This is a genomic window from Paenibacillus sp. JNUCC 34, assembly GCF_058269055.1.
The window spans coordinates 2,931,423-3,162,108 of sequence record NZ_CM177770.1 but is presented as its reverse complement, the minus strand read 5'-3'; the positions used below and the strand labels follow the sequence as shown (position 1 = coordinate 3,162,108).

Below are 230,686 nucleotides of genomic sequence, written 5' to 3'. Positions count from 1 at the left end.
ATCCCATTGCCCGTTCATGATCTTCTTTAATCAGTATTCTCGCGCTGCATCGAACCAGCGCCCGGCCATCTCCTCCGTTATAGGCTGGCCAATCAGGTGATCGGACTGGCTGAGTTGCCATACTGCTTCGCCAAGGTCTTCTCTTTCGGTGGTTTCGATGCCTTTGAGGGTATTGAAGCGCACGGTGAAAGCGGTAATGGCTGCCTCGGCATCGGCAAGGCTGCGGGCCTGGGCCAAGGATGCCTGTGCAACGTTGTAAGCTTCGTTAGCCAGTTTGGCAAGACGTTTAGGCCAAGACGAGAACGGGCGGCCAAATTCGGTCGTCCACCACTCAGGCTTGCGCAATTGGCTCACTGAAGCATGACCGGTCCACGGGCAGGTTTTGGCGCGTGTTTTCATTTGCTGCCTTAGGCGCTTGCCCGTGGTCTCTTCCACATTGTAGGCGATAAATCTGTCAAGCAACGGCCATGTATCCAAGGGGGGCAAGTCCTCCAAATCAGGCATGAAGCGCAGCTCCAGATTTGTTAACTGGGCATGACGAGCCAACAAGTCCATGTCACAGAAGTTCCCCCACAAACTCAGTGAGTCAAGGTTGGGGAACCGATCTAGACAGTCCAGCGAGATGGGCTGTCCCATCGGCGTATTTTGCAGCGTCAGGCTAGTCACCTGGTACAATTCACCCAGATCGGGCAGCTTGAAAGGAGGATCGTTCTTGCGTCGGCTGGTACGCGGCGCTAGTGTCAGAGATGACGGCATAACGCCAGTGGCCGAGAAGCGTGATAGATCGCCAGACACGTTCAGGCGGAAAGGTCTCTTTGGAAGCATCAAGCTCAGGCGCCCTCCGGACTGGCCCAGCTCGATATGCAAGCCATGTAAAATGGACTGGTTGGCGTCCACCACCGTATCGGCAGACAGGATCGGAGCCCACGTCATCTCTTCAATGGGACGTGTCTGCGCCCAATCCAAGAAGCCCGCGTCACTGCCTGAATAGTACAGAAATCGCGGCCAGGGCGAGCCCGCCGGCGTTGCAAAGGCATCGAATACGGTCCAATCGATGCGCGCGTCTGGCGCGACGTGAAGGTCCGCCTTTTTCCCCAATTGCGACGGTCCGATAGATAAGCTGCCCACACCGGGCCGAATGACAAGAGTGTGGCTGCGAGGACCCGTCAGGTCAATGGGATAACAACCGTCTTCTCTAACAGAATCAGAAGGGTGAGCTTGGTTATGAATTGGCATTTCCGTCATCCTTTCTTCTACCCTTGATTTAGATGCTCCATTTTTGAAAACCCAACTTGAATAAGGAGTCTTGTATTTCTTGATCTACTTTGCTTTTGGAGGTTGCGAATTCCAATTCGGACAATCTCGGAAGCTTTTGCCCGATGAAGGAATCAAAATCGATGGCCGTTTTGAGAATGCGGAGCTTGCGCAGCGATGGCAACCGCTCCATTCCCGACAAACGATCCAAACCTTTACAATTTGAAATGGTTATCTCCTCCATCACCTCCATCCCATGATCAAAGGCGATTTCCCGCAGCCTGGCTTGGTCCTCAATCTTAAGGCTCGTCAACGCTCGGAATTTCGTAATATTGCTCAGGTCATGAAAACCCCGGATTCTACAAATCTCCAAGTCGTCGATTTCATTCTCTTCGATTTCCTGAATATGCTCTCGGCCTCCAAGTAACATGCGAAGATGCTTCAGCTTCTTCAATCGGTTTATAAAAAGTAACGGTAATTTACTAATTGAATGTAGCGCGAGGTAATTCAAACCTTCCAGATAGCCTATCGCATCCAGGTTTTTCACCTTACCCCCAACATGCAATTGTTCCAGATGAGAGAACTCTTTAAAATATTGTAGGTTGAGAATCTTTTTATCCGAGATAATGGCTAAATCTCTTAAAGAGCGCAGCGAGTCTATTCCCAAAATATCCGAATTCTCCAGTTCATATATGCCCAGATTCAAACTGTGCAAGTGTTCCAGGCTGGCCAATGTATCGGTGTTATGTGCCTGGACGAGACTATTGAGATGCAGCATTTTGACATGGGGAATCCTCAGGAGCGTACGACCATCGAACGAGAGGGAGTAATGTCCGTAGAACCGTACTCCGAAGTTCTCATCCAAACGCGCGCAAAGCTCATCCACTTCCTCCAAAATGGAGGCATAAAAATCCGGGTAAGAGAACTGAACAATCACTTGGTTACCGTCGCGCAAGTCCTGCTTGATCTGTACCCGGTCCAGCGCAACAGGATTATTGATCAGAATCTTCCTTTTCCATTTCTTACGCATTCGTAACCTCCTATTTGCCCTCGAGCAGAAGTCTGTGATTTAGTTGCTAGTCATAACAAGCTTATATTTCTTAAAAATCCAAGAGTTCATCATATCATTCATCGCATTTTTGCTTATGCGAACAGGCGGCTTTTGCTCTTGCAAAGCATCTGCCGCATGTGCAAAAAAACGAAGCAGCTTTGTGACTTTCTTGATATCGTTCACAACTTCGTTAAAAAACGTATACGTCAACGGCTGATGTTCCCGAATATCCTCGTAAATATAATACTTCCCTTTTTCGTCCTCCAAATCAATTTGGAAACCTTTCGGAAATGATAGCATAATATACGGCAATTCATCTTCCGCCCATTGTTGAAGATATGGAAACCTGACGCTTTCATTTCTTACAAAGAATCCAGAGCTTTCATTCTCGATCGTAATTGAAATAGAATAAACAAAGAAAGGGTGGTAATCGGGTTTTTCTTGCTTCGTAAAATACCGGTAAAATGTTTCATAAGCCTCATATACCTGATTTTGGTCATGTTTTGTTTGAGCATAATTAGTACGACTAAATTGTGCTTGTTTTTGCTCGAAAAGTTTTAAAACATCCTTAAATTCCTCTGGCGTTATAAAGAATTTAAGTTTATAGAATCCGCTGTGTTTTAATCTATCCATTCTTTTCACCGCCTAATAAGTCAGAGTGGATTCATCTATCGTGGCACTCTTACTCCGCCGCTTCCGCCAGCCATGCTTGCATGGCCGGAGACTCTGCCCGATTCAAACGCAGGGCGATTTCGGTATTGATTTCATCCGGTGGCATAACCTCGACAAGGACGCATACCGACTCTCGCGATTGATTTAAGGCAAACACGCCTTCACCATCGAGCATTTTCATCGCCTGCTCCAAGGCCTTCAGCCTCAACTCAAACTCGCGATTCCCTTCGTCAGCCTCAAGCTCTGCAATGGAAGGGCGCTCCATAAACAATTGTTTAACGTCATCGAAGTTCTCATCCCTGAAACAACAGTAGGGCGAATCGGCATAAGACCATTTGATGAGTTCCGCAATCGTTGATTCCGGCGTGTCGCTCTCGTCTCCTTGCCTGGCCGCTTCCCTCTCCAAGGCCTCCCATGACCAAGCGGAGATGCTTGGCGCATGTCCCTCTTCAGTAGTAAATAGGGTGCAGTAATAGAAATGCTCGCCATTTTCAAAAAGAGTGCGAAAAGACATCCTGGCCGCACCAGCGATCTCTGCCGCCAGCTCCTCAATTTCTTGCGTCGGTTGCATAACTTTTACCCCCTCAAACAAAATAGAAATCCTTAAACGCAATAACATCGTCAGTATACGAAAATTGATTGGACTGGAGCCTCTTTAAAACTTCGTTGGAGAATTCTTCAAATGAGTTTGCAATCACCTCTTGATAGCTCATACCTGAGTGATATTTAAAGATTTGTCCCGAGATGCCGTTTTTCCCCGGATCTAAATCCAGTATCAGACGCGAGGATGCCTCATAATCGGTAAACGGAATCCACTTTTTGCTCCAAATCAGAGGCTTAATTCGATCTTCGTCGATCCAATCCACCTGATCTTCGTCCTTAAACAAATCATTCATCATGAACCATGTATCGATGATATCCGGGATAGACAAAAAGGAGTTATAGCCGATAAAAGGTACTTGCTCTTGTTGTCCGTTCCATATAGACAGATAGTTGCGAAAATGACTCGGTAGTTTTTAAAATTCATATTTCCCAAATCTATTTCTGAGAGCTTCTTCGTGGGGTATCCACTCCGAATCACTCCATAAAGACATTTTTACAAGTTCCGACAGCTTATCTACGGCTTGTTCTGGGATAGTGATCCTTATAAAATCGTCAAGATCCTTATTACGGATATCCAACGCTTCTCGCAGGTAGTCATCATTAAGACGTTCTTCTTTGAGTTCATATTCATCCCTCGTCCACTGTTCGCAAAAGATTCTTTCGGCCTGGATTTCTCCATCCTCGAAAATCGACAACTCGAATATTTCCTCATTCATATATCCGGCGGTCATCACCGGCCCCTCAATAAGCTGAGACAACGTTTTGCCGATCCTCTTCACTGTCCCCCATACGAAATAATCGTGGAGCACGCTGATCCAGTCCTCGTTGCTTTTGCTTACATACATGACAACTTTGGTCTCTTGAGTTTCATTTTTACCTAGTACTTTGGAATGCCCTTCGCTTAGCGCTCTTAATGCTTCGACAGTCTTCTCAAAGTTTTTCGACTTGATATGCAAATTTGCGAATGACCTTCCCATAGGAGAACCTCCTTAAACTAAGGCTGTTTTATGCTCATTACCTAATATAGTAGCCCTAAATAATATGTATCTTATTTCCATTATAGTGATCGTTTGTCCTGAATCCACCTACTTTTTACCTGAATTCTGGAAATGTACGCGATACGCGGCTATTGATGCGACGGTCGGGGAACGGTCCGTTCGCGGAGCTCCTCCCAACAACGCCTACTTTGCACATACAAAAATAGAAGGGGATGCCCCAAGCCATTTTCATGGCTTCTGGGATATCCCCTATCTAAACGCCTGTACCTTCTTCTTGATGATATACAAATACTTTATTCTTTCCTGAGTTTTTAGCTTTGAATAATTCTTTATCAGCATAATAAATCATTTGCTCTAAGGTATATTTCTTTGTATTTAGGTTGGCTCCCCCTATACTTACGGTAATAGGAATAGGTATCCCTAGAGCTGATGTTATAACTGCCTTCTCAACATTTTTTCGGATAATTTCTGCTTTTTGAATACATTGCTTCAACGTTTCATCGGGAATTCCCACCATAAACTCTTCCCCGCCATATCTGCCTACCCTATCCTTTTCTCCTATGCTAGCTTGAATCAGATCTGCCACACGCTCTAGCGCCCTATCTCCTTCCTGGTGACCGTAAACATCATTTATTTTCTTAAAATTATCCACATCAATCATCAGGATACATAGTGTTCCATTTGAGTTCTTGCTTTCTTTAAGTTGCTCGTACATTTGGGTTGTTTCTTCAAACAACTCTTTTCGATTAAAGACTTTGGTTAACATATCATACTTAGATGCAAATTCAACTTCCATATATAGTCTAGCATTCTCTAACCCAATCCCTAGATAATTAGATAGGGTCTTTAATGTACTCAAGTCTTTTAAGTTAAAAGAGTTTTTCTTATAAGCTTGAGTACTTATCACCCCTATTACCTTATCTTTCATAATAATAGGTACAAATATAAGAGAATAAGGTATTGTCTCTATTACATACTCCTTTTTCTTCCTTACCTTCTCTAAGTATTCCTTAAAATCTTCAAAATAACGGCTATATTCCTTTTCAATATCCTTAATAAGGATATCCTGCTTGTGCTTGACACTATATGCCCAAAAGCTATCTTCTAATATAGACATAGGCCCTTTGACCAACCGTTGTCCCTTTTCGATAGACAACTCATTGTTAAGGATCCCTTCCTCTTCGTTATAAATGCCAATTTGAATAATATCCGCTTGGATCAAATCCAGTATTTCTTTGGCAACAATATTAAAGATACTTTCCTTGTCCAAGTTAGAAAGGATATTCTGACCCACACCATTTAATGCTTCAGCTTGATTATAGAGAAACTTGTAGATTTTCCCCTCTTCCTCTTCTCTTTTTCGATTCAGCATTTCCATACTCTCAGCACTGCGAATAGCCTGCATATGTTTTTCTAATTCCATATGTTTTTCTAAATACGTATAGGCTTGTTCATAATTTCCCTGTCCTTTAAAACCTTTGCTCATATTCAAATACACTTTATTTAAATTCCGTTTAGAATTGGCCTTTCCTATCCCTTCTTCTACTTGTTGCAGCTTATCAACAGTCTCCTTATATCGACCTTGTACCAAATCTAGCTCTGCCCAGTACAATAGTGCATCTTGAAGATACAGTTGCGCTCCTCCCGCTTTCGCCAATTCTACACTCTTGACGAAGTATTCTTCTGCTGTACCGTAGCACCCTTTAGTCGCGTAAATATGAGCCATTTCTTTTAACACATTGGGCACCATTTTGGGAGTGTATTCTTCTGCTAACTCAAGCGCCTTCGTTATATACACTATCGCCTGATCTAGATCGCCCAAATGGTTGCAACATTCAGCTTGATTAATGTAACAAGCCACTTTAGAAGCATTACTATAAACACGAGGTATGTTTACGATCTGATCTAATAGCTCTTTTGCCTTTTCATACTCATCGATTTCCATATACAGCGCTGCAAGGTTCCCTTTGATTTGAGTTAGTCGCTCATAGTTGCCCACTTTTTCTGCTAGTTCTATACCCTGCATGCCATGCTCAATGGCTTTGGAAAGTTTTTGTTGTACCGAATAACCACTTACAAATGCACTACTAGACGCCAATTGGCCATCTATATTGTTATTTTCTTTAAAAATTTGATAAGCCTCTTCATAAAGAGTAGTCGCAGTTTTAAAGTCTGTCGAATCAAAGTATAACCAGCCTTTATAATAAAGAATCCATGGGTAAGCACAGGTTAACAGATTATTTTCTCTTACAAATTTAGTAGCTGCTTTGTAAGCTTCTATTGCAACTTTAGGCTCAGTTTCTCTTATTTTTTCACACATTTTGATGATATAATTTTCATCATCCTTCAACTTGCCTAGTTCTTTGTTTAACTCCTCCAGCCACATTTCATTTTCACCTAGTTTCTCATTGTAGCTTTTGTAAAAAAATTATTAATGTTGCAACCCGGCTATCCTAGTTATCGCCTTAGACCGTGGGCTATCCAACTCTTTTATGAGCGAAGAAATTGACTTAGTTCACTCTATTATAATGAATAATTGGAAATTGTTATAGTGTTTCTCCTGTAGGAGAGAGCGACATTTTCATTGATCATCAATGGGGGGCTAGATTCCAACCCTGTAAATCTTTTTAACAACATCCCCATTCACTACTTACAAGCAATCTAGTACGACCTCCACCCAAAAATTCGCCCTACTTATGATACGGTTCTCCGCGCTGTCTGTAACGGCAAGTTTTTTACGAAATCGAGGGAGCACTTTTGTGCTCCCTCGGACAGAAGTTCTGTTATTCCAATTCCAAAACTGATTCACCGCTAATAATAGTACCATTATTTTTCCCTTCACAAATCTCTTTCATTGAGCCTGGCTTGTCAAAGTTGAACACATGCATTGGTAGGTTATAGTCTCTGGCTAAGATGAAAGCCGACTGATCCATTACTTTTAGATTATGTTTCAAGACATCGTTGTAGTGAAGGGATCTAAACTTCTTTGCATCCTTGTCGTACTTAGGGTCTGCATTGAGAACGCCATCAACACCTTGTTTTGCAACTAACAGAGCTTCACAATTAACCTCAATTGCCCTTTGAACTGAAGGATAGTCTGTTGTAACGTAGGGTTGCCCGTTTCCTCCTGCAAAAATCACAATGTAGCCCTTCTCCAGATGGTGAATTGCCCTTAGTCTAATGTATGGCTCAGCAACTGATGTAATTGGTATTGCTGTCATTACACGGACTTCTTTGTTTGTTTTGGCTTTAAGAACTCCACGAAGCATCAAGCTGTTAATAACAGTTGCGAGCGTCCCGATGTTGTCAGCTTCTGCTCTTTCGATTCCCCAGCTTTCCGCCATATTACCACGGAAAATATTGCCGCCCCCTATGACTAATGATACTTCAACACCTAGGTTCACAACTGACATAATTTCATTTGCAATATGGTCCAACCTTTCAGGCTCAAAACCAAATTCCGTGTTTCCAGCGACTGCTCCACCACTTAGTTTAATAAGAACTCTTTTGTACCTTGTCAACTTTTACACCTCCGCTCAAAATAAAAAACACTAAAGCAATGAATGCTTTAGTGTCTTAATGGAACGAGAATATGAGATTGTAACAGTCGACTAGTCGATTGATTGTAAACCTTCCGTTTTAACCTCATATTCCCACCCCTTCCAGTAATTTTTCATCAACTTATTCTATACTGTGTGGAAGTAAAATGCAACTAACGTAAGTGGCAGAATTTCAACCATATATTATTTTCATGAGCTCCTGTTCTACGGGGCTATTTCTGTATCTTGAGGAGGTATTTGTTTTGCGTATCATCGTTACGTGTCAGGATTTAAAAGTGCTTCGCCACGCCAAAGCAATTCAACTGGCGCTCTTCGATCTTGTCCAAGATTACTTCAACCAACTAAGGGTCGAACTTGAAGACAAAGCTAAGGGCGAATTTCGCTTGGGCGAAGATGGCTACATTGTCGTTCTTGAAGCTGGAGACAACGTCCGTGACCTCGGCAACGTCGGGCTGAACCCTAAAAGAGGCGGACTGCTGGGTAGTTGCCCCGAGTACGTCGAACTGCTCGACATAGGCGAAGGACTCCAGGCGTACAAAATCTCGGTGCTGTACGACAACGACTACATGATGACGTTCTTCACGCAGACCGGAGCGCATGACGAGGAGGTCGAACAATGGCTGAAAGACCAAGCGGAGAGAATCTGACAACAAACGAACTAGTTCTCCAGAAACTGAAAGAAACGTTCGATCGGAACGAAAACGTCACAGCCGACAGCAACTAATTGTTGACAGTATTTTTAATTCTCTAAGATATTGTTCAGCAGCCAGCTTACTATTAGAGCTATTAAATCTAGTTTGCTTCTAATAGAAGGTTTTAATCTTTCTGATTTGAACTAGTGTTTCCCGTTAGCTCAATAACTACATCAACAAATTAATTATCATCCATATTTGCTTGTATAACGTCCACCCAATTTGTATTATGCAACATCTCGGAAGAATCCCCATGAAATGCCTTCATGGCTTCCTGATCATCAAACAGCCGATATCTCATCCAAGCCGTCAAGTACCCTCTATGATTGCCACCATTACCTTCAATCGCTGTATGAGCTGCACCTTTTGCCATCCCCATCATAACAGGCGTGCTTGCGTTAGTATTATGCAAGGCTAATTGATTCGTTGATACCGGTGAGATTAGAAAATCTCGTGTACCGCCCATAATGAGGAAAGGAACGGTAATACGTGCAGTATCGTACACATCTTCTGGATCACAATGCTTCAAATCCGGGAGAGCGATGGATACAACCGTCTTAATCAACGATCCACTTTTATAGTTGGTATGAGCATTAATAACCCCAGTAGACCCTTGAGAATGTCCAGCTACACCAATATGTTCCATTTGTATTTTTTGATAAAACAAGCTGTTTGCTAGTTGGTTTTCATTTTTCAAATAATCAATAGCCTCCACAATTTCTTTGCCTGTTCCTGTTGTCTTGCTATAGGAATCTATTACAATGAATCCCCAGCTAGCAAGATGAGTTAAGAGCTCATCATAACGATCTGGCGTGGCATCTGTTCCATTCCCCCATGAAATAATAGGATAGGATTCGTCTCCTTGAAATGCTGGGTAGTATATTCTAAATAAAGCCTCTCCGCTCATACTCTTAACTTCTTCTACCTTTACATGATAGCTTCCTTGCTGTGCATACCGCTGCTCAATGCTTCCTTCTGCAAGTTCTGGTACATTAGAATGAATGATTATTTGCATGAAAATTGTTATTGGAACTGCAACGATAAGGACTAAAGCTGACAACCATAAAATCCACTTTCGTTTTTTCAAAACCGACATACACGTGACCTCTACGATAGTCTATAGGTTTCTCTATCGTTTTCTCTGCTAAAATATGAAACTGAAGGATATACGTGAAAGATGTAGTTATGTCTCATTAAACAAGATGCTAGATTGAAAAGTAGATACGGAGGACCGAGGTTAGTTTAATCCCGCTTCTTCTTTGATTTCTGCTAACTCTCCGTTAATTAAACTAATTTTTCAAGGCTCCATCCGGTATAGGTACCATATTTTTTACCGTACATACTCATGAGATGCGTTTGATAATCAATAAGAGCTAAGGCTTCCGTTTTGGTAGCTTTAAATGTGACTATGTCATTCGTTATGGAAATCTGCTGAATCTCGAACGATGTGAGTGCGATTTCTTTTGCAAACTTACTGGCGTTTATGGACGGAATCTCGAAATGATGCGATATATGACAAGTGTTAGTTCGCCTAAGGTTGATACCGGAATCAGTCACTTTTTTTTCGTTAAGTTCCCATCGAATCTTTCGTTCTTGATCTGTTTCAACTATTCCGGTGAGCCCTTCGGCGAATAGGCTGTCAATTTCATATCGGTTATAATCCAAAATCCATTTTTGGTATAAATGGTAAATAGGCAAAAGAGTGTCTTTGTCGGAACTGAAAACATCACAGCCGCGATCGTCATACATATGATACAAAATGTCTTTTGTTTTGTTGTATAGGTAAATCCGTCCACCGGGCATTGGTTTACGCATGAAGTCGTCATTTACAATGCATTCAAGTACATATGGCATTCGGATTTCTTTCGCTTTGACTTCAACGTTCCATTCTTTTGTGTAGTGTTCGTCATCCGATTCATCAAATTCATATGGCAAAATACGCAATTGCGCTTTCTTTATTTTTGTTTTGAAAAAACGCTTTAACCTTATTTGACTAACTCGTTTTTCATCCTTACCGTAGCTGGAGCGATGGATAAATAACACATCATCCTCAGGATTAAAGATTGAACGATAAATGGCACTCGCGCGCCGAAGACTTTCGCGCCGATACTCCTCCCCCATCAAATTCTCAAGTCCTAATTCAAATCGAATGTATGGATCACGAGCCTTCATTTCTTTTAAAATATTCACTGCAGATATTCCCTTCTAGATGTAACTTTATTTTTACAACGTCATACCGGGTAGCTGTCTTCAAGTCTTACTTAAACTATCGTTCCCCGTTAGCTTAATGAAAAACTGACTTAGATCCTCGAAATGCTATGGGAGAATCCAATAAACGGAAGCGTGAATATGGTGTTATACGATGTTGCACACTCCTTGAAATACGGTCAAAGCTTCTTAATATGATAATTTCTTGTTAGAATAAAAATAGTAAGTGTTTGTTTTCTTTCATCTTCTTTATAAATTTAACGATTCCTCGAATAATAAATATTGATAAAATGATAATAATGACTGGAGCAATTTCTAAAATAAAAACAGGAAATAGTGCTGATAATGAAACGAAAATCTCGTAAATAAAAAAATAATCAACTATTCCAGCAACTACGAAAGACATTACAATCAATTGAAATTTCTGATAATAATAACTAAGCTTATAATAGGCTCTTCTTAAGTAATCAAAAGCTTTCATACTTCACCTCAATGCAATTTATTTACAATATGCTACGATTATGTTTAGAAATGGTTTCAGGTGTTTGTGTAATTGTGTATATCGATTACGAACTTCGCAATTAATTCCATACTTGGAGTTATTCGCGAAGCGTTTAAACTATCCTGCCCGTTAGCTTAACACCACTGCTTAGTCTGTATCATTTATTCATGAGATAGTTACCCTGTCTTTTTGACTAGAACATATATCGTTAAAACAAAAAAAGCCGCAACTACGCGACTTTTATGTATATATGTTTTTGTCACCCGACACCATAGTTGTATCAGGAGATCCTGCCCGCCGGTCGGGAATTATTCTGGCAGCTTGTCCGCTCGAAATTGGTACCGGGGCATCGCTAAAGCCCCAATTCTGAAACCATGGAGCCCGGAGTATACCGTACAATACTGTTGCGGCGGTTTGGGTTTCGGATTGCAGTTCGTAGCCCCTTCACATTCTGCATGTCCACTTGGGTCAATATATTTCAGCGGATTATTCTGCACTTACGTATACCGATTCAAACTCAGCGGGTTCGTCAGTTCCCCTTCATACGTATCCTCCGATATAAACCGCTTTTCCTACGTCGAGTAGAAATTAGAATGTTACGCTTGTTCTGCCCAGTTAGCCGGATATGTTACATAGATAAATCGTGCATATTCTGGCACAGAAAATTGAATCTTACTTCCTTTTGGAATCAGGATCACTTCTCCTGGACCAGCTGACACCTTTGTACCATCAATGATAACATCCAGATGTCCCTCAATCACATAATCAATTTCATCATAGTTAAGTGTCCAGTCAAAGGTTGTTTCTTTCATCTCCATGATACCGCAGCCAAGTCTTGGACTTTCCTTTAGCGAAAAAAGATCTTTACAATAGACGATATCATTAGGGTTGCCTGTATCGAGACGATCCTCTTCTGTTACTTTCATATTTGGCACTTTAACAGAAGTAATCCCTTCAGGACCTCTATGAACGTTCTGTTCAATAGCATCAGCCCCTACTTTTTCCATGATGATTTTACGAACCATCTCTTCAATCATTTTTTTATCGATACTCATGGGTATCCTCCTCTACTTCTTAGGTGCAGTTTTTTGGAACCATTTTACTTGCAATGAGCATAGCAACCATTACAGCTGTGATACACTTTTGAACATCGATTCTGTTCTCGGCTAAAAGAGGATGTGAAACAAATTTCACTACGGTATATGACTTCTTTCTCCGTAATCACAATACGCGGAACGGAAAACGGTGACGCCATATTCTGGATATAAAGTTTTGGATAGGACAAGTTGTGTTGTTGATGTTCCTATATCTATTCCTACACTTAACAATTCTTCTCCATTTCCTCATCTCTCATACCAGAGAATAAACATAAAGAGGCCTAAAGTTATACCGCTTCCTATCAAGTAGGAATGCTATAACCTTAAGCCTCTTTGCTTTAGTAAGACTACGCCTTTGTAGTCCTCTATACATTTTAAACGTGAATGAAACTGTTGTTCCACACGCTGTAGATTCAAATTGCATGCTCCCTTTTAGTTTATCCTCTACATAGCTATTTACAATAGATAAACCTAAACTTTTTGTGAACATTTTTCAACGTTGAATCCTTTGCCATCATCTATTACTCCAATCGTGCAAAAGCCGTTGTTGGAACTCATAGAAATAACGATGTGTCCATGCTCACAATCTTGAAAAGCATGTTCAAAACAATTTTGCAACAATTCATTAGCCTGAATTTCGAAAGTAATTTTTAAATGTGAATCTTTATGCATATTTACAAGTTTTTGGACAAAAAAGAACGACCTCATTTGAGATCGTCCTCAGTTAGCAACAACGGCTTGAAAGGTTCATCTAAAACCTCAAACTGTTTTTTGTATTCTTCATACTCTTTTTTAAGCTCAGGCGGAGAATCTTTGGAAAGCCTTCCGCCTTCGTAATATTTACTTTTCATAAACTCTGGCTTTTTGATATTCAACTTTATTTCTCCTTCCTGTATTTTTCGAGAGCCTGCTCAATTGCTTCTCCTATTCTTCGAGCAACTTCACGCGGCTGCGGATTATGGTTATATTCAGCGAATGCCTCCGACAACTTCACGAGAATTAATTGAATGACTATCGTTAGACACTGCATACTCGCTTAGGTTATCGATTACCCATTTTTTAGTATCGAAGGATATGACCTTCACCTTCGAAAAATATGAAAAAGATCAGTCGACCTCGAAATATGCAAAAAAGCGCTTGAAATGGTCATTTGCATTTCAAGCGCTAATAAAATTGTGAATATGCGAATACTCAAAACGTTTTAAAAGGCATCACGGCTGCGCTCCGTACCGCTCCAGCACCCGAAAAATCGCATCCGTGCCGAACCCGATCGCTTCTACGGGAATGCGTTCATCCGCCGCATGAATCAGTTTGGTAAACTGCATGTCCTTGGGAAGCGGCATTGGCAGGAAACCGTAGGTTTGGATGCCGAGCCTCGCAAACAATCTTCCGTCCGTTCCTCCGGGCAGCAGCATCGGCACCGGAACGGCCTCCTTATCCGCTTCTTTCAGCACATCGGACAGCAAACCGAACATCCCCATGTCGGGAGCTGCGGCGCATGGGTCATGACGCAGCACTTCCAGCCTGATCGAATCATTAATCGCGAATCGGCGCAGCTCGTCCATAAATTGCTGCGGAGTGACGCCCGGTAGCGTTCGGCCGTCCAGCTCAACCGTAATTTCGCTTGGATGAACGTTGATTTTCTCGCCGCCGCGAACGACGGTCGCGCTGACCGTATTACGCAGAAGCGGGGCGAACGTCCCTCCCTTTTCCCCCAGCAGCTTCAGGATGAGGCCGCCCAGCCGGGGACGCAGCAGCCCTCTCAGCAGCAGCGCCGGCAGCAGCGGCAGCGCGTCGGCCATGCCTTCAATCATCAACCGGGCCGCCGGTGTCGCACGTATCGGCAGCTTATTCCTGTTAAGCGATTGAAGCATGTTCCCCAATTGCGCCATACAGTCGGCTCCCGGCTTGCCCATGGAGCCGTGGCCTCCATCTCCTCGAATCGTCGCTTTGAGCCAACATAGCTGTTTCTCCGCCACCATAATCGGATAAAAGGTTTTCCCCAGGGCATGAAACGCAAAACCGCCAAATTCGCCGAGCGCATACTTTACGCCCGCAAAATAATCGGCATGCCGCTCTACCAGGAAGGAAGCCCCGTATTCGCCCCCTGCTTCCTCGTCGCTGACAATCGCCAGAATGAGATCGCCGCGCAGCGGCAGCTTGCGGACATGCGCGCGGAGGAAAGCCGATACGAGCATCGCCACGCCGCCTTTCATGTCAAGAGCGCCCCGCCCCCAGACGAAGCCGCCCTCAATGTCGCCCCCGAACGGGTTGCGGCTCCAGGCTTGCTTGTCGACACCAACAACGTCGACATGCCCGTACAACAGCAGCGGCGGTGCTTCCCCGCTGCCCTTCAACCTGGCCAGCAGATTGGGACGGGCCGGATCAAGCGACTCTACTCGCGTCTCAATGCCCGCATCCTCAAGCAGTTGCCGGATATACATGATACATGCGGCTTCTTCACCTGGCGGATTTGTTGTATTGAAGCGGATCAAAGCCTGCAAAATCTCCACGGGAGACGGCAGCTCCGCCGGGCTCCGGGCTCCATCCTGTTCAAACTCGTCATTTGCCAGCCGAATTCCCATGTCTCCGTTCCTTCCTATAATAGACTGCCCGCATATGATCGGTCGGCAGGAGAAACGCCTGGTAAGCTGCGCAGGCCAAACTCACCCTGCAGTCTTGCAAGCCGCCGCTCCTGCTCTTCGGTGGACGTGCCTTTGGTGCGAAACACCGATTCCAGCATCGCCAGCGCTTGCCGAACATGCGTCTCCGCCACTTGCTCTCCCGTCTCACGCAGCCGTTCGACCAACTGCTGCACGCCGCGGTAAGGCGAAGCGACGCCTTGTTCATATTTGGCTGCGTTCCAGTTGCGGTTGCGGACGCAAGTGGCGATAGCCAGACAACGATTCAGTAGTTCAATCGAATAAGCGTCCGTTTGCTGGCTTGCGGCAAACAGATGCGCCTCATCCTCCTTGTCGTCAAAAGCGAATACGTGCAGTCCGTAGGGTGGAGCCAGCCGTTTCAATACATTGCCTGGACCCAGTTCCACGGCAGCGGAAATGCCAATGCTCTTCTGAAATGCAAGGACCGCTGGCCAATTGACGGGGTCCGTCAATCCCCTTGCCAGTATACCCGCGATCTCTGCCGTATTCCTGTAAGGCAGACCCGTCAAGGAGGAAACGACGGGAAAAACCATTTCTCCAAACGAGACGCAGCTCAGCACTTCGGCAAATTGTGCCGCCGCCGGCGCCATCAACGGGCTATGGAACGGCGCGCTTACCTGCAGCGGAATGACTGCGGCCCCATGGGCGGAGAGTCTTTCGGACGCTTCATGGACGGCCTCTTTGTGGCCCGAAATCACCGTTTGCCGCTCTGAATTCATATTCGATACCACAACAATACGGCTTCCGTCCGCGCAGCCTGCGCTGGTTTCCAGACATACTTTGGCGACAACATCGGGACTCGGCCCATTCACGGCGGCCATCGCGCCGATCCCTGAAGCGGCGGCCCTTTGCATCAACTCGCCACGGCGGCGTACGAGCCTGAGCGCATCCGGGAACGTTATAGCCCCCGCGCAGGTTAAAGCGGTAATCTCGCCCAAGCTGTGGCCGGCAGCCATCGCAGGTAGGTATCCCCATTCCTGGCTGTAAACGCGGTACATCGCCACGCCAAGCGCAAGAATGGCGGGCTGGGCATTGTCTGTCCGCGTCAGCTCCGTCATCGCTCCCTCATACATCAGGCTGTCAAGGCGCATGCCCAGCGCTTCGTTCGCTTCCTCTATCGTCGCTTTGACAACCGCATACCGCTCGCTCAGCGCTTTTCCCATTCCGACGCGCTGCGAGCCCTGACCGGGAAACCATATCGCATGTTTGTTCAGCATTTTCCATCACGCTCCTTACGGTTCAGTATCGGGGCAAGCGCCTCGGTCAGCTTTTGGTTAATCACCGCTACAACATCGCGTTCCCGCTCATGCAGGAAAAAATGCCCGCCTTCAAACAGCATCAGCTCGCAGCCTCCCGTCGCATAACGCTCCCATTCATCGAGCGGGCCTTTGACGCAGCCATCATCCTTGCCGCTCAAGATGGTGAGCGACAGCGGCAGCGGCGGCCGCATCCAATGCTCGTATTCGCCGACAAGCTTGAAGTCGGCTCTTAGGATCGGCATAAACATATCCAGCAGCTCCCGATGATGAAACAGCTCGTCCGGCATGCCGCCGAGCCGTTTCAGTTCCTCGAGAAACTCGTCATGTGGTAGAAGATGGGTCCGGCGCGCCTCCTCCTGCTCGCAATGCGGCGCCCCTCTGCCGGAGAGGAAGACTGCCCTAGGCAGCGGGAATCCTTCCTGCCGCAGCGCATGCAGCAGCTCATACCCAAGCAGGCTGCCCATGCTGTGGCCGAATAAAGCATATGAATCGGAGCCGAGCGCCGTCTCCAGCACCAGCGGCAGCAAATCCTGCACGGCTTCTTCCACGTCCGCATAGAACGGCTCGCCCATGCGGCTTCCTCTGCCCGCCAGTTCGGCCGGCACCAGACGCACGTCAGGATGCAGCCGGTTCGTCCAGCGCTTGTACACTTGTGCGGAGCCTCCTGCATATGGCAAACAAATTAAAGATATCGTCATAACGCCCGCCTCCCGGGTAAAATGTTGACTCAAGCGGCCTTTACGCGCCGGCGACCAGCGTGGTCCAAAACGCCTTTTCCTTTGCGAACAAATCGTCCGCTAGTGCCAGCTCTCTGCCGCGTTCGAAGTCTCCCGTCACAAAGCGGTCCTTTAACTGATCCCATCCATCCCTCACTGCGCCAAGCTGACTCGACAGCGACTCAAACAGGGCTTCGCCGATCAGCCTCTTCTCCCGCATGGAGTGGAGCAGCGACATGTTGGCGATATGCCGGTTGCAAATGATGTTGACGCCGACAAGGCCATAGGTCAAATGAGCTTGCTTTTTCTCCGGTTCGGAATCTACATTCCACATGCCCTCTATTGAGAACTCGCCAAGCTCCCTCACCAGCCGCTCCGCATTTTCCACCACTTCAACCAGCTTTAACTCGTAGGGATGAACCTTTTCCTGCAGGTTGTATACGTAGAAGGCAGGCCCCAAATAGTCCGGATTCACGTTGTATTCCGAGTTGCCGTATGCCTTAAGCAGCCTTTCCTCCGGAACCTCGTGCTCCTCGTAGCCCGCAAGCGTATCGTCAATGACGTAGAAAGTGCCTCGCTCCTTGTCGTATCCGTTAAACAGCGAATAATGATACCAATGGAACTTTTTCCAGGCCATGCTGCCCGGCAGCCAGTCATATAGATCGATGTTTACGCTCAAATTGCGTCCGCCTTTCAATATCGTCCTGATTTCCTCCAGAACCGTCTCCTTGCTGCGGAAATGACCGGGCTCGATATAGAGAATTACCTGCGACAGCGGAAATCTAGCCGGATCGTCCAAATAATACAGCGTGTCAATTGTCGGATAGCGGAAGTCCTTGTCCGTTGCCGCCTCCCAAGGATAGTAACGGTAAATGTTCAAATATGCCGCATCCCTGTAGCTGGGCTCCACCGACACCGCAATAGAAAACGCCTGGTTCAGCATGCAGTTCATCCAAAACTCGTTAAACGGTTTCCTTTCCATCGACAGCTTCATCGTTCGCCGCCTCCTTAGGCTCAGAATGTTGGTTCAATCAAGCTTGCTTGCCGCAAGCACAGTACTGATTTTTTTCATTGCTCCGTCTTCGACCAACGCGCGTATGATCGCCGTATAATCATCCGCCAGCACCCGGGCGGTCTCTTCGCGGAAAAGACTTTTCGAATATTCCATCGCAAAGCGGAGCCTGCCGTCCTGCTCCGACGCTTCAAGTGTTAAATCGAATTTGCTGACGCCCGGATCAAACTCCTTGGGGTCGAATTCAATGCCGCCCGAACGGTAAGCGACGCGATCGATATTTTGCAAAATAAACATCGTATCGAATAGCGGATTGCGGCTGCGGTCCTGTTCGATTCCCAACTTTTGCACCAAATCCTCGAACGGATAATTCTGGTGCTCCAACGCCCGCAGCACATCCTCATGCAGCTCGGACAAATAATCGCCAACGGTCCGGTACGATTCCGGGAAGCTGCGAATCGCGACCGTATTGACGAACATCCCGATCAACCCTTCCAGCCCCGCATGATTGCGGCCCGCTACCGGCGTGCCGATAATGATATCCTCCTCACCGCTCCATTTGCTCAGAAGCATCGAATAAGCTCCGAGCAGCACCGTATACAACGTCGTACTGCGCTCGCGCGCAAACGCCTTGATCTTGAACGTAAGCTCCACATCCAGTATGAAGTTGATCAGACCGCCCTCGAAGCTTTGCAGTTCCGGCCTTGGGGAGGCCGTCTTGAGATCTAGCGTTGGCAGCTCCCCTTCGAACGCCTCCAGCCAGTAGCGCTCATGCTCCATATAGGCCTCGCTGCCGATTTGTTCTTCTTGCCATACCGTGTAATCCCGGTACTGGATATCCAGCTCCGGCAGCTCGCCGCCGCCGTACAACGTGGTCAGTTCCTGCAGCAGGACGCTGACGGAGACGCCGTCGGTAATAATATGATGAAGGTCCAGCAGCAGCAGATGGCGCTCCTCGCCAAGCGGAATTAATCCGGCCCGGAACAGCGGGAGACGGCTGAGATCGAACGGACGGATAAAGCGCTCCATCAGCGCGCTGATGCCGCCGAACAATCCTTCGTCTCCGCCTTCCGCGAGCAGCTTGCCCGCAGCCATTCTCAGCCTGGCACCCTGCTCCAGCGTAAATATCGGCTCCGCATGCACGCGCTGACGGAACTCGTCCTCCTCGTGATGAAACGTCGTTCTGAGCGATTCATGGCGGCGCATGATCGCCAGGAAAGCTTCCTCCAGCCGCTCCACATCGAGCTTGCCTTGCATATGCACGGCGAACGGCACATGGTACATCATCGTTGCCTCGCCCGAGATCAGCCCCATTATAAACTGGCGGCGCTGCGGCCTTGACATCGGGTAATGTTCGCGCTCCGACTGTTTCGGAATGCGCGCGGCCGCCACGGTTCCACTAGTGTCCAGATGAGCTGCTAAACTTTCAAGCGTAGGATTCATAAAAATATCGCGCAGCGGCATTTGGATGCCAAAGCGTTCCGCAATGCGGCTGACCATGCCTGCCGCCTTCAAGGAATGGCCACCGAGCTCGAAAAAGCTGTCCTTGGCGCTGATTGCATCCGTACCGAGCAGCTCCTTCCAAATCTCCGCCAGCTTGCGCTCGGTATCCGTCGACAGCGGAACAAGCTCGCGTATGCCAGCGTCGGCCGGTCCCGGCTTCGGCAGCGCCCTTCTGTCGATTTTGCCCGTTGGCGTAAGCGGAATCGCATCCAGAACGACCATGAAGGCCGGAACCATATAAGAAGGTAGCTTGTCCCCGAGATATTCGCGCAGCTGCCCGGTCAACCGGCCGGATGGCGCGGCACCGTCCGGCTCCGCATCCGCTGCCGGGGCGTTCTGCATGACAACATACGCACAAAGCGCATACTCCCCATCCTCTTCCTGAAACGCGGTGACGACCGTTTCCTTCACCTGCTCATGGCGGAGCAGCAACTGCTCAATTTCACCGATTTCAATCCGGTGCCCCCTGATTTTCACCTGGAAATCGCGGCGTCCCGCATAGGCAAACTCCCCATTTTCAAGCCTGCGCCCAAGGTCACCCGTGCGATATATGCGTTCGCGCGGCGCATACGGATTCGGCACAAAAGCGACATCCCATTCGGGATGGCTAAGATACCCGCGCCCGACGCCCGGCCCGCCGATGCAAATTTCGCCCGTCACGCCTGTCGGTTGCAGCTTCAGTCCTTCGTCAAGCACCATCATGACGGAACCTTCGATCGGCGTGCCGATCGAAATGTCCTCGCCTTCGGTCACTTCCCGGATGGAGGTCCACACCGTCGTCTCCGTCGGACCGTACAAATTAAACAATCTGGCTCCGGTAGCGGTGCGTAGCCTGCCAAGCACATCAGCCGTCAGCGGCTCCGCCCCGATCATCAATATACGCAGCTTTTGCAAACCGTCCGTTTCGCCTCGCAGATTCATCCACCATTTGAAGCGCGACGGCGTAATTTGCAGCACATCGACGCTGTGCATGTCGATCAGGCCTTGCAGCAAGGCGGCGTCGCCCCGTTCCTCTTCATTGGCCAATACAACCCGCAACCCCATTGTGAGCGGCAGCAGATTTTCAACGACAAAAATATCAAAGGAGACCGATGCCATCGCCAGGATGCTCTGACCCTTCTCAAATGGAATCCGGTTTCTGAAGCCGCTGATGAAATGCGCCAGCCCGCGATGCTCGATCATCACGCCTTTGGGACGCCCGGTCGAGCCCGACGTATACAGCACATACGCCAAATGGTCCGGCTTATGGACACACTCCGGATTGCCTCTGTCCGCCGCATACAGCTCCGGATCGTCCAAATACCACTCAGCAACTGCTCTCGTTACGACTCCCGCATATGCTTTTTCCGTCAGCAGAAGCGCTTCACCGCAATCCTCAAGCATCCAGTCGATCCTCTCTTTCGGGTAAGCCGGATCAATAGCGACATATGCGCCTCCAGCTTTCAAAACACCCAAAATAGCGACAAGCAGCAGCGGGCTTCGGGATGCCATCAGCGCGACAATGCGCTCGGGCCCCACACCCTTCGCCCGCAAGGAATGGGCAAGCCGATTCGCGCGTTCGTTCAGCTCGGCGTACGTCACCGTCTCCGCGCCGAATTGAATCGCCGCCGCATCCGGCGTGCGTGCCGCCTGGCGCTCCACTTCCTGCACAAACCCCGTCCATTCCACCGTTGCTTGCGTTGAAGCCGCTCCCGCGTCTTCTTGCCGATCCGTTATGCCTCTCTCAGCTCGATTTTCCATCCTACCACTGCCCCCCTCTCTACTCGCGGCCTGTACCGGCATGCCTCCTCCGGCCAACTGAGCCAGCAATTGCTCCCGCTCCCTTTCACTCATCAGCTCAAGCTCGCCGACCGTGCGATCGCGCGATTTGCACATCTCCCGTACGAGTACGGTATAGCTTTCCGCCATGCGGCGCCCGGTTTTCTCATGAAACAAATCCGTTGCGTATTCCAGTTGAAGCTCGATTTCCGATTCCCGCTCCACCGCTTCCAGAGTCAGGTCGAACTTGCTTGTCCTCGCCTCGAACGGCATTTCGCCAAAGACGAGGCCGCCAGCTTCCATCACCGCCCGGTCCATATTTTGCAAGACAAACATGGCGTCAAACAAAGGATTGCGGCTTCTGTCCGCATCTGCCTTCAGCCCTTCGACCAGCTCCTCGAAAGGATACGTCTGGTGCGAAAGCGCCTCTACGACATGGTTATGCAGCTCCGCCATATAGGCCCGTACCGTCTTGTCTCTTTCCGGCCTTGTCCGCAGCGCCAGCGTGTTGACGAACATGCCGAGCATGCCATGCGTATCGGCATGCTCCCTGCCGGCGGCGGGGGTGCCCACAATCACTTCGGCCTGCCCGCTGTATTTGGCCAGCATCGCGGCAAAAGCGCCCAGCAGCACCGTGTACAGCGTCGTCTTCGCTTCCCGTGCCATCTTTCGCGCCTCCGCCGTTGTCCGCGCGTCCAGCCGGAACGAATGGCGGAGGCCCTTATAGCTCGGCAGAGACGGCCGCGGCCGATCCGTCGGCAGCTCCAGAACAGAAAGCTTGCCTTCGAAGATTTCCATCCAGTACCGCTCCTGCTCCGCATAAGCGGCATTTGCAAATCCTGCTTCCTGCCACACCGCATAATCGCTGTATTGCACGCGCAGCTCCGGCAGCGACTGTCCGGCATACAGCTGCGACAGCTCATTCACCAGCAAACCGGAGGATACGCCGTCCGTAATAATGTGATGAACATCCAGCAGCAGCAGGTGATCTTCCTCATTCAGCCGCAGCAGCCCCGCCCGCAGCAGCGGCAGCTTGTCCAGATGAAACGGCCGCTGGAAGACTTCCATCAGCCTTGTCACCTCGGCGCCGTTCGGCGGCGCTCCCCGCAGCGCTTCGTCCCTGGTCAACGCTGCAGGGTCCAGCACCTCCAGCTTGAACGCATACGCCGTATGAACCATTTGCCTGAACTCGTCCTTTGACATATGGAAGGTCGTCCGCAAGCTTTCGTGGCGGCCGATCAGCGCCGTAAATGCGTCTTCCAGCCGCGCCACATCCAGCCTGCCCTGCAAGCGGAGTGCAAACGGCACATGATACATGGTGGCGTCTCCGGCCAGCATCTGCATCATATATTGGCGGCGTTGGGCGCGCGACATCGGGTACCACTCGCGGCGCTCCGCCTTCGGGATCGGATCAGCCGCCGCAGCAGTGCCGTCCCGCTCCTTCAGCCAGGCGGCCATTTCCGCAATGGAGGTAAGCTCGAATATCAGGCTGAGCGGAACCAGGGCGCCCGTCGCCTGCTGCAGCTTGCCCGCCAACACGGCAGCCTTCAAGGAATGGCCGCCAAGCTCGAAAAAGTCGTCGTGAATGCCGGTTGGCCCGGCCGTATCGCCCAGCACTTCCTTCCAAATGGCGGCGACACGCTCTTCCATCTCGTCTCGCGGTAGCTCCGGCTTTCCCCGCTCCCGAAGCCCGAATTCCGGCTCCGGCAAGGCGCGCCGGTCCACTTTCCCGTTCGGTGTCAGCGGTATCGCGTCAATCGCCGTGATATAGGCCGGAATCATCGCGTCCGGCAGCTTGTCTTTCAGCCTTCTTCGCCAGTCCCGCGAAGGGAGCTTGTCCGAAGCGACCACATACGCGCACAGCTCCTTATCTCCGCTTGCTTGCTCGCGGACGACCACAACCGCATCCTCCACCTCGGGAAGGGAAATCAATTGCGAGCGAACCTCGTTCATTTCAATCCGCACACCTCTGATTTTCACCTGTTGGTCGGCCCGGTCCACATACATCGCGTTCCCGTCCGGCAGCCACTTTGCGATATCGCCGGTGCGATACATAAAGTGGCCCTCGCGGTACGGATGCAGCAAAAAGCGCTCGGTTGTCAAATCCGGCTTGTTCACATAACTGTCGGCAAGGCCGCTGCCGGAAATATACAGCTCCCCGGCTGCGCCGAGGGGAGCAAGCTGGCCGCCATAGCCGAATATAAAAATTTCAACATTGTGCATCGGCCCACCAATCGGCACATAGCCGCCCCGATAAGCGCCCGGCTTGTATGCGTACATATTGGAGCAAACCGTCGCCTCCGTCGGGCCGTAACCGTTCATAATCCGAATCTCGGGATTAAGCTTCGTATACAGCTCCAGCGTTTCGTCTTTAATCGGCTCTACCCCAACGAGCATCTTGTTTAACGCAATCACGGAAGCCGATTGCTCCAGCAGCCGCGCAACTTCTTTCAGCAAAGACGGCGGCAAATAAGCGAATGTAATCCGCTCTTTCGCAATCACCTCGGCAATTCGCCTCGGATCAAGCAATTTCGGCTCCGGGTAAAGCACCGTGCAAGCCCTGAACATAAGCGGCATAAAAAGCTCCGCTACGCTGACGTCAAACGAAATATTGGTAAGGCTGAGGCATCTGTCTCCCTCGCCGTATTGCCCGTCGAAAAACGTCCTGAACGAATGCCCGAAATTGTAAAAGCTGCGATGCGGCACAATGACGCCCTTCGGCTGACCCGTAGAACCGGAGGTATAGATGACGTACATCGGATCGGCGGCGTCCTGCGGCCATGCGTCGGCGGCATCGTCAGCGCCGGAGAACAGCGTCTCATCCGCAATGTCCAGCACCTGCAAGGAGGCCGGCACGACTGCCGCGACTCCGGAACGTGCGCCATCCGCGAATACCAACTCCGCCCCGCTGTCCGCCATCATATAGCGGATGCGCTCCTCGGGATAATGCAGATCTATAGGCATATAAGCGCCTCCGGCTTTCATAACGGCGAGCATAGCGGTCATCATGGGGATGGAGCGCTCCGCCATGATGCCGACTACGCTGCCGCGTCCCACATCTTTGGCGCGCAAGGTTCGTGCCAGCGCATCGGTACGGCGATCCAGCTCCCGATAGGTCATGGATTCACCGCCGCAAGATACAGCCGGCAGGTCGGGAACGGCCGCCGCCTGTTCCTTGAAGCAATCATGCAGACAGCGCGGGGGCGGAAAGTCCGCTTCGCGTCTCCCCAGCGCCAGCATGTGCAGGCGCTCCTCCTCCGTCAGGATCTCCGCTTCGCCGAGCGCGGCTTCGGGACGAAGCGTCACGCTGCGCAGCAGCTGCACATAATGCCGCATGAACCGCTCGGCTGTCGCGCGGTAAAACAAATCCGCATTATATTCCACGACAAGCCGCAATTCCTCACCATTCTCCACAGCCTGAATCATCAAATCGTATTTGGCCGTGCCATGCTCAAAGCGCTGGTGGCGATACGACAATCCCTCCGTCGAAGCGTTTGGAATACCCAGGTTTTGCATGATGAACATCGTGTCAAACAGCGGACTCCGGCTGGCGTCCCTTCTGTCTATCCACTGCGCGATTTCCTCGAAGGGATAATCGGCGTGGGCGTAAGCCCCAGTCGCCATCTCTTTCACTTCGGACAAAAAGGCTCTGAACGGTTTGTCGGCGCGCGGGTAAGCGCGCAGCGCCAGCGTGCCGGTGAACATGCCCGCGATCGCTTCCAGCTCGCGCCTGTTCCGTCCCGCAATCGGCGTACCGACGGCAATGTCCTCGGCCCCTGTATAGTGGGCGAGGAAAGTGTAATATGCCGATAGCAGCACCATAAACGGAGTCGCGCCCGATTCGGCCGCTAGGCTGCGCACAGCCGTCATCAAACCGGCCTCGACATACACGTCGAACGTTTCGCCGCGATTGCTTTTGACGGGCGGACGCAGGGCATCGGTCGGTAGGGCAAGCAGCGGCCAGTCTCCCCGGCATTGCTCACGCCAATACTGTTCGGCGTTCCCGGAGAGCGGCCTGCTCTCCTGCCATACCGCATAATCCTTGTATTGCAGCGACAGCGGCGGCAACGAACCGCCCTGATATAAAGTCATCAGGTCGGACAAAAGAATACCTGCCGACATGCCGTCGGATGCAATATGATGCATATCAAGAAACAGCACATGTTGCTCGGGCTCGATTGTCAGCAAGGCTGCTCGGAGCAGTGGAGCCGTATCGAGCCTGAATGGCTGGAACAAGCTTTGAAGTACGCCTTCCACTTCTGCTTCATCAGCCTCCATGCGAATCAGGCGGAAAGGAATAGCAGCATGAATGCGCTGCCTGATCTCTCCGTCGATGACGTGGAAGGTGGTGCGAAGCGTCTCGTGACGCTCCACGATGGCTTGCAGGACGGCCTCCAGCCGATCTGCATCAATAGCCCCGTCCAAGTGCAAACATTCGGGCAAATTGTAGCTGCGATCATCCGGCATCGCCTGCTGCTGCAAATACATGCGTTTCTGTGGCGATGAAACCGGATAATGCTCTTGCGGGGCCGCCTTTGGTATCGGTTCCAGTGTATCGCCAGACAAAGAGTCGGCCGCTTGGCCGGTTAACGGCCCGACATGCCCGCCGTCCGCTCCTGCTCCATCACGGCCGCCAGCCGCCGCTTGCCAATCATAACCGCCATTCGCCTCGTGTCCGCCGTTCCCAACGCCCGCCCTTTGCCCATCGTGCTGGGCGTTCGTTCTTTGCGCTGTCGCCTCGCCGCTCTCTCTGATCCGTCGCTCGATCAAGGCTGTGAACGAAGGCAGATCCGCATGCCCCAGTAAATCCGCCGCCTGAATGCGGACGCCCGCAAGCTCGCTGAGCTGGTTTACAATTTTGAGCGCAATAATGGAATCTCCGCCTAGTTCATAAAACCCGGCATTCGCAGGCAATTCGTTATAACCGAGTAGCTCTCCCCAAACATCCGCAACTTGTTGCTCCCATTCCAGACCAGAACGCCCCCCGGTTAACGCAACGCTGCGGCGGCGCTGACTCGTCATCCCGCCGCTCCGCTCTAGCGCGGCTTGCCATCTGGCAAACGTCTCGTTCATCCCGCCGCTCCGCTCTAGCGCGGCTTGCCATCTGGCAAACGTCTCGTTCATTTCTTGCCTAAGCTCCTCAGGAATATCTCCACCGAGCGAATATCCGCTCCAGGCCGCAAGTGGCGTGTGAAGCGCCGCTCCGGCGCGCGCTTCCTCCACCCAGCAACGGTGAGAATCGAACGGATACGTCGGAAGCGGCAGCCGTTGGCGGCGTTGTCCTAGGTAGATCGCTTTCCAGTCGATCTCGTAGCCGCCCACGTAACGCTGGCCCAGCTCCAGCGCTTCCATTTCCCGGTCGTTTGGAACAGGTTGCTGCCGCATATTCCCGGTCGCAACCGAATCGGCCATCCCGAAGAAGACGTTTGGCAGCGCAAGACCGGTCAGGCCGCTTTCGGCTGCGGCTTGCAAGGTCTGGGCAAGCTCTTCCCAGCTGCTTACTGCAATCGCCAGGCGATAACGATGGGCTCCCCGGCCAACTGCCAAGGTGTAGCAAAGGTCGGCCAGACTGCGGCTCTCATCGCCGCGATGCTGCGCTGCCCAGTCCCGGAACAGCAATACGAGCCGCTCCAGTGCCGTCATGCTGTGTGCGGACAAACAGAATAGCTCCACTCTGTCCGATCGAATCGAAGGTATCCCGGCGGGAGCCTCTTCCAGCACAACATGGCAATTGGTTCCGCTCATGCCGAACGCGCTTACTCCGCATCTTCTTGCTCCGCCGTCCGTCTCCCATGGCGTCAACTCGTCATTGACATAAACAGGCGAATCCACAAACGGAATGTTACGGTTCGGCGAGCGGAAATGAAGCGTTGGCGGAAGCTGCTTGTGGACAAGCGATAGGATTGCCTTGAGCAGCCCTGCAATACCGGCGGCATGGTCGAGATGGCCGATATTTGTTTTCAACGAGCCGATGGCGCAAAATTGTCGTTTATCGCTATATCTTCGGAAGGCGCGCGTCAACCCGTCGATTTCGATCGGGTCGCCCAGCGAGGTTCCCGTGCCGTGCGCCTCCATATACGTCACCGTTTCGGGATCAATGTCCGCATCCTGCCAGGCGCGCGCAATGACGTCCTCCTGCGCGAGGGCGTTCGGGGCGGTAATGCCGACCGAACTGCCGTCCTGATTCATCGCGCTGCCTTTGATGACGGCATAAATAGGGTCGCCGTCCTCCTGCGCGCGGGACAGCGGCTTCAGCAGCAGCGCAATCACACCGTCGCCGATACCCGTTCCGTCCGCCGAGTCGTCGAACGTTCTGGCCCGGTTGTCGCTTGACTCGATGCCAAGCCGTATGCCGGTATCCAGCGGCAGCACGTTAATTTTGACACTGCCAGCAATCGCCGCCTCGCATTCGCCGCTGCGGATCGATTGGCATGCCAGATGGACGGCTACCAGCGAGGAGGAGCAGGCGGTATCCACGCTGATCGACGGTCCGCGCAAATTAAGCAAATACGAAATCCGGCTTGGTATCATGGAGCTAAGATTGCCGGGCGCCGCCATGGACAAGGCGTCCGGGTCCAGCGTTTCGATGATTCGCTTATAATCATGCAGCGTGTCCCCGTTATAGCCGATAAAGACGCCGGTGCGCGAACCATGCAGCGCATCTCCGCCGTACCCCGCATTCTCAAGTGCGCCCCAGGCCGTCTGCAAGAACTGGCGCTGCGCCGGACTCATCAGCGAGGCTTCTTTGGGCGAAAGCCGGAAAAAAGAATAGTCAAAACCTGAAATATCTTCGATATACGCACCGTCAAAAAAGGAAACGGAGCCGTATTGCGCCTCCATGCGGCGTAAATACGGCTTTAACTCTTCCTTGCGGGAATCCGGTAAGCCGCCTACCAGGTCCTTCCCGCTTCGCAGAAGCTCCCAGAACTCTTCGTGCGATTCCGCGTGCGGCAGCTTGGCGGATATCCCGACAATCGCAATATCCTTGAGGGAAACATTGGAGACGGAGCCCCCGCTCAGCCCCTTCCGCCCGGATGTGTCCTTTTTGGTATCCAGCAAATCCAATTGAAACATGGCGCCCTTCCCTCCTAGACAGTAATAGAATCGCTGACGGCCTGTTCTTTTTTCGCCCTTCCACCGCTCCCGCGCAGCAGCAGCAACACATGCGCCGCGATGCCAAGTCCGCTGATCAAGGCTAATAATCCAAGCGTACCGGACTGCCAATCTCCCGCCCATTGCAGCACGATATACAAGGTGCCTGTGCTGCACACATGGGCCGCTAGCGACCCCCAAAGCGAATGCGAGCCGGCGCGAACGGCACCGTATACGATCGCGCCCAGCGCCGCAAATGCGCCAACCGTCACATTCATAAATACCGCGCCGAACAATACGGCCTGGAGCAGAACCGTCCACAGAACCGAAAGACGTTGACTGAGTGTATGGAACAGCATTCCTCTGAACAGCCATTCCTCCAGCAAAGACCCCAGCAGCAAGCTGCCAAGCACAAAAATGATCAGGCTGCCGCCGGCGACAAAAGCGACCAGATCCGAAATTGCCGGAAATGTCGCTTTTATCCACGGAAGACGAATAAACACAGCGATAAACAAGCCAAGCCAAACGCCAGTCCCTGCAGACAGTAGCAACGATCCCCCGCGCGGAGGAACAAATCCCAAATCCTTCAGCGAAATTTTTTGCCAGCGCAGCAGCGGAAGATAGACGGCAAGCACGATGATATTGGATACAATCAGCACAATGCCGGAATTGCCTGTGATCCAGTCTTTCAGCCCGGGATCGCCGACCCAGTTGAAGAGCACTTGATTGACAAGCATCACAATCGCCGCATAAATGACCAAATATAAGCCGGTATTTCCCGCTATTCGCAATCCCTTCACCAAGGCGTCACCGCCTCGGAAGACAGCGTGGAGATCGAAGAGCGATGCTTGACCGCAAGGAATATGCCAACCGCAATCATGGCGGCCGCCACAGCCATCCAGGCGGACATGACGGTGACGTCCGTCGTCTCCGGCCCGTAATGCCAAAGCAGGTATTGGCTACCCTGACAGGCGACTTGCGCGGCAATCGGCGCCCAGATGGATTTAAACCAGACATACAAGAGTGCAAAAATAACCGCACCGAGAAAACCGTACAGCGACAGCGGAATGTCTCCGAAAAAGAACAACGCCCCGTACAACACGCCCTGAATCACAATTGCGATCCAAACTGGGAGCACGCGTCTGAACTCATTCATCAGAATGCCTCTGAACAATGTCTCCTTGTAAATATTTCCGAGAATCAGGAAAACCAGAAATACATACCATTCCGCGCGGTTCAGGTAATCAAACAATTCGCGGAACTGGTACTTGTCCGATGCAATGGCGGGAAGCCGGGAGAAAGCGACTGTAAACAAGCCGGCTCCAAGCCCGATCCATAAAGTGATCGCCACCGATTTGCCGCCCATCACGCGGAACTTAGCCGCCTTAAACAGATTTTCTTTGAATATAAACCTCCAGGCCAGCAGCATGAGCGGCAAACCCACCATATCGTTCAAAATAATGACGGTTACCGTGTTCTGTTCAAACCACGTGCTTCTGGGGTACACATAATCGAAAAATAATGTCGTCACGGTAAAAAACCATGCAAAATACAGGCCGATAACAACAGCCACGCGAGCCAGCATCATTCCCCACGCCTTCATTCGGTCATCCCCCCTTTTGTGCTGCCGATGGCGCGTCAGCCGTCAGCGCTTGACCGGCGCGTGCGCCGATGCTGCCGTTGCCGGAGGTCCGCCAGATATAGACGGAACCTCCAATCAACGCAGCCAGACAGAACGCTGTAATGATATACAGAGAAACATCGCCCAGCTTGTCAAACCATTCGTAGAACCCGATGTATTTAAATAGAAAGATTGTGCCCATGGCCGTATTCTGTACCAAAATAGGCGCCCACAGCGACCCGGTGCGCAAATACAGCGACCCGTAAATCAGGCCCGAGCCGATGCTGATGACCGAAAGCGCCGCGCTTGGCTGGAAGTAGGCGTAAGCCGCGGCTTGCAGCACCAAGGCCACATATACCGGCATAACCCTGCGAAGCTCGCTGAAAATGAGGCCCCTGAACAATATTTCTTCAAATGCCGGGCCGATCAAACCGGCGCCCAGAATGACATACCAGATTGAATCCCCCCTGATCAGATCGTCGACCAGTGCGGGAATGGACGGAAATTGCCGCGCAATATCGTCAATGACGATGAGGCCGATGCTGAACAAACTTCCGGCAAGACCCAGGCCAATCATCAGCAAAACGCGCGAGGCGCTCAGCCGGTTGAAGCCCGACGCGCGGAACAGATTTTTTTCCGCATGGGGCCAGATCCATCCTTTGATACGAAAGATGAGCATGTACACAAGCGTAATCAGCGTGAACAGAACGACCATAAACATGGCCGGGTTGCGATCCAGAAACTTGGCGAAGGACAGCGTTACTTCGTACTTGTAAGTAGAGCGAAGTAGATAGAGCAGCGCATAAAAGACCCCGAGATAAAGCGCGATATTCACTATCATGGTCAACACTTTTTTCACAGGAAAGCTCCTTTCTTCCTTCTGTCAATACATGTTAAAAAAGTCAGACACATCCCGGTTTGGCTCATGCTACTCCCTCGAGGCGGCACTGTCGGCTGCGGCGCGATATTGCTCGATCACGCTCGACAGCAGCTCCAGATAAGCGGAAGCCCAATCCAGCACCGCCTCCATGCCGAGGCGCCGGGCGTTATACGTCCATATCCCGCCAAGCTCTGGCCCTTCCGCCCCGCTTGGTGCGGCAGCGCCATCCATATACAACACAACATCGAATCGTTCCAATAGCGCCTCCCGCTCCTTGAACCCATGCTGCGCTGCTCCAGCAAATAATGGGAACAAGGCAAATCCGGCTTCGGCTTGCGGCTGCTTTCTGATTTGCCGCGCGGTATAACATTCTCCCGCGCTTACCCGTTTGGCGGCATACCGCAGCAGCGTATCGAAATCGCGCACCTCCGCAAAGTCGATTTCCTTTGGGGCAATCAGCCCGTTGTCCATCATTGTCGGAAGCACAAGCCGATTGATGCCGGACTCGCCACGCCAGAAGTACAGATATACGGCATACGCCGCGGCTTCAACCGTCACCGAGCGGGATGCCGCAAGTTCCACAAGCCCTTCTGCAACCGCCCGGTCTAGTTGGAACTGAACGCTGCCGATACGCTCCGCGGCATAGCCGCTACTGGCGCAGTCGTCTGCCACCGGCAGACCGCTCCAGCTCCAGCTCGCGAGCTCGCGATTTCTCGACTCCAGATAAGCCGCAAGCGATGCGATCGTCGGATAGGTGAACAAATCCGTTACGCCGAGAGCGCCGGGATACAACTCCTCCAGCCGTTGATGCGCCCGCACCAGCAGCAGCGATTCTCCCCCAACATCGAAGAAACGATGATGGATGCCAAAGTCGTCCCTTTGCAGGATTTCGCACCATACGGAGGCAATCGCCAGTTCGATATCGCTTGCCGCTTCGACAAACGGAGTACCGCTATCCGCCGCCAACTCCGGCTCCGGCAGCGCCTTCCGGTCGATTTTGCCGTTTGGAGACAGGGGCATGGCTGGCAGTTCCACCACGACCTGCGGAACCATATAATCCGGCAGGCGCAGCGCTGCAAAATCCCGCAGCTCCTGAAGGTCCGCAGGTTCGAAGCAAACGATGTACGCGCATAAATATTCGCTTCCGCTTGCGGCGTCCCGCTTCATGACCACCGCTTCCGAAACCGCCGGATGACCGAGCAGCACATGCTCGATTTCCCCGCATTCGATGCGCTGGCCCCTTATTTTTACCTGATGGTCGATTCGGCCCAAATATTCGATCGTTCCGTCAGGCAGCCATCTGGCAAGGTCTCCTGTCCGATACATCAGACTGCCCGCCGCAAACGGATTATCGACGAACTTTTCTTCCTTCAAATCGGGCCGGCCGATATAACCCCGTGCCAGGCCCGCGCCGGATATGCACAGTTCCCCGGCAATGCCGACAGGCTGGAGCTTCATCGCTTCGCTCACGATATAAAGCGAGATGTTATCGATCGGCTTGCCAATCGGCACCTGGATCGGAATATCACCGTGAGAGCAATCGTAATAGGAAACGTCAACCGTCGCCTCGGTCGGGCCGTACAAGTTCACAAGCCTAGCATCGAACGGAACTCCGATCCGCTCGCGGAACCGCCGCACCTGATCCGCAGTCAGTGATTCACCGCTGGCGAACACATGCCTCAGGCTCTCCAGCCTGGCCTCGCCGCGCAGCAAGCCGGGATGCTCCAGGAACAGGTGCAGCATGGACGGCACAAAGTGCATCGTCGTTACGCCATGCCGCGCTATCGCATCCATCATAAGCGCGGGGTCCTTTTCTCCGCCCGGAGGCAGCAGGACCAGTTTGGCTCCCGCAAAGCTCCACCAGAACAGCTCCCAGACTGATACGTCGAAGGTAATCGGCGTTTTCTGCAAAATGACTCCGCTTGCGTCCAGTCCGTATTGCTTCTGCATCCAGCCGATCCTGTTGACGATGGAATGATGCTCGATCATGACGCCTTTCGGCTGTCCGGTCGATCCCGAAGTAAACAGCACATAAGCAAGCGAACGTGAATCATGCAGCTTCTCCACAGGGAAGTCGTCCCGCTCCTGCGCCAGCGCCTCATGAACGTCCATAAATGACAGGAACATCTCCAGCCCTTCCGGGGCTTTGCCCTTCGTCAAGACAAGCTTGGCTCCGGAATTGTCCAGCATGTAGCGGATTCGCTCCGGCGGCAAGCCCGGTGCAACAGGCACATAAGCTCCGCCCGCCTTCAGCACGCCAAAGATTGCAATCATCATCTCCAGGCTGCGATCCATCACGATGGCCACGCGCTCCTCGTGCTTGACGCCTTGCTTTCTGAGCGCCTGTGCTAGCCGGTTCGACCTCCGGTTCAATTCCGCATACGTCAATGCTCCGTCCTCCGCCGCAACCGCAACGGCCTGCGGCGTTTCCGCCGCTTGCCTTTCGAGGTAAACCTCTACCGTATCGCCGCTTGCATACGGCGCGGCCGTGCGATTGAACGCTTCGTTCTGCTTCTCCGCCGCGGCGGCGCCCTGCAGCCCGATCCCTCCGAGCGGCCGCTCCGGCTCGGCCAGTGCAAGGCCGACAATACGGAGATACCATTTCGCCATTCTGCGTATGCTGTCTTCTTTAAACAGCGCCGTCGCATATTCGATCGTCAAGGCTGCACCTTTTGGGCCCTGATCCGCAAGCTCAAACGTCAAGTCCAGCTTCGATACGCGATTGTCCGGCACTTGCGCCTCAAATTGCAAGGCGTCCGCCGCCTGTCCGGCCTCCATATGCTGCATGACAAACATCGTGTCAAACAGCGGATTGCGGCTCAGGTCGCGCGGTACATCCAGCATCGTCACCATATGCTCAAACGGGAGCAAGCCGTTGTCCAGCGCCGCAAGCGCAGTTTCTTTGAGCTGCTCGGCGAACGCTCTGAACGGCAGTTCGCCGGATGGCCTGCTGCGAATTGGCAGTGTATTGACAAACATGCCGACCAGAGATTCGGTAGCGGGATGGAAGCGGCCGGCGATCGGCGTGCCGACAATAAGATCGTCCTGCCCCGTCATCAGATGCAATAACGTATGGTAGGCGGCAAGCCAGATATGGAATGGCGTAACGCCCCATTGCTCCGCCGCCGCTCCGATTCCCTCGGCAAGCTCCGCCGGAATCGGCAGCGCAAGCTTGGCGCCTTCGAAGCTTTGTTCGGGCGGACGCGGATAATCGGTCGGTAGTTGCAGTACAGGAAGCGTACCCGCTAGCCGGAATGCCCAATATTGCTCTTGCTGCTCTCTCGCCTCCGAAGCCATCCACTCCTGCTGCCAAACGGCGGCATCCTTATAGTGAATTGGCAGCGGCTGCAAGGAGCCGCCCCGATACAGCTGCTCGAAATCGCGCGCCATCACATTCATGGACACGCCGTCGGCGACGATGTGGTGAATGTCCAGCAGCAGCGTATGCCGACTTTCGCCGTCCGTCGCGAGAAACGCCCGAATTAACGGAGCCTTTCGCAAATCGAACGGGCGGACGACCTCGCGCGCAAATGTATTTAAGTCCGCCGCATCCATCAAGGCATGCACGGCGAGTTCAAACGAAACCCGCTCATGGACACGCTGTACCGGCTTGCCGTCTGCCCAGTCAAAGCTGGTGCGCAGCGGTTCATGGCGGTCAATCAGACCTTGGATCGACTCGCGAAGCCTGTCCTGATCAAGCTTACCCGTCAGGTTCAGGGCAAGCGGAAGATTGTAGGCCGTGCTGTCAGGATAAAGCTGCTGCAGAACAAACAGCCTGTTTTGCGCGAGCGACAACGGGTAGTACGGTCGGCTTGCCGCCCGGGTAATAATCGTGGCCCGCTTGGGGGCCGCGTTGTCGATGCGGGCCGCCATTTCCCGCAGCAGGGGAGCGTCGAACACATCCTTCATCGCAAACGCTGTTCCATATCGCTGCTCGATCAAGCCCGCAAGCTGTGCGGCGCGCAAGGAATGACCGCCCAATTGAAAGAAATGGGCTTCTCTCCCGATCGCCGCTCGATCGTCCGGCTCGATGGAGGCCAGACCGAGCACCTCCTGCCACAACTCGGCCAGCCGCTGCTCCGTCGGCGTAGCTGGCGCTTCGCCGCAAGCCGCCTGTTCAGCGAACCGGGGCTTCGACAGGTTGCTGCGGTCGACTTTGCCGCTCGGACTCAGCGGAAACGCTTCGATAGCAACAAAATACGAAGGTATCATATACTCCGGCAGCAGTTCCTTAAGTGCGGTCCGTAGGCTCGCTTCCCCCGGCGCCTTTCCATCCGCTGTCACGAGATATGCGCAAAGCGCCGGCTCTCCCGCAGGGTCCGTCACCGCCGTCACCACGGCATCGCGAACTTCCGCCTGCAAGAGCAGCACGTGCTCGATCTCGCCGCATTCGATGCGGAGACCGCGCAGCTTGACCTGATGGTCAAAGCGTCCCAAATATTCAATATTGCCGTCCGGTAGCCACCTTGCGCGATCGCCGGTACGGTACAGCTTCTCTCCTGAGACAAACGGATTCGTAACAAAGCTTTGCTCCGTCAAATCCGGCCTGTTGCGATATCCGCGCGCAAGACCGGCACCTGCGATGCACAGCTCGCCGGATACGCCGATCGGCTGCGGTCTCATCCGCTCGTCCACAATGTAGAGCCGGATGTTATGGATTGGCTTGCCGATCGGAATCGTACCCGCCCCAGCGTCCGGGCAATCGTAATAGCTGACATCGACCGTCGCTTCCGTCGGGCCGTATAGATTAATGAGCCGGCATTGGCCGCCGCTGCGCTCCATCAGGCTGTAAAAACCTGCGACATGCGCAGGCTTGAGCGCTTCGCCGCTCGCAAATACGTATCGCAGGGAACAAAGCTCGCCACCTCTGCCGCTGTCCGCCGCATAGGGCAAAAAGACGCCCAGCATGGACGGCACAAAATGCATAACCGTAACCGCCTGCTCTTCAATCGCGCGCAGTATGACCGACGGCTCCTTCTCCCCGCCAGGCTCCAGCAAATAAAGCGAAGCGCCGGCAAAGCTCCACCAGAACAGCTCCCATACGGAAACATCGAACGTAATCGGCGTTTTCTGCAAAATAACGTCGCGCTCATACAGCGGATAAGCCGTCTGCATCCAGTTCAGCCGGTTGATCGCCGCGCGGTGCTCCACCATAACGCCTTTGGGTTTGCCGGTGGAGCCTGACGTATAAATGACATATGCCAAATGCTCGGGGCCCGCTTGTGGCGACAGGTCCGTTTCTTCTTCGCCCTTCGGCAGCTCCGATGCGGCGGTAGCCGCAACCGCGTCCAGATCGATCGTCTCTCCCTGGAAGGCCGGGAGCGTATGAATCCACTTGGCCCCCGCCAGAAGCAGCCTGGCTCCGCTATCCTCCAGAATGCCGCGGATCCGCTCAGGCGGATGCTCCGGGTCGATCGGCAAATAGGCCCCTCCCGCCTTGAGCACTGCCATGATCGCAATCATCATGGATAACGAGCGTTGAGCGGCAATCGGCACAATCATTTCGACTGTAACCCCCTTGCCTCTTAGCACGGTAGCCATGCGTTCAGCGCGGACATTCAGCTCCCCGTACGTCAGCGAGCCTTCGGCCGACCGCAGCGCCGGGAAGTCCGGCCACCGCCGGGCGGACTCGGCGAACCATCCGTGAATCGTCTTCTCCGCCGGGTACGAATGTCCCGTATCATTCCATGCCGCAAAAGCGGCTTCTTCGGCAGGCGTCGCCATTGCGATGTCGCCACAGATCAGGTCGGGGCTGGTGGCCGTTTGCTCCAAAATGTAAAGCAGCCGCTCCGCTAACCGCTCCATCGTGCCTTTATGGAACAATCCCGTATTATACTCCAGCTCCGCCCGCAGACCACCTTCGCCATCGCTGTACAGATCGAGCTTGAAGTCCAGCTTGGATGTTCCATGGCTAACGGGCAAAGGCTCCATGCTCCAGCCGTCGCCGTGCGCCGCCAGCTTCTCGTCTTCAAACTGGTTATGAACGATCAGCAACGTATCGAACAACGGGTTACGCGACGGGTCATGCGGATACCGGGCCGCTTCCATCATGTGCTCGAAGCTGACATCGCCATGTTCGTATGCGGCAAGCAAACGCCCATGGGTCTCGCCGACAAACGCCAGGATCGGCAGCTCGTCCGCCACCCGCATCCGAATCGGCAGAAACTGGTTGAACATGCCGATCATCCGGGCCGTGTCCGGATGCGTCCGGCCTGCCGCCAAAGAACCAATTGCAAATTCCGACTGATGCGTCGTTCCCTTGAGCAACAGCGCGTAAGCCGCAAAAAGCAGGCTGTTCATGCTCGCTCCGGCGCTTGCGGCCGTCTCTTTCAGCCGTCCGGCGAGCGCCGCCGGAATGTGGAAGGTATACGTATCGCCCGCAAATGTCTGACGGTCGCTGCGCGGCCGATCCAGCGGCATATCGAGCGGCGCCGGCGGCTCTGCAAGCTGCTCCGTCCAAAATGCTCGGCTTGCCCTGGCCCGCTCCGAGCCGGACTGACGCTCCTGCCAAACGGCATAATCCTTGTAATGCAGAGCCGGCGACGCAAGTTCAGCGCCGTCGATCAAAGCGGTCAACTCCTCCAGCAGCAGCTTGACGGATATGCCGTCCGCCGCGATGTGGTGGATGTTGAGCAGCAGATAGGCCTCCGCTCCTTCCGATTCGGGCCGGCAATAACATGCGGCGAGCAGCGGCGCTGCGGCAAGATCGAGCGGCCGGAAAAACTCGCTCAAGCATTCCGGCAGCGGCGTCCCCGCGAGCTCCGCCGTTTGCAGAACAAAGGTGGCCGAATCGTGCACGATCTGGGCGGGAACGCCGTCGATCCAATGATAGGAGGTCCGCAGCGGCTCATGCCGTTCGATCAACTTCCGAAGCGCCGGCCAGATTCTGGTCTCACCCACCGCACCCGACAGTTTAAGCGCAAGCGGAATATGGTAGGTTAGTCCGATATCAGCCATGCTTTCCGCCAAAAACATGCGCCGCTGCGGAGGGCTGAGCGGATAGGATGCAGCTTTTGGCGCGTCCGCAACAGGTTCGTACGCTTCCTTGGCAGCCCTGTCGATCCAGGCCGCCTGCTCTCTGACTGTCGGCAACTTGAAAATTTCCTGAAGCGGCATGCGCACCCGGCAATGCTTGTAGATTGCCGAGGTCAATGCGGCCGCCTTTAGGGAGTGGCCGCCATGCTCAAAGAAGTGGTCAAGCGCGCCAACCTTCCCTGTATGAAGCACTTCTTGCCACAATCCTGCAACAATGATCTCCGTATCTGTGGCGGGCGCTTCATAAGGGACCGTGCGCTCCGGCGCAGGCAGGCGTTTTTTGTCCACCTTGCCGCTCCCGTTCAGTGGCAGCTTTTCCAACCGCACAAATGCGGCGGGAATCATAAATGCCGGCAGCTTGCCTGTCAGTTGGCTCCTAACGTTTGCCTGCCCTTCGGTTTGCTCTGCAACGATATAAGCGCATAAATACGGCGCGCCGTCATTCTCGATCAGCGCCACAAACGCTTCCTTGACGCCCGCGCAATCCAGCAGCCTGCTTTCGATTTCGCCCAATTCAATCCGGTAACCCCGCAGCTTGACCTGGCTGTCGATCCGGTCCAGAAACTCCAAATTTCCGTCAGGCAAGCGGCGCACCAGGTCGCCGGTTCCATACACAGTTTCGCCTTCCCGGAACGGATGCGGCCGAAACTTCGAAGCGGTCTGCTCCGGCAAATTCACATATCCGGAGGCGACTCCATCACCCGCAATCCACAGCTCCCCCGGCACCCAGTCCGGCTGCAATCGGCCCTGCTCATTCAGCACTAGCGTTTCCGAAAGTGCAATCGGCGCGCCGATCGGCACAGTGGACGTTCCTTGTCCGTCCCATGACTCCGTGATCGGATAGCAAGTAGCGAAAACCGTCGTTTCCGTAGGGCCGTATACATGAAGCAGCACACCAGGTCCAAGCGCGTGGAGCGCTTTGCGGATATGCGGCACGGAAGCCCGCTCTCCGCCAAATAATATATGGCGCAAACCGCGCAGCGACTCCAGCCCATGATCGACCAGCGTATTGAACAACGCCGTCGTCACAAAGAATACTGTAATGCCTCTGCCCTCAATCAGATCGGTCAGCCGCACAACGTCGGCAACCTCTTCCTCGCCGACCAGCGTCAGCTTCGCGCCGTTCAACAGCGCTCCGTACAAATCGAACGTTGAACCATCAAAGGTGTAGTTGGAAAGCTGCAACAGCGCATCGTTTTCCGAAATGCTTACATAATCGGTATGGATGGCAATCCGGGACACATTGCGATGCGCGGTCATAATCCCTTTCGGCTTGCCCGTCGAGCCGGACGTGTACATGATATAAGCGAGATCGTCCGCCGAGCCGTCGATGTCCAGATTATGGCCGGACTCGCCGGCCCATCTCGTATCGAGTTCCTCCATGTCGACGACATCTAAGCTGTCTCCAACAAGCCGGGCGCTCATCTCCAGCGTCGCAGCCTCAGCCACGATCACCCGCGCTTCTGTATCCTGCAGCATAAACAAAATCCGCTCTTCGGGATATTGCGGGTCGATCGGCACATAGACGGCTCCCGCTTTCAGCACAGCCAATATCGCCGCAATCATATCGGGCGAGCGCAAGAGCAGCAGCGCCACCTTCGCCCCCGGTGCGACGCCGCGCCGAGCAAGCGCGCGCGCGAACCGGTTGGCACGATCGTTCAGCTCGCTGTAGGTATACGCCAGCTCGCCCATTTCAACGGCAATCTGCCGCGGTGTCTCTAACGCTTGCCGTTCAAACAGCCTGTGCAGCGACAGCTCCTGCGGCTGCGCGGCGAGTGAACGGCCAAGCCGGAGCAGCCGTTCCCGCTCCTCTGCATCGACGGGATCAAGATCGCCAAGCGCCGCATGCGGCTGCGCGGCGACTGCCCGGGCCAGCGCTGCATAATGCCGGGCCAATTGCGCGGCGACCCGCTCATCGTACAAATCCAGCGCATACTCCAGCGTAAATGCGATACTAACGCCGTTATCCGCGCACTCCCAAGTCAGGTCGAACTTGGCCGAGCCGCTGTCCATCGCTTGGGGCGTATAAACGACATCCTTGCCCCGCCATTCGGGCAGCTCCATATTTTGCAGCGTAAACACCGAATCGAACAGCGGATTCCGCCCGTATTCCCGTTTCACATTCGCCAGCTCGGCTATTTCTTCATAAGGCACATCTCCGTTGCCGATAGCCGCCAGCGTCTCCCCATTGACCTGCTTCAGCCATTGATCGAAGCGCAAACCGCTTTGCCCGCGCAGGCGGATCGGAACCATGTTGACGAACATCCCGACTACGCTTTGCAGCTCCGGCCGCACTCGTCTCGCGGCTGCCGTGCCGACAACGATGTCGGATTCGCCCGTATATTTCGCAAGCAGCGCATAATAAATCGAAAGCAGGACGGTGTATAACGTTACGCCCTCACGTCTAGCCAACGCACGCAGCGATCCGGCAAGCTCCGGCTCCAGCTCGAAGCGCTCAATAGCCCCGCGATAGCTTGGCGTCTGCGGCCTTGGACGGGGGGACGGAAGCGCCGGCGCCGGCGACGGCACGCCATCCCGAAAGATTTCGCGCCAATAATGCTTCTGGCGCTCCAGCCAGTCGCCGTTTCGGCCCGCTTCCTCCCACAGCGCCATATCCCCGCCATGAATGGACAACGGCTCCGGCGCGTTCCCCTCGTAAAACCTCGTAAGATCGGACATCAAAATACCCATCGACGTTCCGTCCGTAATGATATGATGCATATCCAGAAGCAGCACGCTTGACTCGTGCTCCATGCGCACAAGCTCCATGCGCAGCAGCGGCGCTTGCTCCAGACGAAACGGCTGCAGGAAGCGCCGCTGCCGCAGCGCCAGCGCAGGTGCCGTCCAGCCGCTTCCGTCAACGACAGCAAGCGGCGGCTCGTCCCCCTGCTCGATGCGCTGCATTACATTGCCTTCTTCCCTATAAAAGGACGTCCGAAGCGCCGGATGCCGCTCTATCAGTGCCCGCCACGCCGCGCGGAATCGTTCGATATCAAGCGGGCCCTTCACCTGGACCGCAAACGGCAGATGGTAGTTGAGCAGCCCCGGATTCAGCTCTTCCAAAAGGAACAGCCGCTTTTGCGCCGAGTTCGCCGGATAAACCGTCCGCTCCTCCGCTTTGCGCAACGGCGGCGGGGCGGCGGCAGTTCCTTCGCCCTCCTGCGCCTTTTGTTCCAGCAAAGCGGCCAGCGAACTCACCGAATCATGCAAAAACAGCTCGGTAAGCGTAAGCTCGACGCCAAACGCCTCTTGCAACCTGGCGGAGGCATAAGCCGCCTTGAGCGAATTGCCTCCTTGCTCAAGAAAGCTGTCCTTCCGGCCTATGTAATCCTTTTTCAACACCTCGCGCCAGATGGACACGATCCGCTCTTCCGTCTCCGTAGCTGGCTCCAAGCCGACATCCCCGAGCAAGGCATCGCCGCCTTCCGCATCACAGCGCTTAAGCGCGGCCGCCGCTTCCAGTTCCGCCAGCTCGGCAAGTGCTTCGGCAAACTCACCTTCGCGCAGCGCTTCCGCCAATACGTAGCGTTGAATTTTGCCGGAGGTCGTTTTTGGAATTCGCCGAACGGGGACAACAAAAGCAACGTCCAGACCGGCCGATCCGTTCAGCAGCTTTTTCACCTCGGCCATCAGCGGTACAAATCCGCCGGTCTTGCCGCGATGCTGAATAAAAACTGCGATTGCATCCCGTTTGGTCGTTGCATCCTGAACGGCGGCAATCGCCGTTTTCCCGATTTCGGCCCCTTTCAGGCCGCTGATCAACGCCTCCAGGTCATGCGGATACACATTTTGCCCGTTGACGAAAATAACGTCCTTTATGCGGCCGGTCACATATAAACGCCCTTCCAGCAAGAAACCCAAATCTCCCGTATTCAGCCAGCCGTCCGGGGAAATTGTTTGCTTGTTTACATCGGTCCGCTTATAGTAGCCGCTTGTAACGTTGCGGCCTCTAATATGAATCAAGCCTACGCTGCCTGTTGCCGAAGGGTTTCCCGCTTCATCGCAAATACGCACCTCGCACTCTTGTACGGGGAAACCCAGCTCGACGATCTCGATCGCGGCATGATCCCCATGCGCGGCCATTCGTACAGGTTGTCCAATAGCGAGGGATTGGCGCTCTAGCTTAACGGTATTCAGATGATCTTCTGTCCTTGGGAACGTCGCGGCCAGACTCGCTTCCGCAAGCCCATATACCGGAAAAATGCAATTTCCCTTTAACCCGTACGGCTTCATCGTCTCCAGAAAATCGCGGCAATGGGCGGCCGATATCGGTTCGGCCCCGTTAAAAATCAGCCTGACGCAAGACAAATCCCATGCCGCCGCTCCTTCCGGCTTCCAATGCTGCAGAAAATGCACATAACCGAAATTCGGCGAAGAGAGGCATGTCACCCGATGCTTATGTGTAAGTTCCAGCCATTTCATCGGATGAAGCACAAACGTCGAGGTCGGCAAGTGCAATTGATTCATGCCGCAAAGGAGCGGCGAAAGATGAAAGCCGATGAGCCCCATATCATGCGTCAACGGCAGCCAGCTTAGCGAAGAATCCCGCTCCGTCGACTGCGCCCCATGGATAATGGCACGCATGTTTGACAGAAGATTGCCATGCGTCAGCACGACCCCCTTCGGGTCTCCGGTAGAGCCCGATGTAAACTGGATGAATGCGATGTCTGTCTCGGCAGCGTCATACGTCTCAGCCTCGGGCCGGCCTGCATCCGCAGCCGCCGCTAGCACTTCCACAATCGGCACGCTGCTGGACTCTAGCTGGGCCAGCGCCTCCGCCTCCGCCTCTCCGTGCTTCAAAGCGTAGCCTTGGATTCCCGGCAAAAGTTCTTCATCGCAGAGCAATCTCGGCGCTTCCAACTGCTTGCATACCTGAATCAGCTTTTTGCGTCCTTCGTCCGTACGCGCCGCCGTCACAGGTACGGGGACAATGCCGCCGAGCACGCAAGCCCAGAACAGAAGGATAAACCGTTCGTTATCTTCCGTCTGCATGACGGCAAAGTCGCCTGGCCCAAGTCCCCGCTCGCGCAGCAGATGGAGCACCTTTCCGGCCAATGTAAGTAATTGGCCGTACGACAAGTAGCGCTCCTGACCGCCTTCGCAAAATAAAATTCCCGCATCGTTTTCCTTGCGCGCCAGCAATACGCTGGACAAATTACGAATGGTTCTCATAGTCGGCAGCCCTCCGTTCTGTTCTTCATCACAGCGTTGTGGAATGCAGTTCTTGATAATCCTCCGTTACGATACGATTATGCTCGTCCATAATAACGACATGCGGACGATACGTGCGGGCTACCGATTCCTCCATCATTGCGTAAGAAATAATAATGACGCGGTCGCCCGGCTGCACCAGTCTGGCAGCGGCGCCGTTCAAGCAAACCATACCCGAGCCTCTTGGGCCGGTTATGACATACGTCTCTAGCCTGGCTCCGTTATTTATATTGACAACTTGCACTTTTTCGTTCTCCAGAATGTTCGATGCATCCAAAATATCCTGATCGATGGTTATGCTTCCTACGTAATTCAAATTGGCCTCCGTCACGACAGCATGGTGAATTTTGGACTTATGCATCTCTCTAAACATGAATACACTCTCCTCTTCTTATAACGAACGTTATTTTCCAAATATTCCTTTTAAGGAACATCCAGAGTGCAAACAAACCTACATTGTTTCTCTGTCTTAACGAAAAAGAACAAGCTGGAGCAATCAAGCCGTTCAAAAAAGAGATTCTGCGGCAAATTCGTGTTAATGTGGCGGTTCGTGCGGAATAAGCAAGTTCATGCTTATGTGTGGGATCATGCTGAATGGGTAATTTCAAGCGATTGTGAGAGGTTATGTTGACTGGCAAGTTCATGCTTTTTTTGTGTGGAATCTTGCTGATTGGGCAAGCTCATGCTATTGGACGAGGTCATGCTAATTAGATAGGTCTATGCTATTGTGCGGGTTCCAGTTGATTGAAAATTCCGACAGTAGAAACAAAAAACGAGGCTTGTACATCACAGCAGCTCATCATACAGGCAGTTCAGTGCTGCAAAGGGGGAAAACGCCCCGTAACGAGGTGTAGCGGTAATGAATTAAAGTGTTGCAGCGCAAAATGTATAGGAAATTTCCTGAAACCTACCCTTATAGTAGTGCTAAACTTTCACTTGCGATAGGGAGATAATCTTACAATAGAGGGGAAAATTCCTTTTTGCTTTTTTGATCAGCCCTACCAGAGATTGAGAGCTCTTTGTAAAAGCATTACCGCTCTTGCTTGAAAACAGCAGCTTAACAAACAAAAACATATTAAAAATCGTAACTTTGTAACGAATGGATTGATGGCAATAGTTGAGCGCTTTTTTGCGGTCGTAACGGTTCAAATGTTAACATTAAAATCTACTTTTCTTTCGAAAGGTCATCTAAAATCCGTTTAAAATGACGACGATCGTCTTCTTCCAAGTAAAAATAGGGTTCCTCCAATACAAGTGTAGGCTGATGCGTTAAAAAGGCACGCAGCAATCTCACATACATCCTTTTCGATGAGCTTAGTACCCTAATTTTTACCTTCCGTTCTTCTTTTAAAGCAAAATAATCCATTAATAGAGTGACATGCTCATTCCTCTCCGTTACTTTGATTAGAAAAGTGATTAGCTCTTCTACTGTTAAACGCATATACTCGCCTTGTTGAGCTCGAAATAATTCCCCATCAATTGCATGCCGTCCTCCCGGTCTGTTCCGCTATAGGATATATATTACAATTATAATGTTGGGATACTTTTTGTCGGTTTCTATTGAAAATTATAACAGCATGTATCAGTATATATTTTGACCATAGAATAGATATCAACAATGCATAGGCCTTTGAAAATACACTGTACCTACCCATCTATCCCATACTTCAGATATGAACGAATGTCTTTTTCCGTTAATCGTCTATACTCCCCAGAGACATTGGATTCGGGAGCTCAGCATGCCGTCCCTCACTCCTAGTTAGAGCAATAAGTTATCTTTACATTAACTCCTATTGATATACCGTTAGTATACTTAGGCATCATCCAACAAAAGCATTTATCAGTCAAAGAATACATACTCTCTCTGGATTTAGACACGCAGCAGCAAAAACATAGTTCGAACTGAAAGGGGCAAAAATGATGAAGCTGATCTATCAATTAGAGCTTGTGAATAAAACGTACAAAAAAGGAAAGGTTGTCGCCAATCAAAACATAAGCTTCGACGTTCAACAAGGGGGAATTCTCGGTTTGCTCGGTCCGAATGGAGCAGGCAAATCCACGCTAATCAAGCAGATGGTAGGTCACCTTGCTCCGACCTCAGGTACGGTACGCTATAAAGGAACTAGCGTACAGACACAAACAAAGCGAGTTGCCCAGGAGGTGGCCTACTACTCACAAGAGCCTCACGCCCTGACCAGTTTAAAAACCTGGGAAGCTTTGTATTTTACAGGAAGATTGCGGGGGTTGACGAAGGGTGCCGCCGTAAAGCAAACAGAGGAATTATTGGAACGCTTTGGAATGCAGGACCTCCGTCATAAGCTGCTGAAAAACGTTTCCGGCGGACAGAAGCGTTTAATTGGGATTGGTACTTGCTTGATCGGCTTTTCCCCCGTCATGATCCTGGATGAACCGACCAATGAACTGGACCCAAAAAAGAGAAGGCTCGTATGGGATCTGATTCAAGAACGCAATCGCCAAGGAGTAACCGTAATCTTGGTGACACACAACGTGCTGGAGGCCGAACAGGTCGTGGACAGAGTAGCTGTTGTAAATCACGGCAAGCTGTTGGCCATCGATCATGTCAGTGTCTTAAAACAAAGGGTCGATCAGCGGATGAAGCTGGAAATTACGACCTCCTTAGGTGAAAGCGATTATGTTTGCCGAAGCTTAAGCGCGCTGGGACAGTGGACCAAAACGGGAGAAAACCGAATCCGGGCACTGATCGAGAAGCAAGACGCCAGCTACGCGATTGACTGCCTGACTGAGCAGCATTTACCGATTGAAGAATATTCGTTGGTCCCACCGAATCTTGAAGATGTCTATTTTCATATCGATGACGAACAGGATAAGCCTGCCAAAGCGGGGTGGTCTAAACATGGAAAAGATAAAACCATCAATGCAAAGTCATGACTTGCAACTGCAAGAAGCGGTCTTTCTCCAAGGGCACCAGCAGCAGAGCATAATCCAACGCAGAATGACAGAATGGCTGATCCTGGCCCGCATTCAATTCACGATTATCCGCGAGGCATGGGTTTGGATTTTCATCATGGCATGCATGTTTCCGTTAACAACGCTGATGTTTCTCAAATTCTTTACGGTCGACCCAACGCCGGCTGTCATGACACGTATTATTACAGGGAATATGCTCTTCGGCTTGATCGTCATGGGACTCAATTCCATGGCTCAGGAGATATCTTGGCAGAAGCATCAAGGCCACTTCACGTACTATTCGTCCCTGCCGATTGCCAAGGTAAACTTCATCTTCGCCAATTTGCTGCGCGGCTTGATCATGAGCGTACCGTCTTTTATTATCCTGGCCATGATTGGTCAACTTGCTTACGGCATTCAATTCCACTACAGCTGGGGACTTGTCCCTGTATTGCTGCTCACCGTCTTTAGCGTGGTTGGCGCGGGTGTACTGATCGGCTTCTGGTCACCTAGCCATCAATTGACGAATATGCTGGTCCAGGCGTTGATGATGTTCATCTCGTTTTTGACGCCTGTCATGGTGGATATGGATCAATTGCCTGTGATCTTGCAATGGTTCTCTTATATCTTCCCAACCACTTACGCCGCTGAGGCCATGCGGGAGGTACTGATATCGGGCTGGTCCGGGTCTGTCGCCTGGAACACGCTTGTACTCTTGTTTTTCTCGCTGATCTCCATCGTATTGATCTTGAAAAAGGTAGATTGGCGTGTTGAGAAGTAGAAAAAAGGGTGCGCAGTTCATTTTTTTCGAAAAAACAAGAGGGCTTCTAATTGGACGTTGAATATGCGGATCTGGCCTTAAAAAGCATCACAAGCAGCTAAGCCCCAAGCCAGTTCCGTAACCTTCATAACTAATGCTGCTCTTTTAAATAAATGATTTTTTAATATTATCGTTGGAGAGACAGAATGGATCAAAAGCTCATCTATGCTGCCCCGTTAGTGGGAAACAGGCAGCCGATAGTATTTGGCTGCCTGTTTCCTAATAGTTATTGCGGTATAGTGTCCCGTTAGTTAACGTTCCCCGTTAGTTTAATGGTGCTTGTAGTTATCCTGCTGTTAAGATAAATCAGTAGCCGATTAAGCACACGTTGATGTTTCACGTGATAAAAACGACAATTGACGAAGTAAAATAGAATAAGCAACGAAATTAGAGCGCCCACTGGCGGAGTTGATCGGTAAGTTACGGTCGTTCCCGCTGGTGGGCGCTTTTAGACAAGTGACGCGATTGAATTAACGGGCCGGAGAGTATAGTGAATAATTCTGCCGGTTACTCTACCTCACTAAGCATCTTTTCGATCTTTCCAATTCTAGTTCGAATTTGCGACAATTCATCTGTTGATTTGTCCTGTCTGTACTTGATTTCGTGTTGCATGACGGAAAAACTTCCCGCCAGTTTGCGGAACTCATCTTCAAGATTGAGCGAAATTGTGTTTTGGGTTTCAGCACGTTTAGTCTTGGACCTCTGAATGGTGATTACGAGTGCGACAATTACTCCCAGAACCAGAATACCGAATCCGAATGCCATTCCGAAATAACCATATAAACTTTCGCTGTTTTGATTCATTGATGGACCTCCTATTCATCATCATCTTTTTGAGTAGCTTTGACGCTTAATGTTGGGACCAATTTCGCAATTGTTTCTGGTGATAGTGGGATATTAAACTCCATTAGCTCATAGAACTTCATCGCCTTGCCGTCATCTGATAACTCTAAGCTGCCAGATACTAAACCGGTTACTTCTAACCTTTGTAGGTGCAGATAAAGCAAAGGCCGACTTATACCGATTTCTCGAGCAAGCTCGCTAACATATTTTCGTCTATCCTTCAACGACGCAACGATACGTAGACGATAAGGATTAGACAGGGCTTCCAAAATACGTAGCAAATCATTACCGGTTTCTTTCATAGATGATTTCTCCGCTTCAAATTGCATTAATGGAACATTTTAAAAGAGATACAAGTTTTTATTTCACCTGTAATAAATATATTACATATGTTTCCTTATTATGTCAATCCATTTTAGCTGAAGTATTTAGATAGGTGCCCACTCTCGGTAATGACGATCGGACGTTGTGATCTGGATATATCCTATTTTTCTAAATATTCAAAAATGATATAATTAATTTCGGTTTGTTGAACTATCCTACCCGTTAACTTAATGATTACAAATAACAAAGGAACGACAATCGGTACATATTGTTGTCACAGAGGTTTGACAAGAATATGTACCGATAAAATAAAAAAACCGCGTTGTACGCGGATATTAATCGGTACACTTTCTTGTTACTCGACAGTGTCGGATGTCAAGTTAAATCGTGCCACTTGCTTATAAGCAAAATACGCCCACCAACTTAGACCCGGCATCCTGATATTACGGGATTTATCGTCAGCCTTTTTAAAATAAGTATTAGAATATCCCTAAAAATGAATCAGCGGCCACTAAGACTTGGGGAATATTGTCTTAGACTGCCGCTGTTTTATTGTGCTATATTCTCCCGTTAAAACTAGAACGTCTACGTCGATAATATTGTCTTCGTATTCACTAGTTCCAAATCCATAAACACATCCGCTCTTACATAGGGCATGGGCCCGATCTGATCGACAGGAACGTGCTTGAATCCAACCGATTCGTAAAGATGAACGGCGTTCGGTAGCTTGGTGCTGCTGCCCAAAAACAGCGATGTTGCACCAAACCTGCGTGCGCGGTCAATAGCGGCATGGATGATACTCCGTCCGTATCCGCGCCCCCGCAACTCGGGTGTAACACTCATCTTCGAGAGCTCGAACACGCCAGCACCAGTCGGTATGAGTGCAACGCATCCGACGATCGAATCGCCATCGCGTGCGATGAGTACGTCTCCTCCTCTGTTCATGATGTTCTCCATCGGATTATCGAGGATGACCCGGTCCGCCTCTTCGATGGTGAAGATTCGGGCGATCCATTCCTCGTTAAGTGTTTTGAAGGCCAGAGCTTCTTCGTGCGTCTGCATCGAAGTGATCGTGAGCACTGTTTCATGCATGCTATGTTTCCTCCTCTTTTTAACCTGCCGTTATTTGTTAGTATTCCATTACATCGCCGCCTACTGCACCCGTCCTGTCATCAAATAAACAACGAGTCATTGAAACCATCGCCGCTCGTTTCATGGGTATGTCCTGCGGGCCTACCTGCCTTGCGCCTTATCACCCCTTAATGTCATACAAGTGCTTGAGGCATGAGCGATGAGTTTGCCGTTCTCGTCAGTAATATTACATTGGATGAACCCGATGGTTTGTCCTCGCTTATACAGCGTAGCATGGGCCTTTATTTTGGCGTTCCACACAGGTCTAAAAAAGTTTACTTTCATCTCGATCGTGGTGAAGGTTTCGTCTTTTTGCAAGGTAGATCCGTAGGCAATTCCCATGGCCATGTCGGCAAGAATGCCGATGATGCCGCCGTTGCATGTACCTTGCGGATTCGCATGTTGTTCCGAAGCCTGCATTTCATACGTGGCCTCGCCCTCTTCTACGCTAATTAGCTTCAGTCCCATAAGGCGCTCAACGGGAGACTGCTTCAATTCTCCGTTCAGCACATTCCGATAATGATCAAGAATGGTCATTTTGCATATTCACCTGCATCTTTCCTCTGTCTCTGAATCAAATTATTAATCACCAGCGCGATGATCACGATGAAGATCCCTGCCAACTGCAACCTTCCGACTTTAACGCCCTGGAGGGCACTGATCGTGACTGTCGTAACAGGGACGATGTTCATAAATAGCATGCCGTTCTCCGGCTTCAAAATTTTATTGCCGACGTTCCATGTGAACACGGCAAGTACGCCTGCGATCAGGATCATATACAGCAGTTCCGCCCCTGCGCTTCCGATCCTCTCCACGCTTGGCATCGTCAAGACTCCGAAAACCGTTGCCGACAGCACGATTAAAATATTCATCAAGGCTCCGAAGCATGTTGTCAAAGCGGTGTAGCGAAGCGGAGACCAGCCTACAAATTGACTGCCACCTATCGTATAAATGACCCAGCATAGAGCACCGAGCATAATCAGCAGACTGGCGCCAATGTGCTCTTTAGTTTGTACGATTAGGGAGGGATCTCCATTCGTTATGACCAGCAGCGCTCCTGAAAGCGCAATGAAAATTGAAATAAAAGTAGATAGCTTGGGTTTACTTTTTTGCACAGCCCAATTTACGCATGTCGTCATTAGTGGCATTAACGCCATGATAACGGAGGCAATGATTGCGCCTGAAGATCCGCTGAGCTGTTGTCCGACAAAGGTAAGAAAGTCGAATCCCGAAAACCCTACAGCGCCAAAAAATAGTAACTTCCATGATTGCCCCTCCAATCGGAGAACGTCCTTCCCTTCGAAAACGATCAGCATTCCCAAAAGAATGAGGCTAGCCCAAATGTAGCGAATCGTCGTGAAATAGAACGGATCGAGAACCTTCAAGGCAACTTGCATGACGGGAAACATTCCTCCCCACGCCAGCACAGGAATCAAACAATAGGTGATACCCGCTAATAAAGTGTTTCTGTTCATTCCCAAAACCTTCTTTCATGAGCTATGTGGATTTTCCGGCAGAATTGATCAGTCCCCCTTTTTTTTCATCATAAACGAAGGTGAATAGAACAGATCGATAAGACCAGAATAGAAGCCAGGAATTTCCTGTATAATAGAAACACACGCGCAAGAGCGTATTTCGGGTTAATCGGCCTGGGGGCAAAACATATGAAAAAAACAGTTATTTCAAGCGGATATGCAGGCAAACTGTTTGAACAAATCTATGATTATATTCTGGATCGGATCCGTCGCGGAGAATGGAAGCCGCACGAGAAACTTCCCTCCATCCGCTCGCTGGCGATGGAATTCAATGTACATCGACTGACGGTCTATAAAGCCTATCAGCTACTAAAGGAAAATCGGATCGTTGAAGCGAAGGACAAATCCGGCTATTATGTGAGACTGAACGGCAGTCTTCCTGCGGATTCGCTGCATGATCCGATCATTTCCGCTTATGTGCATGAGAGCCATCTTTCTGAAATCCATCAGGTACAAGCCGAATATGTACTGTCAAAATCGCTTCTCGACCCGAACCTGCTCCCTAATCTCTATTTTTCGGAATATGTGAAGCAAGTGTTCGATTTGTATCCCAAAATGCTCGGCACCTACTTTACCGCGCAAGGAGATCAGGAGCTGCGGGATGCGTTGTGCCGTTACTTTACCGATTGCCACCGGTTTCACTTGTCTGCGGACGAATTGTTGATCACTTGCGGATCACAGGAGGCCATGGATTTGGTTGCCAGAGCACTGGTCAAACCAAGAGATGCCGTTATGTTAGAGCGTCCTACCTACAGCACGGCGATTGATATTTTCAGAAGACAAGGCGCAGTTATCGTTCCGGTCGAGATCCACCCGTACGGCTACGATCTGGAGCAGATTGAGAAGCTGATGCAAGCCTACAAGCCGCGGCTGTTTTATCTAAACCCCACCTTTCAAAGTCCAACAGGCTATATCGTACCCGCCGAACAAAGGAAAAGGCTCGTTGAGCTTGCCGAGCGGTATCAATGTTTGCTAGTAGAGGACGACCCTTACCGCGATATTTATTTTGGCGAAGAGCCGCCACTGCCTCTTTTTGCTTACGATACGGCAGGATGGGTAATTTATCTTCGCAGCTTCAGCAAATATATCGCTCCCGGCCTCGGCATCGCCATCGTTGCGTGCCGCCCTTCCATCATGAACTACCTAATAAAACAAAATTGTTGTCGGACAGCGGGACGCCTTTGGTGAATCAGAAAATTTTTCTGCATTATTTTTTCTCCGAGCGGCTGCAGCAGCATATGGAGAAGCTTCGCATTGCACTTTCGGTTCGCAAGGATATCGTAGAACAGGAATTGTCCGCTACCGACTGGCAGTGGAACTCCCCTGCAGGCGGATTCAACTTATGGGTAAAGCTTCCGGAAACGGTGGAGATTGAACGTTTACTCAGTACATGCATCAAGCAATCAATCACCTTTGTGCCTGGAGCGATTTGCGATCCGCTCAAGGAGTACAAATCATGGATACGCCTCAGCTATTCCTATCTGAATGAGCAGCTATTGAGAGAAGGCATTCAGAGGCTTGTCGAATTGGCAGACGGGGTTTGAAAGGATGAAAAATTACCATTCCAGCACTTCCGGCTTCACGTTTGCCCAAATTGTGCCTGCAAACTGTTCAATTGGATAACAGCGTAGCAAAAAGAGCGAGCGCTCGTGGAAAACTGACCGCGAACCTCGCTCTTTTCTTTTGTTATATCAATGGCTATTTTGTAACCATGACCGCACGTTACCGCAGTAATCTACTACCTGTCTCTATATGGAGATGGACTTATGACTTACTAGTGAACTCTTCTAAAACGATATAACCAAAATTTGATGTTAAGTGTATTTCTCTTCTTTAAAGGGATTCGTTATTTCAGCGCTCCTATTGGCAAGTCTAATACTGTATTATCTCATAACAGCAGTATAGGGCATTATTTTCCTGTCCTCGGTTGCCGCGATATCGCATTTTTATATAGAAATCATGGTGACGGTGGAGCTTCTCATAGAGCAGGATCGCGAAGCCGGCATGAACAACGAATTTCCTGTATTTGCCCAAAGACTTTTCAAGAAGGCCAGTCTGTAACGGCAAGTTTTTAATGGTTTCTTAGGCGCTAGACCATACACGCTCCCCCCTCCATGAATAACCTGAAAAATAGCACTATTCTCCACATTTTCTCTTGAAAGAGGCGATGTTGCCTATGGTAAATGCCTATACCAAAAGCCGAATACGCAAAATTGTCCGCTGCTTCGGCCTGATTCCGTTGCGTTCAGACTCTATCGCGTCTCTTTATCGAAAGAACGCCATCGTCCGAGTACAGACGGAAAGCGGAACTTATGCGTTGAAGCCCTTCTTCCGGAGTAATTTACTCCGCTCAGGTACAATTGATCAAATAATAACAACTGCAGACTATATACAGCATTTGATGGATAATGGCTTCAATTCCATGCCTAAATGGCTTGCGAGCATTTCCGGGAAATTGTGGACTTTAAACCAAGGAAGACCCTTCTATGTAACCACATGGATAAATGGGAGAAGCATGGATAATCAAGAGGATTTTGAAAAGCTTGGACGAGCTCTTGCCTCCTTGCATGCAACATCCAGGCATTCCTTCCCCATTAAAGGTCCCTTTTATAATCAGATTCGATTATGGCAGAACCACGATCGTCTCTTTCGCAGACGGATGGCAAAAGCAAACCAAACGAATAAATGGATCCGCAGATGGTATAAAAGGTTCGGAGAATCCTGTAACCAGTTTTCTGATCGGTCCTGGACCGAATTAATGAGCCCGGAGATTGTAGACCTTTTTGCGAAGGAAATGATTCGTCCCGCATTGATACACAGCGATATTACTTCTCAGAATGTCATTATTGCCGGTGACGGACAGCTTTTCATTATTGATTGGGATCGCATTAAGTTAGGATCCATCTATGTTGAAGTAGCAACAGCCCTCATGAACACGACTCGCTTTAATCCCATCCTCATTCATTCATTGTTAAAAGGGTACGAAGAACTCCGTCCTTTAGACCGAACCGAACGTAAAATGATTTCTTCCTTGTATCGGTTACCTCGAGAAGCTTGGTTTGCCGCTCGGTTCCCTAAAAGCCCGAGAAGTCGCAACATGTTAGAAATTATGGAGCAAACATGGCCTCTCCGACTAAAGGCAATGGATTTATTAGATGAATGGGCAAATCAGCAGGGAGAGGAATGATGTCGTACAAAACCCTTTTTAGGAAAAAACTTGCCGATACTTATGGTACGGTTTTTCCCCGCGCTGTCTGTAACGGCAAGTATTACGAAAAAGAGGGAGCGCTGTTATGCTCCCTCATAATCTTCAACTCATTCCAATTCCAAAATTGACTCACCACTAATTATTGTGCCATTAACTTTCCCCTCGCAAATTTCTTTCATTGAGCCCGGCTTGTCAAAATTAAACACATGCATTGGCAGATTGTAGTCTCTAGCTAAGATGAAAGCTGATTGATCCATTACCTTCAAGTTATATTTTAAAACATCGTTGTAGTGAAGTGACCTGAACTTCCTTGCTTCTTTGTCGAACTTAGGGTCTGCATTGAGAACACCATCTACGCCTTGTTTTGCTACTAACAATGCTTCACAATTAACTTCGATTGCCCTTTGAACGGAAGGGTAATCCGTTGTAACGTAGGGTTGCCCGTTTCCGCCTGCAAAAATTACTATGTAGCCCTTTTCTAGATGGTGAACTGCTCTTAGTCTGATGTATGGTTCTGCAACTGATGTAATAGGTATTGCTGTCATCACACGAACTTCTTTGACTGTTTTGGCTTTAAGAACTCCTCGAAGCATCAAGCTATTAATAACAGTAGCAAGCGTCCCGATGTTGTCAGCTTCTGCTCTTTCAATTCCCCAGCTTTCCGCCATATTACCGCGAAAAATATTCCCTCCACCTATTACTAATGATACTTCTACACCTAGATCCACCACTGACATAATTTCATTAGCAATATGGTCTAACCTTTCGGGCTCAAAACCAAATTCCGTGTTTCCGGCCACAGCTCCACCACTTAGTTTAATAAGAACTCTCTTGTACCTTGTCAAATTAACACCTCCGCGCAAATAAAAAACACTAAAGCAACGAATGCTTTAGTGTCTTAATGGAACGAGAATATGAAATTGTAACAATCGACTTATCACAAGCCTTCCGTTTCCTCCTCATATTCCCACTCCTTCCAGTAATTTTTCATCAATTTATTCTATACTACGTAAGGGTAAAATGCAACACCGAAAGTGACAGAATTTTAATTATATATTATTTCAATGAGCTCCTGTTCTACGGGGCTATTTCTGTATCTTAAGGAGGTATTGGTTTTGCGTATCATCGTTACGTGTCAGGATTTAAAAGTGCTTCGCCACGCCAAAGCAATTCAACTGGCGCTCCTCGATCTTGTCCAAGATTACTTCAACCCAACTAAGGGTCGAACTTGAAGACAAAGCTAAGGGCGAATTTCGCTTGGGCAGAGATGGCTACATTGTTGTTCTTGAAGCTGGAGACAACGTCCGTGACCTCGGCAATGTCGGGTTGAGCCCTAAAAGAGGCGGACTGCTGGGTAGTTGCCCCGAGTACGTCGAACTGCTCGACATAGGCGAAGGACTCCAGGCGTACAAAATCGCGGTGCTGTACGACAACGACTACATGATGACGTTCTTCACGCAGGTCGGAGCGCATGACGAGGAGGTCGAACAATGGCTGAAAGACCAAGCGGAAAGAAACTGACGACAAACGAACTAATTCTCCAGAAACTGAAAGAAACGTTCGATCGGAACGAAAACGTCACAGCCGACAGCAACGGGACGAACGTGTGGGTCATGCTTGCCGCGCAGAAGCTGTTCTCCGACCATCTTGGAGAAAATCCCCGATACCCACTGTCTGGTCGAAAGCCGACTCACCGCGTCCGCGTAGTCCTTCGAACCACTGACGCTCAAACAGGGACGAACCCCTACGTTGACGGCTCCGACTTCTTCCTCGAAGTCGACGAGCAAGCTGATTTCGTTTGGGAAGACGAAAGTTTCGGGGATGCCCCTCTCTTTCAAGGCGGAGACGTAGCCAGCGCCGTCCGCTGGGTGAAAGAACTGGGTGAGCCTTTTCACTGTCAGTACGATGCCCCCTTTCTCTCAACAACCCCGGGAGACATCACAGACCAAGAATAGCGAAAAAAGCGAAAGTACCGCTTTGCCGCTTTGGGCGCAACTGACGCTTTTGTTGTAGCCTCCCTCTGCCTGGTACTAGCCCAGGCTCTTTTTTTCTTCGAAAAGCCCCAAATTACAAATAGATATTATTAATTAGCATATAGAATTGATGCCTAATCGATAGGCAATCTTGCCGGATCATAGGGATCGCAAATAAAATAATCAAATCATTGAAATTCGGCGAATTCAGCCAAATTTTCTTCTGTAGAGGAAGGAAAGGTTCAGGAAGTGCTCGTTTGGAAACTGGATAGGATCAGTCGTAAGATGTCTGACTTGCTCCAAATCGTCGAGCACCTGAATCGCAACAACGTCAAGTTCCGCAGCTACTCGGAGAAAGACTTCGATACCGAGACAGCCTCCGGCAAACTCAACATCCAGATGCTTGGTGTAATCGCTGAATTCCAGCGGAATACCATCGTGGAAAACGTCAAAATGGGCATGAAACAGAGGGCTAGAAAAGGGAAATGGAGTGGCGGTACGGTCCTTGGTTACGACGTAGTCGAGGTGGAAAGCGGTCGCGGCAAGGACTCCATCCTGAAGATCAATCACATCGAGGCAGAACTCGTACGGAAAATCTTCAGGATGTACGGGAGCGGACAAGGTTTGCGAAGCATAGCAAACCAACTGAACGCCGAAGGATTCAAGACCAAGCCGGGGAACGCCTTCAGTAGCGTCGCTGTCAAAACGATCATCAACAACCCCGTCTACATTGGCAAAATCCGCTACAATGTACGGGAAAACTGGAATGAGAAACGGCGGAAAGGGACAAACAAAGATCCCATTGTCGTTGAAGGTGAGCACGAACCGATCATTAGCCTGGAATTGTGGGAGGCTGTTCAGAAGTTCTACAAGAAGAAGGCCGTCTCCGCTCCTCGAAATTTCGACGGCATCTACCTTCTGACGGGGCTCATGAGATGCCCCCAGTGCGGAGCAACGCTTGTCGCCCATCGTGTAAATGACACGCTGAAAAGCGGGGAAAAAGTCGTCCGAAGATACTACATTTGCAGTAACTTTCGAAACAAGGGGAGTCGCGTCTGTAACTCCAACTCAGTCAAAGCAGACTTCGCCGAAAGCTATGTAATCGAACGGATCGCGGCGGTAGTACAAACGCCAAAATTGCTGGACGACATTGTCGTAAGCCTCAATAAGTCGCGGAGCAAGAGCGTTGCTCCGCTTCAAAAAGAGCTGGCCGCAATCGAGCGCGAGTTGAAAACGCTAGACTCCCAGAAGCAGAGGTACTTTACCCTCTACGAAAGCGACGCGATCGACAACGACATGCTGGTCGAGCGCATCAACCAGTTGAAGTCGAAGTACGACGTACTTGCAAACCGAAAGTCCGAAGCTGAACGCCAGCTTGACGAAAATCGGGCGGAACCCATCCCGCTTCAACTTGTACGCAAAGTGCTCGGCGACTTCAACGGGCTTCTACAGACCTCTCCGGTCGAAACACAGAAGACCCTAATTCAAACCATTGTGAAGCATATAGCCGTTCAGCAAGGCCAAAAGCTTCGAGGCATTGAACTGGAATTTGACGAGACGCTACGACAGTGTCTGGTCGTCGCAGCCCCGTCCACCGACAAGGTGGACGGGGCTTTTTCTTTGTCCAGACGCAAGTACCCCTCGCCCTTTACGATCGTGATCTAGATCCTCTCCCTTTCTGCAAAGCGAAAGTACCGTCAGTAGCGCGTTCGCTGCCAGCATCTACACTTCTGACACTTTTCTTTCCTAGCCTCGGGGAGCCTCCTCCGTTCACGAAGCCCTCTTCCTTCCGTGGGATGTGACGAGGATGGTGCGCTCAAAATACGATAGCCCAGTGTACCTTTCCAGTGTTACCATATCCCGAAACCTACACACATATATACAAATCCATGCCCCGCAAGGAACTCCGCAAAAAAACTTGCCCTTATTTGTGATACGGTTCACCGAGTATGATCTTAAACAATGCTGCCCGTTAGCTTAATGAAATAGCTGTCGAATTATAATTAGATATGTCTAATTGGTAAAAGGACCATGTTCTTGTCCCCGCGACAGAAAAAGACGCTCATTTTCGAGCGTCCCTAAACTATTCAATTTGACATTTATACCATATCGGACCATTGGTCGTTTCAATTCTCCGAAACGTTTTGTTCCATTTTCTAAGAGAATAAATCAGCAACCCTGTGACTAGCCCTATTTGTCGTTGTGGAGCTGCACCAAACCGTAACAGTAACGCTGTGACTCATGTTTTTTTCGGAAGTACTTTCTAGATTGAACGTTTGGAAACGAGGCTAAGAGTAACCCTGTCTCTTTCCCTAAGTACCATCTTTTTTTACTTTTTATTGAAAAGCATCAAAACCTTATGCATCAGCGTACCAAGAATCATTAATATCTAGTTAACTCCTTTAAATTAATGACTCTGTTCAAAATACCAAAATTATTATGTTTCAAACAACAAATGTGATAAAATGTAATTAACAATAAATGTAAGGGGGCTGATTTTATGAACTTATCGATCTTAGCTCTTATCCTTGTTGGGATAATCACCATCTATGCCATTGCATTTACATTGATAATTAAGTTACTTGGCCGGAAATTTAAAGATAAATCCAATATGTATTTTCTATATGCATCAATTATCTTGGTTATCCAATCTTATCTTATAATTAAGGATTTTTTAGGAAAACAGCCTTTAAGTTCAGTCAATATTTTATTTTTCTTAATGGCGTTTATGCTGATTTTCCAAGGAATAAAACGAAAAAATCAAATATGTAGCTAGGTAAATAAGCCACTTGGAAAGGAACCAGGTGGCTTATCTATGTCATATACAATTCATCAGTCTTCTAACACAAACGTTCGCCACTGCGGATGACATGCATCCCAGCTCTCGTAAAAATGCACGTTCTGTTCGTTCCGCGACGGCCATTTAGGTGTTCGCCTGGCAGCTGGTGGTTTTTTAATCCGTTTGACCGGATTATCTGGAATGAATTAAGTATCTCCAGATCCCCAGCCATGTGTTAAAGCCGTAATTTCAGGATATGGATTATTTACTGCATTCGGTCCTTCGACTTGAAAGAAGGTAAGACTCAGACTACACACTACAAGCAGAGTGGTTATTGTTTTTTTCATGAAGTTTCTTCACCTCATTCACTATATATTTATATTTGTTTTCTTCCTCTGATGTTGACAATCCTCTATACTCTTCAAAAATAGTCATACATTTGATTATATTCTTATCGTTATTGATCTTAACAGAGAATCCCAATCCTTGTAGTATAGTTTCTATGCCCATCTCTGGTTTATTTCGCAGATAATATACTCCTAATTCTATCAATAATTTAGCATGCTGTTCTAGCAGGACAGATTCACTATACCCTGGGATTGTTCTGTAAGAAATATATGAAGAAAATCGAGACAAAACATCATCAATATTAGTAGTGTATCGGTTTGCCACATTAAGAATCTTATAGAGTGCTACGGGTAACTCTTCTTCTTTTGTCGCAATCTGCTCAATATATTCAGGTAATACATGTAACTCTCCTGATTGTAAACGGTAGAGAAGTACGTTTACATGTGCCCATTCCTTGAATTGCTTGATTATCGTTGCAGACTCTTTGGTGTTCTCCCGAATCCAACTCGTATCCGCATATAACGATGTATGTAACAGAGCTTGATCGTATTGTCCATATTCTTCACATACTGCGGCTCTCATCAGATGAGAATATAGAATGTAATAATACGTTGGCCGGCTATTATTTTGTTGCTTGTGATTATTCTCTAGCTTCAGCTCATATTGAAGTTGTGCGATCCGATATAACTCTTGCGCGAGCGCATCGACTTTGTTCCATCGTCCTAGTGCCCCAAAAACATGAGCTAATTTTACAATTGCTCCTAAGCGATCAATTACTTCCAGACGATCTACATAACCCTCAAACAATGTTGCTGCTCTATAGTTGGAGTCCAAATCCTCACCCAGCGAAATATGAAATAATCGATACTGACAAAGAGCCAACCTCTCTGAGTGTTGGTATTTCTCACTCTCACTGATTCCTCTATATATGACGTTAGCTGCTAGGAAGTTTTTCTTAACGAATAGATCTTCTGCCACATCAAACAACATTGGAACGTAGGTAAGATCCTCAAGAATTTTACTGACTATCTTATCAATGCAGTCTATCTTGTTCAACTCAGCACAACGATAAATAAATGGTCTGACTCTACGCCAAGTCACTTTAGATTGATAAAAGCACACTTCAACATATTCCCTGAAGAAATAGCCCTCGGGCTGCCCCATAGCGGCTGTGATATTATCTAGCTCTCTCATCGACATCGGTTTAGTACCATGCAAAATTCGGCTAAGTGACCCTGAATTAACCCCAGAAATCATTGCAAAATTTGAAAGTGATATATCCGAATCTCTAAGATAATTTTCCAATGCAGTCCTTATTATGGAAATCTGATCATTCATTTGATTCACCCCAAAGATTTCAAAGATTACATTCTGGATTATTTGTAAAAATTAAGCACCGGTCAATTAATTATAGCATATATTTACAATACAGGATATATTAACCTCAAAAATTATTTTTTATAAAAAGTTTGATCATTTTCTATTTATAGTGTTCCACAATCGCGCACCGTTTCAGCAAGCCCAAACTAAGTTTTCCCTTTGAATCTCCATCAGCGCCCATTGCTTGGGGAACTCGATACGGCCATCTAACACATGTACCAAGAGATCAGAGCTTGTATTATCCGTAATCAGGATTTCTGGAAAGCTTCGTTTATGTTCTTGGACATAGGCGTGAATGACCTCTACGGTAGCCAACGGATCGCCCCGGTAGTAACGACCGCCCTTTTCTATGAAACGGTAGCCTAAATACATCATCCCCTTCTCCTTTCTGTTTACATATCCGTGGATGTAATATCTAGTATTTGATGAAATAAAAAGAATGGGCAACTCTACATTGAATACTGTAAAGTCGCCCTTTCTGACTAGCTAAGTTAACGTTAAAATGTTGGCTGGATCCCTATCGTTTCCCGTTATTTCAATGCTTTAGGTAATTTTTATAATAGACTTTCACAGTTCTAAAATATCGCTTCGGTATTCAATTCCTAGTTCTTCAAGCAAATTATTCAAACCAAACCACAAGTTTTCACATAGTAGATAAAGCTCTTCCTTGTCAGACAGCTCACCATTTATTACTTTTTTTGCTAACTCAACATATCCTTCTGGCTTGATTGGTTTTTCTATGGATTCTTCCAGAGTCACGGATCTACTAGTGTAATATTGTTTATTCAACAATCCAATCAATTTAGCAATTTGCCATGTGAAATCAAAAACTGCACGGGGCAGATAAGAGAGGTTATTGGAAATTCGGGTATTTCGAATCTTGCCCATAGTTTCGTACGGCTCCCAAACCATAAATTCTGCTATTACTTCTCTAAATACTTCTTCGGGTACTGAGAGTGCAACCTCTTTCGCCTTATTAAATATGCCATTTGGATCATACAAGGAGGTAATATGTATGAAACTACCCATTTTAATCGCCCATCCATCGTCCACCGCGCTTGCTTGATCTAACCATTCTGATTTCTGCTTTGTAGAAATCTCTAATTTAAACGGATGAAAAATTAATTCACGGCTAGGTATACTCGCTCCATCTCTACTAATTATGTGCAATTCTATATCTGAATAAGGCCCCTCTTTTTCTTGAGCAACTGAACCATAGATACCAATTGCCTCAATGTCCTCGTCGTATTTTTCTAGTAACTTGTTCTTTATCTCATTTATAAAATCCAATTTTTCTTTGCGACTAGTTTCAGCTGGAAAAGGCAACATGTCAGTCCTCCTGTTATCGTGATTCCCTTTATTCTATCATCACCTGCCCGTTAGCGTAACGAAAGGCTGCCTAGCGACAGCCCCTCTCAGTGTTGAACTATAGTTTCCCGTTAGTTGTATGATTAATTACGAGTATTCAATGAGTTTTTTGTCGATTTCTGCAAATTTAGCCGATCTCTGATATACCATCCCAAAGAATTATTGACTCAGCACCAGCAGGTACTTTCTTTCGCGCTCCACTACGATTAAAGATGGGTTATTGGAGCATCGAGAGAACTGTAAATAAGTTAATCTATGCAATAAATTGTAGGATAATTCACGGTGAACCGTATCACAAGTATCAACGGCAGACTCGATGGAGCTGACTGACACAATCTGCGCTATTAGGTTGATTTATTTTCCAAAATAGGTTATTTTATAGACAGCTTAGCGATAAGCAAGTTCCTAACACGAAGGGAGATGTTTTTTAATGGCAACTACTTATATGGTGGTTTGGTCTTAAAACTGAATAGCAGGCATACGCGAAAAAAACGGGAAAACACCCGTATTATTTGGTATGCCATCCAAAGTAACCTTTCGTGAATATTGCTGTTTGCAGGATACGATGAAGGTCGTATCTTTTTTGCGTCCTGATGCCGCGCGACAGCAGCTTCTTTAGAGGCTGCTTGTCCGTGGCATTTTTGCGTCCAAAAAACAACATTAAAGGAGCTAACAAAAAAACTATGATGGATTTGAAAACCTATGGCTACACAGAGATAGAAGCAATTCAAGGCGGATTATTGCCCGGCAGGGTGACGGAGCTTCGGCGCGAGCGCTTCACGGTCATGACCGAGCGCGGCGAAGTAACGGCGGTGCTCAAAGGAGCGTTCTATCACAGCGCGGAAACGCGCGTAGATTTTCCGTGCGTCGGTGATTTTGTCTTGCTGCACTACAACGAGAGCGGAGATTCTCTCATCGTTACGGTACTGCCCCGCCGCTCCAAGTTCTCACGCGCGGATTACTCAGGGCATGCCGCAGGCTATGCCAAAACCGTGCGGGAACAGGTCGTTGCAACCAACTTTGACTATGTGTTTATCCTTTCTTCTCTGAATTGGGATTTCAACGTTACCCGCATCATGCGGTACCTGACACAAGCCAGGCAGAGCGGCGGCCAGCCGGTCGTCATTCTAACCAAGGCTGATCTCGCCCCAGATTATAATCTCCTGCTCGCAGAAGTCACACAAAGCATCCCTGATGTGCCGGTTCACGCGATCTGCAGTCATACAGGCCTGGGGCTGAACGAACTCGATCCCTACTTGATGCCTGGTAAAACAGTCGTCTTTCTCGGCATGTCGGGCGTCGGTAAATCGTCTCTGCTAAATGCGTTGATAGAACAGGACGTAATGAAGGTTCAGGCGATACGGGAGGTCGACAGCCGGGGGCGGCATACGACAACGCACCGTCAGCTGTTCATGCTCCCCTCCGGTACGATGGTCATCGATACGCCGGGTATGCGTGAGCTTGGGCTTTTTGATGCCGACGAAGGCATACGCGCAAGCTTTACCGATGTGGAGGAATGGTTCCCGCAATGCCGATTTACGGATTGCCGCCATCAGGCCGAGCCGGGCTGTGCCGTTCTCGCCGCACTTGCCGACGGTTCGTTGCCGCGTGAACGGTGGGAGCATTATGTTGCCCAGCATCATGAGAACAAGTATGTCCAGGATAAAACGAGCTACCTCATCGACAAGAGGGCTCGAAACAAAACGATCACCATGTGGAGCAAGCAAACGAAGAAAAACGGAGGATGGAAGAAATGAATATTAAATTCGAAACGCTGATCTATGCTTTAAGCCGACGGTTCAAGAAGGATATTATCTCGGCCGACTGCCAAACCATGCCGTTACAGGGCGGAACTGTGGGAAATGTGTCCCTGGTAACGGGGATCGCTGAAACCGCGGATGGCGAAAAATTGCCGTACCGTATCGTGCTGAAAATCCAGAAGAAATGGGAGCGTTACGGCGATCCGGGTTCATGGCGCCGGGAATATGATCTCTATGCGTCTGACTTGGGAGCGACGTTCTCGGATGCCTTCCGCTGGCCGACATGTTATCACGCCGAGATCAATGCCGAAGAAGATAAATTTCAGCTGTGGCTGGAATTTATCGATGGCGTAACCGGTTTAGACTTGACCGGTGACATGTATGAACAGGCCGCGCTGGAGTTAGGACGCTATCAAGGCAAGCTGTATGTGGAGCAGCCCGCTGTGCTGCAGAGCCTGACCAACCTGAGCCATGCGGATCTCATGAAGAATACGTATCTGCATTACCGGTCATGGCCGGTCGTCTACGATTATATACGCTCGGAGGACTGCGAATTCCCGCAGCACGTGCGGCAAATGCTCATTGACATCGATGAGCACGCAGACGAGATACTCGCCCGCATCGAAAAATTGCCCCTCGTGCTATGCCATCGGGACTTCTGGGTGACCAACCTGATCTATGCCGACGGGAAAATCGCGCTCATCGACTGGGATACATCCGGATGGGGCTACCTGGGCGAGGATCTCGCAAGCCTGATTGCGGATGAAGCGGATATCGATCACATGGTCGAATACTACCAGCGATGTGTCCCCGCGTATTACAAAGGCTTTTCTGAGTATGCGGATGTATCCCCTATCGCCGATCACTGCGTCTACGAGCTGATCCTTCTCGTATTCGGGTACAGGCTTGTGGAGTGGTATCTCCACACAGAGGACGATGACGAGAAGACGAAGCATGTCCTTACGCTCCAAAAAATCTATGAAATAAAGACCAGCCCTGTGCAGGGTTGACTCTAAAAAAAGAACTCCGAAAACCCTTGAATGTAGTGGGTTTTCGGAGTTTCTTTCATTACTCCCATTCGATCGTCGCTGGCGGCTTGCTCGTGATGTCGTAGACGACGCGGGGCACTCCAGTCGGTGAATCGACAGTGGAATTGACAAACGTTTACGGCGTCACATCGGAAGCTCCGATGTACGTCATCGTTGCTGGAAACTTTCTGGATTCCTGCCGACATCTTGCCTTAACACTTCGACTTGAGCTTCATGGCTGTACCCCTGCAATGCTTGCTCCTCAGTGCTCACTCTGATGTAGATGACAGGGCTATCCTGCCCGTCCTTTCATGTAATATGATAATGTGCTTGGTCTTGTTCTTTTCCAGAGGTAGAAACTTAATTTGAACTCGTTGCTGGTGATTCCCCACTCCTGGTTAAAGAAATAAGGAAATCCCTAACCTCGTCGGTAATCTCAAAATAGTCGGTTAAATATTCGGACGGAACTCTAAAACCTTTTATTGTATCAGGCGATATCTGCATCTTAATCATATTCGTATCTTTGTAAATGGTAATATTTGATATTTGTTCTAGGTTCCCATCGTTAACAATCGCCGCTGGTGTTTTGAAAGATGTGATTATGTATTGCGGTTCGTAATCCTCCAACATTTGCCGAATTTTCTCTTGCTGGTCTATATAGTCATCAGTATCTGTATTAGTCCACTGTTCTGCAAAAGCAGTATTCTGATTAAATTTAATTAAGATATCTTCATCTTCAATAGTGTTAATTAATGTTTGATTTGCCGCAGAATATATCTTTATACATGAAAATCGTTGCAAACTATCAGTGGTATCGTCATTTGTGGAAGCCTCAAAAGATATGACTTCACTACAGCCGACCAATGTTATTGCTATGAACAATATTATAAATTTTTTCATAAAAAATCCTCCTAGTATCGCGTGTTTTTTCAAACATTATAGCGCAACACAAAGAGGACTTTTTGAACATGTCAAAATTGAACATTATATTCGTTAAAATTGGTTTATAGGCCATATAGGACAATTTCTACTGAAAAAGAATCCGGTTTGCTTTCTATATGAAGTGACCCGCTTAACTCAACTTTTTGTTGTACACTTTTTAGCCCCAATCCGTGGTTTATTCGGTTTGGCTTGCTTGTTGCTGGTAAAGAGCCCTCCCATTCGCTTACTTCTCTTGATGCTGCATTTACAATGCTAATAACCAATGACCAGTTTATAAAAAATAAAGTAATACGCGCCCAACGTTCTTGTTCCGGTAGAACTTCACAAGCCTCTTGTACGTTATCCAATAAATTACCGAAAATCGTAGATACCTGCTCAAACGTAATGTTCAAATTTGGGGGTATATGTATATCTGTTTTCACGACGATCCCCGACTGCTTGAGTTCCATAATTTTCATATTAAGAATAGCGTCCAAAGCCGGGTTACCCGTTAATACCGATTGCTCATAGATACCTATTCGGCAAGATACCTCTCGCAAATATTGTTCCAGAGTTTCCTGCTCTCCTTGCAGAGCAAGCGTTGCCGCGGTATTCAGATGGTTCCGCATATCGTGATGTAGGGTACGTATTTCTCCATGAAGCCGTTCTAATTGCTGATAATGCTTGTTTTGCAGTTGTAATTGCTGCTCCAGTAAATATCGTTCCCGGTCAGCCTCGGTAAAAGCGGCAAAGCGGTCGAACAACACAAATAGCGAAATGTTAATAAACAGTAAAGCCAGCAGGACCATAATTTCAATCATGTAGGCATAAGGCCCCTCACGGCTCATAATGTGATAGAACAACCCAATGTATACCAAAATACTAATAGCCGATATAGCCGCAAGAAGTGCCCACATAGAGAGCGGAACTGCTTGCCGTCTTTTACGGCCAATGTAACCCGTTGTCGCAAGAATCATCCAGAAACCTACATGATACAAGGCCTCTATAAGCCAATAGTTTTTATGAGCCATTGGAGTGACAAACATATCGTAAGCCGATATCCAAAAACAGGCCACTGCAAACAGTACAATACTGAACAGGATCTTTTTGAGCCAGTTCGATTTACGATAAAGAGGCAGCAGCAGGAGGCTGCTAATAACCGTCGCTACCGGCGTAGAAGTTGGGTGGTAATACTCCAGCAACAATCGCCAAACGATGGCAGTTATTGCTCCTAAGACAAGTGCCAAAGCATATACTTTACCTCTGTTGATAACAGGCCGGCCATATATACGTTCATACACGAGGGTAAACAATGTCATATCTACAAGCCCGAACGCGGACTGCAACAAAAATAAATATACAAAATCAACAGACGGAAAAATATTCATTGCAAACCTCCCCGCCGTTTCAGAAAAGAAACATGCGCGTGTTTTAATGAAACTTGATATTTCCGACTTATCGGTAGCTTTACACCTTCTGCAAGTTCAATTTCGTCTTGTCGGATTGCGCGGATATATGCCATGTTCACAATATAGGAAGCGTGGATTTGAGTAAACAAGTTAATATCCAATATAGACATGACTTTTGAAATTTGCCCATAGTATTCCGCAATACCATTTGTGTTGTGGACACGCACCTTTCGCCCGGCTCCCTCGAAATAGACAATTTCCCTATAAGGTAATTGTCTATTTTCATGCCCAATCTGAAAAAAGAAAATCTTATTTTCGTTGTGGATATGCTCGATTGCATCCTGCAATACAGCTTTCAAAGAATCAAACTGTACCGGCTTGCACAAAAATCGGAATGGTAGTACCTCAAAAACCTCGTAAACATACTCCTTGTGACTGGTAATAAAGATAATAAGAGCATTTCTGTCTGCTTTACGAATGTAGGCAGCAGTTTCAATTCCGTTCTGTAAAGGCATTTCAATATCCATTAAATATATGTTAAAAGGTTCTTGATTGGATTCCAGATACTTTATCAACTCAACACCACTAAGAAATACATCACATGAAAGTTTTTCGTTACCAATATTGCTTATATCATTTTCAGTAGAATTTGTCAGATTTATATTATCATCACATATTGCTATTCTTATCATCTGCGTCCTCCAATGTTTTAACTCCTTTAAGTCTGCCATTCAGGGGCTTTTTCGCACCTTTGGGTATCAGCCACATACGGCTAAATCGAATTTCGCCGGGGATACGGTCTTACTATTTACGTAATAGCCTTGAAATAATATCTCATTTATGCAATAGAAAGTGAAGTGTAAACTAACAAAAAATGCGATTTAACGGATCCTTAGCATAAATAACAAAAAGCCTGATTCATCAGGCTTTCTTCATTTAATATGTAGGTAACTTTGTGTCATTAGACAGCTGCGTTAAATTATAATCGTAAGAATTGCTGACAAGAGACTAACTCTTGTCAAGGCTCCGAACGAATTTAGTAACATTACCCAAACAACAGGCTCCTTGGGGGTTATTAACCTCACAGCCACACCGATTAGCTTGAACTTGTTCTCGTATATGGTCAATCGGTTGCTTATTGTCTTTAACTGCTTGAATTAAACGTTCTCTTGTCCATCCAAAGCAATAGCAAACAGGCACATCCATTGATTCGTCTTTTTGGAATATCGAGACTTTTAGCGTATCTTTGCCAAAGGTCTGCACATCACTAAAATATACTACTTCACAAGACGAATTAGTGCAAAAAGAGTAATTCAATTCAGGGTGGATAGTTTCTAATACGGTTGGTTGAAGCATAGCCTTGAGTGTAATCAATTGAATACTTTTACCCTTTTGATGACAAGTGGGGCATTGAGAAGGTGTTGTTGGCTTCTCAGTGGATGTTTGGCAACAACTATCCATTTTGATCACTCCTTATTCAATTTTTTATTTCATCACTGTTTCAATAATAGGGCATTCGTAAATATCTTTGTTTTCGGGGCATCTTTCTTTAAGATCCACAAGCATTCGTTCAATTCTTTGGAGATCTTCAATTTTACGTTGGATATACTCTATCTTTAGAACAGTGAAATCATACATATCGCGGCACTTTACTTCATCTCGATCAACAACACCTAACAATTTGTTGATTTCGTTTAAAGCGAATCCCAATTCCTGCATACGTTTAATGAAACTTATACGGTTAGCTGTTTGCTCTGAATAAATTCGGTAGCCTGAATCGGTACGTGAATGTTCTGCAATTAGACCGATTCGTTCATAATACCTAATGGTTTCTTTGTTAACGTTACACCTATCAGCAAGTTCTCCGATACAAAACTGCATTTGCTTCACCTCACCTGTAGTATAAACCCTGTACTTAAGTACAGGGTCAATAGATATTTTCTCTCTAAGCTCCACTCACATCGTTCTGTGGCTTGACACATATTACCTATTGTCCACTTGTTTATAAAGCGACTCTGTAGAGAAAAAATGGACGGGGACCTTTTCCAATCTCCGTCCATTTGCTACACAAGCCTAAAAGATCTACTTGAAATCTCCACATCAGGATTTAGTTCCTTCAATTGCATTCCATAGTCTTTTTTCATCTGTGAGATATGCAGTGATTCTAAATTAGGAAAGTACTCCTTTAGATGAATTAGATCAACCTGGACTCCGCATAAAATAAAATCAATATGCTTAACATTCTTTAGCCCGCCGATCTCTGTTAGATTCATTTCATTCGGGCAGCTGTTTACTATTAAGGTCTCTATTCCCTCAAAAGTCTTTAACGTACGTAAATCCAGCTTTTTGCAGTCATCTACAACCAGCCTTTTAATCCTCCGGTTATTCCCTGTAAAACGTTCTAGACTACGACAACCTAATACATTTATAGTAGTTAAACCTGATATTGCTGCTGTATTTCCTAATTCTTTAAATTTGCATTTCTTAAATGACAAATTTTCAAAATGAACGTCTTTCCATTCCTCTAAATCAGGCTCCATCGAGCGATAGATGTCTATTGTTTTAAGATATTTGAACCCAGCAATAGCCAGTAAATCCTCTTTTCGCTCTACATAAAGATCAATGCCAGTTACTGTTGTATTAGAAAGCTGAGAGATATCTCTGCGACGATTCGAGTGGGTTTTAATTTTAATATATTCACCTTTAGTAAACGATTCAATCCCATCAAATGATTGAATATGTTGTCCATATATATACAAAATCTTCAGATTAGTAAATGCGCTTACTATACTAAGATTTTTTAAAGAAGAATTATAGTCGATTATCAGTTTTTCAAATTTATCAATGCCTTTCATCCGTTTCAGATGCTCAATCAAAGCCTCACCATCTACTTGTATTTCCGATGGATTGCTTATCCTCAAACTGTCATATTGCGGTTCTATAGATGCGAGTTGTGTAAATCGAGACTCATCTACTATTAGCTCTTCTGACATATTGTTCATCCTTTCTGATCAAAGTAATTTGGTAGCCCAAATGGAACCAAGTTTCATTTGGGCCATTACTTCACACCACTATATAACTATTTCTGCACCTGGTAGTACGGGGTTGAATAGTCCTAGAACAAAATACCCCCATGCATCCCAATATCCCCAAAGCGCTTCTCCCCACGCTTCCAGAAGTTGTATTCTTCCTTATCAATATACAACTCCCTCGGGATCCTTGAAAGCCATTACAGACAATGAACGTGATGTATGTTGTGTCTTGACTTTTTCCATACTAAACCGACAATCATTAATGAGAAATTCTATTCCCTATGATTTTTAACTATCGTTTAATGCTCTCAGAGCAGCTTCCGCTTTCTCGCATGTAACCCATAACTCGGGAACTACATGACAAAGACATTGTAAGTGTGAAAGAAACACTTTAACTTTAGCCCTTTCCAACTTGGAAAATGCCAACTCAGTGAGACATGCCCCAATAAATTCCCTCCAGTTTTCCTGGTTTTCATAACATGCAGCTGCGATAAGGCAAATTCTTAAAGCCTCTGCAATTGTCAAAGAATACTGCGGGTCATGCCTGTAAACACGTACAAGTACCCGATAAACAAAAAAAGCCGCCAATTTAGCGACTTTCAATGGGACCATGTTTTTGTCCCTCGACAAAACGAGCCAATCCTCGGTTATCGCGGGGCGAATTATCTCCATGAAGCCCTCTTTCTGTGAATTGTGTTGAGGTGACTCACTATCCACCGAAGATTAAGGTTTAAATATATATCTAACGTATCTTTCTGAAACCTTTTATTCTATTTATACAACTGATCTGCATTGGGATAGCGAATCTCTTCCGACTTTACTCGAGTGCTGTTTCTGTCGGGATGAGTCGGTGGTTGTTCAAATTCCGAAATGGTTTGCTCCCCGACTTCAGGAGCCTGAGTTTGACTATATTCTGATTGTTGGTTTTCACTCATACGAATTCTACCCTCCTTTTAAGACTTACATGTTTTAATTGTTATTTTAACAACTTGTTATTGAACAATTGCCCCTAATTTTCTCTTATGTAATTATTTTTTTACGCAAACGACTTTTGGAGAAAACTGTTTATATCAATCCCAAAGTCCCCATATACTGCTCACATTTTTGGGGTTGTTTTGGTCTTATATTGTCCGTATTATGAATTAACAACTTTCTCAAGAATATTCCCCTTTGATTAAATTCTTTAACAACTGTATGTTCCCCTGTTATTGATGGATTATACTTGGGACGTTAATTGGCCCCAGTACCTGAACCGAAATCAAGAATGAATTTATTATCAAACTGGAAATGGTTCAAAATGTAATCAAAAGCGAATTGGTTATCTCTTTTGATACGATAAAACTAAAGAGATTAATCCAGCTTGCATCTGCTGACCTGAACTGTGACCCGAGAGATGGACACTTTGAAAAAGTGCCCTCTCTCGGGTCATTTTACGTTTATAATCGATATACAGGAAAGGTTGGGGAATGAAATGGGTCAGAGTTGGTCTAAAGGGGAAATTAGATTTAGCGAGAGCCAGATCCGTCAAATCGAGACTAATGCTAATGTTATGCATGTTTTAGAGTGCTGGAGAATATTTTCAGCAGACTCGTAATGCTCCCCAAATATAGCGAATTCAAATACCATTGTAACCTTCTTTTTTGCACAGCCTGCGGAAAAATCATGTCTCATCCCTAACATGATCCGCCACAAAATAATAAAGTGACGATACCATCAAAACAGTCACCTAAGACAATCTGAAAGTTAGCTTATTGACGGCGGAGCCATTCTCGGGCGCTAACGTTTCATTTTGGCTTGTTTTAATTTGAATAAGGTTGTACCCGGGCGTACTGGTTCAACATACGTACTGTTAGTCCCGCCAGAATGTAGGCATTTTTGTGTCATTATCCTACAATGTAGGCACATTTGTGCATTTTTTCATGACACAATTTCTCCTACATAAATAACAAAAGCCTCCATCAGGATTTCTTTACTTTAAATATGTAGGTAACTTTGTGTCATTAGACAGTAGTAGTTGATGATGATGATACTTACTTCTTTTTTTCAATCATCTATGTTGTTGACCTTCCTGGAGTACCCCTTATTGCACTTAGGACAAGTACCATCCATACGAGGTGTGTTGTCATAAGAAGGGTAAGTATGTTCCAAAACGTTATCGCAGCTATCATTAAAACACTTTACTCGAATTGGTACCCCCAGCGCTCCCGGCACTCCCGCCATTGAGGGGCCTTCCATGGAAGCCGTGAAAGAGGGGCTGGGCGTCGAGATCTTGCAGCGTCAGATTACAATCACCACGCAAACGGGGAACGTCATCGTGATTCCGATGGACTAACAAGCAGGTGATCTCACCCTAACAGGTATAAGCAGCTGTTTGTCAGAGCTAATACAGATCATACAGATAGACAGACGAAAGCCGGGGGTCACTAACCCCTGGCTTTCGTCTGTAAATATCATGGCCTTCCGCCCGCGCGTATCATCGCAAGGGCTTATTTTGTCAAATAGGAACTAGTCAGAGGAACAAACAGGGAAGTGCCTGGACCCTCATCAACGATCTCCACAAAAATAAAATCGGCAGCGGATACATCGACGTCTACGCCGACCAGACCATCTTCAGCAGCCAGGGACACCTTTTTGAGCGTTGTGTTGTTGTGGTCCATTATTACGATTTCTTGCGCGCCGCCAACCACGGCCAGCTCAAGATGCAGTTTGGCATATTTTTTACCCGTCATGATCTGGAAGCTGCTGCCTTGTTTGGCCGAATCGGTATGTAAATAAACGTCTTTATAATCCTTGCCTTTATAGACCGTATCGCTGGAATCTTTGGTGTGCCAAGCCGATGTCCCCAATACGGAGGCTCCAAGCGTGCTTAATAATAACGGACTGGCGGTTTCGGACGGGGCTCCCTGATTGCCGCCAATCAGTACTGAAGAAGTTGCGCTGTCATAACGAATGTCGATATCCATCAGGTCGCCTACAGCTCGCACAGGCAAGTATGTCGTGCCGTTGTAGGTAATCGGCAGCACGGCTTTCCCGTTTGCGTCTTTCGGCGTTACCACCGTACCGTTTAACTTCAGGGAAATCTTGCTGTTCAAATAGGCTTTGATGGGCTCCAAAGCTGACGATGCCATAGCGCCTGTACCGATCCCCAGCGTGAGCGTGCCTGCCAATAACCCATACATTACTTTCTTCTTCATCAAAAATCCCTCCCAGAATATAGTTTAAATTTCATGCTTTATAGTAGTAAAGCATTAGAGGAAAGTCAACCCTTTTTAAAGGGGGAAGGTCCGGTCCTTCATTGCCATATACGGGTGTCCGCTGTGCGTCCGGGTTATGCTTGTTGCGAAAATGGACTTTTTTCCGAAAGCTTGCCAGAAAAGGGCGGGATATTTTCATGAAAAGTGATACAATGATAGAAATACGTAAATAAGGGTAGCGGATGGATCAACGTTTACCTGGCAGCGAAGTGGGAGTGTGATCGAGAGAATGGAAGAGACGTATACGGCAAAACGGGCAGTCAGCATGGAGGACATCGTACGCGCACACCACGTGCTTCGCGAGTAGTAATCGACCTGCCCTGGGAACCCATACATATAATACACTCTCCTATTCATTGAGTTTCTTTCTGACTTATTCTTACCGAAAACCCCAGTCTCTCTCCATCATTTGCTCCAATGACAAGAAATCAATGCTTCTTCTTTCTTGATTGATGACTGACTAAAAAAAAGATTTGTTCTAAACTTCAGAATACCCTCCTTAGAACTATCCTGCCCGTTAATTTAACAAAGGCAGCCGATCACAATGATCAGCTGCCTTCTTATTTTGCTTGAGCTATCGTGTCCCGTTAGCGTAAAGCATCAGTGCTTTCAAGTACTGCCTTTATCCTCCTTACGCTAGAAGACGAGCTCTCTTCCTTAACAATTTTAAAAGTACCAAGGTCAGCCGTATTCACCGCGTGAGGACCGCCGCATATCTCTTTGGAGAATTTGCCCATCGTATATACTTTTACCATCTGGCCATACTTGCTCTCGAATAGACCAATAGCCCCTGTTCTACGTGCATCTTCAAGCGTCATCTCTTCGAACGTAATCCCGACGCCTTCGGCAATCGCTTCATTGACCAGCCGCTCGGTTGCCACGATCTCTTCTTCAGTCATTTTACGATGGAACGAAAAATCAAAGCGCAGTCTCTCAGCCGTTATATTGCTGCCCTTTTGCGCCACCTCATCTCCGAGAACCTTTCGTAGTGCAGCATGCAGAAGATGAGTTGCCGTATGCAGATTTGCCGTCTGTGCAGAATTATCTGCTAAACCGCCTTTAAACTTTTGGGCTGCTCCGGCTTGAGATAACTCTCTATGCTTCTGAAATTTCTCTAGATATCCTTCCAGATCGATGGCGATGGAACGCTCTGTTGCCAGTTCCATGGTCAATTCGATGGGAAACCCATACGTATCATAAAGTTTGAATGCAGCTGCACCGTCTATTTGACCATTTACTAATGAAATCGAAAGCTTATCGAATTCACGAAGTCCCTGCGCGAGCGTTTTTTGAAAACGAGCTTCTTCCGCCTGGAGTTCCCTAATAATTTTATCGCGATTGCTTTGCAGCTCTGGGTATATTAGCTCGTACTTGTCAATCACAGCGCTAGCGATATCCGCTAGACCGCCTTCTTGAATACTCAATTGCATTGCGAATCTAACAGCTCGGCGAATCAATCTTCGCAGCACATAGCCTTGGTCGACATTAGACGGAGTAATGCCGTAATTATCACCAAGGATAAATACTGCCGTGCGGGTATGATCCGCAACAACTCGATACGCTTTGGGTTGATTTTCGTATGCCGTCTCCGACAGTTCTGCAATTCGTGAGAATATCGTAGTAAACAGGTCGCTATCATAGACTGTTCCTCCATTCAAAGCGACTAGCACTCTCTCTAAGCCCATTCCCGTATCGACGTTTTTTTGATCAAGCGGTTCAAACTTTCCCTCCGCCGTTTTGTTATATTTCATAAATACATTATTCCAGAATTCAACATAGCGCCCACATCCACATGCTGGCGAACATGTAGGACCGCAACGTTCTTTATCCGAGATAATGAAGATTTCCGTATCGGGACCGCAAGGACCTGTTTGACCTGCTGGCCCCCACCAATTATCGGCTTTAGGCAAGAAGAAGATCTCTTCCTCACATTGACCTAATGCACACCATATCTCGTACGACTCCTGATCACGGGGAGCATCATCATCTCCTTCGAATACAGTAACCGCAATTTTATGCTTGGGTATATCGAGCCAGTTCGGCGAAGTGACGAACTCCCAACTCCACGATATGGATTCATGTTTGAAATAATCGCCAAGTGACCAGTTGCCCATCATCTCAAAAAAGGTGCAATGGGTATCATCACCGACTTCATCTATATCCACAGTACGTATACACTTCTGAACATTGGTTAACCTCGTTCCAGATCGATGCTTCTCTCCAAGTAAATAGGGCACCAGCGGGTGCATGCCCGCTGTCGTAAACAATACGGTGGGATCGTTATCGGGTATAACGGAAGCGCTAGAAATGACGGCATGACCTTTTTCTTGAAAAAACTGAATATACTTCGCTCTAATCTCTTCAGATGTATACAGTTTCATTGATATTTCTCCTTTTACTCTATTTTAGACAACAAAAAAACGCCCCAAGATTGGGACGAATTAATCGCGGTACCACCCAAGTTATTGTCTTCGCATTTAGCGATACAATCAGCTCAATTGACTATAACGAGTCAAACCGGCGGGCATTAACCGCACTCCTGAACCGGCAACATACTAAGTTTCGTAGGATTTCACACCAAAACATCCCTCTCTGAACGAAATGTAGCATATTTTGTTCATTCATTGATTTCATTTATATCATTTCCTAATTATTGTTATTGTAGCCAGTTAGAATTCAGATGTCAATCGTGTATATTAGCAACCTGCATAATACTCGAAAACCCACTCGTAATTAACGTAAACTGCCCGTTAGTTGAAAAAAGGCAGCCGATCAAGATCAAGAAGCCAGCTACCTTCAAATGTCTTTATTGAGCTATCGTTCGCCGTTAGCTTAATTAATTTCCGGTGCAATTCTAATGGCCAACCTGCGTTTTTTTCTGCAAAATCGCACCAAAATTTACTCAAGTTTAGCAATACTAATGAATGTATCGATTAGATGATGGATAATAAATTAATGAACAAGGTATATATGTTGAGGATTAGAGATTGTTTGTATAATATTATAAATAAATATGATTTTGTAACGAAACAGATTGAAGAGATCCAGTTAACCTTTGATGAGAACGTTGAGGAATACTTTCAGACAATTGACCCTTCTGCTGATGAAGCAGATGGGTCTTTTTGTGTTCCTAAAAATAATATCCATAAGAGTGTGAAGTTTACAATAGTAATCTGATTATTGAACATCTAGTATTAAATATAGTGAAATGACACATTTGGCAAATAAGGTGAACTATATTAATGATTAGGAAAATTCATAATGATGTAGGGGGTAATATGGATAAGAGACAAATGATGCAGCGAGTTTATAATCAACTTGCTATAGACTATAGTTGCTCACCACAAGATTTTTTAGAAGATGGGTTGATTTTTACTGAGGCAAACGAGTTAAAAGGTAGACGTCCATATCCATTTATAACGCCTCGTTTAGAAATGATTACGTTTGGAAACGGCGTTATTATTAATGCTTCTGCTGACATTTTACCGTTGGTTCGTAATAAACTTGAAGGAAAATCAAGATATGAAGCATTGAATATGCCATTTGCTTATGGAGTGAATCCTTATTTTTTACCAGACTTAGATAAAATTGTTTTATTAAATAAGAATAGCAAATTTGAATTTGAGTTTATAGAGAAAAATGATATATCAAAGCTTTATAAGCATAAAGGGTTTGATTATGCCTTGCAGTATGATGTCAATAGTTTGCATCCGGAATCTTTAGCCGTTATAGCAAAATACAAAGGCGATATAGTCGGAATTGCAAGTGCAGTTGCTGAATGTGAAACTATGTGGCAAATTAATGTGGATGTCTCATCTGCATACAGAGGAAATAACCTTGCAACCATAATGGTAAACACCTTGACTATTGAAGTCCTGAATCAAGGGATTGTTCCGTATTATAGTACAGATTGTGGAAATGTTATTTCTCAACGTGTCGCTGTGAAATCCGGATTCCTGCCAACTTGGTCACACTGCTTTAGAACAAGGTTGAATTTATTATAGAGATTATGTTTATTGTTACGTCTTATTGGATTATTGTGAAGTAGACATTTGATAACAAACAATGTTAGCACAAAGGGAGTGTCTGCACACTCCCTATTTTTCGCCGTTACTTATGGTAGGGTTCACCGCAAATGATCTCAAACTATCCTGCCCGTTAGCTTAATGAATTAGAGCAGTGAAAAGTACTTAAATATTTATCTAATCGGTAATCGGTACAAGTTCTTGTCCTCGCCTTGGGACAAGAACTTGTACCGATAAACAAAAAAAGCCGCTAATTTAGCGACTTTCAATGGGACCTTGTTCTTGTCCCTCGACAGACGGTTGTCTGTCGACACAAAGTTCCCCTCATTATTGACACAATAATCCCCTTTTATGTTGTATTACACTATTGTAACACTATTTCTCCTATGATTATTTTCAAAATTATTAAGGAAATCTAGCAAAAGGGTATTTTTGTGTCATAGCTTCCAATCAAAATGGTTATTTTGTGTCATAGACGACATATGTGACTTAAGGTTAATTTGTATCTTTTTCTTTCCTCCACATCCACACGAACATGACATTTTGATTCACCTGCTTAATCAAATTAAATTATGATGTATCGTATGTAATAGCTTGTTCAGGTGCGTGGACAAGGGTTTATGTTAATTGGTTATATATTTCGAAACACTCTAACCAAACGGATTTGGGCATCCGTGAAAAGTTCGGTTTTTTTCGAGGTTACCTCTTCTTCGCCGAACATTCGATTCTATTCGGGAAATGTTTTAATTATCCTTTTTTTCGCCGTCAATTGATTTTGTTTTCCCACTTGTCCATTTTTTTCCTAATTAACTCGTATAATTCCTTATCGTTCTCGGATAATTTGTAAAACATAGCTAAGGCTACTAAAATAACATCAATACATTCTTCTTTTACATCTTCGATTCCTAATTGCTTGTACTTACTTCCGCTTGCTTTTATGTAAGATAGTACAGCTTGAGAGGTTTCGCCAACTTCCTCTGATAGCTTTAATGCCATTTGCTCTAACGTTTTTGGTTCCTTTTCACTGAGTAACTTAATTTCTTTTAGCAGCTGTTCCAATATTTCCGCCTCTTTCTTTGATTATTTCTGAAGTTATTTTAATTTTATTATTGCCATTTATGAATAAATCGCCAGCCGTGTTATGCTAACGGGCAGGATATGAAGCCTTGGTCGATCATATGGTCTATCACCATTCTGAGCAAGTTGAATGAGATCAATGACATCACGCATCCTGCCAGAAATCCGTCCCAGGCCTTGATTTCGCGCAGAACAGCAAACAGGGCTTCACGATCAAAGACGTCCACCAGTACAGGCTGAACACCTTCCGAGTGAAGAAATTCCAAATTCCCCGGATTGCGAGTAAGTCCAACCACTACATGTCCCGCCTTAACCAATAGGGTACCTTCCAAAAGCGCCGCTGGCCCCTGCAATAACAATTTTCATACATAGATCCTCCCTCTTAGTTTAAACGCTTCTTAGAATAGACGATGTGATACAAGAGCTGTGACAAGAGCGTCAAGCGGACATTTTGCCTTTCAGCGTCTGCCGCTTCAGCCCACGGTAATTGACACCCAGCACGCCGCCAATAATGAACACTGCACCTATGATGTGATAGTAGGCCAGCTGCTCATTCAAGAAGACAACGCCCGCCAATATCGAAACAAGCGTTCCCACATTGACGAACACGCTCATCTGGGAAGCCTCGATTTTGGACAGCACATAATTGGATAACAGCGCGCTGACCAGCGACGACAAAATTCCGATATATAAAATAGCGACTACGAAGCTTCTATTTTTAATCGGCTCGAGCAGCTCAAGCAGTGTGCCTTGAGTTGCATGGTTGATGATGGACATTGCATTAAAGCAAATGAATCCTAAAGCCATCATGGCAAAAGTTATTTGGAGCGCCGTAAATTCCGTACTCAGCGACCGGGCCAGCACGCTGTAGACGGCAAGCATAAGCGATGACAGCAGAAGCAGCGCCATGCCTTTCGTATTGGCCACGTTAAGCGATGCTCCTTTCATCATCAAGATATAAACGACCCCGCCGACGGAGGCCAGGACGGACAATTTTTGCAGCCAAGTCGTTCTTTCTTTGAGAAAAAACGCTGCCAGAACCATAGTGAAGATCGGCGAGGAAGCCTGAATAATTCCACCCTCGGACGAACTTGCATACACCAGGCCGAAGGCTTGGAAGGCAAAAAACATCGCCGGATAAAACAGTCCGATAAGCAGAAGGCGCCACACTTTTTTCCCGTGGAGCCCCAATTGAACCCAGCCCGCCGCAACCGGAATCAGGATGGATAAAAATGAGATTGTAAAACGATATGCAAGCGTATCGATCGGATTCGATACGCCGAGCGCCACTTTCGTAAACAGAAAAGAAAAACCAATAATTAACGCGTATAATAGTGCACATAGATAAATAATTTTTCTTTGCGTCATATTTAATCATCGCCTTTGCTTGGATTCATTATCAATGCTAAGAGCCGGCCGGCTAACTGAGTTCAGCATAACCGAAACCGAAACCACTAACTAACTGCTTACAATATTAAAGACAACCTGTACCGGTACAAACATGTACAAAAAGGCGGATCGTCAGAACGTAATCACGAACCCGTGCGGTGTACACTTCGCCATCCGGAATGTTCAGGCCGCCGTCGCATTTTACGGCGCCAAGCTATCCCCTTCCAATCGGCTATAAACCCGAGTCCGGTCAGCAGCAAGCCCGTTCCAATAGCCAACAACACCGTATATACTTCTTTACCGCCGCTTTTTTTGACCCCTTTCTCTCTTACTGAAAGTTTGCGGAAAGCGGGGAGAGTCAGTAAGACAGCCAAGCCAATGAATGGAAGCACCAGACAAAAAACAAATCTCCAGGACAAGTGCTGAGCTAAAAGCCCGGCGATATAAGGGCCGATTAACGCAGGTAAAATATACGCGCTTGAATATTTTCGTTCTCAGCTTATCAGGATAGCCTAAAGTAATGCTGTAATAAACACACGTAATGATGGCTCCCGCGCCAAACCCCTGAAACGCTCTCCCCCCGATTACAAATAATAGAATCGATGTGACAAATGACGCAAACACGCCGTTTTTATTGATCCGCTGCTTGTTGCCATATCATTAATTGAGATAGCAAATATTTGAATTCAATGAGTTTCTTGTCGATTTCTGCAGTTTCACCGGACGTTTGGGGTTAAAATCGGAGAAATACTATCACAATAGTGGAAAAGTGGAGAATTGAGTTGAACGTCGATGCCACTACGCTTAGTTTGCAAGCTGTTGGTGCTTAATAGAAAAGGAAATGATATAAAGGGAAGCTTAAGCTGAAAGATAGCTTGAGCTTCCCTTTATTTGTTATAAAGATAAACGCGTGTTCCTATCTGGAAATAAAATTATCTAATCAACGAAAGACGATCATAAGATCGGCTGCCTCAATATTTTCCTATTTAGTTGTTAATTTTAAAGCTTGCTCCTCAGCTTCTTTATAACCTTTTTGTAATACTTCATTTCTGTCCAGAACACCAACTCCTTGTACTCGAATGATTTCATAATCTTCGATTCCAATCAAATGAAACATGGACTTCAAAAATTTATGTGAGTACTCCACTTCGGTATAAAAGTCATTATTGGTGTATATTGATCCACTGGCTTGAATGACAACCACACTTCTTCCATCATTGATAAGACCGACAGACATTCTTCCATTGTCCGCTGCAGTCTCGGTATATTTAAACGTTTCCCTTGGAATCATTATATTATCCATATAATCCTTTAGTTTTGAGGGGATATTAAAGTTATGCATTGGATAAACAATTACGTACTTATTAGCACTTTTGAATTGTTTTAATATCTCACTCATGCGGTCTGTTACTTTTTTTTCTTGGCTTGTTAATTCTTTTCCTTCTGCTTGTTTCCCCCATGCGTTAAGTACATTTTTATCTAACAGGGGTACTTCATCTTCGTACAGATTAATTTGTTCAATGACTTCGTCTTTTGAATGATTTTCTTTGTAAACTTTTAAAAAGTAATTAAACACATCCAGACTTGCAGAGGTTTTAGAATCAAAATTTGGGTGTGCATTGATGATAAGTAATTTACTCATGAGTATTTTCCTCCTTGAATGAAAAGTACCTAGATTGATTTTTTATTGTCGATCGTATTAATCGACGATTAACATAATCAATAATATAAATGCTACATAGTCTTTTGTCAAATTCTATAGACAATATTCTAAAGTTAGTTTTGGTGATTTACAAAAAAACACTTAGGGCTTATAATAATTTTTTTGATAGCCTTTTTACAGTGAAAGCAGGTGAGTCTATATGCAGTATAGTGTTATGGTTGAATATGCGTTGCATAGCCTTGTTTATTTAATAGACGTACCCGAAGAGGAAAGTATTGGAATAAAAGACCTTTCAGAATTTCAAGGGCTTTCAGAAACATATCTCTCAAAAGTTTTTGGTAAATTATCAAAGGCTGGTATCGTGAGTTCTACACCTGGTGTAAAGGGTGGTTATAAATTAGCTAAGTCCCCCGAAGAAATTTCCTTTTGGGATGTAATAGAAGCAGTTGAAGGAGTAAAACCTATTTTTCAATGTAAAAATATTTTGAAAAATAATCTTATGCATTTAGATAAAGAATGCTCTTCATGTAATTCCGCCAATTCTTCTTGTACAATTAACTTAACTATGCTTGAGGCAGAAGAGTATATGCGTGAGTTTCTTCGTAATAAGACCCTTGCATGGTTAACTGATGAACTTAATCACGTTTTACCAGAAAAATTGCGGACAGATAGCCGAGAATACTTTATAAGAAAAAACACAAACTGACTCATTTTAATAACGTAATTATTAATATAAACAAAGCCCTGAAAATTCTCCGCAAATTTTCAGGGCTTTATATATTTTTTATCAGTTACCAACCTCGACAGCCTGAAATTTTCGGATTATCGGATAGGAAACATGAATAATTTTATGATAGAAAAAGAGTGGATGGAGAAGCATCCGCAATCAGTAGATTACGAAGCATTAGTAAAAACTTGAAGCCGACCTCCTGTCACTTTTGGAATTATTTTGCACCTGTTTTAAGTGCTATTTTGCACTATGAAAAAATATAAAAAGTCCAATTTCTCAACATTAAAATTAAGAAATTGGACCAGTTGCTTACTTCACAAACGCGCCCGATTGCGGTGTAAATATCATATTTTTGCTTAGACAGAGTTAACAAAACTGGCTTTCCGAGAGAGCCTATTCCACTACGGCTTCTGTTATTTTCTCAACTAGATTTTTAATCGCCAACATCGAATTATCCTGAATGATGCCTGTATCTACGAAATCAAATGAAGCGTATAATGTTTTAGCTTTGACATTACTTGTTCGATAAAAGAGGGCTACATATTCTGCTTCCCCATATGGCATAGTTTCAATATCCATCAACATTTTTTCAAAGGCAAGTTTGCCATATCCTTTCCCCTGATAACTCTTTTCAATCATAATATGCCAAATAAAATAGCTCTTCTTCCCGTAAAAAACTTCATTTTCAAATGATTCGTGATCCAACGTATCATAAATATACATCAAAAATCCAACCGCAACTTCATCGGCATAAATGGCAAAGGGAGTCGCTGGTATCCCGTCTGCGTTCAACACATGAGCGTCTGCAAAGCTTCTGAGGTTAGTAGTTTCTATAAAGTCTTTCTGGTTTTCTCCAACTTCAAGTGCTATTACTTCATCTATGTTATCCCCGGTTATTTTTCGTAATTCAATCATTTTTTTATCTCCTCTCCTAAGACAATCCACTACCACACATGGTCTAAAACATTCCAAGTATCATTTCCATTATTCTCAAAATAGGGTACACAAAATATTCACCAATGCTAAACTCTTCTCCCCCTGTGATTTCTAATCCTTGTTCCGCAAAAGATTGCTGAACAAAATTAAAAAGCGCCCTTTAATCAAAATAATAACATGTTAATATCTTACAAGCTAGATATATGTTACAAAACTCGTCCTTTTCTGAACACGCAACTTTTTACTCCCTAAGAGTGTCACTTTTAATGGGACTATGTTCTTGTACCCCGACAAGAACTTCTATAATGAAATGAAAAAAAAGGAAGTCCGGGTGCTAAAGTTTGATGAGTAAGCGATTCCTATTTTAAAGACTGATGAGGAGTACGGCTTGATCCTTTGCTTGCTGCATCCTCCCTTTTAAGATGTTCACATAAGAAAAAGAGCCTTGTGGGATGCTTTCCCTACGGGCTCTTTTTACTGATTACCGATGCTTTCGAATTTAATGCAAATATATTTTAGTATTCTTTGTTAGTCAATAAATTCCATTCGAATGACGTGGCTCAGGTTGATAACGTTCTTCGTTGGAACACCTAATCAACAAAGGTCCTCTACAATGTACCCAATTTTGTCTCAAAATCCTACAATGGGGTCACATTTGTGTCATTAGACATTTGACTAACTAATGACATTCTTCTCAGTTAATATTTATTATACAAAAAAACAACCCAAACTTTATATAAGTCGATCCTAGCACTTCCTTTTTCACTTTTTTTCTTGCCCTTTACGCTCAAGCTCAATTTTCATATCTGCAAGCTGCTCCCGAAGAGTGGCGACTTGCTCTCTTATCCCCGATTGTTGATCCATCATTCTTCGTTCTGTCTCCAGTACAGCTCGTTCTTTATCAACGATTGCTTTTTCCGTCAGACGCTCGGGTTCGCGTATATGTGTCTGATCCTTTTTCTCGGCCTCAGCTGTTATACGTTTCAAATCATCTCGTGAATTTTTTAATTCTTCCTGCATCTCAACAGTTTTTTGGGCAAGGCCTTCATTGCTTCAGCTTTTTGCTTGGCCGCTTCTCCTTTCGCCTTGCTTACTCTTCCGCTTCTTTTTTTCAATTATCCTCTGAACTGATTGAGACATCTCATCAATTTGCTCAGATCATCATTTTGTACTCTATGCAACTGTTCGCTTACCTCAAATGAATGTGCCTTAAGTCCCTCAACTTCCTTACTCTTTCTATTGTTCCTTGTAAGACTAGCTCTTGATCCCGTGAGGTCAAATACATCTCGGAGTAAATTCCCTCGAACCTCGAAAAAAGATATCTAATATCATCCAGGCGTGGTATGGATCGACCGGCCTCTTCTTCTTTTTTCATTCGATTTAATCTAAGAAGGTGATCTATTATTTGCAGCTTCCGCCTTGTTGACCGACTACACTTGCGACCAATATTTCAAACAAGCGTTTGAACACCTCATAAGGTACATCAGCGGCCTTCTTGGAGAAGGTAGAATAATTCACGGTCGGTAATCCGCATTCTGCTGCTTTGTCTGTACCGGCTCGGTAACTTTCCCATTCTCCTGCCGCGGCATTACCTGTTACTGGATAATCAACACACCTGATATGGGTTTGATCCAGATATCGTGGTTGTCTGAAATAAAGAATAAATGAACCGTTCAATTAGCGCTAACAAATTGATACACGTAGGTTAACTCATCGTTCTTACGATGATAAGACATGATTGTTGCGGGCTTCCATAGTTACTTGTCACTCCAGCGTTCCATTATTATACTGGAAGTATATATCTGATGGGAGTGTGATTGAAATGCGGCAAAGAACCACATTACGAAAGGAGAACTATATGAGAGAAGAAATGAGGATTTTTATAAATGAGTATTATCAACATCGGGATCGTCGCTCATGTCGACGCAGGCAAGACAAGCCTTAGTGAACGATTATTGTATGAGACTAAGGTCACCCAGGTATTGGGCAAAGTAGATGCGGGCAATACGCATACAGACTCTATGGAGCTAGAGAGAAAAAGAGGAATTACGATCAAGGCTTCGGTCGTATCTTTTGTCGTGAACGAGGTCAAAATTAATCTAATCGATACGCCCGGTCATGCTGACTTCGTAGCTGAGGTTGAGCGGGCATTCAGGGTATTGGACGGTGCGGTCCTCGTCCTGTCGGCGGTTGAGGGTATACAGGCGCATACAAAATTGCTGATGTCGGTGCTGGAGAAGCTGGAGATTCCAGTTATCCTTTTCGTGAACAAAATTGATCGGAGTGGCGCCCAGCCTGAGGCGGTATTCGAGGCGATACGTCGTCGGCTTGCTCGCAGCTCAATTCCGCTGTACCGGACCGTACATGAAGGAACGAAGATGGCCGATATAGTCAAAAATATATGCCACGAAAACAACCCGGAGTTTTACGCGCAATGCATTGAATTGGCGGCCGACCATGACGAACAACTGCTTGCATCCTATGTACACGGCGACACGATAAGCGGGGAACGGATCGAGGATTTGTTGACCCAGCTAGTCCGGCAGGCTCGCATATATCCTGTGCTTGTGGGCTCGGCTATGACCGGAATCGGCATTCCCGAGCTGATCGAAGGCATAAGCCGGTTCATCCCGTCACAACAGATGAGTGCGGATGCGCCGTTATCCGGGGTCGTATTTAAGATCGAACGGACGCCCTCCGGTGAGAAAATCGCCTATCTCCGCATATTTTGCGGAAGCTTTGGTATCAGGCAAATGATTCAGGTGAACCGGAAGCTAGGCGACGGACAGATTGAGGCAACTTCTTATAAAGTGAAAAGGATTCAGATTTTCGATCGCGGGCGAACTGTCGATACGGTAGGCGCGGGAGCCGGCGAGTTCTGCAAAGTATGGGGTTTGAAGGAAGTTCGGATTGGTGATGTCATCGGGACTTGGTCGGAGCGAATAAGAGAGATTAATGTTGCCGATCCGCAAATGGAATCTCGCATCGAGGCAGTTCCGAAGAGCGGCGATCACCGACTATATCAAGCCTTGATGAATATGGCGGAGGAAGATCCACTCATCCATCTTTGGAGAGATGACCATCATCAAGAGACGTATATTCGTCTGTTCGGCGAAGTGCAGAAAGAAGTCATCGAAGCGACGCTCAAGGAAGACTACAATCTGGATGTTCACTTTGCGGAGACGAGAATCGTCTGCATCGAGAAGCCAAAAGATACGGGGAAGGAACTCGAAGTAATGGGGGCGGAAGGAAATCCGTTCGTTGCGACGGTCGGGTTTCGATTAGATCCGGGTGAACCCGGAAGCGGTGTAACCTATCGACTGGAGGTGGAACTCGGCTCCCTGCCGTTCGCGTTCCACACAGCCATTGAAGATACGGTATATGCTACATTACGTCAAGGCTTATATGGCTGGGAAGTAACGGATATTGTCGTGACATTGACCCATACGGGGTATGCCAGTCCGATTACGGTAGCCGGAGATTTCAGGAAATTAGTGCCGCTCGTGCTGATGGAGGCGCTGTCCCAAGCGGGAACCGTTGTATTTGAGCCCATTAATGAATATGAGCTTATCGTTCCTGCTCACAGCATTAGCGCAGCGATGCATAGACTAGCCGGATTGCAGGCGGTGATGAAGGAACCTATCATGTCCGCGGATACGTGCCTGCTGACCGGAACGATTCAGGTCAAGATGACCGAGACGTTCAAGCGCAGCGTCCATGCGATTTCGGAAGGGGAAGGCGTATTCATCACACGGCCGGGCGGCTATACCCGAATAAAATCCGATTATCCGGTGCGGAAGCGATCCGACTTCAATCCGCTGAACCGTAAAGACTATCTTCTCCATGTGCTTCGCGCATATTAAAGAGATTTACTTGATGCGTTCGAACGAATCCGGCTAAACCGAAATCGTAACCGAACGCTCACTATCGTTCAATTAAAACAGCGGCAGTCCAGGACTTGCTTCACTTCCTGGTTCGCCGCTGTTTTACACATCTTAGAAAAACGTTTCACTTTTTCGCTGATACGTATTGACAGTGCTTTACAATTCAGCGGGTTTTCAATCGTTACGATAAGGTATATTTTCGTTAAAATATTGGTTGGACTCTTTGTAGTCCCGTCAGAATGTAGGCACTTTTGTGCATTTTTTATGACACAAATTATCTTATGAAAAAAAGGTTCATGACTAATCCTCTGAATGATTCTTCCTGATAACTAAACGGAAGTTCATATGGTGCTGCTCTCTGTTTAGGCTTAATAGCCTCGTTAAGGAAAGGATTCAAATTATAAAAGCTTCCTTCCAAAATGTATACGCATAAGCATGAGTTCTTCCCCAAAGGACATGATTTTGCTGCGGTAACGGAGAAAGAACTCGCAGATGCCATTCTCCTAATCAATAACCGGCCTCGTAAATGTCTGGGCTGGAGGTCCACTCACGAAGCCTTCATGGAAGAGTTGTCGCACTTAGATTAAATAACAGATATTTTTTCACCATCCACTAAAATCACTTGATTATCAGTAATTGGCAACAATTCAATCTTATTCTGGTATTTCTTTATTATTTGTTCTACTTCTCCTCCTAGATAGTCATTTTGTAAGTGTGGCACGGGATAAAAATTAATTTCATTTAACCCTTGATAAGAACCTAATTCGGGAGCTTTTTCTTTATTGTCTAGTAAATAGATATACTCAATATTTGGAGCCATTATAATTGTTCCTGCAGATTCACCTATATACATTTTACCATTGTTCACTTCTTGAATGATAACCTTGTCAAGTGACTTCTTTTTTAATTCTTGGAGAAGAAAAAACGTATTCCCTCCAGAAATGTAAATAAAATCATTGTTTTTTAGATTCCGAATAATATCTTCTCTAAATTCTTTAGATATATCTAATTCAAAAATATTCATTCCTAAGTTATGAAAAGCTTCTTTAGCTAAATCAACATGATGAGTTACTTCCTCTACCATACTTGCAGTAGGAATAAAAGTAACACTCTTGTTTTCAAGATTCATTCCTGCAAAATTTTTAAAAGAATTAACACTGTCTGCAAAGGACGAAGACAAAAACATTTTTTTCATTAGCTACGCTTCCTTTATATTTTTTATTTACATAACGATTTAGACTGTAGAGCTTTTGAGCACGAACGCGAACGCAGTCTATTGATATATTCACAGGTATCTCTAAGAAATATTCTAACTGCCATATCTGAGTTTTTTGAGCCTGACGGCTCGTAGGCTTGTCTGTTTTATTCTTCTATACGTGGTTGAGAACACAATTTCTAATGTCATACATATCTTACTCCTTTTCTAGTTGATAATTATAATATAGACCAAAAAGGTATCAATACATGACACCTTTATTAGAGGGAAATATGAAAAAATCTGAGCGAATAAATGAAGAAATTAGGGTACCTTTATTCGGCATTTGTATGGGAGCTTCCAGCAGCGTTGTCTCGTTACTGCTACCGCATCCATCGCAGATTATCCCGGTCTATATCTATAGGAGTCCATGTGAAAATATGGCTCGACGCAAAGTTTAAAGTACATTTTAGCTATTATTTACGCCACACGATCTGCCACCGTTGGCACGCCGAGCAAACGAGTTCCCCACTCTTCTTCGGTATAGAATGCAAAAGAGCACCAGTAAGATCTGTTTTTTCGCTAAGCATGTCCACTGTTTTCAAAACAAGGGGAAGGTCGTTTCGCTCAGACAAATGCCATGCCACAACCTCATATTTATTCAGATCTTGGATCGCAGATAATATACTAAACGCTTTCCTACTCGAATGTATGTAATGTCAGTGACCACTTTATGGTTAACATGACGCACTTCGCGTTTCAGGGCCACTGTCATACGCAATTATCCAAAGTAAGGGTGTAATCGATGTGGCCTTCAAGAAGTTGTTCATACAGAACACGGGGATTGGGAAGGCCTTTTTACATATTTGTAACTACCGTCTTGTAGCCATGACCTTCCTCCAAGAACATCGCGACGGCCCTGCGTTTATAATCGATGTCGTATGTCTTCCGTATATCGCCCATGAAAAAAACCCTCCAAGTAGACTTTAATGCGCTTTTTACTCACTGTCTACTTAAAGGGGATAATATCAGATCGCGGCAGCACACCTTGTAGGAATTTTTCATGATCAATTAATTGGAATCAGGGTATTCAAATGAGCTGCCATCGACATGGGATATAAGTTATCGATTCCTTCTAACCCAAGAAAGCAATAGAGCGTTTTACTTTCCTTGCAAATTCAATAGGATTATCGATCGATTCCCAGTGAATATACATAAGACGAGGTTCCTCAAACAGCCAGTGATTATGAACTGCTGTTACTTTAATCCCGTTTTTTCGAAGATTTGATAGTAATCGATTTACTTGATTTTGGAAGAGAGCCGTTTCCCCTAAACAGAGAGCGCGTCCTGAACTGTCTAATGATTCAAACGAGAACAGTTGATAACGGACCAATGGGGATGTGGTACGTCTTCCTAAAATAGATGCTCTAATCCTTCTATTTCTGCTAACAAAACAAACCGGACCTTTAGTAATTTCATGCTCTGTTCCACCTAAAATGGTTGAAAATTGATTACATAGTCTTATAAAGCGGGGACTTGCTTTAGCTTGTTCAGACATGCAGTATCATCCTTTCATTAAATGATCAATACACCTTCAACTCGACAGCATCAACCTAAGAATTCAATGGATTCTTTGGTTCTTCTAGCAAATACAATAGGATTCATAATGGCTTCCCAATGCATATACATTAACCGAGGGTTTTCATTTAGCCAGTGATTATGGATCGCAGTCACTTTTATCCCACGTTTACGAAGATTCGATATCAATCGATTAACCTGATTTTGGTGTACGGCAGTCTCACCCAGACAAAGCGCGCGTCCCGACTTATCAAGAGATTCAAACGAAAACATTTGCATTTGAACTAATGGGGATCGCGTTCTTCTTCCCAAGATCTTTTCCCTTAGGTTCGTCATCCGCATGACAAAACAAACCGGACCTTCATCTACTTCCGATTCGCCCCCTAATATTCTTCCAAATTGATTACAAAGCTTTTTGAATTGAGGGCTTACCTTCACTTGTTGTGCCATATAAATCCTCCCTTTCATCATGTTCGGTTTATCCTATGACGAAAGATAAAAACGGACTTGGATGACTGTCAGTATTATGAAACTATTTGTTAAATAGCCTAGGCGGAATGCAACTCCCGGTTTGATGAAAAGGTCGGTGCAGAAATAGGCACCTTTTTCAGAACAAAATAATATTCTAAATTAGTCTTCTAAAGGGAGGGCGTTAATGAAAAAGAACTTAACTTATGATTACATTGTTGTGGGCACAGGTCCAGCCGGTTCTGTTATCGCGAAGTCGCTTACTGACGACAAACGAACCTCTGTACTTGTTCTAGAATCGGGAGGAAATCATGATAAAGATAAACCGATCAAGGATTCCACCTTTGCACCGGAACTTGAAGAAAGTTTCTCACCAAATTATTTCTGGCAAGGTGAAGGTGTTCCCCTGGAAGAACTCGATGGTCGCTCATTTGAGTGGACAACGGGACGTCTCTCAGGAGGGGGTTCATCCATTAATGGAGAACAATATGTACGACCGACAGCAGCTGTACTCAAAAAATGGGAGCGACTGCTTGGGCCCCTATGGTCACCTGATAAAGCCATACGGCGTTTCAAACAATTGGAAAATTACAATGGTTCCACTACAAATAAGGCTGCACACGGTTTTAGAGGAAGAATAAGTATTAGGCAAGCGCCTGAAAATCCAACATCGATGGCGAAAAAATTAGCAACTGCGATCGAGCGGGCTTCAGGTTATCCTATAATTCTTGACTATAATGATCCTAATACCCCCCTTGGACCGTTCACACGTTGGCAATTATACCAACAACCAGATGGTCGAAGGGAAAGCTCATCCACTGCCTTTTTGTCATCGGATATTATGACGCCTTTAGGCCGGGGGGTTAATAACCGTAAACTAACCGTACTGTTCAGGACAACAGCTCTTCGTATTCTCTTTTCCGGTAAGCGTGCCATTGGAGTTGAATATTTGAAGGATGGTAAATGTACCCGAGCGTATTCTCGTAAAAAGGTTATTTTATCGGCAGGAATCAATAGCCCTCAGTTGTTGATGCTGTCTGGGATCGGATCCGCTAAAATATTAAAAAAGGCGGGAATCCCTATCATCTTCGATAATCCAAACGTGGGGCAACGGCTAAAAAACCACACTCTAAATTTTGCTGAATTTGCTACCAATCCGAACGATCTCCCCCTTCCTACCCAAGATCCAAATGCACTTTATACAGGAGGAGCTTTCTTACCGGATTCATCCGGTAACGATCCAGATCAACGGGCCGTTCAACTCATTGGTATCGGATCCGATGAACAATTGACAATAGCGATTCTGTACTTACGGCCTAGGAGCAAAGGGAATATCCGCATACAAAGCAAAGATCCGCTAAACATTGTATTGGCAGACGAAGGATTTCTTTCTGATCCAGACGATATGGAGGCAGTAAAAAGGATTTATCGAACTTATATCAAGAATATTGCCCTGGAGTTGGAACGAATTGATCCTTCTTATCAGCTCCTCTCGCCTACATTAGATATGATTGATGATGATGAGAGACTCGAAGAATTTATTAAAGGAAATTTCGACCATAATCATCATCAGCAAGGTTTTCTGCGAATGGCTCCTTTATCAAAAGGAGGAGTTGTTGATCGTAGAGGAAATGTACATGGGGTCAAGGATTTGATCGTTGCAGATGCATCCATCGTCCCATTTACAGTTGATGGAAACACTTCTTCTGCTGCATATCTTATCGGTTATACAATAGCGAGGCAATTATGTAAAAAAACAATCCGTCAAAAAAAACAGCGAACACGAACGGAATGGGCAGAAGAGTGAGTAAACAAGATTCGCCAGATATCATTTCCGCATACACAGGTATTTCGTGGTGTGAAAGAAGTAAAGGATCTAAAAGCTAGAAATTACGGTAATAACACCATAGTCGATGCTGTTATTCTAGTTCAACCCAATTTGGATATTCAAGAAGCTCATGATATTGCTACTCAAGCGGAGAATGAATTAAAAAGAGAGTATGATGTATATGATGTACACATTCACATAGAACCTAAATAAATGGACTATATTTCAGATAGACAAAAAGAGCACCTATCGGGTGCTCTTTTACTTTTTTGAAAAGGATACTCAAACCACTTATCCTCGATCTAATGTTAACGATACATCATGGAGTTTTCATACGTTCTTGAATTGTGATGCATCATTGTAGAAGATTGCGTATACCCTCACTTATATTGATTAGGAGAATTTCACCTAACTTCTTATCCACGAACTTCGTAAATTATTCCATATGTAGAGTATTCGCGAAATTATTGAGTTATCCTACCCGTTAGCTGAACAGGCTGCCGATGATCTCGGCAACCTGTTGTCATGGTGCTATCGTGTCCCGTTAGCTTAATGAGAGAACCTTATTTTTTTCCCAATCCTTTAGTAAGGCCCACGTAACCTCAGGTTTATCTCCTACTATGGTTATCATTCGCTCCTCCTAGACCTTAAATGTTTTCCTTTATCCAAGAACGCAACTTATCAGCATAGAAAGAGCGTTCATCTGGATCGGACTGAGAACCCTTTGTCAGATAAAGTTGATCATTCACATATCTAGGGTAAACATGGAGATGATAATGCCACACGTCTTGATTGCCAGCAGGCTCATTATGTTGCCGCGTAGAAATCCCATCACATCCATATGTACTTTTCATTGCAAACGCTGTAAGCTGAGCCGCGCGGTGAATTTCAACAGCGTAATCCGCAGGGAGTTCAAAGATGTTCTCGAAATGTTGATTAGGAACAACAAGAACATGTCCTTTATTGTTTGGCCACCATTTGCTCGCTATAAATGCCGTTACCTTTTCATTCTGATAGATGATTTCCCTTTGTTTTGTTCCCTGATTAGGTCGCTCGATACCCCAAACACGACAAAATGGACATTCGTATCCTTCGGGCTTATGTGAAAATGATGCTGTCATCTTTCACATTCAACTCCTTTCATATTTCTCCAACCAGCTATTAGACGCAGGCAACTTCTGTTCGTTGCGTTATTCTGCTCCGTTAGCTCAACCGATTGAGGTTATCAGTTTAACTGATTTAAACCTAATTGACCAATTAGATCGTCTCCATTTTGGAGCTTAAATACAGCACGTTTAATATTATAGTTCCAGCCACTACTTATGGCATGTTGAATTAACCTTACACAAACCATCGGTTGACAAAGATTCGTTGCCCAGTTGATTTTCCATGAAAATAATATTAAGAAATACGATGTTTTCGTCTCGGACGGGTATATTTTAAAACTAATGAAGTCCTTTTCAGGTCTTTGGTCGATTACGCAAAGAAACTCATAATTGTTGACTACAATCTTCTTAACTTCTTTTGCGAAAAGCTTCATAAGGTTAGGTCTCCTCAATATACAATGATTGATTAATAATTCTACAGATAGACCAATTCCCCTATCACATTGCTTAATTTTTCCCAAGCTATACTGCCCGTTAGCTTAACAGGCTGCCCGATGTAGAATAACATTAGACAATCATCTAATCGGCTAAGTATACAAGTTCTTGTCCTCCGACAGCGCTATCCGATTACATTAGATATTCGAGCTTTAAATTTAAGTTCCTTTTGTTGGTATAGAATAAAGTTTGATTATTATTCACTCTAAATCCTTGATTTTACTGCAAATAAAAAGCAATCGTTTTGAATAGAGATTGATCAAAACGATTGCTTTCTTATAATTTTAAGAACTGTTTTTTATAAAAAAGATTGATAATTTAAATCTCCTTATTCCACTAAAGCACCCGGTAGTTAAGTAACTTTATTTGACTTTTTGTTTAAACACTCGTCACGAAATGGCGAATCGGGTTTTCAGCCTTGCGGCATTTTGCTCATATCCATATACAACGCGTTCCACCGATGACCGTCCGGATCGGCAAAACCGCAGCCGTACATCCAGCCACCCTTTTCGCCCGGTTTGCTGAATACAGTGCCACCGGCACGTTCAGCTTTCAATGCGAACTCATCAACTTCATCCCTGGAGTTCGCCCCCAGAGAGAATAACACTTCAGTGCCCTGCCACGAATCCGCAACCGCATTACCAGCAAAACCGCGGAACGCGGATTCCGGGAAGAGCATCAAAACAACCTGATTGTCGCCGACGATCAAGCTGAATGAGCCGTCTTGACTCGCATACTGCTCATTCAACCGAAAACCGAGATGGGTATAAAACGCCTTTGCCCGTTCTGGTTCACGCACTGGCAGGTTCAACCATAACTCTCTCGACATACCTAACAAACCTCCTGATATAGAGATACAGTAATCACTCACCCCTATATAAATTCAATTATAATCTTTCCTTCTTGTTTGGAAATTAATCCTTCTTCAACTAACCTGCCCGTTTGCTTAATGACGGCGGAGCCATAGACAATCGAAGATAGAATCAGTCTTATCATAATGGACATACACTCTGAATAGTGTCTTTATGAAGGGCCTGAGCGAAAGTGCTATGAGGGGGAATTACATGACAGATAAGAAAAAGATACAATTCGAGATAGATAGTATCGTCAATAATCTTCTTCATTCACAAGCCTCTGACGGTTCTTGGCGATATTGCTTTGAGAGTGGCACGATGACAGATAGCTACATGTTAATCCTATTGAAAGTGTTGGACATACCAGATAAAGAATGGAGGAATCAGCTTTATCAACGCATCCTGTCCCGACAGCGTCCTGAGGGGTACTGGTCTGTATATCCGGACGAGAATAATGGAAGCTTGTCTGCCACTGTTGAAGCTTTCTACGCGCTTCTCTGTTCGGGATATATATCTGAGAATGATCCAATGATGAAAAAAGCCAAAACCTACATCCTCTCAAGCGGTGGATTAAGTAAGGTGAACAGCGTACTTACGAAAGTACTCTTGGCAGCAACGGGCCAATATCCGTGGCCCACCACTTATACATTTCCGATCGAATTCATTCTGCTTCCAGATTGGTCCCCTATCAATTTCTATGACATTGTCGGATACGCCAGAGTACATATTGCGCCGATTCTAATTATGTCCAACCAGCGATTCGCAATTAAAACAGCATCCTTGCCTGATTTGTCGGACTTGCTGATCGACAAGCATCGCGAACAAGACTTATTTCAATCAGAAGTCGATAGTTTCCTTACTTACCGGGATCGAAATCTGATGGATAAGATCAAGAAGGAGTGGCTTCAGCTCTTACACTCGCCCAACTCGGTTAAACAAGATGCTCTGGATAGAGCTGAAAAGTTTATACTGGAGCGTATTGAACCAGACGGTACGCTATACAGCTATGCAAGTGCAACATTTTTGATGATCTTTGCATTCCTCGCATTAGGGTACGATCGTAGACATTCACGCATTATAAAAGCCATTAAAGGCTTGAAAGGCTTCATGTGTCAAACAGACAACTCCTATCATATGGTGAACTCTACGTCCACCGTTTGGGATACTGCGCTTATAAGCCATGCCTTGCAGCGAGCACGTGTGTCAACAACTCATCCTGCCATTATGCGCGCTGGAACGTACTTACTTAACCGTCAGCAGACGGTAATGGGCGATTGGAGCAAGCATAACGATTCGGCCATTGCTGGCGGCTGGGGGTTTTCGGACAGTAACACGATGAACCCGGATGTAGATGATTCCACCGCGGCTCTACGTGCGATTCATCGGCTGGCGGCGCATGATAATCGTTTCCAGGAAGCCTATGACAAGGGGTTTCACTGGGTTCTCTCCATGCAAAATGATGATGGCGGATGGTCTGCCTTTGAGAAAAATACAAACAAAGCTTTTTTGAATTGGCTTCCATATGACGGTGCAGATGCCGCACTCACCGATCCCTCTACCGCGGATTTGTCAGGCAGAGCACTGGAATACTTGGGTTCAATGGCTAAGTTAACGATTAAGCACCCCTTTATCCAGAAGGCTGTTGATTGGCTGAAGAAAAACCAGGAGCAAGATGGGTCATGGTATGGAAAATGGGGAATTTGTTATATTTACGGAACATGGGCTGCTGTCACAGGGATGAAGGCTGTAGGAGTCGAAGCACGTGATCCAGCACTTGTAAAAGCGACGAAATGGTTAATGACTATTCAAAACTCAGATGGTGGCTGGGGGGAATCCTGCTCAAGTGACAAGGTGAAGAGATACGTTCATTTACATGCCTCCACGCCATCCCAGACGGCTTGGGCATTAGACGCGCTCATCGCAAGTTCCCCAGCACCTACTGATACGATTAACCGAGGGATCGAATGCTTGATTGCACTCCTTCATAAGAAGGATCAATATGCCAAGTACCCGACAGGCGCCGGCCTGCCAGGACAATTTTATATCCGCTACCACAGCTATAATTCGATATGGCCACTGATAACACTTAGTCATTATAGAGAAAAATTTACTCGTTAATTACCGTCTTCACGGCTTCATCCAGTTCTCCCTTGCCATAGTAAGTACCATTCATTACTACCCCGTAAATACGTTCGGTATTTTCGATTTGATCCAACGGATTATCATTCAAAATAACCATATCAGCAAGTTTGTCTTCTTCGATCGTTCCGAGTTCCTGTTCTCTGTCCATGAACTTGGCAGGTGTCAGGGTTGCCGCTTGGAGAGCTTCCAGCGGCGTCAACCCTGACGCTACTAGTAATCTAAGCTCCTCATGCACGCTCTTGCCATATACATGGTTAGGAATGCCGAAAGTAGAGTCAGTCCCTGTCATAATCGGAACACCCGCTTCATTCATCCGCTTGATCATTTTCTTGCTATTCTCGTGATTTTGGAGAGATTTTTGAATGAGTTCATTATACTCACTCATTTCCTTCTTAGCCTTTTCCCAAGCTACCCAATAATGTTTGGGGACATAGGGTGCCAACTCTTTGTTAAGCGGACTTACAACTTGTAAATAGGTAATCAAGGTAGGAACCTGATACGTTCCATATTTTTTAAACAGCTTAAACAGTTTGTTGGCTTTTTGAGCGTCATATGTCTTGAAGGCTTCCAATTCAAAGTTCAAATGCTCATCCGGATTTTTATTTGCTAACTTCAGGAGCTTATCTTCTTCACGTGAAGTCGCGATGAACAGTCCATCCAGATGCTCAAAGGATCGTTGGCCCATACGGGACGCCTCCTCCGCTCTAACTGGAATTGGCAAATGCCCCCCAACTTTCATATTTAACTTGCGAGCTTCGTCTATGATGTACTTATAGAGATGTCGAGGAAGGAAGGAGTATACTTTAATCGATTCTGCCCCATACTTTTTCATCAAGCGAACCGCATCACGCGCTGATTTCTCGGAAGTGACCGGATAAAGATGCGGAAGAGCGTCTGGTTGAGGCTGTATAAGTGTGGAACCAGAATAAGTAATCCGTGGAGCCGGTTTATTGTCTTCTACTTCCTTTTTCCAATCCGCAATATTTTTAAGCTCAGTTGCCATATCTCTCACACCCGTTACTCCGTTTGCCAATAGAAGCGGGAATGCATACTCAAAGTCGTTCATAAGGTGTACATGCATATCCCATAACCCAGGAATGAGATATTTGCCTGTTCCGGGAATCACTGTAGCACCATCTGGAATCTCGATATCATTTGAGTCGTCAATCTCTACAATCTGATTCCCCCTAGTAACAACGGTCTGATTCGGCTCTAATTCCCCCGTCTTCACATTTACAATTGTAATATCCCGAATGACGATAGATCGTGATTCATCTGGTTGTTTGGGTTCAATAGCAGCAAATGAATGGTTTGAATGGATGAACAGTGCTCCTACCAGCGCAATGCTCAGTACCAAAGAAAACGAAAAGCGTTTGAGTGCATGCATGATTCTAAATCTCTCCTCTCTGTAATGTTGCCGATACAATCGACTAAGATGATGTTACCTTCCATATTGTTTGGGTCCGGCATTCCATTACAGCATACACGCAAAAACTTTCACCCATCTTTCTACATTCTTACATGAATCTTACAAATAATGACCATGAAATTAATTTAGGTCGTCCCTATCCAATCTTACATTTGTAATTATAGTAAAAAAACAGACTTCCCCTTTCTGAAGAACGGAGGGAAGCCTGTTTTCAATGAAGGCCGAAGGACTAGCCCAACAGAGCAAGTTTCTGGCTGACCCGGCTGCGCGGCGAGAGCAGCTAATCCGCTCCTTCTATTGCTACTTGAGCAGATTATTCTTCAGCTCCTCGGCCGTGTCCGCCTTCCAATAGCTTATTCTTAATTTCTTCTCCTGAACCAATTGTCCAACCTGTTTAAAAAGGACTGCTCTCTTCTGGGCTGGCCAATGGGTAAATGACTGCAAATCACTGGATACATTCCAAATAGAGGTTGCATTTTCCTTTTGGGACCATTTTTTCATAAGAGTCGATTCAACGTCCTCATAACCTATCCGATACAAAATACCAACATATGTCGCGCCAATTCCATCATCCAGAATCGCTCTTTTCAGAAAATATGATTGAACCTTTTGGCAGCAAATTTCATTATTTAGCGGAAGCAGATCACCCAGCACATCATCAAATTCTCCAGTTACTTTTCCAACATAATAGCTCGTTTTAATAAGACCGCTTAGCTTTTTCTTCTCCGGATCAGCTGCCAAAAGTTCTATCCAGCGCACATCCAAATCCTCAAACAGCAGCGGTGTAAGTGAAAAATATGTATCATTCCTAAGCATATGACCCCAGCCAAACATAAACGTATGCCGGTTTTGCTTAGTATCAAACTTCACCGTACCTAGCACGTTCAAAATAAAACGCTGCGTCACGGGATCTTTGTAATACTTTGAAAACACCTCGAAAACATCGCCAGCAGGCTTGGTTAGAAGTGCAGAAGCGAAGACAGGAGACAGCCAGGCTCCCCCATATTGTTCATATAGCTTGCAAGCCAGCGCTTGCAGTCTAATATCTCCATCCATCAAAACAGAGCCAACCAAAATCATAGGAAAGGCTTGCTCTAAAGTCACACCTTCCAACGTATTGCTAATATTAAAGAAAGAAGTATCTATGTAGGTTAACTTTAGTACCTCGCTGTCGCGCTTAAATGATGAAACCTTCTGGATATGCTCTGCTACTAGCTCATACACCTCGCACATCTTCTCACTCGCTTTGCCCGGCATCATGCCAAGTAAGGCAAGCAGTGTTTCATGCTCTTCCCAGCTGATCTTGCTGCCAGGCTTCTTCTCCAGAAACGTCTGCAAAAAAGCTAGCAATCGATCAGCAAGCAGATCCGACACTGTATTTGAGAATGTGTGGTTTAATATTTTTTCGCATTTTTGAGGCGACTTTAATAGCTTTTTCCAATAAGTTGCAGCCGGTTCATAATCAATCTTAGCCAGTGCCCTCTGGGCGGCAAGCTTACTCTTCCCGCGCTCTGTACTAGCCAGATGCAACAGCTCAGGCGCCTCGTTAGTTCCGAGCTCCGAGATAGCCTTCTCTCTGCTACTCCCTTTGGGTGGCAATCCATCGAAAACTTGCTGATTATAATCTGTCAGTACTGCGTTCCTCCTCATCCTAACTATTTCTATTATAGTAGCATTTCTTCTACCAAATGCCGATCATGTCGGCAACCTCGTCTTCAAAAAAAGACTAATATTACCATCCCTTAATCCATCGGATAGAAATACGATATGGCATATTTCCAGCATGTGGCGCGGGACGCCTCGCCAAGGGCTATGGCAGACTGCGCTCCATCACCACCCGTCTGGTTATCACAAATTGCTCCGGAGAAGTGTACTTTACTGAAATCATGCTGCAGGCCGTTACCATTGCCACAGGATGGGTCGGTCATGTTTGCGAGATCAAATGGACGCTTAATGGAATATTTTAGGTGGATTTGTTCATAGAAAAATGGTACATTATTTTGGGGTTAATAGCGCAGAGTGTTCGTGTTCGATATGTGTTATTGGGATAACGCGTAAGTCGGGATATACGTTTAGGCTCATATTATTTATATTTGGGGAGGGCGTCGGCATGGACAAGAATTCTGTTTATAAAACAAACAGCTTCTATTGGGATACACAAGGAAATGACTTCTTAGGAGCAATCGTGCTTCCTTTTTATGGAGCATTTGTCTCAGAAGAAAAATGCCAGCTTTTTGGCGATGTCTCAGGGAAAAAGATGCTGGAGATAGGCTGTGGAAACGGTCAATCCTTGCAATATCACGGGGAACGCAAAGCATCTGAACTATGGGCTGTGGATATATCAGAAAAACAAATCGAAAAGGCGACGCAGCATTTGAAGGCATGCGGTCTTTCAGCAAAATTGATCTGTTCTCCCATGGAAGAAGAATGTGGCATACCAGTGGATTATTTTGACTTTGTTTATTCGATTTATGCCATAGGCTGGACCACCGACCTTGAGGGTACTTTTTGCCGGATCGCTTCTTACCTTAAAAAAGACGGTGTATTTATTTTCAGTTGGTCTCACCCTATACACAAATGTGTTGTTACAGAAAATAATATGCTTGCTTTTAAAAAATGTTATTTCGATGAATCTTGGTATTCGGTATCTCTTGATGAAGGTGCGCTAACATTATCGGATCGTAAACTATCAACCTATGTGAATGCGCTCTCAAAAGCGGGATTTGTAATTGAGCAAATGATTGAGCAATCTGATGATGAAATTATACAATCGCGGGACGATAACAGCGATTTTGCAAAAAAAGCAAAGATGCTTCCTGTAACTTTTGTAGTCAAAGCAAAAAAACTATAGTATCCGTTATGCTCTTTAGTTGGTTGCGACGTTATTCACGAAAGAAGATGACACCTCTCTGACAGCCCCGCCCGCTGCGACGCCGGCGCCCGCTTGCCGTTGTGCCCACCACGGCTCAGATGAAAGGCTACAATCTGTGTCTGTCCTACTCTCTTTCAAACAATTGCTTATGCTTATTGAAAAATCGATAAAAAAATTGTACATTGTCTAGTTCAAACCATTCTGCTGTTTGAAGAGGCTTGGCATCCAGATTATAAATTTTTGCATGTAACGTGCCTAAAACAAAGGGAGAATGAGTGGCAATAATAAATTGACTATCAAAATATCGTGCCAGCTCATTTATTTGTTCTGCCATTCTTATTTGATTAGCAGGAGAAAGTGACGTTTCCGGCTCGTCCAATAAATACAATTGCCCTGGTAGCAGATATTCCTCAAAAAACTGCATGGACGTTTCTCCATTAGAGTATTTTTCTTGTGAAAATTGAATGTTCTCCAGCTTCTTCTTAAACGCATACGAAGCTTCATATTGTGCTGCCTGAGCCTTGCTCATCCCTTTGTCAATCTGCTCATATATTATTCCCTCACTCAGCACGGAAGATTGCTGTATCTTCTTGATCTCATATAAAATATCCTCTGATTTCATATATCGGCTTCCTTCTGGAAGTTGCCTGATTTCATGCTCTTGCTCATCATGCCCAAGCTGATAGCTACTCAAATCAAGGAATCGCTGAGCATAAATACTATGCCCATAGCTTGTCATTCTTTCAGCCCCCGAGATTCCTAGCTTGTTGGAAATTACATTGAGTAAAGTAGATTTTCCGCTACCGTTATTGCCATACAACACAGTAATTCGATCAAACAAAAGCACCTCTCCAGCCACGTGCTTAAATACATAATCAGGGTATATGTTGGGATTTCGATCCGTATAATCAGAAAGCTTAAAGCTTCTTAAATAAATCATTGCCGCACTCCTTCTACCTGTCTTATAGTTTGAATTCTATTTTACCAGAAAAAAGACAATGTATTCTTAGGGGTGCAGCCGTATTTCTCCCACCTTCCCAACTCTAATAATCTATTCCCTTCCCCCTTCTTGTCTTCTGACATTTTTATAGATGCAAAATATTTTCTATTCAAGTCCTTCAAAATTGCATCGCCAATCAGACACCCATGCGGGAAAATACCCTAATCGGTGAGCTACTCTCTGTGAAGCAATGTTACTGGCGATTACGTCATAACTCGGTATCTCTCCACGTTCTAATATTTCAAAAGTTAACTTGTTTACAAGATAACTAGCCAATCCCAAATTACGATAGTTGGGTAATACTTCTATGCCAATTTGCCACAGTTTTGTACAGGTTTTGCTTGCTCCTGCCACACCAACAATTTCCCCGTCTTGCTTTGCAAGCACAGCTAGATCAGTCTGCCAGGGAAGATTCGTATCATATATAATAGCTTCATTGAATCTTGTAACATCAAATAAACTGATCACTTCTTCTCGCTTAATCAGTTCAAATGAAAAAAAATTCGGCGGTGACATTGGCTTTATTCTTTTTACATCAGGCAGAAAATGCAAGTAAAGACCTTTGATAAATGGCAAGGAGAATACGGTATCCCTGTTTTTGCCCTGCATCTGTGTTTTGGCAATTAACAACCGTTCGGGTGTAGCCTATACTACAATTGATTTTCCCATAGACAGGATTTCGAAATAACGTGCCTTCCTCGGAAATGGTCTGCATCCAGGATTTTCTTTAGCTTCAACAAAAATAATGCTATCCTTTTCGCCGTTCAGGTCATCGACAGAGCAATTCAGGTCAATAGCAAGTTGTGATTGCACAATGAACAGCATTTCTTTTTGTGTCACAATCATCGTTACCCTTCCTTTCGCTTCCCTTATTGTTTTGCGCCGCGGTCGCATAAATAACATACAGTTTTCACCAAATAATTAATAGACTTATGTTGCATTTTTTTATATACTATCATGTATCCATGGCTTTTTTAGGGGTACCTTTTTATATATTGGCAATTGGTTAATCGGCATATAATTGTGCCGGTTTTATTTTTTTGTTAACGTAATCTTCCCGTTAGCTTAACGCCCCACCAGCCTATGACCTTTATTCAAGCATAGTTGTTTCGGTAATGATTGAACAAATCCCGAAATCGAGCATTCAGAGAACTCGTGTTCTTATTTAAAAAAGACTTCACCAGATGACGTAAATGCGAATGCACAAAAATCCCCTCTTGTATGCAGGAAGAGTTCACGATCACGCGATCTCTCGTTGCCCTGTCCACCATGAGGGGATTTTGGCTAATGCGCAGGCTCTGCTTGATGCATCGCACGCTTTATTCGATTATTTATTGAAAGTGACCTTCTCTGAACCGCCCTCAAGAACAATCGACGTGTCCCGCGGCTTCGTTTCCGCGATTTTGCGGCCGCCTCTGAACGAATAAAGCACTCCGGCCTGTTTGCGAATGGCCTCATATTCGTTCTCTGCTTCAAGAACGATGAAGTTGGCAGGCTTACCTTCTTCAATGCCGTACACATCCTCGATATGCAACGTTCTTGCGCTATTTTTCGTAATGAGATCGATCGAATTCACGATTTGATCGTAACCGAGCAACTGCGAAGCATGGATGCCCATATGCAGCACCTGAAGCATGTTGCCCGTGCCTAGCGGATACCATGGATCAAAGATGTCATCGTGACCGAAGCACACATTAAGACCGGCTTCCTGCAGCTCTTTGACGCGAGTTAGCCCTCTTCTTTTCGGATACGTGTCGAAGCGTCCCTGCAGGTGGATGTTGACCAGAGGATTGGAGACGAAATTTAGGTCAGCCATCTTCAGCAATCTAAACAATTTGTACGTATATGCATCATTGTATGACCCCATCGCCGTCGTGTGGCTTGCCGTCGTGCGGGAGCCCAGTCCACGTTCGTAGGCTTCTTTAGCGACGACTTCAACGAAACGGGATTGCTCGTCATCGATTTCGTCACAATGGATGTCGATGAGACGGTCGTATTTTTCGGCGAGGTCAAACGCGACCTTCATCGAATCGACGCCATATTCCCTCGTGAATTCGAAGTGCGGAATGCCGCCGACCACGTCAACGCCCATTTTCAGCGACTCTTCAAGCAATTCCGCGCCATTCGGGTAGGAGTGAATGCCTTCCTGCGGAAAAGCGACAAGCTGGATGTCAATATATGGTGCCATCTCTTGTTTCACTTCAAGCATCGCTTTAACTGCGGTCAAGCTTGGATCGGTGACGTCCACATGCGTCCGTACATGCTGGATGCCCTGCGCCATCTGCCACTTCAATGCCGTTTTGGAGCGTGTTTTGACGTCTTCATGCGTCAGGAATGCCTTGCGTTCTGACCAACGCTGGATGCCTTCGAATAGCGTTCCGCTCAAATTCCATTCAGGCTCGCCCGCCGTTAACGTTGTATCCAGATGGATATGAGGTTCAATGAACGGCGGCAGCACAAGCGAGCCGCCCACGTCAATTACTTCCTCATTCGCAGTAGCTTCCAGAGACTGCGTGATTAGCCCAAACTTTCCGTCTTTCACGACGATATTCCATAAACCTTCTTTACCCCGCAATTTTGCGTTCTGTATAATCATTTATTTTCCCCTTTTCTTTGGATTCTTTCGCAGGAACGATCAGCATCAACACGATGTAGGCCACCGCCGTACCGATCAGTGCGTTCAATGGCGTTACTCCCGGAGCCAGCTGGGCGAACGCAACGCCGATGGCCCAAGCCACCATCGCTATCCAGTTTACATTCTTGAAAGTCATGTCGGCAAACGGTTTATAGTTTCTGCGCTTCACTAAGAAGTAGTCCGCGATGATGATGGCCCCGATGGACGGTATCGCCGCGCCCAGCACATTCAGGAAACCGACGAAATTGTTGTACATCCACATGGCAAATACGGTACCCACGATGCCGTTTACAATGACGAAGAACTTCTTCGGAATTTTAGTGATGTTGGCAAAGCCCAGCCCGGAAGCGTAAAGGGCATTATCATTGGTCGTCCAGATATTCAGCCCCAGAACGATGATCGCGGGAATGATCAAACCTTGCAGGAACATGACCTCCGAGATATCTGCCAGGTTATAAGCCATTGCGCCGACTGCGCCGAACAGGAACATGAGTGAGTTCCCCAGGAAGAACGAAATGACCGTTGCGGTAACCGCCTGCCGAGAAGTCTGAGAAAACCGGGCAAAATCGGGCGTCAGCGTTCCGCCGCTAATGAATGACCCAATACAAATGGTCAATGCCGCTGCCGCGGTGAGCGACTGTGTCGGCGTGTAATCGAGCAACCCTTGCAGACCGCCCAGCGAGCTTGCTCCTTCGAACACGGAGTAACCGCCGAGAATGGCAATAGCCGGAACCGCAACATAGCCCAGAATGACGAGTGACTTCATACCGAAGATGGCTGATGCCGTCATTGCGAGACCAAACAAGAAGATCAACAGGTACACGTTCCAATCCATCGCTCTGGCGACCGGAACCGCGAACATGGCCACGCCGACGCCGAACCATCCGACCTGCGTGAAGCCGAGTAGGAATGAAGGCAGGTACGACCCTTTCTCACCGAACGAATATTTTGCCAGCAAATGCGTGGAAAGGCCCGTTTTGGCAGCGATATGTGCCAGCGCTCCCGTATAGATGCCGAGTACCAAATTGCCCGCAAGCACGATTCCAATGAACTCCATGAACGTCAAGCTGACTCCGAGCGTCCCCCCTGCCAGCATGCTTGCCGAAAAGAAAGTGAACGCCAACATTACGGAAAACGTCTTCCCAAAATGGTTTCTCTGCGTTTTCGGCACCTCTTGCCACGAAAACTCTTGATCTTGTTTGCTCATCAGAATACCTCCAGTTAAAGTGTCCTGATACCAAAAAAGCAGAAAAAAGAGGCTACTCATCAAGTCTCAAACTGACAAGTAGCCTCTTTCTTTCATCATAACCCGCGCGATGACGCAGAGCATCTCCTGACGGAATATGCCCTGATTCACGCGTGATTATAAAAATCCGCTGCCCTTGCCAGCCTCTCTGGACTGAATTAAAGGTACCAGTATTCAATTACATTCTATTATTTTGGAAAAACCTACGGTTGTCAATGTTATTATTATCCAATAACTATAATCCTCTTTAGCAAGCGAAATATATGAAACTTTAATAATTAGTATAGTCTAGCTCTATCCTACCTACCTAAAGCCTTACAGAACCTCAAAACCAGTTACCCGAAGCACGCATCTTTTTAGATGAATATCAAATCGGTAATCGGTCAGGGTTACGTGCATTATTCTTATCTCCAATGCAATATTGAGAGAATTTGTTCCATACGATGAAGACTGCGCTGATCGCTTTCTTCATTTGACTTTTATTCATTTATAGTCAAATCTCTACCGCTTAAGATGGCAATGCACCATGGATGGGCTGACAGCGCTAACGATTTATAGTACAATTTCTACATTCTTTTCAAAAGGTGATCCGATATGCTTGTACTTGAACTTCATGTCCCGCCCCTTCCTTTGATCGCCACGGTCGGCCATACATTATGGCCGCCGGGGATTGTACATGCGAAGCGTCAATTTGGGGCTTTCGATATCATTGTCTGCGTGAAAGGTACGCTCTACATGGAGGAAAACGGGATTCCATATGACATCAAAGAAGGCATGGTCTTGGTCCTTGAACCTGGGAAGATGCATCGTGGCTACCGCCCGACCGATACCGAGACGGAAGTATATTGGATTCATTTCCAGTATCCAGGATTCCCTCAGCCAGCCTTGATCGACAAAACGAACTGGCAGCAGCCTCTGCTCAATCGAACAGACCAGGATATAGAGGTTCATCCAGGTATGGTAGATATACCGAAATTTACGGTCATCGATTTGCGCCCGATCCTGCCGCTGCTCACGGAAATGATACATGCGCATAGCATGTTATCTGCTTCGCGATCCTACGAGCTACAAATATTATTCGGCCGATTTCTCTTAGAACTACAATACAGTTTACGAAACCGCAGTCCGCAAGCCCGCTCTCTTTCACTCGGGGAGCAAGTCGCTTCTTATTTGGCCGAACATTTGGAACAACCCTTCGACGCCGTAGGAATGGAAAATGACCTTCATTACCACTTCGATTATTTAGCCCGCTGCTTGAAGCAGTATTCAGGGATGAGCCCCTTGCAATATAGACATCATCTTCAGATTGAACGAGCTAAACAATTATTAGCGCATTCAGAACTGTCAATCATTCAAATCGCTACGCGATGCGGGTTCAGCGACAATAACTATTTCACGCGCCTATTTAAACGTCACACTTCCTTTACGCCAGGAGAGTTCCGTAAACGGTATCAGTTTATTGTAATGGATTGAACCTACCTCAGCATGCATCGAACGAGAAAAAGCGCTTGTCAAATCGAATGAACAAGCGCTTTTATATTCGGCATCGTTTCGGTTAATCTACTGTCGATGCAACCAGTTTGTAGGAATTGTTACCAGATCCTCTGGTTTTCGGTATCTTCCTCCGATTTCTTTGAACCGCTCGATGATATTGGCGTCCAACAGCCCATGCGGATTCGGTGCGCCATTTAATAAGAATGTCACGTTATGGCTGTTCGCATCATGTATTTTGTCTAAGACCCAATCCGTCGTTTTAAGATCCATCGTCGTATCCGTTGCTCTCCAGAACCATGTATCCGTCAAAATATTGCAACTGGCGCCCGGCCCCTCGAAAGAGTCTTCAATTTCCTGTCCGGCAGCATTTTCGTAGAATACGATATCGGTATGATCCAGATTGGATTCACAGCTTATATTCATCAGGAGGCAATTGGGTTGCAATCCCTTCACGAATTCATTTATTTCTTCGAAGGGAAGGTCCTCGTACTTCGGTCCTCCCCAATGGGCGTTCCAGCCGTCAATGATGAGAAACGGAATATCGCCATAACCTGTCAGCAATTCTTCGATTTGGTTTTTAATGAACTGCTTATCTGCCGGTGTGCATTTCTTACGACCGATCTGATGGTGCAGATCCAGCATCGAGAAATAAAGACCCGCCTCAATTCCTTCCTGCCTGAACGCGTCAAGATATTCCTTGACGACATCCCTTTGGCTGGTTGCATTTCGAATACAGTGCTCCGTATACTGTGTCGGCCACAAGCTGAAGCCTTCATGATGCTTGGCCGTCAGTGCGGCGAAGCTCATTCCCGCGGCTTTGGCAGCTTGTGCCCATTGCGTACAATCCAGTTGGTCCGGATTCCAGTCTGACGGATTGAACGGGAACCTGCGCGGCTCATCATGATTCTCGTGTCCATATTCCCAGTCTTTCATCTCCGTGTCTGCGAACTGGAAAGTAGCGCTGTTAAAGTGTATAAACATGCCGAATCTTTGATTCACGAACCATAACTGTCGTTGTAGCATAACCTGGTGATCCATATCACTGCCTCCTCGAACTGTGTTAACTCATCCTTAGATGATATCTACCACTGTAAAGGATTGCACCCATGGATTCATCGGTCTACGGCGACATCCTATCGTACGATTTCTACTATATCTTACCTGCGGTAACTCGATCCTTCTTGTAATTGACCTAAGTTCGCTTGCACCTTCAGGATGCCTTTACGCATCGTTCCTCTCACGATTCATAGATGTAAGTGCGGCATTCTTATCCATGATCTTGGCTTGCTATCCATTGTTTCCCTCACGTAAATGGTCATGAGCTCTACATCACCAAGGTAAGCATAGTTTTGTTTGCTGTCTTTATTGTACAGCCACTGGAATCCGTTTTTCGTGGCGCTTGTGGAACCGGAGATCAGAACGATCGTTTTACAGCTGTCAGCAATTACTTTAGTGATGTTAAGCTTTTCATTCTTCTTTTCAATAGCCAGGTTGATATCCTGTTGCTTTTGCTTGCCCTAAGTAATGATGAAATCTAGCGCCCATGCTAACGCTTGTCCATTTTAGGTTCGCGTAACTTCAATGCAGGATTTGAGCTTAAGTATGTTTCTTCATAGGCAAAGCGGAATAGGGAACGAACAAAACGGCCCCACAGACTTACTGCGGGGGTATTGTTCTAAGCTCAGATGAATAATATTAAACGAACATAATCCAAGGCGGAGAAAAGAACTACTCGAAGGAGGAAGTCATTAAATGCCGACATCAATTCGAACGAGCATGGTTTACATTATGACCAATATGGAAGTAATGAACGAAGTCATTGCTTTTTACCGGGACATGAATGGAATGCTCACCTTTACGGGTCACTACCCGACATATGGAAGAGGTACTGGTACAAGGAAAGTTTCACCTGCAACAGCAAACGATGGAATTGACCCTCTTGTGTCACAAGGATCACTGTCTTTATCCCGTGATGGTCGTTTCTTATTTGCAGTTAATGCAGGCAGTAATAGTATCAGTAGTTTCATCATTACCGACAGCGGAGGACTTGTTCTCGCCGATGTGAAGCCATCGGGAGGTGCTCAGCCAAATAGCGTAAATGTATTCGATAATCTTCTTTATGTTTCAAATGTGGGTAATGCCGCCAATAATTTTGCATCCAATATCACCGGTTTTCGCATAGAGGATAATGGACGTCTTACTTATATTCCGGGGTCCACCCATTCGCTAAGTACGATCAATGCTCAGCCTGCGCAGGTTTTATTCACTCCAGATGGCAGTAAAATCGTTGTAACTGAGTTAACTACAGACCGTCTCAGTGTATTCCATGTACATAAAAATGGTACTGTTACAGGACCGATCATTAACGATTCTAATGGTACGAGACCGTTAGGCTCTTATTTCCTATCCTCAGGAATCCTTTTAGTTACGGAAGTAGCTTCTAGTGCGCTGTCATCATATTCATTGAGTGACAACGGGCTGCTTAATGTTATCAGTGGCTCCGTACCGAACGGCCAGAAGACAGCATGCTGGGTTGCAATTTCGAGGAATGAACGTTTTGCATATACCACAAATACCTTAAGTGGCACAATATCCACTTACCGTATAGATGATAGCGGAGTTCTAACGGTACTCGGGCATATTACAAGTACACCAGTTGGCGAACATACTGGTATACCAATAGATGCTGGAGTAAGTAAAGATGGACGCAATTTTTACACCCTAAACGGGAATCAGGGCACAGTCTCAGTATTTCATATCCAGGATGATGGAAGTCTAGTCAGATTGCAGGTTGCCGCATCGACTAACTTTCCATACTTTGGATCGCAAGGTTTAGCTGTACTTTGATTCTGGTGGGTCCACCCGCTTCTATTCAATCATGTTCCCAAATATTCTGACCATTTAGCCTTTCTTTCGTTCCCCCTCCTATTTGTGTTGAGTTGGTTTTCTATATATCGTCGCAAGATAAATAGGAACACACGCCAACGTTGTGCCCCTTCTCTTAAGAAAAAGCACCCGATGGTGCTTAAAGTTTCTTCTCATTATTCTGATTTTTTCGCCCACCCTTTATTCGACCCTTAGGCTGAGCAATTCCTGCATATATTACTTAACTAATCGCAACAATTAAAGAATGATAACAATCCATCACGACTCCTCCCTCCGGATCGCCGGTAATTAATTTATGAATACACAGAAAACTTGGCAGCCTTGTGTTAAATGAAATTAAGTAGTTCCCGTTCGAAAAGAGACGAATGTTATATTCCTAAAATGATCAATATGTAAAAAAGCCCACCAACCAATTAAGGTCAGTGGGTATATTCATGGCTTATTTCTCTTCTGCTTTTTCAAAATAAACGATTTCACATAATCGAATGTGATGCATTTTTCCATCAACTATAAGAGCTACGTGATCAATGAAAACATCATCCAGAGTACCTACCAATTTGCGAGCTGGGAATGAGGTATAGGCTTGGGGATAGCCATAATACACAAATCTATTCAAAAGTAAATTCTATTAAAGATTGGATGCATTATACGCCATCTTATGAACTTCGTAATTAAATTCCAATACCTTTTTTAAAGCTATTGCTTTGGAAAGAATGCAATGAGCTGATTTATAATACATATTATGTTTCCTGATGGTTGATTTTTTTGACATAAGTTAACGACAAGTCGCTTGGAAGTTGACTTTGTGAACCGTAAAATAATTAGCGGAGGTGACGTTGATGAAAGAAATCAATCTAGCGTCGGTCATTGTAGCAAAACGCAGAGAAAAAGCAGTCACGCAGGATGCGGTTGCTGCATATATCGGTGTTTCCAAAGCGTCTGTTTCTAAATGGGAAACGGGGCAGAGCTGTCCCGACATCACATTTCTCCCACAGCTTGCGGCCTATTTTAACATCAGCATTGACGAGTTGATGGGCTATTCCCCGCAAATGGAGCAGGCGGACATCGCAAAGCTCTACAACCGGCTGGCCGATGACTTTGCTTCCCTCCCTTTTGATGAGGTAATCGCTGAATGTGCGACTATCATCAAAAAATATTACGCCTGCTTTCCGCTCCTGTTGCAAATTGTCAAGCTATACACAAACCACTTCACACTGGCGGGAACACAGGAGCAAAAAGAGGCGCTTCTTAACGAAACGGTGACGCTATGTGAGCGGATTCAGGCAGAAAGCGGCGATGTGCAGCTTTCCAACGAAGCGGTTTTGTATCAGGCGGTTTGCTGTCTGGCACTAAAGAGCCCGCAGCGGGTCTTAAATTTACTTGGGGAAAGCGTCCGACCCATGACACCAAAGGGCGTGTTAATTTCACAGGCATATCAGCTTATGGGCAACATCGGCAAAGCTAAAGAAACCTTGCAGGCTGAACTGTATCAGTACGTAATGTCGGCCTTTCAAGGGTTGCTGAACGTCCTGCAAATAAATATTGATAATATCGAAAAAGCGGAAGAAGCCTTTCTGAGGGCGACAGATTTTGCACGGATTTTTAATATGAAGCGGCTAAATCCAAACAATGTCGTCCTGCTTTACGCACTAGGTGCTCATATGTATTGCGCAAACAATTTCCCCGAAAAATCGGTTGAACTGCTTGGAAATTATGTGGATACCTGCGTGGGAGGATTCTTCCCCTTCGAGCTTCATGGAGATTCCTTCTTTGACCTGATTGACCCGTGGCTGAATGATTTCGACGTAGCCGCGCCCCGCAGCGAGCAGGTAATAAAGGAAAGCATGATGCGGGAGGTACTGATGAATCCAGCGTTCGATTCGTTGCGAGAAGACCCCGAATATCAACGGCTAGTCCAAGAAATGAATAATTTCTTAAGAGGAAACGGACAATGAAAAAAATCATCAACTGGAAACTGTTTTTCCTGCTTGTTGCCGTGTCCGCCGTGGCGGGCGTAATGGTTCTGCCGTTTACGTTCGAGCTTGCGTCGCTGTTCATATGAGTTCGTACAAATTAATTGGAGGTCATGGATATGAATGAAAAACTAATCATTGGCAAAGAAACGAAATACCCTTTGAATGGAATTTTGTCGCTGCCGAAGAATTGCTCTTCAAAAGTTCCGGCTGTGGTATTGGTGCATGGCTCTGGCCCTACGGATATGGATGAAAAAATCGGAAATAATTACCCTTTTAAAGACCTTGCCGAAGGTTTGTCGGAAAAAGGAATTGCAGTGCTGCGATATGACAAGAGAACATTCGTATATGGCAATCAGATGAAAAACGATACTGGAATATCAGTTAAAGAAGAAACCATTGAAGATGCCATCCTTGCAGCTGATTTTTTACGAAAAGATTCACGTATTGATTCAAACAAAATATTTATTATTGGTCATAGTTTAGGAGGGATGTTAGCTCCACGAATTGATGCAGAAGGTGGAAACTTTGCTGGTGTCATTATTATGGGTGGGTCTCCACGTAAATTAGAAGAAATTTTGATGGACCAAAATAACGATGTTTTAAACTCGTTGAATAAGTTTTTGAAAATGATTGCTAAGAAACAAATAGCAGCATTATCATCCAAGTTTGATAAAATCTATAAGTTAAGTGATGAAGAAGCAAAATCAACTGTAGTTTTGGGGAAATATTCTAGAGCCTTCTACTTCAAAGAAATGGGTGAACATCCATCTATTAATTATCTTAACTCAATAGATAAACCAGTATTAATTTTGCAAGAAGATAAAGATTTCCATGTATCAGTAGAAAAAGATTTTAAGGCTTACAAAAATTTATTGGGTGAAATGCGAAATGTAATGTTTAAACTTTATCCAAACTTGAATCATTTGTTTATGCCAGCTGTTTACGGAAAGATATTAAAAATGAAAAAAAAGTATAAAGTTGCACAACATGTAGATAAGCATGTGATAAATGACATTTCCGACTGGATTCTTTCGGTTTAGGAAATATATAAATTCTAGTGGGCAATATTAATAAATTACGTCACATTGTAAGCCCCCAATCAAACAATGCATATAAACACGATGCGCCTTCTGTTACGATGAATGTAGCCACTTTTATGTCAAAATCCTACAATGTGATCATTTTTTTGCATTTTCTAATGACACAATTATGGCTACATAAAAAATAAAAAAGCCCGATAAATTAGGCTTTTCAGCTTTATTAAATATAGACACTTTTGTGTCATTAGACAATTTGTTTTAGTATTTCACTTAATTGTATCTGTACGTGTGGAGGAATTTCCTTCCAACCATTAATTGTCCTTTAGCGGAATGGAAAATTCAACATAAAAAGGATGAAGTTCTTCATTCAAACAAAGCTCAATTCTTTGCTTGAAATTTCCCCAATTTACCATCTCTAATGCTGTTTCGATTGGAAAAAATCCTACTTCTAAAGACTCAGGGGTAGTTGTTAATTCACCTCCGACTGGTCTTCCTAAAAATAAAGTGTTACAAATACTAGCACTTACATTTTGAAAAACACCACAAAACTTAGTCACTTCTATAATCTATACCGCTCTCTTCCTTTGTTTCCCTTATCGCTGCATCTTTCAATGATTCACCTTCTTCAACCTGCCCTCCTGGCATTTCCCATCCTCGTCTAGGTCCTTTTATCAATAATATTTCGTTACGCTCATTAACTACAATGGTTGCCGCAGAAATTATATGTTTTGGAGCCACTTCATCGTCCTCCCCCTTATAAATTAACAAAACTAGACTACCACCATTTCCCATTACTGTAAACTGCCCTGCCCGTTACTTTAATGCGAAGAGGGAGCAGCTGCCGCGGCAAACTGCTCCCTGGATCGTTTCAACTAACGTTTCCCGTTAGCTTAATAAACACGTCAAATTCTTTGAATAATTGGCTTGGTTTCATTAAATCTACACCTGTATTTTATATCTATTTCCACTCTTCCTTTAGAATAGCGTAAAAGTATTCGTCCCACCATTCTGTACCCTTCTTAAAGTTGGCAGGCATACACTTTTTAAAATGAGCTTCTCTTCTCATACCAATCTTCTCCATAATACGATAAGAAGGAATATTCTGTGGCTGACAAGTAGCGATTATTCGATGGACGTTCACTTCTTCAAAAGCGTACTTAACAATTGCTCGTGCTGCTTCCGTTGCAAACCCTTTATTGTTGTAATTCGGATGTAACACCCAACCAATCTCATAAGTATTCTCGCCATACCATTGATGAAAAACCATATGACCAATAAGAGCATTTCCATCATTTAATATTACAGCGAATTTTTCTGAATTTTCATTAGTGTTATTATTCACAAAATCTTTCGCATCTTGTTCAGTAAATATCCCGTCAGGTAAATATTTCATAACATTACTGTCAGATGTATATTCAAGAACAGCTCGCCAGTCCGTTGATTGAAACTTACGTATTGATAATCTTTCTGTTTTTAAGTGCATTCATGTTCCCCCTTGTAATGATTATGATAACAGTCAAAAGATCTAAGTTAACCCACCCATAATATCTCCTCCGACATCGCATAATTTATTCAGCTAGAAACATCCATCTGTATTATTTTACAATATTATTGTGTTTATAGATGTACAAAACAAATATAGGATTCTTACCCAATCTATTTTCGAAAAAATGCTTCATCATGCACAACTGCCCGTTAGTTGAGAAAAGAGGCTGCCATATGGCAGCCTTAAAGCATTCAACTATCGTATCCCGTTACTTCAATGATCCCTCATACGAAACAGAGACGGTATTTATCCATCTATTGATGATCCAACGCTCTGTTTGTCTTCATCATTCAGGAAGTTTTTCGTACCGCGAACCACAATTCAACATAATTAAGGCCATTTCTGCCGCCATAGACTTCTAATTCCATCCCATCGACCTGCTCGTATCCTGCTGTTGGAAGCCATTCTGAATAAAAGCGGTGGTATAACGACTCGATGGAATCATTAAATTGATCCCATGTAAACAGTTCTGATGGGAATATAGCCCACGTGTGTGAAGGGATCGTGATTTCCAAATATCCATCCGTTTTACTGGAATCGCTCTTAAATGAACACAGCATATACGGAAACGTATCATTTTCGGTTTTTCGATAGCTGCACACTGCATGCACTTTATACAAATCCTTACTCAGATATACGGGCAATTCACCCGCATTGGAAGTGAGTCTCTCTACCTCGCCATTGGCATGGCATTGCTGCCATAATCCCCCCGGTGTAGTCGGTCCATCGCCATCTCCGCTTGTCTGAAACACTCTTTCAATGCCAAATACTTGGAAAGATTCCTTGGTTTCGATCCGATAATTCATCGCCTCAACCCCTTTGATTGAAATAAGAAAGGAAAGCCGTGGATATGCTTTCAACGCGACGCCTTCTTGACGAGCCGTAGTTGGATTGACACCATGCATCGATTGAAAAGCTCTTGCGAAAGAAACCGGTGAATCGTAACCGTACTTAATGGCAATATCAATCACTTTCGCATCGCTATTCAACAAATCAATCGCTGCAAGAGTAAGCCGTCTGCGTCGTATATATTCCGCCAGTGTAACATCCGTAATGAAGGAGAACATTCTTTGAAACTGATAAGACGAACAGCATGCTTGACTTGCTATCTCCGTCAGGTCGATTTCTCCGGATATATTCATTTCGATATAATCCAATGCCCGATTCATCCTCGTAAGCCAATCCATTTCTTTCCCTCCTCTCAATCGAAGTATAGAGTAACAGCGACTTTGTATCGCAACTTTTTATGCACAAGTAAGTTGGCATTATTTCCTCTACATAATTCGGCAGGGACAGAATTAACTCCTTTATTAAACAAAACTGCCCGTTAGCTTATCTAATGCCCACTACCATGTCCAAGTATTTCTTTAAGTCATCTTTAGCGTGTGAATTACTAGTCCAAGCTCCTAAATTCCAACTCATATATCTAAGTCCTAGGTAGCGAGAGGCGATAGCATACATTTGATTGAAATGATTATCAGGAAATTCTATATTTTTAGCAGCCAATAACTTCCTATAATCCTCGATTTGTTCCGAGGTACAACAACGCAGAGGGATATCTAGAAATAAAGAGCCATATCTAGCTTCTTCCCAATCAATAAATATTACATCAGTATTGTTATGTACCAACACGTTTCCTGGATTAAGATCGTTATGAATTAATGTTTGGCTGTTCTCATCATTTATTACGTATTGTATATCCTTGAAAATCGTATTCGCTACACTTTCCACTAATGGGATGTATTCCCCGAAGATGTCTGTAAACTGTTTGTTTCCCTTAGCTGCCTGCCATTGGGGTTTCCACCGCTCGTATATCATCTTCTCGATATGGAGGCTGTTTACTTCAGGTAACCATGAAAGTTCTTTCCTTTGACCAAAGTTAGAGATGTGAATGTGTGATAATGCCTTCGGTTCACTCTTCTGAAGTAACCTAATATTTATGTTTCTATAGTCCGTTTGATAATCAACATCCTGTATACAAATAAGAGACCTCTCATCTACTTCAGAACCATATGGCAAAGAAAAAGGTACACTTGCTTTTTGTGAGTAAAGCCTTGTCAGTACCTGCCGTTCTATCCTGGTTGCATGTTTTGAAACAAGAGACAACTTCAATGTTTCGTCAAGTATCTTTATTAGTACACTATGGCGCATTAACTCAACTGCTTGTAAGCCCATATTAATAGGCGTGCTATCAATGCTTAAAACTTCTGCTTTAGGATCTATAAATTTCTTTACAATCTCTTGTACCAATTTTAGAAGATTATTATTTATTAACGCCAAGTTACTCACCTAATCCTAAGATATTTTACCGAATTATACCGTAATCTAGGCTTCAGTGTGAGAAGAATTTTAGAGCCTTTGCTCCACTAACCTGCCCGTTACTTTAATTAACATCATAGAGAAGTTATCCTTGAGGCAGATCCAAAATATCTCGTTCCCGTTAACACAATTTTCTTTTTCATAATTTTAGATCGCTCTTCACTAAATCCAAAGCTACGGCTATTTTAATCTGATTCGTTCTACTAAGTCCCTTAATCAAATTCTGTATTGAATACACATCTACAATCGGAGCTATTTTATCATCGTAGCGATCCAATTCAATCTTAATAACTGAGTGTGTATCTACAAGAAAAGTGATAATATCTTCCCCCTACTCAGGTGTCCAGTATAAGATGTACGCTGTTTTCATTGCTGGAAAGGTCTCTCTAATAATGTTTAAAAACCGTCGCATGGTTATATCATCGAAAAGACGAATTTTTGAGGCTTGTAATTCTTTTCTGTACGCCTGTTCTGTAATAGTTCCTCTAAGTTTCATAACTTGTCCTACTTTCCTAAAAATGCCGACAATTATTAGTACATAGTACATTACTTATTCATGACATTTCCACGGTGACTTGTAACCGTTGTGTAATATCCTCTGCGGAGCGTGTAATCCCACCATCAATATAGGGCAAATCACTTGATCTTCAACCTCTCCACTCCTCTAATCCGTATCAAAAAGCATGCTTTTCGAAACAGACAATAGCTTGTTTGAAACCCTGCTTTACAAGAGTCATATCGCCTATCAAGAACTTAAATTAAAAAAAGATAAATTAAAGGACATTACATATTAGTTATATAAAATATGTAATGTCCTTTTTGATTAAACAAACGTACCCTATAGTTTAATAACCTGATTTACTGATTATATCTTCAATTCTCATATTCAACTACATAGATATAGTTTTTGTTGCAACTGTTTGTTGGAATGCCTGATCATGCTCTACAAAAACCATTGTTGGGTTAAATGTTTGAATAAGCTCTTCAATCTGCATGCGCGAATAAATATCAATAAAATTTAACGGTTCATCCCAAATATATAGATGAGCCTTTTCACATAAACTTTTGGCTATAAGCAGCTTTTTCTTTTGTCCACCAGAATAATGAGATATGTCTTTCTCGAATTGTATTCGGTCAAAATCCATCTTGCGTAAGATAGATTTAAATAATGATTCATTAATCTCATGTTCTTCAATGAAGTCCGATAATAGTCCCTTCAAATGAGAAGTATCCTGCTCAACATAGGAAATGATGAGGCCAGAACCTAAATTCATTGAGCCGGTATGCTGTATCGGATTTCCTAAGATTAGTTTTAGGATACTACTTTTTCCGCTTCCATTCTTTCCATCAAGTACAATTCGGTCACCTTGTTCAACTTTAAAGCTAATTGGCTTATTCACTATTTGGTCATCGTACTTAACAGACAAGTTAGACAACACAATCAATTCTTTTGACTGAAATTCCAATGGTTCTAATTTTAATGACTCGGTTTTTTCCACATTTTTTAGCAGTTTTGACTTTTCTTCAATAGCTTTTTGTTGCCTTGATTCAATATTCTTTGCTCTCTTCATCATCTTTGCCGCTTTATGTCCTACAAACCCCTTGTCCAACTTAGAACCTGAATTCGTTGTCCCATTTTTTGAAGCTTCCACTTGATTAGACCAACCTGCTGAACGTTTTGAGGAATCTTTTAATCTCCCGATGTCTTTTTGTAGACGCTCATTCGTTGCCTCTTCATGTTCCTGCTGTCTATCAAAATTTAACTTCCATGAAGAATAGTTACCACTTTGAACTTCAATATTCGCTCTATTGATCGAGAGGATATGGTCAACGCATCCATCTAAAAAGATTCTATCGTGTGAAATTAAAATAAACCCTTTTTTCTTCTTTAAATAACTAGAGACAATCTTACGTGCCTCAGTGTCTAAATGATTGGTAGGCTCATCGATTAATAGGAATTGGCCTTCATTCAAAAATAGTGCGGCAAGCAATACCTTTGTTTGTTCTCCATTTGATAATGTTATAAATGGCCGGTACATGACCTCGGCATCAACATTTAGATAGGATATTTCACGAAGAAATTCCCAATCTTCTGCTTGGGGGCAAATTTCTTCAAGGATTTCATAGGTATACTTATTTTTATCCGAAACTGGATAAGGAAAATAATTAAATTCTACCGAAGACGTGATTTTCCCACTATACTCATAATTCCCTAATAACAGATTAAAGAATGTTGTTTTACCTCGTCCATTTCTACCGATAAATCCAAGTTTCCAATCCGTATCTATCTGAAAGTTTACGCCTTCAAAAATATTGTCAAAGCTGCTTGGATAAGAAAAAGTTAAGTCTTGCACTTGTATCATTGACATGTTAATTCCTCCGTATAAGTTTGATAGATATTAGCGACTTATACGGAGCATTACATGTGTAACGATAGTGTCTGAATTACTCATTTCTTTCTCCCCCTTATTTAACAGATAAAAAATATCAATCTTTCTATGAGAGAATAAAAAAATCCCCCCAATTTGTAATTGGAAGGATTAGTCTTTCACTTAACTCAAATAAGTTCGTTGTTACCATCAGAATCATGGTTATTCAAGTGAAAACTGATTTATAAAAATGGATAGACTAACCCTATATTTTGTAGTTTGAAGTTATTCATTTCAAATAAAAATATAGATTAGTTAATCATTGTCCATCATCAGTCCTCTCATATAAGTACATTAATATTAACAATTTTTTTAGTAGAATACAATATCAGCATCAATCTCCCTTCAAATTACTAATTGTTGCTCTTTTGATAATTTCCATACAATTGACCACAGGCAGCATCTATATCGATTCCAAATTGACTTCTAATGGTCACATTAAAAATCAGCAGACCTCTGCATACTGGAGAACGTAAGCAACTTATAACAGCTCAACTGCGATCATTTTTGCCGTTTCCGCAAGCTCCCTCATATCATCGGCCGGAACAAGTTCGGCTAAATCGTAAGCCAACGGATTACGGGAAAACTTGTACAATTCATCCCGAAGCAGGTTTCTTTTTTCTTCGGAGGCATCAATATAAAGTTTGCACGGCTGCCTAGCCTCATCCAAATCATGCAAATCGACATAGCCTGATTTAAGAGACTCCAACACAATGGCTGAAAGATCGATTAGAGCACCGCAGGCAATATCAAGTTCTGCCCGAAACATGCCGTTAGCATTTTTTATATCAAATCCAATACCTCCGCCGTTTTTCAAGTCTCCCTCGGAAAGCAGAACATCGAAACCCAAGTCCTTTAAAATCTGATTGAGCGTCACATCCGTTGAGTCCAATTGTTCCAAATAGTCTATTAATGCCAGCGAATCATCGGAACCGCCAATTAAATCTCCCCACCATTTGCTTATATACATGTTCTTCTCCCACTTTCTTTTAGGCATTGTAATTTTCCAAATAAGATAGTTTCAGTATACAAGAGGTTATAGGCTTTAACTACGCTTAATCTCCCAGAAGCATATTTATCAATGCCGCTTCAACCTATATCATCATTTTCGGCTTTACCACTATTTGTGGTGCGGTTCTCCGTGCTATCTGTAACGGTAAGTATTAAGGTCATCCTTTACGGGTAGCCCTTTTTTTGAAATACATATCTCAATAGTCTCAAATCTACTAACGGATAATTTCCGTCTTAAAAGTTTATTTTTGAGAATCAAGAATAAACATAGATGCATCATGTCCCATGAATATTTTACTTCCATTATAAAAAGTTTTGGATTGAAAATCTGCAGCAGTTCATTCATTCTTGCACCTGAGGATGTTATAATGTCGAATGCAAATCTGGCGAACATTCATGTCAGGTAAAAGGTTCGATTTAAATTAGGATGTTGTCACTTGACATCTCTACGTTAAGAGTTAGTTTTTAGGGCCAGCCCATTGCGGGATGGCCCTTTCTAATTGAACTACTTTTTCCAGAATTAGCTACATGTTTTTAGGTGCTTCTCAAGATGATATTTGAAACGATCCGTTGTTGCTCGACATAGCTCAATCCGCAATACCTTTCACCTTATAAATTATGCGAACCTCGTCCATGACCGCAGCGTTTGGGACACATCAGCACCATCGAGAATCATCCTGTGGATGTCTTCGTTAATGAGCTGGCGTGACGAATTCCACTTCTCGCTTAGGTAAAACCCGCTTGGCCGTACACGGTCGAGCTCATCCATGTAACGCGACCAAAGGTGGTGCTCGGTCAGACCGCGGTCCTTCGCCTGAGCGCGTGTAATCGGAAGAGGCCAAGAATGCCGAACAATGAGATAATGATGTAGAAACTCCCAGGCTAGACGAGGGTTCTTCGACTTCGAAGTAACACCGGCCGCGCCCATGTAGATCATATTCGACGGATCGCCTCCCTGCATTTTCGGTAGACCAACCACCCTGAACTTGTCGTCGATCTTGTGATAGATCAAATCGCCGGTAAACCACATAAACCCGAAGATCATCGCAAAACCCTCATGAAGCTGACCCGCTTCGGAAGGTTCGTCCGGCTTACGGATAATGCCGTGTACACGATACGCGTCGATCACTTTGCGGAACGCGTCAATGGTTGCCGGACTATCGACATACCCCCTAGCAGTCGATCCATTCGGAGATAGATAGCTTCCGCCATTACGAAAAACAAACGGCTCATACCACTCGATATCTACACCGATGCCAAAGCCGAACTGCGAAGCAACGCCATGCTCATTGCGGATCGTCAATTTTTTACCCATCTCGATAAAATCGTCCCATGTTAAATCCTCGGTCGGATACGCCAGTCCGGCACGATCAAACATCTCCTTATGATAGACAATAAGCGGGATGCTGACGTCCACCGGCAGTCCTGGCAGCAAACCGTTGTGGCGGGCGACCCTCATCGGACCTTGGTATAGATCCTCTTCGAGCCCGTCGACTTCTGCGACATAGGGATTTAAATCTACGAACATGTCTTTGATGTTGAACAGCGACCATCCGCCCGACTCGATGATATCCGGCGCCTCGTCGGATTCATAGGCTTTCTTCGATTCGAAGTGATCGGTCGATTGCTCGATCACGACTTTTACGTCAGGATTCACCTGTTCGAACGACTCCTTTGCATCCATTACCCTCTGCAAATGTTGAAACTCCGTCATAAACCGCAACTCTTTCATTGTCTGCTCCCCTCTTCCTCAGCCATTACGGCGATAATGTTCTCCATATAACCAATCGCGGCGCTTTCGAAGGCCTTGGCTTTCTCCAACTGTTCAACGCTAACTTCACGCATGTCCGGAGATAGAATTTCCGATGTCCGGATGAACGGCACGAGCTTGCAGAGTTCAGCCATCGCACTTGCGGCCTGCTCATAGGCTTCTGACGCCAGCAACGCCAGCCGCTTCGCCTCTTCTTCAAGAGGTACGCCCCGTAGGTAAAGCGCAGCATAACGCTTCGTTTCGGTATATACCGCGGAGAGTTGACCCATCCCGTAACGGTTCGGCGCAATATGCGGGTTACGCAGATGGCCAATCCAGCGATCATATGCCGCCAACCCGGACGTGTAATTCAAGTACGAGGTTCGTGGTCGATATGCGCAGCCGTGCTTGGCGTAGGTGATTGCGAAGTGTATCGTCTGCAGCGCTTGCTCGCGGGCTGCTGTCTCCCTAAGTCGCCTTACCGTTTCTCCTGATGTCTGTTCCAACTTACTGCCGATACCAGCTAGAAACCGGACAGGATTGTTTATCACATCGTCGTAAGATAGCGTTTTGCCTTCCGGCCGAATCGGATCGGTGAGATGAACAAGTCTTACCCAATCGTCGTAGCCATAGATAACTGACCATTCATGCACATAGGGCCTAGTAACCAGCGTATCAAAGTACATAACCGGCTTCCCGGCGTCGATGTGTCTGCGGATGAACGGAAGTACTGCTTCCTCAATCGGGAGCACGATTGGGAACCGTTCCACCGCCCCGAGCAGCGGAATGGGTGAATCTGCCAGTTGACCGCAGAGCATCGAGATCTCATAGCCGATTTCTCTCATCAGTTCTTGCAGCGTAGCTCCCCAGTCAAACACGTAGATGCCGTCGGCGAACGTCGTTTTATCCGAGAGCTTCATACGGAATGCGAAGGTGGACAATCCCATGAGTTCTGCAGCTTCCCATCGGTCGCCTTCTGAAATGAGCATTCGACCAACGCTGTCTACGAACGTCGACATGACTGGAGGCTCTGCTTGCCATGGCCGCATCTCAATTAGTTTATGTTTTAACAATCCGCTTCCTCCCTTCTTCTCAGGCAAAAGGCCTAACGAGACGCGAATATGCTCCTTCCGAAGCTTCTGGCGAGAGCGGTGGATATACGTATAAATCGAGCCAGTCGTCATTCGATACATTGCGGCGATCTCATCTGGACTCAATTGTCGGAAGAAGTAAGCTTTGAAAATATCTCGCTCTTTGCGGTTCAAGCAATGTAACAGCGCATGAATCGTCTCGTATAGTTCCTTGCGCAAAAGGTGCTCCGCCGGGTCCTGCTCCCTCATCGCAGCATCTGTCGCCGTACGTGCTAGATGGTAGAGGATGCTGTCTAAGTCCTCCCAGTTAACCTGTGAGTCGTTAGTTTCGGGGGAGGAGATGGATACGAATGGCCGTTCATTCCGGTGTGGTCCGCCCCGACGTAATCGCATGTTCGCTTGATTACGAACGATACGGTAAAACCAAGGCAGAAAACGACTCGTATCGACGAGTGTGCCCATATGCATGAATGCACGTATAAGAGCATCCTGTACTACGTCGTCAGCCATGTGGGGATCCCCTGTCAACCGCTCCGCTAAGCTGCGTGCTTTATCGCGATGCTGCTCGATCAATTCGCCGAACGCCTCGGTGTCCCCTTGCTGCGCTCGCTCCACCAGCGACTGATCCCGATCGAAGGACGCCATCGATATTGATTCTACCTTGTTAGCTGTACTTGCCCTATCTTCCGCTTCGAATGCCATGCTTTCCTCCTCGCGTCTCTTCGCCCTATTTATTTAGATGCCGCCCGTTCGCTCGATTTGAACACAATTTAAAATTTATTTTGTGTGAGTCAGTTAACTAGAGAAATTATATTCTGCTAAAGCTCTTAATTATCCTTTAATGTAGCGCTTATCTGCTTAATAGTTGAAGGGCTGCCACACGGCAGCCCTTCGGCATTGAACTATCGTGTCCCGTTAGCGCAATGACCTAAGGTTTCTACACACTGTCTGGTCTGTAACGGCAAGAGAATACAAAAAAGGCTGCCTCAAACGTCATCTTGGATGACTTTTTGGCATACCGTAATCACATTGAAATCATCATCACAGTACTTTCCCCAGTACTAAAGCACGATGCTACTATGACTGCTACTAAAAAACAAAAAACTAATCTTTTAATCTTACTGATTCTTACCACTAATATCACCAAATACAAGTTATTGGTATATTAAGTTATATACTCCATAATAATTTGATTTTCTAAATTTAATAGTTATAATTAACTGAAAATTGAATAGTTTAGGAGAAGAGAAAAATGTTTAAAAGATTAAATTTTGTTTTACTAGCTTTCATTACGACAACTCTATTTTTTACATCTTATAATACTGCTAGTGCTAATGATACTATTAAAGTATTTGTAAACACTAAAGAAGTAGTATTGGATCAGAAACCTATAATAAAAAATGGCCGCACTCTTGTGCCACTTCGATATATATCTGAATATTTAGGTAATGATGTAAAATGGGATCCGAAAAAGAAAGTAGTTACTATTGTTTACTCTATCGAAAACATTAACTACACTGTTACCTTACCAATTGGTCAAAAAACGGCTACTAAAACTCCCAGCTCTTATTTGTATAAATACAGTCAAGAAGATGTAGTACATATTCAATCAGATGTACCTAGTCAGATTATTAATGGAAGAACTGTTGTCCCCTTAAGATTTATAGGTGAATTGCTTGGTATAGATGTCCGCTCAGATTACCAAAACAAAGATATATATATTTCTAGTTTAGGCGTGAACTTAATCCCATCTGATTTTGAAAAGGATGTTTATGATAAAGAATTGCGTAATGTGAGAGATTTTGGTAAGCCTACAGTCAATTATGAAAAATTCCTAGCTCTTGATGCTGATCATTTCAACTCAATCGATCTTGATTATCTTTTTGCTAAAAAGCCTAGTGTTGACTTATTTGGAGCCCCAGAAGCTTTCCGTGATGGCTTCAATGAAATTATAATATCAGGGCCCATTAAAACAAATTATCTAAATATGATGATATATAAGGGAAAGGATCTACCCATTTTAAGCTACCCAGATGTTACAGCTGAAAGTACTGCTACTATTAAAGAAGGCATGACCTATGATGAAGTAGTCAAAATATTTGGTGGTCCTGGAGTATTATCAGGTAAAGGTACTCTTCGAGAGGAATACAAATGGGTATCGTCCACAGAGAAGGGTGAAGCGTATATCACATTTGTAAAAAAGGACACTTCTCTTTATGTCACACCATCTCCATATAGATCGTATTCTTGGGAAAATAATTATTGAGTTTGACAATTAAAATTCATACTGTTTCTAACGATCGCAATCCAACTGAATACTAGATACTTTTATTCAACTACAATCTCTTCAAGAAATGGCTGATCAATATGGAGTAAGCATCTCTGTGGTCAAATCATGGAGAAGCTCTGCGCGGTTGCTTATATTAAAGGATTAGGTTTATCTGAATTAAAAATTGAATTTGATGTTTGGGCTGCAGGTTAAAACTCAAATATGATTTCCTTTACGCAAAACGTGCCTCAGAAGCGATTCTGGAGGCACGTTTTTTTATTATTATTTTCTTAAATAGTAGGCCATCATATCAAATAAACGAGTGCATCTCTCTGTTTCTTCCGAATTTATAAGCGGCTGTCAATGCTAGGACGAGAGCAAAGGCGAGTAGAATTGCCAGATTCAACAGCACGCCGGATGCCGGCTCTCCCTGCTGCAGCCGACTGACCGTATCCAATAGCCAGTATTGCGGGAGAAAATGGGCAGCTTGCTGCATTAACGCTGGCATCGTTGCGATCGGAAATAAACATCCGGCCACCAGGCAAGTTGGAATTATGACCATAGTCTGTATCCCGCCCGCCACCATTGAGCTTGATGAGAACGCTACGATGGCCAAAGCCAGACTGACCGCCACCAGGGCAAACAGACCAAGCAGCAAGAACATTTGAAGAACCGGTATTCCTGAATCAATATGAAAGAACCGGGTCATAACCGCTAAAGTCACAGCAATCTGGATCAGCATGACGACAACGTTCACAATGATGTTGGCTGCCACGTATGCGCGACCCGTGACCGGTGCGGCAAACACTCGGAAATAGGTCCGGTTTTCTTTTTCCTTCAAAATCATCCCTGACAAATTGACGGCTGAGAACAGCATGAGCATGACCAGGTAGCCTACCGTTTGAGCCGACTCTTGGTGCTGAACGGAGCGATCCTCCACCGTTTCGACCGAGAGTCCGGATTCTGCTTGAAGATAGCTTTTGTACATCTGGTCGAACTTTGCCTGCTCCCCTCCGGACGATCGGCCGATGGACAAGAGATTCCCGATATACGCATTCAAATACGACTTGATGTAAGCTGTGACTTGCGAGCCTTGAACGGATGTTAGGCCGACGTTTGCCGGTTGTCCGGACAACATACTACCTGTAAACCCTTTAGGGAATGTTAACACCGCATCTATATTCCCACTCGCCAGGAGCCCCCCCGCCTCCTCCGACCGCATTTCCCGAACTTCCACCTGATCAAGCTTGCGGATATACTCCACCATATCCACAGTTACCGCCTGACCGTCGTCGTGATTGACCACGCCGACTCTCAAAGGGCTCTCTTCGGAGCCGCTGTAGATTGACGAAGCCAACGCTATGCCAAGAACCGGTAAGCATAAATATAACAGCATCATTTTATAGTTTTTGACTGTGCTTAACGCCATCCTGCGGACCAGCCAGATCATCTCTCTCATTACAACCCCTCCCTTCTTCTCATTAGGACAATTGCCAGAGCAAGCAGCAGTGCCGAACATCCCAGGTTAAGCATCATGGCCGGAGGCGCCGCCTTAAGGTTCCCCGCATAAATAATTTGCAAAATAGCATCATTGGACCAATGCAGCGGAGAATATCGGGAAAGGAAATTCATCATTCCCGTCGTTTGATCGACCGGCGTATAAGCCCCTCCCACAAACGCTGCCGCTTGGATAACGATCATAAGTACGCTTCCAGCTGCGTTGCCCTTCAGGCAATAGCCTACGCCGAGTCCAAGGCTGAGCGCCAATACAATTTCAGTTAATAAGACAAGGAAAACAAGCCACAGATGTTCTCCCCAATTCACACCGAACATATATTTGCTGAGCAGCACGATAATTGCGACAAATATTGCATTAAGCACGAGTGTCCCGACGATTTTCCCTGCGAAAATTTCTCCTTTCGTGATCGGCGATGCTAACAAACGGAGCTCGGTATGCCTGCTTCTTTCCGTTTCGATTAATTGCCCAGCCGTTAAGGAGCTGTATAGGATGATCATGGTTGTAACCGCAACGGCAAAATAGTCCAAGCCCCCGGGCTGTCTAACCGCATCGACCGAAGCTTCGGTCACATAATTTCCATCTGGTGCGAGAAGATCGGTCTCTACTATCGTCAATCTATAGCGATCCGCCAGCGCTGCCAATAAGCCCTGAACGATACCATTTTCCATCCCGTTGCCGCTGTTGCCGTAATAGCTGATTCCGTCATCAACGATTCGCGCATAACCCGTATAAAGACCATTTTGCACATCCCTGACGACATCCGTTTCCGTTCTGCTCGTAACCTCTTCAAATCGGATGCCGGAGGTTTCCGCTTCCAGCAGAGAAGCCTTCCATTGCGTCTCTACCATTCTACTATTGCTGTCACAGCTATATATCACGCGTATCGGATCGACCTTCAAGGTTCCATGGAAATTACCGGAGAACGCTGTCCCCAAAATGAGCATCAGCAGAACAGGTGTCGCCAACATAAACAGCAGCATTTTGATATCCCTAAATACCTTCAATTCTTTCCCGGCGATCCGCAGAATGTTCATTCGTTCCGCCCCCTTCCTCTTTCGTATTCGTAATATGGCCCTTGATTACTCGTCTCGCAGCGTTCGGCCGGTTAAAGTCAGGAACACGCTCTCCAGACTGGGCTCCTGTGCTTCCACGCCGCGAATTTCCACGCCGCTTGCCACAAGCAGCTGAATGATTGGATTTAAGTTGTTGATTTCTACAACGGAGCTGATGTTAATCGTCTGTTCCGCCGCTTCGACCGTGTTCACACCAACAATGCTTTTCAACTGTTCCATCGGAAGACGTTCGGTCGATCGGACCGTAATGCTAATATTTTTCTGATTCGTAATAATCGCCTTAAGCTGTGCCTTCGTCCCTTCCGCAATGATCTTCCCATGGTCAATGATCGCGATCTGCGAGCAGATTTCTTCAACTTCCTCCATATAATGACTCGTATAAATGATTGTACTGCCCATTCGATTCAGCTTCCGAACCGAGTTCAAGATATAATTGCGGGATTGCGGATCGATACCCACCGTCGGCTCATCCATTATGATCAGCTTAGGTCTGTGAGCAATCGCGCAGGCGATATTCAGCCTTCTCTTCATTCCACCTGAAAAGCTCCTCGGATAGCTCCCCTGCCGATCCGCAAGGCCAACGAATTCCAAGGCTTCGAGTGCGCTGCGTTTCAGCTCTGATCCCCTTAAACCATATAGCCCGGCAAAAAAGTGTACATTCTCATAAGCAGTCATATCTTCATAGATCGCTAAATCCTGGGGCACGAAGCCGATCGCCTGCTTCGCAAACCTACTGTGCTTGGCGATATTCCGGCCTATGATCTCGATTTCACCTTTCGTCGCGGAGAGCAAGGAAGCAACCATATGAATCGTCGTGCTCTTGCCTGCGCCATTAGGCCCCAAAAATCCGAAAATTACTCCCTCTTGCACCGATAGCGATAAATTGTCCACGGCGGTAAATTCTCCGAATTTTTTCGTTAACTGTTTGATTTCCAGTATGTTCACCGTTGTTTCACCCTCCCGTTAAGTCCGTTTCTGATGTTCTTATCGTACAAAAAAAGGACGTCCTTGCAGAAGTGCACAAGTTCATCCTCTTCCCATGAATTTATTCATGTAATCCCCCTTCAAACATTCATGGGGCATATGGTATTAACGTTGTGACCGAAAACCCCTGCGAACCGTCGACAATGACCTTTCCTCCTACTGCCGCCGCCCTTTCCTCCATTCCAATAATACCTAGTCCCTTCACGATCTTCCCTTTCCCTTGGCCATTGTCAGTAACTGTAGCCTTAATTAGTGTAGGTAGCACCTGAACATGGATTGAAACCGCGGTGGCTCCGGCGTACTTCATCATATTAGTGAATGCCTCTTTCATATTATCTTGGATGATCTTCCAATGGATCGGCGAGATGAAATCCATATTTCCTTCATAGGTAAATGCCGTACGGATCGGGTGGTTATCCGAAAATTCATCAATGAAAAATTTCATTCGGTTAACGCCCATCTGTTCCGTAGGCGGCTTCATCTTCTTCAGATCGAAACGAATGCTTTCGATGCCCTCTTTCGATATATGGATAGCATTGTCCAGCAGCAACGACGCTTGGTCTGAATTGATCTTGATTAAGCGCTTCGCCGCCTCCATCTGGATCAGTGCGCTGGTCATCGCGTGTCCGATGTTATCGTGGATGTCCTGGGACAATCGGTTGCGTTCCTCCAGCTTAAGCGTATATTCCGCTTGCCGCAGAAACTCGTTATTTTCCTGCAGCCGAGTGTGCACCCGTTCAAGATCGCCGCGCATTCGCTCCAGTTCGGAGTGCTGTCCGCGCAGCTTGTTATCGTATAACTTTAGTGTGGAAAAATAGATCAGAGTCACTGCCGCAATGAGTATGTAGAGAAGCATTAGTTGCCGCGGCACGAGTAATAAGGGGATCATCATGAGGAGGGACGACGCAATTCCTTGTTTACCGACAAAGATTGACGCCAACTCGTAAAGATGAGCCGGAAGCAGCAAAATCACCAGCGGATGATCCTGGAACATGGCGATAGCTATTCCTATGGATAGCACAGCGACGAGGGGGCGAAAGCTCTCTTTTTTCAACATATAAAACAGCAGGTTCGTACTTAGATATAATAATACGGATAAAATATACCAGGGCGTTAAGCTCGTTTCGGATGATAGGGATTGGCCGATTGTAAAGACAAGTAGGGCCACTTTATAGCCGATCTTCAACAGTTCCGATGCATCTCTTGGTTCGCTCATCAGGTCAATTCACCTGTCAAATAGTAAATGGCGATTTGGGTGCGGTGCGTGAGGCCCGTCTTGCCTAATATAGAAGTAACGTGATTGGCAATGGTGCCCTCAGAGATATAGATCTGTTTGGAAATTTCCTTGTTTGTCCTTCCCTTGGCGATCAGCGCCATAATATCCAGTTCTCTTTCCGTAAAGAGGCTCTTGTCGATCCCGGGCCCTTGGTTAAGTGCGGGCGGCTCTGTGTCCTTCCCCGTCTTTCCCCCAGCAACATCCGATTTCAACTTGTCTAATACCGTGTCTTGCAGCACATTATGACCGTAATACAGGGTTTTAATCGCATCGCAGATCCGCTCGGGGTCGTTATTTTTCAGCAAATAGCCCTTGGCCCCGTATGTAATTGCATCCCTTATATATTCGTCATCATCAAACGTCGTCAAAATCAGCGGCCTTGTTGCTGTACGCTCGACGATCAGCTTGGTCGCTTCCACTCCGTTCATTTCCGGCATTCGCACGTCAAGCAGCGCTACATCGACCTCATTCTGCTCGCAATAGGCAACAGCCTCCTGTCCATTCTGAACCGTGGCCACAACCTCAAATCCTTCAAACGTGGTTAGAATAATTCTCATCCCTTCGCGAATGAATGAATTGTCGTCGGCAATAAGCACCTTAATGTTCGGCACAAATCACTCCCCCTTCCCTTCCATTTATTATGCATTATGAAAGGCGTCAGCACCATACTGAGTATTCAGCAGCGTGGTTCAGTATGCACTGTTGGACAACGATTAGAAGGCGGTCAATGTAAAAATTTCGCCCATTACTTTCATAATATCAAACAAATCAGGTGTATTGGTTCTGTTAGTTAGAGCGACCCTGATTACCATCGCCACATCACCAACATGTCCCTTGTAATTGTTAGGATTAGCTTTACATTGCTTCATATCCTTTGCAAAGCAATTTAGAAAATGAGCTGAAAATGTGTCTTTACTACGTTTAATCTCCAAAGCAAAAGGTGCCCGAAGCCATAAGGCATAACGGGCACGCTCTGTTTCTTATTACTTTTTTTCACCGTTAATTGTTTCAATGGCCTTCTCCAAATAGATATCGCGGCCTTCACGAACTTCCTTAATCGTTCGCTCCACGGGAACGGTAGGCTGAATACCAATGAGATGGTGTTGGCTGCCGTCTTGTTTTAAAGTTACTAGACCCGTCCATGCAACGGTACAGCCACCCGGCAAATTTATTACGTTTACGTCCCCGTTTGCTCCTGCAGTCGGTTGACCGACAATTTCCGCCAAGCGGTGATGTTCAACAATGCCCATAATCGTTTCAGAATAGCTTATGGCGCCCCCATAAGTCAGAAACACAATTTTGCCTTTTAGTTTTGGTTGCAACGGTTGTATCGTATATGATACGGGATTAAATGTTACTTTTTCACGATCCGGGTATACAGTTAATGGTATATGGAATTGTGGCGTCTTCAACGGAGCATCTGTCAGATACGGCAATATATCTATCCCAATTGAACCTGGATACGGGTAACCTCTAAGATCGAAGATGACGCCTTTAGCTTTTTCTAGTTCAGGGAGCTTTTCCTTAAACATTTCCTTTGTTAGCTGTGCCAAATTAATGTAATAGATACCATCTTCCACCTGTTCAATGATCGCAGGACGAATGAATTCATCAACTGTTCGGTCGGTATAAGGAATCGCGATATCAAACTTATGCTCGCCGCGCTGAACTGTCAACTTCGATTCCTTTCCTTTTACGCCTTGCAAAATATGGCGAGAAGCTGCTACACGTTTATACTGCTCGCTCCCAGAAATAATTCCTTCTAGTTCTTTGTAATACGAGGTGGCCTCTCTACCATTTATCGTTAATATGACATCTCCTGGCTTTAGAGCGATTCCTTCTTTGACGTTCGTAACGACGACTTGTTCTTCGATCCATTGCACGCTATAAGGAGAGAAGGCTACATTACTTGTAAGACCAGAAGCTATAACGAAGTTATGCCCATCCTGGAGATTTGCCAGCATTTGTTTCATTCTAAGTACGAACTGATCAGCCGTACGCTTGTTCAAGCTTTCTTGCAACGCTTCCGTTAACGCTTGCTCCCAATCGACCTTCACGACATCAAAATAAGGGTAGAAATGTTGAATCGCATTCCAAGTAATAACGAAATTGGCTAATTGCACGTTAGGGTCATCTAATGAAGCTTTATCGAGATCGATTCGCGAAAGCTGCTGTTGGAGCTGGGTAAATGCTCGTGTCGATTGCGGCGTTGCGCCGATTGTACCGCTATCATTACGATACAGGACGATCGGTATATGGGCAAATAGATCCGTGGCAATTCGTTTGACGGTCGTTTCCCCTGGCTGCAAAACATGATTCAATAACTTAATCTGGCTAGTGTCGACGGATTGTAGCCGCTCACTAGTATATTGTTCTTGGGGTGAGTTCATTTTGACACTTATGTGAAGCCACGCGGTCAAATTTTTTGCTTGTTTTGGCGGGCTGAGCGGTGTTACGTTGTTCTGTTTCGAAAGGCTCATCGTCGGAGCAACCGGATAAAAGAGTTCGTGCAGCGTTGTTGTTAATTCCTTGTTTGTTTTGGCACTCCTTACTTTGCTTACCCCATGAATGGCAAAGCGATGCCAGTCGATTTTCTCATTCTCATCACTTGGGTGAAAAAATCTCACATAGCCATACAATTTTGCAAACGCTTGTACATTCGCAAGCTCTTGATCTTGAATCGCCGATGTCTCCTGTTCCTTCGCAAAAGCGGGGAGCGCTGACATGAGAAATACGATTGTTGCTATGAGTACAAGACTTATCCGTTTCATTTGTAAGTTCACCTCTTTTCATGATTTAGCATAATGGCGCCACCCATTATTTTGTTACTTTCCAACTTTGCAAATGAACGCTTTATTTATGCTGCATCCCTCCCCTTCAACTTCATATACCAATTTTAACCATCAATTAATTCTGGGGAACCCGCCCTGGGATGAGTCTTTTGATTGGACTTTGGTCTAGTTCGTGAGCCAAACCATCTTATAAATTCTACATTATATTTTATGCTAGGCTGTGCATCGATCGCTTCTTATGACAACATAAATCTCTGCATTCGTTCAAAAACCCTTTTTTCGCCCATTACTTTCATAATATCAAACAAATCAGGTGTATTGGTTCTGTTAGTTAGAGCGACCCTGATTACCATCGCTACATCACCAACATGTCCCTTGAAATCGTTAGGATTGGCTTTATATAGCTTCATATCCTTTGCAAATCCGAGTCTTACTGCAAGTTCTTTAATTTCATGAAACCAAGCTTCCTTTTCATTATTGAACCTATAAGTTTTGCTGAAACCTAGTACAATTTCTTTCGCAACATCAAAACCAACATTTGTAGGTGATTTATAGCCACTTAATACATCCTTTTCAAACAATTCGTCATAAAAGAAATCTATCATTGGTTTCACATCGGACCACTTTGAATAATCTTTTCTTGTTTTTTCACTCGTTCGACCTATATTTAGAATGTTTACAGTGTATTCCTTATTCTTGTCAATTAAAGTATATAGCTCAGAATCAAATTCCTTTGACCAAGTGCATAAATGGTCAAATACTTGTTTACCCGTGAGCCTTGAGATAACATCCTTGCTGATGTCACCCAGTTTTTTCATGTCTAATAAGGCACCACTGGCATTCATTTTATCAGTATAGATAAAAAAGTCTCTAAATGATTTATGAGGGTTTGCCATCCTCCATTCTTCAAAGTCAGAATTGATGAGATTCATGAAGTATTCACCTATAGCTATTCCTGGGTATCCTTGTTCTTTGTAATAGTCAGCGGTACCATCAAGATCCTTACGTTTACTGAATTTCCGTTTCGAAGCTCCGACTTGCTTCATATTCTTGTCAATTTCGGAAAAAACAAAAAAGCCGGACATATCAAACCTAATTCGTCTCGAAGACTAAGTGCATTAGTGCTGGGCAGAAGGTTTCATTAAAAAAATGATGAATTCAACTCACGTTATTGTGCTAACGGGAAATGATATTGTTCGTAAAGATGATTTCCATAAACTCAATTAGTAACTGAAAGAGCCCGATTCAGTATGAAGAATTGGGGGATATACTAAGGGAATTACATTATAGGGAGTTTAGCGGCAATAGGGTCAAACAACAACACCCCCAGATAGAAAACCAGATATTGGTAATTACATGCTATTATTTTGTTGAACTGAGGTCAATAGTTATAATTATGACATTAACTATAATAGATACATAAGAACGATTTACCAGCAAAGCTGCATAAATTCAGAACATAATAAAAAAGATAGCTCCAGATACACCTGAAGCCATCACTTTATGATTCTAACTATTATTAAAATACAAAAACATAAAATGTAAGAATTAATCCGTTCCTACTCCGTGATTACTTAATTGCATTATCTGAATTTGTGAAATAGTGTTGTCAGCATTTACAGTAAAACTCGGAGTTGCTACCACAAAAAGAAAACTAAAGGCAATCAATAGATGAGCCAATTTTTTTTTCATAATTTCCTGCACCTCACTAATTTGTTTTTTTATCTCTTCATTGTTTTTATCGTGAAATATGGCTAAACTACACAAATATTCCCGCATTTGGAACATCTATAATTGTAACAGAATCTACTATATTTTCCAATAAAAATATGTGAAATAGTAACAAAGCTATAGTTATAAAATATGATACTTCTCCGCTAAGCTAATAAACTAACGGAAAGACCAATTTTTTTATCATTTAGCTTTTGAACTTCACACACTAAACCCCTGTATCTTTGCTGCACCTCAAGTGTAGAAAAATTACGAAATTGTTCAAACACCCCCATACATCTTAACATTCCATTATCGCTGTTTATAGTAATGGACTTTTCCAAACTATCTAGAATTAATTCCAATCCCTTATCAAACTGCTTTAAATTCAAATAATATATTCCTAATTCAGCTAATAACCTAGTATATCGATCAACGGTTATTTGTTGAAAAATTACCCCTATATGATTCCTTTGTTCTTTGAATCCAATATAACCCTTAAATTTTTCCAAGATATGATCAACTCGTAGTTGATATCTATTTGCAGCAATCATAATGTTGCAAATTGCGAGAAATATTTCATCCTCCTTATCTGTGATGTATTTTACATACTCCGAAAGTGCTCCATCATTTCCAGCCATTAGTTTATATAGATATCTGTTAGCCTCAGCCCACTCATTAAACTGTTTAATTATAAGGAGTTCTTCTTCATTTGGCTCATTTTTGAGCCATTCCGGATCGGAGTACATAGAAACATACTTTAATGCTAAATCATAAGCCCCACGTTCATAATAAACAGTGGCTTGTATTAAGTATGAATATAACTTATAGAAAACGATCGGTTTACTTCTCTCTTCTTCTTGTCCAAACATGCCCTCTTTGTATTGATATTGGATTGAAGCTATTCTCCCCATTTTATCAGCTAGTTCATCAACTTTGTTCCACCTATTCAATGATACGTTTAAGTTTATCAGCTCTCTTAACGCATCCAATTGATAAACTTCATCTAATCTATCAATATAAGGTTCAAAGTATACTGAAGCCCTTGAATTAATTTCCTGATCATCATCCAATCCCAATACAAACAATCGATACTGGCAAAGAGCCAACCGCTCGGAATGCTGGAATCTTTCACTCTCAGCCACGCTCTTATAGATCAAGACAGCTGCCTCATGCTTTCCCTCTTTGAAAAAAAACTCAGCCGTTTCAAAGAGTAAGGGGGAATAGGAAATATTATCCATCGTCATCCGGACAGCCTTGTCCAGACAATATAGCTTCCCCAGTTCTGCGCATCGGTGAAGAAACGGTCCCAGTCGACGCCAATCCGGCGTAGTATGAAATATACACTCATCGATGTACAACTCGTAAAAATAACCCTCTTCCAGACCCATACCTAACGTAATCCGGTCCAATTGCTGCATGGAAATCGGGCGGTTCCCATTCAGAATGTTGCTGAGTGTGCCGCTATTAACTTCCGATATTTCTGCAAACCGATTAATCGTCATTTCGTTCCTATGTAAAAACTCTTCCAGTTGTTCACGAATCGTGGCTGTCATTTCCAAGCTAACACCACCCTTTAGGATCAGAACCCAAATATTAGTATATTTCTCTATACAGTAATCATATTGATTAATATTCCAGCGGTCAATACTTAATTACGTCATTTTTTTGCATAAAACAACCAATATGATTTAAAAATCCCAAATTCACTTGCATTTTTTTATCTATTTTATATAGTGTCAAATTGAATGCTGCTAATCGGGTAGGAGGCTACCCATTAGTTGAGTAGCCGACCTCCCACACCACCGTACGTACCGTTCGGTATACGGCGGTTCCTTAGTTTACGCTGTTACTTGTCGATAATAATCTGAAAAGAATAAAAATCCGGTTCCTTTGAGGGTATTATTCCCGAGGGATTTAGAGAGGATTGGGCTATTGGATATTCTCCAATAGCTCTTTCTTGTGTTTGCGTATTCCCATGCTTTCTGTTCCTGGATTCCGAGTGATTGCAACATCGTGAACTTTGTCTTCACTCGTTTCCATTGTTTCCAGTAGATCATGCGAATTCGCCTTCTCATCCATTTGTCCGTAGTTTCGAGTAGTTTCTTCATGTCGGCTATTTTGAAGTAATTGATCCATCCCATAATGTAGCGTTTAAGCTTCTCCGCCCGGTCTTTATTCCCCACTCCATTGCTTCTTGATGTATGCTCTTTTATTTTGGCTTTCATCTTTGCGATGGATTTCGGGTGTATTCTGACCTTCGTTTCTCCATTCCGTTGGTAGAACGAGAACCCAAGAAATTTGACTCTCGTCGCTTCATCCACTGTCGTTTTCTCCCGATTCACTTTGAGAAATAACTTCTTCTCGATGTAGGGAAGAATGTTTTCCAGTGTCCGTTCTGCACTTCTCCTGCTTTTGCAGAAGATGAGCAAATCGTCCGCATACCGTACAAACTTGTGTCCTCTCTTCTCCAGTTCCTTGTCCAATTCATTTAGCATAATGTTGCTGAGGATTGGACTCAGGTTTCCACCCTGTGGTACGCCGATTTCCGTGTCCTCGAACTTGTGCTTCACGACGACACCCGCCCTAAGATATTTATGAATTAATGAAATGACTCGACCGTCCTTAATCGTTCTCGAAAGCACCTCGATGAGTTTGCTTTGGTTAACGGTGTCAAAGTATTTCTCTAAATCCATATCCACGACATAGCAATAGCCTTCCTGAATATATTGCTGACTTCGTCTTATGGCTTGGTGAGCGCTTCGTTTAGGGCGAAACCCGAAGCTGTTGTCCGAAAACTGCTTTTCATAGATCGGTGTGAGCACTTGAGCGATCGCCTGTTGGATGACTCGGTCGACCACTGTTGGGATGCCTAGGTTTCTTTTCTTTCCGTTCTCTTTCGGGATTTCTACCCTTCGAACGGGATTTGGACGGTACTTTCCGTCCAGAATGGATTGCTTGATGGCTTCGCCGTTCTCTTTGAGATGTTGTAGAAGTTCATCCACTTTCATCCCATCGATCCCGTGAGCGCCCTTGTTTGCTTTCACCCTCTTGAATGCTTCATTCAGGTTATTACTGCTCACAATTTCCTCAAGTAATCCCTTCTTCGACTCGTTTGCGTTGGTGTTGTTGTTTTCAGTTATCCTTGCAGGACTGTGCACTCCCGCATATCCTTCGTGTTCCGCACTATCTTTCTGCGTGGAGCCTTCCGCTCGAAGTTGGCTGCCCTTTATTCCTGTTTTGGTAACTTTCATTGACTAACACCTCCTAAGGTTCAGCCCTTCCCTCGTGTCGTCGACTACATGAGGTAATATGGCTTCTGCTGACTTCTCATGATAAATCTTGTTTCAACCGTGATTCGAAGTTCATCTCCTCACGTCCATGAGACCTCCCACGGTAAGACGATTCACTTTCCTTCCATGTACCCACATCATTTACATTGGTATGTCCGTGTAGTTGATTGGACTTCGTTTTGTTCAGCAAACTCATCCCATATCCTATGCCTGATGATGTTCGTGTTCCTTGGGTCGGAATTTTGCCTCCAGCTTCCTTCAGATTCCACCTCGCGATGGACACCTTTGCTCTTGGCTAGTGGTTGGTAACTATAAACCCCCACAGTGGATTTTCACCACCTAGTTAATCGCCATGCGTGGCACACTGAGAAAAAGCGCTCCGAAATTTCCGGAAACGCTTTTTTACTAACCAGGGGTCTGGACAGCGTACTGCCGCGCGGGGATAAGCTCATCGCCTTGTGCTCCTGCACGAAATGGTAGAGATACTCTTGCTTCGATAAAGCCTTGATATGTTGCAAGCATGGAATTGCGTAATTTACCCATGACGCTGCCCGTTTCTGCAACCGATCCAGAAAGTTGGACAACACAATAACGGCCCTGACTTCAACCAAGTCAGGGCCGATTACCTACTATATACTCTTCTGCTTTAACGCATCGATAATGTTTTCCTTTTTACTTCTAAATGGAAAGTAGGTCCAACACGTATTAGCTCCTTCTTGCCTGAATTAATGTGAACCAATTCGAATCCCCGTTAAATACACCGTATACTCTGTATACAGGCTGATAGAAGTTCTTCGTGTCATATATAAACGAAAGCTCAATTCCTGTTATATCAAGTTGGTCACCTTTTTTAATAACGAGTTGATCATGCTTTAATATTGCATTTCTTTTTATTTGAGGAAATTCACCATTCTTAATACGCTCATATACCTCTGCAGGAGACAGTATATCCACTTCCTTAATAAATTGATTCTCTTGGAGCAAATTATTTATCGAATATATACTGCCATCTTGTTTAAGACCGAGAAACAGTTCGCCAGTCCAATAATTTTCATTTAACTCCGCTTTATCCGGGAGGGACCATTGAAATTCTCCGCCCTCCAATGTTGTAAAATCAGCGTCTTGAGGGAGTAGGCCAAGATCGGCCATAATGGTTTTGGCCTTTGGGAGCATCGGTTCTTGGTCAGTGAATGAGGTTCGCTCTGGTGTATAATTGTTCTCGGTTAACGACCAGTTTCCCTCTTTGGATTGATATAATGTATATTGTGTTCCTGATTTGTCTTTCAATAGAACCTCACGATCGCTATCCTCATCCTTAACTTTCAACTCAGATAATCCTAATTTCTGCTGCAGCAGGGCTTCAACTCCATCCCGATGAATGATTTTCTTGTATACGGGGGCGACTGCTGGTGCTGAGCTTAGCTGAAGGGATGTTGTCATATGAACATCTTTCATATTCCATTTGGTAAACGAGTTTATGGCCAGATTTCCGAACTCCTGCTGGAAGTAGACGATATTCATGCCGACAAAAAGCAAACCCATTAGTAGAGGTATCGCAAGGTTTCCCAGAAGACTTTTCATTTTGACTTTTTTGTTATGAACAATGGAAGCTACTAGTCTGTATAACTGGTATCCAAAAATACCACCAAGCGTGTTGTTAATGATATCATCAAGCTCAAACAGCCCTGCGCCTGTTAGCGTCTGGTAGGTTTCAATAAATAGCGTAGAACTTACAACGACAAGAAGAAGCCACTTGAATGCTTTAAATTTTCGGCTGATTAAAGGCAGCAATATTCCCATCGGGATAAACATGATTATATTAAAAATACAGTTCTGAAGATCACGTAAGGAATACTTATTCCATGCTTCAATATAACCGCTGAATGGATGGAGATTCATCTGCAAGAAATAGGAGTGGCCGCGGTCGAACATGGTTAGCTCGAGCACAAAAACAACATATCCGATGAACAGCGCGCCAAGAAAAAGCTTTTTTATGTGAATCACTGGCTTTCCCTCTGATTGTCGATTTCTATCATAAAGGAAATAATATAGCCCTATAAGAACGAATTCGATCCCGATAATTACTATGACCGGCAGCATTAAAAAACTTAGGTTATTATAGATTTCATCGATCCCCAAGACGAGGTCCTCCCTATGATTTTACTCTAATGATGGTTGACACTGTCATTCCTTGCATCTTCAAGTTGGGGCCGGTTACCTTTATGCATTCTCTTGCTTTAATGCATCCATGATGTTTTCCTTTTTTACTTTCGCGCCGGAATATAACATGGCAGAACCGACAATGACAAATACGGCGACAATGACAGACAGAATGCTCATCCAAGGAAGGGTGAACCCGTAACTGAATTTGTTCGAAAACGCCCTATAGATCAGATACATCACGACGAAACTGACGGGAAGCCCGAACACTAGCGACTTGACCCCATAAAAAACACTTTCGTAGTTCATCATTTTCGCAAAGCCTTTTGGCGTCATGCCTACGGATTTCAGCATCGCGAATTCTCGTTTGCGAAGGGATAAGCCCGTCGAGATCGTATTAAAAATATTCGCAATGGAAATCGCCGAAATCAATACGATAAATCCATAAGAGAAGACGGACATCAATAGAATCTGTTGTTCTTCGCTTTTTCTGGATTGATATACATTGAAGACATTCAGATTGGTCTCATGCATCTCTTCGATTTCCTGCTGCGTTCGCAGCGGTTCCGTGCTTTTCAAATGGAGGTACATCTGAACGTTACCAAGATCGTCGTCTGCCAATCGATTCATGACGCGTTCCGACACGATCATATTTAACCCGCCTACGCCTGTCGGGCTCATCCCCATCGGTGCTTGATCCGTTAACGCGGCAACGGTCACTTCGTTTGCCTTCGTTTCTTCCCCATTCTCTTTATAGAAGTTCGTTAACGCGATACGCTCTCCAACATTCGTATAGATGGCCTTCGTCTGGACGTATTTCCCCGTATCCATATCTTTGTAATGGATCCTATCCATCACGATCGCGGCGGGATGATCCGGATCCGTAAGCTGCGCGTAATCTGCGCCGACCGCTCTGGCATAGGCTTGCAGGCTCGAATCGTCCAATGCATGAATCTTAATATCGTAAGGGTATTTGCCGTCTTGCAGTAAGCTCTTGTCCTTCTTCACCTTCGCTTGCAATTCATCGGCGATGATCGCTGCATCGACCCAAGCGTTCTCATACAACTCGAGAATCACGTTATATTCCGTGACGCTATCCATGGATACAATCGATCGCATCAACCGATCGTCTATTCTTTTTCCGTTGCTGTGCGACACTTCAATATCATAATTGATGCCTTCCCGCGACAGTTCCAGGGATTGTGTCATGCCGGCGGTAAAAAACGATACCGTCAAAAACAAAACAATGCTGATGACGAGCGAAAATACGATGGCATGATATCTCCGTTTGTTCCTTTTTAAGTTTTTCAGCCCGATCTCCGCTTCGATCCCGAAGAACTTGCGAATGAACTTCGACGTTCTCACGGCTTTGGCCGTAAGCTTGACGTCGGCAGTCTGGCGAATCGCGTCCATCGCGGATACCTTGGATGCTCTGATCGCCGGAAGATACGACGAAATGAAAATCGTCAACAGCGATACAACACAAGTAATCAAGAGCGATAACGGCGTGACGATAAGCGTCAGCTTCTCATTGGTCCATAATGCCCCTTGAATCATGGAATTCATGAACCAAAAGGTGATCCCGATCCCGGCAAGACCGCATAGGATGCCAATGGGAATGCTGATCAATCCAATGACGACACCTTCAAAAAGCACCGAATTACGCTTCTGCCTTTTCGTTGCCCCCACGCTCGCCAGCATCCCTAAATGGCGTGAACGTTCCGAGACGGATATCGCAAAAGCATTATAGATCAGCGACACCGAGCCGATCATAATGACCGCCATAATGATCGCCGCTAAGAAGAACATCATGCTGGACGAGCTACTGCTTTTGGACAAGCCGTAATAACGAAGTAAACTGTTATTATATTGGACCGACTCCATATGGTTTTTCTCAGCCAAATCCTCCGCATGAGCGAACAAGAACGGATTGACACGCTGCAACATCACCAACGCATCGACTCGATCGTTTGCCCCGATGATATTTTTATCGACATAGCTAAGGATCGTATACCCCGGAGACCAGGCCGTTTCCCCTAAGGGAGGCTTAATGAAGCCTACCACCGTATACTCCCTTGTCTTGATATGCTGCAACGTTTCCGTCACTATGCCGTCTTCCCTACGCAACGGTTCGGTCTGATCCAGGGGATGATCGCCCCCTTGTTCGAATCGTTCGCCGACGCGAAGGGTTAGATGATCGCCGATTTCATACTTCACTTTGGCGTTCATTGCAACGGGTTCGGAGATAACGACTTCCTTGTCCGTAAGTGGAAGACGCCCCTTGCTTAGTTCAACCTGAAATTGCGCGAAACCTTGCGCGTCATATGACTTGATGAACAAGTACGGCTTATTGGGGTTTTGCCCCCCTTCTAGTGGGGCAAACCCCAGATCTCTTGCCATCGCGACGGTTTTGGTTGCGTCATCGCCCTGTATCGCCGTAAGCTGTTCTTTGGTGACATCTTGGTATTGGACATGCCACTCCCCTGTATCTGCGATGGATTGTCTGATCATTAAATCCGAAAAGGAAAACACAAGCGTAGCGACGGCGGTCACCATGGCAACCGAAATGATGACGCCGATGATGGTTACGAGCGTTCGTCTCTTGTTCTGCTTCAGATGCCGGATCGTTAGCGTATTAACAATATTCAACGTCGGATCACCTCGTCTTTGGCAATCCTTCCGTCTTCAATCGAAATGACCCTGTCGGCTTGCAAAGCGATTCGTTCGTCATGAGTAATCACGATCAATGTCTGATGATAGGTTTTATTCGACATTTGTAATAAGTCGATGATCTCGCTGCTATTCTTGCTGTCCAGATTCCCGGTCGGCTCATCTGCCAGCATAATGGCAGGATTACTAATGAGCGCTCTGCCGATCGACACCCGTTGCTGTTGTCCGCCGGATAGCTGATTCGGCAGGTGATTTAGTCGATGATGCAAATTCAACGTATTCACAAGGCCATCCAATTGCTTTTGATCTACCTTTTGGTTATCCAGTAAGAGCGGCAACGTCATATTCTCTTCCACCGTCAGGACGGGAATCAGATTGAAAAACTGGTATATCAGGCCGATTTGTCTGCGCCTGAAGATGGCCAGCTGCGTTTCGTCCAAGTTATACATGTCCGTATCCTCAACGAGGACTTTGCCGCTAGTCGGCCGATCCACACCGCCCAGCATATGCAGAAGTGTCGATTTCCCCGATCCGGACGGGCCGATGATCGCGACAAATTCACCTTTTCGGACCGAAAAGGAAACATCGTCAAGCGCCTTTACCGCCGATTCGCCTTTACCGTATATTTTAGACAGATGATCTATTTTTAAAATTTCCAATGTAAAACCTCCATCTCTTTGCTGATGGATATCATTCTATCTGTCCAAAATGACTTTCAAGTGACTGTGAAGATGACAATTTACTCACTTACGGTCAAATCACTTGTTTATAAAATTTAATTCGAAACTGTGTACCCTTGTCGCTGCTGCTCGTCACATCGATCACTCCGTTCTGACTAGCAATAATGCTGTAAGCCATCGCAAGACCAATACCGATGCTCCCCTCACTAGCATTTTTCCCTTTATAAAAACGTTTAAAAATATAAGGCAAATCTTCTTTTGGAATGCCTTTTCCATTATCAGCAATGATAATTTCCGTAAATAGCGCGTTTTCGGAAAAAGAAATGACGATTATTCCTCCTTCATGCGTGTGCTCCACGCCGTTTTTCAAAATATTGATGATCGCTTCAGTAGTCCAATTGAAATCACCGACAAAAGAGACGTTGTCATCGCCCTTGATGGAAATCGTTTGTTCCTTAATATCCATCGGAATCAAAACCGGCTCTAACGCTTTTTGTACAAGCTTTTTCACCGATACTCGATCTTTTTTGAATTGGATTGTCTTTGCGTCGATTTTTGATAGCTTCAATAATGACGAAACAAGCCAATCGATTCGTTCAAGCTGAATACGAATATTACGGGTGAACTCCGTTCTTTTCGCTGAAGGTAAGTCAGGTTTGCTTAACAAATCCGCCATCACCATCATAGAGGTAAGCGGCGTTTTCAGCTGATGAGAGATATCGGAAATGGCATCCGTCAATTTAGTTTTGTCTTGCTGCAGAAGCGATCGCTGCTCTGACAGCATGAGCGTCACTTTATAAATATCATTTTTTAAAATGCTAAGCTCGCCTTCTTGATTATCGCGAACGTCAAGGGAATAATTGCCGCTGCTAATTTCACGCAAATAGACGGACAGCTTTTCAAGTTCGCGGTATCTCCATCTCGTGAATAACAGACTGCTTCCAATAAGTAAAATAGATAGGATGAAAATGAGCGCCGCCGCAACAGACGAAATGAAAGCAGCGGCAACGATCGCCGTTAAACTGATTGAACCCATGATGAACAATAAAATTTGAATCTCTCGATTACGCAGCATCTAATCACCGACCTTATATCCTAAACCGCGTACCGTTTTGATCATCGTGGGATGCTGCGGATCATCCTCCAGCTTTTCTCTTAGCCTTTTGATATATACCGTTAGCGTATTGTCGTTCACGAAGTCGCCTGCCACGTCCCAAATCTGCTCTAAAAGCTGATTTCTTGAGAGAACTTGTCCAATATGGTTGCCAAAGATCAACAATAAGCGATACTCCAAAGCGGTCAATGAAATTTCGGCGCCGTTTTTATACACTTTTCCTTCCAGCGTATTCATGCGGACATTGTCAATGTTAATGATCGCTTGGGTCTGAGACGGCTTATGATATCTCCGCAAGACAGACTTGATTCGCGAGAGAAGCTCGCGAATTCGAAAAGGTTTTGTAATATAATCATCGGCTCCCATGTCAAGCCCCATCACGACATTGACTTCATCGTCGATCGCCGTTAAAAAGATGACCGGAATATCTCGTCGCTCTTTCACCATTTTGCACAATTCATAACCGTTTCCATCCGGAAGCGATAAATCAAACAAGCATAAAGCGACTGAATCTATATCTTCGGCGAGCACCTTTTTCGCTGATGCGACATTATGGCAAAGAACGGTAGAAAATTGATCTTGCTGGAGCGAATATTCTAGACCGGACGCGATCGTTTTATCATCTTCCACTAATAATATTTTCATATGCAGATCATCCTAACTATAATATTAAATTCATTCTTCCATCTTAGCTTCGACATTATAACAAATTTATTCTGCAACAGGGAAAAAATCACTTACTCCAAGTTCGATCGAAAGGTTTTTCCTCTTGTCGTACGATTCTTGTAACCATTCCCGTTCATTTATTTTGAGGAAATACGGATTTCGGTTCCGGACCTCTAAGAATGCCCTTTGGATTTTCTCGGTTTGTACGGCATGAGTCGCAAAGGCGTGTCTCAATAGGTGGGTTTTTAGAACAACTTGATTTCCTTCCACTGTTTGAATAATAATGCTATGTAAAGGATGAGTGTTCTTAGTATAATGTGATTTAATATTATATAGTATTTTGTACATATGTCCTTATGAATCTACTAATTATACTGCAATTTACAGGATGTGTGCTTTATGGAATATGATTTGGTTGATTCGCATACTTTTTTTGTTGGAAGTAAACCTTCCTTCCCCTCGCCTTCGATGAAGCCAAACCATGCAATACAAATCGTCAAATGACCAATATTTGTATGAATGTCAGTACGATACTCAAGGCGTTTTGAGACTAAAACAATCAACCAGTATGCTGTATTCTTAGCGACCAACGGCATAATCATACGTTAGAGTAGAGCTCGAAAATGCTTCCTGCCTCTCTTCGTAATTGGAGCATGACCTACATGCTTACCTGGAGTGTTTTCTTTCTGTTCATCCCCGCGAGCTTTAATGGTGTCATCCTAAACGAAAAAAATGACCGGCGTTCGACCGGTCATTTTACTTTAAAGTTTTATGACAACATAAATCTCTGCATTCGTTCAAAAACCCTATTTTCGCCCATTACTTTCATAATATCAAACAAATCAGGTGTATTGATTCTGTTAGTTAGAGCGACCCTGATTACCATCGCTACATCACCAACATGCCCCTTGAAATCGTTAGGATTGGCTTTATATAGCTTCATATCTTTTGCAAATCCGAGTCTTACTGCAAGTTCTTTAATTTCATGAAACCAAGCTTCCTTTTCATTATTGAACCTATAAGTTTTGCTGAAATCTAGTACAATTTCTTTCGCAACATCAAAACCAACATTTGTAGGTAACTTATAGCCACTCAATACATCCTTTTCAAACAATTCGTCATAAAATAAAGCAATCATTGGTTTCACATCTGACCACTTAGAATAATCTTTTCTTGGTTTTTCACCCGTTCGACCTATATTTAGAATGTTTACAGTGTATTCCATATTCTTGTCAATTAAAGTATATAGCTCAGAATCAAATTCCTTTGACCAAGTGTATAAATGGTCAAATACTTGTTTACCCGTGAGCCTTGAGATAACATCCTTGCTGATGTCACCCAGTTTATTCATGTCTAATAAGGCACCACTGGCATTCATTTTATCAGTATAGATAAAAAAGTCTCTAAATGATTTATGAGGGTTTGCCATCCTCCATTCTTCAAAGTCAGAATTGATGAGATTCATGAAGTATTCACCTATAGCTACTCCTGGGTATCCTTGTTCTTTGTAATACTCAGCGGTACCATCAAGATCCTTACGTTTACTGAATTTCCGTTTCGAAGCTCCGACTTGCTTCATTATTGGAGCAATATGTCCGTATTCCGGTATTCTAAAACCTAAGGTTTCAAACAACTGAATATGGGTAGGCACAGAAGAAAGCCATTCATCGCCCCTAATGACATGGGTTGTACCCATCAGATAATCGTCTATGGCATGAGCAAAGTGATATGTTGGTAACCCATCCGTTTTCATAATAACAATATCTTGGTCATTTTCAGGTAACTCAATCGGACCTTTCACCAAATCATGGTACTTTATTCTCGTATCTGATGACCCTAAAGATTTAAGTCTAATAACAAACGGTTTACCATTTAAAATCTCTTCTTTGGCTTGCTGAAAAGAAATATCTCGATGTTTAGCCCATTTACCATAATAACCTGTTGTTACCTTTAGGTTCTGCTGGCTTATTCTTATTTTTTGTAAATCGTCCGCATTACAGAAGCAAGGATATGCTAATCCATTTCGCACTAAGTGCTTAATAAATACCTTATAGATTTGTATTCGTGAGCTTTGTTTATAGGGTCCGTAATCACCCTTATTATCACCTGATAAGGTAGGTCCTTCATCAAAATGAATCCCGAAGTATAACAATGAATTGATAATGTTTTCGAGGCTGCCTTTTATTTCGCGTTTTTTGTCTGTGTCTTCGATACGCAGGAAAAATACCCCATTACTTTGGTGCGCTAATCTCTTCGATATTAAAGCTGCGTAAAGCCCCCCAATGTTTAATAAACCTGTTGGGCTTGGTGCAAAACGTGTTACCATAGCAGATGAAGACAAATTTCTTTGTGGATACAGTGAGTAAATATCAGCTGGTAATTGCCCGACATCCGGAAATAACAGTTCTGCCATGTTCTCATTTGACATAATCATATCCCCTTATAGGTTCAAAATAAAAAAGCCCTTCATCCTGTTAAAGGACGAAAGGCTTGCTTCCGCGTTACCACCTAAATTGGTTAAAAAACCCGCTCATTATGCAACAATTCATTATCTTGCTGCACATTTCTTTAACGGGAAATCCCCGGTAGACCTACTCCAATTTTTCGGTCTACTACTCCAAGGCTTCATTCATTAAGCTCGAATACCCAATTTCACCAGCATGGGCTCTCTAAGATTCGAGTGATTAATTACTCTTCCTCTTCACTTCATTTTACAATATGTGGATATGCTTAGTGATACGATAATTCATTATTACCAAATTGTCAAGAATCTATTCGGACCTCGAATATCCCAACCATGGTCCATGTTATGCTCCCTTTATTGCTTTCAATTTTCGAGGATGATCGCTTAGGAAAACTTCTCAAATTCGTTTTTCAACCAGTGCTGATTCTGATACGTAATATACTGTTTTCATCCGTATCAGTAAATCGACCAACTCTGGTCATATTCGGAAATAGACATAAATTAAGTGGTATATCTAAAGTATCTTCCGGTACACTTAACAACTGCCGATATTAAGTAACATTAAATAATGGTTCCTTTATCGTCGTACTTCAAGATGACGATGAAGGTACCAGGCTTGGATTCGGGATCGAGAGTTGCAGCGAAAACATTCAAAGGGGATTTTATTTATTTGCAAGATCATCCATGGCTTGAACAGCTAGTTCAAGTGCTTTAATTCTTCTTTCTAAAAGCGTTTTTTGAGGGCTACCCGCTTTTGACTTACCATAAATGTTCTCAAGTGATGGGAATAAACCAGTCAAAACATTGCGAGCTTCTGTTAAATCTTCCTCGGTGTAATGATGAGGTCTTAGATTCCAAGCAGCTTCTAGCATGGCTAAACCGATGTATAAAGATTTGAGACGTTTCTTTAATAAGGTAGTGTTAGCACCTTTCTGAGTCATATTATCTAAGGCGTTTTCGGATTTACGGATTGTCGATTGGAAGGCTTTGATTGATTCCAATTTATCTTCATTTGATACGTTTTCCATTAGTGCTGGCCTCTCTTTGTTTCTGAATTATTTTGCTTGATACTCGTAATAATCGCTGAGAACCTGATTCAACTCATTCAATAGCTTCTAACCATAGTCAGAGAGTATTGGAAGGGTAATTTTATCGACAAGCAATTTCACATCAGGAATATCATTTTACGCTACTTAGAGGAATTGACCAAGTTTTTATCCGCTACCAAAAAGACGACAGTCTCCATTTCCGAAAAGTCATTAGGGCGCGCCTAAGATTAGCATTCCCCTCCCCCGTAAAGACTCACGTGCAAGGTCTGTCGTTATAATTCTATCTCTAATTTTGGACTGTCAAACTAACCTTTTCGATTACAGATTTAAAGACCATATCGATAGTCACCACGGCAGCCAGCTAGAGCGATCGGTTGCTTTTTCATTTACTGACTGAATTGCATTTATGCTTTTAGACGTTTTATATCTTGTTTAGGCGGAAAGCCAAACATTCTGGAGTACTCACGGCTGAATTGGGAAGTACTTTCATAGCCTACTCGATATGCAACATCAGAGGCATCTGCAGACTCGGTTAATAATAGTCGCCGGGCTTCCTGAAGTCTCATTTGTTTTTGAAACTGAATAGGACTCATAGCCGTTACTTCTTTAAAGTGCCGATGAAAGGACGATATACTCATATTCGCTATTTCTGCAAGGTCTTCGATCCGAAAAGAATGATTGTAATTGTTCATGATATGTCCAATAACATCTCTGATTTGGTGGATTGAACTCTCTTCTACTACAAGTCCCTTTAAAACATTCCCATACTGACTTTGCAGCACCCTATAAAGAATTTCCTTAGTAAACAGTGGAGCAAGCACAGGAATATCTTTAGGATTATCTAACAAACGAGCTAATCGGATGACCGCATCCAATAAAGAAGATTCAATATGGCTAACAAACATAGCTCGTTTAGGATTTTCTTTCGGAATATCTCGGAGTTCAGAGTCATGTAAAATCTCTAGAATTTGACTCGGTGAAAATTCGAGCCTGAGACCCAAATATGGTACATCGGGAGTAGCTTCAGTGACTTGGGTGGTAACTGGTAAGTGAACAGATGCAACAAGGTAATCGGCAGGACTGTACCTAAAGTGATCCTGCGCTAGCCATACCTCCTTTGCCCCTTGTACTACCATACAAAAGGAGGGCTTGTATACTCCGTGGTTTGGTCCGGTCACATTCGACCGATGCATGAAAAATAAGGACGGTATAGCGGTTTTGTGAACTCCGTCCTTTTCTGAATAACGTTCAATGATATAAACGAGCTCATTCTGCCGATTTGTGATTATTCCAGACATTTGATCCTCCTTATTCCGTCATTATTTGTAGTCCGATTATAGCCCATTTTCGTTTGTTTCTTAAGTGGTACTGAGAGGATTAGGCAAACATTTGAGACAAATGGGATAACGGTCCCTTTGTCATTTGGTACAAAATAATGATGAGTAAGGAGGATAGAATATATTGCTGGGAGGCAACACTTTGAAAGTTAAAATCAAGAATCATTAACAACTTTTTGATTGCACGTCATAGTTCTTGATCTCAGGTATTTTAGATAAGTTTGTACTTTCGTCGACGTGTCGTTATCAGCGGCGGTTTCCTTCGAGATTATCTGTACGTTCTCAAAACGCGTGGCGAGTGAATGGGCCGGAAATAGATGTAATGGATATCGTTTTACAATTAATTGCAAGAAGAGGAGGATTTTAAATGCAAAAGGTCATTTTAAACAATGGTGTAGAGATGCCAATACTTGGATTTGGTGTTTTTCAGATTACAAATCAAAATGAATGTGAACAAAGCGTTTATGATGCTATCATGGCAGGTTATCGCTTAATTGATACTGCTGCTTCTTATCTCAATGAAGAAGCTGTTGGCAGAGCAATTAAACGTAGTGGTGTAGCTAGAGAGGAATTATTTATCACTACAAAGCTTTGGGTTCAGGATACTGGTTATGAGCGCACAAAGAAAGCATTTGAAAAGTCCCTAGAAAGATTGCAACTTGAATATCTGGATTTATATTTAATTCATCAGCCATTTGGCGATGTGTATGGCTCTTGGCGAGCTATGGAGGAATTGTACCGGGAAGGAAAAGTTCGTGCAATAGGCGTTAGTAACTTTCAAGAGGATCGTCTAATCGATTTGATTATTCATAATGAAGTGGTTCCTTCTATTAACCAGGTTGAAACGCACCCTTTCAATCAGCAAATCGAAAGTTCAAAATTGATGAAAGAGAACAATGTTCAGATTCAATCTTGGGCGCCTTTCGCTGAAGGAAAAAATAACTTGTTCCAAAACGAGGTATTGGTATCCTTAGCTGAAAAGTATAATAAATCCGTTGCTCAGGTGGCATTGCGTTGGTTGACACAAAGAGAAGTCGTTGTGATTCCAAAGTCTATTCGCATTGAAAGAATTACCGAAAACTTCAATATCTTTGATTTCGAATTAAGAAAAGAGGATATGGAGTCGATTACTACGTTAGATACGAAACAGAGCCTGTTCTTTTCACATCGTGATCCAGAAATAGTGAAATGGATCGGTACTCGTAAACTTGATATCTGACAAATTTCGAAAGACCACCAGCAGGTTCTATTTTTACAAAAAAACTTTAATATTAAATGTTAAATTAAGGAGCAAATGCACTTGGTAATCTGCTCCTTATTCGTTGGCAGAATCCTTGTTATTAATTTAACTATCCTGATTGTTAGCTTAATGGGCTCCGAAGTCGAGTATAATTAGATAATCATCTAATCGGCTAAGTGTACAAGTCCTTGTCATTTTCGGCAAAGTACCCAAGTTCTTGTCATTGAGTTAGGACAAGAACTTGGGTACTTAAAACAAAAAAAGCCGCAGTTTACGCGGCTTTCATAGTCTATATGTTCTTATCGTCGGACAACGCTTCTGTGTGTCACAATTCGAGGAACAAATCGATCTGTTCTTCGATGGACGCCGACACGCGGAAATAGGAGTCGTCGTGGGATTTTTGCTATCAACCGAGCAACAGCATATCGCGGCCAACGTCACCTACGACCCGTCAATATGTTACTTTCTCGTACAAATTCGCAGGCAATGCCTGCATGAACGGCGACAGATCTCCCGTCGTGTAAAGATGAAGCCGGTGCATGGCCCGCGTACACGCCGTATAAAGAAGCTTGCGTTCGTTTTCCCGGCTGTAAGCTTGAGGTGATGCCTCATAAATCAGAACTGCATCGAACTCAATACCCTTGGCGAGATATACGGGAATAACCATCGCTCCTTTCTCAAAGGTGACCGTCTCCTTCGTAATGAGCTGCAATGCTTCGCTTCCTTGAATTCGTAATGATTCAAAGGCCTCGCGGCTTTCGGCTGCGGTCTTCGTAATGACAGCGATGGAAGCGAAACCCTCAGCCCTGAGCGAGGCGATGTCTTCCAGTATTTGTGCATCACGCTTCTTTACACTGTTCGAACTGATCAGTAGAGGCTTGTTTCCTCTTCTGTCAAATGGAACGATCTCGTCCCCGCCGGAAAGCAGCGATTTCGTAAATTCCACAATCTCTCTGGTTGAACGATAGCTGCGCACGAGGCGGATGAGGTTTGTATCGGTTTCGCCAAAAAGCCGGATCAGCGGAGAATCGGATGCTTCTAGGTTTGTGGCCTGCATGAAGATCGCTTGCCCGAAATCGCCGAGTACCGTCATACGAGCGCGTGGAAACAATTTTTTTAAATATTCATATTGAAACGCCGAGTAATCTTGGCCTTCGTCGACGAAGACATGCCGGATCTCCTTGTTCGTTCGGACGCCTTCGACCAGTTCTTTTACAAACAAATAAGGAGTCGCATCCTCGTGGAACAATTCGTTCCGGCTAAGCATATCCTTGGTTTCTCTACAGATTTCAGACCAATGTGGGGGAATGACGATCTCATTTGTTTTCTCCCGATACGAGGTTTCGTCACTGAATAATTGGTCATATATACCTTTGATATCGACAAACGAAAATTTCCTCACGCTTTTCCTTAGCGGCTTAAAGCTTTTATTCACGATTGATCGAAGGATCAGTTCCTCCTCCCGCTGGGCGAAGTCAACGTCGCCTTCGTCTCCCCGACGCTTGTTATTCATTCGATCGCGGGCCACAGCGTATTGCTCCGAAAGGTCGATTAGTTCCTTCTCTTTGTGCAACATGTCGAAAACCTCAGCGTACTGATCGTTATCAAGATAATTTAACTCCTCCTGAACCCAGAACGCTTTCCGTTCCTCGCGTTCGAGAGAAGCCAGTTCATGGAGCAGCCATTCCTGCAAGAGAGCGACACGACTGAACAACGGAAGGGAACTGTCGAAATCATACATTTTCGAGCTCATTTGCTCCGCAGTAATCAAAACGCGATCCCGAAACCATATGTCTTTAAACAGCATACCTTCCCGCCCTAACCACTTCCCGTAGTTCTGCAGGGCTTTCAGAAAAGCTTCGGAGGTTTTGTACGCGATCCCCTGAAGGCGAGCCTCATATCCCGACTCCCCATGTGCTGTCAGTGTGTATTCGATCTGATCGAAGGGATCCTCTGGCCGCAATGAGGATCCGAGCCAATAATCAAGATATTCCTGAAACGTCGTCTGCTGCATATTCTCTTCACCGAGTTCTGGAAGGACGGTGGAGATATAACTACTAAACATCGAATTGGGCGAGAAAAGCACAATCTGATCGGCCTTGATCGTCTGGCGGTGTTTGTAAAGTAAATACGCCACACGCTGCAAGGCCGCGGAAGTTTTCCCGCTGCCAGCCGCTCCCTGAACAATAAGCATCCGGCTGTTGTCGTCCCGAATGATGGCGTTCTGCTCCTTCTGGATGGTTGCCACGATACTCTTCATTTGCGAGTCCGCGTCCTTGCCGAGCACTTGCTGTAGCAATTCGTCTCCAATCGTTTCGCTCGCGTCGAACATGGTGCGGATATGTCCGTTCTGAATCTGATACTGCCGTTTGAGCGTCATCGTCCCTTCGATTCGACCTACCGGTGTGTCATAAGAGGCCGGGCCCGGAGGATAGTCGTAGTATAGGCTCGCGATGGGGGAACGCCAGTCATAGATCAGAAAATTCAGTCCGTCATCATCAACGAAGGAAGATACCCCGATATAGACCTGCTCGGTTGCGTTCAAGCCATTCTCCTGAAAGTCAACGCGCCCAAAATAGGGTGATGGGAGCAACCGTTTCATGCCGTTCCATTGATGCACCAACCGGTTGTGGCTTCGCTCTCGTTCAGCCAACATCGCGGACTGCTGCTGAACTGAGTAAAAGGTCTCTTCGAAATCTTCGTTCGTGCTCGTGTTGATTGTCACTTCTTCCCAAAACCGCTTTCGGATGTCCGCTGCCTGATCGTGCAGCCCGGTAACCTCCGGCTCCAAATTCGCGATTCTTGTCTGCAGTTTGCTCCTGACCTGTTCAAGCCGTTCCTTTTCCTGCTGCCAATCCTTCTCTTCCATATCTCCCTAAACACACTCCTTTTTCTAATTTTTGGGATAATTACTGTCTGAAGATCACGCCATCCGGGTGGGCAGCTCAATTGCTCGCACCGACCACCGAGAGGCGTTCTATCTAAGATCAAGATTGCTAAACCAGAATGTTACGGCTTCATCATCCAAGCCATATTTACCTTCCCACCAAGCCAACGGATAACCCATTTCTTTCTTATAAAAGTGACTTGGCAGCTCTTGTTCCAGTTCATAGGTTTCGCGAATTCGTTTGTTTACGCTTGGATTCAAAATGTCGCTGATGCCAAGAATGCGCAATACAATTTGTCTATACGCCTTATTTCCCATTAAAAACGACTTTGTTACTTTTTCCAATTCCGATGGTTGCGTTTCGTCAGGTAAATTTTGAATCGCTTTCAGCGTATTCACCAGTATGGCGGTTTCGGTTTCAGAAGTAGATATCCTTTCAGTATTGGAGAAGTCGAGTAAGTCAACATAAGCGTACACCGGATCTTGATGAGACATAATGCCTGACCGGAACAACCTGTCAAAAACTCTTTCATTATAGTTAATGACTACTTTGCTCGGGTTGAAATGACGTTCTTTTCTTCATAGCTCAAATAAGTATCGACAGAATTGTCATCGATTGATAAATAATATGAATAGCTCCCCAGGACTGAGATATAGGCCGGATTCTGCGTGGCGATCCCTTTTATAAAAGCGTTGCTTACTTGTTCCTTTTCCAGTCCATTTATTAGGGCCTCGATCCTATCGAAAAGTTTTTGCACGGTTATTTCCTCATTCTGCCTCAATAATCCTTTTGATCTGCCATATTCGAATTCGGCATCCGGAATTTTATTATCACCGCCGCTGGAAGCAACCCAGCCAAATAATTCGTCATCATAATCCCAAATCGAATTAAAAAGAATATTCAAAGCTTTAAAATCCAAGCTTAAACCAAGTTTATTTTTGAGAATCGAGAATAAACATAGATGCATCATGTCCCATGAATATTTTACTTCCCGTATAAAAAGTTTCGGATTGAATATTCCTGTACCCTATTTTAGTCATAATGTCAGTCAGCTCTGCTTGATTAAATCCGTTATGAACGAGATCCGAAACTATTTTTTCATTTTTATTAAAATCTACGATTAGTAAATGTCCTCCTTCGTTCAGAACATCAAATAACCTTGATAAAACGAATTCAACATCATTAATATGGAGTAGAACCTGAGCCATAAAAATATAGTCAGCATGTAAATCCGATAGACCTTCCTTTTCAAAATCAAAGCATAATGTATCTACATTCTGAATATTACAATCAGAAATTTTTTGCTTTATTTGATTAATCATGTTTTGTGAAGTATCCAGAAAAAGCATAGAATTAAAATCGTTTAACAAGTTCATTCCGACAAGACCAGTTCCACACCCAAAATCAATAGCATTCTTACTATTAGTGTCAACTAAATATTCACGAATGGCATCAGATGATACCTTTGCAATTTGAATTCTTTCAGAAGTGTCATATATATCAGCTATCATTTCAAACTTATCCGTATTTCCCATTATTACCTCCCAAAAGTTGTCCAATGCTACAGTATTTCAACGTACCCTTCTGTTCCATGCACGCGAATTCGTTGCCCGTCTTTTATCAGTTTGGTAGCATTCTCCACTCCGACAACTGCTGGTAAGCCATATTCACGTGCGATAACGGCTCCATGCGTCATTAGTCCCCCAACTTCGGTGACTAGACCTTTGATGGATACAAACAATGGTGTCCAGCCAGGATCAGTAAAGGAGGTGACTAATATATCTCCATCTTCTAGATCAGCATCTTCCATGTTTAAAATGACGCGTGCTCGTCCCTCTATCACTCCGGTAGAAACAGGTAGACCTACAATTGCTTCGGCTGGGAGATCTTCTCGTTTGTACGACCCAACAATGATTTCACCATCAGACGTGATAACACGTGGTGGAGTTAGTTTTTCATATAATTTGTACTCGTCTTTTCGTTTGTCGATGATCCGGTAATCCAATTGATTGGTGCGTACGACTTCATGAAGTTCCTCAAAAGTCAGATAGTAGATATCTTCTTTTTCATGAATAACGCCGAATTGCACGAGTCGCTCGGCTTCTTTCAGTAAAGCTCGCTTATAAACGAAGTAGCGGCTAACATAACCGTATTTGGGATACTCCCTATACCCAATGAAATTCCGAACGAGGTCGATCATTCGTTTGGTTTCTTTAGCCTTTTGTTCGCCATCCGGCAATGGCTTCAATCGATCCAATAACTCTTGTTCTTTTGCCAAAGCTTCCTGCCGCCCTTGTTCAAATTTCCGGCTACTGGCATTAGGCTCAAAGTTTTTGATGTTACCAAGAATCAACGGGACTAGAGTGATTGGTTTTTCGCTCCATCGAGTTCTCGTAATATCGATTTCTCCGGTACACCTCATTCCGTATTTGCCGAGAAAATCATAGATCGCGTCACGGGTTTCCCGTCCGCCCTTAAACTTAACTAGTTCATCCAAAAAGTCATCATCTTTTGCATGTTGTAAATAATCAATGACTTCCGGATAAGGGCGAATCACATCCGCGACATCCAATAGCGCCAATCCCATTTCCGAAGTAATGTTGTTTGGTACAGATTGAGAAAGCGTATCTGCTGCGTTTTTTTCACCTAACCACTCGTACATTTTTTCATTGATCCATGACGAAGCATTCATAGCAGTCATAAAAAGCTTTGAACTTTGTGGGTCAAATAAGATCTTCTTTAATTCCTGGAGATCTTCCAGAATAAAACCAAATAAATCCACCCCTAATTTTGTTCGGATATTTTGTTTTAATTCTTCTATCGAGGTTTGACTACGCTTATTCAAATCAGAAACGATTGTCGGATCGTTCTCGAATTGTGCCAGCATATCTGTATTACTTCTGCCCAGAATCGGTGCTGTTTGATCATTTGCTAACAATTTTATAAAATCTCGCTCTATTATGGTCATGCATGCGCCTTTTATGAGCGGATCGGATCCCATGGTATTTAATAAAGTTTCCCGGCCGACAGCTGTAGCCAGCCTAGGTGCAACATCAACAAACAACCTCCCACCGGCTTTACGCATAGGTGCAGGAGTAATTAACAGGTAAAAAGACAATCCCAGTGGTTTCATGGGATCGGTCATCATTTGTTGATGACCGACAGATAAATAAACGTGATTTTCCTGATCATTCGCTTCAGGGATCGGGTATAAAGTCGTGATTGGACGACTCTGGACAATATAAAATGTATCATCAACCAAACACCATTCGATATCTTGTGGGTAACCAAAATAAGCTTCGATCTGTCTTCCGATGTGTGCCAGCTGTAAAATTTGTTGTTCAGTAAGTGTTTGAATCTTTTGCTGATCAGTATCGATCTGCTTTGTCTCTGTTCCGCCTTCTTTTCGTCCATAGATAGCCAATGTTTTGGTTGCTATCATCTTATCGACGATTTCCTCTTCCTGTACTTTATAACAATCGGCAGATACCAAGCCAGAGACCAGTGCTTCTCCAAGTCCAAAACTGGCATCGATTGATAGAAGCTTTCGGTTAGAAGTAATCGGATCAGCGGTAAATAAAATCCCCGAAGCCTGAGGGGAAACCATCCTTTGAACGATAACGGATAAATAAACTTGACTGTGATCGAATCCATTTTGCATACGGTAAATTACCGCGCGATCCGTAAACAGAGAAGCCCAACATTTGCTGATATGCTGCAGGATGGCATCGACGCCAATGATATTTAAATAGGTGTCTTGTTGACCGGCAAAAGAGGCATGCGGTAAATCTTCAGCTGTCGCACTAGAACGAACCGCATAAGCATGTTCCTCGCCAAACTGGGAGAGAAAGTGAGTAACTGCTTCCACAACATCGGAAGGAATTTCTACTTCCATAAGGATTTGCCTGATCTTCTTGCTGATTTCACCAATTTGATCCCGATCTTCTACTTTTAGCATGGTTAGTCGACCCAGCAAAGCATGATATGTTTCGTTTTGTTCGATGGCTTTTTGATATCCCACTGTTGTAACACAATATCCTTCTGGTACTTGTATTCCTTAAATTTTTGACAATTCCCCTAAATTTAACCCTTTTCCGCCCACGAGAAAAAGCTGCGTTTTTTTGATTTCCTGGAAGCCGAGAACCAAAGAACTCATTCAACATCTCTCCTAACCATTAAATTGAGAAAAAAACATTTGACAAGGAATTACCGGCATGGTAATCTTAAAGTATAAGATGCGATAATTTCGTCTGTTTATATTTCGGGAGTCGCGATCTGATTATATCATCGCGTCTGTTTATATGCAATATTAAAGAACCTGATAAAACTACTCAGGTTCTTTTTTGATTTCCGCTATCATTTGTGGCATCGCAACGCTGCTACCGATAAACGCCGACCGTCACGATAACAAAAAGCAGCCGATCAGAATGGCCGGCTGCCCTCTTTTATTTCAGTTCAGCGCGATTGATCTTCAATCTCTTCCTTCATGAGTCATCAGTCCACCAATTTCGGTTACTGGGCTTGTTTAATCCTTTCCCAATAAATCATTGGGGATGACACATTCATAGTTACCGCGCAATAATATCAAGTACATTACCGCTTCCATCATCAATAATACGTATATTTTTGTTATCAATGAGTTGAATGGTGCCGTCCGACTTTAAGATTTCTTGCTGCTCCATTAATCCTTGAGCTACGGATTTGCGAATCAGCCCTTGATTCTTGAATACTAACGCATACAGATCATAGTCTCCAGTCTTTCGATTAGAATGTTCAATGGTTACAATAAGTAGATTCTTGGGAGTCCACTTGAAGTTTAAGGTGAGATCATGAGTATTTACATTAATGTCCTTTATGCCTAGCGGAATCGAATTCTTTTGTCCCGTATAAAGATTAGTAATCTCAAGATCTCCTTTTGCTGCGCGAATCATATAGCTATATCCCATCATGCTGCCATAAAAAGTATCAGTGTAATTATTGAGTCCCGTCACGGTTACTTTCCCGGTCTTCGTGTCCCGATTGGCCACTTCCCCGTCCAAAGCAGTTGCGAGGAATCTAATCGGCACATAAAGGTGACTAATATACCGCACAGGCTCTCTGCCCATATCCACTTCTCGCCCGTCTACTTCGGCGATTCTGCTTCCCATGTTTACAACAATCCGCTTCTGATCCCTCCACAGAACCGCCATATTGTCATTTTCCATCCCCCAAAGCAGACCTGCCTTGCTACCCAGCGAGAATAAGCTTCCGTAAGTCACTCCGTCCTTATGAAGCGTCTCAATATGAGTGGTACGACCGTCTTCCCATTGCATTTCCAGCTCGACGTACTTGGAAGCTGCATCAGATTTTTGAGCTCCCAGCGGTAAAATCGCTGACATCATACATATAACGGCAACTGCATTTTTCCAATTCTTCATTTTCACGGTCAACATCACCCACTTATTGTAAATTCCAATGCTACAATAGTAACGCTTATAACTTACAAAAAGTTGCTAACACAATAGAATCTATCACCTATGATCCTTATTCGAACAAACTGTTCCCATTTGATGCAATGACATCTTTATACCAATAGAACGACTTTTTACGATAACGCTCTAGACTTCCTGAACCGTCATCATGACGATCTACATAAATAAAGCCGTATCGTTTTTTCAGTTCTGCAGTCGATGCACTCACTAAGTCTATGCATCCCCAAGTGGTATAACCCATAAGCTCTACGCCGTCTTCAATAGCTTCAGCTGCTTGAATCAAGTGCTCTTTGATGTAGTTGATTCGATAGTCATCCTCAACCGTTTTTTCGCCTTTCTCATTAGTCACCAACTGATCTACTGCACCAAGACCATTTTCTACAATAAACAGCGGCTTTTGGTACCGATCATAGAACGCATTTAAAACAATACGTAAACCTTGTGGATCGATTTGCCATCCCCAATCGCTTGATTCAAGATAAGGATTAGGTACTCCTCCGAGCAAATTTCCCTCTCCCCTAATCTGTTTGGCTGGATCGGCCGTTTCACATGTACTCATGTAATAACTGAACGATATAAAATCAACCGTATTCCGAAGAATCTCTTCGTCGTCTGGCTCGAACTTGATGTTAATCCCGTTTTCCTCGAAATAGCGTTTCATGTAGCTTGGGTAATACCCCCGCACATGGACATCGGCAAAGAACGTATTTTTATGATCGCTCTCCATGCTTTTAATCACGTCATCCGGATGTGGTGTTAATGGATAAACCGGCATACTAAGTACCATACAACCAATCTTGAACTCCGGATTGATTTCATGACCGATTTTTACGGCTAAGGCGCTGGCCAAGAATTCATGGTGAATCGCCTGGTACAGATCTTGCTTACTAAGCTTTTCCTTCGGCGTATTAATACCTCCACTCATAAACGGAAATTCCAAGATAGAATTGATCTCGTTAAAAGTGAGCCAGTACTTTACCTTGTCCTTATAACGTGAGAAGATGGTACGAGTGTAATGTTCATAAAACCCGACGAGCTTGCGATTCACCCAACCATCGTATGCTCTAGCCAAATGTAAAGGTGTCTCATAATGTGAAATCGTAACGAGTGGCTCAATACCGTATTTATGGCATTCATCAAACAGGTCGTCATAAAATTGCAGACCTTTTTCGTTAGGCTCCAGTTCATCACCTTTTGGGAAGATTCGAGACCATGCGATCGATGTCCGGAATACCTTAAATCCCATTTCTGCGAACAGTTTGATATCTTCTTTGTAGCGATGGTAAAAATCGATTCCAATTAACTTCATGTTGCTTTCTATAGGCACTTCTGTGGGAGGTGTTTTGATGCCATTAGGCATGACGTCTTGAGTAGACCAACCTTTACCGTCTTCTTGGTACGCTCCTTCTAATTGATTGGCAGCGACAGCTCCGCCCCATAGAAAATCTTTTGGAAAATGCAAACTCAATTTTTTCGCCTCTCTCTGTATTTATAATATGTTGTTACCATCATTATTCTGTTCTAAATAGAGGTTTCAATTCCGACACTTTCTGAAAGAAAAAAAAGAGCTGCGAAGTATCGCTGCTCTTGTCAGTAATGCTTTAATATTCTCCTTTAATTACAAAAAACGAGCCCCGAATGGTTCCAGCTAGTTTAGACTTCTGCCTAGCAAACTTAAACTTCGCTTCTAACTCCTTTGGTACCTCCATCCCCTCAGAAAGCTTAAAACCAACGGCCCGCTTCTTAGGGTCATCAACCGTATACATGACATTGAGCCCAAGACCATCCTCGTAAAAGACGTAGGCAAATTGAATATTTTCCACTTGAAAACGCGACGTTTCTAAAGGTTTAGCCGCAAACTCAATATCACGTTCTTCTTTCAAAATTCGGTTCACATAATCAAGGGTCTCCTGGCTTTCGCTAGCTGGTACAACCGTAAATTCATGCTTATACCTGTTCATAAAGTAACGGGCTTCATTCGCTCGTAAACCAGCAAGCGCTGCTGCTACCGCTGAAGACTCTAAACCAACCGTAGACACATTTTTAAAGTCAACGATATAGGACATTTCCATCCCTCCTAAAAGTTTTACGAGCGTTACTTCTTAGAACCTACTTCGAGCCAAAACTCACATCGGAAGCATTCACTTATCTCTTTATTTCCTAACAACAGGAATCCACATTTCACCAAATACTAAGCCGTTTCGTTGCCCCATCTCAACCGCTGCATTTGGTCCACCAACATAGGCAACATTCTCTGCTTCCGCCAAGGCTTGACCAAAAGCAATGCCAGTAAGCTTATTACTCAGCTCATCAGCCGTCTCCGCTTCCCCTTTAACAACTAGATATTCCCCTTTAGGAAATTGAATAACTCTGGTTGCTTCTGGTACCGATGCCTCTGTCATGACACCAGCATAATGCATCATCTTGTTATTCACCGCTTCGTTCACGGCAAAAATGTAGTCATTTGCGGCTATGGCCTTTAAAGTGTCAAGCCTTCCATCTTGTTTCACTGCCTCCCAAAAGTCTGCTTTCTCTTTGTTGATGCCAGCAAAGTCTGTGTAATCGCTCTTAAGCTCAGTTCCAATACCTAAAACGATAAAGCTGTCTTTTTCCTCTAGGGTATAATTTGCCATATTCAAAACCTTCCTCTTTTTAAATTTATCAGATGATTTGTCTTTTCACTTGATGGGTTTATAATAACCTTAAATCATGTCAAATAATGATACTGTTTAGGGGGGCCCGATGAAAAAAGTTGAACGGATTAATATCATCATGCGGTATATCAACAACCGCGCCCACTTTACTATTACTGAAATCATGCGAGAATTTAACATCTCTCGTTCGACAGCTATTCGAGATATCAGAGAAATTGAAGCTATGGGGATGCCACTTGTCGCTGAAGTTGGGAGGGATGGGGGTTATTTTGTCATAAACAACTCTGTCCTGCCCACTGTCCGCTTTACCGATAATGAAATTAAAGCTCTGTTTATTGCTTTTATGGCCACAAGAAATCAACAGCTCCCTTATCTGAAGAGTCGTCAGTCTCTAGCTGAAAAATTACTAGGCCTCATCTCAGAAAACCAGCAAGATGACCTTGTTCTTTTAAATCAAAAATTGCTTTTTGAAGGAACCAACCCCCATAATCCCGACCTGCTCGATCTGTCAGATCTGCCCCATCCTATGTTAGAAAAACTCATCCAAATCCTTCTCTTGGACAGCTATTTATTGGTTTCCATCGAAGAAGAGAAGGAGATAAAGTCTTATCCCATTTATCTCTTGCACCTTTATCGTGAAAAAAGCTTATGGCTAATTGAAGGCTTTGACTTAGTGGAAGAAAAGAGGCGGATTTTTCCTGTCGATAATCTCACCAATGTAAAATCATACCCTACGAAAAAAAGAGTAAGTAAGAAAAATATTTTAGAACAACTAAGTAATCAGGAAGAAGTAATCAACCTTGTCCTTGAACTTGGTCCAACGGCGATTTCCCAGTTCAAAAAATACCATCCTTTAAAGTTTTCAATTTCATATACGACTCCTTACCAAACTACGGCCATCTTAAAGACTTTTATCAATGTTCATAATTCAGAAGAATTAACAGAAATAACAAATTGGCTGCTATTCCTAGGTGGAGATATAAAGGTCAGGGAGATACCAGAAAAAGTCTTAGAAAATTTACAAGAGAGATTAAGCTTATACTGCCCATAAGCAGTGCCAGTTAAAACCAAAATAATTTTGAGCTTGGCCAGTTGTCAGCTACCCCCTATTTTCGAACATCCAGACAAGATATAGAGCGACAAGAAATCGTATCCATCTGAAACGATAGATTCGAATTTAAAAATAAACATCCCATTCCTCTTTTGGTGAGAATGGGATGTTTATTGGTTTCATCAAATGGTTTTTTGCCAATTCGACCTGGTTATGCGGATCGCTACTTGACGAGTTCGTCGGCGGTCGGGCCGAAAGTGCCCAGGATTGGCTGGTCGAGCAGACGCAAGTACACGCCAATCATACCGAATAATTTTCCTCGAACCATCATCTAAGTCCAACTATATTCCATACTGGTGTTACGTAATCCTGCCCGTTAGCTTAAAAAAGAAGCAGTTGAATAGTAAATGTAACACTCAGGCTTCATTGAAAAACATCTCTGAATTATTTGTTTTAGTCAGTTTCATATAACGTCCTCAGTATTCACGATTCCGAGAGGCTTAAAGGAGCGTCAGCGACTGGATCGAAGACTTAGCCTCTCAGGATTGTCTGCTGATCCACTTCTTAGAATCACCTCTTGCAGACCAAGGGCCGAAAAGTCCACAGCGTGAATACGCTGTTATCAGATGTCTGTGCCATCCTGATTGTTCTAACACTTATTTTATTCACTTTAATTTTAATCCTTTTAAATATTTTTCTGTTATCTCATTGGTTATACTAATTGCTTCTATTCTACTACTGGCTGGAGCTGTTATCATTTGACCACTCTCCGAATTCCATACAGTACCGCTGTTATCCTTTAATTTATTATGATCTGAAGCTAATATTGTTACCTTAGTGAATTCGTTATTGATCACTAAAGTTCCATAATAGTAAGTATGCGAACCATTTGCTGCACCATTATCTTTTCGATATGTAAAATACGGATAATTAATGACACCCGCTCCTTCATCTGAAATGAGTATGGTTAGTTTTCTCTGATCTAATGGAACAGGTATTTCTTCACCCGCTATGTCTATAGTACCTTCAAATTTTCTTTCCCCGAAGATATTTTTGTATAACTTTCCTTCTATATTTACATTTACAAGTTTTTCTGACTCTAAATGCTCAGTTCCTAATCTATATTTTATACCTTGTGCATTTATATTAATTTCCTTGGGAAATAAATTTATAAAAATAACAATTACTAAGGTTGTTAAAATTATTGTAATAACAGATAAAACAAGTTTCTTCATTGTGAACTCCTTATTTGTACAGATTTCCGATAACCTTTCTGTATTCACGAACTTCGTAAATAATTCCATATGTAGGGTATTCAACTACACTTTTTTCATCCAAAGCTTATAATAATCTACCCACCCTTGCGCATTGATTGTTACACCTGTTAACGCAGGCTGTGAGCGCATCGTAATTAGATTACGATATAAGGGCAGGTACCCATACTTAGTCAATAAGTGGCCTTCTGCCTCTTCCCAAACTTCATATCGTTCTCTTCTATCTTTAGTCGCGTATAACTTCCGTGCAGTCTGTTGGATGAATTCACGTTGTTCTTCATTAAAATGCTGATGGAGAAAGCTATTCCCTGACAAAAGAAGGTGTAACAAGGACAGCTCCACATCTTCCCCGATCGTGGCACTATCATGGATCAGATCTGCTTCCCTCATCCGTTCTGGCGTTAGTAATTCTTCAGTGGAAAAGTGGAATACTTCCAGCTTAATACCATACTTAGCACACCTGGCTTTTATCCACTCACCATCCTGTCGATGATCTTCTTCCTTAAACGTGTACAGACGAAGCGTTTCGCCTTGATAATTGCTTTGTAAAAGCAAATGTCTTACGGATTGTGCTAGCTCTACCATCTCCTCCATATTTCCGCCCATTACACGTCCCACTTCGCTCCCATCTATCCCAAGGAGTTCATGTGAGAAGAAACGATCCGTGGTCTCTGCACGTTCTCCCCCTACCTCTAAAATCAAATGCTTGGCATCAAGAATCAGAGAAAGAGCTTGTCTGAAATACGGAGAGGATAGAACACCTTCACGCATCTGCTGAAAGCTGAGAAAAGTAATATTACACTCCATACGTGCAGTTCGCCTGTCCCCTTCTATTCCTACCTGACATGACGCATCTTGATCTACGGATGGGACACTTTGTAGATCGTAGGTGCTCTCCTGGCTATCTATTGTGTCTTCGTAAGTTGGTACGATCCAAATCTCGACTCTATCAAGCAAAGCCCGCTCACGAAAATAGGATGAAAAAGCCTCCAGCACAACCATCGATTCATCATTTCGGACTAAACGGAATGGGCCTGTCCCAATTAAATTATTTCTGCCATTCATCTGGGATCGTCTAGCAGCTTGTTCTTGCATAATGGACAAATGTGGACTACAAACAAACCGATCAAACCAGTAGCAAGGGTACTCAAGCTGAATACGTAAGGTGTAGGCATCTAGTACGTCCATTGTTTCTATTATCTCTGTCATCCATGTATAAGGGGAATTTTCTTGCTGTACTCGCCCAAAAGTATATAGGACGTCCTGTGCATCAAGTTCTTTACCATCATGAAATTGCACACCTCTGCATAAGTAGAAGGTCCAGATCCGTCCATCCTCACTAGACTCGACATGATGAGCCAAATGAGCTCTCGTACTCATCGTGAGTGGTTCATAGTGCAGCAATGTATCCGTAATTTGCATAACAATATGGCAATCTGAACGCAGATACATGTGTATGGGGTCCACAATATTAAAAACATCGTCATAACGTAAACGTAACGTATCATGCGGTTTATTGTTGCACAAATCTTGCTGATAGCCAAACTGTGTGTCAAACCAATTTTGGAACTGTTCATGGGCAAGAGGAAGCGTTTTTTTATAGGTATGATGAAGCGCTAATGCTTCTTTAATTTTTCCTTGGTAGACAAGCTCTTTTGCAATCTTTTGATAGATATCTCCCAATTCCACGAGAAAAAATAGCTGAGAGCGATTCCCTCTTCCTATGCCGGGAACCCATCTAATCAGCCCCTGATCCACTAACTTGTGGATAATCAGCTTGGTATTGCGATCGGTACAACAGAGCAGCTCAGATAATTGATCAATAGAAATCGTCATTCCTTGATGAAGAGGAATATGCTGATAGGGGGTACGTATCCGATAATAATCTTCGAGTAATTGCATCATCATGGTTCCTTTCTAAAAAAGCTGTAAAAAACATGAGTAATCTCTTCCCTTTTTACATTTATTCACCCGCTTTACAATGTAAAAACAAAAGGGGGACTACTCATGAATAAGCTGAAACACACCTGGAACTATATCGTGCAAAACTATCATACCACGCTGCAAGTCAGAATGTTTGGAGAGTTGCTAACAAGTCTAACTGGTTCGATGCTAGCGCCCTTTCTACTCTTATACTTATACGAGAAGTTGGACGGTTCCGTTCTGTTGCCTTTGATTATTGTCGGATTACAACCTTTTGCAGAGATTGTAGTTACGATCGCAGGCGGCAGTATTACGGATCGTTACGGGAGAAAGCCCATCATCATATTTTCCTTGTTCTTACAAATAGGAGCGATGACCGGATTTATGCTTGCTGATTCAGTTTGGTTATTCGCATTTTTATATATCCTGAATGGAATTGGCCATTCCCTCTACATTCCGGCAGAACGGGCTCAGATTGCCGATATCGTCCCGGATGAGAAGCGGGCGGAAGTATATGGTGTATTAAACACCTTGGGGTATATCGGGCAAGGACTTGGTCCGGTACTCGGTTTGCTGGTATTTATCTTAGAGCCCGCTCTCGTATTCGGTTTGCAAGCATGTTCGCTCCTCATCTACTTGCTTGTATTTTGGAAGACCACCCATGAGACTGCACCGCTAAATCACCTGAATAAACCTTTGGCAACGGTCGTTGTTCAAGATTCTCAGACCGATCGTTCTATAGATAAGTCACGATCTGTATTCAGACGAACAAAACAGTTCGTATTCCTTCACCAGCATGTAATCCTTCTTATGCTGTGTACATTACCAATCAGTTTCTTTTATGCACAGACAGAAACAACTTTTCGTATACATGCTCAAGCTATCTTTACCGATCACTTGTCTGTGATCGCTATTCTGGCTACCGTAAAAGCTTGCCTATCTGTTGGACTGCAAGTCTGGCTTATCAAAAAAACGGAGCATATGTCGCTCATAACCATCATGTTAATCACTTGTCTCTGTTATACCATGACATCACTTTTATACGGGTTCTCCTTCGTGTTGTGGCCTTTACTGGTGGCTCAATTGACGATGACAATCGGAGAAAGCTTAGGACTTTCCAGGCTTCATCAGTACGTCGCTGGTATTGCACCAGTTACGGATCGAGGGCTATATTTCTCAATTCATGGAACACATTGGGATATATCTCGTTCCATTGGACCTTATTTAGGCGGTATCGTATTCATCCAGACAAGTGGCGCTGTATTATTTATAATCGTCTCTATACTACTCGTCGTCTCATATCTATCATTCCGATGCCTATTATCTCGTAATGTTCGCGCGGCTAACAATCTTTAGGGAATTTAAAGGTTAGTTGAATAGTCGCTTATTACTCGCTTAAACTTACTATTAGTAGATTAAGAAATGATTGCAGCCGGTGGTAGTTTCTTTCCGTTACCACCATAAATGCATCAAACAAATACATGGAGCAGCTGCCACCGGCAAACTGCTCCATGTATTTGTTGAACTATCGTGTCCCGATTGTTGAAAGGAGATCAGACTAGATAGGCACCAAAATGCTCCTCAACCAAGCCAACGATAACTTCAAAAGGGGTTGAGGACTTCACTTCTATAACCTTTAGACCAAGCTGGTTTGCTTCTGCTCTTATCTGGGCATCAATCAGCATATATCTTTTATTTAGATTCTCCAGGGCAATTAGTTCGATCTCTTTTATCTCGAACAACCCTGACAATTTTTTACGTTTCTTTGCAGAAGTCATCTTAAAATCCTGATCTGAAACCAGCCAAATGGCTTGTTTGGGGTTATTTAGAAGAGGCCCAACCAATTCAGGTGTTAGGCCGAAGCCTTCTGCTAAAATTGGTCTCTCACTTTGTATTTCAGATAAATCACGGATAACCAAGGGAAATCGACCACGAAATGATCCATTTGCCCTGTTTAGCATTTCCTTCGGGCTAATATGTACCCAATTATCTTCCATGGAGGAGGATAGTATCTCTTCAGCACCAATTGAATGGGCAGACAGTTCCTCATGATGCTTATCCTCATTCATGTCATAATCATAAAAAGAAAGGTTGTATTTCTTGACAATGTATTTTGCTATTGTACTTTTCCACGAATCGGGTGAACCACCAATCCAAAGTAACGAATTTTTCAACTTCAACTTTACCTACTCCTTCTTCGGTTTTTTTGTCATCCTGTTCTTAAAATCACTTAAGGTGATAATAGAGAACGTACGTTTCCTATGCAACACAAAATTCCAGCACTCCCCACGCTAAACTGCCCGTTAGCTTAACAGGCTGCCGATGTAGATTAACATTAGATTAGACAATCATCTAATCGGCTAAGTGTACAAGTTCTTGTCATTTTCGGCTAAAAACAAAAAAACGCAATTAATTCAGCTTTCAAAGGCTACGTGTTGTCGTCTGACAAATATGTTATTGTACTCCGACACACGTACTGGTAGTCTCGTCAGAATGTAGGCACTTTTGTGTCATTAGACATTAGTAGTAGTTATCGCTCGTAAAACTTGATTTCAACTGTATTGAAGTCCTTAACCCAAAAGACGTATACTCCGAGCTTTATCAAAGCGTACTCAATTTCTGCGATAACTCTACGATGTTCATCATTATCGGGTAGAGCAATAGCAATACCATAGTTGATTGAATCTTGGTAATCAGAAATCAGCTTAGTAGCTGCAAGTAAGGCTTTACCAACATGGTTCTTTATCTGATTCAGGTTAAAGGGCTTGCCGAAACGACTGAAAGTCTCTAAAGCGCTCGTCTCACCCTTAGCTTCAATCAATAAGGTGAAGCTCCCTTCACAGCAATAATATCGATACCTGGCTCCAAAGTATGTAGTCTTTGACGGATTATAAAGTTCATATCTTCAAATTAGACATTCATCATCGAGTATGGCTACAAGTTCTTTTCCATTTCGGCTAACAATGTAAGTTCTTGTACTCAGCTCGGGACAAGAACTTACATTGTTAAAACAAAGAAGCCGCGGATTCCGTAACTTCTTATGCGTGTATGTTCTTGTCCTCCGACAATAATTGACCTTCTAGTAAATTACAGAGGAAAATAGAGCAAGCCAGTTGAATAATATCAAATTTATGCATTTGATTCAGTACTCTGCATTCTTTTGCCATATTTACGTCATCATCAAAGGGAAATTTGCGGATCATTACAGGCAAAAAGTATGAATAATTTCCATTCATTTCGTACTTTCTTCCTTTTGGCCTTTATTCGATCCATTGGATCAAATTTGGATTTTCATCCAATATAGAGAGATACTGTTCCTTCCATCCATATTTCGCTTCTGGGTCAAGTAGTATATATCTTTTGTATTTTTCGAGACGGTGTTCGGGTGTAGCCCATCCAAAGTGCTTTAAACGGAGATCAGATAGCCGGTGAGAGAGTTCAAAAATATTCTCCGGGAACCGTCCGCAATGCTGATGCTGAGGGGTCTCTTTTGTCCATATCCAGAGAGGATAATCCGACATTTTGTCGATTGAGTTCTCCATTACTCTCTTGTTTGAATCGTTTCACCCCGTTTAGATCGGATTCCCTATAAATATGATAAGCTGGAAAATGAGTATCAACATATAACGAGAACCCCATTGCAGCTGCACGAATACAGAAATGACGATCTTCACCCCAGAAGGAAAGATTCTTAATGGGATTGAAGTTTACACCAGAAACCAATGCGCGTCGGCTGATAAGAGTACAAGCCCCTAATCCCCCTACCTCATATACCCCCGGAACTTTTAATTGAGAAATGAATTGATTGTAACGGGTGATAATCTCCTCCTCGCTTAGATTCTCACCCCGCTGCTGTTCCCACTGCGTATACTCATCACGAAGCCATACCTGAGGCTGAGGCATTGAGTCAGGCTGCCATGAAGTCCAAAAAATTTCGGATACAATATCTTTCCCTATAACGATCAGTTGTTCAACCGTTTTAGGATGCAGCAGTAAATCGGAATCGACTAAAAACAAATAATCGTATTGCTCATCAATGGCATGTTGAATAATTATATTCTTAAAATCCGCGACTTTCCAAATAAGATGTTCATTCCAAAAATGTGTAGTTTCGTTACGAGTATAGTCACTTCTATGCCCGGATGCCTTTACCGTAACATGGTCAACCACCTCGGAAAAATTGCGAAGCATTTTTCTTGACTGTTCGTCCTGGTTGTCATCAACAAATATATATCCGAATACCGTATGTTCCTGCCTTAATTGGTACAGAGAATTTAAAAACTCGCGTAGAATAGCAGGTTTTTGATGAATAGGGCTTCCGATCAACACGCGCGGCTTATCATCCAAGACAATCACCGCCAACTCCTGCTTCTTCTTTGTTTAAGATAGCTTCCAGATACCTTTTATTCTGCAGGACTCTAGGATCCGTCGGTCGATAGCTACGGGCAATCTCATTATGATATTGGGCTAAGCCATGTTCACCCACTCGGTCGTAACATACGCAAAGCTGAAGATGAGGGAGCCAAGTCAAGTATATAGGATTAAAAAAACCCAAGTTTTCTCGTGAACGTTCAAGTTGGGTGGCCATCTTATACCAGAAAATCGCTGTATGGATATCCTCCTGATGTAAAAAATGATACCCAAGCCGACAACAGAATTCGGCACGAGGGCTACCGTATCGAAAAGAACGTAACGAAGATTCGAGCTCTCGTTCCCTATTTCCGAGTTCATGGTAACAATCTGCTAGTTTCCCGCAAGAAGCAATATTATCTTCGATCCATCCCTTTCCTGTGGCCAAGAATTTTTCATAATAAGAAATCGCTTGCTCGTACATCTGGTGATCAACGAGTTCATTTGCAAAATAATATAAATCCCGAGGTGAAAAGTGTTCGCCGCGAAGTAAACGTTTTTCGTAAATTCTAAGATTTCTGTCGCTATCATGATGGAGGCTGCTATGTGTGATAGCAACCTCACTATTCAAAATGTTCCCCGATACTTCGAGGTATTCATGAACTGCGCCAATCCATTGGAAGTTATTCTCCCTTTTTACAAGACGATTACGTCTAACACTAAAAGTAACATTCTCAAATTCGTCGAAAGCCAGGTGATAGTCCATCGTCACGGAATCCACTGATCGATCGACTGTCTTTTTTAGTTCTTTAAATTTTTTACGATCCTCTTTCTTTAACATGTCGTCCGCGTCTAACCAAAATATATAGTCCTTAGTAGCCAAACGAAAAGCATAATTTCGGGCAGTTGCAAAGTCGTCAACCCATTCGAAATCGAAGATATGATCCGTATATTTACGCGCGATTTCTTTAGTTTTGTCGGTGGATCCTGTATCCACAATAATGATTTCGTCAACCATATCCTGCACTGAGCTCAGGCATCGCTTAATACTATCCTCTTCATTTTTTACAATCATACAAAGACTGACAGAAATCAATTTACTCACCTCATTTTCAGGTATATACCGGGGAAACTACCCATGTGAGTCTTGAATTATTTTAAAGCTATACCTAACCCCAGAGTGAATTAAAACGGCCATCGGCATTCGCTTTTTACTTAAACTATTTTAAAGCCCCTGTAAAAGTAATGGCTCCAATGGCATTTGCTGTACCTACAACAGTTAGTGCAACTAATGAATACGTAACATTGCCAGTTCCCGGAGTTGAATCAACATGATCAACACTGGTAGCTTCAAATGTGTTATTTCCAGCTGCATGATGATTAATACTAAAAATAATAGTTGCCCCACGGAGAATTTGTAATTGAACCGCTGTAGTACCTGCTGTAGACTCCCATCCAACGATTCCTGTTAACCAAATGCTGCTTCCTGTAGGAACTCCCGTTATTGTTATTGTTTTTAATGTAGCTGGGACTGCGGTTATCGAGATTGCCGAACTCCCTGATGTATTTGGAGTATTCTCGGATACCTGAAATTGCAAAAAAATCCCCGCGCCTCCTGTAGGGCCCGTTGCTCCTGTGGCTCCAGTAGCTCCCGTGGTACCCGTGGCTCCAGATACACCCGTGACACCTGTAGCACCTGTTACTCCAGTTACTCCAGTTGCACCCGTCGCTCCCGTAGTACCTGTTACACCCGTTACACCCGTTACACCCGTTACACCCGTTGCACCTGTTACACCTGTGGCTCCCGTTGCCCCGGTTGGCCCCGTAGGTCCTGAAACTCCTACTGGTTTAATTACTCTCATATTACCCGTAACTCCTGAATCTCCTACTGCTTTAATTACTCTCATATACCCATAACTCCTATCAGATCATTTAATTTATAAACTTCAAGTTTATTGAATACATCTTTTAGCCCCTAATAAGATGTATCAAAGATTTTGCAACTTTCTTCTTGGCATAATTTTTTTTCGTTTCACATAATTCTTTGCAGCTTGTAACTCCAAAACGTACCACTGAGAATAAACAAGGCAACTGTAATCTCTTTTTCTGCTTGTTCAAATCTTCCACGTTGCAAAAAGTGTTTTTCCTTTGTTAGTCGCCGTTTCGCAGCATTCAATATGCCCATCGGTTCTGATGTAAGATCATTTGCTGGTTTCCCTCAGAAACTTTGTTTACGTAAAATGTTAATTATTATACGTAACCTACTACTTTATCGAATATAACAGCAGTATACGAAGAAGCGACGAATACTAACACGGTATTTACCTATTTTTAAAGTGAATTTTATGAACGACATAAACTTCGAAAAATTAAGTGATTGGAAAATAAAAAAGGAGTGGATCTTTTATGAAAGTCTTGAAAAATAAACTCGTACTGATATCGCCCATTATTGCATTCTTGGTCATCTTTATTTTTTCACTTACACTGTTTCCATCGGTTCAAGTCCAACCGAAGAACTTGCCCATTGCTATTGTCAATGAAGACCAAGGAGTTGAAATTCCAAATCAACCTAAAATGAATATGGGGCAAACGATCGTAGATATGATGCAGAACACCTCTTCGTCAGCATCCGGCGAGGAACCGGCTGTAAAATGGGTTGAAGTAAAAAGTGCCGAAGAAGTACAAAACGGCTTAGATAACGAGGAATATTACGCGGCGCTTGTCATTCCTAAAGATTTTAGTGCAAAGCAAGCATCTTTGAGCAGTCCAACACCTGAATCGCCTGAAGTTGAAGTCTTTATTAATCAAGGGATGAATACTGCGGCTTCCACGATGGCTGGACAAATCCTGAATGGAGTCATTGATAACATGAACAACAATGTTCGTGCCCAGATCCTTGAAAGATTTAATAGCCAGAATGCAACGCTGACGGCGGAGCAGGCTTCTAGCTTAGTAACTCCTATTACTAAGAAGGTTACTGATGTCAATGAAATTGGTACGAATAGCGCAAGTGGCACTGCCCCTGTATCCTTGTTCCAACCGCTTTGGATGGCATGTATGGCGAGCGCAGCTGTTCTCTTTTTTGCCGTCAGCAAGACGAGAACAAACAACCTAAAAGAGAACCTTGCAGCGAAGTTAATACAGAGCTCCAGAAATGATGTCCCCTTTCTATCGGGACTGGGTGCACCCTTGGTTGCCAATGCGTTTTATGGTAGACGGTCTTCGAGAACTGTTCTACTTCGGTGAAGGATTGAGCTGGAATAATGCTGTATCCTCGCTTACTTGGATTGGCTTAGTGAGCACAATTATAATCTTTGTCTCTGTTTTGAAACCTCGAAAAGTACAAAAACAGCAAAAACTTGAAGGCTAATAATAATATCGAGTTCATAGAGATAACATGGGGGAAAACAAATGTATTTGTTTGTAATCAATAAAAAATCGGGAAATGGCCACGGTTACCGTAGCTGGATCAAAATCAAGGACGTTTCCAGCAGCAGAACATTGTCATCCTGAGCCGGGCTGAAGTACTTCCGGCAATCGTTGTGATCCCTAGCTTTCCAGCCGAGTTTGGCCCACCTAAGCCATCCAAGTCAAACATACTTTCACAGGCTCCTGCGAGTTTCTCCCTAAGGAACTTCCCGCTACTTATTGATACGGTTCTCCGCATTGTCTGTAACGTCAAGTTAACACAAAAAAAGGCTGCCTTAAGTGTCATGTTGAATGACATTGAGGCAGCCTCCACTTTCTTAACTTATCATTTATGGTTTTGGCATACCGTGATCACGTTGAAATCATCATCACGCATATTGAAGAAAGATACAAACTCATTTCGGATAATTCCACCATAAATGACTTGGAATCCCAGACTTTCTATGAGAGCAGCCGCTTCGTCGATATCGTCAGCGGGCACGAAGCAAAGCGGCGGAGCTTTGTCTGGGATCGGAACATTGTCCATTCCATTGGAATCAATCATGATGTCCGTTCCATTCGGCAAATGCAGGACATGAATGTGACCGAAACGCTCGTGTTGCTCGCTTGAAAGGTTAAGTAGCCTGCTGTACTGCTCTGCCGACTTATCAAGATTTCTGGACCATAGGATTACAGAACTGATCTGACTCCGAATGGGATTCTTACCTTCTACAGATCTAATCAATGTGGCCTTCCTCCTTGTTTTGAGCTTAAGAGACTATCTTTTTTAGTGCAATCCAGGTTTGAATCTTTCTGCAACTGCGTCGGTACGCAAGTGTATTCCCTGCTTCGAGCCAATAATTTTTGCGGTATGAACACTATGAAGGAATGGGCATAGAAAAAAACTTAAACCTCCCTTTAGCTTAATAAAGGTATCCTAGTAAATCTATCTTTCCATTTTCCCATTTTATATTGCCCACTTCTTTAATCATAAGTTCATTAATTTTTTCATGTCCTATTCCGTAAGTTGTTTGATTTTCATCGTCTATTTTTAGCCATTTACACTCATTATTTACAGACTTAAATCCTGCATTTAAATACAATTTTTTGTTATCTGCAAACAAGAGTAAAAAATCAACTGGCTTCCCTTCACAGAAATCATCTATTTCAGAGAGTAGTAATGAACCTATTCCCTGTGAACGCTTCATTTTTGATACACATAAGTCGATTATGCCAAGAACTCTTATTGGTTTCCCATTTAAATTCATTACTCTATAATCCAAGCCGACTTGACCAACAAGTTGATTTTTATCATCAATTGCTACGAACCTAAAATGAGGTAATTGCTTAAAATAAATCCTATCTTTTGGATATTCTTCTGTAAAACACTCTACTAATAACTGCTGTAACTTAGTTCTCAATTGACCAATAATTTCATATTCAAAAATTTTTTCGATTTTCAATTCAGTTGCTCCTTATTATCAGGGTTACTGATGTAAAATTCCTCTCCCACCTATGCTCGATGCTGCATACACCCTTAGGATCTTTGTTCATACAGCTTAACGATTTCGATGATGCTGTTCACAGCCTGCACCATGTTGTCAGCTGAAACATACTCGAACCGCCCGTGGTAATTTTCCCCGCCTGTGAATATATTCGGTGTTGGCAACCCCATGTAGGATAGTTGGGAGCCATCCGTACCGCCGCGAATCGGCTGAATAATCGGCACGATTCCGAGGTTTTCTAGTGCTTGTCTAGCGATGTCCACTACTTCCATTACAGGCTCAATCTTCTCCCTCATGTTGAAGTATTCGTCTTTGATTTCGAGCTCAATTCGCTTATCTCCGTATTTTTTCTGTAATTCTTCTACGATACGAGCCAGCTGGGACTTTCTCTCCTTAAACCGATTACTATCGTGATCCCGGATCAAATAACGAAGCTGTGTTTGCTCGACGTCACCCTGAATGGACGACAGATGATAGAAGCCTTCATAACCTTCCGTCTTCTCAGGAGTTTCATCAGCCGGCAGCCTTCCATGCAGCTCCATGGCTATTTTAGCAGCGTTAACCATTTTTCCTTTGGCCGTGCCGGGGTGAACGTTCTTCCCTTTGCAAGTAATGATGGCTGATGCAGCGTTAAAGCTCTCGTACTCGATCCCGCCAAGAGGACCGCCATCCATCGTATAGGCATATACTGCGTCGAAGGCGGACACATCAAACTTATTTGGACCTCTGCCGATTTCTTCGTCAGGGGTGAAAGCCACTCTTACTTTCCCGTGTTTCAGTTCTGGATGTCGAATCAGATAAGCCATAGCAGTCATGATTTCGGCAATACCGGCTTTATCGTCAGCGCCAAGTAATGTGGTACCGTCTGTCGTTATTAACGTGTGGCCTTTGTAGCCAGCCAGCTCAGCAAAATCGCGCGGCGAAAGGACAATATTCAGTGATTCATTCAAGACAATGTCTTGTCCGTTATAATTTTCTATGATTTGCGGCTTCACGCCAGCGCCAGTAAAATCGGTGGCCGTATCCATATGAGCAAGAAAACCGATTGTTGGAATCTCTTTGTCTGTATTGGCCGGAAGGGATGCCATTACATAACCGTTCGAATCCATCGTAACTTCCTGCATACCTATGGCTCTAAGGTCGTCTATGAGCATTTGGGCCAGCACTAGCTGCCCTGGTGTTGAGGGGCAAGTTTCGCTGCCCTCATCGGACTGTGTATCAACTTGTGCGTAAGAGATGAATCTATTCATGATCTCTGTTTTCATAGTCTTATCTCAACTCCAATACATTGGGTGGGGGATTGTCCTCTTCGCATTTTGGCTATGTAGACGATTTGTCCTGTATGACCGGGTAAATGTCTAAATTGATGCAAAAACATTTCAAGGATAGTAGCGTGGTTGTTAACTCCACTGTTTTTTAGTGGTGGTAGATTCAAATAAGGTTGTTCTTGTAACATATCAGGGTTCTCTTTCACCTTTTTCAAAGCCTCAATAATACAGTCAAAAGACTTGGTGATAAGTTCCAGCGCTTGCTCTTTTGATAACTGGAGACCACATTCAAATTCCTTTTCTCGGTCTCTTGTGTCTGGAACATTAAAGAATACGGTTTCAATTCGTTGATGAACCGTTCCCCATATGTGTGCAACTAAATTGGCAATGCTGTTGCTCCCAGATGTGGGTGCCCATACAATATCTTCCTCTGATAATTGTTGGATGACTTGTAGCATGCCTTGCTTTTCTGAATAATATTTCTTCAAGAGAAAGTCAATTAGTAATGATATGCTATTCACCCTACACACCTCCTATAAGCAGTTCTTAAATTTGATTAGTGCTCCAAATTTCTATAAAGTTCCCATCTAGGTCATTTAACTATTTCTGTAGGGACTTTTATAGAAATAGGAAGCTTTAAGAATTTGTGCAAGTAAACGTCCACAGCCAACATGTACGCTCTCGAAAAGCTTCTATAGAAAAGTATACTACCTCTTCTCCACGCGAAATAAGCTCTTGCACAACTCCAATAGTTGGATTGATATGTCCCTCTGATCCACCATTAATAAATAAAACACGCGCTATTTCTATCACTCCATAGGTAAAGTTTATCATAGTACAATACTTGAAAATCTCAAAACTGTGATTAATCACTGTGTAACTTCAGTCTAATTACGGATTGCTTAAAGAAAAATGAACTTAAACTTATTGTATAAAGAGACTGCCGGTAAACTTCTCCGACAGTCTTTCTCTTTCAAGTAGTATGCTCCTCTTCCTATTCGCTGGACAATTCCTTGAGCGATTTGATTTTACCATGGGGATGCTGTTCTTGCTTTCGTGACTTCCAGGCAGCTTCTTTCCTTCTCTTCTGGTGAGCCATAACAGATATCCTCCTCTGGAAATTGAGATGTATACTACTTCCTTATGTTGTCTTTCCTGGGTTCTGTTCATTCATGAAATTAATTCGATGAGTTTTTGGTATAGCTGAGGGTGAGCACTGTCCCTCTTTTACAGTTCCAAATCTGCTGGTTCACACCGGAAAGAAGCTTATCCCTTTTCCAGAATATAATCATCATGCGTGCCAACAGCATTGTTCAATATCTGCAAAGGCTGCCCTTTCAGATAATGATTGAAGAAATCAAGCGTAAAATCGTTGACGAGCCGATGTGTCCCGCGCGCGTTCACTCCCTGCGCCCACTCTATAATTGGAGAGATCAAAAAGAAATCGGAGAAACTCATATGAAGCGTGTTGTGTAGCTTCAGCCAGTAATTCCCGCCAACCTTTACCGGCACATACCGAGCATTTAACTCTTTATTGTATCGTTCAATATTGCTGTGGGTCGTGTCCAAGGCGGCTTGCTGATCGTCACTTGTGGCGCTGGAGCCCGCCAACTCGTCCTTCTCGTCCGCACTGATCATCAGGAACGGCTTGTTTATGCCAGCCGCCGGAATGCGGCGTTCACCGTACAAGGCCCCGTCCATATTGATGCCTGCCCGAACCCGCGGATCACTTAGCAGCATCTGTACCGTAGTCGCCCCGCCGAACGAGTGTCCGAACATGCCAAGCCGCTTCATGTCCATTCGTCCCGTAAATCGCCGATCCGGGTCAGCGACAGCGAGCTGTTCAAGTTGATCCAGCACAAACCGCACATCGTTCACCCAAACCTCATTCGTCCTGTCCGATTTTTCAAGTGGCTCTATCTCCGATTCTGTATTTTTCACCGAATCGTACAACGCAACCCGCCCATCTGGAAATATCGAAGCCATACTGTCGTAAGTATGATTGATTCCCGCCACAATATAACCATGGCTCACCAACTGCTCGACCTGGAACATGTTCTGGCCCTCGAATCCGCCAGACCCGTGTGAAAAAATAATTACCGGATACGCCGCTTCCGCATCGGACAGCACCGCGTGTTCAATCGCATGCGTACGGGCTTGTCCAAGGCTCGTCAAAAACAACTGCGGCAGACCAGACTCCTGCTGAAATGCCTCGGTATACACTTTGGAATCGGGCACATACGGCGCTCGGGTTCCCTTAGCGTCCTTGCTGGACGGATACCAGATCTGTACTTTCAGTTCCCGCTTGGCCCCGGCTGCCGCCAAAGTGGACGTTTCTTTGCGGGTGTTGTCAATCCAGTGATAAGCGACCGTGCCAATCCCATACGGACCTGCCGGTTCATCGAATTTAAACACCGGGAACAGCAACGGCGCAGCAACGGTTACCGTCCCGTAGAAAAAGGCAGATAACAACGCTGCAATTCTGCGTACGCCGCGCCTTTGAATGTCCCCTTGGCCGGCTCGGGCGCGCCGCCGAAAGTCCAACACCAGCGCCCATAAAGGAGCCAGCGTCAGTGCATAAGCGGGGATCAGGGGCCAGCGCCATCCCTCAACCCAGCCCTGTACAACGAGAAGAACTGCCGAGACGGCCAATCCCCCCCACAATAACTGTCGCGGCTTTTGTTTCCCAACAACCAGCCACAGCAACATAGCCACATTAAACGTCACCAGAACAACTTCCATGATTCTCATCTGATGATGACCTCCTCGAATACTGTCCGCCGAACAAGCAGTTCGGCAATATGTTACAACAGCGTATAACCTCCAAAGCGAGAATAAGTAGCCTCCGATGGAATGGAGTATTCTCCTTTCATCTCAATGTTTTGCTTGGCCGCTAACATTTTTGAGGTTTTGGGGAGGTGCTCCTTTTTGTTTTCTACGACGAGTCAAGCCACTACGTTTGTGTAGACTTATATTGGATTGCAGCAATTATAGGCATAATTAATAATGCGACTAAGATACCTAATATAGGTGCAAATTTTAATGTTTGAGCGGTATAAATAACATAGATAAAAGGTGCCAATAAAATAGTTGTTACAATAGTCCAGCTAGCTATTACTATATAACGATAATTAGAAAGCATAACTTGTGGTTTTTCTAGCGCTACAATTATTAAAAATACCCCTAGTAAAGCAGGAAGTACAAATAAATAACTGATTCCTTTAAATGTTAAGCTTGTAGTAATCGCTAATGTTATCCAAATCAATTGTATGCTAATAATAAAATGAATAGCGCTAATATGTTTACTAATCCAACGACTAATAAAGGCACTTAAAACTACCGTAATAAGCATAATAAGTAGGAAGGCTGCATAATCATAGTTGCCTAAAACGATTAAACCCTCATCATCAATAACACCATCAAATACTATAGCTAGTATTTTTACTAAACCATAAAGTATTGCAGCAACTCCTATAAAGCTTGCCAGCATACTACCAAATGTTAGAGCTAATGTTTTAACTTTAATTACCTTTTTACGGATAAGTGTAATTGTCGCAATGCTCGTTAAACCAATTAGCAATGTCATTAACGGTAAAACCACTTCGTCTGAATATACAACTAAGACATTTTTCATTAGAGGGAAGTAAATGGCATCCCCTTGATTTTTCTCGAACTCTTCAAACTCTGTTGTTGAAAGCATAGCATATTTTTCAGCTAATGGTATGGCATAAGCACCAAAGTGACGAATAGTATTTCTATCACTATTTTCAAATGTATCTATATTAGCGTGATATGTTTCAACACCACCCATATTAGCAATATTATAGCCTAGCTTCGGTATGTCCTTTATTTCTGTAAAATCTGTGTAGTTTGGCATCTTTTTATACATTTCAGAAGCAAATGAATAAGCTACCGGATGAGATACCGTATGACTAAATTCTTTTACCAATTGTGCATTATGATTTGTAGTTTCAAATAAAATGGGCACTCCTGTATTACCACGCGCCTCAAAATTAATGATCATACGTGTCTTATCAAAAATATCTTTGCGATCTTTTAATGCTGTTGCCCCTAGTACACCTTCTTCTTCACCATCAGTAAAAACAAAATACAATGTATTTTCAGGGGGGGTTAACTGACTCATAATACGAGCAGTTTCCATTAATGTTACAACACCGTAACCATCATCACCTGCACCTGGTGTTTCAGGTGTGGAATCATAATGGGCAAGGAATAATACCGCGTTATGATCTGGAGATGTACCTTCAATCTTTACAATAATATTTTCGAGATATTCAGCATCTGTAGTAAGCTCTTCCTCCTCATCACGAACATCTTCTATAGCCTTCGTTTGTATTTCTACAGGTAGATTTAATGACTCAAAATATTTCACAATATAGTCTTTAACTTTTTTATTAGCTTCTGAACCTACTGGATGTGGTTCTTTAGCTATTACTTCTAAATGCTGCATTGCACGTTCTACCGAAAACTTCTCGTCATTAAAATGGCTGCTCTCATTTGGGTTTGAAAATTGAGTAACACTTACGGCTATTGTTATTAGTATCAAAATACTTGTAAATAATATTATTTTCCATTGTTTACGCATAAAGTCTTCACTCCTTTGAAATGAACCGAATAGTCTAAAAATCTCGTAAAAAAGGCTTGAAAATTGTGTAAAGCTTTTAAACAACGTCAACAATGCAAGTGCACTCGCAAAAATAAGTAACTTTCCCTTTTCCTTTGGTCCTCTCCTTTTCATAAAACTTAAAAACAGTTGGTACACAAAATAATAAAAACTAACCGATTGGTCAGTTTTTATTTTACCCAAAACTGACCAATCGGTCAACAATTTTGTATTGTGCTGTAGTAACTGAAGAAAATGTGACAAACCATTCTAGGAGGAACGGTAATTGGACCTCTGTCAAGAAAGTGGACACCAAATAACGTTGCTAAAGCGATGCTTTTGTAATACGCTGCTTCAAACCGGTCTAGGGATAAATAGACGAGTGAACTGTGGATTCGCTTCCGGTTGTAAAAGAGCTTGATGTACTCAAAGACCGTGCTCGTTCATGATTTTATCTACTAGTCACTCAGATACGCTCCATCCTTCGCGGCGTAGAAGCTGTGTAATCTTCGGGCTGCCGTATCGCTTGTGGGAGTCCAGGAAGAGCCGGGTGATGCGCGCCAGCAACGTTTTACGACGGCGTTGGTAGCTATCTTCATTATTCTTTTCTTGCGCCCATTTGTAATACCCGCTTTTGGACATTCCGAGGACTCTGCACATCTTCTCCATTTGAGCGGCTCGGCTCTTACTCTCCTTGTTATTCAACAACAAATCGAGGGCGCTGAATTATTAAAAGTGAATACTAACGCAATCGTATTCGGGCAAATGAAGAACAACCGAGGAATCAGACGTTTTCTGCTCCGAGGCTTGCCGAAAGTAAGCCTTGAGGTCGGGTGGCTTTCGCTTGCCCATAATTCACAGCCCCTTCGCTCTTAATGGATAGCGCGTGATGATGCATATATAGGCTAACATTGATATAATTTCATAAGAAGCTAATTCATTTATCTTTGTTCTTTTGCACAACAATTCTTAAATCAGAACTGTGTGTCGATAGATACTTATACTTTAGAGAAGTGATTATGAAGGAGATACAGCTATGTATGAGATGACGCATAATCAAGCCCAAACAATTGTTGATAGAATGATGAAGGATATTCCATATAATATTAATATTATGGATCGAACAGGCAAGATCATCGGGAGTGGAAATAAAGGAAGGATTGGTACGCTACATCATGGTGCTTTGAAAGCCATAAAACAAAGGAAAATTGTGGGAATTAACGAGGATGAAGAGTTCGTGAAGAAGGGCATTAACTTACCGATCGAATTGAATGGAAATATTGTCGGAGTGGTAGGAATCAGCGGCGAAGTAAAGGAAACGAGACCCTTCGGAAATATTTTAAAATCAGCTGTTATTTTGTTAATCAACCAAAGCATCGCATTGGAAAAGGAGACTTTGAAGAATAACTTAAAGCAAGAATTTTTCAGCTTAATTATAAATTCGGACACCACTTATACAAATGAATTAATGAATAAGGCATTGACCTATGGCATTCAGTTAACAAAACCCTCTCAAATCTTATATGTGGTGTCTCCTAATGAGATTGCTGAGGATATCACTAAAAGCTTATCCTCCTTTAAAATGTCCAAATATTCGCTTTGCTTAGTCATTCAGGAAGAAGATAAGATTGAAGCCCTACAACAAACAATTAGAAATCAGCATCCCGATGCTTTCATTTCAATCAGTAAAATGAATGACACGATCTCAGAAGGTCTTTGGCAAGCTAAATCAGCTATGCGTGTATTGAAGGGTATTTATGCCAACGAAAAAACCATCTTCTATTCAAAATGTGAGTTCATCGCCGATATGTCAAAACTGCAACAGAATGATACAAAGGCAGAGCGCCTGGCCCATTTACTCGAAAAAAATGATGAATTGATAACAACACTTCAGATTTATCTCAACTGTAACCTAAACGCCAATGAAACCGCCAATAGGCTCATGATCCACAGGAATACATTGAACTATAGATTAAACAAGATATATACGATTACAGGCAAAGATCCCAAAAATATTTTGGAGCTCGTGGAACTCATTTTTATGCTGATTAATCGGATCAAATAAAGAGGATGTCCCCTATGAGACTTCCGGGACATCCTCCTTGATTCTTATTTTAACAATCTAGCAATGCTTTCAGATGTACGGGCAACATTTACCTTACCTCTCGCCAGTAAGGTATCAATATCTGCTGCTCCGGGAACAATCCCAAAGATGGCATCAAATCCTTCATCGTATAAGGTTTCAACATCCATGCCCACATAGCCTGCCAAGGCAATCACTTTCATATCGCTGTTAACACTTTTTGCTGCCTGGGCAACTCCGAAAGGTGCTTTACCGAATTTCGTCTGAAAATCTATGCCCCCTTCTCCTGTAAAGCAGTAATCCACATTTTTCAGCTTTTCTTTTAATCCTGTATATTCAATAACAATTTCTATTCCCTTTTTCATGGTAGAGTTGGTGAAAGCGATCAATCCACCGCCAAGGCCACCTGCACCACCTGCACCAGCTACATCCAAAATTTCAACTCCAAGCTGCTGTTTTACAATATTACCGTAATGCCTTAAATTATCATCCAATATTTTAACCATTTCAGGAGTGGCACCCTTTTGCGGACCAAATACAACAGATGCGCCCCGCTCCCCGCATAATGGATTGGTTACATCCGATGCAACCAAAATTTTAATATTTTTTAATTGCGGATGCACATCAGTAGTATCTATCTTATCTAACGCACCCAGATATCTGCCGCCAAGCTGCAGCTCATTCCCGTCTTTATCCAGGAATTTATACCCCAGTGCTTTTGCCATTCCAGTGCCCCCATCATTCGTAGCGCTTCCGCCAATGCCTAGAATGATATCCGTAATGCCCTTTTCAATACATTCCTTAATTAATTCACCGGTTCCTAAGGTAGTCGTAATTAAAGGATTTTTTGTTTCCTTCGTAACGTGATGAATTCCACTGGCCGATGCCATTTCAATCACACCCGTTTTGCCGTCTCCCAAAATTCCATAATGGGCGAGAACTGGTGTACCAAGAGGCCCTGTCACTTCTTTGTGTATCAAGGTACCGCCCGTTGCATCTACCAATGATTGGACAGTGCCTTCACCTCCATCAGCCATAGGTACGTGAATGCACTCCGCATCTGGAATAGCTCTCTTTATGCCGATTTCCATTGCATTGCATACTTCTTTTGCCGTCATGCTTTCTTTAAACGAATCAGGAGCCAACATGAATATTTTCCCCATGAGTTATTTATCCTCCACTCTTTCTATAAGATAAATCCGAAAAGAACTACTGCTACGATAGTCATTGTTAGACCGACCATACTTTCATACAGGACAACCTTCATTCTATCCTTCATGCTCATGCCCATAGCATCACGTGTAACGTGGAAGTAGGTTCCATGTGGCAAGTGGTCGATTACAGTAGCACCGGCATGGGTCATAACTGCAGCCGATAGAGGTGCAACACCTGTATTTATAATCGCACTTGAGAATGAACCCGTAGCCAAAATGACACCTGTTGAAGTGGATGCTGTTGCTGCTCCCATTAATACGCCTGCTATTGGTGCAAGGAATACTCCTGAAATGCCTGAAGCTTCTACAAGAGCTACAACTTCTGCAGGCAGGGTTGACGCAGTAATCAATCCGCCAATGGCACCTGCACCTATAATGATCAAAATAGTTGGTGTCATTCGATTTAATCCGGCCGTACAATAATTGATTATTTCTTTTGACTTACCTAACGCCAAGGAGCCAACGACACCGGCAAATGGCAGGATAAACAAGGAGTCAATTTTTAGTGCTGCGAGGAAATCAACGCCTAACATCGAGCCAATCGGGCTAATCATCAAAAGAATAATAGCGATAACCGGAGCTACTAGAGCTTTAGATAAAGGTGGCAGATCCGAGGAGCTGGTCTTTTCCAACTCGGCGGCTTCAAGATCCGTTACTTTAGTACCTTTATACTTAATGAATGATGCGATAAGAACCGCAACTACTACCCCGAAGAGAGCAGGGACTAATCCGCCGATCATCACCTGGTTAACATCGAGTTCGAATCCGCCTGCGGCTGCAATGGTATTCGGGTTTGGAGAAATAATATTACCCGCTTTACCACCGCCCGATAACGCCACTAGCAAGGCAATCTTGGAATATCCCATTTTATGGCCAACAGCCAACGCGATGGGTGCAACAATCAATACGGCTACAGGAATGAATACCCCTACCGCTGTGATAACCATGGTAGCGAGTGCAAGCGATAGCATAGCTTTCGCTCCACCGAGTTTATCAACAATAGCTTTTGCAATGGTTCCCGCTGCTCCAGATTCCATCATAACGCCAGCAAAAACACCCGCAGCGATAATCCGAATAACTGTACCTTGAACACTTTGTGTTCCGGAAATCAAAATTTTGATGACCTCTGAAAAATCAGCCCCACCAATAAAACCGCCAATAATTGCTCCCAGAATCAATGCATAAGTTGGTGCCAGTCTAAACAAGATTAAAATGATTGCAAGCGCGAGACCGGCTAAAGCGCCAATCCAACTAATTTCCAATGCTGCTTCCATCTGAAATCCTCCTCTAGGTGATCTAGCTTGAATACGTTTTCATGATACTTGCATTATATTTGCATCATTAACTTTTAACAATTGATATTCCAATGAATATTTTTGTGCATATGCACAAAATAATGCAAGTTTAATAGGGTCTCAAATGTGAACCCTAGATACAGCAAGTAATAGGTTTAAGTTATCCTAAAATTAATGATTTGAATCAGAGGAGGTTTAATATAAATATTGTGTGACAACATGTCAAAAAGGCCCCCAACCAATTTCTCAGTTGAGAGCCCTCTATCAATACAATATTCCATTTACTTTCGAGTGGTAGATACTTTCCCGAATTCGGGGGACACGTGACGTAAGTGTTCCTACACGTGTGTTCACTTGATGAGGGTACGATCCATTTCGATAACTATGCATTTTACCATTAAGGTGAACGTAATGACGATCCGACAAACTGAAATTTAGTTTGTTGTCACATATCCAGCCTTTTTCTAATTTCGTTGTTTTTAATAGGGTAAATTCTTTCTATTGGTAAATTTTTAGAGTTTAGTTTTCCCTGCTTTCGCTGTACATTCCATTTCTTCACAAGCGGTGTCAAATCCTCAATGCTGTAAATTCCATCGGTTAGAAATTCTTTTAAAGTGGTTCCTTTTAGACCGATTTGAATTGCTGCACGATTTATGGAATTGCCATTCACATTTCTATCGGGATCCCATTGGCAATAAACTGTTGTTTCCTCAAATGCTTTTTCCCATTGAGTTGAACCTTTGTAAATCATTGAGTCTGGTGAAGTTAGCACCGCTTGCCTCAACAATTCATTAAATTTTTCCATATATACATCCAAAGCCAAAATACATTCCTGATTTTTCTTTGTTCCCCAATTAGACCGATACATCATCCACAAAAAGGAAGGTTTTATCCATGTCATGCGATTGAGATTAAAGTTTTCGCCAAAAGTCTGTAAGGCGACTGCTTCTTTTGCAATTACTGGATTATAAGCCTGATAAACCCGAATACATTGTCTATCGTATTGTGCAAATACCTCTTTTATATATTCCATGTTGTCTCCCTAAATTCCGATTTGTCGTGATACGGTTCAGCTTAACGGGTCTATCGGTGAAAATCCGCCGCGGCGTTTAACCGCCAACCTTCTTCTTAATAAGTATTCGGGTAGAGCTGAAGTGAAGTATAGATTTTGGGAAGCAGACAGGGTTTCTGATTTGAATCATTTGCTTGTAGGTGGTCGATTCGAAGTCACAATTATTTTATAATCATTATGTAGAACAATTATTTTAGGGTGAAAAATTTATGAAGAGTCAATTAAGAAATATTATCATTGATAGTCAGGCATTTGTTTATTGGTATTCGGGTGGGAAAAGTTTCACATTAAATATTTCTCCAAAGGAAAACAAAAATATCAAAATCACACTTATTTTCGAATCACATCCACCAGATGAAGATCCTCTTACATTCTGGGCTTTTTACAATATTACAGCACAAAAAAATGATTTAGAAACAACAATACACCTAGGCAAGCCAAAACATATAGCTGAGATTATTTCATATCTAATGAAACAAAGAAAAGAATTATTTACAAAAGGACAGCCTCATATTTTAAATAATGCATGGGATTTATTAATGGATATGGGATATTCAAATTTTAATCCAGTTTGGGTTGGCGAATGGTAGTACATCGTCATGAACGATGGTTTTTTAGCTTAACGGGTCTATCGGTGAAAATGAGATGAGAGTTCCGTGCGGTACCTTCAAGTTGAATCTTCATTAATCCAAAATATACGGATGGCCTGTAAACAAGTTGTTGCATGTGTTTAACACCGTATTTCTGTTCCTTTCGACGAATTGATACCAATCAAGTCCTTGTGATCATACCTAATCTCATTTTTATTTCACGCGGATTTTAGACGGCTAACCATGGAAATGAATTCGTCAATTGCTTGTCGCCGCGCTGCTTCGTCTTTGTTTTCAGCATTATCACTTCGAAATAAATTTGCTGCATCAACTATTCCTTTATGCTTCAGATTTTCAACAGCTTGGTTTCAGCTCAATCTATTCTTATTCCTATGTTACCGAATTGCTCTCCCTACTGCATTCGTTGAAAGGCTTGAACCGTGTCCTGTAAAGGATACATACTATTAATAATAGGACGGATCGAATGGAGTTCCATAAATTGAAGCATAGCCTCAAACTCTTCGCTGCTTCCCATTGACGTGCCGATGATACTGATTTGGGGAAAGAATATGTCTCGGATCGGGATCTCAATTTGTGCTAAAAATCCACTTCGAATATCTTTCGGTTGGCTTCTTGCCGTAAGGAGCAAAACAGGGAGCCCCGTGAGTGTAAACCGCTCACGAATCATTCGTGTCAGCTCGTAACCTGACATCTGTGGCATCATAATATCAGAGATGACTAGATCCCCGCCGAGCTGCCCATTTATCGCCGGGGACGCTGGCTCGGCCGCGCTCGGCGGGCAAGGCGGACCATATCGCCAGCATGATCGCGTAATAGCTTTTTCCTCTGATAAATATGTTTTAGATTGAACCAACTAATATAAATAAGTGCAGTCTAAAACTTGAAAATAAAGTCTCAGAGGACTGCACTTCAGTCAACTTCAGCACCAAAGCGGGCTTATGCCTGCTAGTTTAAATTTTAATAATTGCTAACATATCATCACCGTCTTCGTCCATACCAACTTCAACGAAACCAAAGCTGGAGTAAAAGCTTTTCGCTACAGGATTATTCGGGTTGTAACAAATTTCGATCTCTTCTAATCCAACTGTCCGCTTAATTTCATCAAGGGCCAGTAGCATTGCTTTGCGCCCAATACCTTTGTTTTGATGGTGCTGATCCACCATAAATCGCCAAATCGATATTCTTTGCTCTGTCTCAGGCACCCACATGAAAAATCCGACAGGCTTGCCGTCTAAGTAAATTGCGCGTGTTTGGTATGTGGGGTTGAATTTTGACTCAACGAGTGACCACGTATTATCTGCGACATAATCATATTGATTATCAGCTACAGATAGATCACAGACCTCTTCATAATTGTCCTTATCCACATCAGTAAGGGTTATATTCATGAGGAAACTCCTTTTGAATTCGTCAGTTAATACTATGGATTGACTATCTTCATATTAACCTCTCTCACTTGGCGAGAAGAATTGCATTAACAGATGTTTTGAATCCATTTTTAATATAAAATTTTTCTGATGGGAATCCCTTGGAAGTAGTTAACACGATAGTATTTATATCCTGCTTTTTAATGTCAGATTCGATAAGCTCTAGAAACTTGCTGCCTACTCCTTGTCCTTGGAATTTTTCACTTACACAAAATTGATCAATGAAATATTCCATTCCTTTTAAACATGGCTTTTTTGCGCCTAGGCTCAATCCAACAAGTTCATCGCCTATTTTTAGAACGTAACCAATAAAATAATTGTTTTTCATGTAATGCTCAAAAAAATCTACAACCTGTTTTCTTGACTCATAGACATCATTCCAAGGTTCTTTTGAGAAAGTGTCCATGAATAAATCAACACAATCATTAAGCATGTCATAATTCAACAATTTTAGATCAGGCTTTAATCCCATATATATCTCTCCATCAAATAGAACGTTTATTAGTTTCCTTACACATGAGCAATAAATGAATAACGCATTGGCAACAGCTGTATTGTCTTGTAAAGGAATACGTGAGCTTCCTACATCATAATTGCTTATTTTTAGTCGGACTCTCAGTCTATGGAGTCGGGAGAAATCACATCCCATTTGCCAAACAATGTCAAACCCGCCGCTTTTGCCAGCAACGTAGATGCATGGTTATCGAGCTGACATCGGTACTGGGGTTCGTATCCCTGATCATAGGCATACTTGCAAATGGAACGAACCACTTTGCGGGCATGACCCTTTCCTCTAAATGGCGTCAGCGTCAGTACGCCGAGATCCGCAATTTGCGCATTGTCCTCCCAGGGATACATGCTGGCGACACTGACCAGGCGGTTTTGCTCAAAAGAGCCGAACACCGCCCAATGATCCAACTCCACATATGCGTCATCCAAATCCTGTTCCGAGGCCGAGGACTCGAACTCAGAGAAAACCGCATCATCGTGCTCAGTTAACTGGCGCAAGTCACCTTGCATGTTTTCTTGCAGCAATACATTCTTTTCGGTTTCTGAAAAATAAAAAACATAATCTGCGCCATGCAGAAAGACTCCCGCTTCTTTTAATTTCCGGCGAAAGATCTCCTCAGACAGGTCTTGTCGTTGATAAAGGCCTACCTTATCGGCCATCGCAGGCGTCAGGACCGCCATAATCCGGCCGTCGGTGGTTTCCAGCACCATGACCCGACTGTCTTCGTCCAGGTCTGGGTTGATGGCGACAGTAAAGACTTCATCGCTATAGAGGACGTCTCCGTTCAAAAATTGCTCCCGCCAATAGTCAGTTATCGTTTGTGAAAATAAAGGCATATTTTTCACTTTACTTTTCATTAAGTTCACTTCCTTATTCTACGTTATGTAGCAGAGTATAACTCTGCGGCACCAATGAATGGTTAAACCATTTTATAAAGCTTCACACAGTGTGAACCTCAAGACTTTTCGTATGTCCTTCCAAACCATAAAAAATGAAAATTTTATGGCAATACACTTTCATACGGGCTACTCTCCTTCCATGTCGTTAGATAGAGGAAAGGAGATCCGGCGTAAAGCTTTCAGTCCCTCGGCCGGAAGCAGGGCATCCGGAAAGACGAAAAAAACGGGCGCCGAGCGGAACTCATTTCCGTGTGGCAAGCGAACATTTCGCGAGAACGACAGGCAGCAGATGTCCTTGTTTGTGTAGAGTGAGGGGCGGTTGACAGTTTCATCGGTCACAATTTGCATCACTCCGGCGCGGCCGTCAAAGCCGAAACCGTAGTCTTTTGTTTCGCGCACGCTGAGTTCGTCCTTGCCAATGGCGTAACGCAGCATTTTGCCGTCAGGCGCGAAAGTTCGCAGCCAGCTGCTCGCCTCGCGAGACTCGCTGGACGATCCTAATTCGTCAAAGCGAAGGAACAGCTCGCTAAGTACCGTTTTTTCCAAATAAGCTCCTGTGTGTTGACGGATATCGGTCATATAGGCGAGTACCGGCGCTCCAGGGAGCAGTAGGTAGTAACTGTCCACGATCGTTCCTTTGAAGATGTCGTGCTGTTGAATGGACTGGCGGATCCGGATGCCTGACCAGACGTTGCCTTTGTCGTCGGCAACACGGACGAAGCTGACGGAATGTTTTTCCTTGCGAACAGACGTCGGGCTCATATCGTCAAACTGATCGGTTAAACCGCCGATCCACGGATTCCACCAGGACCTGATCCCGTATTCCGGAAATCCGGAGGCGAGCCATTCCTGGCCTTGCACCGCAAGCGACCGGAGAGCGGGATAATAATTCGGCGCGGCGGAGATCCGAATCATCCCGTTGTCGGCTTCATACACCGGGTATTCTGCTTCCGTGTATGTGGTACAGCGGACGGGAGCGGACGACACCGGGAACAAGGCGCTATAGTACGTCTCTTGCTGCGAGCCAAGCCGTGCATCTAATTGAATGACGCTGCAAGGGGACGACGGGGACGGTAAAGCAAAAGAGGCTTCTGAGGCTTCTTCATCCGCAGACAACACCCTATGGGCTGCCGGACGAGTTTCGCCTGCATAAGAGACGGACAACTCGCCTTCCCATACATTCTGTTTGACATCATGCAGCAGAGCCGTCACTTCTTTCACATAAGACGGTACGAACGGGTTTCCTTCATTAGCCGTCAACTCCATATGGCGTACCGGCGGCGGGAGCGTTTCCAACCCAGGTAGTTTCGAGGCAAACGCCCGGAATTCGTTCCAATCATCAAAACCGCCTATGGACATGAAAATCGTTTCCGAAGCTTTCGTTTCTCCCGGTTCCAACGATCCGATGACACTTTCCAGCTCCAAAAACCATTCATCGAAACGCATTCGATGGCTGCCGGACCAACAGATGCCGTACGCGGTTTGGCCGCTGCGGGCAAAGAGCCACGGTTCGCTCACCTTGGCATCGTCCCAATATTCGTGACCGTTCCCGTGGGAATCGGTCAATTCGACGATGCGGCCGCCGTAAGGCAGTACCAGCCGGTATAAGTCCGAGCAGATACGCTGGGAGATCCAGATCTCGCGGGCGACTGGCGCCCCGGAACTGTTCTCCAGCTCATGCCACAGCTTCATCGTTCCGTCGGCGTAGAGCAAGGTGCAGAGATGCAGTAGAAGTTGGGGAAAAGCGTCCGACCGATACGTATGGCGGAATCCGATCGCGCCGCGCTCTTCGCAGATTTCGACCCGCAGCGGCTTCTTGCGTGTAAATTCACTCGAATACGGTTTGCCGATGGACGGCGGTAACAGCAGAATTTCTTCGTCTTTCCGGCTCACGATCCGAAACGACATCTCGTTATGATCCTTGTCGCAATGGAGACTGTACCCGCCGTTCCAGGCCATCCAGCCGCTATCCGTTTCTCCTGCAACCATCGCGCCGGGCCCGCCGAAAGCGCCGCCGACGGTAGAGGTAAACAGCACCTCGGGCCCATTGTCCGGAACGGCCCGAATCTGCGGCCGAGCATGGTAGAAGCCGTAATCCAGCAAGCGGTAAGGAACGGCCAGCGAGACCCGCTCTTTCGCTTGCAGCCTCGTTTCGAAGGTTTGCTGTTCGAGAGCAAGCCAGGCGGTACCAGGCAGGGTGAAGGAAAACGCGGCCGGCTGCGCAAAATGATTTTGTATATCCAGATACAACGTATAATTGCCGCCCATGGCATGTCTGACTGCGGGAATGCTCATTTTGACGCTGGCCGGAAACTTCGGTACGATGCCGACCTTCAGCAGCGCTTCAGAACCATTAATACGAACCCGGGTCTGTACAGCCGGGCAAGTACGCCATTCGCTCTGCGGCTCCTCGATCGCTCCGACGAAAAAGCTCGCAGAGATCTGATGTTCACCTTCCACCAGCAGTTCGTCCTGCCAATCGAAAGCAATGTTGCGGTCCGATTCGCCCTGGAGCTCGATTTTGAGCGGCGCGCCCGATTTGTTGACAATGCGGTACTTGACTTTATATTCGTTGCCAAATACCGGTTCGGCTTGCTCAGCCGTGGCCGATAGCAAAAAATCTTCCGTCTCGATGAGGCAGATGCCGCGGCTTCTGCGTTCAATATCGACGCGCAGCGATCGGCCGTTGTCGTTGGCCCAGGCATAAGTGTACGTCTCGAAGCCGTTCTCCTTCTGCCCGTCCGGTTTGATTTCGATTGTCCGCATCAGATCGGCATACCAGTCGAATTCCCGGAAATAAGGAGCGAGCGCTTCACAGGCGGCCACCTGGGGGATGAAATTCATAAAATGCACCGCATCTTCGCGGTCTTCCCAGAAGAACCCACATCGCTTGTACAGAGGCACGGCCTTCATATTCGCTTCCCAGGTATACAGGTCGACGCGTGGCCAGCCCAGACGAATCGTTTCTTCGACCGCCCACAGCACGAGCCGTTTGCCAATCTTATGGCCGTGAAAATCCGGCCGAACGTTCAACAGCTGAATATACAGCGCGCCGGTATCCTCGCGATATTCGCTCAGGTTGCAGTATCCGACGACCTCTTGATTGCAGGTGGCAAGAAACACCGCGATGGCATCCGAGTTTTCTTCGCTTTGGCGGACTTGTTCGGCTGAACGGACGGTAGACCCTCCACCCCATTCGTCGTTGCTACGGTTCCACATTTCAGCTACACTTTCCGCATAATCGGGATGATAAGGCACAATATCTACAAGCGTCATGTTTTCACCTAATTTCGCCCCTTGAGGCTTTATGTAATAAGCTTATTTCATTGCTATTATAAATTTCGATCCCGGCTCACCGGCAAATACGATCGTTCCATTCTTGGGCAGAGTCACTTTGTTGTTGCCGCTGACAAGGCTATAGTTGACGCATAATCCTTGCTCGTTATATACCGCGAAAGCACCATTCGTTGGCAGCTTGACCGTCATCGTGTTGCCTGCCGCCGCTGCCGGGATAGTATACCATTTAGCATCCCCGTTCGCTGACACCGTGGCCTTGGACTGATTTCCTGCATAGATCGGTTTTACGTTCGCCTCGCTCACAAGTGAGTACCCGTTTACGTTCAAATATTCGATGTCGTCTTTCATGTAGAAGCGGGCTTCCGTTGTATCCCGGCCTGCTATTCCTGGGATTTGGATCTGACTCGTCGCCGTATTCGGACCTGTAATTTTTCGGTCCTCCCAATAACCCGGCATGCTGTCGGCGAGGCTAATTTCGATTGCCGGCTGCCCAAAGAAATACTCTTCGGAGCTGAATTTCTGGTTCACGACATAGAACTTAGCGCCTTCCCGTTTTGCCCAAGCTTCGGCGGTCTCCTTCGGCAGCACGTTGTCTTCCAGCTTCTCGGCCGCATACTCTGACGTTGCTAGCTGCCCCAATCCCGGCAACGTCTCATAGGCTCTCTTCCACAAATACGTGCGTCCGTTTTTCTCGGTAACGAAGCTGATCTTGGAGGTTCCTTTCTCGTTGATAAAGCTTCCATCCGAAGTATATATATACTTCGTCTCCGGGTCGTTTGCCATGGACAGTTCCCCGTCCTTGGTCATCTCTATCCGGAACTGCGTTTCACTGCTGGCATAATAGCCTGCTTGCTTCACTACATCATTGGGCATCTTGGCCTTAACCGGCTTGCCGAATGATTTATCCGGCTTGACGTTCTTGATTTCGCCCTTTTCATTGAGCGCCAGCAGCAGCATTTCGCTTGCCAGCAGTTGATTCGTGCTACTGCTACCGCCGGATGTTAACACAGCAGCTGCCATCTTTTTCTCAGGAAGCACGACGAGAGAAGCAGAATACTCAGAGATGTCCCCGCCCTTGGCCAAGCCCTTTATTCCGTAATCATTGAACGGGTATAACTTCACACTGTCCCAGCCGAGTCCGTAATTGTTACTATCATCTACATCTTCCGGCCAGATGCCTTTCTTGTATTCCTCCTGTTCCATCGCCCGTACCGACTTATCAGAAAGGATGTTGTTTGCCTGTCCCATAAATATTTGCGAGAATCGCACCATATCTTCTGCCGTGGAATTAATCCCTCCTTCGGCGATCACATTAACAAAAATATCTGGAAGCTGTGCTTGGTAATCCGGGACATAGAACCCGGCAAGCTCGCCGCTTTTCAATGAATCCTGCGGTGTCTTCGTATGATTCATCTGCAACGGCTTCGTGAAATATTGATGGAAAAATTCAGTAAAGCTCATGCCACTGACCCGTTCAACTAAAATCTCGGCAAGCGTAAAACCGCTATTGCAATACACCGAGAATGCTCCAGGGTCTGCCTTCAAGGTCTGGTCGGACAAGGTTTTCAAAAAGGTATCATGGGCATAGGTGTCATTATCCTCGAACAAGGAGTCGCCCGTAGATCCAGTACCGCGCAGACCGGAGGAGTGGTTCAACAACATTCGCGGAGTAATGCGCTTATACCGTTCGTCCTTCATCTTGAAATCGGTTATATACTGGACGACGGGAGTGTCCAGATCGATTTTCCCTTCGTCTACCAATTTCATGACGGCCGCGGCCCCAATTACTTTGCTGACCGAACCGATACCGTATAATGTATCTTTGGTCAGCGGCTTATCGTTCCTGCCCGTCTGGCCAGACACAGTGATTTTTCCATTATCAATCAGCGCATACTGAACGCTAATTGTTTCGGTGGATTTGAGTAGCAACTCAGCCTTCTCGGCAGCGGTCTTCCCCAATCCTTGGTTATCCGCAACCACAGGGGTGGCGCTGGAAGCCATTGCTCCGGTTGGTGCAATCATAGTCAACGCAAGTGTAGCAGATAACACCCAAAAAAGTCTTTTTTTCATGATAATATCCTCCATATAAACTCAAAATGGTACGTGACAAAAGGTGAATTTCAAAAAACTTAAAAACAATTGGTACACAAAATTAAAAATAACCGATCGGTCAGATATATTTTACTCAAAACTGACCGATCGGTCAACGATTTTGTTTTATGTTATAATAACTGAAGAAAATGTGACAATCATTCTAGGAGGAACGGTAATGATAGATGGTAGAGAAAAAAAGGGGAACAAAACAAAAGAAGCTTTATTAAACGCTACAATCACTTTAATAGCAGAAAGTGGGTTAGAAGCGTTAAGTGCCAACAGCATAGCAAAGAAGGCAAATATTAGTAAAGCAAGCGTGTTTCATCACTTTGGTTCTATGGAGACAATTCAACAAGAAGCTTATATTTTTGCTGATGTGTTAATGAGTGAAGCGCTGGAACAAATTTATCAGGAAGCGAAGGAAACGAATTCTTTTGCGGATATTATGCTCAAATACTTTCTCTTTTTCATTGAAGAAAAAAATAATGACTACTTGAATTTAATTAATGTTCAAATGCAATTTGTATTGAAGTCTTCATATGATACGGAGTTTGAAGAGATTGTCTTTGGTAAAGACAGCGAAAAAACACCGTTTGATTTCTTTGAGATTTTAGTAGGTGATTTTTATGGTGATATACTGAACGCGAATGACTTGGAGTTAGTAAATGATTTATTACTAATTTATATTAATGGTTTTGCATCATTTCTTATCTCTAAGGCAGACAAAGAATGGCTTGTTTCAATATGGAAAGAAAATATTAAAATGATTGAAATCTATGTCCAATCATTAATTGAATCAAATTCATAATACATCATCTAAAAAAGTAAAAATTCAACTTCCATATGCCGCAATTATCTAAAATATCCCTCGTCCTAAAGGCCAGAGCAAGTCGGGTCTCAAAGAATCGGAGGGATACTATTGGAGAAGAACTATTGAAGTCCTTCATATAAAGGAAATTGAGATGTAATCTCACGTACACTTCCCAATATTTGATCTTTAACCGCCCGACTCTTAGGATTTTTAAAGGCAAGTCCAATAAGCTGGGCAATTTCTATCATATCCTTGGGTCCTAATCCTCTTGATGTCATAGCAGGGGTCCCGAAGCGAATGCCACTCGTTACTAACGGGCTTGCCGTATCATGAGGAATTGCGTTTTTATTAGCCGTAATCCCCACTTCATCAAGTATTGTTTCAGCTTCTTTGCCCGTAAGTCCAATGGAGCGCAAATCAACCAAAACAAGATGATTATCTGTTCCTCCCGATACGACTGTTAACCCTTCATTCATTAGTGTTTCCGCCAATACGTTAGCATTCTCAAGAACTTTTTCCATATACGTTTTGAAATCCGGTTGCAATGCCTCGCCTAGCGCAACCGCTTTTGCCGCGATGACATGCATAAGCGGGCCGCCTTGTGACCCGGGGAATATCGCTTTATCAATGGCTTGCGCCCATGGTTTACGGCACATGATGACACCGCCTCTTGGTCCTCGCAACGTTTTATGCGTTGTCGTCGTAACAAAGTGTGCGTACGGCATCGGGTTAGGGTGCAAACCTGCCGCGACAATTCCCGCAATATGTGCCATGTCAACAAAGAAAAGGGCCCCAACTTCGGCCGCAATTTGGGCGAATAACTCAAATTCGATCGTTCGTGGATAGGCGCTGGCGCCAGCAACAATCATGCGCGGATGATGCTTATGAGCAAGTTTTCGCACTTGGTCAAAGTCAATGCGCCCCGTTTGCTCATCGACACCATACGGTACAAAATTAAAAAGTCTTCCAGAGAAATTCACCGGACTCCCGTGTGTAAGATGACCACCATGGGATAAATCCATGCCCAAAATCGTGTCACCATGCTTGACTGAAGCAAAATAAACCGCCATATTCGCCTGTGCGCCGGAGTGAGGCTGCACATTAGCATGTTCAGCGCCAAAAAGCTCTTTGACACGGTGAATGGCAAGTTCCTCGATCATATCGACATACTCACATCCGCCATAATATCTTCTTCCCGGATACCCTTCAGCGTATTTGTTAGACAGTACCGTCCCAGTGGCTTCCATGACAGCCCGGCTTACAAAATTCTCCGATGCAATCAATTCTATTTTATCCCGCTGCCTTGTAAGTTCTTGCTGAATAGCGCTCACCACTGCTTTGTCTTGTTGTTCCAAATATTTCATGAACATCTTCCTCTCTGTGTGCACATTTCGTTATCGAATCCTTAAGTTTGTCTAGTTCTGTCGTGTTGCAAAAGCAACTATTGTCATGATAGTATATCAATCATTGGATTGTTATTAAATATCCATAAATCATCGTTTGTATCAATCCATAATCACAGCAGAACTACTTGAGGTGAATGAATGCTAAAAGTAAATCGAAATGACGAACGTCCCATCTGGCAGCAACTACTGGACCAAGCGATCCATAATATTACAACCGGGAAATGGCCGCCAGGCGAATTGCTGCTCCCATCCCGCGAACTCGCTCTATTGATTGGCGTTTCCCGTTCAACCATACAGATTGTTTACGAGGAATTATTCAGCCGCGGGTACACCGTTACCTCTCGTCGCGGCGGGACAAGAGTTAGCGAATGGACATATGCGACTCCTCCTTCAGAGGATGCTGCGACACAAGGACCCGTCCCCCCCGAATTGCCTTTATTAAACGATGCAATCGGCCATTTACACAGTTGGTTCGGAGACAAAGAAAATCGAAAAGTTGAGATCGATTTCAGCCCCCATGAGCCTTATTTGGACGAACATTTTCAAAAGAATTGGAGACAATCATTTTTACAGGCCTCCACAGAAGCAGACCTGGACAGTTGGGCTTACGGCGACGCCTATGGATTCCTGCCGCTACGGGAACAGATTCAACGTTATTTGTCACTTGAACGGGGCGTTCATGTGAATACCGATCAAATCATATTAACTTCAGGTGCACAACATAGCATCGATTTGATCGCCCAAGCCCTTTTACATGAAGGAGAAACGGTTTCGGTTGAAGATCCCGGCTTCCCTGCTGCTTGGATGGCGATGAAGTATCGGCGTATGCAAGTTGTCTCCGTTCCGGTCGACGAGTACGGGCTATGCGTGGACCGCATTCACCCTGGGTCCAAACTTGTGTTTGTTACGCCATCGCACCAGTGTGCGGTTGGAGTTATTATGTCGGAACCTCGCAGGCAACAATTGTTACACAAGGCTGCTGAGCAGCGGTTTTGGATTGTTGAGGATGATTACGACAGCGAATTTCGATATCGCGGTGACCCACTTCCAACCTTATACAGTCAGCGACCTCAGAACACGTTGTATATGATGAGTTTTTCCAAAATGGTTGCTCCTGGTATTCGAATATCGGCAATCATTGGCCCCAAAGAGGCCATTCGTCAGCTTGCCCAAGTCCATGAATTAACCTATCGTCATCTTCCGATTATGGAGCAATTAACGCTCACTCATTTTATCGAACATGGTCATTTCATGCGCCATATGAGACGAGTTCGAAATGTATATCGGCGCAGACACGAAGCCATGACGAAGGCCATCATCACAACAGGTCTGAGTGAACACTTCACACTAAGCGGCGTAGAAACGGGGTTGCATATGCTTCTTGAGGCTGATAAATCGTTTGACGAAGAAGCAGTAACGAACTTAGCGCTCGAAAAAGGAATCCGTGTTTATCCACTTAGCACGTATTGTTTGGAAAGTGATCGAAAAGGATGGGTACTGGGTTTTGCTAAAGTAGATGAAGCAGCCATTGAAGAAGGAATTTATCGTCTGGCGGAGATGCTTTTATAATACAAGCATCTCCACCAGAATTTGCTCTTCCTATCAGTCAATTCGTGCTGCCATTCAGTTCCCTCAGCACATGACCTAATATATCGATCGCTTGATCTATTTCATCATTGGTTACATATAAGCTGTCATAAATCGGATGACGTGTGTTCGTTGTGATCTTCAGTCCTATTACTGACCGCGTTCCTGCATCCGTTCATGCTCCCGCAGACTCGATATTTCAATTCCTTTCATCGGAGTCCCCAAATTTTTGGATACGCTCGCTATTAACACATAATCTTCGTAGTGTGTAGTGGCTTCAACAATCGCACACGCAAATTTCTCACGCCTCCTATTGTTTTTGTTCGGCTTGTTGTACTCCACTCGGCCTGTATTGCTGTTTATGAAATTTCCCATGAATCAATAGATGTGCTGCCAAACCCGCAACAAGTCCCCAAAATGCGCCGCCGACGCCAAGCAAGGTCACATTCGCGGCTGTTGCTAAAAACGTAATCAATGCGGTTTCACGTCCCTTGGGATCCGATAAAGCGCCCGCAAGACTACCGCCAATTGTGCCAAGCAATGCCAATCCCGCTAATGTTGCGATAAAGGTAGCAGGAAGAATCAAAAACAGAGCAGCCAACGTCACGCCAAAAATGCCGACAACAATGTAGAAAATGCCACAGGCAATGCCTGCAATATAACGTTTTGTCGAATCCTCATGCGCGTCTTTCCCTGTGCAAATCGCTGCTGTGATAGCTGCTACATTAAAAGCGTGCGAGCCGAATGGTGCTGCAAGGAGCGACCCCAAACCCGTTATGGTCAAAATCGGATTCGCGCTCGTCTTGAACCCATCATTCCGCAATACGAGCATTCCGGGCATGTATTGTCCCGTCAAAGTAATAATAAACAGCGGCAATGCAACGCCCAATAAAGCATGTAACGAAAACTCCGGAACGACAAATACCGGTGATGCGATCGCCAATTGGATCGTACTGAAATCCACTTTCCCCATACAAATCAAATAAATTAGTCCGATAGCCAGTATGCCAACAATCGCATAGCGGGATGTAAACCGTCTTAGCACGACATAAGCGGCAAACAGTACAACGACAAGCAATGGGTCAACTTTTGCTCCTCCAAAGGCTGAAATGCCAAACTGCAGTAAAATACCTGCTAGCAACCCGGAAGCGATGCCTGGAGGAATAAGCCGGACGAAACGTTCAAACATGCCCGATAATCCTAAAACAATAAATCCTACTGCAGAGATCATGTAAGCTCCAATTGCTTCCGGATAAGGGGTTACCGCTAATGCCGAAACGAGAAAAGCCACGCCTGGTGTTGACCAAGCCGTAATAATTGGTTCCCGGTATCGATAACTTAGCCATATCCCGGTTACACCCACTCCAATAGAGATCGACCAAATCCATGAAGCGGTCATTTCGGGACTTAAACCCGCGACTTTTGCTGCCTGAAACACGAGAATAAAAGTACCCCCGTAGTTGACAATGACAGATATTAAAGCGGCTATGGTCGGCGATATCAAATCGCGGCCACGCAGCGAAGGGGATGTTGTGTTCATAAGCGTTCTCCTGCCTCCTCTCCTAATCGTCCTGGCCCGCGTTTTCGTTCCAGTAATAGCCGTCCGGCAAGTAACGTTGGCCGAATATGCTTGTACCTACGCGGATAATGGTAGCTCCTTCTTCGATGGCCACCTTGAAATCACCAGACATGCCCATCGAGAGGATATCCATTTCTACACGCGGAAACTTTTTCTCCCTAATTTGCGTTTGAATAGATTTTAACAATCGGAAGCAGTGCCGAGTCTCGTCGTTTGTAGCATTCAGTTTTCCAATCGTCATTAAGCCTTTCACATTTAACGTTTCGAACTGGGACAATTGTTCCACCAACTCCAGTGCCGTTTCCGGAGGAGCACCAAATTTACTTTCTTCGTAGGACGTGTTGATTTGTACCAGAATATCTATGGTCTTGTTCTCTTTGACGAGCTGATGGTGCAGGGCCTGCCCCAATTTCAATCGGTCCACAGAATGAATGAGCGTAACATATTTGACAACGTCCTTCACTTTATTCGTTTGTAGATGTCCGATAAAATGCCATTCCACCTGATTATACTGCTGCATAAGTGGAAATTTGTCCCTAAGTTCTTGCGCTTTGTTTTCCCCAAATAGAGTCTCACCCGCTTGTATAGCCATTTGCAATTTTTCAAGCGGTACGGTTTTGGTCGCCAACAACAATTGCACGTCCTCTATCTTGCGCCCCGAGGCTTGGCAAGCCAATTCCATCTGCTGTCTCACGGTTTTGAGATTCTCTTCAACTAGATTACCCATGTCTCCTACCCTCTTTCTGGTCCACGCTTGTGATTACATCACCAAAACTTTAAACATCGACCTTCCTCCTTCTCTATGTGTATGCTAGTATATCAATAGATGGATTGGTAATATATATCCAAAAATGATGTATTTGAGCAATCCAATAAAGTGCAAATTTCATTCCAACATATAAAGGGGGGGAATCTAATTGATGAAAATAAATCGCGCCGACAAAAGGCCCATTTGGCAGCAGTTGCTCGATCAAGCCATCGATCATATTACAAATGGCGTTTGGAAACCAGGTGAACTCCTGACGCCTTCTCGTGAGCTCGCTCAGCAGCTAGGAGTGTCCCGCTCCACCATACAAATTGTGTATGAAGAACTGCTAACCCGTGGTTTTACGGTGACTTCACGCCGCGGCGGAACGCGTGTCAATGATTGGATTCAGTTCACTGATAAACGGAAAAAAGATGCTCCCCCTCTTGTTCCGCCACAGCTTCCTGAACTGCCTCTACTTGTTGAACAGTCACAACATTGGTTTAGAAGTAAAGATAACCGGGAATCGGTTATCGATTTTAGTCCCTATCAACCTTATATGGATACGCAGTTTCTAAAAACGTGGCGCAAATCGTATTTGAATGCCTCTTCGGAATTAATGGTATCCTCTTGGTCATACGGTGATGCTTATGGTTTCGAGCCTTTACGGAGGCAGATCCAACGTTATTTATCGCTGGAGCGTGGAATTCATATTCAAACGAATCAAATCTTGTTGACATCCGGTGCCCAGCACAGTATTGATCTCATCGCACAAACGCTTTTGACCAAAGGAGACATCGTGACGGTCGAAGATCCCGGCTATCCCGTCGCATGGATGACGATGAAGTACCGACAAATGAAGATTGCTCCAGTTCCTGTTGATGAGTACGGCCTTGTCGTAGAGAAAGTACCGTCTGAAGCGAAACTCATTTTCGTTACCCCCGCTCACCAATGCGCCGTAGGAGTGATGTTATCGGAACCACGCAGGCAACAGCTTTTGCATAAAGCGGCGCAGCAAAATGCATGGATTATCGAAGATGATTACGACAGCGAATTTCGATACCGTGGAGATCCGATGCCTACTTTATTTAGCCAACTTCCACAAAATTGTCTCTATTTAATGAGTTTCTCTAAATTGACCGCGCCAGGCATTCGCGTATCTGCTGTTATTGGACCTGCCGAAGCGATTGCTCAACTGGCTCGCGTTCAAGCGCTCACCTATCGTCATCTTCCCGTCATGGAGCAAGTGACATTGGCACACTTCATCGAGCACGGGTATTTTATGCGCCATATGCGACGAGCTAGAAATATCTATAGGCGGCGCCACGAAATTATGCAAAAGGCGATTGTGGCAAGTGGTCTCGGCAATAGGTTTACGTTGCGAGGGATTGAAACCGGCTTGCATGTGCTGCTGGAAGCGGATGAATCGTTTGATGAGGATATGATGACCCTTCGGGCGCTTCAAGGCGGAGTTTGTGTGCATCAACTCCATTCCTATTGTTTGGAGAGTAAACGCAAAGGGTGGGTATTGGGCTTTGCTAAGGTGGACGAGGGGCTAATTGAGGAAGGCATGTACCGACTTGCTGAAACGGTCTTTTAGAATGTATTGGGATCTATTCATCAAGGCCATACCGTGATAAATTTCGTTTCCTTGTTCAAAAGTCAATATTAGAGCACCCGTCTCTGCTATCAAGGGTACTGCCCGCAAATCCTATAGTTGAAAATTCATTGTACAATGACAATAAAAAAGATAAGAGCCTTGCTACGTATAAATTGTAGCAAGGCTCTTTAAAGTTGTTTACTTCTGATTCTACTATCGTATCATTAAAGTGTGATTCTTTAAAAATATTGAGTTTATTTTTTATTAAGATAATCCTTTACCTTATTTGCTTCTTCATAAGGATATTGATAATCCAGAGTACTGGCCAATTTAATAGCTACTTGTTCAAATAAACAAATCATTTCAAACAGAGAATGCCATACTTGTTCATAATCTCCATTAGGATATGTCTTCATTAACCTTTCCCATATATCCTTATCAACATAGCGCTCTAGGTACTTACTGTTTTTTCCTACACTCAATGAAAAATTGGTTTCTACACCTATTTTCCACTCAAGCATTGTTAGTAACATTTCTCTTACGCTATTTAGGTGTTCATAAGCGTAAAGTATTTCTCCTCTCCATAACCCTTTGGCTACATTTGTAGAAATCCACCAAAATTCATTACAACAATCAGCAAAAAAGACAGTGGATGGCTTTTTCACCCAATATCCTTCATCTGTTGGTTCAGCTAATTTAGGCATATTTCCATTTTTATCTAATAGAATAATTGTTAGTCCATCTTCAGAACAATACTCACCTTTTTCCTCAATAGGAATAAGCATTAAATCAATTCTATTCCCATCTTCAAATAACATTAGGTATGTGAATCTTCCATCTAATTCAGGTGGAATTAACTCCATATCCTCTGGTGTTTGCATTATTATCCTTTTCCCAAAAACATCTACCCAATCAGGATTATTTAAAAACGATTGAAAATCTGATACAAGATAAACGATATCGTAATCTCTTAAATTATCTTTAGGTACATTAGAGTTAACTCTAGAACCATTCATTCCAACAGCTCTTACTCTATCATCGTCATTAGCAACTTTTAATATCAATTCCATCATTTCTTTTTCTGAACGCATTCTTTATTCCTCCTAAAAATATAAATTATATTTATGAACATTTTTAAAAGGAGGACCTGTCAAGAACTGATTATTAGATTGAGCCGTTAGTTCAATTGATTGTTCGATAAAGCTTAAACTTTATTCTACTTAATTCTTTGGGCAATAGGGTGGTCATCTTTTAGTTGCAATAAATCCCATAAATTCCCGTATAGATCCTTAAATACTGCAACCATTCCATATGATTGCTCTTTCGGTTCTCTCACAAATTCTATTCCTCTTGAGATCATTTCATTATAATCTCTCCAAAAATCGTCAGTATTTAAGAAAAGAAAAACTCTACCGCCTGATTGGTTACCAATAAAGGGCTCTTGCTCAGGTTTAGATGCTCTAGCTAGTAATATTGTGGTGCCGACTGAACCAGGAGGAGATACCACTACCCACCGCTTGTTTTGTTCTGGCTGATAAATATCTTCAACTAATGTGAAATTTAGTTTCTTTGTATAAAACTCTATTGCTTCATCATAGTCTTTTACTACTAATGCGATATGAACTATCGATTGAACCACTATTGTCCCTCCTAATCTTACTCACTGATCAAGTTATATTATATCATTTCTAGTTTTAACCTGTCCGTTGGCTCTTCTTAAATTACATGCAAATCATTCTCTTTATTCAATATTATTCATTTTAGAACTATAAATTAAAGGCTTAATTCAGTAGCTATCAGGACTCATGCTCCAGTTATCAGCTAGAGTATTTACAAATGATGACGCCCCCCTCATACTTACATCATACTGCTTACCTGCTGGATCGTACGCTTTCCATGTCTCATGACTTATTTCATTTTCTATTTCCCCATAGAACGAGACTGCCGTTTCAAATGTTCCATCGCCATTTTGTGAATCCTCTAGCGAAGTCCCCACCAACTCAAATCTATTATTCAATATTTCAAAAGATTTAGGCACTGCCAGCTCCGACGGCCTGAAGGAAATCCTGCTTCCGTCCATTTCTGCGACCGAGTATCCATCCAGGACAAAACGGTACGGTTCATGCTCAGGCAGGTACTTGAAAGTATAACTCCAACGCATTTTTCCGTTTCCTATCACTCTATGATCAGAAGTCATCAGACTGTATTTGGAACTACTTTTCCTCGCATTCACCGAATGAATCTCCTCCCCATCATTAGTTTCAAAATGATAACTCAGCATTTGATTTTCCCATAAATCACCGGGGATCTTGCCATTGCCGTATCATCGAGTTCAGTCTCCAGCTCGAAACGTACCCCTTGCACCATTCTCGTCAGCCTTTTTAATGTGACAGTCATGCCGTGCGGCGTTGTATAGCTGCCTGAGAGTTCCTTTGTCCAAGCGTCCCAATATTCCCTTCTATCGTAATCTTGTCTGTTTGCAGCGGTTCGCTAAAGAAAGCAACCATATAATAAAAATCATTCGTGTACCCCATATCGTACATGCTGCCCACTGCGTTTCCTTTATCATCTTTGATCGTAATCTTGTTCGGATCACTAAGGGCCAGCCTGTCGCGATCATGTTTCTCTTTTTTATCAAAAAGTTGAAGAGCAATCGTCACTCGGGTAGGATCCGCAACAGCTTCATCAATCACCAGCGTGTAACCTTCGTCCTTAAGCATGCGAAAAAAGACGACCTGCTTAAGGTACTGCTTATCACAACCGTAATATCCTGGAAATCGCCATCGGATAGTTTGCCTTCTTGACCGCTGTTACTTACCACAATGTTTGGTTTTAATCTTTTGGATGCGAAGCTCACGCTTCCATTCCTAGAACGCCTCACACCATAAAAGAACAATATCGTCCTTTCCGGTAACGGAAAGATTATTACAAGAAGAAGACTGCCGGTAAATTTCGCCGACAGTCCTTCTCTTCCAAGTAGTATACTCCTCATCCTATTCGCTGGACAATTCCTTGAGCGATTTGATTTTACCATGGGGATGCTGTTCTTGCTTTCGTGACTTCCAGGCAGCTTCTTTCCTTCTCTTTTGGTGAGCCATAACAGATATCCTCCTTTGGAAATTGAGATGTATACCACTTCCTTATATTGTCATTCTTCGGCTCTGTTCATTCATGAAATTAATTTGACTGAACATCACATCAGCCCTCGGAGCTTTGCTCGAGGGCGATGCTGCTTGCTCGGTATTATCCTCCAAAATCATGGGCTCATCCCGAAGCGCGCTAGTTGCTAGCGTCGGCCAACTGGGATTGACTTCCGACCCAGTCCCCCGCAACATGCAAGTGGATTAAGCTATCATTTCCCGTTAGCAATCCTGTAGCGGAATGGAAAATTCAACATAAAAAGGATGAAGTTCTTCATTCAAACAAAGCTCAATTCTTTGCTTGAAATTTCCCCAATTTACCATCTCTAATGCTGTTTCGATTGGAAAAAATCCTACTTCTAAAGACTCAGGGGTAGTTGTTAATTCACCTCCGACTGGTCTTCCTAAAAATAAAGTGTTACAAATACTAGCACTTACATTTTGAAAAACACCACAAAACTTAGTCACTTCTATATCTATACCGCTCTCTTCCTTTGTTTCCCTTATCGCTGCATCTTTCAATGATTCACCTTCTTCAACCTGCCCTCCTGGCATTTCCCATCCTCGTCTAGGTCCTTTTATCAATAATATTTCGTTACGCTCATTAACTACAATGGTTGCCGCAGAAACTATATGTTTTGGAGCCACTTCATCGTCCTCCCCCTATAAATTAACAGAACTAGACTACCACCAATTTCCTATTACTGTAAAGAATGTATCCCCTGATAATTCATTCATTACGGAAAACTATTTCATTACCTGTCGGTTTATTCTTAAAGGGTGCACTGTACTCCTTGAACATAAATTCAATTCCTGAAATATCGTCAGATAACGGCGGAGATACTACGTAGTTATAAGATGAATGTCCGGATGTACTTCCACCATTAGTCATTCGGCAGTCGTATTTTTCTCCTAAATACAGCTCAAAATGACTGTGATTATGAGGATTTTCTGGACGGTCAGTTGTCATGTCCCAATCTATACTAAAAGTTAATACACTTGCATTGCTATATTGTCTTATAGAGATTACCGAATAAAATAGCTCACCTTTTTCAATTGATTTAAGGACTGGAATATGTTTTCTGAATCCAAATGGTTCAACCATAGGTTTGAAATATTCTTCACTTCTCAAAGCTCCAAATACCGCTTTCAAGAAATCCTCGTATATTTCAAAGGAACGTGCCCATTTAGAGATATACTCAAATGGTGGAAAACCTGGATTATTGTCCGAAATTTCTTTCCGTTGTTTAATCAATGCACAAATTTGCTCATCAACATTAAAAATTCGTTCATCATAATGCTCAGTTGGACGTTCAAATGGCATTCGTTTCATCATTGTCCTCCTTATGGCAATTCTTTTATCCAATATTCCCACCTAAATATTAACATATAATAGAATCCCATTATGACATATTTTCTCCACTATCCTGACCGTTAGCATAATGAAATAGAGTTGAATTTTAATTAGATATCTCTAATCGGAATAGCACCATGTTCTTGTCCTTTACGGCAAAGGAATCAAGTTCTTGTCCTTAGCTCGGGGCAAGAACTTGATTGAACTGTGACCCGAGAGATGGACACTTTGAAAAAAGTGCCCTCTCTCGGGTCATTTTACGTTTATAATCGATATACAGGAAAGGTTGGGGAATGAAATGGGTCAGAGTTGGTCTAAAGGGGAAATTAGGTTTAGCGAGAGCCAGATCCGTCAAATCGAGGCTAATGCTAATGTTATACATGTTTCAGAGCGCTCCATTGCTTACCAGCCCGCATTTAAGCTGGCTGCCTCACCTAGAGGGGGAAACGCCCGCGGAAATTTTCAGAGAGGCAGGGTTCAATTTAGATATAATCGGACGAAGAAATCCAAGAGGATGTTTAGAGCGCTGGAGAAAAATCTTTACTTCTCATGGAGAAGAGGGGCTTCTGAAGGATCGCCGTAGAAAAGATAGCACGGGCAGACCCGCTGGTGAGCAATCGATTGAGAAGAAGCTGGCAGAAGCCGAGGCGCGTATAAAGCTTATGGAAGCGGAGAACGACTTCCTAAAAAAGCTCGAAGCGCTCGAGAGACAAGCCAAGCAGAACAATCGCTGACACCCTCAGAGCGCTTCGAACTCATCAATCGCACAGTCCGTAAGCACCAACTGGAGAACATGACGCATTATCTTTGCGAGTTGGCGGGTGTCAGTAGAAGCGGATATTATCGGTGGTTAAACGCGGAAGAAACTCGACAGCTTAGAGAAATAGCGGACGAACAGGATTTTCTACTCATTAAAGAGCACTTTGAGAAACGCAATGGGAAAGTCGGCGCACTTGTTATAAAAATGCGATTAGAGCATAAGAGCGGCGTGATCATGAACCACAAGAAAATTCGCCGTATCATGCGTAAATATGGACTGGCCACCAAGATCCGTCAGTCCAACCCATACCGTAAGCTTGCAAAGGCCACACAAGAACACCAGACGCTACCTAACCTTCTTAAGCGTCAGTTTGATCAAGGCGAGCCTGAGAAAGTCTTACTCACCGATATCACCTACATGCACTATGGTCAGGGAAAATGTGCGTACTTGTCGTGTGTTAAGGATGGTTCAACCAAACAGATTCTGACTCATTATTTATCCTCATCCTTAGAAAGGATAATCGTTGATCGGACATTGGACAGCCTCCTTCAGCGGCTGGACGGTAACATTCATCCTGAAGCCATCATCCATTCGGATCAGGGTGTTCACTACACGCATCCTCGTTTTCAGGCCCGTGTTAAAGATGCTGGCTTTCGCCAATCCATGTCTCGAAAGAGTAACTGCTGGGACAATGCTTCAATGGAATCTTTTTTCGGGCATATGAAGGATGAGCTCGATTATCGTGACTGTGCCACAATCCAAGAGTTACGGGCACGTATTGATGATTACATCGAATATTACAACAGTGATCGTTATCAATGGACATTAAAAAAGATGACCCCTGATGAATACAGGGACCATCTATTAACAGCATAGTCTAGGCTCTTTCTTTTAAGTGTCCACGAGTAGGGTCACAATTCATAGCTCCTACACCGCCATTTTTTCATGTTTTACTACTTTTTTGCTCAAAGCGAGCTATCTCTCCAGCAAACTTACCACTTTTGGGACGGCCCCTTTTATGACTACTAACTTAGAATCCCTGTAGAAAACCCGGCCTTCCAATATGTATCGCATCCAGTTCCGTTGGTTCTCACAGGGGGCTTTTTTCAGCCTTCGAGCAGTGTAATCAGTTTTTGCAGGAGAACAGGCTCTTCATTTCGGAATTGGTCGAACCGGAGCCTCAGCCGTTCAAACACTTCTTTATCTTCGCGGATTTCATGACGAATGTACTGGTCCCTCAGCTTCATCGCCCTTTTGGTCACATCCTTGTAGCCTTCCACAAGCTCTTCGTCGTACGGGATTATCCCCTCATCCACCAGATATCCGATCCGCTCGCTCATCATTTTTTTATGCTCCCAGAGCACATGAAGGTGCCTCACATCGTTACGGTCACCGAGCCGGGAATCGTTGCTCTCTACGGCATCAAAGTACATTCGCAAATAGTCGTATACCTTAATTCCGAAAGCTTCCTTGTCGTCAGGATTGTAATTGATCCGGTTTAAATGGGTCTCTCCGTTTAGGTAATCGCGCAGCTGGTCGATCGCGGCTGTTTTATCGAAAGGATAAGGAGAATGCGGTTCGTATTTGTAAAAATACGTATGATGATCGGCCGTGAGGTTCTCCTTCAAAAGCTGTCTCATGGACTGTACGGCATCCTGGAACTCCCGGAACGAGATCTGCAAATTGCGGTATACTCCCGTATGGTCGAACATGGAAGCATAGAAGACACTTTTGTCCCAGTCGAAACCGTATAGAAAAAGATGATGAGGGAACGGCTCTTTCTGATAGGAGGCCGCTGGTGATAGTCTGGCTTCGTCCAAAAACACGACGCAATAGTAGCCGTTGCGGATCTGATCCGCAAAAAATTTAGGCCAGGCGTCGTGCGCCAAACTTTCCAGAATCGCATAATTAACGGAGCAGGTAAGAAGAAACGGGTTATTGAAATTCAGCTCGTTAGGTTTGCCACGAAAAAAATCGACATAGTACTGCCTGCCGTCCTCCAGAAATTTTTTGTTGCAGTGCAGCTGGATAAAATTGCTGTAATACCAAGGAATAGTTTCTTCGTGGGCGCTGGTGATCGAAAGCGTGTAAGCCCACCGCAAAAATCCTTTAAGTGGCGGATTCAACACCGGAAGCTGAACAGCGTTCATCTATTCTCCCCCTTCTTACGAGTGATCCGGAAGCGTGACCGGCAGTGTTCCTGCAGGCACCTAATATGTCCATCAGAACACGGGACAGGCCTGCAGGGTATACGGAATGCTCGTAACAGGCCAGAAAGTTCGATCCGATCCGGATCCTGAAATACGTAATTTAACAAGGTGCGGCCTTGGGTTGTCGCAATGTCCGGCATGCGTTAGCACTTCCTTTTCTAAGTGTAGGATAGAAAAGCCGTCTCAACTGCTCGCGCTGCTGTATCCCTTCACGGCCTGTTTCCAGAGCAACCGTACAGCTGCGAAGAGCAGAAGCGAACCGACCAGTGCCAGTCCCACATAGAGCCAGCTAAGCTGTCCAAGCAGGAACATCGGTCCGAAATTGGTGATAAGGAACAGTGGAATGACGAAAGTCCCGATCCGGCGGACCCAGGCCGGGTAAATAGCCATGGGAAAATTGTTGGCGTCCCAGACGGAATTGGCGATCTCCGACACGGAGCCCGTCTGAACGAACCAAAATGAAAGCAGCGCCGGGATAATCATCAGGCAGTATGTGATGACAACGGAGACAAACAGCAGCAGGACAAACCCCGCGAGTTGCAGGAACGTCAGCGGAATATCCATGGCATGCCAGCCGATACCGACCATGGCGAACCCGACCAGAATATCGGGGATCGGCAGCGCCAGATCGACGTAACGCAAGGAAGCCATGAACTGGAGGGAAACTGGCTTCGTCAGCATTAAATCAAGCGAGCCGTCCTTGATATACTCGGGAATTTTCGTGAAATTTGTAAAAAACAGGCCAACATAAATTCCGGTCACCACGGTGTGCATGCCTATAAATAGAAGTAGTCCTTCAGGCGGTATGCCGTCTACGTGAAGGTCGGTGCGGAACACGACGAGCACATATAACAGCTTGGCAAGCAGGTAGACGGATTCGACCAGCAGGCTCATCATAAAGTTGCCCCGGAATTCCATCTGGGCGATGAGGCAGTTTTTAATGAACATGCCGTACAGGAGCGCGTATTTTCTCATGATTTTAAACATATGGAATGTCCGCTACCCCCCAACCGCCGAATATTTCTTCAAGGAAACGCGCCACGTCAGGCGGGATAGCCAGAAGAACAGCAGAATCCATCCGCACTGGATGAGCAGCCCCTGGTACATAGCCGCCGCTTCCGTTTTGCCGCTGAGGACATTGACCGGAAAATAAATGGTATACGGGAACGGCGTATATTGGAGCGCCTTCACAACCGACTCCCCAAAAATCTCCAACGGAAACATGCCTCCGCTCAAAATATTGACGAGCAGACTTGTAATTACGAAAAAGTACGAGATTTCATGCAGATAAAAAGCGCTGGCGCAGATGCAGTAGGCGATCAGGAAATTGAGCAAAAGCGCCCCCCACAGCGTGACGGCGAACAAGATAAGCCGTACGGCCTGGAGCTCGAGCACGCCCCCGGCAGATGCGAACCAGATAATCCCGACGAGCAGTAAGACCGTAATACCGTAATAGATCGCCTTCTGGCCGAAAAAGGACACCAGCCGGTAACCGAAATAGCTCACAGGTTTGATCAAATACTTGTTGAGGCCGCCGTTTTTGATATCGTCGGCAATCTGGTGCTCGAAGTGGGTAGCGATCAGCTTGGACACCAATCCCGCCAAGATCGTATACAATATAATTTGACCATACGAATACGAGAACAGCGCCGTTTGGCCGGAATGCTGGTACACCGCCGTCCAGATGAAATACTGGACAAGAATCGGAAAAGCGGCCCCGAGAAGACCGAGAAAGAAGTGAAACCGGTATTCCATCGAATGCTGGACGCCCATCGAAAAAACAGCCATGTACAATCTGCGTCTGTTCATCCGACGGATTCCTTGCGGTAGAGCATCGAAATGCTTTCCTCGATCGGCACGTCCTCTATCGTCCAATCAACGATCGGAAACGAATCGAGCACGGCGCGCGACACTTCCTTCAAGCGGTGCTTAGGCAGCTCCAGAACAGCGTTGTAGCCGTCTCCGCTGACGATTTTCCCGAATTTGGCCAACCGCTGCTCGGCAACGGGTTCGGAGAACTGCAATCTAATAATTTTGTGCTCACCAAAAAGATCGTTGATTTTGTGAAGATCCCCGTCATACAGAAGACTTCCTTCGTTAATGATGATCGTCCGCTTGCACAGGTCTTCCACATCCTTCATGTAGTGGCTCGTAAGCAGGATCGTCGCGCCGAACTGCTCATTGTAATATTTCAGAAACTCCCTGACCTTCTTCTGGGAGGGGAAATCGAGGCCGATCGTCGGTTCGTCGAGATAAAGCAGTCGGGGCCGGTGGATAAGAGCAGCGATCAGCTCCATTTTCATTCGTTCTCCCAGGGACAGCCGACGCACCTGCACGTCCAGAAGCTCCTGCACATCGAGCATTTCCGATAATTCGGCAAGACTCCGGCGGTAAAGATCATCGTCCACGTCATAAATACATTTGTTCAAATAAATCGACTCGCTTGCAGGAAGATCCCACCAAAGCTGGTTTTTCTGGCCCATCACAATGGAGAAAAGCCGTTTGAACTCGTTCTTCCGCTCCCACGGCACATAGCCGAGCACATCGGCTTCACCACTGGTGGGATACAGAATGCCCGACAGCATTTTGAGCGTTGTGGTTTTCCCCGCCCCATTGGGACCGAGAAATCCGACGCACTCGCCGGGGCCGATGTCGAAGGAAACGGATTTAACCGCTTCCTTCACCAGCGACTTGCGGGCAAATAAATTTTTCAGTGAATTTTTAAGCCCGGCTTCTTTCCGGTAATACACGAATGATTTGTGCAGTTCCTGCACACGGATGAAGTCCATTCCTGCCCCTCCTGAACAATTGCCTGTTTACCTGATTGGGCGGCATAAATTCTAAACGCTTAAATTCCATTGTTATAAAGAAGCACGCATTTGGAGCAAATCGGCATCAGACCGCAGGCCAGAACCTCGCGCTGTTTGCGGAGATCGTCACCGTGGAAAATATCCGCCACGCTTTCTTCGTACAAATTGCCGACACTGAATTCTGGGAAAAATTTGCACGGATTCACTTTGCCGTCCGGCATGACGTCCATGCGGTTCGAGATCGAAAAGCACTTCGTCCGCTTCATGGCCGGCTTCTCGCTGCCCTGGATAAAACCTTCCACCTCTTCGGGCTCCAGTGCGGGCTGATAGCGGATGCGGACATTCCACACCCGGGAGTTGACTCGATTAAGCTCTTCGATCAGTGTGTCGAAATTGTCCGGTGAGATGTGGAACGTGAAGGAGTGCCAGCTATTCTTGTGGTCGTCAGCAAAGCGGGAGGCAAGATGCGGGAAATGAGCATCAAAGTAGGTGTCCATTTTCTCAGCGGTATCGGAAGGGATGTACCAAGGGAAGCAGAAGTAAACGGAATCAACGCCCATGTCTTCGAAAAATTCCATAAAGCTGTAAAGCTGGCCGACCATCTGGTCATTTACGGTCAGAGCTACGGACACTTTGCCTTTGTACAGGCCCTGCTTTTGCAGATCCAGCAGCAACTGTATGGCATGAATCACTTTCTTGAAGGTGCCTTTGCCCCGGATCGCGTCGTTCTCTTTCTCGAAGCCTTCCAGGCTGACGAGCATGACCAGATTTTCCGACATTTTCAGAATCGAATCCAGCTTCTTTTCAATGAGAATCGCGTTCGTACAAATGGTCGTGTACCGGTCTTCTCTGGCCAGCAGCTCCGCCAGTTCATCGAACTTGGAATAGAACAGCGGCTCCCCGCCCCATAGGAATACACGCGATTTGCGTTCTCTCGTTTCTGCCAGCAGCTTCTCCACGACGGGAATCTCGATTTCGTCGTTCTTCACTTCTTTGGCAAAGCCGTGATGGAAGCCGTCCGGATTCCATTCGAAGCAATGCTTGCAGCGCAGGTTGCAGCCGTTATTGAGCTTGATCCCGATCTCGTAAGGCACGGGGGCCGCATAAGCCGGATCTTCCCGACGCTTCCTTCCCGTTTCCGCCAGCGGAACTAGGGTTCTTTTCATATTACGGAATGTCAGTTGGTCAAACGTAACTGCTGTTTTCGGCTGCATAAGTAATCCTCCCAAAATGGTTGATTTTTGATCGCTGCTCCAGCAAACGTCTGTAAATCTCCTCCAGATGATGTTTCGAAAAATCCCTGGCTTTCCATTCCGCAAACCGGATACCGAAACCGCAGGATTCCCAATAGGTTGAATTATGAAACTCATGGTCACCGAACGGCTCTAACATGACAAAAGGGATTCCGTACGACAGCGAGTCGTTCAGAGTCGCTCCCCCCGGTTTGCTGATGACCGCTGCACAATTACGCATCAGGTCCGTGTAAGCGGAGTAATCCCCGAGCGGAAACTCTCGGAGAACGCCGTCTTCACGGACATAACGGACCATCGGCGGAAACGTGTGCCGCCCCTGCGCGTCCCGGCTCCACGGATCCCAGGAGGCCTCCGTTCCGAAGTAGCGCGTAACCCCGTCGTCCTCCTCCACCTCGGAGGGATCGTAGACGATCACATCAAGGCTGTGGCCGAGCTTACGAAGCTCTGAGATCGTTCCGGCATAAGTCCCGATCCCCCAGCCGCCACCATGAATCAGAATGCGTCCGGCGCGCTGCCCGTAAAGCAGTGGCTCCACTTCGTCCGAAGCGATATAGCCGTCCGGGGACAGCTCCGATGGGTTGTAGAACCAGACGTTGTTGTAGCCGGGGTACAACTGCTTGTGTACCTTGAACGACGGTGTATCCCACGCATCCAACCGGATCAGCCGGATGTCCAAGGGGCTGTCGACAGCTGCCTTATAGCGCTCCAGGATCGGCAGCCAGAAGCCGGTAAACACTGCAAAGCTGGAGACACCGGCCCGTTTCCAGCCGTCCAGCAGCCTCTGGACCGCTTCCTCGTCCAGGGAAGAGTCAACAGGCTTGGCCAACTTATGACCCATACGAGCAACGGAGAAATCCGCATGGAATGCTTTTTTGGTGGACCGAATCTTATGCCGGACTTCCTCGTGATACAAGTTCTCCAGAACGTGAACGTCTGTTCCGACTCCTCTGCCTTGCAGGTACGTGTGCAGATGCATAGCCGGAATGTATGCGCCGAGCGAATTCCCCGACGCCAGCAAGGTAACCGAAGATGAATTCATGCGCAGCCCCCGAGTTCCAGATTTAGTTGTACACTTTAACGGACAAGTCGGCGAGCACCTGCCGCAGGCTTTCGACCAGTTCGCTGCGGTGTCCGTCGTCACGGCCCACCACCGATACATACAGCCGTCCCTTCGGCATGCCTCGTTTGTTCTGCGTTCCCTCAGCGATACGGCGAGAGGTCAGAATCTCGTTCACCATTACCGTATTGGATGAGAGAGGAACGATCCCGTACCCCCCGGGTGCTGTCAACAGAAGATCGGATACGCGCATAGCGTACAGCAGTCTCCCGATCGCGAAGCCTTCCGGAAGACCAAGGGACAAGAACGTAAGCCAGCCGGTAAGGCCGTACGTTTCCCAGTATTTATCAAGATAAGCATTAATGAGGCCCATGGACTTGCGGGCGTTAATCTCCACAATGGATACGACTTCCCCGTCCTCCAGTATCATGGAGTCGAAGCAGACGAAGCCGTGATAGCCGTCATCCGCCAGAAGCCGGAGCGCTTTCTCCATCACGCTGAAATAGCTGGCGTTCTCCAGCTGGCGTATAAAAGCTTCATCCGCTTTGATAGACCCGCCGTAATTTTGCTGGTGATTAATCATTCGCTGAACCGAGATGAACTCTATCTCTCCGTTCTCCCCGATTAACCAGTGAGAACTGAAGTCGGTCTCTTTCAACAGCAGGGGTTCCAGTAGGAATTGAGAGCGCAATCCGATTCCCTCTTGTTTATGCAGGTGCTCCACTATCCTTCGATGAATGGCTTCGCTGTCGATGAGCAGATTGCCCTTGCCCGAAACGCCGAAGGGATCTTTCAACAGATACGGCCCCCGCTTCAGAAGCGCATTTCCGGCCGCTTCCATTTCCGCTGCGCTGTTCGCCTCCGTGCCGTAGCACTTCTCACCGATTCTAGCCAGGAGCCGATTGGAGTACATCTTGGAGTTAACACGCACAACCGTCTCAAGGTCCGGCAAAGGACCAAACGGTCCGGCGGCATGTAGGTAAGCTTCCGTATCTGCCGTAATGGCGTACGGAGACAGATTTTTTGCGGCGCAGGTGAACATCGCTTCATCATTTGATTGTGTTTGCCGTAAATCTCCGGCGGCATTCATGGGTGAGATAGATTCCGGCAAGACCGAACCCTCACGATAAACGGAACCGGCCGCCTGCAGCATCCTGTTTGCCGGTATATGACATTGGGCTTGATCGGCCGCAAGCCTGAACATGCACCGCTTAAAAACGTCCGGTTCAGGCAGGGGCTCTTTCTCATCGTTCAAATCATAGTGATAAAGGTTTCGAAAAGAAAAGCCCAAACCGTTCAGGTATTCGTACAGCGCTGGATCGATTTTGCAGCGGCTGTAGAGGATATCGTCCGGCCCGCAAAATGGAAAAAGCAGCTCGTCCATACACAGGACAATTGATTCTCGGTCCTTATCGGGCATAGCGGGTAGCCGGGCGAGATCCGGATCCCTCCAACGCGTTTCGGGATCGAAGGTACCCATAACGATTTTCGGAATCACGCCGGCTTCATTGCTTGACATCTTCGTACAATGGCTGCTCCTGCGGCTGGCAGCTTTTCAGAAAAGTGATAAATGCGTCGATCGATTGGAGATGTTCGTAATCGAATTGGTCATAGTCAATGACCACGTTCAACTGATCCTCGACTTTGAGCATAAACTGGATCATTTGCAGAGAATCGAGGCCTATATCGTTGTTCAGATCCGTTTCGGGGGACAGGGATTGGCGGAGTTCCGGTTGCTCTTCTTTGATAGAGCACAAAATGTCTACGATTTTATCGTACATGACTACACTCCTTTAAAGGGTTAATATGCGAGGTACAACCGAATCCATACGTTTACAAATTCCATTCAAATTAAACTGGTTTCCTGTCCTCCCTCCCTCTTCCATAGTTACAATTATTATCTTCTTATTGCTAAAAACTGTCAACAAAAAATATAGTATGATGCTGTAACATTAGACAATTATCTAATCGGCTATGAATATAAGTTCTTGTCCTTAGCTCGTGACAAGAACTTACATCGTTAAAACAAAAAAGCCGCGGTTTCAGCGACTTCTTATGCGTGTATGTTTTTGTCCTCCGACAGATCCCAGCTTCATGTAAAAATGCCTTAGATATGTAGAAGATATACCAGTTTTCTTTAATAATTTGATGATATAGTTAATGTATAATGCATTTTTATAACATTGAAAGGGAGCTTTCAATTATGACAAAAAAAGTAAACCGGCAGTTGAATGATGGTCCTAAAATTCAAAGAGAAAAAGAAATTGTTTCAAAAATGATTCGTATATATTGTAAGAAAAAACATCATCAAAAAGTGTTCTGCGAGGAATGTCAGGACTTAAATGATTATGCCATTAAAAGATTATCCCTCTGCCAATTCGGTGAAGAGAAAACGGCTTGTGCAAAGTGCCCTATCCATTGTTACAAACGGGATTATCGTCAAAGAATTAAGGATGTTATGCGTTTTTCAGGTCCATGGATGCTACTATATCATCCAATAGAGTCCATTAGGCATATCCCAATACCAGTTAAGTTAAGAAAATAACCCTGCTCGCTAGGCGATCACGCCTCCGGCGATGTGCCCGATAAGGATCAGCTGATCCGCACCTACTACATGCTCGCGGATGATTTGCAATGCGTTAGTAAGCATGATCCCAGCCCATTTTTGCGAAGAAACGCCAACATTCTACAGGGTGCTACTTTTCAAAAATGTATCCCGACTTATGTTCAAAAAGGCTTCGATCGCAGGCGAGATCCACTTCTCTTCATGCCAAAACATTTGGGTTGCAAACGATGTGGCGGTCAAATCCCACGGCAACGGAACCAGTTCTCCCCGATTCACTTCTGCTGCCACAGCCATTTCTGGTAATATGGCGATACCCATTCCTATTTTTGCACATTGTTTAATGGCTTCTGCGCTGTTAAACTCCAATTCAGTAATCCCCCCCATGCCTTTCTGTGAAAGACTTTGCTCAAAAAACGTGCGATAGGAGCATCCCTTCTCCGTCAGCAAAAAGGTCTCACCATTAAAATCTTCAATCGTCAACGCCGTTCGTGCAGCCAAAGGATGATCGGGCGCTGCCAATACATAAAAGGGTTCATCCAGCATTTTCTCTCCGCAGAATCCGGTTTCGCCCTTGTTCTCATCCAGCATGAAAATAATGTCCGCGTCCCCTTCCCGTAAGCTCTGTTTGAGGTTCGGAGTAGCCAGAGGTCGAAACATCAGCCGAATCCCTGGATAACGTAAGCGAAATCGGCGCAGTACAGCCGGCAGCCGGTACGTACACAACGTTTCATCCGCACTTATGACCACCGTACCTGTCACCTCGCCAGATTGCTTGACGGCATGCTGTGCTTCTTCAAGCTCACTCAATATGTTGTCTACATAGCGCAGAAAACTTCTCCCCGCATCGGTCAGGATCACTTTTTTACCCAATCTGTCCACCAGCTTGACACCCAGTTCTTCCTCCAATGATTTCATCTGCATCGTAACCGTTGAGGGGACATAGTTTTGCACTTCTGCAGCGCGGCTAAAGTTGAGTGTGGAAGCAAGCGTATGAAAGGTTTTTAGTTGGCGCAATTCCATGGTACATCCCACCCCCTTAATTCAAAAAAAATGAACGTTCTATTCAGAAACGTTTCTTTGACTTAACAATAGCATCATCGTAGAGTGATGACAAGAAAGACAATTCATCTTTAGCTATGAAAAGGAGATTTTCACATGAGAGATTATGAAATTTTTGAACTGGGGGATGTTCTGCTGCAATCTGGCGTCACCCTGCCACATGCCGTTCTCGCCTACAAAACCTACGGAACGCTAAATGCAGCAAAAAATAATGTGATTGTGTACCCCACCTGGTTTGCAGGTCTGCATACTGATAATGAATGGCTAATCGGACCTGGTAAGGCACTGGACCCGGAAAAGTATTTTATCATTATCCCTAATATGTTGGGCAATGGACTATCCTCCTCGCCAAGCAATACGCCTCCGCCATATCACCAAGCTAATTTTCCGCAGGTTTCGATTCATGACAATGTGCGGTTGCAGCATCAACTGGTTACCCAGAAGTTTGGCATTACGAAAATTGCCCTCGTCGTAGGCTGGTCACTCGGAGCCGTACAGACCTTTCAGTGGGGAGCAAGCTATCCGGATATGGTTGAACGAATCGCTCCATTCGGAGGGACTGCAAAGACCCGGCCACATGCAAAGGTTGTATTTGAAGGAATGATCTCTGCCCTTCAGGCTGATTCTGCCTGGAAAAATGGCTTTTACACGCAGCAACCTAAAGCGGGATTAGCAGCCATGGGTCGGGTCTATGCGGCTTGGGGCTTCTCCCAGGCTTATTATCTCGAGCAGCTCTATCAGCAAGAGGGCTACCACACACTGGAGGAATATCTCGTGGATTACTGGGATCAAGTGTTGTTGACCTTTGACGCCAATGACCTGATCACCATGCTGCGTACCGGAATCACCGGCGATATTAGCGCAAATCCGGTGTATGACGGCGATTTTGAACTTGCATTAAGCAGGATTACAGCACGGACACTGGTCATGCCGGGAAGCACGGACCTTTTCTTTCCTCCCCAAGATAACAAATATGAGGCACAACATATGCCTGATGCACTCTTCCTCCCGATTGAATCGAAGTGGGGGCATTGCGCAGGTATCGGACAGCATGAACCAGATTCCGTATTTATAGATAAAAAACTGAAAATGTTCTTACTTGAATGAAAACTTCGCACACTTGACTTTCCCCTGCACGGGAAACTATATACTTCCATTATGTTATAGATTGGAGGTGATATTTTGTTTAAAATCAGTGAGTTTTCCAGGCTAAGCAAGGTCTCCTTAAAAACATTGCGCTATTATGACCAGATTGGCATGTTAAAGCCGAGAAAGGTGGATCAGGGCACCGGCTACCGTTACTATTCAGCAGACCAGCTTCTTGAGCTCAACCGAATCTTTATCTATAAAGAATTGGGGTTCACATTGCCACAAATTATTCAGTTGCTCCGCGAAGATATTACTTTGGAACATATTCAAGGGATGTTTAAGCTGAAAAAAAGTGAAATCCAGCATATCATCGATATGGAACAAGCCAAGCTCGCCAGGATTGAGGAGCGTATGCAACTTATAGAAAGAGAGGGGCAAGTGGAAACAGGACAAGAAATCAGGATCAAAGCAGAAGGTGCTCAACCGTTTCTTTCTTTGAAAGCGCGCGGGAGAGAAGAAGACATTCCAGATCTCTTTCGTACATTTAATCAATTATTAACAAAGGAAACTCGCCAATTGGCTCAAAGTCCCCAGATCGTTTTGTGGAAAGAAATAGACGAACAAGAGGATGAGTTTGAATTTGAAGTCGGATATTTTTTAACCCGCGAGTTTCCATTATCATCAGATAGATTTCAACTACGGACCCTTCCTCCTGAGCCGATGATGGCCACAATGGCCTTTCGTTCGGATTCTACCTTTGCTTGTACAGCCTGTGTTGATTTAGCGAAATGGATTGAGGAAAATAACTATCTGATCAAGGAAAACGAACCTGGTAGGGAAATATATTTACCGTTATCTACAAAACAAGATGCACAATTAATGGAAATACAAATTCCAATAATAAATAGATAACGGAAGGAGGAGTGGCTTGAATTGAAAAATAACCTAATCATCTATGTCCTGGCACTTGCTGTTTTTCTGATCGGAACCATTGAATACATTATTACAGGAATCATTGAAATGATCGCCGTGGATTTGGGAGTAACTACTTCTGAAGCTGGGTTATTGGTGACTGTATTTGCTCTCGCAGCGGCCATTGTCGCTCCGATTCTGATTGCTTTAACGATAAATGTAGATCGCAAGAAGCTACTTATGGCTACCCTTAGTGTGTTTATTGCTAGCAATGGACTTATGTTTGTAAACCTTTCTTACGAAACATTACTATGGGTACGAATTATTCAAGGGGTTAGTGGAGGAATTGCTACCGTAGTAGCCATGGCAGTAGCTACTCGACTGGTTGAAAAAGAAAGAAGAGGCCGTGCTATCGGCATTATTTTGATGGGACTCAGCAGCTCGCTCGTGCTGGGTGTTCCGATTGGCACATTTTTTAGCGAGATGTTTGGATGGAGAGTTTTGTTTATTTTGATCGGTTTATTAAGCGTTCTTCCATTGCTCATCATCTATAAAAAGGTTCCGGCAATTAAAGAAGAAGAAGCAGTCACCCTCAGGATGCAGCTCTCCATCTTAAAAAACCCAAAAATTCTGACTGCCTTGGTTATTACTTTATTTTATATCGGTGGCTACTCTACGCTATTTACTTATATTACGCCTTTCTTGCAAGCCACATCTTCTCTTTCCATAACCGAAATTAGTGGCATTCTATTCTTGGCGGGAATTTGCAGCTTCGTCGGATCAAAACTAGGTGGACAATTAGCAGATGCAAAGGGATCGAAATTTACAATTTGTTTCGGACTTCTGTTACAAGGAGCAACTCTCCTTTTATTCGCTCTAGCCGGTGTCAATCTCTTTGTATTGATCTTGGTTTTAATGATCTTTATGTTAGCAACCTGGAGTATTTCACCTGCCCAGCAGCTATTTCTGGTCACTCTGGTACCTCGAAATCCGGACATTGCCCTAAGCGTAAATACTTCCTTCATCCAATTTGGTTTTGCGCTGGGATCTGGATTAGGCGGGCTTGTCATCAGCCGTACCTCTGTCCTGAATTTGAATTGGGTAGGTTTGGCTGCTGTAAGCATCGCTTTACTTCTTGCGATCCTGCTATTCAAAAAAATGAGCAGTGGGATTGTAAACCCTATTGTTACTAATGAAAAATGAATAGCCTCAAATATCCCCACATCCTTCCTTTATATTGATGTGTTCGACTAGAAATCGGCATATTCAAAAATAGGGGCAGGATGTTTTTTTATTATCTTGAAGGGAAAGTGAACTCCGATATCGATCCCGATTAATTCAATTGATTAATTCATCTGAATGAATTATACTTAGCTTGCAAAAATCATCAACATTATCCAATTGAAGGGAGCCGAGAAATCTATATGAGTGCTCATGAGACGAAATTCCCTGCTTTTTCACTTTCCGAAAGAGATCGTAGATGGAACATTGCAAATCAGCTAATGGAGGAAGAGCATGTAGATGCTCTGATCGTCTATGGGGATCGAGAAGGCACGTTCCCTGCTGTCTTTGCCCCGGATACTTACTTTACTAATGAACGTCCAGGCTCTATTGTCATTTTTCCGAAAGACGAAGAACCGATCTCTGTCGTGTTCTTAGCAACCTCTGTGGAAGATCATATTCAAGCTCGATATACGAATACGCAAGGCTGGATACGACCGGAAAATATGTATGTCGGAAAAGTGGGGACTACTATTGTCAAGATTATAGAAGACCTGAGGTTGAAAAATAACACATTCGGTGTTATTGGTCTTGAACCTTATCCTCCCTATTACTTCGATGGTGCCATGCCTTATAATACGTGGCAAACTATATTGAAGGAATTGCCGAATGCGACGTTTAAGCCGGTCGGGCGCGTGTTCTTTACGCTGACTGCTGTTAAAAGTCCAGAGGAAATCGAAGTATTGAAATGGTCAGCGAATGTTGGGGAAAAAATGTGTCAAGCTATGCTTGAAGCTACCCGACCCGGTGTTAGAGAAAATGAGATCTATGCAGCAGCCATGAATGCATGTGCTGAACATGTCGGATTTACCACTATGATATTGATGGGATCAGGATCAGAGTTTGTGGGATGGGGGCCGCCAGCGTGGACCTACCGTCCAGAAGAGCCTCGGGTTATTCAAGAAGGAGATATCATTTTGGCTGAGGTATTTTCATCGTTTGGAATGCTGGAAACGCAGCATCAACCCTCAATAGCCGTAGGCAACGTGCATCCGGATTTTGAGAAGGCAGCTGTGGCAGCAAGACAATCTTATGAAAATGGTGTGAAAGAGCTTCGCCACGGAACGAAATTTGGAGATGTTGTCAAAGCAATGAATGAACCGATGCGCGAGGCAGGTGGTTGGCATGTTCATCCTCTCATTCATTCCATCAGTCCTTTCGGTCTTATCGGGGTCGGTGACGAGATTGCCCGATTGCCTGAGACGAAAGAGTACGGCAATATGATGCCGATCCCCTCCATCGGATTAGATACGGAACTAAAAGCCGGGATGGTATTTGCCTTTGAACCCAATTGTGCGATTGGAAATAAGGTAATCAATCTAGGCGGAACTGTTATTGTGGGTGAAGACAGAGGAATTGAACTAAACAGAAATTCCACACGGCTTATGCGGGCTACCTGGTAAAAATAAAAAATAGGACGTGAGGTAGAAACTACGCTCTCTCCCCTCACGTCCCATTCCACACAATCTGTTGTTATCTCACTTCATGAAGGTTTATCCTTTACATGCGCGAATCGCCAGCTCACCAAGCTCCCTGGAGATGAGAGCAATATGCGCTTCATCCAAATCCTTGATACCTTGACGTCGAAGATAGGTTTCTTTAGCTACCGAGAAGGCAAGCGACTGTCCAACGATGGCATGAGCGACTAAAATCGTCTTTTGATCTTCTGCGTCTAAATCAATTAATTTCCCTACTAATACGGAAATGATTTGGTGCAAGGGCTGAAAAAATTTCTCGTACAAGATATCGTAAGCTTCAGTAGGTTGCAGTTGTTCTCTAGCAAGAAAGACACTTCTTATATTTGTTTCCTGATTGCCAATCATCGATTTGGAAAATTGAATCATTACTGCCTTAAGCGATTCTGCGGCTTCTTCCTTGGTGAGTCTATCGCTTCCTTCCGCCTCTTCTAAAGCCCTTTCCAAAAAAACATCATTCACCGTTTCTGCCAAACGATGAGCAACTTTCAGGTACAGCCCTTTTTTTCCGCCAAAATAATAGGGGATCGCCGATTGGTTGACACCCGCTTCATCTGCAAGTGTGCGCGTACGGACACCTTCATATCCATACATGCCAAAAATACGTAGCCCTGCGTCCAATAAGCGAGTTTTTGTTGTGTCGTCATTCAATTTATTCGTATCGCTACTTGTTTTTGTAATCAAATACCGTTCCTCCATGTTAACTCGATGTTAATAAGTATAATTAATTCAACTGAATGAATCAACATGGACAGTTTATATTATGACCTTATATATCCTGAGTTCTTCTATAAATTAACCTTTGCTTAAGTATTACCGCAAGCTCTTCAACTGTATCCCAAACAATGGGACGGATCTCCTTTATTTTTACAGGATGCATCTCGGCATCACTGCTGTTCACGGTCCATACCACCGGGATGTTCAAACCAATCGCATATCCCGCCGCGAAATACACTTCAGGGGATTGACCGGTTAGATCCGCGATAATCAGTTTACTGTCTGCTATAAGCTCCAACGATTACTTTTCTCGGTTATGCGTGTTTTTATGTGTAAGCAGACGCGGCAGATAATCATACTGCTCAAAAATAGGCAATAGTCTCTCCAACCACTCCGTGCGCAGCTCTCCGTCATTCGCGATGAGAACAGAGAATGTCTGTACAAATATTGCAGTAGACGGTGCCTTTATCTTCAATGGTCCAGGGATTTTCGGAGAATTCACAATAGATTCCATGTCATTGAATGATAGAGCGACCTCCTTCATCAGAATCATTTAGCTCACGGATATAGGCCGATACTAATTGAAGCATTCGGTTTGTTGTGGCTAGTGGGAATCAATATTACTGCTAACGGAACATCAGCGGTTGAATTTGCTAAAGTAATTCTTAAATATTGGAGGGTAATGGAAGAAAGCAAACTATAAGATTGGTATCAAATGTTTAAAATAGGCTTTTATAAAGAATAAAACCATTGACACCATTTTTAACGTCGCACGACTCGTTAGCTCTAAATTAGGGTAAATTCTTACGCCTTTTAAACAAAAACGGAATTATGCAAAATACTCATATAAGTGGTATTCTACCGAGCAGTCCCTAGACCAAACGATAATTTATCATTATGCAACACTTGAAATGTATCGAACAAAAAATAAGATCCGTCTTGCATCCCAGCAGACGGATCTCATATGAGGAGAGCGCCAAAATTTTTAAATATCTGGGCGGCCGTTCCATTAGCTGGTTTAATAGACGTCCCAATGTTTCAGCCGTCGCGATGTATATCAGAAGTTTTCTCGATGGCTGTTTGGGACACCCCCTTGTTTTTAAATAAGGTTAGATGTCGGTTCTAGGTGAGGATCGAGGATCAAGTCCTCCATTTTTCACGAATATTTTCTGCATCCTTAACCATTCTGTCAATCAACTCAGACACGGTTGGGATATCATGGATCATACCGGTTACTTGGCCTGCCCAGCCGAAACCTTCTTCTTTTAGGTCATCGTAAATCCAACGTTTGTTGGCTTCACCGCTGATATAGTCTTTTAATGCTTCATACGTTGATGACACGCGCTCAATTTCAAGAATTTTATCGACATATTCACTTCGCAATGCTCTGGCAGGAGATTGGATCGAACGTTTAATTACAACCGTATCATTTTCTGAACTCTCAATTAAGGCCTTTTTATAGGAGGATGAGGCATGGACACATTCCTGAGTAGCAATAAATCGCGTCCCCATTTCAATGCCTTCTGCACCAAGTGCGTGGGCAGCCATCCATCCCCGACCATCCCCGATCCCACCAGAGGCAACGACGGGAATCGAAACGGCATCGACTACCTGAGGAACAAGCACCATGGTTCCAACATCGTCACGTCCTAAGTGTCCTCCACCCTCCTGCCCCACAATAATAACAGCGGATGCACCTAGTTGTTCAGCTTTTTGTGCCTGTCTCCTTGAAGAAACAAGCACCAGCGTAGGGATATCCGTAGATTTCAACATCCCTAATATCTCGGCAGGGTTTCCGCCTGTAATCGTAAAAGCGGGTACTTGCTCGTCAATCGCGACCTGCACTCGGTCCACATAGGATGCACCGTGCATGCCAATAGCAAAGTTCACACCAAACGACTTGTCTGTTAATTGACGAGTACGCACAATTTCTTGACGAAGTGCATCTGCACTCGGGAGACTCATGGCTGTGACTTGCCCCAGTCCCCCAGCATTTGATACTGCAGCCGCAAGGTCTGCATAACCCAAATAGGCAAGTCCTCCTTGAATGATCGGATACTTAATTTGCAATAATTCGGTGATACGGGTATTCCATTCCATGATAGGCGCCTCCACGATAAGATCATTCATATCAATAATAAGATTGGGATCAATGCAACGAAAATGGCTATGGCTCCTGCTTGATAATCTATTTTCTGAAATTTCAATTGTTTAAAACGGGTTCTTCCTTTTCCATTACCGTAAGCACGTGCATCAATAGCGTATGTCAGTTGTTCAGCACGCTGAATAGTTGTAAAGAGTAATGGAACTAGAATCGGAATATAAGATAACAAACGTTTGGGTAACGATAAAGTCTTTATATCAAAACCTCTGGCCTTTTGAGCCAGGAGAATTCGATCTAGCTCCTGCTGAATTGTCGGGATAAACCGTATCGCAATGACAATCATTAATGAAAACTGCTCTACGGGAACGTTAAGTTTGGATAGTGGTGATAGCAATTTTTCAAGACCATGGGCTAAAGTTAGCGGTTGTGTTGTTAACGTTAGAATGGAAGCTAGCAAGACGAGTAAAACAATACGCCAGACGAAACGAATCCCATTTTGCAATCCTTCCCTGGTTAACTCGATGAATGACCAAGACCAAATGACGCTTCCTTTGGTGAAGATCACATGATATAGAAAAGTAAATGATAAGATAAATAAAATAGGCTTAATTCCTCTCCAAATAACATGAGTCGGAATCTTCGATATTATCAATAAAACAGTAACAACAATGGTAGCGGCCACGTAGCTTAAGCTGGACTCTAGCATCAAGAAGCTCAGCATAATCGCAGTGATACTTAAAATTTTTGTCCGCGGGTCCAGCCGGTGGAATATGGAATGCGTCTCCAGATATTGACCTATTAATACGGTATTAGCCATTTAGACGCTCCTTGTATTCCAGATTGGCATGATTGCGTTCCAAATATCTTCTTCTCTACAGCTCGTGACCTCAATCTTCCGACCGGATAACTCCTCAACCAGCTTTAAGAACTGAACAGACTCTGGTAATGACAAACCAAGTTCCTCTAGTAATTGTGGTTGTTCTAGAAATATAGTGTTGGTATTATAATGCCCCATGATATGACCTTCATGAAATACGAGGACCTCGTCAGAGTACTCTGCGACATCTTTCATTTGGTGTGACACAAAGATCAGGGTGCGATTCTTTTGTTGCTGCCAATTCTTTAATAACTGTAACATAGCTACTCGACTGACCGGATCGAGACCCGCAGTTGGTTCATCCACAATAAGTACCTTCGGGTCCATCATTAACACAGAGGCGATCGCTACCCGGCGCTTCTGCCCCCCACTTAATTGAAATGGTGGTAATGTAAGAAGCTCTTCTGAAAGACCTACTAGTGGCAAAATGCTTTGAATTCTCTCTTTGATCTGCTGGTTTGAGTATCCATGTTGTTTCGGTGCAAAGGCAAGCTCCTTATAAACCGACGTTTCAAACAACTGATGCTCGGGATATTGAAAAACAAAACCGATCTCCGGGATAACCTTCAGTTGGCCTTTAGCATCCCGATCAACGGGCTGATGACTAATCAAATAGTCTCCATCTATGCTAGGTATTAATCCCTTCAGCACTTTAACAAACGTAGATTTACCCGCACCGGTCTGCCCAATGACAGATAGCCACTTTCCTTCTTGAATGGTGCAGCTTACTTGGTGCAAGGCAACTTGACCAGAATAATACACACTTACATTGTCTAGTTGGTAGACCATTGTGAGCGAATCATCTCCTTCCAATCCGCTATCAGTGGAGATTTTTGTTGGAGCTTTTGATGAAGTCTCACGGCAAAAGGCAATTGTAGTTGGTAGTCAGCAGCATTCATCGTTTCAAAAAATCTCAGCGGATCGCCATCGTATTCGAGTCTCCCCTGATGGATTAGGAGCATGCGCTCAGCTGATAACACTTCCTCCATATGATGAGTGATGTGAACAATCGTCATGCCTTGCCGGTGCAACTCATGCATAATGGAAATGATTTGTTCTCTCCCCTGTGGATCAAGCATCGAAGTTGCCTCATCAAAGATAATCATTTCAGGGCGCATGGCTACAATAGCCGCAATTGCTACACGCTGTTTCTGACCGCCGGATAACTCGTGAGGCATCTTTTCTAAATAACCTTCCATTTGAACAGCTTGCAGAGCATGATGGAGACGATCTAGCATTTCTTCACGGGGGACACGAATATTTTCGAGTCCAAATAACACCTCATCCTTAACAGTTGTGGTAATGAATTGATCTTCTGGATTTTGGAAAACCAAACCGATCTGTTCATGTATTTGGATAAGCTCTTCTGGAATTGACGACTCAAGATGGTTAAACTTAACGCTTCCTTCCTTCGGAAGTACCAATCCATCCATCAGCTTAGCGATGGTAGATTTACCACAACCGTTAGCACCAACAATCGCTACGAACTCACCAGGTTCGATTGTAAAGCTGATATTATCTACAACAGGCTGTCCCTTTTTATAATAAAAATGTACT

General features: G+C 44.7%; 186 protein-coding genes, 15 pseudogenes and 1 other annotated feature (1 of these 202 running past the window's edge). Of the genes and pseudogenes, 41 read left to right on the top strand and 160 right to left on the bottom strand.

Features of this window, described 5'->3' with window-relative positions; translation table 11 throughout:
• Positions 1-30 precede the first annotated feature (30 nt).
• The 8 genes from AC2TF5_RS14770 to pyrH (AC2TF5_RS14735) all read right to left on the bottom strand — a co-directional run bounded on the left by AC2TF5_RS14770 (position 31) and on the right by pyrH (AC2TF5_RS14735) (position 8,099).
• Positions 31-1,236 carry a hypothetical protein gene (locus AC2TF5_RS14770; protein ID WP_491302896.1) on the bottom strand — a complete coding sequence of 402 codons (1,206 nt, stop codon included), beginning with the start codon at positions 1,234-1,236 and terminating at the stop codon, positions 31-33.
• A gap of 28 nt (positions 1,237-1,264) precedes the next feature.
• Positions 1,265-2,284 (bottom strand): hypothetical protein, encoded by a 1,020-nt coding sequence (locus AC2TF5_RS14765; RefSeq protein WP_491297820.1) that lies wholly within the window; start codon positions 2,282-2,284, stop codon positions 1,265-1,267.
• A 39-nt stretch (positions 2,285-2,323) separates the two neighbouring features.
• A complete protein-coding gene (locus tag AC2TF5_RS14760) occupies positions 2,324-2,938 on the bottom strand; it encodes a hypothetical protein (protein WP_491297819.1) in 615 nt (204 codons plus the stop codon).
• Positions 2,939-2,987: 49 nt separating this feature from the next.
• Entirely contained in the window at positions 2,988-3,548 is a 561-nt protein-coding gene (locus AC2TF5_RS14755; RefSeq protein WP_491297818.1) for a DUF4303 domain-containing protein, read from the bottom strand.
• Positions 3,549-3,561: 13 nt separating this feature from the next.
• Positions 3,562-3,960 (bottom strand): SMI1/KNR4 family protein, encoded by a 399-nt coding sequence (locus AC2TF5_RS14750; protein ID WP_491302895.1) that lies wholly within the window; start codon positions 3,958-3,960, stop codon positions 3,562-3,564.
• 33 nt (positions 3,961-3,993) lie between these two features.
• Positions 3,994-4,557 carry a hypothetical protein gene (locus AC2TF5_RS14745; protein ID WP_491297815.1) on the bottom strand — a complete coding sequence of 188 codons (564 nt, stop codon included), beginning with the start codon at positions 4,555-4,557 and terminating at the stop codon, positions 3,994-3,996.
• Between the two features lie 274 nt (positions 4,558-4,831).
• On the bottom strand, positions 4,832-6,964 hold the full coding sequence (locus AC2TF5_RS14740; protein WP_491297814.1) for a sensor domain-containing diguanylate cyclase: 2,133 nt from the start codon (positions 6,962-6,964) through the stop codon (positions 4,832-4,834).
• Positions 6,965-7,361: 397 nt separating this feature from the next.
• Positions 7,362-8,099 (bottom strand): UMP kinase, encoded by a 738-nt coding sequence (pyrH, locus tag AC2TF5_RS14735; RefSeq protein WP_491297812.1) that lies wholly within the window; start codon positions 8,097-8,099, stop codon positions 7,362-7,364.
• 281 nt (positions 8,100-8,380) lie between these two features.
• Here pyrH (AC2TF5_RS14735) and AC2TF5_RS14730 point away from each other — a divergent pair, with 281 nt between their 5' ends.
• On the top strand, positions 8,381-8,785 hold the full coding sequence (locus AC2TF5_RS14730) for a hypothetical protein (RefSeq protein ID WP_491297810.1): 405 nt from the start codon (positions 8,381-8,383) through the stop codon (positions 8,783-8,785).
• Between the two features lie 226 nt (positions 8,786-9,011).
• Here AC2TF5_RS14730 and AC2TF5_RS14725 read toward each other — a convergent pair whose 3' ends face one another.
• The 18 genes and pseudogenes from AC2TF5_RS14725 to AC2TF5_RS14640 all read right to left on the bottom strand — a co-directional run bounded on the left by AC2TF5_RS14725 (position 9,012) and on the right by AC2TF5_RS14640 (position 44,828).
• Complete coding sequence (locus AC2TF5_RS14725) at positions 9,012-9,926, bottom strand: poly(ethylene terephthalate) hydrolase family protein (protein ID WP_491297808.1); 915 nt, start codon at positions 9,924-9,926, stop codon at positions 9,012-9,014.
• A gap of 188 nt (positions 9,927-10,114) precedes the next feature.
• Positions 10,115-11,020 (bottom strand): DUF3885 domain-containing protein, encoded by a 906-nt coding sequence (locus AC2TF5_RS14720; protein ID WP_491297806.1) that lies wholly within the window; start codon positions 11,018-11,020, stop codon positions 10,115-10,117.
• A gap of 226 nt (positions 11,021-11,246) precedes the next feature.
• Complete coding sequence (locus AC2TF5_RS14715; protein WP_491297805.1) at positions 11,247-11,519, bottom strand: hypothetical protein; 273 nt, start codon at positions 11,517-11,519, stop codon at positions 11,247-11,249.
• Positions 11,520-12,136: 617 nt separating this feature from the next.
• Entirely contained in the window at positions 12,137-12,547 is a 411-nt protein-coding gene (locus tag AC2TF5_RS14710) for a cupin domain-containing protein (RefSeq protein WP_491302894.1), read from the bottom strand.
• A gap of 136 nt (positions 12,548-12,683) precedes the next feature.
• Positions 12,684-12,868: pseudogene (locus AC2TF5_RS14705) on the bottom strand (ethanolamine ammonia-lyase reactivating factor EutA); the annotation flags it as partial.
• Positions 12,869-13,108: 240 nt separating this feature from the next.
• Positions 13,109-13,309, bottom strand: a complete 201-nt coding sequence (locus AC2TF5_RS14700) for an ATP-binding protein (protein WP_491302893.1) — start codon at positions 13,307-13,309, stop codon at positions 13,109-13,111.
• Between the two features lie 32 nt (positions 13,310-13,341).
• Positions 13,342-13,512: a hypothetical protein gene (locus AC2TF5_RS14695; RefSeq protein WP_491297804.1), complete on the bottom strand. Its 171-nt coding sequence runs from the start codon at positions 13,510-13,512 to the stop codon at positions 13,342-13,344.
• A gap of 336 nt (positions 13,513-13,848) precedes the next feature.
• On the bottom strand, positions 13,849-15,222 hold the full coding sequence (locus AC2TF5_RS14690) for a M20/M25/M40 family metallo-hydrolase (RefSeq protein WP_491297803.1): 1,374 nt from the start codon (positions 15,220-15,222) through the stop codon (positions 13,849-13,851).
• Between the two features lie 14 nt (positions 15,223-15,236).
• Positions 15,237-16,517, bottom strand: coding sequence for an ACP S-malonyltransferase (gene fabD, locus AC2TF5_RS14685; protein ID WP_491297801.1), 1,281 nt, complete (start codon positions 16,515-16,517; stop codon positions 15,237-15,239).
• Complete coding sequence (locus AC2TF5_RS14680; RefSeq protein ID WP_491297800.1) at positions 16,511-17,209, bottom strand: thioesterase II family protein; 699 nt, start codon at positions 17,207-17,209, stop codon at positions 16,511-16,513. The genes fabD and AC2TF5_RS14680 overlap by 7 nt, the downstream gene beginning before the upstream one ends.
• An 88-nt stretch (positions 17,210-17,297) precedes the next feature.
• On the bottom strand, positions 17,298-18,269 hold the full coding sequence (locus tag AC2TF5_RS14675) for a hypothetical protein (protein WP_491297799.1): 972 nt from the start codon (positions 18,267-18,269) through the stop codon (positions 17,298-17,300).
• 33 nt (positions 18,270-18,302) lie between these two features.
• Entirely contained in the window at positions 18,303-28,622 is a 10,320-nt protein-coding gene (locus tag AC2TF5_RS14670; protein ID WP_491297797.1) for an amino acid adenylation domain-containing protein, read from the bottom strand.
• Between the two features lie 14 nt (positions 28,623-28,636).
• Complete coding sequence (locus tag AC2TF5_RS14665; RefSeq protein ID WP_491302892.1) at positions 28,637-29,440, bottom strand: CPBP family glutamic-type intramembrane protease; 804 nt, start codon at positions 29,438-29,440, stop codon at positions 28,637-28,639.
• A complete protein-coding gene (locus tag AC2TF5_RS14660) occupies positions 29,437-30,243 on the bottom strand; it encodes a CPBP family intramembrane glutamic endopeptidase (RefSeq protein WP_491297796.1) in 807 nt (268 codons plus the stop codon). The genes AC2TF5_RS14665 and AC2TF5_RS14660 overlap by 4 nt, the downstream gene beginning before the upstream one ends.
• A 4-nt stretch (positions 30,244-30,247) precedes the next feature.
• The gene (locus AC2TF5_RS14655; RefSeq protein WP_491297794.1) at positions 30,248-31,120 is read right to left on the bottom strand and encodes a CPBP family intramembrane glutamic endopeptidase; all 873 of its coding nucleotides are present in this window, start codon (positions 31,118-31,120) and stop codon (positions 30,248-30,250) included.
• Positions 31,121-31,189: 69 nt separating this feature from the next.
• Positions 31,190-43,348, bottom strand: coding sequence for an amino acid adenylation domain-containing protein (locus tag AC2TF5_RS14650; protein WP_491297793.1), 12,159 nt, complete (start codon positions 43,346-43,348; stop codon positions 31,190-31,192).
• Between the two features lie 28 nt (positions 43,349-43,376).
• Complete coding sequence (gene panD, locus AC2TF5_RS14645; RefSeq protein ID WP_208919988.1) at positions 43,377-43,760, bottom strand: aspartate 1-decarboxylase; 384 nt, start codon at positions 43,758-43,760, stop codon at positions 43,377-43,379.
• A gap of 792 nt (positions 43,761-44,552) precedes the next feature.
• Positions 44,553-44,828: a hypothetical protein gene (locus AC2TF5_RS14640; RefSeq protein ID WP_491297792.1), complete on the bottom strand. Its 276-nt coding sequence runs from the start codon at positions 44,826-44,828 to the stop codon at positions 44,553-44,555.
• 476 nt (positions 44,829-45,304) lie between these two features.
• On the opposite strand from AC2TF5_RS14640, the gene AC2TF5_RS14635 reads away from it, so the two are divergent.
• On the top strand, positions 45,305-46,297 hold the full coding sequence (locus tag AC2TF5_RS14635; protein WP_491297791.1) for an ABC transporter ATP-binding protein: 993 nt from the start codon (positions 45,305-45,307) through the stop codon (positions 46,295-46,297).
• Positions 46,263-47,096 carry an ABC transporter permease gene (locus tag AC2TF5_RS14630; protein WP_491297790.1) on the top strand — a complete coding sequence of 278 codons (834 nt, stop codon included), beginning with the start codon at positions 46,263-46,265 and terminating at the stop codon, positions 47,094-47,096. Before AC2TF5_RS14635 ends, AC2TF5_RS14630 begins: the two co-directional genes overlap by 35 nt.
• Before the next feature lie 546 nt (positions 47,097-47,642).
• On the opposite strand, the gene AC2TF5_RS14625 is transcribed toward AC2TF5_RS14630, so the two are convergent.
• From AC2TF5_RS14625 to AC2TF5_RS14605, 5 genes are all read right to left on the bottom strand, one after another.
• Positions 47,643-47,939, bottom strand: coding sequence for a hypothetical protein (locus AC2TF5_RS14625; RefSeq protein WP_491297789.1), 297 nt, complete (start codon positions 47,937-47,939; stop codon positions 47,643-47,645).
• 11 nt (positions 47,940-47,950) lie between these two features.
• Entirely contained in the window at positions 47,951-48,280 is a 330-nt protein-coding gene (locus tag AC2TF5_RS14620; protein ID WP_491297788.1) for an ArsR/SmtB family transcription factor, read from the bottom strand.
• Between the two features lie 607 nt (positions 48,281-48,887).
• Positions 48,888-49,382 carry a GNAT family N-acetyltransferase gene (locus tag AC2TF5_RS14615; protein ID WP_491297787.1) on the bottom strand — a complete coding sequence of 165 codons (495 nt, stop codon included), beginning with the start codon at positions 49,380-49,382 and terminating at the stop codon, positions 48,888-48,890.
• A 153-nt stretch (positions 49,383-49,535) separates the two neighbouring features.
• Complete coding sequence (locus AC2TF5_RS14610; RefSeq protein WP_491297786.1) at positions 49,536-49,970, bottom strand: PaaI family thioesterase; 435 nt, start codon at positions 49,968-49,970, stop codon at positions 49,536-49,538.
• Positions 49,967-50,908 (bottom strand): DMT family transporter, encoded by a 942-nt coding sequence (locus AC2TF5_RS14605; RefSeq protein WP_491297785.1) that lies wholly within the window; start codon positions 50,906-50,908, stop codon positions 49,967-49,969. The genes AC2TF5_RS14610 and AC2TF5_RS14605 overlap by 4 nt, the downstream gene beginning before the upstream one ends.
• Before the next feature lie 189 nt (positions 50,909-51,097).
• Between AC2TF5_RS14605 and AC2TF5_RS14600 the strand changes: the two are divergent.
• Both AC2TF5_RS14600 and AC2TF5_RS14595 read left to right on the top strand, forming a co-directional pair.
• Positions 51,098-52,512 (top strand): annotated as a pseudogene (locus AC2TF5_RS14600) (aminotransferase-like domain-containing protein).
• A gap of 632 nt (positions 52,513-53,144) precedes the next feature.
• Positions 53,145-54,155, top strand: a complete 1,011-nt coding sequence (locus AC2TF5_RS14595) for a phosphotransferase (RefSeq protein ID WP_491297784.1) — start codon at positions 53,145-53,147, stop codon at positions 54,153-54,155.
• Between the two features lie 128 nt (positions 54,156-54,283).
• On the opposite strand, the gene pyrH (AC2TF5_RS14590) is transcribed toward AC2TF5_RS14595, so the two are convergent.
• Complete coding sequence (gene pyrH, locus AC2TF5_RS14590) at positions 54,284-55,021, bottom strand: UMP kinase (protein ID WP_491297783.1); 738 nt, start codon at positions 55,019-55,021, stop codon at positions 54,284-54,286.
• Between the two features lie 346 nt (positions 55,022-55,367).
• On the opposite strand from pyrH (AC2TF5_RS14590), the gene AC2TF5_RS14585 reads away from it, so the two are divergent.
• The 4 genes from AC2TF5_RS14585 (at position 55,368) to AC2TF5_RS14570 (ending at position 58,925) form a co-directional block, all read left to right on the top strand.
• On the top strand, positions 55,368-55,697 hold the full coding sequence (locus AC2TF5_RS14585) for a hypothetical protein (protein WP_491297782.1): 330 nt from the start codon (positions 55,368-55,370) through the stop codon (positions 55,695-55,697).
• The gene (locus AC2TF5_RS14580; protein WP_491297781.1) at positions 55,667-56,131 is read left to right on the top strand and encodes a hypothetical protein; all 465 of its coding nucleotides are present in this window, start codon (positions 55,667-55,669) and stop codon (positions 56,129-56,131) included. Before AC2TF5_RS14585 ends, AC2TF5_RS14580 begins: the two co-directional genes overlap by 31 nt.
• A 267-nt stretch (positions 56,132-56,398) precedes the next feature.
• Positions 56,399-57,814 (top strand): recombinase family protein, encoded by a 1,416-nt coding sequence (locus AC2TF5_RS14575; RefSeq protein ID WP_491297780.1) that lies wholly within the window; start codon positions 56,399-56,401, stop codon positions 57,812-57,814.
• 835 nt (positions 57,815-58,649) lie between these two features.
• A complete protein-coding gene (locus tag AC2TF5_RS14570; RefSeq protein ID WP_491297778.1) occupies positions 58,650-58,925 on the top strand; it encodes a hypothetical protein in 276 nt (91 codons plus the stop codon).
• Between the two features lie 312 nt (positions 58,926-59,237).
• On the opposite strand, the gene AC2TF5_RS14565 is transcribed toward AC2TF5_RS14570, so the two are convergent.
• The 3 genes from AC2TF5_RS14565 to AC2TF5_RS14555 form a co-directional block, all read right to left on the bottom strand.
• Entirely contained in the window at positions 59,238-60,614 is a 1,377-nt protein-coding gene (locus AC2TF5_RS14565) for a transcriptional regulator (protein WP_491297777.1), read from the bottom strand.
• 174 nt (positions 60,615-60,788) lie between these two features.
• Complete coding sequence (locus AC2TF5_RS14560; RefSeq protein WP_491297776.1) at positions 60,789-61,031, bottom strand: hypothetical protein; 243 nt, start codon at positions 61,029-61,031, stop codon at positions 60,789-60,791.
• Positions 61,032-61,223: 192 nt separating this feature from the next.
• Complete coding sequence (locus AC2TF5_RS14555) at positions 61,224-61,985, bottom strand: kanamycin nucleotidyltransferase C-terminal domain-containing protein (RefSeq protein WP_491297775.1); 762 nt, start codon at positions 61,983-61,985, stop codon at positions 61,224-61,226.
• 722 nt (positions 61,986-62,707) lie between these two features.
• Here AC2TF5_RS14555 and rsgA point away from each other — a divergent pair.
• Together rsgA and AC2TF5_RS14545 are read left to right on the top strand one after the other, a co-directional pair.
• Positions 62,708-63,781 carry a ribosome small subunit-dependent GTPase A gene (gene rsgA, locus AC2TF5_RS14550; protein ID WP_491297774.1) on the top strand — a complete coding sequence of 358 codons (1,074 nt, stop codon included), beginning with the start codon at positions 62,708-62,710 and terminating at the stop codon, positions 63,779-63,781.
• Positions 63,778-64,794, top strand: a complete 1,017-nt coding sequence (locus tag AC2TF5_RS14545; RefSeq protein ID WP_491297773.1) for a phosphotransferase family protein — start codon at positions 63,778-63,780, stop codon at positions 64,792-64,794. The genes rsgA and AC2TF5_RS14545 overlap by 4 nt, the downstream gene beginning before the upstream one ends.
• 58 nt (positions 64,795-64,852) lie before the next feature.
• On the opposite strand, the gene AC2TF5_RS14540 is transcribed toward AC2TF5_RS14545, so the two are convergent.
• The 12 genes from AC2TF5_RS14540 to AC2TF5_RS14485 all read right to left on the bottom strand — a co-directional run bounded on the left by AC2TF5_RS14540 (position 64,853) and on the right by AC2TF5_RS14485 (position 75,809).
• Positions 64,853-64,912, bottom strand: a complete 60-nt coding sequence (locus AC2TF5_RS14540) for a GMP synthase (glutamine-hydrolyzing) (protein WP_082063275.1) — start codon at positions 64,910-64,912, stop codon at positions 64,853-64,855.
• A gap of 260 nt (positions 64,913-65,172) precedes the next feature.
• Entirely contained in the window at positions 65,173-65,712 is a 540-nt protein-coding gene (locus tag AC2TF5_RS14535; protein WP_491297772.1) for a hypothetical protein, read from the bottom strand.
• Positions 65,713-65,816: 104 nt separating this feature from the next.
• Positions 65,817-67,121, bottom strand: coding sequence for a sensor histidine kinase (locus AC2TF5_RS14530; RefSeq protein ID WP_491297771.1), 1,305 nt, complete (start codon positions 67,119-67,121; stop codon positions 65,817-65,819).
• The gene (locus AC2TF5_RS14525; RefSeq protein ID WP_491297770.1) at positions 67,118-67,834 is read right to left on the bottom strand and encodes a LytR/AlgR family response regulator transcription factor; all 717 of its coding nucleotides are present in this window, start codon (positions 67,832-67,834) and stop codon (positions 67,118-67,120) included. Before AC2TF5_RS14525 ends, AC2TF5_RS14530 begins: the two co-directional genes overlap by 4 nt.
• A 316-nt stretch (positions 67,835-68,150) precedes the next feature.
• Positions 68,151-68,603, bottom strand: a complete 453-nt coding sequence (locus AC2TF5_RS14520) for a putative iron-sulfur cluster-binding metallochaperone (protein ID WP_491297768.1) — start codon at positions 68,601-68,603, stop codon at positions 68,151-68,153.
• A 24-nt stretch (positions 68,604-68,627) separates the two neighbouring features.
• On the bottom strand, positions 68,628-69,023 hold the full coding sequence (merR, locus tag AC2TF5_RS14515) for a mercury resistance transcriptional regulator MerR (protein WP_491302891.1): 396 nt from the start codon (positions 69,021-69,023) through the stop codon (positions 68,628-68,630).
• Positions 69,024-69,205: 182 nt separating this feature from the next.
• The gene (locus tag AC2TF5_RS14510; protein ID WP_491297766.1) at positions 69,206-70,135 is read right to left on the bottom strand and encodes a hypothetical protein; all 930 of its coding nucleotides are present in this window, start codon (positions 70,133-70,135) and stop codon (positions 69,206-69,208) included.
• 327 nt (positions 70,136-70,462) lie between these two features.
• Positions 70,463-70,846 (bottom strand): hypothetical protein, encoded by a 384-nt coding sequence (locus tag AC2TF5_RS14505; RefSeq protein ID WP_491297765.1) that lies wholly within the window; start codon positions 70,844-70,846, stop codon positions 70,463-70,465.
• 98 nt (positions 70,847-70,944) lie between these two features.
• Positions 70,945-71,109, bottom strand: coding sequence for a hypothetical protein (locus AC2TF5_RS14500; RefSeq protein WP_241933790.1), 165 nt, complete (start codon positions 71,107-71,109; stop codon positions 70,945-70,947).
• Positions 71,110-72,660: 1,551 nt separating this feature from the next.
• A complete protein-coding gene (locus tag AC2TF5_RS14495) occupies positions 72,661-73,368 on the bottom strand; it encodes a stalk domain-containing protein (protein WP_491297764.1) in 708 nt (235 codons plus the stop codon).
• Positions 73,369-73,563: 195 nt separating this feature from the next.
• Positions 73,564-73,764 carry a hypothetical protein gene (locus AC2TF5_RS14490; RefSeq protein WP_491297763.1) on the bottom strand — a complete coding sequence of 67 codons (201 nt, stop codon included), beginning with the start codon at positions 73,762-73,764 and terminating at the stop codon, positions 73,564-73,566.
• A 251-nt stretch (positions 73,765-74,015) separates the two neighbouring features.
• Entirely contained in the window at positions 74,016-75,809 is a 1,794-nt protein-coding gene (locus AC2TF5_RS14485) for an alanine--tRNA ligase (RefSeq protein WP_491297761.1), read from the bottom strand.
• 897 nt (positions 75,810-76,706) lie between these two features.
• Here AC2TF5_RS14485 and AC2TF5_RS14480 point away from each other — a divergent pair.
• The gene (locus AC2TF5_RS14480; RefSeq protein WP_491297760.1) at positions 76,707-77,432 is read left to right on the top strand and encodes a GNAT family N-acetyltransferase; all 726 of its coding nucleotides are present in this window, start codon (positions 76,707-76,709) and stop codon (positions 77,430-77,432) included.
• A gap of 786 nt (positions 77,433-78,218) precedes the next feature.
• Here the strand turns inward: AC2TF5_RS14480 and AC2TF5_RS14475 are convergent.
• The 5 genes and pseudogenes from AC2TF5_RS14475 to AC2TF5_RS14455 all read right to left on the bottom strand — a co-directional run bounded on the left by AC2TF5_RS14475 (position 78,219) and on the right by AC2TF5_RS14455 (position 81,561).
• Complete coding sequence (locus AC2TF5_RS14475; RefSeq protein ID WP_208914052.1) at positions 78,219-78,512, bottom strand: MazG-like family protein; 294 nt, start codon at positions 78,510-78,512, stop codon at positions 78,219-78,221.
• Between the two features lie 80 nt (positions 78,513-78,592).
• Complete coding sequence (locus tag AC2TF5_RS14470) at positions 78,593-78,862, bottom strand: hypothetical protein (protein ID WP_491297758.1); 270 nt, start codon at positions 78,860-78,862, stop codon at positions 78,593-78,595.
• A gap of 106 nt (positions 78,863-78,968) precedes the next feature.
• Positions 78,969-79,898, bottom strand: coding sequence for a DMT family transporter (locus tag AC2TF5_RS14465; RefSeq protein WP_491297757.1), 930 nt, complete (start codon positions 79,896-79,898; stop codon positions 78,969-78,971).
• 233 nt (positions 79,899-80,131) lie between these two features.
• A pseudogene (locus AC2TF5_RS14460) lies at positions 80,132-80,558 on the bottom strand (MFS transporter); the annotation flags it as partial.
• Between the two features lie 343 nt (positions 80,559-80,901).
• A complete protein-coding gene (locus AC2TF5_RS14455; RefSeq protein WP_491297756.1) occupies positions 80,902-81,561 on the bottom strand; it encodes an FMN-dependent NADH-azoreductase in 660 nt (219 codons plus the stop codon).
• Between the two features lie 220 nt (positions 81,562-81,781).
• Here AC2TF5_RS14455 and AC2TF5_RS14450 point away from each other — a divergent pair, with 220 nt between their 5' ends.
• Positions 81,782-82,288 (top strand): RrF2 family transcriptional regulator, encoded by a 507-nt coding sequence (locus AC2TF5_RS14450; RefSeq protein WP_491297754.1) that lies wholly within the window; start codon positions 81,782-81,784, stop codon positions 82,286-82,288.
• A gap of 417 nt (positions 82,289-82,705) precedes the next feature.
• On the opposite strand, the gene AC2TF5_RS14445 is transcribed toward AC2TF5_RS14450, so the two are convergent.
• The 3 genes from AC2TF5_RS14445 to AC2TF5_RS14435 all read right to left on the bottom strand — a co-directional run bounded on the left by AC2TF5_RS14445 (position 82,706) and on the right by AC2TF5_RS14435 (position 84,925).
• Complete coding sequence (locus AC2TF5_RS14445) at positions 82,706-83,227, bottom strand: GNAT family N-acetyltransferase (protein ID WP_491297752.1); 522 nt, start codon at positions 83,225-83,227, stop codon at positions 82,706-82,708.
• A gap of 783 nt (positions 83,228-84,010) precedes the next feature.
• Complete coding sequence (locus AC2TF5_RS14440; protein ID WP_491297751.1) at positions 84,011-84,235, bottom strand: hypothetical protein; 225 nt, start codon at positions 84,233-84,235, stop codon at positions 84,011-84,013.
• Between the two features lie 414 nt (positions 84,236-84,649).
• On the bottom strand, positions 84,650-84,925 hold the full coding sequence (locus AC2TF5_RS14435; protein ID WP_491297750.1) for a hypothetical protein: 276 nt from the start codon (positions 84,923-84,925) through the stop codon (positions 84,650-84,652).
• Between the two features lie 209 nt (positions 84,926-85,134).
• On the opposite strand from AC2TF5_RS14435, the gene AC2TF5_RS14430 reads away from it, so the two are divergent.
• Together AC2TF5_RS14430 and AC2TF5_RS14425 are read left to right on the top strand one after the other, a co-directional pair.
• The gene (locus AC2TF5_RS14430) at positions 85,135-87,111 is read left to right on the top strand and encodes a GTP-binding protein (RefSeq protein ID WP_491297749.1); all 1,977 of its coding nucleotides are present in this window, start codon (positions 85,135-85,137) and stop codon (positions 87,109-87,111) included.
• A gap of 458 nt (positions 87,112-87,569) precedes the next feature.
• Positions 87,570-87,719: pseudogene (locus tag AC2TF5_RS14425) on the top strand (IS30 family transposase); the annotation flags it as partial.
• On the opposite strand, the gene AC2TF5_RS14420 reads toward AC2TF5_RS14425, so the two are convergent.
• The 4 genes and pseudogenes from AC2TF5_RS14420 to AC2TF5_RS14405 form a co-directional block, all read right to left on the bottom strand.
• The gene (locus tag AC2TF5_RS14420; RefSeq protein ID WP_491297748.1) at positions 87,716-88,327 is read right to left on the bottom strand and encodes a Type 1 glutamine amidotransferase-like domain-containing protein; all 612 of its coding nucleotides are present in this window, start codon (positions 88,325-88,327) and stop codon (positions 87,716-87,718) included. The pseudogene AC2TF5_RS14425 and the gene AC2TF5_RS14420 sit on opposite strands and share 4 nt — an antisense overlap.
• Before the next feature lie 545 nt (positions 88,328-88,872).
• Positions 88,873-89,135: pseudogene (locus AC2TF5_RS14415) on the bottom strand (hypothetical protein); the annotation flags it as partial.
• 327 nt (positions 89,136-89,462) lie between these two features.
• On the bottom strand, positions 89,463-89,885 hold the full coding sequence (locus AC2TF5_RS14410; protein ID WP_491297747.1) for a DUF1259 domain-containing protein: 423 nt from the start codon (positions 89,883-89,885) through the stop codon (positions 89,463-89,465).
• A 50-nt stretch (positions 89,886-89,935) separates the two neighbouring features.
• Positions 89,936-90,355 carry a DUF1259 domain-containing protein gene (locus AC2TF5_RS14405; protein ID WP_491297746.1) on the bottom strand — a complete coding sequence of 140 codons (420 nt, stop codon included), beginning with the start codon at positions 90,353-90,355 and terminating at the stop codon, positions 89,936-89,938.
• Positions 90,356-90,560: 205 nt separating this feature from the next.
• Here AC2TF5_RS14405 and AC2TF5_RS14400 point away from each other — a divergent pair, with 205 nt between their 5' ends.
• Together AC2TF5_RS14400 and AC2TF5_RS14395 are read left to right on the top strand one after the other, a co-directional pair.
• Positions 90,561-92,180, top strand: coding sequence for a GMC family oxidoreductase (locus AC2TF5_RS14400; RefSeq protein WP_491297744.1), 1,620 nt, complete (start codon positions 90,561-90,563; stop codon positions 92,178-92,180).
• A 51-nt stretch (positions 92,181-92,231) separates the two neighbouring features.
• Positions 92,232-92,414 carry a cation transporter dimerization domain-containing protein gene (locus AC2TF5_RS14395; protein ID WP_491297743.1) on the top strand — a complete coding sequence of 61 codons (183 nt, stop codon included), beginning with the start codon at positions 92,232-92,234 and terminating at the stop codon, positions 92,412-92,414.
• Between the two features lie 434 nt (positions 92,415-92,848).
• On the opposite strand, the gene AC2TF5_RS14390 is transcribed toward AC2TF5_RS14395, so the two are convergent.
• Positions 92,849-93,322 carry an HIT family protein gene (locus AC2TF5_RS14390; RefSeq protein WP_491297741.1) on the bottom strand — a complete coding sequence of 158 codons (474 nt, stop codon included), beginning with the start codon at positions 93,320-93,322 and terminating at the stop codon, positions 92,849-92,851.
• Between the two features lie 892 nt (positions 93,323-94,214).
• Positions 94,215-94,631 (bottom strand): VOC family protein, encoded by a 417-nt coding sequence (locus tag AC2TF5_RS14385; protein WP_491297740.1) that lies wholly within the window; start codon positions 94,629-94,631, stop codon positions 94,215-94,217.
• Between the two features lie 235 nt (positions 94,632-94,866).
• On the opposite strand from AC2TF5_RS14385, the gene shc reads away from it, so the two are divergent.
• Positions 94,867-96,774: a squalene--hopene cyclase gene (shc, locus tag AC2TF5_RS14380; protein WP_491297739.1), complete on the top strand. Its 1,908-nt coding sequence runs from the start codon at positions 94,867-94,869 to the stop codon at positions 96,772-96,774.
• On the opposite strand, the gene AC2TF5_RS14375 is transcribed toward shc, so the two are convergent.
• Together AC2TF5_RS14375 and AC2TF5_RS14370 are read right to left on the bottom strand one after the other, a co-directional pair.
• Entirely contained in the window at positions 96,764-98,185 is a 1,422-nt protein-coding gene (locus AC2TF5_RS14375; protein ID WP_491297738.1) for an amidohydrolase family protein, read from the bottom strand. The two genes, shc and AC2TF5_RS14375, sit on opposite strands and share 11 nt — an antisense overlap.
• A gap of 342 nt (positions 98,186-98,527) precedes the next feature.
• Entirely contained in the window at positions 98,528-99,877 is a 1,350-nt protein-coding gene (locus AC2TF5_RS14370; RefSeq protein ID WP_491297737.1) for a hypothetical protein, read from the bottom strand.
• A gap of 460 nt (positions 99,878-100,337) precedes the next feature.
• On the opposite strand from AC2TF5_RS14370, the gene AC2TF5_RS14365 reads away from it, so the two are divergent.
• A complete protein-coding gene (locus AC2TF5_RS14365; RefSeq protein WP_491297736.1) occupies positions 100,338-101,078 on the top strand; it encodes a class I SAM-dependent methyltransferase in 741 nt (246 codons plus the stop codon).
• Between the two features lie 145 nt (positions 101,079-101,223).
• Here AC2TF5_RS14365 and AC2TF5_RS14360 read toward each other — a convergent pair whose 3' ends face one another.
• From AC2TF5_RS14360 to codB, 5 genes are all read right to left on the bottom strand, one after another.
• Complete coding sequence (locus AC2TF5_RS14360; protein WP_491297735.1) at positions 101,224-102,039, bottom strand: AAA family ATPase; 816 nt, start codon at positions 102,037-102,039, stop codon at positions 101,224-101,226.
• Positions 102,040-102,204: 165 nt separating this feature from the next.
• On the bottom strand, positions 102,205-102,729 hold the full coding sequence (locus AC2TF5_RS14355) for a GNAT family N-acetyltransferase (RefSeq protein ID WP_491297733.1): 525 nt from the start codon (positions 102,727-102,729) through the stop codon (positions 102,205-102,207).
• 15 nt (positions 102,730-102,744) lie between these two features.
• Positions 102,745-102,945: a hypothetical protein gene (locus tag AC2TF5_RS14350; RefSeq protein WP_491297732.1), complete on the bottom strand. Its 201-nt coding sequence runs from the start codon at positions 102,943-102,945 to the stop codon at positions 102,745-102,747.
• Positions 102,946-103,426: 481 nt separating this feature from the next.
• The gene (locus AC2TF5_RS14345) at positions 103,427-104,695 is read right to left on the bottom strand and encodes a cytosine deaminase (RefSeq protein WP_491297731.1); all 1,269 of its coding nucleotides are present in this window, start codon (positions 104,693-104,695) and stop codon (positions 103,427-103,429) included.
• A complete protein-coding gene (gene codB, locus AC2TF5_RS14340) occupies positions 104,664-105,941 on the bottom strand; it encodes a cytosine permease (protein WP_491297730.1) in 1,278 nt (425 codons plus the stop codon). Before codB ends, AC2TF5_RS14345 begins: the two co-directional genes overlap by 32 nt.
• A 633-nt stretch (positions 105,942-106,574) precedes the next feature.
• Here codB and AC2TF5_RS14335 point away from each other — a divergent pair.
• Positions 106,575-107,453: an AraC family transcriptional regulator gene (locus AC2TF5_RS14335; RefSeq protein WP_491297728.1), complete on the top strand. Its 879-nt coding sequence runs from the start codon at positions 106,575-106,577 to the stop codon at positions 107,451-107,453.
• 87 nt (positions 107,454-107,540) lie between these two features.
• Here AC2TF5_RS14335 and AC2TF5_RS14330 read toward each other — a convergent pair whose 3' ends face one another.
• Positions 107,541-108,512 carry an alpha-L-fucosidase gene (locus AC2TF5_RS14330; RefSeq protein WP_491297726.1) on the bottom strand — a complete coding sequence of 324 codons (972 nt, stop codon included), beginning with the start codon at positions 108,510-108,512 and terminating at the stop codon, positions 107,541-107,543.
• A gap of 714 nt (positions 108,513-109,226) precedes the next feature.
• On the opposite strand from AC2TF5_RS14330, the gene AC2TF5_RS14325 reads away from it, so the two are divergent.
• From AC2TF5_RS14325 to AC2TF5_RS14315, 3 genes are all read left to right on the top strand, one after another.
• Positions 109,227-110,321: a lactonase family protein gene (locus AC2TF5_RS14325; protein ID WP_491297724.1), complete on the top strand. Its 1,095-nt coding sequence runs from the start codon at positions 109,227-109,229 to the stop codon at positions 110,319-110,321.
• A gap of 878 nt (positions 110,322-111,199) precedes the next feature.
• A complete protein-coding gene (locus tag AC2TF5_RS14320) occupies positions 111,200-112,315 on the top strand; it encodes a helix-turn-helix domain-containing protein (protein WP_491297722.1) in 1,116 nt (371 codons plus the stop codon).
• 137 nt (positions 112,316-112,452) lie between these two features.
• Positions 112,453-113,376 carry an alpha/beta hydrolase family protein gene (locus tag AC2TF5_RS14315; protein WP_491297721.1) on the top strand — a complete coding sequence of 308 codons (924 nt, stop codon included), beginning with the start codon at positions 112,453-112,455 and terminating at the stop codon, positions 113,374-113,376.
• Between the two features lie 311 nt (positions 113,377-113,687).
• On the opposite strand, the pseudogene AC2TF5_RS14310 reads toward AC2TF5_RS14315, so the two are convergent.
• From AC2TF5_RS14310 to AC2TF5_RS14275, 8 genes and pseudogenes are all read right to left on the bottom strand, one after another.
• Positions 113,688-114,168 (bottom strand): annotated as a pseudogene (locus tag AC2TF5_RS14310) (NUDIX hydrolase).
• A 166-nt stretch (positions 114,169-114,334) separates the two neighbouring features.
• Entirely contained in the window at positions 114,335-114,859 is a 525-nt protein-coding gene (locus tag AC2TF5_RS14305) for a GNAT family N-acetyltransferase (protein ID WP_491297719.1), read from the bottom strand.
• A gap of 353 nt (positions 114,860-115,212) precedes the next feature.
• Positions 115,213-116,109: an AraC family transcriptional regulator gene (locus AC2TF5_RS14300; protein ID WP_491297718.1), complete on the bottom strand. Its 897-nt coding sequence runs from the start codon at positions 116,107-116,109 to the stop codon at positions 115,213-115,215.
• Positions 116,110-116,254: 145 nt separating this feature from the next.
• On the bottom strand, positions 116,255-117,202 hold the full coding sequence (locus tag AC2TF5_RS14295; RefSeq protein WP_491297717.1) for a phosphotransferase family protein: 948 nt from the start codon (positions 117,200-117,202) through the stop codon (positions 116,255-116,257).
• A gap of 929 nt (positions 117,203-118,131) precedes the next feature.
• Entirely contained in the window at positions 118,132-119,610 is a 1,479-nt protein-coding gene (locus AC2TF5_RS14290) for an Lsa family ABC-F type ribosomal protection protein (RefSeq protein ID WP_491297716.1), read from the bottom strand.
• 541 nt (positions 119,611-120,151) lie between these two features.
• Entirely contained in the window at positions 120,152-120,640 is a 489-nt protein-coding gene (locus AC2TF5_RS14285) for an imm68 putative immunity domain-containing protein (RefSeq protein WP_491297715.1), read from the bottom strand.
• Positions 120,641-121,297: 657 nt separating this feature from the next.
• Positions 121,298-122,365, bottom strand: a complete 1,068-nt coding sequence (locus AC2TF5_RS14280) for an extracellular solute-binding protein (protein ID WP_491302890.1) — start codon at positions 122,363-122,365, stop codon at positions 121,298-121,300.
• Between the two features lie 44 nt (positions 122,366-122,409).
• Complete coding sequence (locus tag AC2TF5_RS14275; protein WP_491297714.1) at positions 122,410-124,224, bottom strand: RNA polymerase sigma factor; 1,815 nt, start codon at positions 124,222-124,224, stop codon at positions 122,410-122,412.
• Between the two features lie 550 nt (positions 124,225-124,774).
• On the opposite strand from AC2TF5_RS14275, the gene AC2TF5_RS14270 reads away from it, so the two are divergent.
• Positions 124,775-125,788, top strand: coding sequence for a copper amine oxidase N-terminal domain-containing protein (locus AC2TF5_RS14270; protein WP_491297712.1), 1,014 nt, complete (start codon positions 124,775-124,777; stop codon positions 125,786-125,788).
• A gap of 313 nt (positions 125,789-126,101) precedes the next feature.
• Here AC2TF5_RS14270 and AC2TF5_RS14265 read toward each other — a convergent pair whose 3' ends face one another.
• The 20 genes from AC2TF5_RS14265 to AC2TF5_RS14170 form a co-directional block, all read right to left on the bottom strand.
• A complete protein-coding gene (locus tag AC2TF5_RS14265; protein WP_491297710.1) occupies positions 126,102-127,250 on the bottom strand; it encodes an ABC transporter permease in 1,149 nt (382 codons plus the stop codon).
• Positions 127,250-128,344, bottom strand: a complete 1,095-nt coding sequence (locus AC2TF5_RS14260) for an ABC transporter permease (RefSeq protein ID WP_491297709.1) — start codon at positions 128,342-128,344, stop codon at positions 127,250-127,252. The genes AC2TF5_RS14265 and AC2TF5_RS14260 overlap by 1 nt, the downstream gene beginning before the upstream one ends.
• Positions 128,345-128,389: 45 nt before the next feature.
• Entirely contained in the window at positions 128,390-129,328 is a 939-nt protein-coding gene (locus tag AC2TF5_RS14255; protein WP_491297708.1) for an ABC transporter ATP-binding protein, read from the bottom strand.
• 127 nt (positions 129,329-129,455) lie between these two features.
• Entirely contained in the window at positions 129,456-130,583 is a 1,128-nt protein-coding gene (locus tag AC2TF5_RS14250) for a sensor histidine kinase (protein WP_491297707.1), read from the bottom strand.
• Positions 130,583-131,200 carry a response regulator gene (locus tag AC2TF5_RS14245; RefSeq protein ID WP_491302889.1) on the bottom strand — a complete coding sequence of 206 codons (618 nt, stop codon included), beginning with the start codon at positions 131,198-131,200 and terminating at the stop codon, positions 130,583-130,585. Before AC2TF5_RS14245 ends, AC2TF5_RS14250 begins: the two co-directional genes overlap by 1 nt.
• Positions 131,201-131,356: 156 nt before the next feature.
• Positions 131,357-131,455 (bottom strand): hypothetical protein, encoded by a 99-nt coding sequence (locus AC2TF5_RS14240; RefSeq protein ID WP_491302888.1) that lies wholly within the window; start codon positions 131,453-131,455, stop codon positions 131,357-131,359.
• Positions 131,456-131,626: 171 nt separating this feature from the next.
• Positions 131,627-133,414, bottom strand: a complete 1,788-nt coding sequence (locus AC2TF5_RS14235; RefSeq protein ID WP_491297706.1) for a S41 family peptidase — start codon at positions 133,412-133,414, stop codon at positions 131,627-131,629.
• A 257-nt stretch (positions 133,415-133,671) separates the two neighbouring features.
• Entirely contained in the window at positions 133,672-134,481 is an 810-nt protein-coding gene (locus AC2TF5_RS14230) for a hypothetical protein (protein WP_491297705.1), read from the bottom strand.
• A 502-nt stretch (positions 134,482-134,983) separates the two neighbouring features.
• The gene (locus AC2TF5_RS14225; protein ID WP_491297703.1) at positions 134,984-135,127 is read right to left on the bottom strand and encodes a hypothetical protein; all 144 of its coding nucleotides are present in this window, start codon (positions 135,125-135,127) and stop codon (positions 134,984-134,986) included.
• Positions 135,128-135,312: 185 nt separating this feature from the next.
• A complete protein-coding gene (locus AC2TF5_RS14220) occupies positions 135,313-136,707 on the bottom strand; it encodes a transcriptional regulator (RefSeq protein WP_491297702.1) in 1,395 nt (464 codons plus the stop codon).
• 279 nt (positions 136,708-136,986) lie between these two features.
• Entirely contained in the window at positions 136,987-138,399 is a 1,413-nt protein-coding gene (gene ltrA / locus AC2TF5_RS14215) for a group II intron reverse transcriptase/maturase (protein WP_491297701.1), read from the bottom strand.
• A 444-nt stretch (positions 138,400-138,843) separates the two neighbouring features.
• Complete coding sequence (locus tag AC2TF5_RS14210) at positions 138,844-138,981, bottom strand: hypothetical protein (protein ID WP_491297700.1); 138 nt, start codon at positions 138,979-138,981, stop codon at positions 138,844-138,846.
• 162 nt (positions 138,982-139,143) lie between these two features.
• Entirely contained in the window at positions 139,144-140,577 is a 1,434-nt protein-coding gene (locus AC2TF5_RS14205; RefSeq protein ID WP_491297699.1) for a VanZ family protein, read from the bottom strand.
• An 81-nt stretch (positions 140,578-140,658) separates the two neighbouring features.
• On the bottom strand, positions 140,659-143,247 hold the full coding sequence (locus AC2TF5_RS14200; protein WP_491302758.1) for an ABC transporter permease: 2,589 nt from the start codon (positions 143,245-143,247) through the stop codon (positions 140,659-140,661).
• Positions 143,244-143,927 (bottom strand): ABC transporter ATP-binding protein, encoded by a 684-nt coding sequence (locus tag AC2TF5_RS14195; RefSeq protein ID WP_491302757.1) that lies wholly within the window; start codon positions 143,925-143,927, stop codon positions 143,244-143,246. Before AC2TF5_RS14195 ends, AC2TF5_RS14200 begins: the two co-directional genes overlap by 4 nt.
• 94 nt (positions 143,928-144,021) lie before the next feature.
• A complete protein-coding gene (locus AC2TF5_RS14190; RefSeq protein WP_491302756.1) occupies positions 144,022-145,023 on the bottom strand; it encodes a sensor histidine kinase in 1,002 nt (333 codons plus the stop codon).
• Positions 145,024-145,707, bottom strand: a complete 684-nt coding sequence (locus AC2TF5_RS14185; RefSeq protein ID WP_491302755.1) for a response regulator transcription factor — start codon at positions 145,705-145,707, stop codon at positions 145,024-145,026. It lies immediately after the preceding gene.
• Positions 145,708-146,497: 790 nt separating this feature from the next.
• Complete coding sequence (gltX, locus tag AC2TF5_RS14180; RefSeq protein ID WP_491302754.1) at positions 146,498-148,156, bottom strand: glutamate--tRNA ligase; 1,659 nt, start codon at positions 148,154-148,156, stop codon at positions 146,498-146,500.
• Between the two features lie 46 nt (positions 148,157-148,202).
• Positions 148,203-148,442 (bottom strand) — a binding site (T-box leader).
• Positions 148,443-148,854: 412 nt separating this feature from the next.
• Positions 148,855-149,220: a hypothetical protein gene (locus tag AC2TF5_RS14175; protein WP_491302753.1), complete on the bottom strand. Its 366-nt coding sequence runs from the start codon at positions 149,218-149,220 to the stop codon at positions 148,855-148,857.
• A gap of 425 nt (positions 149,221-149,645) precedes the next feature.
• Positions 149,646-150,539, bottom strand: coding sequence for an AraC family transcriptional regulator (locus AC2TF5_RS14170; protein ID WP_491302752.1), 894 nt, complete (start codon positions 150,537-150,539; stop codon positions 149,646-149,648).
• Between the two features lie 406 nt (positions 150,540-150,945).
• Between AC2TF5_RS14170 and AC2TF5_RS14165 the strand changes: the two genes are divergently transcribed.
• Positions 150,946-151,797: an aldo/keto reductase gene (locus AC2TF5_RS14165; protein WP_491302751.1), complete on the top strand. Its 852-nt coding sequence runs from the start codon at positions 150,946-150,948 to the stop codon at positions 151,795-151,797.
• A 472-nt stretch (positions 151,798-152,269) separates the two neighbouring features.
• Here AC2TF5_RS14165 and helD read toward each other — a convergent pair whose 3' ends face one another.
• From helD to AC2TF5_RS14120, 9 genes and pseudogenes are all read right to left on the bottom strand, one after another.
• Entirely contained in the window at positions 152,270-154,687 is a 2,418-nt protein-coding gene (helD, locus tag AC2TF5_RS14160; protein ID WP_491302750.1) for an RNA polymerase recycling motor HelD, read from the bottom strand.
• Positions 154,688-154,795: 108 nt separating this feature from the next.
• Positions 154,796-155,218, bottom strand: coding sequence for a hypothetical protein (locus AC2TF5_RS14155; RefSeq protein ID WP_491302749.1), 423 nt, complete (start codon positions 155,216-155,218; stop codon positions 154,796-154,798).
• A 32-nt stretch (positions 155,219-155,250) separates the two neighbouring features.
• Positions 155,251-155,610: a hypothetical protein gene (locus tag AC2TF5_RS14150; RefSeq protein ID WP_491302748.1), complete on the bottom strand. Its 360-nt coding sequence runs from the start codon at positions 155,608-155,610 to the stop codon at positions 155,251-155,253.
• A 28-nt stretch (positions 155,611-155,638) separates the two neighbouring features.
• Positions 155,639-156,241, bottom strand: coding sequence for a class I SAM-dependent methyltransferase (locus tag AC2TF5_RS14145; RefSeq protein ID WP_491302747.1), 603 nt, complete (start codon positions 156,239-156,241; stop codon positions 155,639-155,641).
• A gap of 26 nt (positions 156,242-156,267) precedes the next feature.
• Positions 156,268-158,862: pseudogene (gene ppsA / locus AC2TF5_RS14140) on the bottom strand (phosphoenolpyruvate synthase).
• A 412-nt stretch (positions 158,863-159,274) separates the two neighbouring features.
• Positions 159,275-160,123 (bottom strand): stalk domain-containing protein, encoded by an 849-nt coding sequence (locus AC2TF5_RS14135; RefSeq protein ID WP_491302887.1) that lies wholly within the window; start codon positions 160,121-160,123, stop codon positions 159,275-159,277.
• A 106-nt stretch (positions 160,124-160,229) separates the two neighbouring features.
• A complete protein-coding gene (locus tag AC2TF5_RS14130; protein ID WP_491302746.1) occupies positions 160,230-161,645 on the bottom strand; it encodes a glycoside hydrolase family 1 protein in 1,416 nt (471 codons plus the stop codon).
• A 133-nt stretch (positions 161,646-161,778) separates the two neighbouring features.
• Positions 161,779-162,243, bottom strand: coding sequence for a DUF8821 family protein (locus tag AC2TF5_RS14125; RefSeq protein WP_491302745.1), 465 nt, complete (start codon positions 162,241-162,243; stop codon positions 161,779-161,781).
• A gap of 87 nt (positions 162,244-162,330) precedes the next feature.
• Positions 162,331-162,810, bottom strand: coding sequence for a GyrI-like domain-containing protein (locus AC2TF5_RS14120; RefSeq protein ID WP_491302744.1), 480 nt, complete (start codon positions 162,808-162,810; stop codon positions 162,331-162,333).
• A 109-nt stretch (positions 162,811-162,919) separates the two neighbouring features.
• Between AC2TF5_RS14120 and AC2TF5_RS14115 the strand changes: the two genes are divergently transcribed.
• Together AC2TF5_RS14115 and AC2TF5_RS14110 are read left to right on the top strand one after the other, a co-directional pair.
• A complete protein-coding gene (locus AC2TF5_RS14115; RefSeq protein WP_491302743.1) occupies positions 162,920-163,882 on the top strand; it encodes a helix-turn-helix transcriptional regulator in 963 nt (320 codons plus the stop codon).
• Positions 163,883-164,048: 166 nt separating this feature from the next.
• Positions 164,049-164,195 (top strand): hypothetical protein, encoded by a 147-nt coding sequence (locus AC2TF5_RS14110; protein WP_491302742.1) that lies wholly within the window; start codon positions 164,049-164,051, stop codon positions 164,193-164,195.
• A 352-nt stretch (positions 164,196-164,547) separates the two neighbouring features.
• On the opposite strand, the gene AC2TF5_RS14105 is transcribed toward AC2TF5_RS14110, so the two are convergent.
• Together AC2TF5_RS14105 and AC2TF5_RS14100 are read right to left on the bottom strand one after the other, a co-directional pair.
• A complete protein-coding gene (locus tag AC2TF5_RS14105) occupies positions 164,548-165,117 on the bottom strand; it encodes a hypothetical protein (RefSeq protein ID WP_491302741.1) in 570 nt (189 codons plus the stop codon).
• An 84-nt stretch (positions 165,118-165,201) separates the two neighbouring features.
• Positions 165,202-167,064, bottom strand: coding sequence for an ABC transporter substrate-binding protein (locus AC2TF5_RS14100; RefSeq protein WP_491302740.1), 1,863 nt, complete (start codon positions 167,062-167,064; stop codon positions 165,202-165,204).
• A 99-nt stretch (positions 167,065-167,163) separates the two neighbouring features.
• On the opposite strand from AC2TF5_RS14100, the gene AC2TF5_RS14095 reads away from it, so the two are divergent.
• Entirely contained in the window at positions 167,164-168,435 is a 1,272-nt protein-coding gene (locus AC2TF5_RS14095) for an MDR family MFS transporter (protein WP_491302739.1), read from the top strand.
• A 197-nt stretch (positions 168,436-168,632) separates the two neighbouring features.
• On the opposite strand, the gene AC2TF5_RS14090 is transcribed toward AC2TF5_RS14095, so the two are convergent.
• From AC2TF5_RS14090 to AC2TF5_RS14070, 5 genes are all read right to left on the bottom strand, one after another.
• Positions 168,633-169,259, bottom strand: a complete 627-nt coding sequence (locus AC2TF5_RS14090; RefSeq protein WP_491302738.1) for a hypothetical protein — start codon at positions 169,257-169,259, stop codon at positions 168,633-168,635.
• Positions 169,260-169,609: 350 nt separating this feature from the next.
• Positions 169,610-169,900 carry a hypothetical protein gene (locus AC2TF5_RS14085; protein ID WP_491302737.1) on the bottom strand — a complete coding sequence of 97 codons (291 nt, stop codon included), beginning with the start codon at positions 169,898-169,900 and terminating at the stop codon, positions 169,610-169,612.
• Positions 169,901-170,517: 617 nt separating this feature from the next.
• Entirely contained in the window at positions 170,518-171,435 is a 918-nt protein-coding gene (locus tag AC2TF5_RS14080) for a glycosyltransferase family 2 protein (RefSeq protein ID WP_491302736.1), read from the bottom strand.
• On the bottom strand, positions 171,419-172,525 hold the full coding sequence (locus AC2TF5_RS14075; protein ID WP_491302735.1) for a tetratricopeptide repeat-containing glycosyltransferase family 2 protein: 1,107 nt from the start codon (positions 172,523-172,525) through the stop codon (positions 171,419-171,421). The genes AC2TF5_RS14080 and AC2TF5_RS14075 overlap by 17 nt, the downstream gene beginning before the upstream one ends.
• A 124-nt stretch (positions 172,526-172,649) precedes the next feature.
• Positions 172,650-173,336 (bottom strand): hypothetical protein, encoded by a 687-nt coding sequence (locus AC2TF5_RS14070; protein WP_491302734.1) that lies wholly within the window; start codon positions 173,334-173,336, stop codon positions 172,650-172,652.
• A 499-nt stretch (positions 173,337-173,835) separates the two neighbouring features.
• On the opposite strand from AC2TF5_RS14070, the pseudogene AC2TF5_RS14065 reads away from it, so the two are divergent.
• Positions 173,836-174,799, top strand: a pseudogene (locus tag AC2TF5_RS14065) (YhgE/Pip domain-containing protein).
• 384 nt (positions 174,800-175,183) lie between these two features.
• Here the strand turns inward: AC2TF5_RS14065 and AC2TF5_RS14060 are convergent.
• From AC2TF5_RS14060 to AC2TF5_RS14020, 9 genes and pseudogenes are all read right to left on the bottom strand, one after another.
• Positions 175,184-175,582: a VOC family protein gene (locus AC2TF5_RS14060; protein ID WP_491302733.1), complete on the bottom strand. Its 399-nt coding sequence runs from the start codon at positions 175,580-175,582 to the stop codon at positions 175,184-175,186.
• A gap of 178 nt (positions 175,583-175,760) precedes the next feature.
• A complete protein-coding gene (locus tag AC2TF5_RS14055; protein ID WP_491302732.1) occupies positions 175,761-176,300 on the bottom strand; it encodes a GNAT family N-acetyltransferase in 540 nt (179 codons plus the stop codon).
• A 74-nt stretch (positions 176,301-176,374) separates the two neighbouring features.
• Complete coding sequence (gene pepT, locus AC2TF5_RS14050) at positions 176,375-177,607, bottom strand: peptidase T (RefSeq protein WP_491302731.1); 1,233 nt, start codon at positions 177,605-177,607, stop codon at positions 176,375-176,377.
• Positions 177,604-178,131 carry a DUF1572 family protein gene (locus AC2TF5_RS14045; RefSeq protein WP_491302730.1) on the bottom strand — a complete coding sequence of 176 codons (528 nt, stop codon included), beginning with the start codon at positions 178,129-178,131 and terminating at the stop codon, positions 177,604-177,606. The genes pepT and AC2TF5_RS14045 overlap by 4 nt, the downstream gene beginning before the upstream one ends.
• 154 nt (positions 178,132-178,285) lie before the next feature.
• Positions 178,286-178,414: pseudogene (locus AC2TF5_RS14040) on the bottom strand (macrolide family glycosyltransferase); the annotation flags it as partial.
• 190 nt (positions 178,415-178,604) lie between these two features.
• Complete coding sequence (locus tag AC2TF5_RS14035) at positions 178,605-178,709, bottom strand: DUF6254 family protein (protein WP_015735743.1); 105 nt, start codon at positions 178,707-178,709, stop codon at positions 178,605-178,607.
• A 167-nt stretch (positions 178,710-178,876) separates the two neighbouring features.
• The gene (locus AC2TF5_RS14030) at positions 178,877-180,361 is read right to left on the bottom strand and encodes an alpha/beta hydrolase family protein (RefSeq protein ID WP_491302729.1); all 1,485 of its coding nucleotides are present in this window, start codon (positions 180,359-180,361) and stop codon (positions 178,877-178,879) included.
• 202 nt (positions 180,362-180,563) lie between these two features.
• Positions 180,564-182,216: a M28 family peptidase gene (locus tag AC2TF5_RS14025; protein WP_491302728.1), complete on the bottom strand. Its 1,653-nt coding sequence runs from the start codon at positions 182,214-182,216 to the stop codon at positions 180,564-180,566.
• 480 nt (positions 182,217-182,696) lie between these two features.
• Complete coding sequence (locus AC2TF5_RS14020; RefSeq protein ID WP_491302886.1) at positions 182,697-182,876, bottom strand: IS3 family transposase; 180 nt, start codon at positions 182,874-182,876, stop codon at positions 182,697-182,699.
• 111 nt (positions 182,877-182,987) lie between these two features.
• Here AC2TF5_RS14020 and AC2TF5_RS14015 point away from each other — a divergent pair.
• Together AC2TF5_RS14015 and AC2TF5_RS14010 are read left to right on the top strand one after the other, a co-directional pair.
• A pseudogene (locus tag AC2TF5_RS14015) lies at positions 182,988-183,110 on the top strand (transposase); the annotation flags it as partial.
• A 160-nt stretch (positions 183,111-183,270) separates the two neighbouring features.
• On the top strand, positions 183,271-184,299 hold the full coding sequence (locus AC2TF5_RS14010; protein ID WP_491302727.1) for a CdaR family transcriptional regulator: 1,029 nt from the start codon (positions 183,271-183,273) through the stop codon (positions 184,297-184,299).
• 44 nt (positions 184,300-184,343) lie between these two features.
• Here the strand turns inward: AC2TF5_RS14010 and AC2TF5_RS14005 are convergent, their stop codons facing one another.
• From AC2TF5_RS14005 to AC2TF5_RS13990, 4 genes and pseudogenes are all read right to left on the bottom strand, one after another.
• Positions 184,344-185,480 carry a glycerate kinase family protein gene (locus AC2TF5_RS14005; protein WP_491302726.1) on the bottom strand — a complete coding sequence of 379 codons (1,137 nt, stop codon included), beginning with the start codon at positions 185,478-185,480 and terminating at the stop codon, positions 184,344-184,346.
• Positions 185,481-185,503: 23 nt separating this feature from the next.
• Entirely contained in the window at positions 185,504-186,805 is a 1,302-nt protein-coding gene (locus AC2TF5_RS14000) for a GntP family permease (RefSeq protein ID WP_491302725.1), read from the bottom strand.
• A 327-nt stretch (positions 186,806-187,132) separates the two neighbouring features.
• Positions 187,133-187,210, bottom strand: a pseudogene (locus AC2TF5_RS13995) (hypothetical protein); the annotation flags it as partial.
• A gap of 61 nt (positions 187,211-187,271) precedes the next feature.
• Positions 187,272-187,859, bottom strand: coding sequence for a DUF4291 domain-containing protein (locus AC2TF5_RS13990; protein ID WP_491302724.1), 588 nt, complete (start codon positions 187,857-187,859; stop codon positions 187,272-187,274).
• A 248-nt stretch (positions 187,860-188,107) separates the two neighbouring features.
• Between AC2TF5_RS13990 and AC2TF5_RS13985 the strand changes: the two genes are divergently transcribed.
• Positions 188,108-188,488: a hypothetical protein gene (locus tag AC2TF5_RS13985; protein WP_491302723.1), complete on the top strand. Its 381-nt coding sequence runs from the start codon at positions 188,108-188,110 to the stop codon at positions 188,486-188,488.
• A gap of 412 nt (positions 188,489-188,900) precedes the next feature.
• Here AC2TF5_RS13985 and AC2TF5_RS13980 read toward each other — a convergent pair.
• The 7 genes and pseudogenes from AC2TF5_RS13980 to AC2TF5_RS13950 form a co-directional block, all read right to left on the bottom strand.
• Positions 188,901-189,080: pseudogene (locus AC2TF5_RS13980) on the bottom strand (NAD(P)-dependent alcohol dehydrogenase); the annotation flags it as partial.
• A 3-nt stretch (positions 189,081-189,083) separates the two neighbouring features.
• Positions 189,084-189,233 (bottom strand): annotated as a pseudogene (locus tag AC2TF5_RS13975) (response regulator); the annotation flags it as partial.
• Between the two features lie 226 nt (positions 189,234-189,459).
• Positions 189,460-189,897 carry a GNAT family N-acetyltransferase gene (locus AC2TF5_RS13970; RefSeq protein ID WP_491302722.1) on the bottom strand — a complete coding sequence of 146 codons (438 nt, stop codon included), beginning with the start codon at positions 189,895-189,897 and terminating at the stop codon, positions 189,460-189,462.
• A gap of 64 nt (positions 189,898-189,961) precedes the next feature.
• Positions 189,962-190,408: a GNAT family N-acetyltransferase gene (locus tag AC2TF5_RS13965; RefSeq protein WP_491302721.1), complete on the bottom strand. Its 447-nt coding sequence runs from the start codon at positions 190,406-190,408 to the stop codon at positions 189,962-189,964.
• Between the two features lie 143 nt (positions 190,409-190,551).
• Complete coding sequence (locus AC2TF5_RS13960; protein WP_491302720.1) at positions 190,552-191,304, bottom strand: GNAT family N-acetyltransferase; 753 nt, start codon at positions 191,302-191,304, stop codon at positions 190,552-190,554.
• Between the two features lie 168 nt (positions 191,305-191,472).
• On the bottom strand, positions 191,473-194,622 hold the full coding sequence (locus AC2TF5_RS13955; protein ID WP_491302719.1) for a GNAT family N-acetyltransferase: 3,150 nt from the start codon (positions 194,620-194,622) through the stop codon (positions 191,473-191,475).
• 42 nt (positions 194,623-194,664) lie between these two features.
• Positions 194,665-196,713: a serine hydrolase domain-containing protein gene (locus AC2TF5_RS13950; RefSeq protein ID WP_491302718.1), complete on the bottom strand. Its 2,049-nt coding sequence runs from the start codon at positions 196,711-196,713 to the stop codon at positions 194,665-194,667.
• Positions 196,714-196,912: 199 nt separating this feature from the next.
• On the opposite strand from AC2TF5_RS13950, the gene AC2TF5_RS13945 reads away from it, so the two are divergent.
• Positions 196,913-197,545 (top strand): TetR/AcrR family transcriptional regulator, encoded by a 633-nt coding sequence (locus AC2TF5_RS13945; protein WP_491302717.1) that lies wholly within the window; start codon positions 196,913-196,915, stop codon positions 197,543-197,545.
• Between the two features lie 122 nt (positions 197,546-197,667).
• Here the strand turns inward: AC2TF5_RS13945 and glyA are convergent, their stop codons facing one another.
• Positions 197,668-198,912: a serine hydroxymethyltransferase gene (glyA, locus tag AC2TF5_RS13940; protein ID WP_491302716.1), complete on the bottom strand. Its 1,245-nt coding sequence runs from the start codon at positions 198,910-198,912 to the stop codon at positions 197,668-197,670.
• Positions 198,913-199,092: 180 nt separating this feature from the next.
• On the opposite strand from glyA, the gene pdxR (AC2TF5_RS13935) reads away from it, so the two are divergent.
• Positions 199,093-200,523, top strand: a complete 1,431-nt coding sequence (gene pdxR, locus AC2TF5_RS13935) for a MocR-like pyridoxine biosynthesis transcription factor PdxR (protein WP_491302715.1) — start codon at positions 199,093-199,095, stop codon at positions 200,521-200,523.
• 168 nt (positions 200,524-200,691) lie between these two features.
• On the opposite strand, the pseudogene AC2TF5_RS13930 reads toward pdxR (AC2TF5_RS13935), so the two are convergent.
• From AC2TF5_RS13930 to AC2TF5_RS13920, 3 genes and pseudogenes are all read right to left on the bottom strand, one after another.
• Positions 200,692-200,844 (bottom strand): annotated as a pseudogene (locus AC2TF5_RS13930) (pyridoxal 5'-phosphate synthase lyase subunit PdxS); the annotation flags it as partial.
• A 7-nt stretch (positions 200,845-200,851) separates the two neighbouring features.
• Positions 200,852-202,081 (bottom strand): benzoate/H(+) symporter BenE family transporter, encoded by a 1,230-nt coding sequence (locus AC2TF5_RS13925; protein WP_491302714.1) that lies wholly within the window; start codon positions 202,079-202,081, stop codon positions 200,852-200,854.
• Positions 202,082-202,103: 22 nt separating this feature from the next.
• Positions 202,104-202,847, bottom strand: coding sequence for a YggS family pyridoxal phosphate-dependent enzyme (locus AC2TF5_RS13920; protein WP_491302713.1), 744 nt, complete (start codon positions 202,845-202,847; stop codon positions 202,104-202,106).
• A gap of 190 nt (positions 202,848-203,037) precedes the next feature.
• On the opposite strand from AC2TF5_RS13920, the gene pdxR (AC2TF5_RS13915) reads away from it, so the two are divergent.
• Positions 203,038-204,465, top strand: a complete 1,428-nt coding sequence (pdxR, locus tag AC2TF5_RS13915; protein ID WP_491302712.1) for a MocR-like pyridoxine biosynthesis transcription factor PdxR — start codon at positions 203,038-203,040, stop codon at positions 204,463-204,465.
• A gap of 254 nt (positions 204,466-204,719) precedes the next feature.
• Here pdxR (AC2TF5_RS13915) and AC2TF5_RS13910 read toward each other — a convergent pair whose 3' ends face one another.
• The 7 genes from AC2TF5_RS13910 to AC2TF5_RS13880 all read right to left on the bottom strand — a co-directional run bounded on the left by AC2TF5_RS13910 (position 204,720) and on the right by AC2TF5_RS13880 (position 208,971).
• The gene (locus tag AC2TF5_RS13910; protein ID WP_491302711.1) at positions 204,720-205,556 is read right to left on the bottom strand and encodes an aminoglycoside 6-adenylyltransferase; all 837 of its coding nucleotides are present in this window, start codon (positions 205,554-205,556) and stop codon (positions 204,720-204,722) included.
• Positions 205,557-205,681: 125 nt separating this feature from the next.
• Positions 205,682-206,104: a VOC family protein gene (locus AC2TF5_RS13905; RefSeq protein ID WP_491302710.1), complete on the bottom strand. Its 423-nt coding sequence runs from the start codon at positions 206,102-206,104 to the stop codon at positions 205,682-205,684.
• A gap of 147 nt (positions 206,105-206,251) precedes the next feature.
• A complete protein-coding gene (locus AC2TF5_RS13900; RefSeq protein ID WP_491302709.1) occupies positions 206,252-206,698 on the bottom strand; it encodes a hypothetical protein in 447 nt (148 codons plus the stop codon).
• A gap of 160 nt (positions 206,699-206,858) precedes the next feature.
• Positions 206,859-207,185, bottom strand: coding sequence for a hypothetical protein (locus AC2TF5_RS13895; RefSeq protein WP_491302708.1), 327 nt, complete (start codon positions 207,183-207,185; stop codon positions 206,859-206,861).
• 273 nt (positions 207,186-207,458) lie between these two features.
• Positions 207,459-207,563, bottom strand: coding sequence for a DUF6254 family protein (locus AC2TF5_RS13890; RefSeq protein WP_015735743.1), 105 nt, complete (start codon positions 207,561-207,563; stop codon positions 207,459-207,461).
• Positions 207,564-207,827: 264 nt separating this feature from the next.
• Positions 207,828-208,253: an NUDIX hydrolase gene (locus AC2TF5_RS13885; protein ID WP_491302707.1), complete on the bottom strand. Its 426-nt coding sequence runs from the start codon at positions 208,251-208,253 to the stop codon at positions 207,828-207,830.
• Positions 208,254-208,335: 82 nt separating this feature from the next.
• The gene (locus AC2TF5_RS13880) at positions 208,336-208,971 is read right to left on the bottom strand and encodes a hypothetical protein (protein ID WP_491302706.1); all 636 of its coding nucleotides are present in this window, start codon (positions 208,969-208,971) and stop codon (positions 208,336-208,338) included.
• 286 nt (positions 208,972-209,257) lie between these two features.
• Here AC2TF5_RS13880 and AC2TF5_RS13875 point away from each other — a divergent pair.
• Positions 209,258-210,595: pseudogene (locus AC2TF5_RS13875) on the top strand (IS3 family transposase).
• A gap of 230 nt (positions 210,596-210,825) precedes the next feature.
• Here AC2TF5_RS13875 and AC2TF5_RS13870 read toward each other — a convergent pair.
• From AC2TF5_RS13870 to AC2TF5_RS13835, 8 genes are all read right to left on the bottom strand, one after another.
• Complete coding sequence (locus AC2TF5_RS13870) at positions 210,826-211,869, bottom strand: hypothetical protein (RefSeq protein WP_491302705.1); 1,044 nt, start codon at positions 211,867-211,869, stop codon at positions 210,826-210,828.
• A 243-nt stretch (positions 211,870-212,112) separates the two neighbouring features.
• Positions 212,113-212,916 (bottom strand): ABC transporter permease, encoded by an 804-nt coding sequence (locus AC2TF5_RS13865; RefSeq protein ID WP_491302704.1) that lies wholly within the window; start codon positions 212,914-212,916, stop codon positions 212,113-212,115.
• Between the two features lie 12 nt (positions 212,917-212,928).
• Complete coding sequence (locus tag AC2TF5_RS13860) at positions 212,929-213,738, bottom strand: ABC transporter permease (protein ID WP_491302703.1); 810 nt, start codon at positions 213,736-213,738, stop codon at positions 212,929-212,931.
• The gene (locus tag AC2TF5_RS13855; protein ID WP_491302702.1) at positions 213,735-214,718 is read right to left on the bottom strand and encodes an ABC transporter ATP-binding protein; all 984 of its coding nucleotides are present in this window, start codon (positions 214,716-214,718) and stop codon (positions 213,735-213,737) included. Before AC2TF5_RS13855 ends, AC2TF5_RS13860 begins: the two co-directional genes overlap by 4 nt.
• 59 nt (positions 214,719-214,777) lie before the next feature.
• Complete coding sequence (locus AC2TF5_RS13850; protein WP_491302701.1) at positions 214,778-215,968, bottom strand: radical SAM protein; 1,191 nt, start codon at positions 215,966-215,968, stop codon at positions 214,778-214,780.
• Complete coding sequence (locus tag AC2TF5_RS13845; protein ID WP_491302700.1) at positions 215,925-217,031, bottom strand: hypothetical protein; 1,107 nt, start codon at positions 217,029-217,031, stop codon at positions 215,925-215,927. The genes AC2TF5_RS13850 and AC2TF5_RS13845 overlap by 44 nt, the downstream gene beginning before the upstream one ends.
• Before the next feature lie 22 nt (positions 217,032-217,053).
• Positions 217,054-218,568 carry an ATP-grasp domain-containing protein gene (locus AC2TF5_RS13840; protein ID WP_491302699.1) on the bottom strand — a complete coding sequence of 505 codons (1,515 nt, stop codon included), beginning with the start codon at positions 218,566-218,568 and terminating at the stop codon, positions 217,054-217,056.
• Complete coding sequence (locus AC2TF5_RS13835; RefSeq protein WP_491302698.1) at positions 218,555-218,830, bottom strand: acyl carrier protein; 276 nt, start codon at positions 218,828-218,830, stop codon at positions 218,555-218,557. The genes AC2TF5_RS13840 and AC2TF5_RS13835 overlap by 14 nt, the downstream gene beginning before the upstream one ends.
• Before the next feature lie 422 nt (positions 218,831-219,252).
• On the opposite strand from AC2TF5_RS13835, the gene AC2TF5_RS13830 reads away from it, so the two are divergent.
• Entirely contained in the window at positions 219,253-219,594 is a 342-nt protein-coding gene (locus AC2TF5_RS13830) for a nitrous oxide-stimulated promoter family protein (protein WP_491302697.1), read from the top strand.
• 141 nt (positions 219,595-219,735) lie between these two features.
• On the opposite strand, the gene AC2TF5_RS13825 is transcribed toward AC2TF5_RS13830, so the two are convergent.
• On the bottom strand, positions 219,736-220,635 hold the full coding sequence (locus tag AC2TF5_RS13825) for a LysR family transcriptional regulator (protein ID WP_491302696.1): 900 nt from the start codon (positions 220,633-220,635) through the stop codon (positions 219,736-219,738).
• Positions 220,636-220,770: 135 nt separating this feature from the next.
• Between AC2TF5_RS13825 and AC2TF5_RS13820 the strand changes: the two genes are divergently transcribed.
• From AC2TF5_RS13820 to AC2TF5_RS13805, 4 genes are all read left to right on the top strand, one after another.
• Positions 220,771-221,781 (top strand): alpha/beta fold hydrolase, encoded by a 1,011-nt coding sequence (locus tag AC2TF5_RS13820; protein WP_491302695.1) that lies wholly within the window; start codon positions 220,771-220,773, stop codon positions 221,779-221,781.
• A gap of 75 nt (positions 221,782-221,856) precedes the next feature.
• Positions 221,857-222,675 (top strand): MerR family transcriptional regulator, encoded by an 819-nt coding sequence (locus AC2TF5_RS13815; protein ID WP_491302694.1) that lies wholly within the window; start codon positions 221,857-221,859, stop codon positions 222,673-222,675.
• A gap of 21 nt (positions 222,676-222,696) precedes the next feature.
• On the top strand, positions 222,697-223,878 hold the full coding sequence (locus AC2TF5_RS13810) for an MFS transporter (RefSeq protein WP_491302693.1): 1,182 nt from the start codon (positions 222,697-222,699) through the stop codon (positions 223,876-223,878).
• Positions 223,879-224,099: 221 nt separating this feature from the next.
• The gene (locus tag AC2TF5_RS13805) at positions 224,100-225,359 is read left to right on the top strand and encodes a M24 family metallopeptidase (RefSeq protein ID WP_491302692.1); all 1,260 of its coding nucleotides are present in this window, start codon (positions 224,100-224,102) and stop codon (positions 225,357-225,359) included.
• A gap of 90 nt (positions 225,360-225,449) precedes the next feature.
• Here AC2TF5_RS13805 and AC2TF5_RS13800 read toward each other — a convergent pair whose 3' ends face one another.
• From AC2TF5_RS13800 to AC2TF5_RS13770, 7 genes are all read right to left on the bottom strand, one after another.
• Positions 225,450-226,115, bottom strand: a complete 666-nt coding sequence (locus AC2TF5_RS13800; protein WP_491302691.1) for a CerR family C-terminal domain-containing protein — start codon at positions 226,113-226,115, stop codon at positions 225,450-225,452.
• A gap of 85 nt (positions 226,116-226,200) precedes the next feature.
• A complete protein-coding gene (locus AC2TF5_RS13795; protein WP_491302690.1) occupies positions 226,201-226,446 on the bottom strand; it encodes a hypothetical protein in 246 nt (81 codons plus the stop codon).
• Between the two features lie 3 nt (positions 226,447-226,449).
• Complete coding sequence (locus AC2TF5_RS13790) at positions 226,450-226,701, bottom strand: hypothetical protein (protein ID WP_491302689.1); 252 nt, start codon at positions 226,699-226,701, stop codon at positions 226,450-226,452.
• Between the two features lie 587 nt (positions 226,702-227,288).
• A complete protein-coding gene (locus AC2TF5_RS13785; protein WP_491302688.1) occupies positions 227,289-228,248 on the bottom strand; it encodes an NAD(P)H-dependent flavin oxidoreductase in 960 nt (319 codons plus the stop codon).
• Positions 228,249-228,274: 26 nt separating this feature from the next.
• Positions 228,275-229,069, bottom strand: a complete 795-nt coding sequence (locus tag AC2TF5_RS13780; protein ID WP_491302687.1) for an energy-coupling factor transporter transmembrane component T family protein — start codon at positions 229,067-229,069, stop codon at positions 228,275-228,277.
• Entirely contained in the window at positions 229,070-229,918 is an 849-nt protein-coding gene (locus AC2TF5_RS13775; RefSeq protein ID WP_491302686.1) for an ATP-binding cassette domain-containing protein, read from the bottom strand.
• Positions 229,903-230,686 carry the 3' portion of an energy-coupling factor transporter ATPase gene (locus AC2TF5_RS13770; protein WP_491302685.1) on the bottom strand. The gene runs 17 nt beyond the window's last position, so 784 of the gene's 801 nt are visible here — the last part of the coding sequence; its start codon lies off the right edge, out of view — the gene reads right to left on this strand; it ends in the stop codon at positions 229,903-229,905. The genes AC2TF5_RS13775 and AC2TF5_RS13770 overlap by 16 nt, the downstream gene beginning before the upstream one ends.

Excerpts from the sequence above, each read along its gene's own strand:
- AC2TF5_RS14555 (WP_491297775.1), bottom strand. The coding sequence starts at position 61,985 with ATGTTGCCTTTTCCAGCTGAAACTAGTCGCAAAGAAAAATTGGATTTT.
- AC2TF5_RS14110 (WP_491302742.1), top strand. The coding sequence starts at position 164,049 with ATGTTTATTGGTTTCATCAAATGGTTTTTTGCCAATTCGACCTGGTTA.
- AC2TF5_RS14445 (WP_491297752.1), bottom strand. The coding sequence starts at position 83,227 with ATGATTGAATTACGAAAAATAACCGGGGATAACATAGATGAAGTAATA.
- AC2TF5_RS13780 (WP_491302687.1), bottom strand. The coding sequence starts at position 229,069 with ATGGCTAATACCGTATTAATAGGTCAATATCTGGAGACGCATTCCATA.
- AC2TF5_RS14675 (WP_491297799.1), bottom strand. The coding sequence starts at position 18,269 with ATGAAGCTGTCGATGGAAAGGAAACCGTTTAACGAGTTTTGGATGAAC.
- AC2TF5_RS14100 (WP_491302740.1), bottom strand. The coding sequence starts at position 167,064 with ATGATGATGCAATTACTCGAAGATTATTATCGGATACGTACCCCCTAT.
- AC2TF5_RS14740 (WP_491297814.1), bottom strand. The coding sequence starts at position 6,964 with ATGTGGCTGGAGGAGTTAAACAAAGAACTAGGCAAGTTGAAGGATGAT.
- pdxR (WP_491302715.1), top strand. The coding sequence starts at position 199,093 with ATGCTAAAAGTAAATCGAAATGACGAACGTCCCATCTGGCAGCAACTA.
- AC2TF5_RS14300 (WP_491297718.1), bottom strand. The coding sequence starts at position 116,109 with ATGGATTGGCTTACGAGGATGAATCGGGCATTGGATTATATCGAAATG.
- AC2TF5_RS14450 (WP_491297754.1), top strand. The coding sequence starts at position 81,782 with ATGCAGTATAGTGTTATGGTTGAATATGCGTTGCATAGCCTTGTTTAT.
- AC2TF5_RS14630 (WP_491297790.1), top strand. The coding sequence starts at position 46,263 with ATGGAAAAGATAAAACCATCAATGCAAAGTCATGACTTGCAACTGCAA.
- AC2TF5_RS14525 (WP_491297770.1), bottom strand. The coding sequence starts at position 67,834 with ATGATAAGAATAGCAATATGTGATGATAATATAAATCTGACAAATTCT.
- AC2TF5_RS14095 (WP_491302739.1), top strand. The coding sequence starts at position 167,164 with ATGAATAAGCTGAAACACACCTGGAACTATATCGTGCAAAACTATCAT.
- AC2TF5_RS14545 (WP_491297773.1), top strand. The coding sequence starts at position 63,778 with ATGAATATTAAATTCGAAACGCTGATCTATGCTTTAAGCCGACGGTTC.
- AC2TF5_RS14330 (WP_491297726.1), bottom strand. The coding sequence starts at position 108,512 with ATGGATCACCAGGTTATGCTACAACGACAGTTATGGTTCGTGAATCAA.
- AC2TF5_RS14115 (WP_491302743.1), top strand. The coding sequence starts at position 162,920 with ATGAAAAAAGTTGAACGGATTAATATCATCATGCGGTATATCAACAAC.
- AC2TF5_RS14635 (WP_491297791.1), top strand. The coding sequence starts at position 45,305 with ATGATGAAGCTGATCTATCAATTAGAGCTTGTGAATAAAACGTACAAA.
- AC2TF5_RS14605 (WP_491297785.1), bottom strand. The coding sequence starts at position 50,908 with ATGAACAGAAACACTTTATTAGCGGGTATCACCTATTGTTTGATTCCT.
- AC2TF5_RS13895 (WP_491302708.1), bottom strand. The coding sequence starts at position 207,185 with ATGCTTAAGGACGAAGGTTACACGCTGGTGATTGATGAAGCTGTTGCG.
- AC2TF5_RS14410 (WP_491297747.1), bottom strand. The coding sequence starts at position 89,885 with ATGTCTGAACAAGCTAAAGCAAGTCCCCGCTTTATAAGACTATGTAAT.
- AC2TF5_RS14480 (WP_491297760.1), top strand. The coding sequence starts at position 76,707 with ATGGATAAGAGACAAATGATGCAGCGAGTTTATAATCAACTTGCTATA.
- AC2TF5_RS14120 (WP_491302744.1), bottom strand. The coding sequence starts at position 162,810 with ATGGCAAATTATACCCTAGAGGAAAAAGACAGCTTTATCGTTTTAGGT.
- AC2TF5_RS13790 (WP_491302689.1), bottom strand. The coding sequence starts at position 226,701 with ATGATTCTGATGAAGGAGGTCGCTCTATCATTCAATGACATGGAATCT.
- AC2TF5_RS14125 (WP_491302745.1), bottom strand. The coding sequence starts at position 162,243 with ATGTCCTATATCGTTGACTTTAAAAATGTGTCTACGGTTGGTTTAGAG.
- AC2TF5_RS14290 (WP_491297716.1), bottom strand. The coding sequence starts at position 119,610 with ATGTCAATGATACAAGTGCAAGACTTAACTTTTTCTTATCCAAGCAGC.
- AC2TF5_RS14660 (WP_491297796.1), bottom strand. The coding sequence starts at position 30,243 with ATGAAGGCGTGGGGAATGATGCTGGCTCGCGTGGCTGTTGTTATCGGC.
- AC2TF5_RS14240 (WP_491302888.1), bottom strand. The coding sequence starts at position 131,455 with ATGGTAATCAGGGTCGCTCTAACTAACAGAACCAATACACCTGATTTG.
- AC2TF5_RS14610 (WP_491297786.1), bottom strand. The coding sequence starts at position 49,970 with ATGACCATTCTTGATCATTATCGGAATGTGCTGAACGGAGAATTGAAG.
- AC2TF5_RS14375 (WP_491297738.1), bottom strand. The coding sequence starts at position 98,185 with ATGCATGCACTCAAACGCTTTTCGTTTTCTTTGGTACTGAGCATTGCG.
- AC2TF5_RS14135 (WP_491302887.1), bottom strand. The coding sequence starts at position 160,123 with ATGAAGAATTGGAAAAATGCAGTTGCCGTTATATGTATGATGTCAGCG.
- AC2TF5_RS13840 (WP_491302699.1), bottom strand. The coding sequence starts at position 218,568 with ATGTCAAGCAATGAAGCCGGCGTGATTCCGAAAATCGTTATGGGTACC.
- AC2TF5_RS14105 (WP_491302741.1), bottom strand. The coding sequence starts at position 165,117 with ATGAAGAAACTTGTTTTATCTGTTATTACAATAATTTTAACAACCTTA.
- pepT (WP_491302731.1), bottom strand. The coding sequence starts at position 177,607 with ATGAAAACAGAGATCATGAATAGATTCATCTCTTACGCACAAGTTGAT.
- AC2TF5_RS14725 (WP_491297808.1), bottom strand. The coding sequence starts at position 9,926 with ATGTCGGTTTTGAAAAAACGAAAGTGGATTTTATGGTTGTCAGCTTTA.
- AC2TF5_RS14275 (WP_491297714.1), bottom strand. The coding sequence starts at position 124,224 with ATGGCATTCGAAGCGGAAGATAGGGCAAGTACAGCTAACAAGGTAGAA.
- AC2TF5_RS13950 (WP_491302718.1), bottom strand. The coding sequence starts at position 196,713 with ATGAAAAAAAGACTTTTTTGGGTGTTATCTGCTACACTTGCGTTGACT.
- AC2TF5_RS14370 (WP_491297737.1), bottom strand. The coding sequence starts at position 99,877 with ATGAGGAGGAACGCAGTACTGACAGATTATAATCAGCAAGTTTTCGAT.
- AC2TF5_RS13925 (WP_491302714.1), bottom strand. The coding sequence starts at position 202,081 with ATGAACACAACATCCCCTTCGCTGCGTGGCCGCGATTTGATATCGCCG.
- AC2TF5_RS14285 (WP_491297715.1), bottom strand. The coding sequence starts at position 120,640 with ATGTATATAAGCAAATGGTGGGGAGATTTAATTGGCGGTTCCGATGAT.
- AC2TF5_RS14570 (WP_491297778.1), top strand. The coding sequence starts at position 58,650 with ATGAACTTATCGATCTTAGCTCTTATCCTTGTTGGGATAATCACCATC.
- AC2TF5_RS14700 (WP_491302893.1), bottom strand. The coding sequence starts at position 13,309 with ATGCATAAAGATTCACATTTAAAAATTACTTTCGAAATTCAGGCTAAT.
- AC2TF5_RS13845 (WP_491302700.1), bottom strand. The coding sequence starts at position 217,031 with ATGAATTCATCTTCGGTTACCTTGCTGGCGTCGGGGAATTCGCTCGGC.
- AC2TF5_RS14365 (WP_491297736.1), top strand. The coding sequence starts at position 100,338 with ATGGACAAGAATTCTGTTTATAAAACAAACAGCTTCTATTGGGATACA.
- AC2TF5_RS14305 (WP_491297719.1), bottom strand. The coding sequence starts at position 114,859 with ATGCACTTAAAAACAGAAAGATTATCAATACGTAAGTTTCAATCAACG.
- AC2TF5_RS14760 (WP_491297819.1), bottom strand. The coding sequence starts at position 2,938 with ATGGATAGATTAAAACACAGCGGATTCTATAAACTTAAATTCTTTATA.
- helD (WP_491302750.1), bottom strand. The coding sequence starts at position 154,687 with ATGGAAGAGAAGGATTGGCAGCAGGAAAAGGAACGGCTTGAACAGGTC.
- AC2TF5_RS14535 (WP_491297772.1), bottom strand. The coding sequence starts at position 65,712 with ATGAAAAAATTTATAATATTGTTCATAGCAATAACATTGGTCGGCTGT.
- AC2TF5_RS14485 (WP_491297761.1), bottom strand. The coding sequence starts at position 75,809 with ATGAAACTGTATACATCTGAAGAGATTAGAGCGAAGTATATTCAGTTT.
- AC2TF5_RS13820 (WP_491302695.1), top strand. The coding sequence starts at position 220,771 with ATGAGAGATTATGAAATTTTTGAACTGGGGGATGTTCTGCTGCAATCT.
- AC2TF5_RS14400 (WP_491297744.1), top strand. The coding sequence starts at position 90,561 with ATGAAAAAGAACTTAACTTATGATTACATTGTTGTGGGCACAGGTCCA.
- AC2TF5_RS14745 (WP_491297815.1), bottom strand. The coding sequence starts at position 4,557 with ATGGGAAGGTCATTCGCAAATTTGCATATCAAGTCGAAAAACTTTGAG.
- AC2TF5_RS14335 (WP_491297728.1), top strand. The coding sequence starts at position 106,575 with ATGCTTGTACTTGAACTTCATGTCCCGCCCCTTCCTTTGATCGCCACG.
- AC2TF5_RS14690 (WP_491297803.1), bottom strand. The coding sequence starts at position 15,222 with ATGGGAATTCGGCTGGCAAATGACGAGTTTGAACAGGATGGAGCCCGG.
- AC2TF5_RS14530 (WP_491297771.1), bottom strand. The coding sequence starts at position 67,121 with ATGAATATTTTTCCGTCTGTTGATTTTGTATATTTATTTTTGTTGCAG.
- AC2TF5_RS14165 (WP_491302751.1), top strand. The coding sequence starts at position 150,946 with ATGCAAAAGGTCATTTTAAACAATGGTGTAGAGATGCCAATACTTGGA.
- AC2TF5_RS14260 (WP_491297709.1), bottom strand. The coding sequence starts at position 128,344 with ATGAACATTCTGCGGATCGCCGGGAAAGAATTGAAGGTATTTAGGGAT.
- AC2TF5_RS14025 (WP_491302728.1), bottom strand. The coding sequence starts at position 182,216 with ATGCGTAAACAATGGAAAATAATATTATTTACAAGTATTTTGATACTA.
- AC2TF5_RS13785 (WP_491302688.1), bottom strand. The coding sequence starts at position 228,248 with ATGGAATGGAATACCCGTATCACCGAATTATTGCAAATTAAGTATCCG.
- AC2TF5_RS14010 (WP_491302727.1), top strand. The coding sequence starts at position 183,271 with ATGTATGAGATGACGCATAATCAAGCCCAAACAATTGTTGATAGAATG.
- AC2TF5_RS14510 (WP_491297766.1), bottom strand. The coding sequence starts at position 70,135 with ATGTCAGAAGAGCTAATAGTAGATGAGTCTCGATTTACACAACTCGCA.
- AC2TF5_RS14000 (WP_491302725.1), bottom strand. The coding sequence starts at position 186,805 with ATGGAAGCAGCATTGGAAATTAGTTGGATTGGCGCTTTAGCCGGTCTC.
- AC2TF5_RS14620 (WP_491297788.1), bottom strand. The coding sequence starts at position 48,280 with ATGAAAGAAACCGGTAATGATTTGCTACGTATTTTGGAAGCCCTGTCT.
- AC2TF5_RS14650 (WP_491297793.1), bottom strand. The coding sequence starts at position 43,348 with ATGAGAACCATTCGTAATTTGTCCAGCGTATTGCTGGCGCGCAAGGAA.
- AC2TF5_RS14420 (WP_491297748.1), bottom strand. The coding sequence starts at position 88,327 with ATGAAAAAAATGTTTTTGTCTTCGTCCTTTGCAGACAGTGTTAATTCT.
- AC2TF5_RS14225 (WP_491297703.1), bottom strand. The coding sequence starts at position 135,127 with ATGAAAAAAAAATTGGCTCATCTATTGATTGCCTTTAGTTTTCTTTTT.
- AC2TF5_RS13825 (WP_491302696.1), bottom strand. The coding sequence starts at position 220,635 with ATGGAATTGCGCCAACTAAAAACCTTTCATACGCTTGCTTCCACACTC.
- AC2TF5_RS13965 (WP_491302721.1), bottom strand. The coding sequence starts at position 190,408 with ATGGGATTAAAGCCTGATCTAAAATTGTTGAATTATGACATGCTTAAT.
- AC2TF5_RS14580 (WP_491297781.1), top strand. The coding sequence starts at position 55,667 with ATGGCTGAAAGACCAAGCGGAAAGAAACTGACGACAAACGAACTAATT.
- ltrA (WP_491297701.1), bottom strand. The coding sequence starts at position 138,399 with ATGAAAGTTACCAAAACAGGAATAAAGGGCAGCCAACTTCGAGCGGAA.
- AC2TF5_RS14465 (WP_491297757.1), bottom strand. The coding sequence starts at position 79,898 with ATGACGCAAAGAAAAATTATTTATCTATGTGCACTATTATACGCGTTA.
- AC2TF5_RS14170 (WP_491302752.1), bottom strand. The coding sequence starts at position 150,539 with ATGTCTGGAATAATCACAAATCGGCAGAATGAGCTCGTTTATATCATT.
- AC2TF5_RS14625 (WP_491297789.1), bottom strand. The coding sequence starts at position 47,939 with ATGAATCAAAACAGCGAAAGTTTATATGGTTATTTCGGAATGGCATTC.
- rsgA (WP_491297774.1), top strand. The coding sequence starts at position 62,708 with ATGATGGATTTGAAAACCTATGGCTACACAGAGATAGAAGCAATTCAA.
- AC2TF5_RS14405 (WP_491297746.1), bottom strand. The coding sequence starts at position 90,355 with ATGGCACAACAAGTGAAGGTAAGCCCTCAATTCAAAAAGCTTTGTAAT.
- AC2TF5_RS13775 (WP_491302686.1), bottom strand. The coding sequence starts at position 229,918 with ATGGTCTACCAACTAGACAATGTAAGTGTGTATTATTCTGGTCAAGTT.
- AC2TF5_RS14035 (WP_015735743.1), bottom strand. The coding sequence starts at position 178,709 with ATGGCTCACCAGAAGAGAAGGAAAGAAGCTGCCTGGAAGTCACGAAAG.
- AC2TF5_RS13920 (WP_491302713.1), bottom strand. The coding sequence starts at position 202,847 with ATGGGTAATCTAGTTGAAGAGAATCTCAAAACCGTGAGACAGCAGATG.
- AC2TF5_RS14565 (WP_491297777.1), bottom strand. The coding sequence starts at position 60,614 with ATGAATGATCAGATTTCCATAATAAGGACTGCATTGGAAAATTATCTT.
- AC2TF5_RS13835 (WP_491302698.1), bottom strand. The coding sequence starts at position 218,830 with ATGTACGATAAAATCGTAGACATTTTGTGCTCTATCAAAGAAGAGCAA.
- AC2TF5_RS13960 (WP_491302720.1), bottom strand. The coding sequence starts at position 191,304 with ATGAAAAGTAAAGTGAAAAATATGCCTTTATTTTCACAAACGATAACT.
- AC2TF5_RS14070 (WP_491302734.1), bottom strand. The coding sequence starts at position 173,336 with ATGAGAGTAATTAAAGCAGTAGGAGATTCAGGAGTTACGGGTAATATG.
- merR (WP_491302891.1), bottom strand. The coding sequence starts at position 69,023 with ATGCAGTTTTGTATCGGAGAACTTGCTGATAGGTGTAACGTTAACAAA.
- AC2TF5_RS13945 (WP_491302717.1), top strand. The coding sequence starts at position 196,913 with ATGATAGATGGTAGAGAAAAAAAGGGGAACAAAACAAAAGAAGCTTTA.
- AC2TF5_RS14190 (WP_491302756.1), bottom strand. The coding sequence starts at position 145,023 with ATGCTGCGTAATCGAGAGATTCAAATTTTATTGTTCATCATGGGTTCA.
- AC2TF5_RS13990 (WP_491302724.1), bottom strand. The coding sequence starts at position 187,859 with ATGGAATATATAAAAGAGGTATTTGCACAATACGATAGACAATGTATT.
- AC2TF5_RS14560 (WP_491297776.1), bottom strand. The coding sequence starts at position 61,031 with ATGATGTATTTAGGCTACCGTTTCATAGAAAAGGGCGGTCGTTACTAC.
- AC2TF5_RS14250 (WP_491297707.1), bottom strand. The coding sequence starts at position 130,583 with ATGAGCGAACCAAGAGATGCATCGGAACTGTTGAAGATCGGCTATAAA.
- AC2TF5_RS14490 (WP_491297763.1), bottom strand. The coding sequence starts at position 73,764 with ATGTATGGGTTCCCAGGGCAGGTCGATTACTACTCGCGAAGCACGTGG.
- gltX (WP_491302754.1), bottom strand. The coding sequence starts at position 148,156 with ATGTCAAATGAGAACATGGCAGAACTGTTATTTCCGGATGTCGGGCAA.
- shc (WP_491297739.1), top strand. The coding sequence starts at position 94,867 with ATGACAGATAAGAAAAAGATACAATTCGAGATAGATAGTATCGTCAAT.
- AC2TF5_RS14520 (WP_491297768.1), bottom strand. The coding sequence starts at position 68,603 with ATGGATAGTTGTTGCCAAACATCCACTGAGAAGCCAACAACACCTTCT.
- AC2TF5_RS14455 (WP_491297756.1), bottom strand. The coding sequence starts at position 81,561 with ATGAGTAAATTACTTATCATCAATGCACACCCAAATTTTGATTCTAAA.
- AC2TF5_RS14640 (WP_491297792.1), bottom strand. The coding sequence starts at position 44,828 with ATGCGTTTAACAGTAGAAGAGCTAATCACTTTTCTAATCAAAGTAACG.
- AC2TF5_RS13860 (WP_491302703.1), bottom strand. The coding sequence starts at position 213,738 with ATGAACAGACGCAGATTGTACATGGCTGTTTTTTCGATGGGCGTCCAG.
- AC2TF5_RS14230 (WP_491297705.1), bottom strand. The coding sequence starts at position 134,481 with ATGAAGCAAGTCGGAGCTTCGAAACGGAAATTCAGTAAACGTAAGGAT.
- AC2TF5_RS13855 (WP_491302702.1), bottom strand. The coding sequence starts at position 214,718 with ATGGACTTCATCCGTGTGCAGGAACTGCACAAATCATTCGTGTATTAC.
- AC2TF5_RS14715 (WP_491297805.1), bottom strand. The coding sequence starts at position 11,519 with ATGAAAGCTTTTGATTACTTAAGAAGAGCCTATTATAAGCTTAGTTAT.
- AC2TF5_RS14755 (WP_491297818.1), bottom strand. The coding sequence starts at position 3,548 with ATGCAACCGACGCAAGAAATTGAGGAGCTGGCGGCAGAGATCGCTGGT.
- AC2TF5_RS14280 (WP_491302890.1), bottom strand. The coding sequence starts at position 122,365 with ATGGATGCAAAGGAGTCGTTCGAACAGGTGAATCCTGACGTAAAAGTC.
- AC2TF5_RS14245 (WP_491302889.1), bottom strand. The coding sequence starts at position 131,200 with ATGAGAATTATTCTAACCACGTTTGAAGGATTTGAGGTTGTGGCCACG.
- AC2TF5_RS14770 (WP_491302896.1), bottom strand. The coding sequence starts at position 1,236 with ATGCCAATTCATAACCAAGCTCACCCTTCTGATTCTGTTAGAGAAGAC.
- codB (WP_491297730.1), bottom strand. The coding sequence starts at position 105,941 with ATGAGCAAACAAGATCAAGAGTTTTCGTGGCAAGAGGTGCCGAAAACG.
- AC2TF5_RS13830 (WP_491302697.1), top strand. The coding sequence starts at position 219,253 with ATGACAAAAAAAGTAAACCGGCAGTTGAATGATGGTCCTAAAATTCAA.
- panD (WP_208919988.1), bottom strand. The coding sequence starts at position 43,760 with ATGTTTAGAGAGATGCATAAGTCCAAAATTCACCATGCTGTCGTGACG.
- glyA (WP_491302716.1), bottom strand. The coding sequence starts at position 198,912 with ATGAAATATTTGGAACAACAAGACAAAGCAGTGGTGAGCGCTATTCAG.
- AC2TF5_RS14710 (WP_491302894.1), bottom strand. The coding sequence starts at position 12,547 with ATGGAAAAAGTAGGGGCTGATGCTATTGAACAGAACGTTCATAGAGGT.
- AC2TF5_RS14350 (WP_491297732.1), bottom strand. The coding sequence starts at position 102,945 with ATGATTGTGACACAAAAAGAAATGCTGTTCATTGTGCAATCACAACTT.
- AC2TF5_RS14500 (WP_241933790.1), bottom strand. The coding sequence starts at position 71,109 with ATGAGTGAAAACCAACAATCAGAATATAGTCAAACTCAGGCTCCTGAA.
- AC2TF5_RS14495 (WP_491297764.1), bottom strand. The coding sequence starts at position 73,368 with ATGAAGAAGAAAGTAATGTATGGGTTATTGGCAGGCACGCTCACGCTG.
- AC2TF5_RS14235 (WP_491297706.1), bottom strand. The coding sequence starts at position 133,414 with ATGAAACGGATAAGTCTTGTACTCATAGCAACAATCGTATTTCTCATG.
- AC2TF5_RS14005 (WP_491302726.1), bottom strand. The coding sequence starts at position 185,480 with ATGGGGAAAATATTCATGTTGGCTCCTGATTCGTTTAAAGAAAGCATG.
- AC2TF5_RS14430 (WP_491297749.1), top strand. The coding sequence starts at position 85,135 with ATGAGTATTATCAACATCGGGATCGTCGCTCATGTCGACGCAGGCAAG.
- AC2TF5_RS13910 (WP_491302711.1), bottom strand. The coding sequence starts at position 205,556 with ATGCGTTCAGAAAAAGAAATGATGGAATTGATATTAAAAGTTGCTAAT.
- AC2TF5_RS13865 (WP_491302704.1), bottom strand. The coding sequence starts at position 212,916 with ATGTTTAAAATCATGAGAAAATACGCGCTCCTGTACGGCATGTTCATT.
- AC2TF5_RS14210 (WP_491297700.1), bottom strand. The coding sequence starts at position 138,981 with ATGGGTAAATTACGCAATTCCATGCTTGCAACATATCAAGGCTTTATC.
- AC2TF5_RS14670 (WP_491297797.1), bottom strand. The coding sequence starts at position 28,622 with ATGTTTCAATTGGATTTGCTGGATACCAAAAAGGACACATCCGGGCGG.
- AC2TF5_RS13970 (WP_491302722.1), bottom strand. The coding sequence starts at position 189,897 with ATGAATATAACCCTTACTGATGTGGATAAGGACAATTATGAAGAGGTC.
- AC2TF5_RS13805 (WP_491302692.1), top strand. The coding sequence starts at position 224,100 with ATGAGTGCTCATGAGACGAAATTCCCTGCTTTTTCACTTTCCGAAAGA.
- AC2TF5_RS14595 (WP_491297784.1), top strand. The coding sequence starts at position 53,145 with ATGGTAAATGCCTATACCAAAAGCCGAATACGCAAAATTGTCCGCTGC.
- fabD (WP_491297801.1), bottom strand. The coding sequence starts at position 16,517 with ATGCTGAACAAACATGCGATATGGTTTCCCGGTCAGGGCTCGCAGCGC.
- AC2TF5_RS14185 (WP_491302755.1), bottom strand. The coding sequence starts at position 145,707 with ATGAAAATATTATTAGTGGAAGATGATAAAACGATCGCGTCCGGTCTA.
- AC2TF5_RS14325 (WP_491297724.1), top strand. The coding sequence starts at position 109,227 with ATGCCGACATCAATTCGAACGAGCATGGTTTACATTATGACCAATATG.
- AC2TF5_RS13955 (WP_491302719.1), bottom strand. The coding sequence starts at position 194,622 with ATGACGCTTGTAGATATTGTGCCTTATCATCCCGATTATGCGGAAAGT.
- AC2TF5_RS14030 (WP_491302729.1), bottom strand. The coding sequence starts at position 180,361 with ATGAGAATCATGGAAGTTGTTCTGGTGACGTTTAATGTGGCTATGTTG.
- AC2TF5_RS14175 (WP_491302753.1), bottom strand. The coding sequence starts at position 149,220 with ATGGAAAACGTATCAAATGAAGATAAATTGGAATCAATCAAAGCCTTC.
- AC2TF5_RS14320 (WP_491297722.1), top strand. The coding sequence starts at position 111,200 with ATGAAAGAAATCAATCTAGCGTCGGTCATTGTAGCAAAACGCAGAGAA.
- AC2TF5_RS13985 (WP_491302723.1), top strand. The coding sequence starts at position 188,108 with ATGAAGAGTCAATTAAGAAATATTATCATTGATAGTCAGGCATTTGTT.
- AC2TF5_RS14505 (WP_491297765.1), bottom strand. The coding sequence starts at position 70,846 with ATGGAGATAATTCGCCCCGCGATAACCGAGGATTGGCTCGTTTTGTCG.
- AC2TF5_RS14315 (WP_491297721.1), top strand. The coding sequence starts at position 112,453 with ATGAATGAAAAACTAATCATTGGCAAAGAAACGAAATACCCTTTGAAT.
- AC2TF5_RS14020 (WP_491302886.1), bottom strand. The coding sequence starts at position 182,876 with ATGTCCAAAAGCGGGTATTACAAATGGGCGCAAGAAAAGAATAATGAA.
- AC2TF5_RS14145 (WP_491302747.1), bottom strand. The coding sequence starts at position 156,241 with ATGGGAAATACGGATAAGTTTGAAATGATAGCTGATATATATGACACT.
- AC2TF5_RS13870 (WP_491302705.1), bottom strand. The coding sequence starts at position 211,869 with ATGAACGCTGTTCAGCTTCCGGTGTTGAATCCGCCACTTAAAGGATTT.
- AC2TF5_RS14265 (WP_491297710.1), bottom strand. The coding sequence starts at position 127,250 with ATGAGAGAGATGATCTGGCTGGTCCGCAGGATGGCGTTAAGCACAGTC.
- AC2TF5_RS14765 (WP_491297820.1), bottom strand. The coding sequence starts at position 2,284 with ATGCGTAAGAAATGGAAAAGGAAGATTCTGATCAATAATCCTGTTGCG.
- AC2TF5_RS13890 (WP_015735743.1), bottom strand. The coding sequence starts at position 207,563 with ATGGCTCACCAAAAGAGAAGGAAAGAAGCTGCCTGGAAGTCACGAAAG.
- AC2TF5_RS14390 (WP_491297741.1), bottom strand. The coding sequence starts at position 93,322 with ATGACAGCATCATTTTCACATAAGCCCGAAGGATACGAATGTCCATTT.
- AC2TF5_RS14270 (WP_491297712.1), top strand. The coding sequence starts at position 124,775 with ATGTTTAAAAGATTAAATTTTGTTTTACTAGCTTTCATTACGACAACT.
- AC2TF5_RS14385 (WP_491297740.1), bottom strand. The coding sequence starts at position 94,631 with ATGTCGAGAGAGTTATGGTTGAACCTGCCAGTGCGTGAACCAGAACGG.
- AC2TF5_RS14360 (WP_491297735.1), bottom strand. The coding sequence starts at position 102,039 with ATGATTTATTTAAGAAGCTTTAAGCTTTCTGATTATACGGATCGAAAT.
- AC2TF5_RS14345 (WP_491297731.1), bottom strand. The coding sequence starts at position 104,695 with ATGATTATACAGAACGCAAAATTGCGGGGTAAAGAAGGTTTATGGAAT.